188 protein-coding genes, 3 tRNA genes and 2 pseudogenes are annotated in these 184,689 nt (G+C 63.6%); 127 read left to right on the top strand and 66 right to left on the bottom strand.

Annotation, left to right across the window (positions count from 1 at the left end; genetic code table 11):
• Positions 1-173: 173 nt before the first annotated feature.
• Positions 174-1,229 (bottom strand): histidinol-phosphate transaminase, encoded by a 1,056-nt coding sequence (gene hisC, locus ACR80S_RS13920; RefSeq protein WP_435403559.1) that lies wholly within the window; start codon positions 1,227-1,229, stop codon positions 174-176.
• A 124-nt stretch (positions 1,230-1,353) separates the two neighbouring features.
• On the opposite strand from hisC, the gene ACR80S_RS13915 reads away from it, so the two are divergent.
• The 5 genes from ACR80S_RS13915 to mnmH all read left to right on the top strand — a co-directional run bounded on the left by ACR80S_RS13915 (position 1,354) and on the right by mnmH (position 6,530).
• Positions 1,354-2,250 carry an AEC family transporter gene (locus ACR80S_RS13915; protein ID WP_435403558.1) on the top strand — a complete coding sequence of 299 codons (897 nt, stop codon included), beginning with the start codon at positions 1,354-1,356 and terminating at the stop codon, positions 2,248-2,250.
• Positions 2,251-2,359: 109 nt separating this feature from the next.
• On the top strand, positions 2,360-2,809 hold the full coding sequence (locus tag ACR80S_RS13910; RefSeq protein WP_435401933.1) for a copper resistance protein NlpE N-terminal domain-containing protein: 450 nt from the start codon (positions 2,360-2,362) through the stop codon (positions 2,807-2,809).
• Positions 2,810-2,882: 73 nt separating this feature from the next.
• A complete protein-coding gene (gene radA / locus ACR80S_RS13905) occupies positions 2,883-4,265 on the top strand; it encodes a DNA repair protein RadA (protein WP_435401932.1) in 1,383 nt (460 codons plus the stop codon).
• A gap of 64 nt (positions 4,266-4,329) precedes the next feature.
• Complete coding sequence (selD, locus tag ACR80S_RS13900; RefSeq protein WP_435401931.1) at positions 4,330-5,367, top strand: selenide, water dikinase SelD; 1,038 nt, start codon at positions 4,330-4,332, stop codon at positions 5,365-5,367.
• Entirely contained in the window at positions 5,364-6,530 is a 1,167-nt protein-coding gene (gene mnmH, locus ACR80S_RS13895) for a tRNA 2-selenouridine(34) synthase MnmH (protein ID WP_435403557.1), read from the top strand. Before selD ends, mnmH begins: the two co-directional genes overlap by 4 nt.
• On the opposite strand, the gene ACR80S_RS13890 is transcribed toward mnmH, so the two are convergent.
• Positions 6,499-7,194: a type 1 glutamine amidotransferase gene (locus ACR80S_RS13890; RefSeq protein WP_435401929.1), complete on the bottom strand. Its 696-nt coding sequence runs from the start codon at positions 7,192-7,194 to the stop codon at positions 6,499-6,501. The two genes, mnmH and ACR80S_RS13890, sit on opposite strands and share 32 nt — an antisense overlap.
• Positions 7,195-7,245: 51 nt before the next feature.
• Here ACR80S_RS13890 and ACR80S_RS13885 point away from each other — a divergent pair, with 51 nt between their 5' ends.
• Together ACR80S_RS13885 and ACR80S_RS13880 are read left to right on the top strand one after the other, a co-directional pair.
• Entirely contained in the window at positions 7,246-7,539 is a 294-nt protein-coding gene (locus ACR80S_RS13885; RefSeq protein ID WP_435401928.1) for an MGMT family protein, read from the top strand.
• A 25-nt stretch (positions 7,540-7,564) separates the two neighbouring features.
• Entirely contained in the window at positions 7,565-8,158 is a 594-nt protein-coding gene (locus ACR80S_RS13880; protein WP_435403556.1) for a YjaG family protein, read from the top strand.
• Here ACR80S_RS13880 and ACR80S_RS13875 read toward each other — a convergent pair.
• From ACR80S_RS13875 to hisB, 5 genes are all read right to left on the bottom strand, one after another.
• Positions 8,155-8,679 carry a hypothetical protein gene (locus tag ACR80S_RS13875; RefSeq protein WP_435401926.1) on the bottom strand — a complete coding sequence of 175 codons (525 nt, stop codon included), beginning with the start codon at positions 8,677-8,679 and terminating at the stop codon, positions 8,155-8,157. The two genes, ACR80S_RS13880 and ACR80S_RS13875, sit on opposite strands and share 4 nt — an antisense overlap.
• Before the next feature lie 20 nt (positions 8,680-8,699).
• Positions 8,700-9,473: an imidazole glycerol phosphate synthase subunit HisF gene (hisF, locus tag ACR80S_RS13870; RefSeq protein ID WP_435401925.1), complete on the bottom strand. Its 774-nt coding sequence runs from the start codon at positions 9,471-9,473 to the stop codon at positions 8,700-8,702.
• A gap of 14 nt (positions 9,474-9,487) precedes the next feature.
• Positions 9,488-10,249, bottom strand: coding sequence for a 1-(5-phosphoribosyl)-5-[(5-phosphoribosylamino)methylideneamino]imidazole-4-carboxamide isomerase (gene hisA, locus ACR80S_RS13865; protein ID WP_435401924.1), 762 nt, complete (start codon positions 10,247-10,249; stop codon positions 9,488-9,490).
• Between the two features lie 106 nt (positions 10,250-10,355).
• Positions 10,356-10,997, bottom strand: coding sequence for an imidazole glycerol phosphate synthase subunit HisH (gene hisH, locus ACR80S_RS13860; RefSeq protein WP_435403555.1), 642 nt, complete (start codon positions 10,995-10,997; stop codon positions 10,356-10,358).
• 31 nt (positions 10,998-11,028) lie between these two features.
• The gene (gene hisB, locus ACR80S_RS13855) at positions 11,029-11,622 is read right to left on the bottom strand and encodes an imidazoleglycerol-phosphate dehydratase HisB (RefSeq protein ID WP_435401922.1); all 594 of its coding nucleotides are present in this window, start codon (positions 11,620-11,622) and stop codon (positions 11,029-11,031) included.
• A 195-nt stretch (positions 11,623-11,817) separates the two neighbouring features.
• Here hisB and ACR80S_RS13850 point away from each other — a divergent pair, with 195 nt between their 5' ends.
• The 48 genes from ACR80S_RS13850 to ACR80S_RS13615 all read left to right on the top strand — a co-directional run bounded on the left by ACR80S_RS13850 (position 11,818) and on the right by ACR80S_RS13615 (position 54,609).
• Positions 11,818-12,264: an acetyl-CoA sensor PanZ family protein gene (locus ACR80S_RS13850; RefSeq protein ID WP_435401921.1), complete on the top strand. Its 447-nt coding sequence runs from the start codon at positions 11,818-11,820 to the stop codon at positions 12,262-12,264.
• Positions 12,264-14,618, top strand: a complete 2,355-nt coding sequence (locus tag ACR80S_RS13845) for an AsmA family protein (RefSeq protein WP_435403554.1) — start codon at positions 12,264-12,266, stop codon at positions 14,616-14,618. The genes ACR80S_RS13850 and ACR80S_RS13845 overlap by 1 nt, the downstream gene beginning before the upstream one ends.
• Before the next feature lie 53 nt (positions 14,619-14,671).
• Positions 14,672-15,796 (top strand): A/G-specific adenine glycosylase, encoded by a 1,125-nt coding sequence (mutY, locus tag ACR80S_RS13840; RefSeq protein ID WP_435403553.1) that lies wholly within the window; start codon positions 14,672-14,674, stop codon positions 15,794-15,796.
• On the top strand, positions 15,793-16,065 hold the full coding sequence (locus ACR80S_RS13835) for an oxidative damage protection protein (protein WP_290908832.1): 273 nt from the start codon (positions 15,793-15,795) through the stop codon (positions 16,063-16,065). Before mutY ends, ACR80S_RS13835 begins: the two co-directional genes overlap by 4 nt.
• 92 nt (positions 16,066-16,157) lie before the next feature.
• A tRNA-Phe gene (locus ACR80S_RS13830) sits at positions 16,158-16,233 on the top strand.
• 6 nt (positions 16,234-16,239) lie between these two features.
• A tRNA-Gln gene (locus ACR80S_RS13825) sits at positions 16,240-16,314 on the top strand.
• Between the two features lie 95 nt (positions 16,315-16,409).
• A tRNA-Thr gene (locus ACR80S_RS13820) sits at positions 16,410-16,485 on the top strand.
• Between the two features lie 135 nt (positions 16,486-16,620).
• A complete protein-coding gene (locus tag ACR80S_RS13815; protein ID WP_435403552.1) occupies positions 16,621-17,487 on the top strand; it encodes a ParA family protein in 867 nt (288 codons plus the stop codon).
• Positions 17,474-18,877 carry a replicative DNA helicase gene (dnaB, locus tag ACR80S_RS13810; protein ID WP_435403551.1) on the top strand — a complete coding sequence of 468 codons (1,404 nt, stop codon included), beginning with the start codon at positions 17,474-17,476 and terminating at the stop codon, positions 18,875-18,877. Before ACR80S_RS13815 ends, dnaB begins: the two co-directional genes overlap by 14 nt.
• Positions 18,874-19,254: a DUF7673 family protein gene (locus tag ACR80S_RS13805; RefSeq protein WP_435403550.1), complete on the top strand. Its 381-nt coding sequence runs from the start codon at positions 18,874-18,876 to the stop codon at positions 19,252-19,254. Before dnaB ends, ACR80S_RS13805 begins: the two co-directional genes overlap by 4 nt.
• Complete coding sequence (locus tag ACR80S_RS13800) at positions 19,247-19,483, top strand: type II toxin-antitoxin system HicA family toxin (protein WP_435403549.1); 237 nt, start codon at positions 19,247-19,249, stop codon at positions 19,481-19,483. The genes ACR80S_RS13805 and ACR80S_RS13800 overlap by 8 nt, the downstream gene beginning before the upstream one ends.
• Before the next feature lie 75 nt (positions 19,484-19,558).
• Positions 19,559-21,463 carry a ParB family protein gene (locus tag ACR80S_RS13795; RefSeq protein ID WP_435403548.1) on the top strand — a complete coding sequence of 635 codons (1,905 nt, stop codon included), beginning with the start codon at positions 19,559-19,561 and terminating at the stop codon, positions 21,461-21,463.
• A complete protein-coding gene (locus tag ACR80S_RS13790; RefSeq protein ID WP_373190512.1) occupies positions 21,460-22,062 on the top strand; it encodes a DUF2857 domain-containing protein in 603 nt (200 codons plus the stop codon). Before ACR80S_RS13795 ends, ACR80S_RS13790 begins: the two co-directional genes overlap by 4 nt.
• The gene (locus tag ACR80S_RS13785) at positions 22,062-23,420 is read left to right on the top strand and encodes an STY4528 family pathogenicity island replication protein (RefSeq protein ID WP_435403547.1); all 1,359 of its coding nucleotides are present in this window, start codon (positions 22,062-22,064) and stop codon (positions 23,418-23,420) included. Before ACR80S_RS13790 ends, ACR80S_RS13785 begins: the two co-directional genes overlap by 1 nt.
• Positions 23,421-23,502: 82 nt before the next feature.
• Positions 23,503-24,231, top strand: coding sequence for a PFL_4669 family integrating conjugative element protein (locus tag ACR80S_RS13780; RefSeq protein WP_435403546.1), 729 nt, complete (start codon positions 23,503-23,505; stop codon positions 24,229-24,231).
• Positions 24,232-24,589: 358 nt separating this feature from the next.
• Positions 24,590-25,042 carry a DUF3158 family protein gene (locus ACR80S_RS13775; RefSeq protein ID WP_435403545.1) on the top strand — a complete coding sequence of 151 codons (453 nt, stop codon included), beginning with the start codon at positions 24,590-24,592 and terminating at the stop codon, positions 25,040-25,042.
• A 21-nt stretch (positions 25,043-25,063) separates the two neighbouring features.
• Positions 25,064-25,498 (top strand): single-stranded DNA-binding protein, encoded by a 435-nt coding sequence (locus ACR80S_RS13770; RefSeq protein ID WP_435403544.1) that lies wholly within the window; start codon positions 25,064-25,066, stop codon positions 25,496-25,498.
• Between the two features lie 37 nt (positions 25,499-25,535).
• A complete protein-coding gene (locus ACR80S_RS13765; protein ID WP_435403543.1) occupies positions 25,536-26,123 on the top strand; it encodes a hypothetical protein in 588 nt (195 codons plus the stop codon).
• Between the two features lie 20 nt (positions 26,124-26,143).
• Positions 26,144-26,368, top strand: a complete 225-nt coding sequence (locus ACR80S_RS13760) for a hypothetical protein (RefSeq protein ID WP_435403542.1) — start codon at positions 26,144-26,146, stop codon at positions 26,366-26,368.
• Positions 26,369-26,470: 102 nt separating this feature from the next.
• A complete protein-coding gene (locus ACR80S_RS13755; RefSeq protein WP_435403541.1) occupies positions 26,471-28,453 on the top strand; it encodes a DNA topoisomerase III in 1,983 nt (660 codons plus the stop codon).
• Between the two features lie 362 nt (positions 28,454-28,815).
• Positions 28,816-29,115 (top strand): c-type cytochrome, encoded by a 300-nt coding sequence (locus ACR80S_RS13750; RefSeq protein ID WP_435403540.1) that lies wholly within the window; start codon positions 28,816-28,818, stop codon positions 29,113-29,115.
• Between the two features lie 83 nt (positions 29,116-29,198).
• Entirely contained in the window at positions 29,199-31,973 is a 2,775-nt protein-coding gene (gene clrA, locus ACR80S_RS13745; protein ID WP_435403539.1) for a chlorate reductase subunit alpha, read from the top strand.
• 12 nt (positions 31,974-31,985) lie between these two features.
• Positions 31,986-32,966: a chlorate reductase subunit beta gene (gene clrB, locus ACR80S_RS13740; protein ID WP_435403538.1), complete on the top strand. Its 981-nt coding sequence runs from the start codon at positions 31,986-31,988 to the stop codon at positions 32,964-32,966.
• 16 nt (positions 32,967-32,982) lie between these two features.
• Positions 32,983-33,720, top strand: a complete 738-nt coding sequence (locus ACR80S_RS13735; RefSeq protein WP_435403537.1) for a molecular chaperone TorD family protein — start codon at positions 32,983-32,985, stop codon at positions 33,718-33,720.
• Between the two features lie 49 nt (positions 33,721-33,769).
• Positions 33,770-34,552, top strand: coding sequence for an ethylbenzene dehydrogenase-related protein (locus tag ACR80S_RS13730; RefSeq protein ID WP_435403536.1), 783 nt, complete (start codon positions 33,770-33,772; stop codon positions 34,550-34,552).
• 31 nt (positions 34,553-34,583) lie between these two features.
• Positions 34,584-35,726 (top strand): P-loop NTPase, encoded by a 1,143-nt coding sequence (locus ACR80S_RS13725; protein ID WP_435403535.1) that lies wholly within the window; start codon positions 34,584-34,586, stop codon positions 35,724-35,726.
• Between the two features lie 44 nt (positions 35,727-35,770).
• A complete protein-coding gene (locus tag ACR80S_RS13720; protein WP_435403534.1) occupies positions 35,771-37,627 on the top strand; it encodes a WD40/YVTN/BNR-like repeat-containing protein in 1,857 nt (618 codons plus the stop codon).
• 900 nt (positions 37,628-38,527) lie between these two features.
• A complete protein-coding gene (locus ACR80S_RS13715; RefSeq protein ID WP_435403533.1) occupies positions 38,528-38,803 on the top strand; it encodes a hypothetical protein in 276 nt (91 codons plus the stop codon).
• Between the two features lie 104 nt (positions 38,804-38,907).
• Positions 38,908-39,441, top strand: coding sequence for an STY4534 family ICE replication protein (locus ACR80S_RS13710; RefSeq protein ID WP_435403532.1), 534 nt, complete (start codon positions 38,908-38,910; stop codon positions 39,439-39,441).
• A gap of 207 nt (positions 39,442-39,648) precedes the next feature.
• Positions 39,649-40,290, top strand: a complete 642-nt coding sequence (gene pilL2 / locus ACR80S_RS13705; protein ID WP_435403531.1) for a PFGI-1 class ICE element type IV pilus protein PilL2 — start codon at positions 39,649-39,651, stop codon at positions 40,288-40,290.
• Complete coding sequence (locus ACR80S_RS13700; RefSeq protein WP_435403530.1) at positions 40,283-41,044, top strand: hypothetical protein; 762 nt, start codon at positions 40,283-40,285, stop codon at positions 41,042-41,044. Before pilL2 ends, ACR80S_RS13700 begins: the two co-directional genes overlap by 8 nt.
• A gap of 19 nt (positions 41,045-41,063) precedes the next feature.
• A complete protein-coding gene (locus tag ACR80S_RS13695; RefSeq protein ID WP_435403529.1) occupies positions 41,064-41,807 on the top strand; it encodes a TIGR03759 family integrating conjugative element protein in 744 nt (247 codons plus the stop codon).
• A 9-nt stretch (positions 41,808-41,816) separates the two neighbouring features.
• Positions 41,817-42,401 (top strand): transglycosylase SLT domain-containing protein, encoded by a 585-nt coding sequence (locus ACR80S_RS13690; RefSeq protein WP_435403528.1) that lies wholly within the window; start codon positions 41,817-41,819, stop codon positions 42,399-42,401.
• Positions 42,402-42,415: 14 nt separating this feature from the next.
• Positions 42,416-42,586: a hypothetical protein gene (locus ACR80S_RS13685; protein WP_435403527.1), complete on the top strand. Its 171-nt coding sequence runs from the start codon at positions 42,416-42,418 to the stop codon at positions 42,584-42,586.
• Positions 42,587-42,662: 76 nt separating this feature from the next.
• The gene (locus ACR80S_RS13680; protein ID WP_435403526.1) at positions 42,663-43,148 is read left to right on the top strand and encodes an integrating conjugative element protein; all 486 of its coding nucleotides are present in this window, start codon (positions 42,663-42,665) and stop codon (positions 43,146-43,148) included.
• Between the two features lie 9 nt (positions 43,149-43,157).
• Positions 43,158-45,452, top strand: a complete 2,295-nt coding sequence (traD, locus tag ACR80S_RS13675) for a type IV conjugative transfer system coupling protein TraD (RefSeq protein ID WP_435403525.1) — start codon at positions 43,158-43,160, stop codon at positions 45,450-45,452.
• Positions 45,421-45,711 (top strand): hypothetical protein, encoded by a 291-nt coding sequence (locus ACR80S_RS13670; protein WP_435403524.1) that lies wholly within the window; start codon positions 45,421-45,423, stop codon positions 45,709-45,711. Before traD ends, ACR80S_RS13670 begins: the two co-directional genes overlap by 32 nt.
• A 1-nt stretch (position 45,712) precedes the next feature.
• Positions 45,713-46,405, top strand: coding sequence for a TIGR03747 family integrating conjugative element membrane protein (locus ACR80S_RS13665; RefSeq protein WP_435403523.1), 693 nt, complete (start codon positions 45,713-45,715; stop codon positions 46,403-46,405).
• Positions 46,406-46,599: 194 nt separating this feature from the next.
• The gene (locus tag ACR80S_RS13660; protein ID WP_435403522.1) at positions 46,600-46,953 is read left to right on the top strand and encodes an integrative conjugative element protein, RAQPRD family; all 354 of its coding nucleotides are present in this window, start codon (positions 46,600-46,602) and stop codon (positions 46,951-46,953) included.
• Complete coding sequence (locus ACR80S_RS13655; protein WP_023005028.1) at positions 46,953-47,168, top strand: TIGR03758 family integrating conjugative element protein; 216 nt, start codon at positions 46,953-46,955, stop codon at positions 47,166-47,168. Before ACR80S_RS13660 ends, ACR80S_RS13655 begins: the two co-directional genes overlap by 1 nt.
• A 43-nt stretch (positions 47,169-47,211) precedes the next feature.
• Positions 47,212-47,574: a TIGR03745 family integrating conjugative element membrane protein gene (locus tag ACR80S_RS13650; protein ID WP_435403521.1), complete on the top strand. Its 363-nt coding sequence runs from the start codon at positions 47,212-47,214 to the stop codon at positions 47,572-47,574.
• Positions 47,574-47,957 (top strand): TIGR03750 family conjugal transfer protein, encoded by a 384-nt coding sequence (locus ACR80S_RS13645; protein WP_023005030.1) that lies wholly within the window; start codon positions 47,574-47,576, stop codon positions 47,955-47,957. Before ACR80S_RS13650 ends, ACR80S_RS13645 begins: the two co-directional genes overlap by 1 nt.
• Positions 47,954-48,601 carry a PFL_4703 family integrating conjugative element protein gene (locus tag ACR80S_RS13640; RefSeq protein ID WP_435403520.1) on the top strand — a complete coding sequence of 216 codons (648 nt, stop codon included), beginning with the start codon at positions 47,954-47,956 and terminating at the stop codon, positions 48,599-48,601. Before ACR80S_RS13645 ends, ACR80S_RS13640 begins: the two co-directional genes overlap by 4 nt.
• Positions 48,598-49,497: a TIGR03749 family integrating conjugative element protein gene (locus ACR80S_RS13635; protein WP_435403519.1), complete on the top strand. Its 900-nt coding sequence runs from the start codon at positions 48,598-48,600 to the stop codon at positions 49,495-49,497. Before ACR80S_RS13640 ends, ACR80S_RS13635 begins: the two co-directional genes overlap by 4 nt.
• Positions 49,494-50,939: a TIGR03752 family integrating conjugative element protein gene (locus tag ACR80S_RS13630; RefSeq protein WP_435403518.1), complete on the top strand. Its 1,446-nt coding sequence runs from the start codon at positions 49,494-49,496 to the stop codon at positions 50,937-50,939. Before ACR80S_RS13635 ends, ACR80S_RS13630 begins: the two co-directional genes overlap by 4 nt.
• A 61-nt stretch (positions 50,940-51,000) precedes the next feature.
• Entirely contained in the window at positions 51,001-51,417 is a 417-nt protein-coding gene (locus ACR80S_RS13625) for a TIGR03751 family conjugal transfer lipoprotein (RefSeq protein WP_435403517.1), read from the top strand.
• Positions 51,417-54,344, top strand: coding sequence for a conjugative transfer ATPase (locus ACR80S_RS13620; RefSeq protein WP_435403516.1), 2,928 nt, complete (start codon positions 51,417-51,419; stop codon positions 54,342-54,344). The genes ACR80S_RS13625 and ACR80S_RS13620 overlap by 1 nt, the downstream gene beginning before the upstream one ends.
• A gap of 109 nt (positions 54,345-54,453) precedes the next feature.
• Positions 54,454-54,609: an AbiEi antitoxin N-terminal domain-containing protein gene (locus tag ACR80S_RS13615; RefSeq protein WP_435403515.1), complete on the top strand. Its 156-nt coding sequence runs from the start codon at positions 54,454-54,456 to the stop codon at positions 54,607-54,609.
• Positions 54,610-54,747: 138 nt separating this feature from the next.
• On the opposite strand, the gene ACR80S_RS13610 is transcribed toward ACR80S_RS13615, so the two are convergent.
• Both ACR80S_RS13610 and ACR80S_RS13605 read right to left on the bottom strand, forming a co-directional pair.
• Positions 54,748-56,070 (bottom strand): HIRAN domain-containing protein, encoded by a 1,323-nt coding sequence (locus ACR80S_RS13610; RefSeq protein ID WP_435403514.1) that lies wholly within the window; start codon positions 56,068-56,070, stop codon positions 54,748-54,750.
• Between the two features lie 159 nt (positions 56,071-56,229).
• Positions 56,230-56,601 carry a histone-like nucleoid-structuring protein, MvaT/MvaU family gene (locus ACR80S_RS13605; RefSeq protein WP_435403513.1) on the bottom strand — a complete coding sequence of 124 codons (372 nt, stop codon included), beginning with the start codon at positions 56,599-56,601 and terminating at the stop codon, positions 56,230-56,232.
• 239 nt (positions 56,602-56,840) lie between these two features.
• Here ACR80S_RS13605 and ACR80S_RS13600 point away from each other — a divergent pair, with 239 nt between their 5' ends.
• From ACR80S_RS13600 to ACR80S_RS13580, 5 genes are read left to right on the top strand one after another with little or no spacing between them, the layout of a single operon-like run.
• Positions 56,841-57,275 carry a TIGR03757 family integrating conjugative element protein gene (locus ACR80S_RS13600; RefSeq protein ID WP_435403512.1) on the top strand — a complete coding sequence of 145 codons (435 nt, stop codon included), beginning with the start codon at positions 56,841-56,843 and terminating at the stop codon, positions 57,273-57,275.
• Positions 57,272-58,222: a TIGR03756 family integrating conjugative element protein gene (locus ACR80S_RS13595; protein WP_435403511.1), complete on the top strand. Its 951-nt coding sequence runs from the start codon at positions 57,272-57,274 to the stop codon at positions 58,220-58,222. The genes ACR80S_RS13600 and ACR80S_RS13595 overlap by 4 nt, the downstream gene beginning before the upstream one ends.
• Positions 58,223-58,235: 13 nt before the next feature.
• Positions 58,236-59,720 carry an integrating conjugative element protein gene (locus tag ACR80S_RS13590; protein ID WP_435403510.1) on the top strand — a complete coding sequence of 495 codons (1,485 nt, stop codon included), beginning with the start codon at positions 58,236-58,238 and terminating at the stop codon, positions 59,718-59,720.
• Positions 59,720-60,100, top strand: a complete 381-nt coding sequence (locus ACR80S_RS13585) for a hypothetical protein (protein WP_435403509.1) — start codon at positions 59,720-59,722, stop codon at positions 60,098-60,100. The genes ACR80S_RS13590 and ACR80S_RS13585 overlap by 1 nt, the downstream gene beginning before the upstream one ends.
• Complete coding sequence (locus ACR80S_RS13580; RefSeq protein WP_435403508.1) at positions 60,100-61,647, top strand: conjugal transfer protein TraG N-terminal domain-containing protein; 1,548 nt, start codon at positions 60,100-60,102, stop codon at positions 61,645-61,647. Before ACR80S_RS13585 ends, ACR80S_RS13580 begins: the two co-directional genes overlap by 1 nt.
• Positions 61,648-61,675: 28 nt before the next feature.
• Here the strand turns inward: ACR80S_RS13580 and ACR80S_RS13575 are convergent, their stop codons facing one another.
• The 3 genes from ACR80S_RS13575 to ACR80S_RS13565 all read right to left on the bottom strand — a co-directional run bounded on the left by ACR80S_RS13575 (position 61,676) and on the right by ACR80S_RS13565 (position 63,644).
• Positions 61,676-62,101: a hypothetical protein gene (locus tag ACR80S_RS13575; protein ID WP_435403507.1), complete on the bottom strand. Its 426-nt coding sequence runs from the start codon at positions 62,099-62,101 to the stop codon at positions 61,676-61,678.
• Positions 62,102-62,616: 515 nt separating this feature from the next.
• On the bottom strand, positions 62,617-62,889 hold the full coding sequence (locus ACR80S_RS13570; RefSeq protein ID WP_435403563.1) for an AzlD family protein: 273 nt from the start codon (positions 62,887-62,889) through the stop codon (positions 62,617-62,619).
• Between the two features lie 38 nt (positions 62,890-62,927).
• Positions 62,928-63,644: an AzlC family ABC transporter permease gene (locus ACR80S_RS13565; protein WP_435403506.1), complete on the bottom strand. Its 717-nt coding sequence runs from the start codon at positions 63,642-63,644 to the stop codon at positions 62,928-62,930.
• Between the two features lie 174 nt (positions 63,645-63,818).
• Between ACR80S_RS13565 and ACR80S_RS13560 the strand changes: the two genes are divergently transcribed.
• The 6 genes from ACR80S_RS13560 (at position 63,819) to putA (ending at position 72,509) form a co-directional block, all read left to right on the top strand.
• Complete coding sequence (locus ACR80S_RS13560) at positions 63,819-64,955, top strand: C4-dicarboxylate TRAP transporter substrate-binding protein (protein ID WP_435403505.1); 1,137 nt, start codon at positions 63,819-63,821, stop codon at positions 64,953-64,955.
• 57 nt (positions 64,956-65,012) lie between these two features.
• The gene (locus tag ACR80S_RS13555) at positions 65,013-65,642 is read left to right on the top strand and encodes a TetR/AcrR family transcriptional regulator (protein WP_435403504.1); all 630 of its coding nucleotides are present in this window, start codon (positions 65,013-65,015) and stop codon (positions 65,640-65,642) included.
• Entirely contained in the window at positions 65,639-66,139 is a 501-nt protein-coding gene (locus ACR80S_RS13550) for a TRAP transporter small permease (protein ID WP_435403503.1), read from the top strand. Before ACR80S_RS13555 ends, ACR80S_RS13550 begins: the two co-directional genes overlap by 4 nt.
• 11 nt (positions 66,140-66,150) lie before the next feature.
• Positions 66,151-67,458: a TRAP transporter large permease gene (locus ACR80S_RS13545; RefSeq protein ID WP_435403502.1), complete on the top strand. Its 1,308-nt coding sequence runs from the start codon at positions 66,151-66,153 to the stop codon at positions 67,456-67,458.
• A gap of 32 nt (positions 67,459-67,490) precedes the next feature.
• Positions 67,491-68,717 (top strand): metal-dependent hydrolase family protein, encoded by a 1,227-nt coding sequence (locus ACR80S_RS13540; protein WP_435403501.1) that lies wholly within the window; start codon positions 67,491-67,493, stop codon positions 68,715-68,717.
• A 126-nt stretch (positions 68,718-68,843) separates the two neighbouring features.
• Positions 68,844-72,509, top strand: coding sequence for a bifunctional proline dehydrogenase/L-glutamate gamma-semialdehyde dehydrogenase PutA (putA, locus tag ACR80S_RS13535; RefSeq protein ID WP_435403500.1), 3,666 nt, complete (start codon positions 68,844-68,846; stop codon positions 72,507-72,509).
• A gap of 198 nt (positions 72,510-72,707) precedes the next feature.
• Here putA and ACR80S_RS13530 read toward each other — a convergent pair whose 3' ends face one another.
• Positions 72,708-73,658: a DMT family transporter gene (locus ACR80S_RS13530; protein ID WP_435403499.1), complete on the bottom strand. Its 951-nt coding sequence runs from the start codon at positions 73,656-73,658 to the stop codon at positions 72,708-72,710.
• Positions 73,655-74,248: a TetR/AcrR family transcriptional regulator gene (locus ACR80S_RS13525; RefSeq protein WP_435403498.1), complete on the bottom strand. Its 594-nt coding sequence runs from the start codon at positions 74,246-74,248 to the stop codon at positions 73,655-73,657. The genes ACR80S_RS13530 and ACR80S_RS13525 overlap by 4 nt, the downstream gene beginning before the upstream one ends.
• Before the next feature lie 324 nt (positions 74,249-74,572).
• On the opposite strand from ACR80S_RS13525, the gene ACR80S_RS13520 reads away from it, so the two are divergent.
• Positions 74,573-74,803 (top strand): hypothetical protein, encoded by a 231-nt coding sequence (locus tag ACR80S_RS13520; RefSeq protein WP_435403497.1) that lies wholly within the window; start codon positions 74,573-74,575, stop codon positions 74,801-74,803.
• 8 nt (positions 74,804-74,811) lie between these two features.
• Here ACR80S_RS13520 and brxL read toward each other — a convergent pair whose 3' ends face one another.
• The 12 genes from brxL to mads1 form a co-directional block, all read right to left on the bottom strand.
• Positions 74,812-76,872, bottom strand: coding sequence for a protease Lon-related BREX system protein BrxL (brxL, locus tag ACR80S_RS13515; RefSeq protein WP_435403496.1), 2,061 nt, complete (start codon positions 76,870-76,872; stop codon positions 74,812-74,814).
• A gap of 44 nt (positions 76,873-76,916) precedes the next feature.
• Positions 76,917-79,250: a BREX-1 system phosphatase PglZ type B gene (gene pglZ, locus ACR80S_RS13510; protein WP_435403495.1), complete on the bottom strand. Its 2,334-nt coding sequence runs from the start codon at positions 79,248-79,250 to the stop codon at positions 76,917-76,919.
• Positions 79,247-79,855 (bottom strand): HNH endonuclease family protein, encoded by a 609-nt coding sequence (locus ACR80S_RS13505; RefSeq protein WP_435403494.1) that lies wholly within the window; start codon positions 79,853-79,855, stop codon positions 79,247-79,249. The genes pglZ and ACR80S_RS13505 overlap by 4 nt, the downstream gene beginning before the upstream one ends.
• Complete coding sequence (locus ACR80S_RS13500) at positions 79,852-81,147, bottom strand: AAA family ATPase (protein WP_435403493.1); 1,296 nt, start codon at positions 81,145-81,147, stop codon at positions 79,852-79,854. Before ACR80S_RS13500 ends, ACR80S_RS13505 begins: the two co-directional genes overlap by 4 nt.
• Positions 81,148-81,198: 51 nt before the next feature.
• On the bottom strand, positions 81,199-83,856 hold the full coding sequence (locus tag ACR80S_RS13495; protein WP_435403492.1) for a TrlF family AAA-like ATPase: 2,658 nt from the start codon (positions 83,854-83,856) through the stop codon (positions 81,199-81,201).
• Positions 83,857-83,858: 2 nt separating this feature from the next.
• Complete coding sequence (locus ACR80S_RS13490) at positions 83,859-86,408, bottom strand: Eco57I restriction-modification methylase domain-containing protein (protein WP_435403562.1); 2,550 nt, start codon at positions 86,406-86,408, stop codon at positions 83,859-83,861.
• The gene (locus ACR80S_RS13485) at positions 86,360-87,208 is read right to left on the bottom strand and encodes a hypothetical protein (RefSeq protein WP_435403491.1); all 849 of its coding nucleotides are present in this window, start codon (positions 87,206-87,208) and stop codon (positions 86,360-86,362) included. Before ACR80S_RS13485 ends, ACR80S_RS13490 begins: the two co-directional genes overlap by 49 nt.
• A 120-nt stretch (positions 87,209-87,328) precedes the next feature.
• The gene (locus ACR80S_RS13480) at positions 87,329-89,041 is read right to left on the bottom strand and encodes an RNA-binding domain-containing protein (protein WP_435403490.1); all 1,713 of its coding nucleotides are present in this window, start codon (positions 89,039-89,041) and stop codon (positions 87,329-87,331) included.
• A gap of 16 nt (positions 89,042-89,057) precedes the next feature.
• Positions 89,058-92,492: a BREX system P-loop protein BrxC gene (gene brxC, locus ACR80S_RS13475; protein WP_435403489.1), complete on the bottom strand. Its 3,435-nt coding sequence runs from the start codon at positions 92,490-92,492 to the stop codon at positions 89,058-89,060.
• Between the two features lie 49 nt (positions 92,493-92,541).
• The gene (locus tag ACR80S_RS13470) at positions 92,542-93,093 is read right to left on the bottom strand and encodes a BREX protein BrxB domain-containing protein (RefSeq protein WP_435403488.1); all 552 of its coding nucleotides are present in this window, start codon (positions 93,091-93,093) and stop codon (positions 92,542-92,544) included.
• Positions 93,080-93,904, bottom strand: coding sequence for a hypothetical protein (locus tag ACR80S_RS13465; RefSeq protein ID WP_435403487.1), 825 nt, complete (start codon positions 93,902-93,904; stop codon positions 93,080-93,082). Before ACR80S_RS13465 ends, ACR80S_RS13470 begins: the two co-directional genes overlap by 14 nt.
• The gene (gene mads1, locus ACR80S_RS13460) at positions 93,897-94,091 is read right to left on the bottom strand and encodes a methylation-associated defense system helix-turn-helix domain-containing protein MAD1 (RefSeq protein WP_435403486.1); all 195 of its coding nucleotides are present in this window, start codon (positions 94,089-94,091) and stop codon (positions 93,897-93,899) included. Before mads1 ends, ACR80S_RS13465 begins: the two co-directional genes overlap by 8 nt.
• A gap of 201 nt (positions 94,092-94,292) precedes the next feature.
• Here mads1 and tolA point away from each other — a divergent pair, with 201 nt between their 5' ends.
• The 6 genes from tolA (at position 94,293) to ACR80S_RS13430 (ending at position 96,823) form a co-directional block, all read left to right on the top strand.
• Positions 94,293-94,970, top strand: coding sequence for a cell envelope integrity protein TolA (gene tolA / locus ACR80S_RS13455; RefSeq protein ID WP_435403485.1), 678 nt, complete (start codon positions 94,293-94,295; stop codon positions 94,968-94,970).
• A gap of 130 nt (positions 94,971-95,100) precedes the next feature.
• Positions 95,101-95,292: a S24/S26 family peptidase gene (locus ACR80S_RS13450; RefSeq protein ID WP_435403484.1), complete on the top strand. Its 192-nt coding sequence runs from the start codon at positions 95,101-95,103 to the stop codon at positions 95,290-95,292.
• 9 nt (positions 95,293-95,301) lie between these two features.
• Positions 95,302-95,553, top strand: coding sequence for a LexA family protein (locus tag ACR80S_RS13445; RefSeq protein ID WP_435403483.1), 252 nt, complete (start codon positions 95,302-95,304; stop codon positions 95,551-95,553).
• A complete protein-coding gene (locus tag ACR80S_RS13440) occupies positions 95,550-96,146 on the top strand; it encodes a Y-family DNA polymerase (protein WP_435403482.1) in 597 nt (198 codons plus the stop codon). Before ACR80S_RS13445 ends, ACR80S_RS13440 begins: the two co-directional genes overlap by 4 nt.
• A 60-nt stretch (positions 96,147-96,206) precedes the next feature.
• A complete protein-coding gene (locus ACR80S_RS13435) occupies positions 96,207-96,671 on the top strand; it encodes a DinB/UmuC family translesion DNA polymerase (protein ID WP_435403481.1) in 465 nt (154 codons plus the stop codon).
• Positions 96,671-96,823, top strand: coding sequence for a DUF4113 domain-containing protein (locus ACR80S_RS13430; RefSeq protein ID WP_435403480.1), 153 nt, complete (start codon positions 96,671-96,673; stop codon positions 96,821-96,823). The genes ACR80S_RS13435 and ACR80S_RS13430 overlap by 1 nt, the downstream gene beginning before the upstream one ends.
• Before the next feature lie 420 nt (positions 96,824-97,243).
• Here ACR80S_RS13430 and ACR80S_RS13425 read toward each other — a convergent pair whose 3' ends face one another.
• Both ACR80S_RS13425 and ACR80S_RS13420 read right to left on the bottom strand, forming a co-directional pair.
• Positions 97,244-97,792: a hypothetical protein gene (locus tag ACR80S_RS13425; protein WP_435403479.1), complete on the bottom strand. Its 549-nt coding sequence runs from the start codon at positions 97,790-97,792 to the stop codon at positions 97,244-97,246.
• Between the two features lie 25 nt (positions 97,793-97,817).
• Positions 97,818-98,045, bottom strand: a complete 228-nt coding sequence (locus ACR80S_RS13420) for a hypothetical protein (protein ID WP_435403478.1) — start codon at positions 98,043-98,045, stop codon at positions 97,818-97,820.
• Between the two features lie 632 nt (positions 98,046-98,677).
• Here ACR80S_RS13420 and ACR80S_RS13415 point away from each other — a divergent pair.
• From ACR80S_RS13415 to ACR80S_RS13375, 10 genes are all read left to right on the top strand, one after another.
• A complete protein-coding gene (locus ACR80S_RS13415; protein WP_435403477.1) occupies positions 98,678-98,965 on the top strand; it encodes a hypothetical protein in 288 nt (95 codons plus the stop codon).
• Positions 98,966-99,229: 264 nt separating this feature from the next.
• On the top strand, positions 99,230-99,481 hold the full coding sequence (locus ACR80S_RS17200; protein ID WP_463323803.1) for a DUF5983 family protein: 252 nt from the start codon (positions 99,230-99,232) through the stop codon (positions 99,479-99,481).
• 160 nt (positions 99,482-99,641) lie between these two features.
• Positions 99,642-99,908 carry a hypothetical protein gene (locus ACR80S_RS13410; RefSeq protein WP_435403476.1) on the top strand — a complete coding sequence of 89 codons (267 nt, stop codon included), beginning with the start codon at positions 99,642-99,644 and terminating at the stop codon, positions 99,906-99,908.
• A 49-nt stretch (positions 99,909-99,957) separates the two neighbouring features.
• Entirely contained in the window at positions 99,958-100,167 is a 210-nt protein-coding gene (locus ACR80S_RS13405) for a hypothetical protein (RefSeq protein ID WP_435403475.1), read from the top strand.
• Entirely contained in the window at positions 100,164-100,520 is a 357-nt protein-coding gene (tnpB, locus tag ACR80S_RS13400; RefSeq protein WP_435403474.1) for an IS66 family insertion sequence element accessory protein TnpB, read from the top strand. Before ACR80S_RS13405 ends, tnpB begins: the two co-directional genes overlap by 4 nt.
• Before the next feature lie 44 nt (positions 100,521-100,564).
• Positions 100,565-102,160, top strand: coding sequence for an IS66 family transposase (gene tnpC, locus ACR80S_RS13395; protein ID WP_435403473.1), 1,596 nt, complete (start codon positions 100,565-100,567; stop codon positions 102,158-102,160).
• A 24-nt stretch (positions 102,161-102,184) separates the two neighbouring features.
• Positions 102,185-102,496: a hypothetical protein gene (locus tag ACR80S_RS13390; protein ID WP_435403472.1), complete on the top strand. Its 312-nt coding sequence runs from the start codon at positions 102,185-102,187 to the stop codon at positions 102,494-102,496.
• A 40-nt stretch (positions 102,497-102,536) separates the two neighbouring features.
• On the top strand, positions 102,537-102,677 hold the full coding sequence (locus ACR80S_RS13385) for an ADP-ribosylglycohydrolase family protein (protein ID WP_435403471.1): 141 nt from the start codon (positions 102,537-102,539) through the stop codon (positions 102,675-102,677).
• Between the two features lie 90 nt (positions 102,678-102,767).
• Complete coding sequence (locus ACR80S_RS13380) at positions 102,768-103,118, top strand: hypothetical protein (protein WP_435403470.1); 351 nt, start codon at positions 102,768-102,770, stop codon at positions 103,116-103,118.
• Between the two features lie 242 nt (positions 103,119-103,360).
• The gene (locus ACR80S_RS13375; RefSeq protein WP_435403469.1) at positions 103,361-103,681 is read left to right on the top strand and encodes a hypothetical protein; all 321 of its coding nucleotides are present in this window, start codon (positions 103,361-103,363) and stop codon (positions 103,679-103,681) included.
• Between the two features lie 405 nt (positions 103,682-104,086).
• Here ACR80S_RS13375 and ACR80S_RS13370 read toward each other — a convergent pair whose 3' ends face one another.
• Positions 104,087-105,094 carry a tetratricopeptide repeat protein gene (locus tag ACR80S_RS13370; RefSeq protein ID WP_435403468.1) on the bottom strand — a complete coding sequence of 336 codons (1,008 nt, stop codon included), beginning with the start codon at positions 105,092-105,094 and terminating at the stop codon, positions 104,087-104,089.
• Between the two features lie 37 nt (positions 105,095-105,131).
• Here ACR80S_RS13370 and ACR80S_RS13365 point away from each other — a divergent pair.
• The 3 genes and pseudogenes from ACR80S_RS13365 to ACR80S_RS13355 all read left to right on the top strand — a co-directional run.
• Positions 105,132-105,389, top strand: a pseudogene (locus ACR80S_RS13365) (transposase); the annotation flags it as partial.
• Between the two features lie 245 nt (positions 105,390-105,634).
• Positions 105,635-106,993, top strand: coding sequence for an IS110 family RNA-guided transposase (locus ACR80S_RS13360; protein ID WP_435403467.1), 1,359 nt, complete (start codon positions 105,635-105,637; stop codon positions 106,991-106,993).
• Between the two features lie 12 nt (positions 106,994-107,005).
• Positions 107,006-107,890 (top strand): annotated as a pseudogene (locus ACR80S_RS13355) (IS3 family transposase); the annotation flags it as partial.
• Here the strand turns inward: ACR80S_RS13355 and ACR80S_RS13350 are convergent.
• Positions 107,851-108,012, bottom strand: coding sequence for a hypothetical protein (locus ACR80S_RS13350; protein ID WP_435403466.1), 162 nt, complete (start codon positions 108,010-108,012; stop codon positions 107,851-107,853). The pseudogene ACR80S_RS13355 and the gene ACR80S_RS13350 sit on opposite strands and share 40 nt — an antisense overlap.
• 110 nt (positions 108,013-108,122) lie before the next feature.
• Here ACR80S_RS13350 and ACR80S_RS13345 point away from each other — a divergent pair, with 110 nt between their 5' ends.
• Positions 108,123-108,791 carry an SOS response-associated peptidase gene (locus tag ACR80S_RS13345; protein WP_435403465.1) on the top strand — a complete coding sequence of 223 codons (669 nt, stop codon included), beginning with the start codon at positions 108,123-108,125 and terminating at the stop codon, positions 108,789-108,791.
• 322 nt (positions 108,792-109,113) lie between these two features.
• On the opposite strand, the gene ACR80S_RS13340 is transcribed toward ACR80S_RS13345, so the two are convergent.
• Both ACR80S_RS13340 and ACR80S_RS13335 read right to left on the bottom strand, forming a co-directional pair.
• Positions 109,114-110,388 (bottom strand): Y-family DNA polymerase, encoded by a 1,275-nt coding sequence (locus ACR80S_RS13340; RefSeq protein WP_435403464.1) that lies wholly within the window; start codon positions 110,386-110,388, stop codon positions 109,114-109,116.
• Between the two features lie 14 nt (positions 110,389-110,402).
• A complete protein-coding gene (locus ACR80S_RS13335) occupies positions 110,403-110,843 on the bottom strand; it encodes a LexA family protein (protein WP_435403463.1) in 441 nt (146 codons plus the stop codon).
• A 336-nt stretch (positions 110,844-111,179) separates the two neighbouring features.
• Here ACR80S_RS13335 and ACR80S_RS13330 point away from each other — a divergent pair, with 336 nt between their 5' ends.
• The 14 genes from ACR80S_RS13330 to ACR80S_RS13265 all read left to right on the top strand — a co-directional run bounded on the left by ACR80S_RS13330 (position 111,180) and on the right by ACR80S_RS13265 (position 124,748).
• The gene (locus tag ACR80S_RS13330) at positions 111,180-111,983 is read left to right on the top strand and encodes a hypothetical protein (protein WP_435403462.1); all 804 of its coding nucleotides are present in this window, start codon (positions 111,180-111,182) and stop codon (positions 111,981-111,983) included.
• Positions 111,984-112,093: 110 nt separating this feature from the next.
• Complete coding sequence (locus ACR80S_RS13325) at positions 112,094-112,666, top strand: hypothetical protein (RefSeq protein WP_435403461.1); 573 nt, start codon at positions 112,094-112,096, stop codon at positions 112,664-112,666.
• Positions 112,667-112,765: 99 nt separating this feature from the next.
• Positions 112,766-113,254, top strand: a complete 489-nt coding sequence (locus ACR80S_RS13320) for a hypothetical protein (RefSeq protein WP_435403460.1) — start codon at positions 112,766-112,768, stop codon at positions 113,252-113,254.
• Entirely contained in the window at positions 113,244-114,056 is an 813-nt protein-coding gene (locus ACR80S_RS13315; protein ID WP_435403459.1) for an SEC-C domain-containing protein, read from the top strand. The genes ACR80S_RS13320 and ACR80S_RS13315 overlap by 11 nt, the downstream gene beginning before the upstream one ends.
• Positions 114,057-114,599: 543 nt before the next feature.
• Positions 114,600-114,977 carry a DUF4160 domain-containing protein gene (locus tag ACR80S_RS13310; protein ID WP_435403458.1) on the top strand — a complete coding sequence of 126 codons (378 nt, stop codon included), beginning with the start codon at positions 114,600-114,602 and terminating at the stop codon, positions 114,975-114,977.
• Positions 114,978-115,061: 84 nt separating this feature from the next.
• Positions 115,062-116,351, top strand: a complete 1,290-nt coding sequence (locus tag ACR80S_RS13305) for a hypothetical protein (RefSeq protein WP_435403457.1) — start codon at positions 115,062-115,064, stop codon at positions 116,349-116,351.
• Positions 116,352-116,496: 145 nt separating this feature from the next.
• Entirely contained in the window at positions 116,497-116,958 is a 462-nt protein-coding gene (locus ACR80S_RS13300) for a DUF6998 domain-containing protein (RefSeq protein WP_435403456.1), read from the top strand.
• Between the two features lie 316 nt (positions 116,959-117,274).
• On the top strand, positions 117,275-117,640 hold the full coding sequence (locus ACR80S_RS13295) for a hypothetical protein (protein WP_435403455.1): 366 nt from the start codon (positions 117,275-117,277) through the stop codon (positions 117,638-117,640).
• A 77-nt stretch (positions 117,641-117,717) separates the two neighbouring features.
• The gene (radC, locus tag ACR80S_RS13290; protein ID WP_435403454.1) at positions 117,718-118,257 is read left to right on the top strand and encodes a RadC family protein; all 540 of its coding nucleotides are present in this window, start codon (positions 117,718-117,720) and stop codon (positions 118,255-118,257) included.
• Positions 118,258-118,349: 92 nt separating this feature from the next.
• Positions 118,350-118,973, top strand: a complete 624-nt coding sequence (locus ACR80S_RS13285) for a DUF3275 family protein (protein ID WP_435403453.1) — start codon at positions 118,350-118,352, stop codon at positions 118,971-118,973.
• An 82-nt stretch (positions 118,974-119,055) separates the two neighbouring features.
• A complete protein-coding gene (locus ACR80S_RS13280) occupies positions 119,056-119,649 on the top strand; it encodes a hypothetical protein (protein WP_435403452.1) in 594 nt (197 codons plus the stop codon).
• 68 nt (positions 119,650-119,717) lie between these two features.
• Positions 119,718-121,220 carry a DUF6094 domain-containing protein gene (locus ACR80S_RS13275; protein ID WP_435403451.1) on the top strand — a complete coding sequence of 501 codons (1,503 nt, stop codon included), beginning with the start codon at positions 119,718-119,720 and terminating at the stop codon, positions 121,218-121,220.
• A 93-nt stretch (positions 121,221-121,313) separates the two neighbouring features.
• A complete protein-coding gene (locus ACR80S_RS13270) occupies positions 121,314-123,578 on the top strand; it encodes an SNF2-related protein (RefSeq protein WP_435403450.1) in 2,265 nt (754 codons plus the stop codon).
• Positions 123,579-123,791: 213 nt separating this feature from the next.
• On the top strand, positions 123,792-124,748 hold the full coding sequence (locus ACR80S_RS13265) for a GlxA family transcriptional regulator (protein ID WP_435403449.1): 957 nt from the start codon (positions 123,792-123,794) through the stop codon (positions 124,746-124,748).
• A gap of 19 nt (positions 124,749-124,767) precedes the next feature.
• Here the strand turns inward: ACR80S_RS13265 and caiE are convergent, their stop codons facing one another.
• From caiE to ACR80S_RS13250, 3 genes are read right to left on the bottom strand one after another with little or no spacing between them, the layout of a single operon-like run.
• A complete protein-coding gene (caiE, locus tag ACR80S_RS13260; RefSeq protein WP_435403448.1) occupies positions 124,768-125,364 on the bottom strand; it encodes a carnitine operon protein CaiE in 597 nt (198 codons plus the stop codon).
• A gap of 30 nt (positions 125,365-125,394) precedes the next feature.
• Entirely contained in the window at positions 125,395-126,177 is a 783-nt protein-coding gene (locus ACR80S_RS13255) for an SDR family oxidoreductase (protein ID WP_435403447.1), read from the bottom strand.
• A gap of 17 nt (positions 126,178-126,194) precedes the next feature.
• Entirely contained in the window at positions 126,195-126,944 is a 750-nt protein-coding gene (locus ACR80S_RS13250; RefSeq protein WP_435403446.1) for an enoyl-CoA hydratase-related protein, read from the bottom strand.
• A 371-nt stretch (positions 126,945-127,315) separates the two neighbouring features.
• On the opposite strand from ACR80S_RS13250, the gene ACR80S_RS13245 reads away from it, so the two are divergent.
• The 5 genes from ACR80S_RS13245 (at position 127,316) to ACR80S_RS13225 (ending at position 135,608) form a co-directional block, all read left to right on the top strand.
• Positions 127,316-128,482, top strand: coding sequence for an acyl-CoA dehydrogenase family protein (locus ACR80S_RS13245; protein WP_435403445.1), 1,167 nt, complete (start codon positions 127,316-127,318; stop codon positions 128,480-128,482).
• Between the two features lie 59 nt (positions 128,483-128,541).
• Positions 128,542-130,650, top strand: a complete 2,109-nt coding sequence (locus ACR80S_RS13240; RefSeq protein ID WP_435403444.1) for an acetate--CoA ligase family protein — start codon at positions 128,542-128,544, stop codon at positions 130,648-130,650.
• Positions 130,651-130,777: 127 nt separating this feature from the next.
• Positions 130,778-132,457, top strand: coding sequence for a BCCT family transporter (locus ACR80S_RS13235; protein ID WP_435403443.1), 1,680 nt, complete (start codon positions 130,778-130,780; stop codon positions 132,455-132,457).
• Positions 132,458-132,888: 431 nt separating this feature from the next.
• Entirely contained in the window at positions 132,889-134,670 is a 1,782-nt protein-coding gene (gene mobH / locus ACR80S_RS13230) for a MobH family relaxase (protein WP_435403442.1), read from the top strand.
• Complete coding sequence (locus ACR80S_RS13225) at positions 134,667-135,608, top strand: tyrosine-type recombinase/integrase (RefSeq protein ID WP_435403441.1); 942 nt, start codon at positions 134,667-134,669, stop codon at positions 135,606-135,608. Before mobH ends, ACR80S_RS13225 begins: the two co-directional genes overlap by 4 nt.
• A gap of 114 nt (positions 135,609-135,722) precedes the next feature.
• Here the strand turns inward: ACR80S_RS13225 and ACR80S_RS13220 are convergent, their stop codons facing one another.
• Positions 135,723-136,601 carry an MBL fold metallo-hydrolase gene (locus ACR80S_RS13220; RefSeq protein WP_435403440.1) on the bottom strand — a complete coding sequence of 293 codons (879 nt, stop codon included), beginning with the start codon at positions 136,599-136,601 and terminating at the stop codon, positions 135,723-135,725.
• A 110-nt stretch (positions 136,602-136,711) separates the two neighbouring features.
• Here ACR80S_RS13220 and ACR80S_RS13215 point away from each other — a divergent pair, with 110 nt between their 5' ends.
• On the top strand, positions 136,712-137,662 hold the full coding sequence (locus ACR80S_RS13215) for a GlxA family transcriptional regulator (RefSeq protein ID WP_435403439.1): 951 nt from the start codon (positions 136,712-136,714) through the stop codon (positions 137,660-137,662).
• A 555-nt stretch (positions 137,663-138,217) separates the two neighbouring features.
• Positions 138,218-138,883: a fumarylacetoacetate hydrolase family protein gene (locus tag ACR80S_RS13210; protein ID WP_435401918.1), complete on the top strand. Its 666-nt coding sequence runs from the start codon at positions 138,218-138,220 to the stop codon at positions 138,881-138,883.
• 87 nt (positions 138,884-138,970) lie between these two features.
• Here ACR80S_RS13210 and speA read toward each other — a convergent pair whose 3' ends face one another.
• From speA to ACR80S_RS13195, 3 genes are all read right to left on the bottom strand, one after another.
• Positions 138,971-140,893 (bottom strand): biosynthetic arginine decarboxylase, encoded by a 1,923-nt coding sequence (gene speA, locus ACR80S_RS13205; protein WP_435403438.1) that lies wholly within the window; start codon positions 140,891-140,893, stop codon positions 138,971-138,973.
• Positions 140,890-141,849: a homoserine kinase gene (locus tag ACR80S_RS13200; RefSeq protein ID WP_435401916.1), complete on the bottom strand. Its 960-nt coding sequence runs from the start codon at positions 141,847-141,849 to the stop codon at positions 140,890-140,892. Before ACR80S_RS13200 ends, speA begins: the two co-directional genes overlap by 4 nt.
• Positions 141,850-141,924: 75 nt before the next feature.
• A complete protein-coding gene (locus ACR80S_RS13195) occupies positions 141,925-142,212 on the bottom strand; it encodes a DUF2782 domain-containing protein (protein ID WP_290907041.1) in 288 nt (95 codons plus the stop codon).
• Between the two features lie 156 nt (positions 142,213-142,368).
• On the opposite strand from ACR80S_RS13195, the gene polA reads away from it, so the two are divergent.
• Positions 142,369-145,134, top strand: coding sequence for a DNA polymerase I (polA, locus tag ACR80S_RS13190; RefSeq protein ID WP_435403437.1), 2,766 nt, complete (start codon positions 142,369-142,371; stop codon positions 145,132-145,134).
• A 66-nt stretch (positions 145,135-145,200) separates the two neighbouring features.
• Here the strand turns inward: polA and ACR80S_RS13185 are convergent, their stop codons facing one another.
• The 6 genes from ACR80S_RS13185 to dctP all read right to left on the bottom strand — a co-directional run bounded on the left by ACR80S_RS13185 (position 145,201) and on the right by dctP (position 152,402).
• Positions 145,201-146,271 carry an ABC transporter ATP-binding protein gene (locus tag ACR80S_RS13185; RefSeq protein ID WP_435403436.1) on the bottom strand — a complete coding sequence of 357 codons (1,071 nt, stop codon included), beginning with the start codon at positions 146,269-146,271 and terminating at the stop codon, positions 145,201-145,203.
• Positions 146,271-147,878, bottom strand: a complete 1,608-nt coding sequence (locus ACR80S_RS13180; RefSeq protein ID WP_435401913.1) for an ABC transporter permease — start codon at positions 147,876-147,878, stop codon at positions 146,271-146,273. Before ACR80S_RS13180 ends, ACR80S_RS13185 begins: the two co-directional genes overlap by 1 nt.
• A 54-nt stretch (positions 147,879-147,932) precedes the next feature.
• Positions 147,933-148,931 (bottom strand): iron ABC transporter substrate-binding protein, encoded by a 999-nt coding sequence (locus ACR80S_RS13175; RefSeq protein WP_435401912.1) that lies wholly within the window; start codon positions 148,929-148,931, stop codon positions 147,933-147,935.
• Between the two features lie 410 nt (positions 148,932-149,341).
• Entirely contained in the window at positions 149,342-150,676 is a 1,335-nt protein-coding gene (locus ACR80S_RS13170; protein WP_435401911.1) for a TRAP transporter large permease, read from the bottom strand.
• A complete protein-coding gene (locus ACR80S_RS13165; protein ID WP_435401910.1) occupies positions 150,673-151,173 on the bottom strand; it encodes a TRAP transporter small permease subunit in 501 nt (166 codons plus the stop codon). The genes ACR80S_RS13170 and ACR80S_RS13165 overlap by 4 nt, the downstream gene beginning before the upstream one ends.
• A gap of 125 nt (positions 151,174-151,298) precedes the next feature.
• The gene (gene dctP / locus ACR80S_RS13160) at positions 151,299-152,402 is read right to left on the bottom strand and encodes a TRAP transporter substrate-binding protein DctP (protein ID WP_435403435.1); all 1,104 of its coding nucleotides are present in this window, start codon (positions 152,400-152,402) and stop codon (positions 151,299-151,301) included.
• A gap of 458 nt (positions 152,403-152,860) precedes the next feature.
• On the opposite strand from dctP, the gene ACR80S_RS13155 reads away from it, so the two are divergent.
• Entirely contained in the window at positions 152,861-155,026 is a 2,166-nt protein-coding gene (locus ACR80S_RS13155; protein WP_435403434.1) for a tRNA(Met) cytidine acetyltransferase TmcA, read from the top strand.
• A gap of 26 nt (positions 155,027-155,052) precedes the next feature.
• The gene (locus ACR80S_RS13150; protein ID WP_435403433.1) at positions 155,053-156,513 is read left to right on the top strand and encodes an aminoacyl-histidine dipeptidase; all 1,461 of its coding nucleotides are present in this window, start codon (positions 155,053-155,055) and stop codon (positions 156,511-156,513) included.
• Between the two features lie 72 nt (positions 156,514-156,585).
• On the opposite strand, the gene ACR80S_RS13145 is transcribed toward ACR80S_RS13150, so the two are convergent.
• Together ACR80S_RS13145 and ACR80S_RS13140 are read right to left on the bottom strand one after the other, a co-directional pair.
• Positions 156,586-157,059: a Dps family protein gene (locus ACR80S_RS13145; RefSeq protein WP_435401906.1), complete on the bottom strand. Its 474-nt coding sequence runs from the start codon at positions 157,057-157,059 to the stop codon at positions 156,586-156,588.
• A 158-nt stretch (positions 157,060-157,217) separates the two neighbouring features.
• Positions 157,218-158,354: a glycerate kinase gene (locus tag ACR80S_RS13140; RefSeq protein ID WP_435403432.1), complete on the bottom strand. Its 1,137-nt coding sequence runs from the start codon at positions 158,352-158,354 to the stop codon at positions 157,218-157,220.
• Between the two features lie 126 nt (positions 158,355-158,480).
• Here ACR80S_RS13140 and ACR80S_RS13135 point away from each other — a divergent pair, with 126 nt between their 5' ends.
• The 4 genes from ACR80S_RS13135 to ACR80S_RS13120 all read left to right on the top strand — a co-directional run bounded on the left by ACR80S_RS13135 (position 158,481) and on the right by ACR80S_RS13120 (position 161,184).
• Positions 158,481-159,044, top strand: a complete 564-nt coding sequence (locus ACR80S_RS13135; protein ID WP_435401904.1) for a hypothetical protein — start codon at positions 158,481-158,483, stop codon at positions 159,042-159,044.
• Positions 159,041-159,400 carry an outer membrane protein assembly factor BamD gene (locus ACR80S_RS13130; protein WP_435401903.1) on the top strand — a complete coding sequence of 120 codons (360 nt, stop codon included), beginning with the start codon at positions 159,041-159,043 and terminating at the stop codon, positions 159,398-159,400. Before ACR80S_RS13135 ends, ACR80S_RS13130 begins: the two co-directional genes overlap by 4 nt.
• Before the next feature lie 75 nt (positions 159,401-159,475).
• Positions 159,476-160,144 carry a DUF1007 family protein gene (locus ACR80S_RS13125; protein ID WP_435401902.1) on the top strand — a complete coding sequence of 223 codons (669 nt, stop codon included), beginning with the start codon at positions 159,476-159,478 and terminating at the stop codon, positions 160,142-160,144.
• Positions 160,135-161,184, top strand: coding sequence for a nickel/cobalt transporter (locus tag ACR80S_RS13120; RefSeq protein ID WP_435403431.1), 1,050 nt, complete (start codon positions 160,135-160,137; stop codon positions 161,182-161,184). The genes ACR80S_RS13125 and ACR80S_RS13120 overlap by 10 nt, the downstream gene beginning before the upstream one ends.
• An 8-nt stretch (positions 161,185-161,192) precedes the next feature.
• On the opposite strand, the gene ACR80S_RS13115 is transcribed toward ACR80S_RS13120, so the two are convergent.
• Positions 161,193-161,621, bottom strand: a complete 429-nt coding sequence (locus tag ACR80S_RS13115; protein WP_435401900.1) for an HIT domain-containing protein — start codon at positions 161,619-161,621, stop codon at positions 161,193-161,195.
• Positions 161,622-161,739: 118 nt separating this feature from the next.
• On the opposite strand from ACR80S_RS13115, the gene ACR80S_RS13110 reads away from it, so the two are divergent.
• From ACR80S_RS13110 to ACR80S_RS13100, 3 genes are all read left to right on the top strand, one after another.
• Entirely contained in the window at positions 161,740-162,486 is a 747-nt protein-coding gene (locus ACR80S_RS13110) for a sulfite exporter TauE/SafE family protein (RefSeq protein ID WP_435403430.1), read from the top strand.
• 72 nt (positions 162,487-162,558) lie between these two features.
• Complete coding sequence (locus ACR80S_RS13105; RefSeq protein ID WP_435401898.1) at positions 162,559-162,690, top strand: entericidin A/B family lipoprotein; 132 nt, start codon at positions 162,559-162,561, stop codon at positions 162,688-162,690.
• 84 nt (positions 162,691-162,774) lie between these two features.
• The gene (locus tag ACR80S_RS13100) at positions 162,775-163,095 is read left to right on the top strand and encodes an I78 family peptidase inhibitor (RefSeq protein WP_435403429.1); all 321 of its coding nucleotides are present in this window, start codon (positions 162,775-162,777) and stop codon (positions 163,093-163,095) included.
• On the opposite strand, the gene ACR80S_RS13095 is transcribed toward ACR80S_RS13100, so the two are convergent.
• The 4 genes from ACR80S_RS13095 to ACR80S_RS13080 all read right to left on the bottom strand — a co-directional run bounded on the left by ACR80S_RS13095 (position 163,092) and on the right by ACR80S_RS13080 (position 167,252).
• Positions 163,092-163,619 carry an acyl-CoA thioesterase gene (locus ACR80S_RS13095; protein ID WP_435403428.1) on the bottom strand — a complete coding sequence of 176 codons (528 nt, stop codon included), beginning with the start codon at positions 163,617-163,619 and terminating at the stop codon, positions 163,092-163,094. The genes ACR80S_RS13100 and ACR80S_RS13095 overlap by 4 nt on opposite strands.
• 88 nt (positions 163,620-163,707) lie before the next feature.
• On the bottom strand, positions 163,708-165,021 hold the full coding sequence (locus tag ACR80S_RS13090) for a short-chain fatty acid transporter (RefSeq protein ID WP_435403427.1): 1,314 nt from the start codon (positions 165,019-165,021) through the stop codon (positions 163,708-163,710).
• Between the two features lie 132 nt (positions 165,022-165,153).
• Positions 165,154-166,509: an MATE family efflux transporter gene (locus ACR80S_RS13085; RefSeq protein ID WP_435403426.1), complete on the bottom strand. Its 1,356-nt coding sequence runs from the start codon at positions 166,507-166,509 to the stop codon at positions 165,154-165,156.
• A gap of 116 nt (positions 166,510-166,625) precedes the next feature.
• On the bottom strand, positions 166,626-167,252 hold the full coding sequence (locus ACR80S_RS13080) for an outer membrane beta-barrel protein (RefSeq protein ID WP_435403425.1): 627 nt from the start codon (positions 167,250-167,252) through the stop codon (positions 166,626-166,628).
• A gap of 214 nt (positions 167,253-167,466) precedes the next feature.
• Here ACR80S_RS13080 and ACR80S_RS13075 point away from each other — a divergent pair, with 214 nt between their 5' ends.
• The gene (locus ACR80S_RS13075) at positions 167,467-167,781 is read left to right on the top strand and encodes a hypothetical protein (RefSeq protein WP_435401892.1); all 315 of its coding nucleotides are present in this window, start codon (positions 167,467-167,469) and stop codon (positions 167,779-167,781) included.
• 109 nt (positions 167,782-167,890) lie between these two features.
• On the opposite strand, the gene ACR80S_RS13070 is transcribed toward ACR80S_RS13075, so the two are convergent.
• The 3 genes from ACR80S_RS13070 to ACR80S_RS13060 all read right to left on the bottom strand — a co-directional run bounded on the left by ACR80S_RS13070 (position 167,891) and on the right by ACR80S_RS13060 (position 170,596).
• Positions 167,891-168,139 carry a YfhL family 4Fe-4S dicluster ferredoxin gene (locus tag ACR80S_RS13070; RefSeq protein WP_290909703.1) on the bottom strand — a complete coding sequence of 83 codons (249 nt, stop codon included), beginning with the start codon at positions 168,137-168,139 and terminating at the stop codon, positions 167,891-167,893.
• An 88-nt stretch (positions 168,140-168,227) separates the two neighbouring features.
• On the bottom strand, positions 168,228-168,707 hold the full coding sequence (gene coaD / locus ACR80S_RS13065; protein ID WP_435401891.1) for a pantetheine-phosphate adenylyltransferase: 480 nt from the start codon (positions 168,705-168,707) through the stop codon (positions 168,228-168,230).
• Positions 168,704-170,596: a beta-ketoacyl synthase gene (locus ACR80S_RS13060; protein ID WP_435401937.1), complete on the bottom strand. Its 1,893-nt coding sequence runs from the start codon at positions 170,594-170,596 to the stop codon at positions 168,704-168,706. The genes coaD and ACR80S_RS13060 overlap by 4 nt, the downstream gene beginning before the upstream one ends.
• A 390-nt stretch (positions 170,597-170,986) precedes the next feature.
• Between ACR80S_RS13060 and ACR80S_RS13055 the strand changes: the two genes are divergently transcribed.
• Positions 170,987-171,181 (top strand): hypothetical protein, encoded by a 195-nt coding sequence (locus ACR80S_RS13055; protein ID WP_435401890.1) that lies wholly within the window; start codon positions 170,987-170,989, stop codon positions 171,179-171,181.
• A gap of 126 nt (positions 171,182-171,307) precedes the next feature.
• Here ACR80S_RS13055 and ACR80S_RS13050 read toward each other — a convergent pair whose 3' ends face one another.
• On the bottom strand, positions 171,308-172,135 hold the full coding sequence (locus tag ACR80S_RS13050; protein ID WP_435403424.1) for a Tim44 domain-containing protein: 828 nt from the start codon (positions 172,133-172,135) through the stop codon (positions 171,308-171,310).
• 129 nt (positions 172,136-172,264) lie between these two features.
• Between ACR80S_RS13050 and ACR80S_RS13045 the strand changes: the two genes are divergently transcribed.
• Entirely contained in the window at positions 172,265-172,840 is a 576-nt protein-coding gene (locus tag ACR80S_RS13045; RefSeq protein WP_435401888.1) for an isochorismatase family protein, read from the top strand.
• Here ACR80S_RS13045 and yaaA read toward each other — a convergent pair.
• Both yaaA and ACR80S_RS13035 read right to left on the bottom strand, forming a co-directional pair.
• The gene (yaaA, locus tag ACR80S_RS13040; RefSeq protein WP_435401887.1) at positions 172,837-173,616 is read right to left on the bottom strand and encodes a peroxide stress protein YaaA; all 780 of its coding nucleotides are present in this window, start codon (positions 173,614-173,616) and stop codon (positions 172,837-172,839) included. The two genes, ACR80S_RS13045 and yaaA, sit on opposite strands and share 4 nt — an antisense overlap.
• Before the next feature lie 120 nt (positions 173,617-173,736).
• Complete coding sequence (locus ACR80S_RS13035; RefSeq protein WP_435403423.1) at positions 173,737-174,768, bottom strand: NADP(H)-dependent aldo-keto reductase; 1,032 nt, start codon at positions 174,766-174,768, stop codon at positions 173,737-173,739.
• A gap of 227 nt (positions 174,769-174,995) precedes the next feature.
• Between ACR80S_RS13035 and ACR80S_RS13030 the strand changes: the two genes are divergently transcribed.
• Positions 174,996-175,511 (top strand): tetratricopeptide repeat protein, encoded by a 516-nt coding sequence (locus tag ACR80S_RS13030; protein WP_290909717.1) that lies wholly within the window; start codon positions 174,996-174,998, stop codon positions 175,509-175,511.
• Positions 175,512-175,582: 71 nt separating this feature from the next.
• Positions 175,583-176,083, top strand: a complete 501-nt coding sequence (locus ACR80S_RS13025) for a hypothetical protein (RefSeq protein WP_435401885.1) — start codon at positions 175,583-175,585, stop codon at positions 176,081-176,083.
• A 104-nt stretch (positions 176,084-176,187) separates the two neighbouring features.
• Here the strand turns inward: ACR80S_RS13025 and ACR80S_RS13020 are convergent, their stop codons facing one another.
• The 7 genes from ACR80S_RS13020 to ACR80S_RS12990 all read right to left on the bottom strand — a co-directional run bounded on the left by ACR80S_RS13020 (position 176,188) and on the right by ACR80S_RS12990 (position 179,965).
• A complete protein-coding gene (locus ACR80S_RS13020) occupies positions 176,188-176,742 on the bottom strand; it encodes an LOG family protein (RefSeq protein WP_435401884.1) in 555 nt (184 codons plus the stop codon).
• Positions 176,743-176,794: 52 nt separating this feature from the next.
• Entirely contained in the window at positions 176,795-177,340 is a 546-nt protein-coding gene (locus ACR80S_RS13015; RefSeq protein WP_435403422.1) for a DUF501 domain-containing protein, read from the bottom strand.
• Positions 177,312-177,638: a hypothetical protein gene (locus ACR80S_RS13010; protein WP_435401882.1), complete on the bottom strand. Its 327-nt coding sequence runs from the start codon at positions 177,636-177,638 to the stop codon at positions 177,312-177,314. The genes ACR80S_RS13015 and ACR80S_RS13010 overlap by 29 nt, the downstream gene beginning before the upstream one ends.
• Before the next feature lie 82 nt (positions 177,639-177,720).
• On the bottom strand, positions 177,721-178,191 hold the full coding sequence (ybaK, locus tag ACR80S_RS13005; RefSeq protein ID WP_435403421.1) for a Cys-tRNA(Pro) deacylase: 471 nt from the start codon (positions 178,189-178,191) through the stop codon (positions 177,721-177,723).
• The gene (locus ACR80S_RS13000; protein WP_435401880.1) at positions 178,188-178,595 is read right to left on the bottom strand and encodes an acyl-CoA thioesterase; all 408 of its coding nucleotides are present in this window, start codon (positions 178,593-178,595) and stop codon (positions 178,188-178,190) included. Before ACR80S_RS13000 ends, ybaK begins: the two co-directional genes overlap by 4 nt.
• Before the next feature lie 75 nt (positions 178,596-178,670).
• On the bottom strand, positions 178,671-179,483 hold the full coding sequence (locus ACR80S_RS12995; protein WP_435403420.1) for a hypothetical protein: 813 nt from the start codon (positions 179,481-179,483) through the stop codon (positions 178,671-178,673).
• Between the two features lie 47 nt (positions 179,484-179,530).
• A complete protein-coding gene (locus tag ACR80S_RS12990; RefSeq protein WP_435403561.1) occupies positions 179,531-179,965 on the bottom strand; it encodes a hypothetical protein in 435 nt (144 codons plus the stop codon).
• 42 nt (positions 179,966-180,007) lie between these two features.
• On the opposite strand from ACR80S_RS12990, the gene ACR80S_RS12985 reads away from it, so the two are divergent.
• Entirely contained in the window at positions 180,008-181,204 is a 1,197-nt protein-coding gene (locus ACR80S_RS12985; RefSeq protein WP_435403419.1) for a MalY/PatB family protein, read from the top strand.
• 87 nt (positions 181,205-181,291) lie between these two features.
• On the opposite strand, the gene ACR80S_RS12980 is transcribed toward ACR80S_RS12985, so the two are convergent.
• The gene (locus ACR80S_RS12980) at positions 181,292-182,230 is read right to left on the bottom strand and encodes a tetratricopeptide repeat protein (RefSeq protein ID WP_435401877.1); all 939 of its coding nucleotides are present in this window, start codon (positions 182,228-182,230) and stop codon (positions 181,292-181,294) included.
• 77 nt (positions 182,231-182,307) lie between these two features.
• Between ACR80S_RS12980 and ACR80S_RS12975 the strand changes: the two genes are divergently transcribed.
• The 3 genes from ACR80S_RS12975 to ACR80S_RS12965 all read left to right on the top strand — a co-directional run.
• Positions 182,308-183,111 (top strand): DUF3750 domain-containing protein, encoded by an 804-nt coding sequence (locus ACR80S_RS12975; RefSeq protein ID WP_435401876.1) that lies wholly within the window; start codon positions 182,308-182,310, stop codon positions 183,109-183,111.
• 229 nt (positions 183,112-183,340) lie between these two features.
• Positions 183,341-184,456, top strand: a complete 1,116-nt coding sequence (gene gcvT, locus ACR80S_RS12970; RefSeq protein ID WP_435403418.1) for a glycine cleavage system aminomethyltransferase GcvT — start codon at positions 183,341-183,343, stop codon at positions 184,454-184,456.
• A 105-nt stretch (positions 184,457-184,561) separates the two neighbouring features.
• A partial coding sequence (locus tag ACR80S_RS12965; protein WP_435403560.1) for a serine dehydratase beta chain occupies positions 184,562-184,689 on the top strand: 128 nt, incomplete at its 3' end.

The following is a 184,689-nucleotide window of genomic DNA, read 5'->3' as shown; positions in this document are numbered from 1 at the left end:
CCGCTCAGCGCCGATGGTAGTGTGGGGTCTCCCCATGTGAGAGTAGGTCATCGTCAGGCTCCTTTTCAGAAACCCCAGCCTCGTAAGAGGCCGGGGTTTCGTCGTTTCTGGCGTCGGGAAAATCCTGGTAAAAAACGCCAACCCCAAGGCTGGCGTGAGAGTGGAGAGTAAGCTCAGACGCAGAGGGTTTCGAGGGTCTCCACCAGGCTCTCCATCTCGTCCTCGGTGCCGATGGTGATGCGCAGGAAGTCACGCAGTGCCTTGGTGTTGAAGTGGCGCACCAGGATGCCGCGTTCACGCAGGCCGGCGAACAGCTGGGCGGCGTCATGCTCCGGATGGGTGACCAGCACGAAGTTGGCCTGGGAAGGCAGCACTCGAAAGCCAAGCTTCTCCATGCGGGTGCGCGTGCGCTCCCGGGTGGTGATCACCTTTTCGCGGCAGGCCTCGAAGTGGTCGTGATCCTCCAGGGCAGCGATGGCCACGGCACTGGCCAGGCTGTCGATGGGGTAGGAGTTGAAGGAATCCTTGACTCGGGTAAGCCCCTCGATCAGTTCCCGGGAGCCGACCGCGTAGCCCAGCCGCAGGCCGGCCAGGCTGCGCGACTTGGAGAAGGTGCCGGTCACCAGCAGATTGGGGTGGCTTGCCACCAGAGGGATGGCGCTCTCGCCCCCGAAGTCCACGTAGGCCTCGTCGACCAGCACCACGCTATCGGTGACTCGCCCAAGCAACTCGGCGATCGCTGCACGACCGTGGCCGTGGCCGGTGGGGGCGTTGGGGTTGGCGAAAATGGCCCCGCCGCTATCGCCTGAGAAGGCGGCGAGATCCACCTCGTGACTGGCGGTCAGCGGCAGGGCGCGTCGCTCGATGCCATACAGCCGGCAGTAGACGGGATAGAAGCTGTAGGTGGTCGCCGGCATCTCCAGCGGACGCTGCTGGCAGAAAAAGGCCTGGAAGGCCAGGGCCAGCACTTCGTCGGAGCCGTTACCGACGAAGATCTGTTCCACCTCGACGCCGAACTCCCGGGCCAGCGCCTCGCGCAGGGCCCGGGATTCCGGGTCGGGATAGAGCCTCAGGTGGTCGGTGGGATAGTCGCGCAGCACGTCGCCTACGCCCGGGGCCGGCGGATAGGGATTCTCGTTGGTGTTCAGCTTGATCAGGCGCTCGCGGGGCTGCTCGCCGGGGATATAGGGCGTCAGCTCGCGCACCCTGGGACTCCAGAACGTGCTCATGGTCACTCGCTTGTTGGCAAGAGTAGGGGCTCGGCACATGGTGACCTGCCCGGAGCAGCCGCGCAAGCCGGTGCCGTGCTAGTCTGGGAGCATTTCCGCAGATTCGAATTCAACGGGATCCCCCATGACCGCTCAGATCCTCGCCACCCTGTTGCCGGTGTTTCTGATCGCCGGCTGCGGCACCCTATACGGCGGTTTTCGTACGCCGGACATCCGCAGCATCAACACCCTCAACATGGAGCTGTTCGTGCCCATGCTGGTGTTTGCGGTGCTGGCCGATGGGCAGGCACCGCTCGAGGAGTATGTCGGGCTGGCGATCGGCGGGGCGGTGATCGTGGTGGGCTCCGGGGTGCTGCTCTGGCCGCTGGTGAAATGGCTGAAGCTGAACCCGAAGACCTTCCTGCCACCGATGATGTTCAACAACTCCGGCAACATGGGGATTCCGCTTTTGCTGCTGGCCTTCGGCGAGGCGGCGTTGCCCGCGGCGGTGGTGCTGTTCATCGTCGAGATGCTGCTGCACTTCTCGCTGGGGCTCTGGATGCTCAGCCCGGGGACACCGCTATGGCGGATCCTGCGCATGCCCATCGTGCTGGCGAGCATCGCCGGGCTCGCCGTCAACCTGGGCGGGGTGTCGCTCCCCGGCTGGCTGCTCGAGGCGCTCCACATGCTGGGCGGCGTGTGCATACCGCTGCTGCTCTTCGCCCTGGGCGTGCGGATGCTCGACATCGACTTCGGCGACTGGAAGACTGGCATGCTCGGGGCGCTGCTCTGTCCGCTGTCGGGGCTGGTGCTGGCCGTTCCATTGATCTGGTTGCTGGGGCTCTCCGGCCTGCAGGCCGCCGCACTCTGGGTGTTTGCCGCGCTACCACCGGCGGTGCTCAACTACCTGGTGGCCGAACAGTACCGTCAGGAGCCCCACAAGGTGGCCTCGCTGGTGCTGATCGGTAACCTGGGGGCGCTGGTGGTGATGCCGGTGGTGCTGGCCCTGGTATTTGGGCATGTCTACCCGGGGGTGGGCTGAGGGGAACCATGCAAGGTGGCAGACTGTCCGCCAGTGGCGTGAGAGGTTATGCTGTCAGTCAGGCCGCCGTGAATGACGGTGTCATTGCCCATAGCTCAGGAGGACACACATGCAAATCAGGACCTTGCTTGCAGGATCGGCCATGCTCGCACTGCTGGCCGGCTGCGCCGCCGGCCCGGCTGCCGGCCCCGATGCCCCCGGCGTAGCGGTGGATGAGGAGCGCTACCAGGGCACCCTGCCGTGTCGCAACTGCGACGGCATCGATCTCGATGTCGTGCTGCAGGGGGACGAGCAGAGCCAGCCCCAGCAGCGAACCTTTACCCTTCAAGCCTCCTACCGCGCGCACCCTCAGGATCCGCCTGATGAAAACTATTCGGGCAACTGGGAGGTGCTGGATGGCACCGCCACCGAGCCAGATGCCACCGTCTATGAGCTGACGCCGGACGGCGAGGGCCAGATCTACTACTTCCTGCGCCTCGACGAGCGCACACTGGAGTTGATCGATCCCCAGCGGCGACGTTTCCAGAACAGCGAGATGCTGCAGCTGCAACGCCAGTAACCCCAGCGCATAGTTTGCAGAGGGCGGCCGCTGGGCCGCCCTCTGCGTTTGATCCCCCGAGAGGCGAGGAGCCATGGCCAAGGCAAAAAGTGCCTTCGTCTGCACCGAATGCGGTGCCGAATTCAGCAAGTGGCAGGGGCAGTGCACCAGCTGTCAGGAGTGGAACACCCTGAGCGAGGTGCGCCTGGCTGCGGTGCGCCCCGGGGCCGGTAGTGCCACCCTGGGTGCCTCGGGCCGCAGCGGCTATGCGGGTGTCCGGAGCCGGGAGGTGGTGGACCTGGCCAATGTGGACCTCTCCGAGGTGCCGCGGCTCTCCTCCACCTTCGGTGAGTTCGACCGGGTGCTGGGCGGCGGCCTGGTACCGGGCTCGGCGGTGCTGCTGGGTGGCAACCCCGGGGCGGGCAAGTCGACCCTGCTGCTGCAGACCGCCTGCAAGCTGGCCCAGTCACGACGCGTGCTCTATGTCACCGGCGAGGAGTCGCTCTCCCAGGTGGCGATGCGCGCCCACCGCCTGCAGCTGCCGGTCCAGGGGCTGAAGATGCTGGCCGAGACCAGCGTCGAGACCATTCTCGCCGTGGCCGAGCGCGAACGCCCGGAGATCCTCGTCATCGACTCCATCCAGACCATGCATCTGGAGGATATCGCCTCGGCACCCGGCGGGGTGGCCCAGGTGCGCGAGTCCGCCGCGGCGCTGACTCGCTTCGCCAAGCACTCCAATACCGTGCTCCTGCTGGTGGGTCATGTCACCAAGGATGGCACTCTCGCGGGCCCCAAGGTGCTCGAGCACATGATCGACGCCTCGCTGCTGCTGGAAGGGGGCGCCGACTCGCGCTTCCGTACCCTGCGCGGCCAGAAGAACCGCTTCGGGGCGGTCAACGAACTGGGTGTCTTCGCCATGCTCGAGCACGGCCTCAAGGAAGTGAAGAACCCCAGCGCCATCTTCCTCTCCCGTGCCCAGGAGGAGGCCCCGGGTAGCCTGGTGATGGTGGTCTGGGAGGGCACCCGACCGATCCTGGTCGAGGTGCAGGCGCTGCTCGATGATTCCGCCCTGGGCAATCCCCGCCGCGTGGCCGTGGGCCTGGACCCGAACCGCCTGGCCATGCTGCTGGCCGTGCTGCACCGCCACGGCGGGCTCTTTACCGGTGATCAGGACGTCTTCCTCAACGTGGTGGGCGGTGTGAAGGTGCTGGAGACCAGTGCGGATCTCGCCGTCCTGCTGGCGGTGGTCTCGAGCCTGCAGAACCGGCCGCTGCCCCGGGAGCTGGTGGTGTTCGGCGAGGTGGGGCTATCCGGCGAGATCCGCCCGGTACCCAGCGGTCAAGAGCGCATCGTCGAGGCCGCCAAGCACGGCTTCACCCGGGCCATCGTCCCGCGCGGCAATGCGCCGAAGACGTCTCCGCCGGGCATGGAGGTGGTCGCCGTGGACAAGCTCGCCGAGGCACTGGAGGCGCTGTGATCCATGGCCGAAGCGCCGCCGCGCATGCTGTAGAATGTCGTTAACCAACGCCGAGGAGAACACGATGAGCGCCATCCGCCTGACCCAGTACAGCCACGGCGCCGGCTGTGGTTGCAAGATCGCCCCCGACGTGCTGGACGGCATCCTGGCCAAGGCCGGCCCGGGCGCCACCCATTCGCGGCTGATCGTCGGCAACCAGGGGCGTGAGGATGCCGCCGTCTATGACCTGGGCGATGGCCGCGGCATGATCGCCACCACCGATTTCTTCATGCCCATCGTCGATGACCCCTTCGATTTCGGGCGCATCGCCGCCACCAACGCCATCAGCGACGTCTATGCCATGGGCGGCACCCCGGTACTGGCCCTGGGCATTCTCGGCTGGCCGCTGGACAAGCTGCCCGCCGAGGTGGCCGGCGACGTGCTGGCCGGCGCCCAGGCCGTGTGCCGTGAACTGGGCCTGGCACTCGCCGGTGGGCACTCCATCGATGCGCCGGAGCCGATCTTCGGCCTGGCGGTGAACGGCCTGGTAGACCTCGAGCACCTCAAGCTCAACAAGGGGGCGAAGCCAGGTGACCTGTTGTTCCTGACCAAGCCGTTGGGGGTGGGCATGCTCACCACCGCCGAGAAGAAGGAGCTGCTGGAGGCCGGCCACCAGGGCCTGGCCCGCCAGACCATGCTCAAGTCCAACCGCATCGGCGTGGACCTGGCCAGGGTCAAGGGCGTTAATGCCATGACCGACGTCACCGGCTTCGGCCTGGCGGGCCATCTGGTCGAGGTGTGCGCGGCCAGCGGCGTGGCGGCGCGGGTCGACTTCCGCCGCCTGCCGCGACTCGCCGAGGCGGAGGCCTACCGCCGGCGGGGCGCGGTGCCCGGTGGCACCCTGCGCAATCGGCAGGCCCTGGGCGCCAGCCTGCCGGAGATGGACGAGGTGCACTGGCAGTGGCTGTGCGATCCCCAGACCTCCGGCGGCCTGCTGCTCTCGGTGGACCCCGCCTGGGAAGACGACGTGGAGCGCATCGGCCGCGAGCACGGCATCACGCTCACCCCCTTCGGCGAGATGGTCAAGGCCGAGGGTCCCGGGCTGATCGAGGTGCGCGGATGAACCAGTGGCCGTTGGTCGAGCCCGATCTCGCGCTGCTGCGCGAGGGGCGGGTGCTGATCGATGTGCGCGCCCCGGTGGAGTTCGCCCAGGGAGCGCTGCCCGGGGCGTTGAACTTGTCGCTGATGGACGACGAGGAGCGCCACCGGGTCGGCATCGAATACAAGTACGGCGGCCAGCAGGCGGCCATCGCACTCGGCCAGCGGCTGGTCAGCGGCGGTACCAGGGCGGCCCGTGTCGACGCCTGGATGCGGGTCCTGGAGAAGCACCCCGATGCTATCGTCTACTGCTTCCGCGGCGGGCTGCGCTCGCAGGTCGCCCAGCAGTGGATCAGTGAGGCCGGCGTGACCCGCCCGCGCATCCGCGGCGGCTGGAAGGCGATGCGCCAGGCGCTCTGCGCGCGCATCGACTCCGCCGCCGAGCAGCCGCTGCTGGTGGTGGGCGGATTGACCGGCTGCGCCAAGACCTCACTGATCCTGGCGCTGGACAACGGCCTCGACCTGGAGGGCTGTGCCCGCCACAAGGGCTCGGCCTTTGGTCGCCACCCGCTGCCGGCGCCCAGCCAGATCGACTTCGAGCACGCCATGGGTCTGCGCCTGCTGGACCTGCCCGGTCCCCTGGTGGTGGAGGACGAGTCGCGTCATATCGGTGCCGCCAACGTGCCGTTGACCCTTTGGCGGGCCATGGAGCAGACGCCGCGGCTGCGGGTGGAGATGCCCTTGGACTGGCGACTCGCCCGGATCCACAAGGACTACATCGACGACCTCTGGGAGGTCTACCGTAAGCAGTGCGGCGAATGGCTGGGCTGGGCGCTGATGCAAAAGCAGCTGGCCGGCTCACTCGCCCGGCTGCGCAAGCGCCTGGGCCGCGCGCGGCTCGCCCGGCTGCAGCGTCTTCAGTTGCTGGCCTTCCGCGAGCACGCCCGGGGCAACCGCCAGGCCCATGAGGCGTGGCTGGCGCCACTGCTCACCGAGTACTACGACCCCATGTACCGCTACCAGCTGGAGAAGCACCCCGAGCAGCGCTTCCTGCACGTGGGCGACTGGGAGAGCTGCCTGGCCGCCGCGAAGGAGTGGACTGCCGAGGCCGCCCGCGTGGGGGACCTGCCGGCAGGCCGTCAGACGAACCGGGGAGTCAGCCCGGGGTGCGGCGCAGCCACTGGCTGAGCAGGCGATCGAGCAGCGGTGCCAGGCGCACGAAACGCTGCGGGTCGGCGAGGATCGCATCATGGGACTGGGCGTGTGGGCTGTGTTCGCTGCCGTCGGGCGGTGGCGCGTTAGCGAGCATCGCGGCCACGCTCTCTCTTGTGGCCTCCAGGTGGCAGAGCAGGCCCACCACCCGGCCGGCGTCCCAGCTGAAGCCCTGCAGCGGGCTCGCCTCGCTGCCGCCCAGCGCCACGCCGTCCTCGGGGAGCGCGAACACCTCGCGGTGCCACATGAAGGCGGAGAACTGCTCGGGCAGGTCCAGCGGGCTCTCCGGTGCCAGGGTCACCCGGTGCCAGCCGATCTCCGCCTGGGTGCCGTGGGCCGTCACGGCGCCCAGCGCCTCGGCGATCAGCCGGGCGCCGTAGCCGATGCCGAGCAGCGGTTTGTGGCTGTCCAGGGCGCGCTCGACCAGCTTGCGCTCACGCTTGAGCCAGAGCTGGGTGGAGCCGTTCATTGGGCCGAGAGGGCCGTCGAGCACCACCAGGGCATCGCAGTCGGCGAGCCGCGGCGGCGTCTCGCCCGCGTCCAGGTGGAATACCGTATGGCTGTGCCCCATGCTGGAGAACCAGTCGGCCAGACGCGCCGGCCCCTGGTGGGGGCTGTGCTGGAGCAGGTGAAGGTGCATGAATACCTCGCCATCGATGGGTAACGACCCGAGAGGGGGGCGCAAGGGTACATGAAGCCGGCGCTGCGTGAACAGATACTGACGGTCCTGGCGGCCATCCCGTCCGGCCGCGTGACCACCTACGGGCGCATCGCCTCCATGACCGAAGGCGCCACGCCCCGGCTGGTGGCCCGCGCCCTGCGTGAGCTACCCGAGGGCCACGGCCTGCCGTGGTTTCGCGTCATCACCGCATCGCGCAAGCTGGCCGACCACCCCGGTGCCGCGGAGCAGCGCGAGCGACTCGCTGCGGAAGGGATCGTGCTGGATGCCCGCGGCCGGGCCCCGGCCGAACGTCTCTGGCCGTGAGACACTGATTTTTCGAGGAGAGTCCATGAGCGGTTTCTACCAGCGCCTGCAACAGCTCGAGCCGCGCTCCCAGCAGGCCTTCATGGCGGCGCTCTGCGAGCGCCTGTTGCCCAACTATGGGTTCTACTGGCAGGCGCTCAACGCCGAGACCGCAGGCCAGGGTAACCCGCAGTCGCTGAGGGCCATCCTCGACCTGGTATGGGAGCGCCTGGCGGTGAAGGGCGCGAAGATCGACTTCGCCCTGCAGGCAGAAAAGCTTGCCGAGCTGGCGCCGCCTGCCTATGACGACAGCTTCGGTGCTCGCCGCGCCTCGGAGGCGCTCTCGGCGCTCTCGGCCCTGCTCGATACCCTGCAGGGCGAGGCGCCTGAGGCGGTGCTTGAGGTCAGCAAGGCCTCTCGTGGGGGCGTGCGGGCCTTCATCGAGCTGACCGAAGGCGAGGAGGACGGCGAGCGCCTGGCGGCTCTGGTTCACGAGCACCCCCTGATGGCGGACGAGAACGACTTTCAGGACGCGGTGCTCGAGGCCGTCGAGGGGCCGCTGGATCGGGATGCCCTCAAGGCGCTGCGTCGCCTGGGGCGCAACGACGGCGTCAGCAACCTGGGGCTATCACTCGACTAGAAGCGGACCCCGGCGGTGACCATCAGTCCGGCGGCGCCGAACACGATCAGGTCGGCCTCCAGACGCTTCCAGCTCGCTCCCAGCGTGGGCAGGATGGCCGGGGCGATCTCGTAGCGGTTGAAGGGGATCTTGTCGCGGTACTCGCCGCGGTAGCCGTGGAGGGCGCCGGCGGTGAGCTTGGCGCGGATGCGGGTGTCGCCGGACTCCCACATGGTCAGCTCGCGCCCCACGTAGAGGTAGAGAGAGTCCTGGTCGAAGGAGTTCTTGAAGCGCGCAAGCCCAGTGAACCACAGATCGGGGTTGTGCAGCTCGATGGCGATCAGCTGCTGGTTGTTGGTGTGGTTCGGGTCCGGGCTGAAGTGGTCGGTGTAGAGGCTGGTCTGCACCAGCACATGGTCGAGTTCCATAACGGGTGGCCAGTCGAGGTGCTCTCGCCAACCGCTAACTTCCTCCGCCCAAACGGAGGAGGTCAGAAGCGGTAGGCTCAACAGCAGGGCGATCAGCCGATCACGCAGCAACATCCTGTTTCCTTCGTTGGCTCTCAGAGCCGCATCTCGATCCCGCGCTCGGCCATGTAGCGCTTGGCCTCGGGGATGGTGTACTCGCCGAAGTGGAAGATGCTGGCGGCCAGCACCGCATCCGCACCGCCCTCAAGCACGCCATCTACCAGGTGGTCGAGGTTGCCCACCCCGCCGGAGGCGATCACCGGCACGCTCACCGCATCCGCGATGGCGCGGGTCACGCCCAGGTCGAAGCCGATCTTGGTGCCGTCGCGATCCATGCTGGTGAGCAGCAGTTCGCCGGCGCCGTACTCCACCATCCTCCTGGCCCATTCCACGGCATCCAGCCCGGTGGGGCGTCGCCCGCCGTGGGTGAAGATCTCCCAGCGCGGCGCCTCGCCCTCGGCGGAGACCTTCTTGGCATCGATGGCCACCACGATGCACTGGCTGCCGAAGCGCTCGGAGGCCTCGCGCACGAACTCGGGGTTGGTCACCGCAGCGGTGTTGATGGAGACCTTGTCGGCGCCGGCGTTGAGCATGGTGCGGATGTCATCGCAGGTGCGGATGCCGCCGCCCACGGTGAGCGGGATGAACACCTCGCCGGCGATGCGCTCGACCATCTCCACCGTGGTGTCGCGATCCTCGTGGCTCGCCGTGATGTCGAGGAAGGTGATCTCGTCGGCGCCCTGCTGGTTGTAGCGCTGGGCGATCTCCACCGGGTCGCCGGCGTCGCGGATACCGATGAAGTTGACGCCCTTGACCACGCGGCCGGCGTCCACGTCCAGGCAGGGGATGATGCGCTTGGCCAGTCCCATGTTCAGCTCCCGGCTCACTTGAGCCCTGTGGTCTTGGGTAAATCGGTGAGTTCATCGCACAGCCGCTGGCCCTCGGCCACGTCCAGGCTGCCTTCGTAGATGGCGCGGCCGGTGATGGCGCCGAGTATGCCCGGCTCTTCGGCGGCCACCAGGGCGCGCAGGTCGTCCAGATCAGTCACTCCGCCGGAGGCGATCACCGGCAGGCCGCCCTCGCGGGCAAGCGCGGCGGTGGCCTCGACGTTGACACCGTTCATCATGCCGTCGCGGGCGATATCGGTGTAGACGATGCTCGAGACGCCGTCGTCGGCGAAGCGCTTTGCCAGGTCCACGGCCTTGACCTCGGAGACCTCGGCCCAGCCGTCGGTGGCCACGAAGCCGTCTCGAGCGTCCAGGCCGACGATCACGTGACCCGGGAAGGCCCGGCACATCTCGCCGACGAAGGCTGGCTCCTTGACCGCCTTGGTGCCGATGATCACATACGACACCCCGGCCGCCAGATAGTGCTCGATGGTCTCGGCACTGCGGATGCCGCCGCCGATCTGGATAGGCAGGTCGGGCCAGCGGCGGGCGATGGCGGTCACGGCCTCGCCGTTGACCGGCTTGCCCTCGAAGGCACCGTTGAGGTCCACCAGGTGGAGGCGGCGGGCGCCGGCCTTCACCCAGCGTTCGGCCATGGCCACCGGGTCGTCGCCGTAGGTGGTGGCATCGTCCATGCGGCCCTGCTTCAGGCGCACGCACTGGCCGTCCTTCAGATCGATGGCGGGAATCACCAGCATGTCCAGCTCCTCTTGAGTGCCGCTCAGGGCCCCGGTTAAAATCGTTGGGCGGTGTTCCGCCCGGTTTCTGCGCCGGCGCAGGACGCCCAGATGACCCGGGCGCAGATCATGGCGCCCAGATGACAAAGTTTTCGAGCAGCCGCAGGCCGGCCCGGGAGCTCTTCTCCGGGTGGAACTGCACGGCGAAGGTGGCGTCGCGACCGATGGCCACGTGGGCCTGGATGCGGCCGTAGTCGGTAGTGCCAAACACCGTGGCGTCGTCGGCGGCCTCCACATAGTAGCTGTGCACGAAGTAGAAGTGTTCGTCCTGGTCGATACCCTCCCACAGCGGATGCTCACGCTGCTGGTGCACCAGGTTCCAGCCCATGTGGGGCACCTTGAGACGCTGGTCGCGGTCGTCCCGCATGTCGCCGGGGAAGCGCTTCACATTGCCGCCGATAAAGCCCAGGCAGTTGATGCCGCTGTTCTCCTCGCTGTGGTCGAGCAGCATCTGCTGGCCCACGCAGATGCCCAGCAGCGGCTTCTCCTGGCTGGCCAGCAGCTCTTCCACCAGGCCGCGCAGCTCGGTCTTCTCCAACTCGCCCATGCAGTCGCGGATGGCGCCCTGGCCGGGCAGCACCAGGCGTGTGGCGCCGTGGATGCGGCGGGGATCGCGAGTGACCACCACGTTCTCATGGGTGACGTGTTCCAGTGCCTTGGCGACGGAATGCAGGTTGCCCATCCCGTAGTCGATGACGGCAATGGTCATGGGGCGCTCCTCGTGTGGTCGTGCGGCGGCCTTACAGGCAGCCCTTGGTAGACGGCATCTGGCCGGCCATGCGGGGATCGAGCTCCACGGCCATGCGCAGCGCGCGGCCGAAGGCCTTGAAGATGGTTTCCGCCTGGTGGTGGGCATTGAAGCCCTTCAGGTTGTCGATGTGCAGGGTGACCATGCCGTGGTTGACGAAGCCCTGGAAGAACTCCCATAAAAGCTGGGTGTCCAGGCGGCCGATGGTGGCCCGGGTGAACGCCACGTCCATGAACAGACCGGGGCGGCCGGAGAAATCCACCACCACCCGGGAGAGTGCCTCGTCCAGGGGGACATAGGCGTGACCATAGCGGCGAATGCCGCGCTTGTCGCCGATGGCCCCGGCGAAGGCCTGGCCCAGGGTGATGCCCAGGTCTTCCACGGTATGGTGGTCGTCGATATGCAGGTCGCCAGCGGCCTTGATCTCCAGGTCGATCAACCCGTGGCGTGCCACCTGATCGAGCATGTGGTCGAGGAAGGGCACGCCGGTCTCGCAGGCCAGCTTGCCGGTGCCGTCGAGGTTGACGGTGACGGTGATCTGGGTTTCCTGGGTGTCACGGCTGACCGTGGCGATACGCTCGGACATCGATGCATCTCCAGCGCCTAGGCGCATGTCGAAGGCGGCCACTGGCGGGCAGCGACCTGAAAGAACGAGTGGACGACGGGCCTCGCCCGCAGTCGGAAGTCTGCCATTATAGTGAATCGTTGACCCCATCCGCTACAATGCACCCATCTGCGCGGCGGCGATCCCTCGCCGCCCCGGCCCAGGGAGACCCATCTAATGCCGGTGACACTCCATACCGTCGACCGCGCCGCCTGGGAAGCGGATGCCCAGGCGCAGCTCGACCTCGCGCGCATCTATGCCGATGCTCCCTCCGAGCGCCTGCCCGCCTCCGTGGACGACTTTATCGACAGCCATCTGGCCGATGGCCAGCGCTTTCTCTGTGCCCGCTTCAATGACCGTCTGATCGGCGCGGTGGCGCTGCGAGACGATGGTTCGGCCTGGTGGCTGTCGCACTTCTGCATACGCAAGCCGACCCGCCGGCGCGGCGTCGGCACCCGGCTGCTGACTCTGGTGGGACAGGCGGCTCAGGCGAAGAACAGGGCCCTGCGCGCCGAGCTCTCCCAACTGCAGCTGGCCGACCAGGTGCTGCTGACGCGACTGGGCTACCGGCTGGAGCAGCGCAGCGGCTTCTATGAACTGCTGATGCTTGAAGGAAGGCAGTGATGCGGCGCCTATTCAGTATTCTTCTCGCCGCGGTCGGAATCCTCGCCGTGCTGGCCGTGGCCGCCGTGGTCTATGTCACCACCTTCTTCGACCCGGAGGATCTCAAGCCGCGGCTGATCGAGGTGGTTCGCGACCAGAGCGGTCTGGAGCTCGCCCTGGAGGGGCCGCTGACCTGGTCCTTCTATCCGCGTCTCGGGGTGGGAGTGGAGAAAGCCGACGCCTGGCTGCCGGAGCAATCGGTGAGAGAGGATGAGTCCTTCCTGGCCTTCCGGCGGGCCGAGGTGAGCCTGGCCTTCGCGCCCCTGCTGCGCGGCGAGATCGCCATCGACGGCATGACCCTGGAGGGCATGCGTCTCAACCTGGAGCGAGACGAGACGGGGCGCGGCAACTGGGAAACGCTGATGGAGCGTCTCGCCGAGCGCAGCGAGGCCGCCGAGGAGGTGCTGGCACCGGCCAATGCCACCGCCGGCCCGGTACCGGGCGGCCAGGGAGGCCTGGCCGTGGCACTCAACATCGCCAGCGTGGAAGTGCGCGATGGCGAGGTGAGCTATCGCGACCTGAACAGCGGGCATGAGCTGCGGCTGGAGGCGCTCGGTATCACCGGCAGCAACGTCAACCCGCGCAGCGCCTTCCCGATTCGCACCACTTTTCGCCTGATCGGCCATGATGACCTAGGTCTTGAGGATCGCGAGGAGCCCCCGAGGCTGACCAGCGATGTCTCTCTGGAGGGGCGTGCCACCCTGGGACTGGCGGAGCGTCGTTACCAGTTGGAGAACCTCTCGCTGAGCACCACCAGCCGGTTTGCGGAGGTGGAGGGCGAGCAGAAGCTGACCCTGAAGGGCGGCCAGTTGAGCCTTGATGCCGTCGAGCGTCGCCTGCGCCTGGAGGAGGGGCTCCTTGAGGCCACCCTCAACCATCCTGCCCTGGGGGCATTGCCGCTGCCGTTCTCCCTGGCGTTCTCCACGGAGATGGACCTCGTCGAGGAGACTGCCCGTCTGCGCGATCTGGAACTGAGCAGCGAGCATGGCCTGAGCCTGAGTGGCAACCTCAACGTCGCCGGCCTGTTGGAGGCGCCGGCCTATGATGGCCAGCTGCGCCTGGCACCCACCTCCCTGCGCCCCTGGCTCGAGCGCTTCGACAGTCTGCCGGCCATGGCCGACGCCGACGCCCTGACCGATGTGGCGCTGACCAGTCCGCTGCGGGGCGACCTGTCGCAGTTGGAGCTCTCCGGCCTGACCCTGGTGCTGGATGACAGCACCTTCACCGGGCGGCTCGCGGCGGGCCTCGACGGGCAGATGCTCGACTTCGAGCTGCAGGGCGACCGCTTGAACCTCGACGCTTATCTCCCGCCGGCTGACTCCCAGAGCGAAATACCCTCCCTGGCCGGATTGCCCGGGATTGCCCGGGCCCATGCCGCCGAACCCGGCACCCTGGTGCCGGCGGAGTGGCTCGCCGAGCTGGCGCTGGACGGTCAGCTGCGCCTCGGCTGGTTGGCGATGGCGGGGCTCGAGTTCCGCGACGTCGACCTGGCCCTGCAGGGCGCCGATGGGCGCCAGCGCCTGACTCGCTTCACCTCCGGCTTCTACGAGGGCGACCTGGCCGCCGAAGGTGTGCTGGACCTGGTCCGCGATCCGATCCACTGGCAGCTGATGCCCCGCATCGAGCGCGTGCGCACCGAAGAGGTTCTCGAAGCCCTGGGCGACGAGGAGGCCCCGCTGCGCGGACGCCTCTCCGCCGACGGCGAGCTGACCTCCCGGGGCAACACCTGGCCGGAGCTCAAGCGCCAGCTGAATGGCCGCATCGCTGCACGCATCGACGATGGCGCCATCCTCGACGTCAACGTCTCACGGGAGCTGTGCACCGCCGTGGCTAGCCTGGAGGGACGCGAGACTAGCCGCGACTGGCACCCGGACACTCGCTTCGATCGCGCCGAGGCCACCTTCGTGATTCGCGACGGCACCCTCGAAAGCGACGACCTGCAGGTGGCCATTCCGGGCATCGACCTGGGGGGCGAGGGCTGGCTCGACCTCACTAGCGAACGCTTCGAGCTGCGTGCCGCGGCGCGGGTGGTCGACACCGCCGACGCCGCCTGCCGGGTGAACCCGCGACTGGAGCGGGTGCCCTTCCCGGTGCGCTGCGAAGGTAGCCTCTCGGGCGACAGCGCCGAGTGGTGCCGCTTCGACCGGGAGGCCTTCCAATCCGTCATCGGCGAGGCGCTGCGCGACGAACTGGGCCGTCGGGCCGGCGAGGAGGTGGAGCGCCGCCTGGAGGGAGCCCTGGAGGGACTCGACGAGCGGCTCGGCGAAGGCGGTGGTCGGGAACTTCGCGACGCCCTGCGTGGTCTATTTGATTGAGCAAAGTCAGTCTCTGCGCCGGCATTCGTGTCGGCGCTTTTTTTGGAGCCGCGATGAGTGAGATGCCCTCACCCGTCCTGTCCGCCGCAGCGTTTCAGCGGCGCCTGCTGGCCTGGTTCGATGTCCATGGCCGCCACGACCTGCCTTGGCAGCGGCAGCGCACTCCCTACCGGGTGTGGGTCTCGGAGATCATGCTGCAGCAGACCCAGGTGGCTACGGTGATCCCCTACTTCGAGCGCTTCATGGCGCGCTTCCCGACGGTGCGTGAGTTGGCCCAGGCTCAGCTGGACGAGGTGCTGCACCTGTGGACGGGCCTTGGCTACTACGCCCGGGGTCGCAACCTGCACCGGGCCGCTGGCGTGATCGTCGACGAGCGTGGCGGCGACGTCCCCATGGACCCGGAGGCGCTGGCCGCGCTGCCCGGGATCGGCCGCTCCACCGCGGGGGCGATCATCGCCCAGAGCAGCGGGGAGCGGGCGGTGATCCTCGACGGCAACGTCAAACGCAGCCTGTCTCGCCTGCACGCCGTGGAGGGCTGGCCCGGCCGCCCGGCGGTGGAGCGCCGCCTTTGGGCGCTGGCCGAGCACTACACGCCCGATGCGCGATTGGTCGACTACACCCAGGCGATCATGGACCTGGGGGCGACCCTGTGTCGTCGAGGGAATCCCGAGTGCGGACGCTGCCCCTTCGCCGACGTCTGCGTGGCCCATGCCCGCGGCGAGGAGCGCCGCTTCCCCGAGTCGAAGCCGAAGAAGGCGCTGCCTACCCGCGCCACCCGCATGCTGCTGCTGCGTGACTCCCGCGGGCGGGTGCTGCTGGAGCAGCGCCCGGCCAACGGCCTGTGGGGCGGGCTCTGGAGCCTGCCCCAGTTCGATGAGCATGCCGAGCTGCAGGCCTGGCTCGATAGCCATGCGCCGGGCAGCGCCATAGAGCAGCCCAGCCCTCCCTTTATCCATGTATTCAGCCATTTCCAGCTTGAGATCACCCCCCAGCCAGCGCTGATCGACGTCCTTGATTCGGTGGGCGAGACTCGCCGCTGGTACGATCCCGAGAATCCCGATGCCATCGGCCTGGCGGCGCCAGTCAAGAAGCTGCTGACCGGCCTTTCCCCCTTCGCCCTGGATGCCCCGCCGGGCCCTCGAACCGCTTTCAGTCCCCAAGAGGAGAACCATTCATGAGCCAGACTGTTGTCTGTCGCAAGTACCAGCAGGAGCTCGAGGCCCTGCCGTTTCCGCCCCTGCCCGGCAAGAAGGGCCAGGAGATCCAGGCCAGCGTGTCGAAGCAGGCCTGGGAGGAGTGGCAGGCGCTGCAGACCCGGCTGATCAACGAGAAGCACCTCAACATGCTCGAGCCCTCAGCCCGCGAGTACCTGATGGAGCAGATGGAACGCTTTCTGGACAACCGCGAGACCGACCAGGCCGAGGGCTATGTGCCGCGGGAATCGTGACGCCAATCCCCTTATCATCTCCGGCCATCGTTTTGAAACCCAAGGGGTTGACGCCGAATGTCCGCTGGGGTTTAATACGCACCGTTGGCAGCGGCCAGATAGCTCAGTTGGTAGAGCAGGGGATTGAAAATCCCCGTGTCGGGGGTTCGATTCCCTCTCTGGCCACCACACTGCTGGGGTATAGCCAAGTGGTAAGGCACCGGTTTTTGGTATCGGCATTCCCAGGTTCGAATCCTGGTACCCCAGCCATCGCCAACCTTGATTCTGAAAGACCGTGAACATGGGTTCACGGTCTTTCTCGCTCAGAGGATGCACTCCTCTGTGCTGGTGCAGAGCGTCGCATTGCCGGCATAGCTCAGTTGGTAGAGCAACTGACTTGTAATCAGTAGGTCCCGGGTTCGACTCCTGGTGCCGGCACCATCTCAAGCAGTGCGAAATCAGCGGCTTACGAACGAGTAGCGGAATCCCCGTGCGGGTGTGGTTCTAGCCAGCTTCGTGAAATAGAGACAGATCATCAGCCTCACACTTGTTTCCATCTGGAACCGAGGTGAGGTTATGCGCGTTTTATCCGTTATTTCGACCAAGGGCGGGGTCGGTAAGACCACCGTCACTGCCAATCTGGGTGGCCTGTTGGCCGATGCGGGCCTCAGGGTCCTGTTCATCGACCTGGACAGCCAGCCGACCCTCTCCAGCTACTACCCCCTTCGCACCGAAGCCCCCGGCGGCACCTATGAGCTGATCGCGCTCAGCGACACGGCTCCCGACCGCGTCATATCGCAGACGGCCCATCCCAACCTGGATGTGGTGATTTCCAATGATCATGCCGGCCAGCTCCCTCAGCTGCTGCTCAACGCCCCGGACGGCCGTTTCCGGCTTGCCCAGCTGCTCTCCAACCTGTCGGGCTATGATCTCGTCCTGATCGACACCCAGGGGGCGCGCTCCATCACCCTGGAGATGGCGGTCCTGGCCTCCGACCATGCCCTCTCTCCCATCACCCCCGAGCTGCTCTCCGCCCGTGAGTTCGTGCGCGGCACCGTTGGCCTGCTGCGCGATCTCGAGGCGCTCAGTCAGTTCACCCACCTCTCCGTTCCCCCCGTTTCCGTACTCGTGAATCGCCTGGATGAAACCGCCGATGCGCGGGGCATCCACCAGACGCTGGCGGAGATGTTCGCCGCCGGCGAGCAGGGCGTCACCGTCATGCAGAGCACCATCCGCGCCGGTGTCGCCTTCCGACAGGCGGCCAGCGCCGGGCTGCCGGCTCACCAGTTCGAGCCGCGCAAGCCCGCCGGCCGCAAGTCGCCTGCCGCTGCCGACCAGGTCAAGGCGATGGCCTGTGAGCTCAACCCAGACTGGCAGCCGCTGATCGACGCCATGGTCAGCACCACCGCCATGCAGGGAGGCTGCCACGATGAGTGCCATTGAGAATCTGGTCGAGCTCCGGGTGGCCGAGGAGCGCCCGGAAGCCGGTTATCTGCCTCCCCACAGCCTAGAAGCAGAGCAGTCGGTGCTGGGTGGGCTGCTGCTGGATAACGCCATGTGGGAAGAGGTGGCCGACCGCCTGGCCCCTGCCATGTTCTATCAGCAGGCCCACCGCCTGGTGTTTCAGGCGATCCAGGGGCTGGCCGAGCGAGACCAGCCGATGGATGTGGTGACCGTCTCCGAAGCGCTGGAGGAAGCCCACCAGCTGGAGCAGGTGGGAGGGCTCGCCTTCCTGGCAGAGCTGGCTCGCAACACCCCCAGCGCGGCCAATGTGGCGGCCTATGCCGAGATCGTGAAGGACCGCCATGCGCTGCGGCAGCTGATCCACACCTGCTTCACGCTGAACCAGCAGGCCCTGAACGCTCAGGGCCGCACGGCCGCCGAGCTGATCGAGGAGGCCGAGCAGAAGCTCTTTGCCCTGACAGAGGAACGCCATGAGCGGCTGAGCTCCATGAAGGAGATGCTGGGGGAGGCGATCAACGTCATCGATCAGGCCTTCAATGCCCAGGGCGGGGTGACGGGAATCCCGAGCGGCCTGAGCGAGCTGGATGCCATGACCGCGGGCTGGCAGCCCGGAGATCTCATCATCCTGGCCGGCCGCCCCTCCATGGGCAAGACCGCCATGGGGCTTGGCTTCGCCGAGCATGCCCTGATGGCAGAGGAGGCTACCGGTCCGGTCTTTATCTTCTCCCTGGAGATGCCCGAGTCGCAGCTGATGCTGCGGCTGATCGCCAGCCTGGGCAATGTCTCCCTGCAGAAGCTGCGCACCGGAAAGATGGAAGACGAGGATTGGCCCAAGGTAACCGCCGCGGTCAGTCGACTCACCCAGCTGGACGGGAAGCTCTTGATCGATGATGCCTCGTGCATCACCGCCTCCAGTCTGAAGGCCCGCGCTCGCCGCATGACCCGCCGCTTCGGGCGCCCCTCCATGATCCTGGTGGACTATCTGCAGCTGCTTCAGGAGCCGGGCAGCGAGAACCGCACCCTCGAGGTGGGCAAGGTCAGCCGCATCCTCAAGGAAACCGCCAAGGAGCTGCGCACTCCGGTGATTGCGCTGTCGCAGCTCAACCGCTCCCTGGAGACCCGCCCCAACAAGCGCCCCTGCATGGCCGATCTGCGCGACAGCGGCGCGCTGGAACAGGATGCCGACCTCATCGCCTTCATCTACCGCGACGAGGTGTATCACCCCGACAACGAAGAGAGCCACGGCCTGGCCGAGCTGATCCTGGGCAAGCAGCGCAATGGGCCCACCGGCACCGTGCACCTGGCGTTCCAGGGAGAGTCAGCGCGCTTCAAGCCGTTGGCCTGGCAGCATCAGGAGGTGACCCCATGAGCCAGTATCGCGTGCGCACACCCGAGCCCCGTTCCCGGCTTTCACAGGCGTTGGCTCAGGTCATGAACGAGACTCGCCAGCGTCAGCTTGAGTCTGAGCAGCAGGGGCTCTCATCTCTCGAGCATCTGATCCGCGTGGCTCAGGGCCACAGCGGCCAGTCCCACCACCTGCGTCGTCTACTCCTCGCGCTCTACAACGGCGACAGCTGGCCCTTCGAGATGCAGCGGCTGCGCGGGCTGGATGCGGACCTTCAGGCAGATGCCCTCACGGTGATCCAGATGGCCACCTACAGCGGCCACGAGATCCACACCTTCATCGAAGGCGGTGATGCCTTGCTGAAACGCTTCTGGGAGATCGAGGAGGCCAACGATGAGTAAGTCGCTGTCGGCAGCACGAGGGTGCAAGGGGATGCAGCGCCTGGTGCGCTATGCCGCCACCCGGGGGTGGGAGGTGCAGCGTACCAGCGGCGGGCATCTGAGGTTCAGCAAGCCGGGCTGTGCGCCTGTCTTCACCTCCTTTACCACCAAGGACCGCCGTGCCGAGCTGAATGCACGCTCCCAGCTTCGCCGGGCGGAGTGGCAGCAGAGGGGCCGCCATGAAGAGTGATTCCACTGTCATCAGCACACAGACGCCGCATGGCGGTGCCGCCTCCGCCCGCTTCGTCACCGAGGAATACCGCCGATGAAACGCCCGACCGACCAGCAGCTTCGTGAGCGCCTGATGCAGCCCGGCCCCAAGCGTCAGGGGCAGCCCGTGGATGCCGTGACACCGCCCGACCAGGAGATGGCCGTCTGGGTCACTCTGGACATGCTCAAGCCCTACGAGCACAACCCCCGGCAGGTCCAGAACCCCAAGTACGAGGAGATCAAGGCGTCGATCCGTGCCGCGGGCCTCAAGCACAAGCCCCCGGTCACCCAGCGGCCGGGCGAGAGGCACTACACCATCTGCGACGGTGGCAATACCCGCCTGCAGATCCTGCGCGAGCTCTATGAAGAGACCGGTGAGTCGCGCTTCCATGCCTTCTATGCCCTGTACCGACCCTGGCAGTCGGAAGTGAAGATGCTGACGGGGCACCTCAGCGAGAACGACAACCGCGGCCAGCTGCTCTGGATCGAGCGTGCCAAGGGCGTGGTGGACGCCAAGGCGATGTATGAGGAGGAGAACGGCAACACCCTCTCGCAGCGCGAGCTGATCAAGCGTCTGGCCGAGGACGGCTACCAGGTTGCTCAGAGCCATATCAGCAAGATGCTCTACACCGTCGAGCACCTGCTGCCTACCCTGCCCAACACCCTCTACAGCGGCCTTGGGCGGCCACAGGTCGAGAAGCTGATCAGCTACCGTGAAGCCTGCCGGCTGCTCTGGGAGCGCTGCACCGAGGAGGTCACGCCCGAGCGCTTTGCCGAGGCCTGGCACCAGACCATGGCCTGGTTCGATGACGAGGGCCAGACCGAGATGAACTGGAGCATCGTGGTGGACCGGCTGTGCGGCATGCTGGCGGACCACACCGGCGTGCACTTCAACGTCTGCGAGCTGACCCTCGATAACATCGTCACCTACCGCAAGCGACGCTGGGACCTGGAAGAGCATCAGGCCTTCGAAGCTCTGGACGTGGAGCTGCAGCAGATGCGTGACCCTGACGCCCAGCCGCCCTCGCTCTATCCACCGCTGCCCGAGCCCGCCACGGGCGGTGCGCCGGTGGTGAAGGTGCCCGCTTCGGATCCTGGCCGTGAATCTCAATCTCAGCCTCAATCCGACCCCCAGGCCGAGCAGCTGCCATCGCCTCGGACCCTCAGCAGAGACGCGCCTACCGACGATGAGAGAGCAGAGAGCGCCGAGCTGCTTCGGCTGCGTGAGCAGGTTGCCGCGCTGGAGCGCGAAAAACGGCAGCTGAGCGAGTCACCGTCTCCCTCGGTGCCGTTATTCGGCGAGCCGGCATCGGAGACCGGCCTAGGGCCCATGGCGGCACCCGCAGAGGAGGAGGGTGACTGGCCAGAGGGCGCAGCGCGGACGGAGGACGAGCGGGCTGCCCGCCTTGAAGGGCTGACCCAGTCTTGCTGGGAAGAGAGCCCGGGGAAGCGTGGCTATCGTCACCATCTGGCCAGCGAGCTCGGCGTGCCCAGCTTCGACTTCGAGCAGCTGGCCCCCCTGGCGGCGCCGGTGCTCTCCGGCGAAATCACACCGCCCATTGCCGACATCTGGTTTATCGAAGGCGTCGAGGATGAGCCTCGCTCTCTGCGTATTCGTATCCGCGAACTGGTGCAGGTCATTGCCCGCTGGGGCGGCTTCGGCGGCAGCGACGTGGTGATCGCCGATGACGACGGCATCGGTTTCGACCTCAACCCGCTGCCCGAGGCGGCCGACCGCCGTGCACGCTTCGCCTGGCAGGCGCTGGCCAGCCTGCGTGGCGAACTCAATCCCGAGTACCCCGCCGACGCCACCCTATGGGGAGCGCTGCTGGGCACCCATCGGGAAGAGGGCGCTGAGAGCGCCTGGGACGATGCGGTACTGCTTCGTTTCTTCCGTCTGGTGCGGCTGATTCGCCGCCTTCGTGAACACCTGCAGGGACAACAGGAGGCCCAGTCATGAGCTCTTCATCCGCCAACCTGAATCAGGCACTGCTCAGCCAGGTCATGGGGTTTCTTCGTGAGGGCAATATGCGCCGTGCGCTGGCTCTTGGCTTCAGTGAGGATGAGCTGCGCACCCTGCGGCGGCTGAGAGCGAGCGATATCGACTCACTGGCCTGTGCAGGGCCGGTGGTAGCGCGTTTCTCGGTGGATCACGCCGCACTGCGCGGGGTGCTGGCACGCATCGATCGTGACCAGGATCGCGAGACCCTGATCGATCGCTGCCTGAGGCTGGGGGCCAGCGTCAGCATGATGGGAGCGTTCTTCGGCCTGACCGGCAATGACTGCTCGACCCGTCGCCAGCTGCTGGGCATTGCACCGCGCCAGGGGCGGCTGGCGATGCCGTCGGAGCAGGCAGAGCACGATGCCTGGGAGCGCTGGCAGCATATCGCCTTGGACCCCAAGGCAACCGACGACCTGCAGGGCATGGTTACCCTTGCCGAGGAAACCGACATTCCGCTGGCGGTGGTGTGGCACCTGATCAAGCAGTGGGGGGATCCCGGCCAGCCGCGCTCGGCGCCTCCGGCCGAAGAGTGGATGTCTCCAGAAGGAGAGCGGTGATGGTGCAGCTGCAGGACGACACTCGGAAGGGACTGGATCGCCTGATCGGCCAGGCGGCTTCCGAGATGACCCAGCGCCGGGGTGAGTCCCCGGCGTCCTCCGTTGTGAACGGTGAGGTTGGGCAGTCTGGAGAAGCAGCATCCTCAGGCCTTGATGGCCTGCTGTTTTTCGGGAATCCCCATGAGACCGTGCCGCGGTCGCTGCTGCTGGATACGCGCCTCGGGCACGTCGACAAGCTTGGCTGGCAGATGATGCGCATGCTGGTCAATCCAGACCGAACCACTGCGGTGCCGACCTACGACGAACTGCAGCCCTTGCTGAGGGGGGCGCCAGGCCAGAAGGCATCGCGGGCCACGGTCGCCCGGGTTATCGCTGTGCTTCGTCTGACTCGCTGGGTCAGCCTCGGCCACCGGGCGCGTAACGCGCAGAACGGCCGCATCATTGGCAACGTCTATATCCTGCACGACGAGCCGCTTTCGCCCGCAGAAGCTTCGGTGCTGGATGCCGACTACGTGGAGTGTGTGTGTCGCTGCCTTGATCACCAGAACAAGGTGGTCAAGGCCGTTGCTGCCATGGTGCTCGAGGAGCTCCAGGAGGCCGGGGCCCTGCATGAGCTGCCGACGCGTCTCGATACCATGGCCTCTCGGTCCAGGCAGGCCCAGCGCCGGTCGCCTGCCAGGCATGACGCTGCCCAGTTCTCCCCCGCGACTGAGCAGAAGAACCAGGGCAGGCTGCCGAGTTCTCAGCGAGAACCCGGCCGAGTTAGCCGAGAGAACTCCCCTGGTTTCCAGAGAGAACCAGGTCTGGAATCAAAGGCTTACCGGGCTGTCGAGGCAGTTCTCGATGAAAACCCTGCCAGTTCTTCCCGTACAGTACGTACGTCACACTGTGTAAAACCTACAGGTACCCCAGCCGTGAACCTGCACTGGCCGGCATGTCTCGCGATGGCTGAGAGCGAGCGTCAGGCCACTCAGCTCCTCATGGCGGACCTGGCCGGCGACACCCAGCAGGCGATTCTCGATGAGGCGGCAGGGCGCATGAGCGGTGGCTCGGTGCGAAACCCCAAGGGCTTCCTGCGAGGGCTGATCAAGCGAGCCATCGGCGGCGAGTTCGTGGCGACCGGCTACGCCCAGACTCAGGCGGAGCGCCGGGCGGGGAGGATGCATCAGGGTGCCCCCAACGCGGTAAAACGGCCGGAGGCTCGAAGGGGGCCATCGGCTTCTCCACAGGCATCGGTGCCGTCCGGGACCAAGCCTAGTACCACCTCGCCCGAGGTAGCCCAAGCAGCCCGAGAGCAGTGCCTACGCTCGCTGGGGTTGTGGCCATCGGCCGGGAAAAAACCACTCAGCGGCCATTAACGATTCCCCTGTCTTCCCCACATCAACTGATTGACAGTGCCTGCCATACCGCGGACACACATCAGTATGAGGGCAACGCGACATGGCCGTTGATCGCCTGGGAGCACTGCGCAGCAAGATCGAGCTGACGCTACATACCCATCACGCAGCACGGATCTGGAAGGGGCGAGGCGTCGAGACAGGACGCCCACAGATTATCGGCATGCGGCAGTTTCTGCTGATCTGCGGTGCGATCAAGCAGAACGCCGCCAAGGATGACCCCTACGCGGATCACTGGCTGCTGCAGCTGGATGCCAAGCTCGCCGAAACGCGAGCTCAGCTGGACCAGCGCCTCCAGGAGCTAGATAGCCTGATGGCTCAGCTGCCGCCAGAGCTGGATGTGGAAGAGAACCTCAACCAGCAGCCCCTCAAGATTCCCGTCTATACCGGCGGCCAGCATGGATGGCTCGCCCTGCGCCTGCTGATCGACTTCGACCGCTTCGTCCGGCGCGTGATGCTTGCCCACCACATTGCCCTGATTGGCCGTCGGCAGATGGAGGAGTACGTCCGGGTTGGCGGACACCTCCTGCGTAGCCTGTGCGCGAGCACCCAGAAGTACCCGGGCTTCAGCGGTGCCACCCGGGATGACTTCGCCGCCAACAATGCCAAGGCCCGAGACGCCATCGAGAAGTTCGGTGCGCTGCCCGACGACGTGCTCTCCGGCAAGCGGCGCAGCGAGTTTTCACCGCCGATTGCCAAGCCGGCTGAGGCCGGGAGGGCCAGCAGCGAAGGCGAGCCGAAAAGTGCCCCATCGCCTTCCGCGGAAGAGTAGCGGTGTGGCTTCCCGGGGTGATGACCAGTGGCATCACTTGGGCCGATGGTGCCGAGAGAGGCCTCTGGGGTGATTCCACTGGAATCACTTGGGCAGTGGTGCCGAGGAGGCCTCCGGGGTGATTCCACTGTAATCACCTGAGCGGCGGTGTCGGAGAGGGCTCTGAGGGTGATGCCAGTGGCATCACTTGGGTGGCGGTACCGAGGAGGTCTTCGGGGTGATGCCAGTGGCATCACTTGGGTGGCGGTGCTGGAGGGGGCCTCTGGGGTGATTCCACTGGAATCACTTGGGCGGTGGTGCCGGGGGGGGGCTTCGGGGTGATTCCACTGGAATCACAGCAAGAGCGTGAGGAAGCAGTGTGGATACCGCACCGAACAGCTATGGCAATGACGCATTCAACAGCTACGCAAAGGGTTTTTTAAAACCCTTTAAGGGTAAGGGGGAGCTGATTCGGCTCCGTGACGAGCTGGAAGAGTCGGCAAGAGCGGCGCGGCAAGAGGCGATCGATATAGCCTCGCAGGCGAATGGTGGATTGCTGAAGTCGACTGATCTTTGGCTGACCCCATGGGGGAAGTCAGGCATCCCTGCCAGAACCCTGCAGTGGCGCGATAACAGGCAGAGAAGCATGGGGCTTTGGCTGCTGGAAGCGTTCCTGTCTCGTGATGACATATCTGAGGCGATGCGGCAGTCCGTCATTGACCTGGAGGTGCAACGCTGCGTGTTCAATGCCAAGGCGGCCACGATTAACTGGTCGATCAAGCGAATCGGCAAGGCGCTGGCCGATATCGAGCATGCCGTCTCATTTCAGTGATAACGACCAAGGAGGATACCCATGGGCACACGCTTCTACGGTGAGGGGAATATCGGCAGCGATCCGGAGGTTCGGACATTCCCCGTGCGTGAGAACCAGCCGCCCCGCACGCTGCTCAGGCTAAACGTGCGATTCGATAACCTGGTCCCCAAGGACGGGGAGATCGTGGATCGTGGTGGCTTCTGGGCCGATGTGGAGTGGTGGCACCGTGATGCCGAGCGCTGGTCCCGACTGTACCAGCGGGGCATGCGGATTGTGGTAGTGGGCAAGATGGTTCAGGACACCTGGGAGCAGAACGGCGAGACGCGCACGGCGTTCAAGGTGCAGGCAGACCGGGTGGCTATCTTGCCTCACCGGGTGGCTCAGGTAATCATGGATGCCCCTCATAGCCATCAGCAGCCGGCTGAGCAAGACAACAGCGGCGCAGAGGCCAGCCAGGAAGGCTACGGGGACTAGCCGCTGAGTGATCATGGATGAACCAAGGAGAAGAGCGATGAAGGGAGCCAGGGGAGTTCTGTGTTGGGTGAGCCTGGGGGCTGCTGTGACGTTGGCAGCGGGCTGTTCGACACAGGACCATCTCTACTCTCAAGGGCGCTGCCTGACCTGCATCAATAACCCGGTAACCGGGGAGCCGATCAACTACGATCCCGAACAGCAGCCTGCTATTAAAGCAGGGGCTGTCGTGGCCAGTCAGGATCAGAGGGCATCTACAGGGCATCGTTACGGGCGGTTCGGAATTAACTCTCCCCTGGACGTGGATACGGCCTATGCTCGGGTGCGTTCCGAGTTTGGATTCCGCTCCGAGGCGGACTTTAACCCGAACAGTAACTCTGACCAGTGGGCGATGATGGACAGTGCCTGGCACTTCGATGCCACGCCCGGCGCCTTCTATCAGATGAGTGACTATGCCAGGCAGACCGTCAACGGTGCCGAGCACTCCCTGGTGCTGAAGGCGCAGATCCAGCGCGACGGCAGCGGCTCGCACATCAATGTCGAGTACCTGCCGACGACCAGTGCCGGGTACGATGGAGATGCCATGGGTGAGGCGCTTGAGGAGCGTTTCCGCATGGCGCTCCGTTAGCGCAGACAGGAGGGCATTCGGTGACATCGCCAGCACTGAGAAAAGAGCGGATCGGCATCGCCCATGCGGCGCAGCTGCTGGGCGTTCGTGTGACCGAGCTCAAGGATGCCCTTCGGCACGGCCGCGCCCTTCGCGGCCATGCGCCACCCCAGCCCATTGTCAGAGGTGCCGGCTCGTCCGGCACCCAGATGCTGTTCCTTCTGGGCGACGTGATGGACGTCGCCGAGCTGATGGCCAGCTCTTAAAGGCGGCGGTGCAAAGCCGTTTCGCTGTCGTTCCCATTCTTTCTTCGCTCCCTCCCACTGCCTTGCCATGCTGCCCTCCACGCTTATGAGGGAGGTGTGTCAATGCGTCTATTCCTGTGCGAGAAGCCTTCGCAGGCCCGAGATATTGCCCGGGTGATTGGCGCCGGCCAGCGCAGCGAGGGCTTCCTGAAGGGCGAGGGGTGTGTCGTGACCTGGGGTTTCGGGCACCTGCTCGAGCAGGCCCCGCCGGAGCAGTACGACCCGGCGCTCAAGCGCTGGTCCCTGGAGGCGCTGCCGATTCTGCCTTCGACCTGGAAGATGGAGATCAAGAAGAGCGGCCGCAAGCAGTTCGGGGTGGTGAAGAAGCTGCTGGGCCAGGCATCCGAGGTGGTGGTGGCTACCGACGCCGACCGGGAAGGGGAAACCATCGCCCGCGAAATCTTGGATTACTGCGGCTATCGGGGGAGGGTCACCCGCCTGTGGCTCTCGGCCCTGGACGATGCCTCGATCCGCAAGGCGCTGGCCGGCATCCAGCCCGGCGAGGCGACCTACCCGCTTTACCTGGCTGGGCTTGGGCGTAGCCGGGCCGACTGGCTGGTCGGGATGAACCTGACCCGGGCCTACACGGTGCTGGCCCAGCGACAGGGCCATCAGGGGGTGCTCTCGGTGGGGCGTGTGCAGACCCCTGCGCTGCGACTGGTTGTGGATCGCGACCGGGCGATTGCCAACTTCGTCCCCCAGCCCTTCTGGGAAGTCGTGGCGTATCTGCAGGTGTCGGGCGGCACCTTTCAGGCGAAGTGGCGGCCGGGTGATGCCTCGATCCAGGATGCCGCTGGGCGCTGTATCAGCGAGGAAGCCGCCCGATCATTGGCTCAGCGAGTCACCGGGCAGCAGGGGCGTGTCAGCCACCTCGAGACGAGCCGCAAGAAGGAGGCGGCGCCTCTGGTGATGGATCTGTCATCGCTGCAGCAGGAGGCCTCGCGCCGCTTTGGCTACGGTGCCCAGCAGGTACTGGACATCGCCCAGGCGCTCTATGAAGCCCACAAGGCGACCAGCTACCCGCGAACCGACTGCCGGTATCTGCCGGAGTCCCAGCGCGAGGATGCCGAGCGCATCGTGACGATGCTGCTGCACTCGGATGAGGCGCTGTCGCCGCTTCGCCAGCGTATGGACACGAGCCGCAAAAGCCGAGTATGGAACGACAGCAAGATCACCGCACACCACGGCATCATCCCGACGGCGGCCTGCGATCTGTCCAAGCTGAGCGATGCCGAGCGCAACGTCTACGACCTGATTCGTCGCCACTATCTGGCCCAGTTTCTGCCGGCTCATGAGTATGATCGTACCGAGCTACGAGTGGACCTGGAGGGCGAAGCGTTCGTGGCCTCAGGGCGGCAGGTGCGTGTGGAGGGGTGGCACGTGCTCTTTCCCCGGGCGGCGGCCGGAGAGGGCGACGAGGAGGAACGGGAAGCGCCTCCGCTGCCGTCGCTGAGCGAGGGGGAGTCCTACCAAGCTCGGGAGCTTGAGGTGCTGGCCAAGCAGACGACACCGCCCAAGCCCTTCACCGAGGGCACCCTGATTGCCGCCATGAAGCACGCTGCCCGGTTCGTGACAGACGAGCGCCTGAAGGCTCGCCTCAAGGAGACGGCCGGGATCGGTACCGAAGCAACGCGGGCCGGCATCATCGAGACACTGCTGAAACGGGACTTTATCAAGAGGCAGAAGCGCGCACTGATCTCGACGCCTACCGGCCAGCAGCTGATCGATGCGCTTCCTTCTGTCATCACCAATCCTGGCATGACGGCGCTCTGGGAGCAGGCGCTAGATGACGTCGCGGCAGGGCATCTGGCGCTGCAGGACTTTATGGCACGTCAGGCCGGCATGGTGGAGAAGCTGGTGCATCATGCGCGGGATTCCAGGGTGACGATGCCTCAGCAAGAGGGCAAGGCGTGCCCGGAGTGTCAGGCGCCTATGCGCAAGCGCCAGGGCCAGTACGGTGCCTTCTGGGGTTGCTCGCGCTATCCGGATTGTCGAGGCATTCTGCGTAATAAGGCTTGCCGGAAAGTTGGCGGCTTCATGAGTTGAATGATTGCTATCGCGCTATTTTATGGATTCCATTAAGAAAAAAGTCTTATTAGCTTTACGCTAATTCACCCTGCCCTCCAATTCTAGCCTGGCAAGAATCATAGGTTATATATATATACGAAAAAGGTCGTGCCTCCCCCGGTGATCAATGAAACAGCTGCCTTCGTCTGTTGTTTGGGCCAGGCGGTTGACGTGGGTCAATGTACTGTCTTCTTGCCCCGATGCGGTATACCCAACCTTCGTAGTGTCTGCTTAACTTCGGCTTAACTGGTTAGGCAGCTTATTAGTTTTGGTTTTATTACAGCATTGCTATTCGACACCTTGATAGGGGGCAGATGATGAATCACTGGACCAACGCGTTTATGACAGCGCTGCTGGTGGGCGGCATGGCGGTGGCGGGGATGGCCAGTGCCGAAGGCGACCCAGAAGCCGGGGCCGGGAAGGTCGCTGTCTGTGCGGCCTGCCACGGCATGGACGGCAAGGCTACCGCCGATATCTATCCGAGTCTTTCCGGCCAGTCCGCCACCTATCTCGAGATGTCCCTTAAGGCCTACCGGGCCGGGGAGCGGGGTGGCGGCATGTCTGCCGTGATGACTCCCCAGGCCACCAATCTGAGCGATCAGGACATTGCCGACATTGCGGCCTACTACAGCCAGCAGTAGTCGTTGAACCTTGGCGATATACAGAGAGCGGTGCGATCGGTCGGCTAAGGCCGTTGGCAGAGGCCGTGGATGAGGAGAGTGTTATGGGGATGTGGAAGCTCAAGCGGCGCGATTTCCTGAAGGGGCTGGGGCTTACGGGGACCGCCGGCGCCATGCTCAGCGGCAACGTCTGGGCGCTCAATCGCCTGGAGCCCGTCGGCGATACCCTAGCCAGCGAGTACCCCTACCGCAGCTGGGAGGATCTTTATCGCAATGAATGGAGCTGGGACAGCGTGGGTCACGCCGCCCACTGCATCAACTGCATGGGCAACTGCGCCTGGAACGTCTATGTGAAGGACGGCATCGTCATTCGCGAGGAGCAGATCGCCAAGTACCCCCAGGTCAACCCCAACGTGCCCGACGCCAACCCGCGTGGCTGCCAGAAGGGGGCGATCCACTCCACGGCCATGTATGAGGCCGACCGCCTGCGCTTCCCGCTGAAGCGGGCCGGCGAGCGCGGCGAGGGCAAGTGGCAGCGCATCTCCTGGGACCAGGCCACCGAAGAGATCGCCGACAAGATCATCGATATCTTCGAGAAGTACGGCCCCGGCAAGCTCAAGACCCACCAGGGGTCGGGCAACCAGACCATGGTGCGCCAGGCCGGCCCGCAGCGCTTCGCCTCCCTGGTGGGCGGCATCCAGCTGGACGGCTTCACCGTGGTGGGGGACCTGCTCACCGGTGCCCACCTCACCTACGGCACGCCCCTGGAGAGCTTCACCTCGGACGCCTGGTTCGACGCCGACTACATCATGCTGGCGATGATCAACCCCAACGCCACCCGCATCCCCGATGCCCACTACATCTGGGAGGCCAAGTACAACGGGGCGCGGATCACCAGCTCGTCGCCGGACTTCAACCCCAGCGCCATCCATACCGACCTCTGGATGCCGATCAACCAGGGCACCGACCCTTTCCTTGCGATGTCGATGGTCAACGTCATCATCGAGGAGAAGCTCTACAAGCCGGCGTTCATGAAGGAGCAGTCCGACCTGCCGATCCTGGTGCGCCTGGACAACGGCCGCATGCTGCGCGAGGCGGACCTGGTGGAGGGCGGCAGCGACGAGGTCTTTTACCACTGGGACCTGAACGGCGGCGGGGCGGTGAAGGCCAGGGGCTCCATGGGCAGCGATGACAAGACCCTGGCGCTGAACGGCATCGATCCGGCCCTGGAGGGCGAGTTCGAGGTCGAGGGCATCGCCGTCACCACGGTGTTCGAGCAGGTCAAGCGGGAGGCGGCCAAGTTCACCCCCGAGGCCACCTTCGAGACCACCAATATCCATCCCGATGTGGTGCGCCAGGAGGCGCGCCATCTGGCCAAGGCGCGCAAGGCGATCGTGATGCTGGGCTACATCACCTCCAGCTACTCCAACTGCCTCTACACCTGCTGGGGCTATGCGCTGGCGCTGGCGCTGACCGGCCACGGCGGCCGCACCGGCGGCCTGGATACTTCCTGGATCTCCTGGAACCACCCCCGCTGGACCGAGCTTGCCACCTTCGAGGGCAAGAAGTCGGCCCGCTACGAGCCGGGCGGCCTGGGCGAGTTCCTGCGCGGTGGCATGATGGCAGGCGCCCGGGAGCACTTCGACAACGCCAAGCTCAAGGAGCGCGTCGGCTTCGACCTGGACGAGATGGAGGAGATGATCCAGGAGTCCATTGACGAGGGGTGGATGCCCTACTACGGCGAGATCAAGGGGATGATCTCGATCGCCGACAATACCTTCCGCCGCAACAAGTTTGCCGACCGCTACCGCGACGAGCACCTGCGCCAGGCCAGCGAGCTCTACGTCAACATCAACGCGCGCATGGACTCCACCGCCGAGTGGGCCGATTACGTGCTGCCGGCGGCCAGCCACTACGAGGCCTGGGACCTGCGTACCCAGGGCTATCACCGCTTCTGCAACATCTTCACCCAGTCGGTTCCGCCGGTGGGCGAGTCCAGGCCCGACTGGGACATCATGGTGCTGCTGACCAAGAAGATTCAGGAGCGCGCCATCGCCCGGGGCATCGGGCCCATCCAGGATGGCGAGGTGACCCGGGACCTGCACACCATCCACGACGATTTCACCCGCAACGGCCAGTTCAACACCGACCTGGACGTGGCGCGCTACATCGTGGAGAACTCTCCCGAGTTCGGCGACATCACCCTGGAGGAGGCGGCGGAGCGCGGCTTCATCGTCATGAACGAGCATGCCGGCATCAACCAGCCGCTGCCCAAGGATGAGCCCTACAACCCCTTCGTGGCCCAGACCGAGGGCAAGCAGCCCTACGAGACCCTGACCGGGCGCCTCACCTTCTACTGCGACCACCCGCGCTTCATGAAGCTGGACTCCACCGTGCCTACGGCACGGCTCTATGCGGGGCCGGCGGCGTCCAAGTATCCGCTGCACTTCTACTCGCCCCATACCCGCTGGGGGATCCACTCCAACTGGCGCAGCAACAAGCACATGCTGCGACTTCAGCGGGGTGAGCCCAACATCTACATCAACCCCCAGCTGGCCGAGGAGCGGGGCATCAAGGATGGCGACCGAGTGCGGCTGTTCAACTCCACCGGCGAGTTCTTCGCCCAGGCGAAGTTCTACCCCAGCATTCCGGTGCACTCGATCATGATGGAGCACGGCTGGGAGCCGCATCAGTACATCCACCGCAAGCCCATGAACAACTCCATGGCCACCTTCCTTCAGCCGCTGGAGCTGGTAGGGGGCTGGGGGCATCTGGGCTTCCGATACGCCTTGTGGAACGCCAACCAGCTGCTGCACGAGTCGAGCTTCGACATCGAGCTTGCCAAGGCCGAAGACATCGCCGACCCGCGGGCTGTTTAATAGGAGATTGCCATGGCTGTCAAACGCCAACTCAGCATGGTGCTGGACCTGAACAAGTGTATCGGCTGCCACACCTGCACCACGGCCTGCAAGTTGATGTGGACCAACCGCAACGGTCGCGAATTCATGTACTGGAACAACGTGGAGAGCCAGCCGGGGCGTGGCTATCCGCGCGACTACCAGCAGATGGGCGGCGGCTTCGATGCCGACGGCGCCCTGCGCCTGGGTCGCCAGCCCAGCCAGGAGGACTACGGCATTCCCTGGGAGTACAACTATCAGGAAGCGCTGATGACCGGGACCGACCCCTGGCTGCGCCCCCATGTAAAGCCCACCTGGGGGGCCAACTGGGACGAGGACCAGGGGGAGGGCGACTACCCCAACAGCTACTACTTCTATCTGCCGCGTCTCTGCAACCACTGCAGTAACCCCGCCTGCCTGGCCGCCTGCTCGCGCAACGCCATCTACAAGCGTCAGGAAGACGGCATCGTGCTGGTGGACCAGGAGCGTTGCCGGGGCTACCGCTACTGCGTCAACGCCTGCCCCTACAAGAAGGTCTACTTCAACGAGCAGATCTCCAAGTCCGAGAAGTGCATCTTCTGCTATCCGCGCATCGAGAAGGGGCTGCCCACGGCCTGTGCACAGCAGTGCGTCGGCCGGATCCGCTGGATCGGCTACCTGGACGATGAAGAGGGGCCCATTCACCTGCTGGTGAACAAGTACAAGGTGGCGCTGCCGCTGCATGCGGAGTGGGGCACCCAGCCCAACGTCTTCTACGTGCCCCCCATGTCGCCCTCCAAGTTCGCCTCCGATGGCCGGGCCCTGGACGAGCAGCGGATTCCGCTGGAGTACCTGGAGAGCCTGTTCGGTCCGCGCACCGGCGAGGTGCTCGAGACCCTGGAGCGGGAGCGCCAGGCCAAGGCCGAAGGCCGCGACAGCGAGCTGATGGATACCCTGATCGGCTTCAACCACGCCGAGATGTTCAAGCTCAGCTGAGACCGGGAGAGACGCTATGACCGTGACCGCAGCCCCTGCGACGAACGAGAGGGACAGCCTGGCGGCGAGGGAGACGATCTACCGCCTGGCCGCGGCACTGTTCGGCTATCCGCTGGCCGAGACCCAGCAGGCGCTGGAGGAGGGTCGCGTTGCGGCGGCCCTGGCCCCCGCCTGGCGGACCCTGACCGGCGAGCCCTGGCCGGCGCTGCCGCCGAGCGAAGATCTCACCGCGCTGCAGGTGGGCTATACCGCGACCTTCCTCCAGGGGAAGCGCGGCAGCCCGCGGGTGCCGCTGGTGGCCAGCGCCCACGAGGCGCTGCTCGAGGGTCAGACGCCGGGCAACTACCTGCTCAACGTGAAGGCCTTCTATCGCCACTTCGGGCTGCAGGCCGCCCAGGGCGACGAGGGCCATGCGGAGGAGCCCGACCACCTGGTGGCCATGCTCGAGTTCTGCACCCTGCTCTGTCACCTGGAGCGTGAGGCCCTGAGCGGCGGGCGTGATCCGGGGCCCTATCGGCGCGCCCAGCGGGACTTCATCGCCCGCTACCTGGGGCCGCTGCTGGGGGCCATCAGGGAGCGCTTCGCCGGCGCCCGGGGCCAGGGTCTCGACCCGACCCTGGCGCGGCTGATCGAGGTGCTGCCCGAGTGGACGGCCGATCAGCAGGCGGCACTCTCCGCCCAGGTGGGGCCTTCGCCGCAGGCCGGCGAAGCCGGTGCCGATTCCAATGCCGATTCGCGCTCGCTGTGGGATTGACCACGCGGCGCCCCTGGGGGCTCGCTGCCCCCTTGTGAGGAGACTTGTCATGACACTGCGACCCATGCTGCGCAGCTCCCTGGCCCTGGGGCTGGCCTTCGCCGCCACCTCCGCCTGGGCCGAGCACCCCGAAGCCAACCCTAACGTGGCCGAGGTGAAGCCTGGCGACACCGTCGAGCTGGTGCGCCTCCCCGAGCAGATCTTCCTGCGCAGCCAGAATGACCCGGATGACATCATCTGGAACCGCGTGCCGCTCTACCGCACCCATCTGCTGCCGGCGCCGCCGGTGCATGAGTCGGTGAAGCTGCGCTTCGATGACGGCGCCACCCGCGGCAAGCATCTCTACTTCCAGGTGGCACGCACCAGCGAGCGCTTCTATGTGCGCCTGCGTTGGAAGGACGAGAGCGAGGATCGGGCCAACACGGTGGATGTCTTCAGCGACGGCGCCGCCATCCAGTTTGCCCTGAACGGCCAGGATACCTCCTACATGATGGGCACCGGCCCGGAGAAGCCCGTCAATATCTGGTACTGGCGGGCCGATCTGGCCGAGGTGGAGAACCTCGCTGCCGGGGGCTTCGGCAGCACCACCCTGCTGCCCGAGCAGGACGTTTCCGGCGCCGGCGCCTATATGGAGCGGGAGATTGCCCAGGACAGCGAGTGGCAGGTGGTGATGTCCCGCCCCCTGGAGGTCGAGGGCGACTACCAGATCCGCTTCGACGGGGAGCCGGTGCCGGTCTCCTTCGCCGTCTGGCAGGGCAGCGACCACGAGCGCGACGGCAACAAGCGCATCACCTATACCTGGATTCTGCTGGATACCGGCAGCGACGACTGACGCCGCCCGGATGGCAGAGGAGTGAACAGCAATGTCGGTTTCCCATTTCCCCCCCCGCGACTCTGGCCCTCGGCGTGATGCCGGGGCGGCACCCGACCCCCTGGCGCTTGCGCCCGAGGACTGCGGCCGCGGCCACGCCTGCCAGTTCTGCCCGGAGGAGCCGAGCTGCCGCCTGGAGAAGGGGCACCACGAGAAGCGCCTGCTGGAGACACGCCTGGGGCAGATCGGCCAGATCATCATGGTGATGGCCAACAAGGGGGGCGTGGGCAAGAGCACGGTGTCCGCCAACGTGGCCGCCGGGCTCGCCGCCCGCGGCTATCGTGTGGGGGTGGCCGATGCGGATATTCACGGGCCCAACCAGAGCCGCTTCTTCGGCTTCGTCGGCGAGCGCGTGCGCCTCGCCAAGCACGGCCTGACGCCGCGGGAGTTCTCGGCACCGGGGCTCGACCACCCCGTGAAGGTCGGCTCCCTGGCCTTCATGATGGAGAGCGACGATGCGCCCATCGTCTGGCGCGACGCCTACAAGCACGACTTCATGCACCACCTGGTGGGCTCCTTCGACTGGGGCACCCAGGACTTCCTGGTGGTCGATATGCCGCCGGGGACCGGCAACGAGCTGATCACCCTGGCCGACCTGCTCGAGGGGCACGACGTAGCCGCGCTGCTGGCGACCACCCCCCAGGAGGTGGCGCTGATGGACAGCCTCAAGGCGGTGCGCTTCTGCCAGGAGCGGGGGCTGCCCCTGCTCGGGGTGGTGGAGAACATGGCCGGTGTCACCTGCCCCCACTGCGGCGGCGATTTCCACCTCTTCCCGCGAGCCCACCTGGCCGAGGCGCTGGAGAGGGCGGGGGTCGCCTCGCTGGCCCAGATCCCGCTGTCACCCGCCCTGGCGAGCGGCTCCGATGCCGGGCGCCCCATCGTGATCGACGCCCCCGACAGCCCCGAGGCCCGCGCCTTCCAGCCGGCGGTGGACGCCTGCATCGCCCGGGCCAGCGAGAGCTTCGCGGCCGCTGCCGCCGGCTCCCTGCAGGCCATGCATCAGGAGGCCCAGGCCTCGCCGGAGCTCGAGGAGGCGCTGGCCGCCGTACCCGCCGAGCAGCGCGAAGCCCTGCGCGCGGAGCTAGCCGAGCTGCTCGGCAGTGCGTCGCTGCCCCCCTCGGAGCCGGAGCGCTAACCGCCCACCGCTGCTATCTCTCTTTTTTGCAAGGACCTCACGCCATGACCCAGGCCGCCAATGCCGACCGCCGCCGCTTCTTTCGCCAGTTGCTCGACACCGCCAGCGCCCAGGCGCCCCAGCGTGCCCCCTGGCGCCGGGTGCCGGAGGTGGGGGCCGGCGACGGCGATGTGCTTTGGTCGGGCTGGGCCGGCGATGGCGAGGTGTTCGTGGTGGGCGACGAGGGCATGATCCTGCGCTACACCGGTGCCGCCGATGATTCGGGCCGGCAGTGGGAGCGCATGGCGGTGCCCGGCAACCTGCCGCTGCACAGCCTCTGGGGCCCTCGCGCCGATGCACTGATCGCCGTGGGCTGGATGGGCTGCGTGTTGCATTTCGACGGCCGCGAGTGGCACCAGCGCCGCGGTGGTGTGGTGGACGAGAATGGCCGCTTTGCCGCCTGTGCCGAAAACACGCCGCTGTTTGCCATCGACGGCAACGCCGACGGCCAGGCCTGGGCGGTGGGCGACGACGGCATGATCCTGCACTTCGACGGCAGCGACTGGGCTCAGGAGACCTCTCCGACCCGCATCAACCTGCGCGCGGTGGCCTGCGCCCCCAACGGCACCGTCTACGCCGCCGGCGGCGAGGGCACGGTGCTCAAGCGCGACCTGGATGGCCGCTGGGTCTCCCTGAAGTGCCCCCTGGGCTCCGGCTTCCAGGCGATGCTGCTGCTCGGCGATGATGAGCTGCTGCTGGCCGGCGGGCGCTACTTCGTCGACCAGGGGGGCTTTCGTGGCGAGCTGGTGCGCTACCGGGAGGGCCAGTTTCAGGCGCTGACCTTCAGTACGCCGATGCCGCGGCTGCGCGCGGTGAAGGCGTACAAGGACGGAGTGCTGATTGTCGGCGACCAGGGGCATCTCTACTACCTGAAGGAGCTGCGCCTTGAGCGCCTGGAGAGCAACAGCATTCACGACCTGATGGATGTCGTGGCGCTGCCCACCGGTGAAGCCCTGGCCGTGGGCGACTTCGGCACCATCATGACTGCCGCTGCTGACTTCACCGCCGCCCTGGCCCCGCCCCCCGATGCGCCCGCACCCAGCCCGTGGGCGGCCATGGCGTCGCCCACTGACCGTCAGCTCTGGGGCGTCCACGAGGCGGCCGACGGCACCTGCTATGCCTGCGGCGAGGCGGGCACCGTGCTGGTGCTGGAGGAGGGGCGTTGGCAGGCGCTGCCGGCGCCCAGCGAGCTGGCCGTGCACTGCGTCTGGGACAGCGGCCAGGGGCTCTTCGCTGCCGGCCAGCAGGGGCGCATCTACCGCTACGACGGCAGCCGCTGGCAGCTCCACTTCGACCTGCATCTGGACCTGACCATCCTGGCAATGTGGGGCAGCGCGCCCGACTCAATCTTTGCGGTGGGCGATGAGGGGCTCATCCTGCACTTCGACGGCCTCGGCTGGAAACGCATGCCCAGCGGCACCCAGTCGGCGCTCTACGGCCTGTGGGGCTGGGACAGCTGCCACCTCCTGGCGGTGGGGGATTTCGGCCTGGTGCTGCGCTACAATGGTCAGGAGTGGGCGGAGTTCAACGTCGGCACGGAGAACTTCCTCTACGGCGTCTGGGGGCCGGCCCTGGATGACATCTACACGGTCGGACTCTCCGGTACCCTGGCCCACTTCGACGGCAGCCGTTGGCAGCTGCAGCCCACTCGGCTTCGCGACGACCTGCTGAGCGTCTCCGGCACCGCTCCCGGCCGCGCCTATGCCGTGGGAACCCGCGGCTGCCTGCTGCGCCTGGAGGGCGACCAGTGGATCACCGAGTCCGGCGTTACCGACCGCGGGCTACGGGCGGTATGCGCCACCCGGGATGGTCGTGTCTATGCGGTGGGCGATCGCGGCATTATTTTAAGGCAGCGAGGGTAGCGCTGTGAGACGGTCTTCGATATCAAGACCCGGCACTAGGTTCTAATCAGACCGACCAGAACAACCTGCGCTTTGTCACCATCACCTTGACCGGGGTGGGGGCAGCCTCAATAATATCGTTACACCCCGTTGGTTGCTGACGGTCATCACGCAACGCCCTTTGAGCGCCAACGCTCATTCCCCCGAAGTATTCGCACCTCGCGAGACGAATACGCCCCAGCCCGCCTTTGCGGCTCACACTGCATCATCAACAGTCGGGGTTCGAGGTTCCTTAGTCCTAGGCCAGCTTGGTTGGTTGGCCACCTGTCTCATACGACGACCGGCCTGCCAGCTACCTTGATCCAGGGTCGCAGGCAGGCCGGTTGACGTTTCCACGTCGGAAATGCCTGCCCTTCTGCGGAGCCCACCGCATCACCAACGGGAGCCCTTTGTACAGGGATCTGTGCTTGATCGACCGAATGCGTCCGCGAAAAGATTCGGGTGCCACCGTGAGCGAAGCATGGCAACGAGGGACATGCCTTGGCTCCAGTTGCATGGCGGACATCCTGGTGCTTGTCGGTACGGCGACGACCCTGTTGATGCCCTCTATGGTCTTCAATCCCAAGACGTGGTGTGCCGCGTCTTGCGAGTGGGGATATTGAGGAAGTGCTGCGGATGTGACGGGCAGCCTCCCAGTGGGCAAGTGCCGCCGCTGGCGGCCCGGTGGTCTCGACCGGCTCCAACCGAGACACCCCGGCACCCGGGCGTTTCAAGGGTGCGCCGCTTGGCGGTACGCCACCTCCCAAGGCCTCGCGCATCCCGAGACGAGGCCGCCCATCAGGGCTGGATGCCACTGTTACCACCCATTCGGGGAGATGCCTCCCCAGGGGGGCGGACCCCTGGAACCTGGAGGAATGCCCCATGGCTACTATTGTCGACGACCGTGTCATGGTCTGTGTCGACTGCCTGATGATCATCGCCAATGACGATGCCACCGGGCTGGATCACTTCCTGGATGAGGAGAGCGCTGCCGCTCGCGAGCGGGAAGTGCGTGACGCCATCGCCGCCACGCAGCGCGACGGGAACACCCTCGTCGTCGGCGATAGCGAGCAAGACGACGCGTTCTCGATGTCGTCCTGCGACTGCTGCCACACCAACCTGGCGGGCGCTCGGCACCATTGCGTGCTGATAGGCTGAGCCAGCGTCTGAATCCACCTCTTGCCCACCCGGGAAGCCACTCGACTTCCCGCAGGGGGCGAGTGTCTCCCGGGCGCAGACTGAACTCACCGAGGAGACACACCATGACGGTCACCACTCATCAGGGTGCCACCACTGGCTTCTTCGATCTTCATATCACCGGCCTTGGCTACCTCAACCGAATCCGGGAGGTAAAGCCGAAGCGCGGAGACGCATTCTGGGCATGCGATATCGCGGCCCTGAATGGCCCCGCAGACGATGTGGGCTACACCCGCTTCGACTGCCGGATCAGCGGCCGTGAGGCCGAAATGCTCGTTAAGCGCTGTCGTCAGGCGGTCTACCAGGGCCGCAAGGTGCTGGTGGGCTTCAAGCTGGGCGACCTCTGGACGGACACCTTCGTCTACTCCAAGGGAGACAAGGCCGGCCAGACCGGCGTCAGTCTCAAGGCGCGCCTGCTGTTCATCAGCTGGATCAAGGTGAATGGCGAGATGGTTTACCAGGCGCCCCGCCGTAACGAGGAGGGTGCCGGTAACGACAGATCCGCTGCCTCAGCGGAGCAGCCTGAGTCCGGCAATGGCTACGCCGCTGCCCTCTCGGGAGAAGCGGCCGGCTCCTTCGATTCGCCGGCCATGCACTGATCCACAGCGTTTCGATCAACCCCACCCTGGCAGGGAATGACCCCGCCACGTCATGCCCCGGCAGTGACGATCGCCAACCCGTGAAGAACGTCCCACCCGGGGCGTTTTTCCTTTCCCCGCCTGATTACACTTTCCAATCGACCCGCCCCCGCAAACCCGAGAACCTCCTGCCTCAACGCCATTGAATGGACTCCCTTGAGGCAATGCATGCTCAACCTTTCCACCCTCTCGACCGCTGCTCTGATCGCCACCACGCTGCTTACGGGCTGTGCGCATCAGCCGCCACAGACTCCCGAACCCTCGAACGCCGATCCTCTGGTGCTCTCGCTGCCCTACTTCGACGTAGACGGCGAGCGGCATCGGGCCGTGGTCACCGGCTCCAATCCGCCGACGACCGAGGCCGTGACCCCGGACATCTACAGCGACGAGCTGCCCTCCGTCGAGGTGATTCGCACCGGGCGTTACCAGCTGGTGGCCACTCAGGCCTCGCTGGGTCAGCGCTACCTCCTGGAGCAGACCATCGACGTGCGCATTCCGGCATCCATGACCACCACCGTGGAGGATGCGCTGCATCACACCCTGCGCCATACCGGCTATTCGCTCTGCCCCGCGCCTGGTCCCGCCCAGCGCACCCTCTATCGCAAGCCGCTGCCGGCGGCCCATTACCGGTTGGGCCCCATGCCGCTGCGCGAAGCCCTCCAGGTGCTGGGGGGTGACGCCTGGGAGCTGGAGGTCGACCCCGTCGCCAGAGAGGTCTGCTACAAGGTGCGGGATATCCGCTATGTGCCGGACGGCGACGACAGTCGCGACGAGAGCGCTGGAGCAGTGGCGGAGGTGAGCGATGAGTGAGCCCACCGAGCTAACGCCCGACCACAAGCCGACGGAGTCGCAGCGTCGCCGCAAGCGCGGGGCAGGGAAGGGCAGCAGGAAGGCCCTCTACGGCCTGCTGGCGGTCAGCCTGGCCGGCGCCGTGGTGTCAGGGGCGCTGCTGTTGAGGCCGGTGCCCGAGGAGGTGCCGATGGAATCCCTGGTGCAGTCTCAGGTGCAGCAGGCGGTGGTGCCGCTCGAGGAGAGTCTGGCACGAGTGGAGTCGCAGCAGGCGGCGCTGGAGCAGCGCCTGACGGAGTTGGATCAGCGTCTCGAGCGAGCCGAGCAGCGAGGGCAGGAGCATGCTGCCGGCATCACGGCCGCACAGGCTCAGCTGGAGCAGCTGGATCCGCTCGAGCTCCGCTTGTCCGAGCTGGCCGAGACGCTGAACCGCCTGGATAGCGAGCTCAACCTTCGCGTCACCGCCCAGAACGAGCAGATCCAGACGCTGGAGGAGCGCCTCGAGCAGAGCCGGCAGGCGGCGTCTCGCCCGGCACCTGCCCGCCCGGCGCCGCGGCCAGCGGCCCCGCCTTCGCCCCCGTTCCAGGTCACCGGCGTCGAGTCCCGGGGCGGGCGCCCCTACGTTGGCGTTTCGCCCAACGGCCTGTCGAGCCTGCGCGATATCCGGCTTCTTGGCGTCGGGGATCGCCAGGATGGCTGGGAGCTGACCAGTATCCGCAGCACCCACGCCGTCTTCAGCCGCAACGGCCGCTCGGTCGACGTCCAGATTCCCTGAGCCCACCGGAGATCCTGCGATGACCACCATGACACCTGCTGTGCTTCCCGCGATGGCCGTTGCCGTGGCGCTGCTGGCAAGCCAGGCCGATGCCCAGCCAACCCCGGAGCGCCGCTCCGACGCCTCCGCCGTGATTCAGGAGGCTCAGCGGCTGCTCGAGAGCGAGCGCACCACCACGCGCACGCAGCAAGCCGAGGCCTGGAAACTGACCGAGCTCGACTGGGAGCGCTACGAGACGCTGATGGAGGGGCCACGGGGGACCTGGTCGCCCGACATCGATCCCATCACCGCCCTGGGCGTGGAGGCGCGCAGCGCCGAGGAGCGCCGCCGCTATGCGGAGCTGCTGGTGACAGTGGAGCGCGAGCGCACCGAGCGGGAGCTGGCGTTCCAGCGGGCCTATGACGAGGCCTGGCAGCGCCTCTATCCCGACGAGATGCCGGTGGACGAGTTCACCCTGCGGCCGCGCAACGCCTTTCACTTCACCGACGAGGGGGCGCTGCAGGCGCGGCTGACGGTGTATGTGGCGGTCGAGGCGTGCGAGCGCTGCGACAGCACCGTCAGCGAGCTGATGGCCCAGGGTGCCCAGATGGACATCTTCGTGCTCGACAGCGACGGCGACGACGCGGTGATACGCGACTGGGCGCGCCGCGTGGGCGTGCCGGCGGACCGCGTGCGGGCGCGGGACATCACCCTCAACCACGGCCAGCCGGACCCCGAGCACGGCATCACCATGGGGTCGCTGCCCCAGGTCTATCCGAGGTGAGGAGGGGGCATGAGGCTGACAGCATGCCGACGCTGGGCAATGGGCTGCGCGCTTGCCTGTGGCCTGGCATGGGTGTCGTCTCTGGCCAAGGCGGCCGCGGTGCCGCCAGCCTATTTCGATGCGGCAAGCCTGCATCAGGTCCCACCCGAGGTGCTCTATGCGGTGGCCACTGCCGAATCGGTGGTCAGCCTGAAGGCGGGTCGCCGGCCCTGGCCCTGGACCCTGAACGTGGCAGGGGAGGGCTTCCACTTCGCGACTCGCCGCGCGGCCTGCGACGCCCTGGTGCTGGCCCTCGAGGAGACCCGCGTCGTGGACGTGGGTATCGCCCAGCTCAACGTGCGCTGGCAGCCGCAGCTGTTCGGCGCCGGCAAGCGCTTTCCCCATCCCTGCGATGCCCTGGACCCCTACGCCAACCTGGAGGAGGCGGCCCGCCTGCTACGTGGCCACTTCGAGGCCACCGGCGACTGGGTGCAGGCGGCCGGGCGCTACCACCGTCCCGCCGGCGGGGAGCCGGCGGCCCGCTATCGTCGACTCGTCGCCGCCGAACTCGAGCGGCTGAAAACGTCTCGCCAGCGGCAGCTGGCAGCCAACTAAGGGAGATGCCATCGATGACCTGCTCTGCCCCCTATCGCTGCCCCTACTGCGGGGCACCGGCCTGGCGCGAGCCTCGCGAGATCGAGCCGCCTATCGATTACTGCCACGAAGAGGCCCATGGCTCCCGGGAGGAGTACATGGAGGAGTGCGGTGAGGATGCGCTGGGGGAGGTGCCTGATGCGTGACCGTCGCTGCCGGACGTTACCCGCACTGGTGGGTGGGCTCATTGGGCTGCTTGCCGTGAGTGCTCAGGCGGAGACCATGCCCCAAATGTCCCTGGCAGAGCGGCCTCCCCTGGAGGTGCTCGCCGACCACGGCGGTGAGCCGGCCCGCCCCTACTTCGTCGCCATCGGCATGGCCGACGTGCCGGAGGAGGAGGGCTATGCGCCGGACCCACGTGCGCCGGTGCCGTTCAGCGAGGCGGATATGCTGCCGGTCAGCAGTGAGCGGCTATCGCCCGGCGAGGTGCGCTTTCGCCCGCTGGAGCTGCCGAGCCGCATGACGCCCTTCTTCCTGGTCGGTGACGATGCGCTGTCGCTGCGCTGGCTGGAGGCCCGGGGGGAGACCCTGCGCGAGCTCAAGGCGGTGGGGCTGATCGTCGAGGTGGCCACACCCGAGGGCCTTGAGCGCCTGCGCGAGGTGGCGCCGGGGCTCGAACTACGCCCCACGCAGGGGGACGACCTGGCCCAGCGGCTGGGCCTGGCCCACTACCCGGTGCTGGTGACGTCTCAGGGGCTGGAGCAGTAGGAGCACGCAATGAACCAGACACACCCCCTGGAGGCGCTACTGCGCCCGGCGGTAGAGCTCAACACCGCCCTGGTCTGCCTGGCCTGTGCGGCGCTCTGCATCATGGCGCCCTGGTCGCTGGCCCTGTCGCCCAGCGTGGGCTACGGCATGGCGGCGGGCTTCGCAGCCTTCGGGCTGTGGCGGGCTCGGCAGGCCTGGGTGGTGCTGCGCTACCGTCGCAACATGAAGCGCCTGCCGCGCTTCGCGCTGCGCAGCCGACAGATTCCGGTCAGCCAGCGGCTGCTGTGGATGGGCAAGGGCTTCAAGTGGGAGGCGCGCCACACCCAGCGGCTGCATGAGAGCCAGCAGCCTCATGTTCAGCGCTATCTGCGCCCGGGGCCGACCTACCGCCTGGCCCGGGAGCTGGAGAACCGGCTGGAACGCTACGGCGCCGGCCGGCCGTTGGTGAAGCTGCTCGCCGCGGATGTGCCCTGGAATCCGGTGCGCCCGCTGCCGCCGGTGGGCGGCATGGCGGCACTCCACGCCGTGGAGTGGAAAGAGCGCGACGTCTATCTGCCCCTGGGGGAGCGGGTGGGTCACACCCTGGTTGAGGGCACCACCCGGGTCGGCAAGACCCGGCTCGCCGAGATCCTGATCACACAGGACATCCATCGCGGCGACGTGGTGATCGCCTTCGACCCCAAGGGCGACGCCGACCTGATGATCCGCATGTATGCCGAGGCGCAGCGGGCGGGCCGCGGCGACTCCTTCTACGTCTTCCACCTGGGCTGGCCGGATATCTCGTCACGCTACAACGCCGTGGGCCGCTTCGGACGCATCTCCGAGGTGGCCACCCGGCTCGCCGGTCAGCTCTCCGGGGAGGGCAACAGCGCCGCCTTCCGCGAGTTCGCCTGGCGCTTCGTCAACATCGTGGCCCGGGCCCGTCATGCCCTGGGGCAACGTCCCACCTACGAGCAGATCCTCTCGGACGTGGTGAACATCGACGGCCTGATGATCGAGTACGCCCAGCAGACCCTGACCCGCCACGACCAGCACGCCTGGGAGCGCATCACCACCATCGAAGGCAAGCTCAACGACAAGAACATCCCCCGCCAATTTCAGGGCCGCGACAAGCGGGTGGTGGCCATTGAGCAGTACCTGCAGCAGGTCAAGGTGGTGGACGCCGTGCTCGAGGGGCTGCGCAGCGCAGTGCGCTACGACAAGACCTACTTCGACAAGATCGTGGCGAGCCTGCTGCCGCTGCTGGAGAAGCTGACCACCGGGCGCATCGCCGAGCTGCTCTCGCCGGACTATGACGACATCGAAGACCCGCGGCCGATCATCGACTGGCAGCAGATCATCCGTAAGCGCGGCATCGTCTACGTGGGCCTGGATGCCATGTCTGATTTCGAGGTGGCCCAGGCGGTGGGCAACTCCATGTTCGCCGACCTGGTCTCGGTGGCCGGCCATATCTACAAGCACGGCATCGATGACGGCCTGCCGGCGGTGAATGGGAAGCGCATGGGCAAGGTACCGATCAACCTGCACTGCGACGAGTTCAACGAGCTGATGGGCGACGAGTTCATCCCGCTCATCAACAAGGGGGGCGGCGCCGGCATCCAGGTCACCGCCTACACCCAGACCCTCTCCGACATCGAGGCGCGCATCGGCAACGCCGCCAAGGCCGGCCAGGTGGTGGGCAACTTCAACAACCTGGTGATGCTGCGGGTGCGCGAGGAGAAGACCGCCGAGCTGCTGACCCGGCAGCTGCGCCAGGTCAACGTGGCCACCCGCATGCTGGTCAGCATGGCCTCCGACTCCAGCGACATCGCCAACGATATCGACTTCACCAGCTCCGGTGGCGACCGCATCAGCACCGTGCAGGTGCCGATGATCGAGCCGGCGGACGTGGTGTCGCTGCCCAAGGGGCAGGCCTTCGCCCTGCTCGAGGGTGGCCAGCTCTGGAAGGTGCGCATGCCGCTGCCGCTGCCCGACAGGCACGAAGATATCCCCGGCAGCATCGCCGAGCTCGCCGAGCGCATGAAGCGCGACTACACCACCGGCGAGCAGTGGTGGACCGCGGTGATGCCGGCGCCGGTGAACCTGGAACTGGGGGACCTGGGGGCCGAGCTCCCGATGCGGGCCAGCGGTGACCAGGAGCCGCCGGCTGCGCGTGCAGAAGCTCGAGCTGAGGCGCGGGACAAGGACCAGGCCAGAGCGCGCCGGGAGGGGGAGGAGGCCGAGGATCAGCTGCTCGACGAGTGGCCGCTGGCTCAAGAGAGGGAGAACCGTGATGAACATCGAGACAACGCCCATGATGCCTGATACCGCGGCAACCGCCATCGTCTCCAGTATCGCCCTGGAGAGCGGCTCCCTGAGCGAGCTGCCGCCTGCCCTGTTCGGCCTGCTCGACTACGTGGTCATCGGGATCGATCGCGTCGAGCTGACCCAGCGCGCCTACCGCAAGGGGCTCTCGCCGGTGTGGGAGCAGGGCGAGCACCCCCATGAAGGGCGGCTGATCCTGCACTACCACGACCGCCGCTGGTCGCTGCTCTGCTCGCTGACCCCGGTGAGGGTGCACTGAGATGGCCACGGCAGAGCGCGCCCAGGAAACCCGAAGCGGCTGGCTCTCTACGCTGTTTGGCCTGCCGTTTCAGATCATGGCGGTGCTGGTGGTCTCGCTGCTGATGTCGGTGCTGATCGAGTGGGCGGGGATCTACTGGCAGTGGTGGAGCCAGCCCGGGGCCCAGCACGCCCTGGAGACCCTGGAAGCGGAGGTGGCCCGGCTGGATACCACCTTCACCCGCTCGCTGCTGGTCTCGGACCCGGTCGCCCTGGCGAGGGGCGCGGTCAGCAGCGCCTACGACTGGCTGTTCGTGAGGAGCGGGATAGCGGCCTGGCTCGAGACCAGCGCCCACCACGGGGGCTGGCTCGGTACCCTGCACGTCTACGTGCAGGCGGCGCTCTACGTCACGCTGATGACCCTGACCCGGGTGGTCATCCTGCTGCTGACCTCGCCGCTCTTCGCCCTGGCGGCCCTGGTCGGCTTCGTCGACGGCCTGGTGCGCCGTGACCTGCGCCGCTTCGGGGCGGGGCGCGAGTCCGCCTTTATCTACCACCATGCCAAGCGGGCCATCACGCCTGTCTTCGTGGTGGGCTGGCTGCTCTACCTGAGCGTGCCCTTCGCCATCCACCCCAACGCCTTCCTGCTGCCCTGCGCGGCGCTCTTTGGCCTGCTGGTCAGCATCGCCACGGGCAGCTTCAAGAAGTACCTCTGAGGCCTCACGTCGCGGGCCTTCCGCGGCCTCGCGGTTATCGGCCGGAGCCTGGGCGGGCTCCGGTGCTTGCGTGTCTAGGGTATTGAGCGAGCACAGATAAACGTCGTGTGCGGCGCTTATGGTTTCCTGCTGCGCTGCACCCTGGCGGGCGACAGGATGACGGCAATGCCAGCCAACGGATGGACTGTCTTGCCATGACGCTTCGCCGCCTGCCACGAGCCCTGTCGCCCCTGCTCCTGACGCTGCTGACCGCTCAGTTCGGTACCGCCCATGCCGCCGAGCGCGACGGCGTGCGCGATGAGATCGCCCGCCAGGACCTGGCCCTGATCCAGGACCAGCTGGCCCAGATCCAGCGCATCGTGGATCGGCTCGAGAGCCGCGTCGGCGAGTTCGACCCCCACACCACCCGCGTCTTTCTGGACGTGCCGCGTCTGCGCCTTGACCTCGAGGCGGTGGCCGAGGGGATCGACGACGTGCTCGCACCCCCACGCTTGCCACCCCGGCAGCCGGCGCCGCTCGCCGGCGATTACTTGCGGGAGCGGTACTGATGGAGGCCTTTGCCGCCGGTGCCGGCTTCGAGGCGCCTCCCCTGGGCGTCCTGATTGCCGGGGTGGGCTGCACCGTGGTGCTGCTCTGGGCGTGCTGGAGCGCCATCTCCTCCTACCGAGGCTATGCCAAGGGGCGCGTCAGCGGCGACGACTTCGGCTTTGCCGCCCTGCGCGCCGTCTTCCTGGTCGTGGTGATGTTCTGGATTTTCCTCTGAGGCCTCAGGCCTCGCACTTTCGTCATTCAAAAAGGAGCTCGATATGACTGCCGTGCGTTCACTCTTCTCTCGTGCCTGTACCCGAGGCTTTGCTGCGCTTGCCGCGGCGGGGCTCGTGCCGGCCCAGGCCATGGCGCAGGGGCTGCCCACCATGGAGGCGCCGTCGCGAGGGGAGGGGGAGGGCCTGCTCACCACTCTGCAGAACTACCTGTTCGACTTCGGCGCCCTGGGCGGCCTGATCCTGGCCACGGTGGCCTTCCTGATCGTGGCCATCGCCGCCATCGCCACCTTCAACGAGGCCCGGGTACGCGGTGAGTGGTCGAAGTTCGGCGTGGTGGTCGTGGTCGGGGTGGTGCTGATCATCGCCATCATCTGGCTGGCCACCAAGGCGTCGGAGATCCTCTGATGGCCAACCGTCTCGACTTTCTGCCGACCCGCCTCAACGCCGCACCGGTGGTGTTCCGGGGCATGACCGGGCATGAGGTTGGGATGATGGCCCTGGGCGGCCTGGCCGCGGGCCTGCTGCCGGGCGCGATCGGCGCCTGGCTGCTGGGGGCCATCGCCATGGTGCCCACCGTGGCCTTCGCCTGTGCCGGCATGGCGCTCTACTTCGGTGGCGCCGTCATGCGGCGGCTGCGTCGCGGCCGTCCCGCCGCCTGGCTCTATCGAAGCCTGCAGTTCCGCCTGGCCCGGCAGGGCATCCGCCTGTGGGGCGGCGAGACCCTGATCACCCGCTCCGGCCCCTACTCGCGGCGGCGGATGCGCTACCAGCCGGGAGGACGGCCATGAGTCGCTTTCGTCATGCCCTGAGCGCCCGGGATGCCCATATCACCACCCTGCGCCTGGTCATAGCGGTGCTGGCCCTGCTGAGCGCCGGCCTGTGGTGGGGCTGGAAGTCGGCCCCGGAGAACCTGACCATCCACAATCCGCCCGACCTGCGCTCCGGCAGCACCCGCGCCTGGTGGGAGGTCGACCCGTCGAGCGTCTATGCCTTCGGGTTCTACGTCTGGCAGCAGATCAACCGCTGGCCCGCGGACGGCCAGAGCGACTATCGGCGCAACCTGCAGGCCTACTCGCCCTTTCTCACCCCCTCCTGTCAGCGCCACCTGGACAACGACTACGAGACACGCAACCGCCGTCAGGAGCTCTCCGGGCGCGTGCGCGGCATCTACGAGATCCCCGGGCGCGGCTATCGCGCCAGTGCCGTCGAGGTGCTGAGCCGCGATGCCTGGGTGGTGACCCTGGATATGGCCATCGACGAGCAGTATGCCGGCACGCCGGTGCGCGACCTGTTCATTCGCTATCCGCTGCGCATCGTGCGCGCCGACGTGGACCCCCAGCGCAACCCCTGGGGCCTGCAGGTAGATTGCTTCGAGGGCACCCCGCAGCGCCTGGCGGTGCCCGGCCGCGAGGAGGAAGGAGATCTGCTATGAAGCGCCTGATTCTGGCCTGCCTGGCGAGTGCGATGCTGGCCGGCGACGCCCTGGCGGTGGAGATCATGCACTGGGAGCGCCGCCCCCTGGCGATCCCGCTGCCGGTGGAGGAAGAGCGCATCGTCACCCTGGACCGCAACGTGCGGGTGGGGCTGCCGCCGGCCCTGGCTAACCCCGAGGTGCTGCGCGTCCAGAGCGCCGGGGGCGTGCTTTACCTGAAGGCCTTTGAGGCCTTCGAGACCCAGCGCGTGCGGGTGCAGGACGTGGAGAGCGGGGATGTGCTGCTGCTGGACCTCTCGGCCCTGGAGGGAGCCAGCAGCGAGGAGATCCTGGTGGTGGACAGCCGCGAGGCGTCGCCGGCCAGGGCAAGCGTGTCTCGCACCTCGTCGGGCGCGTCCTCGGGCAGCCGCGGGGCGCAGGCGTCAGAGGCGTCCCAGCCTTCGGCTCAGGCGTCACGCGGTGAGGCGCAGCGGGCCACCGCCACGCCGGTGCCCGTGCTGCTGACCCGACATGCCGCCCAGTCCCTCTATGCGCCGCAGCGGACCATCGAGCCCCTGCGCGGCGTCTCTCGCGTGCCCATGCGGCTGCCCGAGTCGCTTGGCACCCTGCTGCCGTCGCTGCCGGTGACCGCCATGCCCCTGGGCGCCTGGCGGCTCGATGGTTGGACGGTCACCGCGGTGAAGCTCGAGAACAACGATCGGCGGCGCGCCTTCGAGCTCGACCCTCGCTGGCTGCAGGGAGACTTCTACTCCGCGACCTTCATGCACCCCTACCTGGCTCCGCGGGGCTCCGTGGAGGACACCACCACGGTCTTTCTGGTCACCCGGCGCGGCGGCCTGGACAGGGCACTGATCCCGCTGGAGGAGACGGATAAGGCCGAGGAGGGCACCTCATGACCCTGCGCAGCAACACCCTGCTGAAGGTGCTGGTCCCGGCGCTGCTGGTGATCGTGCTGCTGATCGTGGTGCGCGGCCTGAGCGGCGGCGGCGATGCCGGCACGGACGCCGAGACCGGGGAGGCTGACCCGACGCTGACCCTGAGCGATGACGAGCTGCAGGCGCTCGGCATCGAGGGGGATACCCCGCGGGACACCGTGGCCACATTGGTCGGCCACGTGCAGGCCATGCGTCGCGACCTGGAGCAGGCCCAGGCGGAAACCCAGGCGCTGCGCGACCAGAACGAGCGGCTGATGACCCGCAACCAGGACGTGGACGGCGCTATCGACGAGGCGCTGCGCCGTGAGCGCGAACGGCTGCGTCAGGAGATCGACCAGTCTCAGCCGGACAGCTCCATGCTGGGCACCCTGCAGCGTCAGCTGGACCAGCTGCGCCGCCAGGTGGACGGGCAGCGCGACGACGACCTGCCCATCGGTTTGGGCCTGGAGGGCGGCGGCGGCCCGAATGGGACGGCCTACTCGGGCCCCGGTTCTGCGCAGGGGCTGACCTGGGTCGAGCCCCTGGACGCCCAGGAGGACGAGCGTGGGCGCGGCGAGACCACCTTCCCGACTCGCTTCGGTGAGGCCGCCGGTGAGCTGGGCGAAGCGGCCCAGCGCGCTTCCAGTGCGGTGGAGAGCCGGGTGACCGGACGCCCCGATGAAGCCAGCGTAGAGCCCGTCTACACCCTGCCGGAGAACTCCACCCTGATGGGCTCGGTGGCCATGACGGCGCTGCTGGGCCGGGTGCCCATCGATGGCACCGTCAACGACCCCTACCCGTTCAAGGTGGTGATCGGCCGCGAGAATCTCACCGCCAACGGCATCACCCTGCCCGAGGTGGAGAGCGCCATCGTCAGCGGCACCGCCACCGGCGACTGGACGCTCTCCTGCGTGCGCGGCCAGGTCAACTCGATGACCTTCGTCTTCGAGGACGGCACCGTGCGTACCCTGCCGGCCCCGGAGGACGTCAATTCCGGCGACGGCTCCGGCCGCACCACCATCGGCTGGCTCTCCGACCCGCGGGGCCTGCCTTGCATCCCCGGGGAGCGCAAGACCAACGCCCAGCAGTTCCTGCTGACCAGCTTCATCCTCGGCGCCGCCGAGCAGAGCGCCAATGCCGTCGCCATGGGCGAGGTCACCACCAGCGTGGACAGCGGCGGTGTGGTCAGCGGCCTCACCGGCAGCTCCGGCCGCTATGCGGCCAGCCAGGCACTGGCCGGCGGCGTCTCCGACGTGCGCCAGTGGGTGCAGGAGCGCTTCGGCCAGACCTTCGATGCCGTGTACGTGCCGCCCGGCCAGCCGGTGGCCATCCATATCGAGCGTGAGCTGCCCATCGACTACGAGACACAAGGAAGGAGGGTGCGATATGACCGCATGGGCGCGGATGTCCTTGATCTGCCGTAGTGCGGAAAATAGCGCTGCGAGAAGTGCTACAAAAAGCGCCGCCAGGCCGCTGGCAGCGCTGATGATCACCCTGCTGGTGGCGGGCTGCGCCACCTCCCAGGAGGAGCTGATGCCGGTGGGCGATACCACCATGATGGAAATCTGGCAGCACCAGGCCGGCCACAGCACCGGCGAGCGCCGCCTGCTGGACGTGCGCAGCGAGCTGCGTCGGCCCCTGGAGAGCCCAGAGCTGGTCAGCGAGCAGTTGCGCTACAGCCGTGACGCCAGCAACGAGATCTATAGCCAGTTTCGTCGCCTGCCCAACCCGGACCTGGTGATGTACGTCTTCCCTCATCTTGCCGGGTCCGAGCAGGTGCCGGTCCCCGGCTACTCCACGGTGTTTCCCCTCTACCAGCGCACCCAGTACGCCATGCCCGGCGAGAGCGCTCGCCCGACCGCAACGCTTGAGAGCCAGGGTAACGAGGGGAGGGCGCGCTGATGTCCAAGTTCGACGACCTGATGAACCGGCTGTTTGGCAGCGCCCCGGCCAGCGACAGCGATTCGGGTCAGACGCAGGAAACCGTGCTCTCAGACCGGGATGAGAGCCAGCAGGACGAGACGCCAGCGGCCGAGCCGGAGGCGCTGGCCGCGCTCAACAGCGACGTTCACGGCCGGCCGCTGGCCCTGCCGCGAGGCAAGGCGCCTTCCGCGGCCGAGCTGCGCGCGCACTTCCGCCGGGCGCCCTCGTTCAGCAACTACCTGCCCTGGGTGGAGTACCTGCCCGAGTCGGGCTGCTTTCTGCTGGAAGACGGCGTCTCGGTGGGGGTGGTGGCCGAGGTCTTCCCCATCGCCACCGAGGGCCGCGCCCCGGAGTCCCTGGAGGCGATTCGCGACCAGATCGAGGCCGCCTTTCAGGACAGCCTGCCGGAGTATGAGCAGCACCCTTGGGTGGTGCAGCTCTTCGTCAAGGACGAGGTCGACGCCCGCCCTGACCTGGAGCGCATGCGCGACTATGTGCGCCCCCGGGCCCGGGAGACTGAGTTCACCCAAGACTGGCTGGCGAGCATGGGCGCCCACCTCAAGGCCATCTCCAAGCCGGGCGGGCTGTTCCAGGATGACGGGGTGACCCAGACCCGCTGGCGGGGCCAGACCCGTCGCACGCGCCTGGTGCTCTACCGCTGGCTTGGCAAGAAGCGCCAGGCGGGGGAGCGTCAGCGGGGGCTCTCCCCCGAGCAGGCCGCCAATCAGGTCTACGACCGGCTGGCCGCCGCGCTGCACGGTGCGGGTCTGCGTCTTAAGCGCTACGACGGGCGCGCCTTTCACCGCTGGCTGCTGCCGCGCTTCAACCCGCGGCCGCGGCTGGCCCCCGACGACCCGGCGCGCTTCTACGCCCTGTGCGACTACCCCGAGGACGCCCGTGAGGTGGCCTGGAACTACGACCTGGCCGAGGGAATGCTCTTCAACTCGCCCCGGGGCGATGTGGAGACGGGGCTCTGGTGGTTCGATGGGCGGCCCCAGTGCTGCGTGGTGGTGGAGGAGATGCGCCGGGCGCCGGTGGTGGGCCACCTCACCGGCGAGGTGCGCCGCTCCGACGGGCAGGCCAGCAACGCCCTGATGGACAAGCTGCCCGAGGGCACCGAGGCGGTGCTGACCATCGTGGCGACGCCTCAGGAGCCCTTGGAGGACCATATCAACCGCCTGCACAGCAAGGCGGTAGGCGACAGCGTGCTGGCCCGCCAGGTGCGCGAAGACTGCGACACCGCCCGCCGCTACCTGGGCCAGAACCACAAGCTCTACCAGAGCACCCTGGCTTTCTTCCTGATGGGCGAGGACGAGCAGGACCTTCAGCAGCGCAGCATGGCGCTGGCGACTCAGCTGCTGCAGGTCAATCTCTCGCCGGTGGACCCGGAGGACGAAGTCGCAGGCCTGAACACCTACCTGCGCTGGCTGCCGATGAACTTCGACCCGGAGTGGGACCGCAAGAACCGCTGGTACACCCAGTTCAATTACGTCCACCACCTGGCCAACCTGGCGCCGGTGTTCGGGCGCGGCCGCGGGACCGGCCATCCAGGCATGACCTTCTTCAACCGCGGCGGCGAGACCTTCAGCTTCGACCCGCTGAGCCTCGAGGACCGCTCGGCCAACGCCCACATGCTGGTGTTCGGCCCCACCGGTGCCGGCAAGTCGGCCACCCTGAACGGTGTACTGAGCCAGGTCATGGCCATGCATCGCCCGCGGCTCTTCATCATCGAGGTGGGCAACAGCTTCGGGCTGCTGGGCCAGTATTTCGAGCGCAAGGGGATGAGCGTCAACCAGGTCAAGCTCTCGCCGGGCTGCGGGGCCAGGCTGCCGCCGTTCGCGGCGGCCACGCGGCTGCTGGAGAACGAGGTGGAGGAGGGGCGCCTGGCCCGAGACGCCGAGGATGCCAACCCCTTCGAGGAGGCGCCCCTGGAGGAGGACGAGGAGCAGCCCGACGAGGAGCGCGACCTGTTGGGCGAGATGGAGATCACCGCCCGGCTGATGATCACCGGCGGGGATCCCAAGGAGGAGCGGGAGTTTCGCCGCGCCGACCGGCGCATGGTGCGCGACGCCATCTACCGGGCGGCGGAGCGCTGCCGGGCAGAGGGCCGCGACTGCATGACCCAGGACGTCCGCGAGGCGCTCTATGCGATCTCACGCGACGCGGAGATCCCCGAGGAGCGGCAGCGCCGCGCCTACGACATGGGCGAGGCCATGGGGCTGTTCTGCGACGGCTTCGACGGCGAGGTGTTCAACCGCCCCGGCACCGCCTGGCCCGAGTGCGACGTGACCATCATCGACCTGGCCCACTTCGCCCGGGAGGGGTACGAGGCCCAGCTCGCCCTGGCGGTGATCAGCGTGACCAACATGATCACCAACCTGGCCGAGCGCGACCAGTACAGCGGGCGGCCCATCGTCCAGGTCATCGACGAGTGCCACCTGCTCACCGTCAACCCGCTGCTCAGCCCCTACCTGGTCAAGGTGGGCAAGATGGGCCGCAAGCTCTCCCATTGGATCTGGATGGCCACCCAGAACCTCGAGGACTTCCCGGACGCGGCCCGCAAGCTGCTCAACATGATCGAGTTCTGGCTGTGTCTCTACATGCCCCCGGACGAGATCGAGCAGGTCAGCCGCTTCAAGGAGCTCACTGCCACCCAGCGAAAGCTGATGGCCTCGGCCACCAAGGTCTCGAAGAAGTACACCGAGGGGGTGGTGCTGTCAGGCCGCCTGGAAGCGCTGTTCCGGGTGGTGCCGCCCAGCCTCTACCTGGCCTTGGCCGGCACCGAGGGCGAGGAGAAGGCCGAGCGGATGCGGGTGATGCGCGAGCAGGGCTGCTCGGAGCTCGATGCGGTGCTGCATATCACCCAGCTGCTGGACGAGGCCCGGGGTATCGGGTCCGCGACATAGGGGGCGGTTTAGAAATGTTGCTGTAATTGGCCTAATCTTCCACTTGATGTGTTGAAGTTAAACCGCACAGGTTTAAAAAAGACATTCATGCTGGCTGATTGGGCAATCTATGGCGACGAAAGTAAACCAGCTGTGGCAGCAGATCCCCCATGGCGCCGTGGTTACCACGGCGTGGCTGGAGGCCCACGGCATCAGTTCCAACCATGCCGCCAAACTCACGGAGGCAGGCTGGCTGAAGCGCCTCGGGCGAACCTCCGACTTGTGAGGGTGGGGTTTTGAATTGCAGAGTCTTAAAATCAATATCAACTTTTTCCTTAATGTTTTTTGATCTGTATGCCAAAGAAATCATGAGGTGGAGGTGGGTTTGTTTGCTGTTTTTTCTGCGCGGGCGATTTGGTGATAGTCAGTTTTTGTCCTCTAAGTAGCCGTAGTCAATGCTGCGGTCGTGAGCATCGTAATCATGATCTAGTGATTTATTTTCGCCATGCATGTGCTCTTCGGGGCCTGTTTCGTATTGATCCTCGTAGTCCTCATTGTCATAGTCATCCATGTTTCTGTAATAGGTCGTCCGGCGGGCAGCTCGTAAGCTTTTGATTCTTTCCATCTCTATTTGGCCGGTTCCGACAGCAATTGAAGTGGATTTTCTAGATTTTTCGAAAGCTATTTTGAGCTCTGATTCTAATATTTTAAGCTTTCCGCTGCTGTAGGTAAGTGGTTGCTTGTGATCGCTGCTGAAGCTATTGCCCATTCCTAGTTCTTTTGCTAATGATTTATAATAATTTGTTTTTTCAATGTCGAGCGGTCTCTTTCTTCGATACATCAATGATCTTTCTTTGCTTATTTCCTGTATTTTGGTTAACGATGACTGCCTGGTTTTTTCTTGCGCTTGTCTAGCCTCGATACTGTCAATGGATATAATTTCTTTGTTAGCTTTATTCACCGCCTGTTGGTAATGGGCAAGAAGGGTGTTGAGAATGGCATCACACTCCTTTATTTCAAGGCTTTCTTCGTTTCGAACGGCGGAGGGGATTGCTAAAATCTTCTTTGCTAAGAAAAGTCGATGATCCGATGGTAAGCCTTTGTATATGGCTTCTGCTGGAAATTCCTTTATTTTTTTGCAAAGGCGTATAACTTCTTCTTCGGCTATATCATCGATGTGAATATTATTATGAGAGCCATCCAACTCCCATTTTTCTAGGCAGTATCTTTTGTAAACATAAAATTCTATGTCTGGGCCAGTGTTAAGTGCTCCCTTGTTGGAGAGTAGCTTTCCTTTTGAATACTGCAGTTCATGGCTGTTTAAAACAAAAGCGAGTTTTTTTGGAATGAAACCTATCTGGCCATTTTTGGATATCACCTCAATCGCATTCTTGTCGTAAGGGTTTTCAGGGTCCTTGCGAAGAATTAGAGAACTTCCGATGGGTAGGTGGCCTAGAATTTTTGCTCTATATTCACCATTGGCATTCTTATATTCAGTTCCAGAGATGCAAGTTATTAACCTTTGGTTGTGAGAGGTTTTTGATGCGTGGATTGAGTCCTCTACTAGCCCGCCATCGCTTGATTTTGGGTGGACGAAAGCTGTGGAGGCAAGAGAATTAAAAACCTTTTCATCGGAAGCGTCTTTCTTTTTCTCAAATTTTTCTTGAATGTAAAAATAAATGACAGAGGCCGCTCCAATGGCGATGACTAAGAAAAAAAGCTTTGTGTAAAATAAAAACATTTCCATGTTGGTTCTCTTTCATAATTCCTTGTGTGTGGGGGGTGGTTTTTTCTAGGCAGTAAGTCGAATGAACGATCCATTGTCCCTTTGCAGCTTGGATTCATATAGTGCCCGCAGAAATCTGGCCCATCCAGTAGAAACAGGAGGGCCAGCGGCGGAAGGATATTAGTCCTCAGTCCTCACCAGCCAACCCTCAACCGTCTCGGCACCATACTCCTCTTTCCACGCCTTCAGCGTTTTCTGGTTGCCGCCTCGGGTCTCGACGACTTCGCCGGTGTTGGGGTTCTTGTAGGTCTTGAGCTTGCGCTTGGCGCGGCCGGTGCTTGTGGTGCTGGCGGCCTTGGCGGTGGCGGGGTTCGGGTCCAGCAGCTTGATGACATCGGCGGCTGACTTGTCGAACTCGCGCATCAGGGCCTCGAGCTTGTCCTTGAACTCCAGCTCGGCCTTGAGGCGGTCGTCGTTCTTCAGCTTGTCGAGCTCTTCCTGGAGCTGCTTGAGCTGCTGTTCCTTCTGCATGTAGGTGTTGAGAATGGACATGCGTCTCCTCGGATTGGGTGAGTGTTGAAGGGAAGTATGGTGGCAGCAGTTATTTGAATCAATGCCTCTCTTGAACTAATCCGGGAGGCGACGAGTGCTGGCATGATTATGGGTGGCGCTGAGATGTTCATAGCTGCTGCTACAGAAAACACCCCGCGACCGAGTTAACATTTTCTGATGCGGCCCACAGTGGCGTCCGCAATGCTGTGCCAGTTCCTTGTTCTACTGGAGTGGCAAGCATGGAGAGACGCCAATCATGCCGCTGGCTGGCTGCTTTCGGGTTATCCGCCTGCCTGGCAGGCTCCGCACTCGCTGGACCAGCTGTCGAGGTCTTTACCACCGCCGGGGAGCCGGCCGTCAATGTGCCCTTGGGCGTGGCGGTTATCGAGCTCGATGCGCCTGGGCGGCTGGATGCAGAGCTGTCGCAAGATCTGCCCGCAGACCTTGAAGTCGCTGAGGGCCTTATGCGTGAGCGCATGTCGGTGCCTGAGTGGCAGGAGACTGCCGACCGCTATGCCGATAGCTATCTTGGGCTGGTCAGGGCCTGGCAGCTGGGCATCGAAAAAGTCCCTGCCGTGGTGGTTGATGGCCGCCATGTGATCTACGGCCAGCCGGATGTAGCCGCGGCGCTGAGAGAAGCCGAGCGGCTACTGGGGCAGGAGGGCCAGCGATGAGCCCCTTCAAGACCGTGGGGGCCGTGCTGGGCGGTGTGCTGCTGAGTCTGGGCGTGGTGGAGAGGCCTGCCCATGCGCTGACGACGCCGCAGATTGTCGCCTCGTCCCTTTCCACCCAGTGCCTGGACTACCAGGTCATCGGCATCTGCGTCTGGCTCAACTGCTCCTGGTCGGGCTGCTCCATCCGCACCTCTGTACAGGTGCGCCACTATATCCCCGAGCTGGTGGTCTCCAGCTACGAGAACACCGGCGACAACCCCTGGTGGGAGGTGGCGGCGCTGTCGCCGACTCTAGGCGAAGCGCTGGCTGGTGGACAGAGCACGTCCGATGTCAGCCGGGCCCAGCATGAGCACCTGCGCTTCAAGAACGTGGACGCCATCGGTCACCCGGCCGGCGGGGCCTTCAGCAGCTTCGCCAATGCCTTCGGCATGACCTGCGCTGGTGCAGCGACGCCTTTCCAGCCCTACCACCTCTCGACCCTGGACGCCCTGGCGTGGCGCAGCGGCATTCCCGAGTCGCTCTACCCCGAGGCACTCACGCCCGGCATGCGTGAGCTGGGCCAGCCCGGCGACCTGTGGGGCAACATCTACCCGCGCAGCGGCTTCCTGACCCAGGTGCACGACTACAAGACCGCGGCGACCACTGCCCAGCGTTCCGCCGATATCGTCACCCGCACCGGGCAGCCCCACGTCTACACGCCGCTGGTGGCCACCAGCCGCGACGGCTACTGGCCCCCCGGGCCAGTCAAGGAGGGCGATGCCTCGACCCACCGCTGGCAGCGTCTGACACCCAACATGAGCAACGCCTGCCATGTGTGGCCGGACCGCGGCGTCACCGACACCTACTCCGACCGCCTGGACGCCGGCGGTGACTACGCCTGGTCGCTGTGGCGCCCCTATCGCTGCTGTCAGCGCCGCGGCCAGACCCTGCTCTACGCCGTCCCCTGAAGGAGAGAAGCCGATGAAAGGATCTCGCGAGCGACGTTTTACCCTCACGCCGCTGGCCGGCGCCCTGGTGGTGGGGCTGCTGTCTACCCATGCTGTTCAGGCTCAGGCGCAATCCGCCGATGCGCTCTACTACCAGATCGGCGGCGCCTCGCCCTTCAGCGCCTCCGCCGGCCGGGGCTATAACCCCAACAGCCGGGGTATCGGCATCAGCTGGAACATGAATGCCACCTGCGGCAACTTCGATATCGGTGCCACGGTCTCCAACCAGCTCAACGGCGTCACCAACGGCTTCCAGAACCTGATGGGGACGGTGGTTCAGAACGCCCAGAGTGCCGTGGCCTCGCTGCCTGCCATGGTCATCCAGCGGGCCAACCCGGGCCTCTATGACCTGCTGAGCAACGGTGTGCTGCAGGGGCGGGTCGACTTCGACCGGGCGTCGATGTCCTGCCGCCAGATGTCCGAGCGCATGGCCGACATGGTCACCGGGCAGGGGTGGCAGCAGATGGCCGCGGCGGAGAGCTGGCAGAGTGCGGCCCAGTCCAACGCCGACGTGGTCGCGGCGCAGGAGCAGGTCGACCAGTCGGGCGGCAATCAGGGCGTGACCTGGGTGGGAGGCCAGCGCCGTGGCGGCCAGGATCAGGCGCCGATTCGCGTGGTGCAGGACACCGCCCGTGCCGGCTACAACCTGCTGCACGGCCGTGATGACACCACCAGCACGGCCCCCATCGCGGGTGGCGGTGGCGGCTGGGGATCGGTGGCCACCAACGAGGGCACCTGGATCGGCGGCGGTGGGCTGGGCGGTTCTTCTGATGGGAACGGTGGCGGCTCGGGGTCAGGCAGCGGGGCAGGAAGCTGCCTGGGTGGTATGTGCACGGTCTGGCAGAGCCCCGAGGAGGCCGCCGAGTGGACCCAGACCGTGATCGGCGAGCAGTCGATTCGTACCTGCGACGGCTGCGAGCGCAGCGAGACCCAGGCCGGCAGTGGCCTGGTGCGCGAGCTGGAGCGTGAGCAGCAGGAGGTCTTCGGGCTGCTGCAGGGGCTGGTCGACGGCAGCGAGCCGCTGACCCCGGAGAACCTGCGCCAGGTCTCCGCCGGCGACGGCCTGACTGTCTCCCGAGGGGTGATCGAGTCGCTGCGCAGCGACCCCGAGGCCTCGCTGCTGGTCCACCGCCTGAGTGGCGAGATGGCCCTGGCCAGAACCCTGACCAAGGCGCTGTGGGCGCGCCGGCTGCTGCTGGCCGGCAGCAGTGACCCGGGCATCGCCGACAACGAGCAGGGCATGTCGGCGCTGGATCGTAAGCTCGTCGCCCTGGATCGGGATATCGAATCGCTGCGCTCCGAGATGGAGATTCGCCAGGCGTTGGGCAACAGCGCTGCCGGCATCGCCTTGGAGCGGGCCGCCCGGCGCAGTCAGGGAGCCTCTCAGGGCGAGACTTTCCGGCCGGATGCGGCCCTGGACGGCCGCGGCCGCCCAGCCGGCGAGGAGGGCGGCGACTGATGGCCCGATGCGCTTTCTCCTGGATGAATCCGGCTCGCTGGCCGTCGCTACTGGTCGCCATGGCGGTGCTGGTCGCCATATTCCTGCTGAGCGGTGCCATTCTTGCCGTCAGCGTGCGCCTGCTGGGTGGGCTCGAGGCCCACCACGACGCCTGGCGAGCTGCCTGGCCTTGGCTGCTGGCCTGGCGGTTGAGCCTCTATGCCGCGCTGGTCCTGGTCTGGTGGCGCAAGGTTCGCCCCCGGGCGGTGGCAAGGCTGCGCCGAGATCATGACGACGGGCGGCAGGCGCTCGCCAAGCTCCGCCGGCTCGAGCTGATGGCTCTGGGCATCCTGGTCCTGCTGGAAGCCACCAATCTGGTCAACCAGCTGGGAGGTGCCTGATGGGAGGCCTGCTCACCGCTCCGCTGGTGGTGTTCGACTACTTCTCGAACGCCATGACGCTGCTGGGCTGGATCATCAACAACGCCATCTGGAACGTTATGGTGGGCACCGGCATCGCCGCGGTGCCGTTCATCACCCTGGTGCTCTCCGAGTGGTTCAAGGCCCGGCAAGAGGGCGACGAGGCGGGGACCAAGGGCATCCTCACGGTCAACCGTATCGAGACCCGGCTCTACGCCATGATCCTGGCCTACGCCTTCACCTGCCTGCCGCTGCTGCAGGTCCAACTGGCCACCGCCGATATCGACGAGACCCGCTCGCTGGAGTGCGGCACCCGCCAGTTCGCCGCCGGCGGCTGGTCCGAGGGGGCGTTTGGAGCCACCGAGAACTCCATCGGTGGCCAGCAGGCCAGGATGCCGCTGTGGTGGGCGGGGGTGCATGCGGTATCCCACGGGGTCACCGCGGCGGCGATCCACGCCATTCCCTGCTCGACGGACTTCGAGTCCATCCGTATGGAACTGGACCTGCACACTATCGAAGATCCGGGGCTGCAACAGGAAGTAGGGGAGTTTCAGCGCCAGTGCTTCGGCCCGGCGCGAAACCGGCTGCTGCAGGAGGGCGGGACCGTTGAGGCGAGACGTGCCATGGACGTGGACTGGATCGGTTCCAACTACTTCCAGACCACGCCCGGCTACTACGACAGCTTCTACGCCGGGCGACCTATCGCGGGTTTCCCCTACGATGCCGACCGGGACGTCTCCCGGCCCAATACCGGGCCCGGGATGCCGGGCTACCCCTCCTGCCGGGAGTGGTGGTCGGCCGAGAGCGTTGGCCTGCGGGCCCGGCTGCATGAGGAGGTCAGCCCCGGGTTCTGGGACGACTTCCGCAGCGTCTTCACCAGCAGCGACGCCGAGGACTACGTGATCCGGCGCCTGGTCAGCCCCCGCTCGGGTGCGGCCAGCGGCAACCTGGATCAGGCCGTGGTCGGCTTTCGTGGGCTGGATGGCGGCAGCAGCTTCTGGGATGCCACTGTCACAGCCGGCTCCGCCATTGGCGGCACCCTGTCGATCCTGCCCTTCCAGGCCGGCATGGACATGCTCAAGCAGGCGCTGCCCATGGTGCAGGGCCTCCTGGTGATGGCCATCATCATCTGCCTGCCCTTCGTGATGGTCATCTCCAGCTACAGCTTCAAGGTCGCCGGCATGGCCACCTTCGGGCTCTTCGCCATGTGGTTCCTGACCTTCTGGTGGGAGCTCGCCCGCTGGATCAACGCCAACCTGGTGGATCTGCTCTACCGCAGCGACGCCGCCAAGCTGAGCTGGCTCTCCGCCGCTAACAACCTCTATGACCGTATGGTGCTGCAGTTCGTGGAGGGGATGATGTTCCTGGTGCTGCCGGGGCTTTGGGTAGGGGTTCTCGGGTGGGCCGGGATGAATATTGGGCATGCAGTAGGCAAGTCTATCGAGGGAAGCAGCACCAAGTCTCAACGCTCAGGAGAATCGGGGGGGAGCCAAGCGCAGTCTTCAGCCTCGGGAGGAAAAATCAGGTGATCAGCAAGGCAGAAGCGGTGGCAATGACTCAATCGTCAAGGATGCTGTGCTGTTTCAGGCCACCATCGTAATAGCCGGGCCCCTCAGGGCCAGCGGCTTGGAAGCCATCCCAGGCATCATCATCGTAAATCGGTCTTTCGCTACTCTCGCCGGATTCGTGTAAATCCGATTGCAGCACCCCCTGAGCCACACCGCCTGCCAGCACGGCCGCTCCTCCGGCCACCTTGCCGGCTCCCCGGGCGATACGCCGCCACCCCTCCTGGGTGGTGGCCGTTTGGGCGGTGGACTTGGCCATGCCAGCGGCGGAGTCGCGCAGCACGCGCAGCGACTCTGTCGTGCTCGCCTGAGTGTGCCAGCCGTCGGACCAGCCTTCCTGCTGCCCACCGTCGAGAGCCTTCCGAGCTGCCTGGCGGCCAGCGCTGGCGGCTTGGGTGAGAAGTGATTTTAGCGCCATGGGCGACCCTCCCTGGGTACATCAGCCTTATAGCATAGACGCTTGCTGGGCGAGCCTCCACCGAGTAGAGCTCACAAAGGTGCGAGGGCAAAGGGTGAAAAGCCCAAAGGGCGTAAGGGAAGGGGGCTCAAGGGGAAGGGGCTTGCCCCTAAAGGTCGGGGAGAGTGCGGACGACAAAGGGAAAGGGCAAAGGGTTGCTGCCGGCGCTGGTCGTTTCTCAACCGGTCTTGGCGCCGCCTGCTTGAAGCGGCGCTGCAGAAAGAAATCGCAGCTTCTGCAGAAAGGCTCCCACCTAAATCACTGATTCTGCTGTTTTTCCAGTATGCGCTTCTCACAAATCGTCACGCCTGTGCAGAATGAAGCGCTGTCTGCATCTACCGACAAGGAGGTCGCCGTGGGATTTCGCTTCCAGCGCCGTATTACCCTCGCGCCGGGTATCCGTCTAAACAGAAAAAGCTGAGCTTCGGTTTCTGACTGGTGCCTCGTGGGTCTTTTGTTATCTGTAACTTAGCTAATCAAGAAAACCACCAACGCCAAGAGGCAGCGCAGAACATACCTACTGCGATTGAGGCTAGTGGGCTTCTCAGACCAATAGCAACAGCACCGGCTGCGGCTGCAGCTAGCCGCGCACCACCATCACCATGCACGATCATAGGTGTTATCACCGCGATAAGTACTGAGCTAGACATGGCATCAACGAAGCGTCGCACCAAAGGGCTCAGTGGGACATTTGACATGATCATCAGTCCCACAACCCTGGAACCATAGGCGATTATCGCCATGAGCATGATGGCCAGTATCGATTGCCATACCAGTGGCAAATTCATTAGGTGTTTTCCCCAAACCAGCGCCCCGGCAACAGCACGGACACCATTCCACCAGTCAAGGCGCCGACCATCACATGTAGATACGGCGGCAGCCACCAATACGCCATCAATGCACTGACTGACGCAGCAAGCCAAGGCAGGGCCATCACCGCATGAGGCCTGCCACCTACCACGATCATCAACAGAAAGCAGAGCATGATCACGTCAAGGCCGAAGCGTTCCGGCTCGTTGATCCCGCCACCGAAGGCCAGTCCTATGGCAGTGCCCACCACCCAGGCACTCCACAGTGCGATCCCACCCCCCAGAAGTATGCCGAGATTACGCTCCCCGCGATGGTACTCCCCCAGTGCCATTGCCCAATTTGAGTCGGTCAGAAGGATCACCATAGCGAATTGATGTCGTCGCGGCAGGGGCTTGAGCCAGGGATAGAGCGCCGCACTCATGAGCATATGCCGGGTGTGGATGGCCAGGGTTATCGCTGCTAGTGTTAGTAATGGTAAAGGCGAGCGCCACAGCTCCAAGGCTGCAAACTGTGATGGTGCGGCAAATACGAATAAGCTCATCGACATTGCTTCCCAATCAGCCAACCCTCGATGCACGGCCGCGACACCGAACGCCAAGCCAAACGCCACCGTGAAAGCCGCCAACGGCAGCATCAAGCGAATCCCGCGCCAAGTCCCAGCGAGATCAAGTTCGACTTTATTTTCCTTTTTCATCATAGGATTACGTGGCCCCAGGAGCGAGAAATTCAAAAAACAAACAGGACGGCTTGTTTTTTTCTGTCTTAGAGTCTAGATTGAATGGAGCGCGTTTGCCATCCGGCGTCGTGCCGTCCAGATGACACAACACAATAGCAACAAGCTGCCGATCATATCGGTCTGGAGTAAAAAATGACCTTTGCCCGTAATGCTCTTACATTAGCTGTCGCTGCTCTGGCGCTCCCTGCTTACGTCGCTTCAGCGCAAGCCTCAACCTCTTTCGTTGCCAATTCGTTCTACGACCAACAGCATCCTTTCTCCCGCTATGGCTATATCGAATGGGCCGAGACGGTGAAGGCGCTTTCTAACGGCGAACTCCAGCCTGAGGTCTACACGGGTACGGTGCTGTTGGCACCGCGCGCCAATCTGCAAGGTATACAGGACAACATTGTTCAAGTCGCGCACCATGCTGCTATCTACACACCTTCCGAAATGCCAGTAGCAAATGCCGTCCAGGAACTGGGTTTCAACTACTCCGATCCGTTGATTAGCGCCCTTGCGGTCACGGACTTCAGTCTTAACAACCCCACCCAGCTCGCTGAGTGGGAAGAGCTGAATATCGTCTATCTCGGCGCCTACAACACGCCCCCCTATGTCTTGATGTGTCGCGAACCAGTTCGCACCCTTGACGAACTGCGTGGAAAGCGCATCCGCACTGCCGGCTCCACCGTTTCCGCATGGGTTGAAGAAGCGGGTGGTACTCCGGTCAACGTACCTTCAAGCGAGATGTACACCGGTCTCGACAGAGGCTCACTGGATTGTGCATCCAATGCGGTCAATGACCTGATCGATCGCTCACTGTGGGAGGTGGCTGAGCACACAACTCTCCTTCCCACTGGGATGTATTGGTCCGGTCCACAGTGGGGCTTCAACTCGGATTTCTGGTCCAGTCTCAGTGACGAGCATCGAGATGTATTCAAAGAAGCTAGTGCAAAAGCCATGACACGCATGATTGTCCAGTATCTTGGCTCTGCAGATGCTGCAATGGAAGAGGCTCTATCACACGGAATCAATATTTACGAGCCAGGTGACGACCTGATGGCTTCTGTGGAAGCTTTCCGAGATGAAGCCATTTTGAATGTATACGATAGGGCTCGCGATGAATATGGAGTCGAGGACCCGGAGGCCCTGATTGATGATTTCCTGGCCACATATGAAAAGTGGGAGGAATTGGTTAGCAGTGTCGATCGCGAAGACGAAGAAGCCCTGGCCGAATTGGCGATGGTGGAGATTTTTAACAAGCTTCCTGCAGACTACGGCATTTATTAACTCCGTCGAGACCAAGGCCGTCTCGATGAGGCGGCCACGGCCAGAAAGGAGGTCGCTATGAAGAAGCGACAGAGCCAGGAAGAACGATCACGCAAGACACAAGCTCGGATTACCCAGGCCACTATTGAATGTATTCTCGAAAAGGGGATTCGTGCCACGTCAACTGTTGACGTGGCACGCCAAGCTGGCGTCTCTCGTGGCGCTTTGGTCCATCACTACCCATCCAAAAATTCGTTGATGAAAGCCGCCCTAGAGGATCTGCTCAATCGTGAGGTTGACAGCGTTCGGGATATGGCAATGAAGGTCAAAAATGGCGAGCTTGACTTTGATAGTCTACTGATAGCTCTGCACGAGCACTTCAAGGGTGACATGTTCATGGTAACCCTTGAGTTCCTCACTAATGCACGCACGGACCCCGCAATTATGGAGGTTCTAGTAACTATAGCGGAAAGGTTCAATTATTCACTAGAGCAAATCTGGGAGCAGATGGTCACCAGTGCCGACCATAGCTCATATCAGAAGCGTGTGGCCTTGAATGCCACCTTGTGCATGATGCGAGGCATGGGAGCTCAGAGTATTTGGCGTGATGACCCAGAGCTCTATCGAGACATGCTGCTTTTCTGGAAGAAGACACTGCAAGAGTTGGGGTTTTCTGCTTCAGATGCTAAAAAGAGGGAGTTGGTATGATCACCAGAACCTTCGAGACCCTAAGTGAATGGATAGCTAGAATTGCTCTAGTGCTGGCAGCTATGTTTCTGTTGCTTATGGCGCTACATGTCTCACTTGATGTGGGTTTGCGGTATTTTGTTGGAAAGTCTTTCCCCGGAACACTTGAGGTCGTCTCATTTTATTATATGGTTGCCATCGTCTTCCTACCGCTTGCCTATGTTGAGTTCAAGCAAGAGCATATCAGCGTTGACGTAGTTGTCGGGAGGTTCTCTCCCTCAGTACAGCTGGTTTTTTACCTCTTCGCCGGCACGATCGGACTGATCTATTTCGGAATGCTTTGTTACCAAACTTATCTTGATGCAGTGCGTGCCACGGTACGAATGGAAACAGCGATGGCTAACTTCAGGTTCTATTTGTGGCCTAGTCGCTGGGCATTACCTGTTGGCTTTGGTGCCATGTGGCTGGCAACCCTTGCAAATATGATCAAGGCGCTGCGACTACGCCAAGCACCTTAGGAGCTTACCCAATGAGCAATCTTGAAATAGGCGTAGCAGGCATTGCTATTGCATTGACCTTGATCGCCTTGCGTGTGCCGATTGGCGTCACGCTTGGCCTAGTGTCGATTATCGGCATCAGTGAAATGACCAGCATGCGCGTGGCCTGGGGTATGATCTCAGCAACCCCGTTTGACTTCGCCGGCACATGGGAACTGACCGCCGCCCCTATGTTCTTGTTTATGGGCTACCTGTGCACCACCACCAATATGACGCAAGGCCTGTTCCATGCCATGCGACTTTATCTAGCTAGGCTGCCCGGCGGATTAGCAGTTTCCAGTGTAATGGCCTCCGCCTTTTTTGCCGCTGCGTCCGGCTCTAGTGTCGCCACCTCGGCTGCCATGTCTCGCATCGCCGTGCCTGAAATGCTCAAGCACAACTACGATAAGGGCTTGGCCACAGGTACCGTGGCTGCTTCCGGAACCCTTGGTTCTTTAATTCCCCCCAGTGTTCTACTGGTGCTCTATGGCGTCTACGCCCAAGTCTCAGTGGGACAGCTTTTCATGGCTGGTTTTATTCCGGGTGTGCTTTCGGCGCTGCTCTACATCGCTATGATTATGGTGCGGACCAAGCTTAACCCTAACCTAGCCGGAAATGCCGATGTGCGTTCCAGCTGGGACGAGAAGTGGGACGCCTTCAAAAATATCTGGCCGTTGCCGTTGCTGATCGGCTTGGTGCTAGGGGGGATATTCTTCGGCGTATTTTCGCCCACCGAGGCCGGAGCTGTAGGCACAACTATTGCTGCCATTATCGCCTTTGCCCGACGCACGCTAACCTTTTCCGCGTTGCGCGAAGCGTTGATTCGCACCGCGGTGAGTACCGCAAGCATCTTCATCATCCTTATCGGCTCGCTATTTTTCACCCGTTTTCTGGCCATGAGTGGGGTGCCGGCAGCCTTCTCAGAAATTATCCTTGGTGTTAGTACCGAGACTTGGTGGATCATACTCGCGGTAGCACTGATCTATCTTGTGCTGGGTATGTTCATCGATTCCATTGGCCTGCTGCTGCTCACACTGCCGCTGATCCTTCCTTTGGTGCACGGTGCAGACCTTAATTTAATATGGTTTGGCATCATCGTTGTCAAGCTGCTCGAGGTTGGCTTGGTAACGCCGCCTATAGGGCTTAACGTCTATGTCATCAAGGGCGCGCTGGGCAAAAGCGTAACTTTGTCCGAAGTTTTCAGAGGCGTGAGCTGGTTCATCGTCATGGACGTTGTCGCCCTGATTCTGATCATTACGATCCCAGCACTTTCACTCTACCTTCCGCAAAAAATGTTCTAAATTCACTACTGAAGCACTCAAGAGGAATACCAATGACAACTACACGTTTTATCAACGCCAATGTCATCGACACTCGTAATGGCAAAGTTCTAGCCGATCAGCAGGTCCGCGTACAGGATGGTCGCATCGTCGCGGTCAGTGACTCGCCGCTAGATGGGCAAGACGACCAGGTAATAGATATTAAGGGCCACTACCTTATGCCCGGATTGGTCGACTCCCATGTGCATGTTACCGCCATTACTCCCAATTTCGCCCTGCTTGAGACACTCTCACCTTTCTACGTCGGCGCCAAGTCCAGCGAGCTGCTCGAAGCCATGCTGATGCGTGGTTTTACCACCGTGCGTGACGCAGGAGGTGCAGATCACGGTTTAGCCACCGCCGTGGACGAAGGGAGTCTGATCGGGCCGCGTATCTTGTACGCGGGTAACGCTCTCTCCCAGACCGGCGGCCACGCGGACATGCGCGGCCCTGGGCAGAACACCTTCGAAGGATGCTTCTGTTGTTCCGGTTTGGGACGGGTCTGTGATGGTGTCAGCGAAGTGCGCCGTGCTGCCCGAGACGAGATCCGCAAGGGTGCCACTCAGATCAAGATTATGGCTTCGGGCGGTGTCTCGTCGCCGACTGATCGCATCGATAGTACCCAGTTTTCCATCGAAGAAATTGACGCTATAGTTGAAGAAGCTACTGCTGCTAACATCTACACCATGGCACATGCCTATACGGCGCGCGCGATCAATCGGTTAATACCACGAGGCGTAAAGACCATCGAACACGGCAACTTGATGGATGAGGAAAGCTGCCGGTTGTTCCTCGAGCATGATGCCTATTTGGTGCCGACGCTCTCCACTTACGACGCCCTGGCCAAGGAAGGAGTCGAGGCTGGTATGGCCGAGCATCTTCAGCGCAAGGTTTTTGAGGTCCTCGACGCTGGCGGAAAGGCTCTCGAAATGGCCCAGCGACACGGTGTTAAGATGCTTTACGGCTCTGACCTGCTTGGCCGCATGCAGCGTCATCAACTCAATGAATTTCATCTTCGCAAAGATGTAGTGCCTACCGATGAGTTGATCCGTGCTGCTACCAGCAATGCTGCCGACGCCTTTAGTCAGTCTGGCGATTTTGGCGAAGTCATTCCCGGCGCAAGGGGAGATATTATCGTGCTTAAAGATAATCCATTGGATGATATTAATGTTCTTACACAGCCCGATGAGCAACTAATGCTTATCATGAAAAATGGGGATCTTTACAAAAACACTCTGTAGATAATGTGTGTTTATATGCCTAAGGGGCCGTTACCTGGCCCCTTTATCCTTACTTTTAAAAAATGACGGTTGCATCCTAGACTGGGCATCGAGGATGCGTTTAGAGCCGCAAATAGGATATCGATCATGAGCGAAGCCAACCTTCACCTGTACGGTAACGGGAGCGGAGTCCGCTCACGCATTCGCGCTTACTACGACGCCGACGAGGCCGATGTACTCCAGGGCCTTCTCGAACGTATCAAGCTGTCGGAGGATGACCGCCGCAGGGTCGCCGAGGTCGGCGCCAAGTATGTGGAACGTGTGCGCAAGGAAAAGAAGCCATCGATGATGGAGGCGTTTCTGGCCGAGTACGGGCTCTCGACCGCCGAGGGGGTCGGCCTGATGTGCCTGGCCGAGGCGCTACTGCGCGTGCCCGATGCGGAGACCATCGACGATCTCATCCACGACAAGATCGAGCCCTCCGACTGGGGCGCGCACCTGGGCAAGTCCTCGTCGTCGATGGTCAACGCCTCGACCTGGGCGCTGATGCTGACCGGCAAGGTACTGGACGACGATCCCAAGGGCCCGGCGCGGGCGCTGCGCGGCCTGGTCCGCCGGATGGGCGAGCCGGTGGTGCGCAAGGCGGTCGGTCAGTCGATGCGGATCCTGGGACGCCAGTTCGTGCTCGGCCAGACCATCGAGGAGGGCATGAAGAATGCCCGCGAGCTCGAGAAGCAGGGCTACACCTACTCCTATGACATGCTGGGCGAGGCGGCACGCACCGATGAAGATGCGGTGCGCTATCACCAGGCCTACGCCAAGGCGATTACCGCCATCGCCAAGCAGGCCAAGGGCGACGTGCGCGGCAGCCCCGGCATTTCGGTGAAGCTCTCGGCGCTGCATCCACGCTACGAGACCACCCATCGCGATACCGTGATGGAGGTACTGGTTCCGCGTGCCAAGGAACTGGTGCAGCAGGCCGCCAAGGCCAATATCGGCTTCAACATCGATGCCGAGGAGCAGGACCGGCTGGACCTGTCGCTGGACGTCATCGAGGCGCTGATGTCCGACCCCAGCCTCGAGGGATGGGACGGCTTCGGCGTGGTGGTGCAGGCCTACGGGCGTCGTGCCGGACCGGTGATCGAGGCGCTCTACGATATGGCCGAGCGGCACGGCCGCAAGATCATGGTGCGGCTGGTCAAGGGCGCCTACTGGGACACCGAGATCAAGCTGGCCCAGGAAATGGGCGTCAAGACCTTCCCGGTCTTCACCCGCAAGGTCAACACCGATGTCAGCTACATGGCCTGCGCGCAGCTGCTGCTCGACCGGCGTGACCGCATCTACCCCCAGTTTGCCACCCACAACGCCCATACCTGCGCGGCCATCGTCGCCATGGCCGGCGATGACAAGGACAGCTACGAGTTCCAGCGCCTGCATGGCATGGGCGAGTCGCTGCACCAGATCGTCAAGCAGTCGGAAGGGACGCACTGCCGCATCTATGCCCCGGTCGGCGCACACCGTGACCTGCTGGCCTACCTGGTCCGCCGCCTGCTGGAAAACGGGGCGAACTCCTCCTTCGTGAACCAGGTGGTCGACAGCTCCATTCCCCCCAGCGAGGTCTCCAAGGACCCGGTGGCCGGGATGCAGCAGCTCGGCGATGCCATCGCCAGTCCCTTGATCCGCCAGCCCGGTGAGCTGTTCGCCCCCGAGCGCAAGAACTCCCGCGGCTATCGGATCAACGAACCCGCCTCGATCCTGCCATTACTTGAGGCGCGCGAGACGTTCGCTGACACCACCTGGACCGCCGGGCCCATGCTCGCCGGAAATCCAGCCCCCCAGGGACCGTCGCGAGATGCCCTCTCCCCCGCCGATAGCTCGCGGGTGGTCGGCCAGGTGCATGAGGCGACACCCGAGGAAGTGGCGTCCGCCCTCGACGCCGCCGAGGGCGGTTTCCGTGACTGGTCGGCGCGTCCGGCCTCGGAGCGGGCCCAGGTGCTGCGCCGCACCGCCGACCTCTACGAGGAGCACATCGCCGAGCTGACCGTGATCACCACCCGTGAAGCGGGCAAGATGATGTTCGATGGCATCGCCGAGGTGCGTGAGGCGGTGGACTTCTTGCGCTACTACGCCAATGAGGGCGAACGGCTGGAGGCGGAGGAGCCCGGCAGTGCCCGCGGCATCTTCGTCTGCATCAGCCCCTGGAACTTCCCGCTGGCCATCTTCACCGGCCAGCTCGCGGCGGCGCTGGCAGCCGGCAATGTCGTGCTCGCCAAGCCCGCCGAGCAGACGCCGCTGATCGCCGCCCGTGCCGTCGAGCTGATGCGCGAGGCCGGTCTGCCCGAGGCGGCGCTGCAGCTGCTGCCCGGTGACGGCCCGACGGTGGGCGGCCCCCTGACCAGCGATCCGCGGATCGCCGGCGTCTGCTTCACCGGCTCGACGCCGGTGGCGCAGATCATCCACAAGACCCTGGCGCAGAATGCCGGGCCGGATGCGGTGCTGATCGCCGAGACCGGCGGGCTGAACGCCATGATCGTGGACTCCACGGCGCTGACCGAGCAGGCGGTGCGCGACATCCTGATCTCCTCCTTCCAGTCGGCCGGCCAGCGCTGCTCGGCACTGCGCATGCTCTACGTTCAGGAAGAGGCGCGGGACCGGCTGCTCCACATGCTCGACGGCGCCATGGACGCGCTGACCATCGGCGACCCCTGGAATACCGACACCGACGTCTCCCCGGTGATCGACGCCGAGGCCCAGGCCGACATCAGTGCCTATGTGGCGGACAAGAAAAAGGCCGGCAAGGTAATCAAGACGCTGCCTGCACCGGACGTCGGCACCTTCGTCACCCCGGCGGTGGTCGAGGTCGGGGGCATCGAGGATCTCGAGCGCGAGATCTTCGGTCCGATCCTGCACGTGGCCACCTTCAACGCACGTGACATCGACAAGGTGGTCGATGACATCAACAGCAGGGGGTATGGCCTGACCTTCGGCCTGCATACCCGCATCGACGACCGGGTGCAGCAGATCGTCGAGCGCATCCATGTCGGCAATATCTACGTCAACCGCAACCAGATCGGTGCCATCGTCGGCTCCCAGCCCTTCGGCGGCGAAGGCCTCTCGGGCACCGGGCCCAAGGCCGGCGGCCCCCTCTACGTCAATCGCTTCCGCCGCACGGCTGCCACGGAGCAATATGATGCACCTAAGGGCAATGCCGTGACAGCCGGAGACCTCCAGTCAGCCCTCGACGGGCTGGATGCGCGCAACTGGGCGGCACGCCCCGACCGGGTCGAGGTGCTGCGCAAGGCACTCTCCGGAAAGGGGAGCGTAGTGCGTCGGGCGCTCAACGAGACCGCGGCGGTGGACATGACCCCGCAGACGCTGCCGGGGCCGACGGGAGAAAGCAACCGTCTGTCCATGTATCCCAAGGGCCCAGCGCTGTGCCTGGGGCCGACCCTCGAAATCGCTTTGGCCCAGGCGGCCCAGGCACTCGGGGCAGGCTCTCCGGCGGTGCTCGTCGCCCCGGGCGCGGCCCAGGCCGTTCAGCCGCTGATCGATGCCGGGGCACCGGTGACGGCACTGGAGGGCAGCGTGGCCCCGGAGATACTGACCGCCATCCAGGGGATCGAAACCGTGGCCGCGGCCGGCGCCAGCGACTGGACCCGTGATCTGCGCATCGCGCTGGCCGAGCGTGACGGCGCCATCGTGCCGCTCGAGACCCAGGCCATCGCCCCGGAACGCTATGTGGTGGAACGCCATCTGTGCATCGACACCACGGCGGCGGGGGGTAATGCCAGCCTGCTGGCAACGGCCGAGTAGGTTCGCTGGCACTCCCATCGAGCCCGACAGGCTCACCTGAGCCTGTCGGGCCTTTGTTTGCCGTACCAGCACTCATTGTGGCATGACGCTTTCCGCGAATACTCGCGTCGAGTGCGCTGGGGATGCCCCTATGATGAAATACCTCAGGCATCACTGCACCTCAAAGAAACACGCGTTTTTTGCATTACGGTCATCGTGTTATAGGGGAGCATCAGAGTTGGACATCGAGCTGGTTTCTTTTAGCTTGCTAGCTTTGACTGGGGCGCTGATGCACACTAAGCAAGCCAGTATTAGCACGATGCCAGCCCAGCCAATCGGTGGGAGACGTTCTCCTACGATAACTACGGCTAGACCAGCTGCGACAACTGGTTCGAAGAGTGTGATCGTCGTGGCAGTGCTGGCAGGGATACGAGATAGGCCGTGCCCGAAACACAGATACCCAAGAAGCATTGGCACCAGGGCCATGTAGAGTCCTACCGATGCGTTCCCCCATGAGGCCAGAAGCGGTGCTCCCGTGATCAATAACACTGGCATCAGCATCAGGCCCCCGATACCAAAGGTGGCCCCCATGGCTGCTCTAGAGGCTATGCCTCGCTGCATCAGGCGGCGTGCCGCCCACGAGTACAGAGCATAGCTAAGGCCGGCCAGTAAGCCTAATAGCACGCCAGGAATAACGTCTGAATCAGCCCCGGTTGCTACATGACCGCTTCTCTCTGCAAGGCAAAGTAACAACATGCCGGCTAGCCCGAATCCGGCACCGGTCATCCAACGCTTAGTGAGCCGTAGACCATCCAGTCGATATTCGATAAGTGCCGAGAGGAGTGGTGCTGAACCGATAGACACTACCGTACCAATGGTCACGCCGGCCAGTCGCATGGAGGCGTAGAACGCTAGCGGATAGATCGCCACTGCAATAGCCCCTAGTAGCAGGCATCTCCATTGATCTCGCAGCAGCCTGGCATGGCGATGGATCCGTCCTGCAGATAGTATGGCCTGCATCAGGCCACCCCCCCCCATTGCCACGGCACCGATTGCCACGGCGCTGACATCAGGGGCGAAGGTCGCAGCGGTGCCGGTGGTCCCCCAGAGGGTGGCGGCAATGAGGACAGTTGTTATGCCCAGCAGACGTTCATTAACAGTTCGATTCATAACGCGTCCAGCATGGCAGCAGCCATACCTCTAGCATGAATAAGGCAGTTGCTGCGCTCTTCCAGGCCGGCGCGAGCCATGGCGCCCTCAAGTAAGAAGGCAAGATGATGTGCCAATTGAGATGCTCGCTTCGTATCATCGCTCAGTATTTCGCTGAGGTGGTTGGACAGCAAAGCTTCAACTTGCTCCTTGTGCCTTCTGACTACCGCTCTGCCAGCATCACCGGCAGGTAGCTCTGCAGCAGCATTCAGCAGCCCACAGCCGCGAAAGCCTCGCTCATAGGCATGTTCAGCATGGTCTTCATACGCTAGGAAAACCGCCATCACCTTGTCACGAGAAGTTATGGCTTGCCTCAAACGTGTTTCGTATAACGCTAACCACTCCAAATGACGGGTTTCTAGGTATGAGCTCACCAGATCGCCCTTTGAGGCGAAATTGTTGTAGAGGCTTTTCTTGGCGACACCTGCTCGTTTCACGATAGCGTCAACCCCCGTTGCTGTAATGCCGTCGCAGTAGAACAGCGTACAAGCTGCCTCAAGCAGGCGGTCATGGGCGCTCTTAGGAGCTTGGGTATGTGTTTTTGTGGCCATGTTGACAGCATCATGATATTTGAAGGGTAGGTAGACCAGTCTACCTACCCTTCGTTTCAGGTCAAGGTGTTCCTCAGGCTTTGTGCTTGGTAGGAGGTGGTAATTTTCGGCTTTCCGTCGTTGGGTGTGTAATTCGCCCCTGAGTTAGATGTGTAGAGCCTCTCTCCAGCGTGAGGGTGGCAGCATACCGAGGTCGTCCTGTGAGGTTGACCTGCAGTTTTGTCTCGCCATGTGTATCAGCGGGACCTGAAGCGTGAGCTCTACGGGACCACGTCCACGGCATCGCTTTTCGCGTACTGGGCGCAATGTTAGCGCCTGCCCGCCGTGCAGGAGGCGAGGGTCTCCGGCTATCGCCAGATCACTGACCCGGCCACCGGCGGCGAGCGTGACCAGTACTTGTTCAGCGTCAAGGTCGCCCGCAACCAGTGGGGCAGCATCCACTTCGACAGGCTGGACCAGGTGGCCCCGGTGGTCGCCATGGAGGCGTTCGCCGTGGGCCGCGACATGACCAAGACCGGCATTTTCCGCGACATCGAGCCGTTCAAGCTGGTGTAGGTGCTGCGCTACTCGCCCAGCGACTTCAGCAACGCATCCCGGGCATCCAGGTAGAACTGGGTGTCCACCTTGGTGGCCATCTCGTCCGAGAGGTCGAACAGCAGCTTGCGGCAGGTGACGGGCATCAGGATGGCTGTGGCGCCTTTCTCCACGGCAATTTCCACCAACGTGACCGGATTGTGGATCGGCTCGATAGAGCCGCCGAGGTTGATCTCGCCCACCACGATCAGGCCGCCACGCAGGCTGCGCTTGAGTAGGGATGAGCTCATGGCGATCAGCGCGGCGACCCCCAGCTTGGTGCCGGACTTGGCGGCATCGAAGGCGCGCAGCTGAACGGTGAACTCATGCTGACGCGGATCCTTGTCGCCGACCAGCTGGCCGGCGCGGGTGTAGAGGTTCTGCTCGGCGTAGCCGATGCTTTCCCGGAAGGCGGGAGGCACCGGCTTGTTGAGGATCTTCACCCCCGAGCCGGGGCCTTCGTTGACCTCAATGCGGAACAGGCCCGGATGCTCCTCCTGGCCGTTGCTGGCTTGGCCGCCGGGGCTGATGCTCCAAACCTGGCCGGGCTCCAGCGGATCGTTTCCGATGCTGTTGTCGCTCTGCAGCTCCGGAGTGGCGACGAACTTCTCCACGCCATCTTCACCCATGGTGTAGCTGAAGTGAGTGTTGCGGAACTCGGCAGCGCCGATGCGCTTCTGCTGTTCCTTGACCCGCCGGCGCGCCTCCATGGCGATATGGATCGCCCACTCCAGGTCGTCGTCGCTGGGTGACAGGTCATCGCCGGGATAGAGCAGTTTCAGCAGGCCGCTGGCTGTCTTGTTGACGGCGTTGGTGTCGCGGCCGGAGAGTGCTCCGCCGAAAAAGACGCGCCCCTGCCACTGGGAGACGCGACTCTGGCTGCGCAGTTGGCTCCAGCACTCCGACAGGAAATCGCTGACCAGGCCGAAGTGGTCGGTAAGCAGTTCCTTGCTGACCTTGGGCACGTCCCAGCCGGGCAGGAAGGCATGGATGCGGTCCATGAAGGCCGTATCGTGGCGCATCTCCTCCGGCAGCGGCCCAAACAGGTGGCCGATGCGCTGCTGGTGTTCCACGTCCACATCGAAGTTGCCCACCAGTACGATGGAACCATCGGCGCGGATGCTCTCCTTGCCGCGGGAGAACTCGCCGCTCTCCATGTAGCCCTTCATGATGTTGACGCCGTCCTTGTTGTCGAACGAGATACCGGACACCTCGTCGAAGCAGACCACGTCGTACTGGCACACCAGGCCGCGCTGGCCGTTGGCGTTGTTGACGAACATCTTGGCCACGGTGGCCTTGCCGCCGGAGATTAGGTGGGCATAGGGCGAGACCTGCTGGAAGAGGTGGCTCTTGCCGGTGCCGCGGGGACCAAGCTCGACGACGTTATAGTTGCGCTCCACGAAGGGCACCATGCGCAGCAGCATGGCGTCCTTCTGGCGCTCGGTGAGGCCTGCAGGCTCGATGCCGGTGGAGCGCAGCAGGAAGGCCTTCCACTCTTCGGTGGTGAAGTGACGGCGGGCAGCGGCTAGCTCATCGAGCACGTCCCGCTTGGAGAGCTGGATCTCGCGCAGGGCGCGGATGCCGAAGGGGCGCCCGCCTTGCTCCTGGGCGATGCTGGCGTCGTACTCCAGGGTCAGCTCAGCATAGAAGCCGCCGGTCAGCATCCGCTCATGCTCGCTGACCAGGTCATCTGGGATCCGCACGTCGGTCAGGCGCAGGCTGGGCAGGCTGGCCATGTAGGTGTCGTTCTTGGTATCCAGGCGGGCCTGGATCAGGTCGATGATCTTGATCTCGCCCTTCTCGCGAGCGCGAGCCTTGAACAGCTCCTCCTCGCCGGCCTTGATGGTGCGCGACTTGAGCTGCCGCTGGACCACTTCCAGCCCTTCCTCGATCTCTTCTGGATCGGTGCTGGCACAATAGCGGCCGAGCAGGAACTCCACCACGTAGGTAGGCACCGGGAACTGGCGGGCGAAGGTGCGCACCAGATCCTTGCGCACCAGATAGCCGTCCAGCAGCTCGGCCGCCTTGCGATCCAGATCATCGAGTTCCATGACGTCTCCGTATGTCTGTTATCAAGGGCGTCTGTTATCAAGGGCTATGCACCGCCACCGATGGTGGTGGAGCGCTGAGCCAAGACCTTGCCGTTGTCATCCAGCACCACGGCGTAGGCGGTTTCCCCTTCCAGGTCATCATCGTCGACGACGACCGAGCCCTTGCCCCCTGCCTTGAATGGCTTCGGTGAGAGCACCAGGCTGCTGGCCGCGTCGCCGGCATGCCGACGAACATCCAGCGTCAGCCTATCGCTGTCGCCCTCCACCACCAGGGTGCAGCGCAGCCCTTTCCAAACCAGATCATCGATCAGTACCGAGGGCTTGGGGCCGGCGCTGCCGGTCACCACCAGTTCCGGCGTCACGCACTCCTGAAGGCTGAGACCACCATGGGTGTAGGTCTCGCCCGCCTTGAAGCAGTGGATGCTCTCCGCCAGGGCGAAGTGTACCTGCTCGTTCCAGTACCAGGGAAAGCGAGCCGCGTCTGTATGGGCGCCCGGCTTGAGCGCCGCACAGCGCCCCCACTTGGTCTCAACCAGGCTGACTGGGAGCTCGGTCTTGCTCAGCTCTCCCGGCAGCAGCAGCCAGCCGTGATCGGTCACCACGCGAACCTGTGACCAACCCTGAGCCAGCAGCGCCTGGATGCGCTCTGCCACCTCGGCCAGCATGTCATCGATGTGCTGGGCCAGCTTCCAGCCGCGCTCATGGCCGGCATGATCGATATCGCCGAACTCGCACCAGGCTGGCTTGGTAGTGTCGAGAATCTCCTTGTGCAGCTGCTCTACCTGGCGGCGTTCCAGCACCAGCCAGCCGTTATCGCGCAGCAGCTTCTGGAACAGATGGCGGGTGATGGGGGTGAACTGGTAACCGTCCGGTTCTTCCTTTATGGCGTGGCTGCCAAGGATGGGCGCTACGGCGTATTTGCCGGTGCCGGTGACGCTGGGCAACGCCGCCCAGGTGCTGTGTTCGGCGACGTCCAGGCCGCGGCTGGCCAGACGCTGGGAGAGCCGCTTGCCGCAATCCATGCGCAGGCCATCCACGAACAGCACGCACTCGCCTGGCTGAGCATGGGGAGATACAGCGCCGCGTTGCAGGCCATCTACGCCTGGCTGCCACACCTTCTGAAGATGGCGGGCGGTTTCATCAGCCCAGCGCCGATACATCGCGCGTATTGCCGCGAAAATGGCTTCCTGCTCGCGCTGGCCGGTCACATGATCCAGCGCCCTGAGCAGGGCATCATCGGCCTTCCAGCCCTCGTCCAGGTAAGCCTGGCGCATATCCTCTGCCTGGCCACCCGCCAGGCTGCGCCGCGTCACCCTGGCCAGCTCGCCGAGAGGGGCCAAGGCCATGGCCAGCGGGCTCTCGCCCAGCTCAGCCCACACCCAGCCGCGGCGATGGCCATGCTCGCGTTCCAGGTCCTCCAGCCGCTCCCTTGCCTCATGGGCGGGAAGCTGACCGAGCGCGCACAGGTCGTGATAGAGGCGCTCCTCCTCCTGGCGGTTGAGCTGCGGCCATACGGCCATCTCGACAGGCTCGGGAAACAGTCCAAGATCCGGTGGCGTGAGTTGAGCCAGCTGTTCGATGAGATCCGGATAGCGGTGCGGGGCCTCGGCGAAACGCGCCCATACCGTTTTCCAGCTGCCCTGGCGCTGAGTGAAGCGCTCCAGAGCATCCAGCACGCTCTGTTTATCCGGGTGTATGCCATAGCGGGAGTCGCATACCTGGCAGAAGGCCTGCCATTCGTGATGGGGACGGCTGGTCTTCATGACCTCGGGTTGGTTAAGCCAGTCCAGCAGGTCACGTACCGGGTCGCCCCCGGTGAGCAGCGTATTGAAGGCCTCGGCATCCAGGTGGCGTCCCTGCAAGTCTGCGAGTGACTCCCGGAGCAACCGCGGCAAGGCGGACAGCAGCGCCTGGCGTGTGGCAGCGTCACCGGCCACGTCCAGGCCCAGACCGCCCTGCTGGGAGGAGATGAACGCCCGCGGCGTCCAGTCCTTGGCGTTGACCTGGGACCAGAGTGTGCCCCGGTACTGCAGCTCGGCCAGGGGCTTCAAAGCTTCCGGGCACTCGCTGACGGCGCGTAGGTCCTGGCGCCCCACTCCTGGCAGGTAGAGGATAGGCGGGGTCGCATCGTCCAGCTCGATGCCGTCTACCGTTCCGGCGATGGCGCCTCGCAGCCAGATCGCCGGGCCGCGGTGCTGCTCGGGGGCATAGTCGCCCAGCACCAGAAGCTCAGGCAGCTCGGCCTGGATCTGGGCAATCACCGGCTCCCACAGCCGCTCGCGGTCCGGCCACAGGATGCAGGCCGGCGCAGCCTGCACATCGGGGTTGTAGGCGGCGGCGCTGCGGATGGCTCGCTTGAGCTGTTCGAGCAAGGTCATTCCAAATATCCTTCTCGCAAGGCTTCCTGGTACACGAATGGAGAGCGTTTTCGTAAAAACGCGGCAGTGTACTCGCCTTCCAGAAAATCCTGAAAGTGCCTGGCACGGAGTTCGCGGTTGCCCGCATCGTCGAGCCCGAGTCGCTTGATGGTGTAGGCCACTTGCTCTTGCTGCCTACCCTCGAGCTCGGGCGATGGGTAAATACTGCCGCTGACCAGCTCCAGTCGAAACCAGCCATCATGGATAGTGAAAGGGTCCATGACCTTGCTGTAGTCCCTCTTCCGGCTGTTCATGATCGAGCAGGCCAGGCGGTAGTTGTCCCATTCGTAGGCCAGGTCAGGCCGCGGTGACTTGGCGATGAAGTGATCCACTGTGGCGCCGCCGGTCACGCGCTCGATATAGACACAGAGATAGGCGCAAATGCCGTCGTAGCGTCTATGCAGTTCACCCAGGCACTCTCGCCAATAGGTCGGCAGCTCCTTGCCCGTGCCAGCAGGCAAGGACTGAGGGCGGAGCCAGCCTCGCTCTTGTAGCCAGGCACGGCCATGCTGACGCACCCGCGCATCGAATTCGGCAGGTTCCGGCTTCGGCACTACACGAATCATTCCAACCACCCCTTCTTCTCTGCGACGAATCGCCAGCGCATCCAGAAGGGATCGGTATCGCCGAGCACCTCGCGTAATCGTGCATCCAGTGCCAACGCCTCATTCTTGCTCAGGTCCTCGCGCTTGAGTGCCTCGGAGGCGTCGTTCAACGCTTGCTCGGCCTCCTCCGAGCGAGCACTGGGCAGGTCGAAGGCCTCGCTGGTCAGCCAGCGGCTGGCGTCGCCAAGACGAACAAACTCACGGCGTGTCAACTTTACTTGGGGTGGTAAGTTATCGTGCTCATGATGGATATCCAGGTCGAGCCAGGCATCCTGCCGGTGATCGAACCAGGGCTCGACGGAGGCCATGATTAGCGGTGAGTGTGTCGCGGTGATCAACTGTGTCTCGGCCTCCTGGGCCAAGTTATCCATCAGCTTGAGCAGCGCCGGCACGATCTTGCGCTGCCAGCTCGGGTGAAGGTGGGACTCCACCTCATCGATCAGGAAGATGATCTGATGGGTCTCGGGCTGCTGGAGCAGCTTGGATGCCTGTCGATGCTCCTGCCAGGCCCAAACCAGGAAGTAGGCCAGCGCCATGATACGACGCATGCCGGAAGAGGCATGAATGACCGGCACATCCTGCTGGTAAGGCATGCGTACCGTGGGAATATCGCGCACGTCGTCCAGGCTGATGCGAGTTAGTTCACCAGGCGTCAGCAGTTCTTCGGGGGAGGGTGAAAGTACCTCTAGCACCTTCTTCAGCTGCTGGAACGCCTGCCCATTCTCCTTCTGCCATCCGGCCCAGTCGCGGATCAGGCCGTTGCACAGCCACTTGTCGTCATCGGTTCGTAAGCCGTCCCAGACCTCGGCCGGGCTGAACACATAGGCCGGCTGCCGTTCCTGGATATCTAGGTTCTTATGCGCCACCCAGTAGTTGCGTGCGGGATCCCAGACGGCAAAGCTGCCGTCGGACATGGCGTAGAGGACCAGGCCCGGGTTGGAGGGGCGCCCCGGCCGCCCCGTCCAGTCTTGCTCCTTGGGCTTGAAGGTGCTGGTGTAGCGCTCGGCCTTGGCCTTGCCAGTGAACTCGAAGGAGATCTTCCCTTCTCCTTCTGTGGGCCTGGCCATATTGCCCGATGTCAGCTTGGTGTTGATCTGAGCCGGCCACTTGCGTGTCAGGGCCCACCAGGCGATATCCAGCAGGAAACTCTTGCCCAGACCGTTGTCGCCGGTCAGCAGGTTGAGTCGCGAGCCGAAGTCCAGCGTCATTTTCTGCGCCGGGCCTACGCCTTCGATTTTCAGTGATTTGAGCATCTAAGGTTCCCTAAAATCTTATGCCGTGACACGTAGGGCGGTTAACTGTAGTTAAAAACCATACTTTAATCGTCGTTGGTCAAAAGCGTCTCTTCCACCTTCGAGGATATCTGCCGACAGTCTCTGTATCTCCGGAAGGTCAATGGCCCCTTGGTGCTGCTCAGGAATCGTTGCCTGACCATCATCTGCCGCAAAGACGCCAATCCACTCTGCATCACCGAAAACCGGGATATTGGCATTGTGCGTGGCAAAGAGGAATTGGCGATCGAGCTTTGCCTTGCGTAGTTCCGCGACGATACGTTCGGCAATAAAGGCGTTATCGAGGTTGTCTTCAGGCTGGTCAAGAATGAGCGGGTCCTGGTTGTCGAGCAACAGCAAGTGCAGGATTGCCGTACATTGCTGGCCAGTAGAGAGACGCTCTAGCGGCTTATACTGCTCTTGAGCATCGTCATGGGCTACATTTAGCTCGATAGTAACGTGATCCGGAAGAGAAAGCTCTTCCAGCTCCAGAAGCTTACTTTCTGGAAGCCTGGCTAGGGCATCAGCGGCCGTAGGCACTACCCCCCAATCCTGCTCAAGCAAAGAGTCCCGCCCCTTTCGAATGATATTGGCTAAGCGAACAGGGGAGGCATCACACTCCAGTACCCATGCCAAGCGCTTCTCACCGATGCCTTCAAGATTGCAATTCTTCAAGAAGTCCAAAAGAGGCTTCCGGTCTCCTTCAACCTTCATGTCAAGGCGTAGCTTCCCCTTGAGCTTTCTTTGCAGCCGTTTCAGAGCTTGTTTGAGGGTGGAAGCGCGTTCGCTAAGCGTATCACCGAGTTCAGCCAACAGGCGCTGTCGCTCGCTCCATAGTGCATCCAGATGTGCCTGGCGCTGTTGCAGCTTGGTTTGCTTGGGTTGAATTCGCTCAATCGCCTGCAGAATACTTTTGTAGTCGTTGCCAATCTCCCGGCCAGACTTACCTTGGCTTTCAGGAATTTGCTTGAAGTGCTTTTCCAAATCAGCCTCTTGCTGCTGGACCTTTTCCAGCAGCTGAGTCTCCAGTGCTTGGTGCTCACCTTGAGCGAGACGGGCTGAATTGATGGCTTCTTCGAGCAGCCGCTCGACGCTTGCGCGCAGCTTATCCAAGGTTGCGCGTTGCTGACGCAGGATGCAGGCATCTGGTAGATTAGCTAGTGCGTTATCGCTAAGGAATGTGCTGTCGGGCAACCCTTCTCGTGCGTATTCAATAGCGTCGCAAATTCGGCTGATATCCTCTTTTGCCTTTGTGCTAAGCTGCTGTTCTTTTTCCAACAAAGGAACTATTTTTAGCTTTTCTTCAAGGCCGAGTGACTTATAATGTTCCGCTTTTGCCTCCAGCTTGGGAAGCTGCTCGACGTCAGCCTCGATTTCTGCCTGTTGCTGGTTTGCTTTAATAATGGACTGACGGATTTCTGCCAGCTCTTTCCGGATGCCAGTGAGCCTTGCTTCATGATCACTATCCGATGACTGAAGGAATCTGGCAAGAAGTCGCCGCTGATCATTTGCTTCTTGTGTTATCTCATAAATCTCGTTCTGGCCAAAACACTCAAAGCGAGGAAGAAGTTCGCTGGGTGTAAACGGTACAATTGTACCGCTTTCATCCTTGACGACTGAGTTGTCACCGTGACGGCGTGATACGGTAAATCGCCTGCCGTGCATGGTCGATGAGCGTACTGTTAAAAATACCTGAGCTTTTTCCTTGCCCAGGTTTTCCTCAATTGTGGCTTTGTGCTGCTTTTGAGCACTCCTGCCTAAAGGCTGGATAGAAAGTGCAAAGCGAATGCACTCGATTAACGTTGATTTCCCCGATCCTCTTCCACCGATAACGGCATTGAGATGGTCAGCTAATACTATGTCCAGGCCGTCCAAATAGCCGCCCACGACCTTGATCCTTTCTATTGACGAAGCGTAATGCTGTGGTGCATCTGAGTTGAGTCGAATGCGGGAGTCCGGATCGAGAAACGCCTGCTTGAACGATGCAAAGCAAGGTTTTGTCATCTTGACTAGACAAGATGCGCTCGGGTGCCTTAGCGTTTCCGGTGCTTCGATGTCACGTGCATTGATCACGGCTAAAGGCTTTTCTCTTTTGTAGTTTTCGTCCTTGTTCCTGACGACCTTATAAAAGAATCCGCTTTCGGTCTTCTTGAGGCTTTCAGCTGGGCCTGGAATCTGTGCTGCAGTGAGCTCAGATAGTCGCCAAACATTATGCAAGCGCTGCTTGAGAACACCATCATCATTGGTAGCGTGTGCAGCGAAAGCAAAGCCGCCTAAGCCTTTGACTTTTTGCAAGATCTCCTGAGCAGCCTTGTGGACAGGGGCCTCTGGATTTTGAGTATTGATACCAAGCCCCACAGTCATCTGACCATGGAGATCACGGAGGTCCATGTCTTCCGGGAACAGACATACAAAATGAGCCTGCTCGCTGGAGGCGATCTCGAAGCCAGGAAATACCACTATGCCGTGGGGTTCAGCCGCACGGCGAATGGCTTCGACATCCTCAACGCTGCCGTGGTCCGCAATACCAAGGATCTTGATCCCTTCTTCCAGACAGGTATCGATCAGTTGCTGGTTGTACGCCTCTTCAGACAAGCCATGGGATTGCCTGCGGTATGTTTCCGCATAGCGATAGGGATTGACCTGTAGCGCGCACTTCCAGAACTTGGCACCGGTGTAAGTCGCCGTCATGGTCATTTTCCCTCTGCTTGTTTGCTCGCAGCCTTCTTCGCCGCCAGCGTGAGGTGGTAGTCGTTGATCCGGTCGCCCTTGGCCCCGCCCAGCTGGGGGCCGAGGTTATACCAGGGGGCGGATTCCACGTCCTTGCCGCGGTCCTTCTTCCAGTGGATGTTGGGCTTGTGGACGAGCACGCCAGCGCCTCTCCTCTTGACGTCGGGGACGGACAGGAAGGGGCGGATATTGAGGCGCACGCCGTCGTTGAGATCCGGGTGCCAGCCGATGGGCTGCTCCTCCAGGGGCTTCCAGCGCACGAAGATATCGTAGGGCTCTTCGCCTTCGAGGATCAGCTCCAGGCTCTTTTGTAGCGCCTCGGCGGCGGCCAGGCGGCCTTCGGCGCCGTCGACCCCTTCGCCAATCTGCTTCTTCTGCTGCGTGATCCAGTCGCCCAGGTAGGTGTAGGTGAGGGTTTCCAGGGCCTTGTAGTCGAGCTTGTGGTAGTTCACCAGCGCCGAGAAGCCGTCCTTGAGGCCGTCCCAGATGTGCCAGATGAAGGGGCGGTTCTGGAACAGCTTGCAGTGCTGAGCGAAGAATTTGTCGCGCAGCCAGCTCTCCAGGTCCTTGCCGGCGTGGTCGACGCTCTCCAGCAGTTTGCCGCGGGTGGTGGCGGACCACTGGTCGCCGTAGGCGTCGGCCAGCAGCGCCTCCAGCCGATCCACGGCGCGCCGCTCGCCGCGTACGGCGGGCAGACAGACGATGCCGTCGCGGTCGGCATGGTCGAGTAATTCTTCACAGCAGTTGACCCACTCACGTTGTTCCTCGGCCAGCTCCATCTCCGGGTCCTTCTCTGCCGGCCAGCGGTAGCCCAGCAGCCGGGCCACGGCGACCTGCAGTACGGTGTCGTCGGTGCGCAACGTGCCATGGGCGGTGCATTTGGCCTCTTCGTCCCAGACCACCGAGCCGCAGGGGTGGCCGTGGTAGATCCACTGTACTGGATCGTTTGAGAATGGTTTATTTATGTCTGGGAACGGAATGTGGGACTCTTCCCAGGTGTTGGGGTCATAAGGTACTGCGAGCATGGTTTTCACTGACGCAGCAAATCCTGATTCAATCTTTAAAAGCTCTTCGGCAAATACTCCAGAGCGAACGTATCTCCATATCCTTTGAATGTCGCTGCTGTTCTTTGGGATGACAACGCAACAGTTTTCTCCATAGATTTGCCCGGTGTAAAGGGTGGCTCTCTTCTCTCCTACAAGGCTGATTACAATTCCTTTATGGCCCCAGTTTGGCTTTCCGCTTCGCCATTGCTGTGCTTTGTGGTTTAAGTGCCTTACAGATTTGGCAAGTTCAGCCATTCTCCCCCTTTCCTTCTCCCAAAGGACGATATCTTCACGGCCAGAGAATGCTGCGGTGGTTGCTGGGGCTAGTTGATAATACTCCCAGTCTGATGAGGGCAGCTCTCTTTCCCAGTGCTTCTTGTAAAAGGCGATTCCATCGCCTACACCTTGCCCATGTAGAGCATCCGCATAGTCACGCAAATAACCAGCTGATGCTGATGCTCCCACTCTGATTCTAAGTGCAGGGTCAGCGGTTATATCGGCGATATCGATTTTTTCTGCTGAATTCTCTAGCAAATTAAAAATGATACTCTGCGTTCCATCTGTTTTCTCAATATCGATAAAGTTGATTTTTCTTTGAGTGGAGTTATTTATAAAATAAAGTGCTACGCTAACCACTTCTCCAGTGATTGCCTCAAATGCTCCTGATCCCAGCCTGGCCACTAAAGGAACGCCATGCTCGTCAAGTAGGCGCTGCCTAAGGTTTGTATAGCCTTTTTTTGTAAGCATGCTTTGCATGGAAACTGTTGCCATGATGCCACCATGGTCAAGTGATTTTATCCACCGGGATATCATCATGGTGGCTAAGTCTTGCTTTGAATCTGTGTAAAAATCATCAGCAAGTTTGGTTAGTTGTTCGGGCTGAGAGCCCCTTTTCAAATATGGGACATTGGTGGCTATGAGGTGGTACTTTCCAGAAAGTAGTTTTGCGGATTTTGCAGTCCCTTTGGCGACGATAGATAATTCATTTTTATTGTCATCGCTATAGTTTTCCAGTGTGCTTTCGATGATATTTGAGACCTCTCTCCAAGAGGTCTCAAAAAGAGTTCCACTCCCGAGAGTTTTTCCAGGGTCTATTAAGCTGCCAAGCTGAGGGGCTAGTTTAAATTGATCATATAGCTTTTCTAAAGCGTTGCTTAAGTTATTGTTGTTTTGGGAAAGATCTAGCCACGTACTTTTTCTCACGGATATAGGCAGGCCGGAACAAGCCAGATGAAGCTCCGGCAGACTGCGGTAGCCGCCGGCATCCGGATAGCGCCAGGCGGTAAGGGCCAGGGCGAAGGCGGCGAGTTCCACGCAGCGCTGGTCGATCTCCAGCCCGTGCAAGTTGTCGCGCAGCACGGCATCCACGGCATCACGAGCGTTCAAACCCTCCAGCTCCATGCGCATGGGCACCAGCATCAGCAGGGCGGCGACAAGGAAGTGGCCGCTACCGCAGCAGGGGTCCAGGGTCTTGAGCTCGGCGAGGCTCTGTGGCCAGGCGTCGAAGGTGCCGGCGGCGGGCGTCCAGTGGCCGGCCTCTTCGTCTCTGACGAAGCGCAGATACTCCAGCGGCACGCCGGGCAGGCTGGCCTTGTCGCGCAGCGCCTGCTCGCTTGCGGCGCTGGCCAGGTCGGCTTCCGACAGTCGGCGGGCAGCTCGTCGGCGCCGATCTTCACCTCGGAGCGGTTGATGCGCTCCTTGTTGTCGGTCTGCCAGAACTGATAGACCCAGCCCAGGCTGTCGCTGGCGTGGAAGACCTCCACCGGCAGGCCGGCCAGCAGCGCCTCCAGCTCGCGCTGGTATTCGGCGGCCAGGGTGAGCTCGAATACCGGGCTGTCGACGCGAAACACCTGGGGCAGCATGGTGCTGGCCAGCCGGGCGGCCAGTGCCCAGCCGCTGGCATGGCCTTCCTCTTCAGCCAGCTCCTCGCACTCTTCCAGGGTAACGGCCACGCCGTCGTACATCAGCAGCTCGTTCTCGGCCAGGAAGCGGGCGAACAGCATGCGGTGCCAGTGCTCGTAGGCGATTTCGCCGATCAGCCGGGTGACCGCCTGGGCGCCCTCCTTGAGGGGGTCGCCCAGGCTGCGGGCATGGGCGCGAAGCCGGCGGCGCAGGGCGCGCTGGTTGTCACTCAGGTAGCTGGGCGGGGTCTCCTCGCCGACGCCGAGCTGCTCCAGGGCAGCCTCGGCGGCCTGTTCGGCGACAGGTCGCGCCTTGCGCACGGTGCGGTCGAGTTGGTTGCGGAGTGTCTTGTCTAGTGGCTGCATGCTGCTGTCCATGTAGTTTCCTTCCACGGTATCCCTGCGAATGCGTGTTCTATTGCATGTGAGCATTGTTGTGCGCATTGGGCGGCGTTTAATGCTCAATCTAATGCGCAGCGCATTGCGCTACGTATTGCGGTATTCGTAACGGGCGTGTTTGCCCTTACCGGGGGGCTGGATCTGTGGGTTCTCTTCCCGTAGCTCGCGCATCAGGCGATAGGCGTGGTTGCGGTCGAACCGGGTGATCTGGCGGATCTCCTTGTTGCTGAGACCCACCTCACCGCGCTTGGCGCGTTCGATCAGGATGCTGAGTACCCGGGTCTTGGCGGCATCCCAGTCGATGCGGCGGCGTGTCTCCGCGTTGCCATCGGCACGAAGCCGTGCATAGAGTTCGGGGTGAATGCTCCAATAGGCCCCGCGACCGCTCCCCCCATGCTCCACGTAGCCCTGTCGCTCCATATCGGCGAGCAGCTCTCGGGTTTCAGGCTCGGTGCGCTGACAGAGCCCCGCTGCCGTGGCGGTATCCACCTCGGGGTGCTGCAGGAAATATTGCAGCAGCAGCAGCTGATCGACCCCGAGGCTGAGGCCGCGCTCGCTCTCTTCGGCCACAAACTGCCGAAACGCGGCATTGATCTCCCGCTTGTGGAAGATCACTGCCACGGAGTCGCCGATCTCGCGGATCACCGGGGGCTCCTTGCCTTCCATCAGCATGGCCTCAAACATGCGGCTAACGCCGAGGTTACTGCGATTGACCAGGCGCAGCTTGACCAGTGCATCGACCAGCAGGGGGTTACGGGCGGCGGGCTGGTGGTGGAGGATGTTGTGCTCACTGATACCGGCGATGAAGCCACCGTTGTTGCTGATCTCCAGGCGCTGGGGGTAGAGCTTGACCATCACGGGGCCGGCAAGGCGCAGGTCTCCGTGACAGAAGGCATTCATCAGCGCCTCACGCACCGCGACCTCGGGCCAGGTACGGTATTCGAAGTGGAACATGCCCTGCTGCACGGTGGTGATGGGGTTGAAGGGCACCAGCAGTTCCTCGATGCGCTGCACCGAGAGGGGCAGGGCACTGACGCGGTCCTCGCGAATGCCGTAGTCGGTATCGGAGCGCATCTGCAGGAAGGTCCACAGGTGCCCGGGCACATGCTCGCGCAGCGCCTCTTCGGTACCTGCCAGCAGGATGGCGGCACGAGTGACCTGCCCCTTGCGAATCAGTCCCAGGCTATCGAGTAGCTCGCGGCCGGAGCGGCGCAGGAGTTCGTCGGGGGCTCTTTCACGCTGAGCGAGGTTGCGCAGTGCTTCCAAGGCAACGGGAGAGAAGAGCGTATCGTCGACGGGGCCCAGCGTCTCGGCGGTGTAGTCGGTGTCTCCGGTCTCCACGCCGATCTTGCGGCGCTGGGTGCCGGTGAGCGGCTTACACTCCTTACCGATGCGTATGGTGCCGCCACCTTTGGTGTCGGTATGGGGCGGTATGCCCTCATGCACTTGCATGATCAGCACACGGCCGGTGCCTTCCGGCACGTGGAGCTCCTCGAACACCGGGGTGATATGCGGGTCGGTCTGGTCGTAGACGGCTTTCTTCAGGATATTGACGTCGATTTCCTGGGGTACGCCCAGCACGGCCTGCTCGCGCCCCGAGATACGGTCGGCCACGCCGAACACCACGCTGCCTCCTCCGCCGTTGGCCATGCAGATGGCCATCTCGACTACCTTCCTCACAGCTTTGTCGCGGCTTTGGGTATCCCACTGCTTGAAGTCCAGGTCCTGGTCTTCCAGGTCGTCTGCGATGCAGTGCTCCAGCTCCTCCAGCAGCGCTTCGATATCACGGCGTGATCTCATGGTCCGTTTGCCGCTCCTACTGGGTAATTACCGGCCCGTCCTGCAGGGCCTCGCGCAGCTCACGGCGAACATCCTCCAGCCAGGCGTCGATGTCGGCCTCGCTCTTGAGGGTGCGGCGCGGCAGGCTCACGAACTGCACCTCGGGCTCCATCTCCTCGGCGGCCTTGACCAGTACCTCGTCGAAGCGGCTGGGCAGCGCGGCAATGCGGTCGGCCAGGGCGTCGGGGCGCACATGGTTCAGGGTCTCAAGCACCTGGTCGGTGCCGCCGAGGGTGATCTCGGGGGCGTCGTGGGCCGTCAGGCGCTTGGCGGCCAGCAGGTCGTGGCGCTGGTCCGGCGAGAGCTGCTGCCAGTTGTCGTCGGCCTCCAGGCGTTGCATGCCGGCGGCGTGCTCTGCCTCATAGCGCTGCTGCAGCTCGTTGAAGGTGTCGCGGAACTGCTGGGTGAGGTTGGCCAGCAGCGGCTGTACCGGGTCGGGGTCATCCAGCAGCGAGCGGTGCTCGCGGATCTGGCTGACCTGGGCCAGCAGCGGCTCGGCGTCGGGCAGGCTCTTGGCGTGGCCGGCCAGCTGCTTGAGGGTGGCCCAGGCGGGGCGTCGCTGCTTGATCTTGTCGGCAATGGCCTGCCACTCGTCGATGGCAGCCAGCAGCTCGGCCTGGTTGCTGACGATGGCCTTGAGCTGGTCGTTGCCGCTGCTGGTGCGCACGGCTTCCAGGGCATCCAGGCGCGGGGCCTCCGGAGCCGGCGGCTCGCCACCCGCTTGCTCCGCCAGGGTTCGGAGCTTGTCGGCGAACTCAGGCGCCTTGGCCGACTCTTCGCCGGACTTGGCCTGCACGCCGAGCTTCTGCATCACCTTGCGAATCTTGATGCGCTCCCCCGCGGAGATGGTCGTGGCCTCCACGCGGAACTCTGTCTTGCCGATGGCGCGACGGTCGAGCTCCTGGGGGGCAGTACCATCGGCTGTACGGATCTGGCCGGCGACCAGCAGTACCTGCAGGGCACCATCGATGGCGTCCTGGGGCCAGCCATAGTCGCCGTGCTCGAAGTGGTCGCGGATCTCGCTGCCCTTCTTGCCGTTGCCGAGGTAGCTCAGGACCGCCTTGCAGACGGCGTGACTCTGCGGATCGCCGTCGTAGCCCACGGCCTTGAGAGCATCGGGAGCGCCCTGCTTGGCCTTGGCGTAGACCTTGTCCCAGCCGGCGTGATCGGCCAGGTGGAACTTGGGGTGCAGACGCGCCAGGGCGTTCTCGGCGCCTTCCTGGATGGTGTCGCGAAGGGTAGCCCCGACGATCTCGTTACCGCCGCCCTGGAACACCTGGGCGCCATTGAAGGCCTCGTCCAGCAGCTCGCGAATGCGCCGCTGGGCGGCATCGCGGGTGGTCTGCATGGCGGCTCGTGCCTCTTCCCCTTCGGGGGTGCCGGGGGTGCCGCGGGTCTCCAGAGTGGCGCTGGCGGCCTTGAACTCGATCAGCTGGTTGCGCAGCTCATCGGCGGAGCGCTTGGGAATGAACACGAACAGGGTGGGGGATTCCGACCCTGCCTGACGGGCATCGGCACGTACCTGGCTGATGTCATCGGACCAGCCGTTGCGCACCCAGACGTAAAGCCTCTCGGCGGCATCCTTGGGCAGTCTCATGTCAAAGACCGGCGAGAGCGGGCGCGGCACCCTGGACTCGCCGTGGTTCACCGTAAGGTTGCCGACCTGCTTGGCGAAATGCTGACGGATCAGGTCGTCGCGCTCGGTCTCGATCTGGTGCGTGGCGTTGCCCAGGGTGCTCTTGTGGGAGAGGAAGGCGTCGTTCCAGGCGGCGCTCTCCTCGGTCTGGATGCGGTACTCCTCGCCCACCTTGATGATGAACTCGCAGGCGTCGAGAAGGCCCGGCAGGCGGCTGCGCAGCGAGCTGCTGCCGGCCTTGAGGTCATCGACCAGCAGGTCGGCGATATTGGCCAGGGTAGGGTGCAAGCCGAGCTCGGTATTGGTGCTGGCGACCTTGTTGATCAGGAAGACCACGGCACAGGCGCGGGCCATCAGCTGCTCGTCTTCGCTGCCGTTACGCCACTGCTGGGTGGCGTCGTGGAGCTTGCGCGGCAGCATGCGGAACTGCAGCAGCTTGTCGGTGGCGTCGAAGTAGAGGTAGTCGCCGGGGATGATGTTGCCCAGAGGCGCGTCCAGGTTGGTCTGGATCGCCTTGTGGATCATGCTGAGCTGGTTGCGCAGCTGGCTGTCGGTGCCGGTCTGGTCGAGCACCCGCAGGGCGGCATCCCAGAAGCGACGGCGCACCGGCAGGATGGGGTAGTCCTGGGCGAAGTGGCGGGTGTCCTCTTGGCGGTGGGCGATGGAGGTCTCGGCCAGGTGGCGTGAGATCTCACCCAGGTTGCTCTCCATCACCTCGCTGACGGGGGCCTTGGCTTCGGGCTTCTTGGCCAGCACCACCTGGCGGATGACGGCGTCGACGTCGGCATCGGAGAGCTCGATGCGGGTGGTGAAGCGGCCCTGCAGGCGTGCCAGGTTGCGGGTGCCGGTGATGGCGGTCTGGCCGGTACCGATGAACATCAGCCGGCTGCCGATCTCCTTGCAGCAGGCTTCCACCGCTTCCTGAACATCGATGGAGCGCTGGCCGTCGGTGCCGATGTATTGCTGCACCTCATCCAGCACCACTAGGGTGAGCGGCATCTTGCCGTCGCGACTTAGCGCCTGGCGGATGGCCTTGAGCATCTCGTCGCTGCTGATGTCGTTGACGTGGGGGTAGAGGTGGCTGAGGGTCTCAGTGAAGGACTCCACGCCGCCGAAAACTTTCGGCTTGGCCCGGGCCAGTGCTTCATGCAATGACTCGGCGACGTAGAAGTTGTCGAGCTCCTCCTGCCAGTCGTCGCCGCGGCTCACGACGTCCTCGCGTACCTGCTCAAGGATGCCCTCGTCGCGCAGCCACATCACGAAGCGGGCGACTGGATAGTGCTGGGGCAGGCCGGCAGCCCGGAAGATCACCGAGAGTAGCGCCAGGCGCACGCTCTTGTCGCGGGAGCTGGCCCCCAGGGTGCCGGAGGCGGCAAACAGGCCGCCGTGGCGCTTGCCCTGGGTGGAGAGCTCCTTGAAAAGGTCCAGGATCTCCTGAGGCAGATGGACAAGGCCACGGGCGGTGGCACCGTCGTCGAGGGTGACGTCTTCCCACAGGTTGCGCAGCATCTTGGCCATGTGGGATTTGCCTGAACCGAAGAAGCCGCTGATCCATACGCCGGGCTGCTGGGAGGCACCGCCGCTCAGGTTGCGCAGGTATGTGTCAAGGATGTCCTGCATGCCTCTGGCATACTGGCCGTCGCAGACGAAGGTCTCCAGCTCATAGCGCAGCACCTTCTGGGCTCGGTCGCTTCTGTCGTCGTTGACATAGGCGACGCCCTCGTTGACCAGGCGCTGCTGGGATGGGTCCTTGGCGTAGATATCGCGGTTGCGCATGCGTCCTTTCCCCTGCGGTAGCGAATTTCGAATTGGTGCGGGCGGTGGCTCAGCGGGCCCCGTCGGCGGTAATCGGTGTGGCCAGGTAGTTCCAGCCGTCGTAGCCGTCCAGCAGCCGGTAGTTGTTGTTCTCGAAGCTGCCCGGGAACAGCACGGCGAGTCGGCCGTTAACGTGAGGGGCCAGCCGCTCGACGACTTCCTTGACCTTCAGCAGGCCAAACAGACTGCCGACGCCATACAAGGTGACGACGTGATTTTTGCCGGCACCCTGGGTAGATAGCTCGGCGGTGAAGCGTGCTTCCAGCCAATCCAGATAGCGATGTATCACCGTAGCCAGCTTGGCCGGAGACCTGAAGTACCCTTTGGCATATTTCTGCTCGGCCATCCACAGGGCGAAGGTGTCGGTCAGGTCGAAGGCCATCCACTCATGGCCGTTCTGGCGCGTGACAAGCTCGAACTCGCCGAGGTTGGCGCGCAGGCGAAGCTCCTCGGTTTCCGGGTAGACGCAGAAAACGACACGTTGGGCCGCCGCGGCGTCGTCGCGCCAGGGCAGGGCGATGAAGCGGCCGTATGAGTCGATCAGGCGCTTAACCTTGCTCATGGAAGATCTCCTGCTGGGCGGCAGTGGCGGGTTCATTGCTCTTCAGTGCCTGGCTGACCACCTGGGTGAGGGCCGGGAAGTCGATATCGATCACGTTGTCGACCCGGCGCATCACCATCCAGCCCTTGGCCGAGGCTTGGGCTGCCAGTTCCAGCAGACGGTCATGGCTGGCGTCCAGCAGCTTGCACCAGGGGCTCTGCAGCAGCAGCTCGCCCCGGCCGCCCTGCAGCCAGGCAAGGTAGAGTGCATAGGCCACGGTGCCTGTCGCAGGTTCTAGATGAACCCGCACTCTCTTGATTGGGCCAAGCAAGTAGCCGACTTGCACCAGGCTGCTATTGACCCGCTGGGCGATGGATTCTCGGGTGACCGAGCTGAAGCGCCCCGGCCAGCGCTGCTCGATGGCCTCCTCGACTGATTCGCGCGTGATCGACGTGCCCAGCGGCTTGGCGAGAATGGCGGGGGCGAGATCCTGGAGCAGGGAGTCTCGGGCAGACGCTGCCAGCAGAGCGAGCTGGGGTCGTGCGGCCTCATCCCGCGACCAGAAGTAGCGCATGCCGGCGTAGATGGGGTTGGCAGGGTCGAGACCATAGAGATCGGCCAGGTGGCTGGCCGTGAGCTTCCGACTACGACCAGAGCGCTTGGCCAGACAGTTGGCATCGCGGATAGCGGCCAGGTACTCATCCTTGCTAGCCGCATCGGGGACGTGGTCGAACAGGGTGTTCAACTCGCTGAGCATCAGGGTGCGGGCCGTATGGGTGCTGCCCTGCTGGATCATGAAGCCCAGCCGTTTAAGGGTGGCCTGATCACGCATCGGTCTTGCTTCCCTCGCTGGCACCGCCGTTGCGGACCCAGTCGTCCACCTCGTTGCGCTTGAACTTCCATAGCCGCCCGATGCGGTGGGCGGGCATTGCTCGCTCGGAGATCCAGCGATAGACGGTGTCTCGCTTCACGCCAAGGTACTCGCCGATCTCATCGACGGAGAGCCAACGGTCTTCCATGTTTCCACCACTGCAGCTGGTTTTGACAGACTTTAGCAGAGTTTGAGATGGGTTTGTGCTGACTGGCACGAGACGGTTGCCCTTCAGCAGGGGGCCTTTGATAACCCCTTACGCCACGGCTTAGCGCATTTGTTTGAGCTGATGACACCTTGGTCGCATCATTGCTTGGTAACTGGGGCCGTACTACAGCCGGGAGCAACTATGAAAAATGTCAGCATGGTGGTCGCATGTGTCCTGGCTAGCGCCGTTGGGGCAGGAGCGTCGACATATGGTGTGTTGTCGTTCTTGCCTTGGAACGAAGATTCGGAGATAAGCCAATCACATGCCACGGAGGTTGAGCGCTTACGACATGTCGAGCAGGAGCTGGAGCAGGCGCATCACGACCTCGAAACCCTGCGGCAGGAGGTAGCGGAGTCGAGGGCACGAAACGACATCAGTGAAACCGTACGCCAGCGTCAAGCCGAGGAGCATGCCCAGCGTCAGCGCGAGGTGGCCACTCTTCAAGCCGCTGAGGCGGCTCGCCAGCGGCTTGGACATGCTATCGCCGGCAATAGCGCCGTCGTTGGCAATGCGCAACAGGGACAGGAGGTGGCCTACGCCTTCATCAACCGTGTGCGCCGCGAGGTAGAGGAGGCCTGGGTGATGCCTGCCGATGCGCCTAACCATCAAGTCGCAGAGGTTGCGGTGCGTCTGGGTCCCTCCGGTGAGCTTTTTGGGGCTTCGATCACCCGCAGCAGCGGTGACCAAGCTACTGATCGTTCAGCGCTCCTGGCTGTGGAAGCGGCAGCGCCTTTTTCCGAACTTCAGGAGTTGCCAGTTGGTCTGCAACGTGATTATCGCCAATTCAATTTGCGTTTTTCACCGGGCGATGTTCGATGATATTGCAAAGTTCTGCGCGATAAAGAATCGAGTTATGAGCCGGAGATGGGGTTGGTAAGTTTGTTGGTGATGACGGCGGAATAGCCGATAATAATCCGGACTGAGCCCCACGCTTTTCAACGTGATGTTGATGACCCAGCCCATCACCGGCCAGGTGCTCGGACGTGCCGCGCCCATCGCCGGGGTTGTTACCCGGCCGCTGTTCGGCAGCCGCGTCCGTGCAGGCGTCCCCAGCCCCGCCGATGATCACCTCGGCGCCGACATCAACCTGCACGCCTACGTCGTGAAGCACCCGACAGCGACCTTCTTTGTCCGCGCCTAGGACGATTCCATGCGCGGGGACGGTATTCACGACGGCGATCTGCTGGTGGTCGATCGCAGCCTGGAGCCCGCCCTCGGCCTCGTGCTGATCGTGGCCCTGAACGGCGAGCTGACGGTGAAGCGACTTGAGCACATCGGTCATCGGTCCTACCTGACCGCCAGCAATCCGAGATACCGACCGATCCCGCTGACAGGACAGGAAGCCCAGGTATGGGGCGTGGTGACCCATGTGGTCCATGCCCTGGGAGGCGGGCTGGCATGATCGCCCTGGTCGACTGCAACAACTTCTACGTCAGCTGCGAGCGGGTCTTCGATCCGCGGCTGGAGGGGCGACCAGTGGGGGTGCTCTCCAACAATGACGGCTGCGTGGTGGCCCGCTCCAACGAGCTCAAGGCACTGGGCGTGGAGATGGGCGCGGCCCTGCACCTGTTGCCACCGCACATCCGCCGTCAGGCGGTGCTGCTCTCCAGCAACTATGCCCTCTACGGCGACATGAGCCGCCGCGTCACCGCGACGCTGAGCGAGTTCTCGCCCCACGTCGAGGTCTACTCCATCGACGAGAGCTTCGTCGGCTTCCAGGGCTTCGACCAGGCGACACTCGAGGCACGTGGCCATGCCCTGCGCCAGACCGTGCGCCAGTGGACCGGCATCCCTGTCTGCGTGGGCTTTGCGCCGACCCGGGTGCTGGCCAAGCTGGCCAACCGGGCGGCCAAGAAGATCCCTTCCTACGAGGGTGTCTGCAAGCTCGAGGCGGATGGCTCTGACACTCGGTCGCTGCTGCAGCAGTTGCCGGTCACCGAGCTGTGGGGCGTGGCGAGGCGCACCAGCGAGCGCCTGGCGCTGATGGACATCTAGACCGCCTGGGAACTGCGCGAGGCCGATCCCAAACGGATCCGCCGCGCCTTCTCGGTGGTGATGGAACGCATCGTCTGGGAGCTGCGAGGCCGTCCCGCTATCCAGCTCGACGACATGGCCGCACCGAAGAAACAGATCATGGTGTCGCGCTCCTTCGGTCGCATGACCAGTGATCCCGCCGACCTGCGCGAAGCCGTCCGACAGCACGCCGCCAGGGCAGCGGAGAAGCTGCGCCGACAGGGCGGCGTCACCAGCGCGGTGATGGTGTTCGTGCGCACCAACCCTTTTCAGCTCGAGCACCCGCAATACCGCAACAGCGTGGTGGTGCCGCTGATACGCCCCACCGAGGACACTCGCGACATCGCCCAGGCAGCGGCGCATGGCCCGCAGGCCATCTTCCTCGAGGGCTACCGATACCAGAAGGGCGGCGTGATGCTGCTCGACCTCAGCGCCGACGAAAGCCGTCAGCTCTCGCTCGACGAGACGCCGCAGAGCGAGGCCGACCGTCAGCGCAGCCAGCGGTGATGGCCACCCTCGACAAGCTGAACCGTGAGTTGGGTCGAGATACCGTCAGGCTAGGTTTACCTAGACAAGGCAATGCCTGGGCGTTAAGGTGTGAACGAAGGACGCTGAGGTATACAACACGGCGGGGGGAGCTGGTCAGGGTTAAGTCGTGAATCCGCCTAATTCATGAGGCGGGTTTTAGAGAGGTGGCCGACTGTTCCCGTTACCCTCGTTTGCGACACTGCCGGGAGCTCGATACCTGGCAATCGTTGGACGCTCGCCGCACGCTGAGCCGTATGTGAAGTATCCCCTTCGGCTCGACCTTCACCGCTAGGTGAGCACAAATCATGATCTCCAATCCCTCTAACCACGCGAACTAGCGCTGTAGTGACATCCAATAGAGATTTTTCCAGGTAGGAGGTTTTCGAAGGAAGGCCGACGGGCTCCATGCGATGTTGATGTCTATCTTTTCTCAAGATAATACTGAAGCCCCTGGTGCTGCCAACACCAGGGGTTCGTCTTTTTGAGAGTCACCTTCCCGCCAAGGGTATAGGTGATTCCATGTTGATCCGCTTTATGCTTTTCGCGAGCCATCAGAGCGCGGGCTGCCCGAAGTCATCCCATGCTTCTCTAAAACCTGTTGCACTAAAAGGTATAATCCTGTCTTGAAACTGAACAGGAACGTAATTTCGATCTTTGAACTGCCTGACAGTATAATCTCTGCCTGCATCTGTAAGGATTATAAAGACGTTTGCTAAATCTCCTCCATCATCTCTTCCACAGTCACTTAATACTTTCACATTCTGTTCTTTAATTCTTATTACTGTTTCAAAAGAGTTGCCCTCACGACAGGATTCTCTTGTTTTAAAAGCAATTGTTGGACCAGAGCTGGCTGACAAAATTCTTGCCTTATAAATTATACTTTCCTGGCCATCATTACCATTAGATTCTTTTGTTACTAACCTAACCATTGAAGCCCCATTTCTTGTCTCTGAAAAGCTAATTATATCAGCGCGAGAGAACTGCGTGAGATTAAGTTCTCTAGCAAAGCTAGCATCATTAAGTAAGTCTAACGATTCATAGGCGAAAGACTTTCCACAAAAACCTAACACAGCTATCATTCCAATCATCAGCCCCTTCATATTGCTCTCCTTGTTACTTATCATCTTATGTGGTGAATATAATATTTCCCTCTAGATCCCTTGCCACCCCGTCTTCGTACGTCCCAATCATGATTTCAGCCTGTGTCAAACGAAGAGGGAAATCCTCCCGCATTGCTGGCTTACAATAAAGCTCGCCATCATCTATCCTAATTACATTCCCTGCGTTTGTAGGTTTGAAAAATCTTCCTTCCACTTTGCCTATCAGGTTTGAATTTTCATCATAAGCATCCATGACGCATACCCCTATTGAATTAATTGTTGTTATTTTGTGGCTTCCTACCCGTAGAGGCAAATTTATTTTCCCTTCTCTATCCCCTGAATCCGTGAGACTGGCCCTTGAAGTGCTTCTACCTGTGATCTCTCGGTAGTTGCCAAGCTCAAGGCTTCTATCTCAGTGAGGCGGTAACCAGAGGTGGTGGTGATGCAGACGCGCTTTTGAATTGAGTCTCTACCCGCGACCACGCGGCTTCGCCGCCAGACCAACCCCGGGCAGCTCGGCTGACGCCATGCTACCTCGGTGGCTGACTTCACCGCTCGCGCCTTCCTGGCCTCGCCACGCCAACCCCCGCCTGGCTCGGCCCGTCAGGCACGTCGCTGGCTTGGCGCATGTTTTGGGCTTGGCCCCATGGCCCGCTTGCGGCCTCGGTCGTGGCGGCTCGCCCAAACCCCGGCCAGCCGGCCACGCCTCGGCCACGGCGCTGTGTCGGCGAGCGGGTCGCGCTTCGCGCCACCCTGCCCATGGACACGCGCTCCCTGACCTTGCCCCTCAACACGCCCCCGGCTTCGCCGGAGGCTACCTGACTGCCATCAGCCGCCCGTGCTGATGTACCCTGGCGCTTTCGTTTTCGCTACGCCGAGCCACGCATGCACCAGGCCACCTACCGTCACTACCCTAGCTTCACCCGCCGCTATGTGCGCTCTGTGATGAAGATGATGGGCTTGCCCAAGAAGCCCAAGGTCGAGGCCGATGTCTTTGCCAGCCTGCTGCAGGATCAGGAGCTCGCGCTCTCCATCAATGGCGAGGTGCTGATGCTCGAGTGGCACCACGCCCGCGAGGGCAGGGTGGTGGTGCCGGAGCCGACGTTGTCGGAGTGGCTGCAGTCGGTGAAGCTCAGCCAGGTGCAGGGTGACGCTTGGTCATGGCCCCTATAGTGCAGCGCGCTGTTATTCTCCACAGATCGTCTGTATTGTATCGCTTAAAGCTTGTAAGCCGGAGGTGGGAAAGATAAAAATAGTTATCAATAACACAGGGATAAGGTGTTAAGATAACAAATGCAGACCTTCGGCCGCCAGTGCCTGATGTTGATGCAGTCTTTCCCCATGAGATGTAAAAAAATTCTAGGGTGAGTCGGAGCTCACCTATATTCAGCCAACCTCAAGGAGCGACATTTGGAAATCCAAACTCAGCAAGTTGCCGTGATATGTACCTCTCACGTCTCTGTGATGGACACCCAAGTAATCATTAAACTCTTGAAGGAAGGGAGTCTCACTGGCATGGACTTGGGTGGAGGCTGGTTGCTCAGCACTGCACCGCTTGGGGAGGTCGCTGAGCTTGCTGTGCCCACGCTAAAACCACTAGTCGAGTGCTTTGCTGAAAAGGGTTTCGACTGGGTGATTTTTGACCGAAACGCAGACGAAGTCGACGGACTTCCTGTCTACGCGTGGTAGATAAACTATCACATTGAAGTCGCTATTTAAGTTCCTAGTTCAGTCCATTTGTGATGACTCGGCCGACCTTGCCCTGGTCACTTAGAGGTGTAAACAGACTTATCTGCCCGGCCGCTACGAGAGCTTCCTGGGCGCTCACGGCAATCCCAACGGCGTCGACATGCGCGGCATCGGCGAGCCGTGGCTGATGGTGGCGATCCACAATCCGCTGGACACCCAGCCGAGCGTCAACCCAACCATGCTGCGCGGTGCCTTCTCGCCGCAGCAGATCAGCGACTTCATCAACCGCGAGGCGATCGAGCACGCCGGCGGTCGCGCCGCCCCGCTGGCGGACGAGGAAGGCATGATCCTGCGCGAGGTGGTGCGTTACGTACTCTCACTGGGCATGTACCTCTCCGTAAGCGCTCCAGCAACCCCATCTTCTTGAGCAGAGCAGCGTCGGTCAGACTGGTGATCTCTGATGGATAGGAGGCACCATGAACGAGCTGACCTCGACGCAGGCCTACTGGCTGGGCCATCTGTTCCATGCGTCGTCTCGACAACTGACACTGAGCGAGTACGCCGAGGAGCAGGGGCTGGAACTGGCGGCGCTCCTGGCGTGGGAGCAGCGCCTGGTCGTGCAGGATATGCCGGTGCCGCCGCGTCATCGGCCGCTGCGCTTCATCGCTGTGGAGGTGGCCCGATGATCCGGCCGGACACCGGACTGCGGGTCTATCTGTGTCGCGAGCCGGTCGACATGCGCAAGCAGATCGATGGGTTGGCCCTGCTGGTCCAAGAGGCCATGGAGCTCAACCCCTTCGAGGAGGCGGTGTTCGTGTTCGGCAACCGCCAGCGCGACAAGGTGAAGCTGCTGTTCTGGGAGCGTAACGGCTTCGTGGTCTGGTACAAGCGCCTGGAGCGCGAGCGCTTCAAGTGGCCCGACCGGCTGGAGGGCGATACGGTCACACTCTCGGGCCAGGAGCTGAACTGGTTGCTCGATGGTTACGATCTCAGCGCCATGCAGCCGCACAAGGCCCTGGATTTTCAATCGGTTGGGTAGCCATATCACTCCCCTTGCGAGGTGGAGTTCGGTAAAATGTCGGCATGACCTCCACCGTTTCCCACACCGCCGATACCGTCAACCAGCTGCAACGCAAGCTGGTCGCCGCCGAGGCAGAGAATGATCGCCTGTTGGCCTTGATGGCCAAGAAGGAGGCGCAGTGGGAAGCCGCCAAGGCGGCGCTGTTCGAGCAGTTCCGGCTGGCCATCGAGCGTCAGTTCGGCCCCTCCACCGAGAAGTACCGCATCGAGCAGGGCGACCTCCTCATCAATGAGGCCGAAGTGGCCGTAGATGAGAAGGACGCCGCTGCCCCCGATGAGCCGGCCACGGAAGAATCCTCTGCCGAGGCTCGCCAGCCGGCTAAACGCCGCAGCCGCGGTGGTCGCGTCGCCTTGCCGCCAGAGCTGCCACGTGTCGAGGTGGTGCACGAACTCCCCGAGGACGCCCGCCGCTGCGCTGAGGACGGCACCGAACTCAAGGTCATCGGCGAGGCCATCAGCGAGGAACTGCATGTGGTGCCGGCGCGGGTCGAGGTGATCCGTCATGTGCGGCGTAAGTATGCCTGCCCGGCCTGCGAAGAGGGCGTGCAAATCGCGCCGGCGCCGGCCAAGCTGCTGCCCAAGAGTAACGCCAGCGCCACGCTGCTCGCCTACGTGGCCACCGCCAAGTACCAGGATGCCTTGCCGCTCTATCGGCAGAGCCAGATCTTTGCCCGTCATGGCGCCGAGATCCCGCGTAATACCCTGGCGCGCTGGATGGTTCAGGTTGGCGAGCGGTTGATGCCACTGGTCGAGGCCCTACGGCAGCACCTGCTGCAGGCACCGCTGATCCACATGGACGAGACCACACTGCAGGTCAATGCCGAGGCGGGCCGAGCAGCGAGTGCCACCTCCTACATGTGGCTGCAGCGCGGCGGCCCACCCGGGCAGCAGGTGGTGCTGTTCGACTATGACGCCAGCCGAGCCGGCCGGGTGCCCGTGCGCCTGCTGGGTGACTACGCCGGTCGCCTGGTCACCGACGGCTACGAAGGCTATGCCGAGGTGGTGCGAAAGAACGGCATCACCCATGCCGGCTGCTGGGCGCACGCGCGACGCAAGTTCGTCGAGGCCCAGAAGGTGCAGCCCAAGGGCAAGACCGGTAAGGCCGACTGGGCGCTCAACCAGATCCGCAAGCTCTACGCCGTGGAGAAGCAGGCCAAGGGCTTGGAGCCCGAGGCGCACCAAGCGCTGCGGGACCAGAAGAGCCGCCCGCTGATCACGCAGCTACGCACCTGGCTCGACAAGTCGCTGACACAGGTACTGCCGAAAAGCGCACTCGGCAAGGCGTTGCACTACCTGGATGGCCAGTGGACACGCCTGACGCGCTTCCTCGATGACGGGCTGATTCCGCTGGACAACAACCCGGCCGAGAACGCCATCCGCCCCTTCGTGGTGGGCCGCAAGAACTGGCTATTCAGTCACACACCGAGTGGTGCGCAGGCCAGCGCGGCGATCTACAGCCTGATCGAGACGGCCAAGGTCAACGGCCTCTCACCCTACGAATACCTGCAGTTCGTGTTCGAGATACTGCCGACGGTGGGCGAGGAAGATGACCTCGGCACGCTGCTGCCCTGGCGATGGAAAGAGACTCTACCGGTCTGACTCAGCCCAAAACAGATGGGGTTGGTGGATCGCTTACACCTCTCCGCCTACCCGGAGGCGCAGTCGAGCGGCGTGCCGACCTGGATGAAGAACAAGCACCCCGAGGGGAAGAAGGGCGTCCCGTTCGCTCAGGTTGGTGTCGACCGTGAGGATCGCGAGCTCTCCCTGGCGATGACAGCGCCGCGCTCGGTATCGCCCTACTGGCGGCAGCTGCGCGACGAGCGCTTCTACCGCGGCAAGTGGGCCGACCATCGCCGCGGCAGCCGTTACGTGCTGGTAAGCGGTTATGAGGTGGGGGCCGGCAAGACGGTAGGGGTGGATACAGTCGAGCCCTGAGCGCCGCCGAGTCACTGTCGCCCTGGGAGGGTAACTGGGAGTGGACGACGATACCACCATGGCGCTATGCCTGGCGGACGGTTTGTTCGACATCGGTGGCTTCGAGGCTGCCGACCAGATGGCCCGCTACTGGCGCTGGGCCAATGATGGTAAGTATTCCTTGGTTTTATTTACACAATGAGCCAAGCAGGAATCTCTGCCAAAGGCGGGCAATACACTACGCCACCATGGGATGTATATTGCCCCATAACCCCGTCAAGGAACCCTCGCCATGCGTCTTGCAGCTCTCATTGTATGTCTCCTGCCCCTGACCACGTTCGCAGAACCTGCCCCCACGTTTACCGCTGAGGATTTCCAGCAGGCGTTCCGCGAATGGAACGAGGCCAATCCTGGCCTACTTAAGGCGGCTGACGTCCATCGGAACGCAATCGACGATATGTGCCGTGATGCCAAGCTGGGCGAGGCATACTACAGCCTTGATGGGGAGGGCAAAGCCGACATACTCGAACTCGGGGAACTGGTCGGCTTTTTTATGAGAGCCGATCCGAACACCACACGGGAAGATGCTTGCACCCGCGCGCTTCGGCACCAACTGACCAACCAGCTCATGGGCAAGGACTAGGGTCGTCTCGCCGATGCAGGATTATCACTCCGTCAAGATCTGACCCTTTGGGCTGCCCCACAGGGTCAGATCTTGACGGGATAACCTTGGAAAACCATGCCCGGTTCACATCATCTCATCAGGGCCACGTCTCAGAACAGCCAACGTTACCGTTCTGCTGCAGACAGTGGACGCGGAGATAGGGCGCCAGAGCGCCGCATAGGGGCGTTACTCTGTACAATCAACCACAAGGAGAAGAAGCCATGGCCAAGCTACTGGAGAACGAGGAGGTGTTCGTGGGAAAAGCCCGCGTCGAGATGCAAGAGGCAATGGGGACGGGCGAACCGCTGTCCTTCGTGGCCTTCGTAGTCACCCTGCCTGAAAGCGATGAGTTCCTGCACAAGCACCAGAAGGCCAAGGGGGTGACGCTATATGAGTGGGCGAAGAGTCTTCCCGAGCTGGCCCATCCCTTTGCTCGCTTGAAGAAGGCCGTAGCGATAGCTGCTGAAAAGGAGGGCGCGGAGGTGGGCATTCTTTTTGAAACGCAGAGGCAATACGTGCTCTTCACTGACCTCCCGAAATGAACCGGCATCCTGGGGTGCGTTATGGCGGACCACTATAGCTGGCCGATGGGAATGAAAACCCTCATTTTCTGTACGTAGATAGATTTACGCGATTTCTTTACGAAAAACCACCGAAAAACGCTGCCCTGGAGAGCAGAGCAGCGCATGTAGAGAAAACGACCGTTTCGAGTAGAAAGAGCACGTGGGCGCCAACCTCAGTGATGTTGACACGAGCAAATGATCCGCGAGGCCATGGCGGAGATTTAGCGCGAGGAGGGACAGATCACCATTGGTGATAGCGCCAGGGACGACGAGTTCTCCTCGCGTCCCGGCTCCTGCTGAGGCACCCGCCTGGCAGGGCAGCGGCACCACTGCGTGATTTTGGGAAGCGGCCGGGAGCGGTAATCTCCCGGCCGAGGGGGCGGCTTACTTGCCGGCCATCTTCTTGGCGGCATCGTACTCGGCGTCGAGGCCGGACTGAGTGTCCAGCGACGGATCAATCTGCTTCAGGCCGACATGCATCATCGACAGCAGCTGCAGGCCGGAGAAATCGCCGTCGAGGGTCTCAAGCGAGTAGCGCTTGTCCGGGTCGTTGATGGAGAGACCGCTCTCGCCCAGCTTGGCGATCTCGAAGACCACCTTGGCCAGCTCCTGCTGTTCCATGTTCGCGAAGGTCTCGAAGGCGCCGGTCATGTACATCACCGCATCCATGCGCAGGCCACCGTCAGCCTTGGACTTCATGGTGTCCTGAGCCAGGCGGCTGATCGCCTTCTTGGCCTCGGTGGCGATGGGTGAGTTCGGTTCCAGCTCGATGATGCGCTGGTAGATGCCGATGGCCTGCTCGTGGTTCTGCGGGCCGAGCTCCTCCAGGTTCAGCGCCAGGCCGTACATGGTGGCGACATCCTTGGGGTTGGCTGCCAGAGCGCGCTCGAAGTAGCGATTGGCTGCCTCATGTTTGCCGCGCTTGGCCAGCAGGCCGGCCAGGTTGCGGTTGATCCACAGGTCATCGGGCAGCTTGTCGGCGGCGCTGCGCAGGGTGGTTTCGGCCTTGTCCAGCTCGCCGAGCTTCACGTAGGAGAAACCCAGCGCCGCGTGGGCATGGGCGTAGTCGGGCTCGGCCTCGGTGCAGGCCTTGAGCGGGGCCACCGACTCTTCGGCACGTCCCATCTCCGATAGACAGACGCCGTAGTTGTAGAGGATCTCGGGGTCGTCGGTCATCTCGGCCATGACCTCGAGCGCCGGAAGGGCGTCCTCGAGGAAGCGATGCTCAAGCAGGCCCAGAATGTACTGCTTGGGCTCGACGCCTTCCTGCGGCACCGCCACGCCCAACACATGACCATCCTGGACGACAATCGCCGCAGTGTAGCCCTTGGCGGCGTACTGCAGCGTGATGGTCTGGAGGACGGCATGAAGTGGTCCAATTGGAGCGGACACCCCGATAAGCCTCATAATGGAGGCCATGGAGGTGTTCATGACCAAGAAGACTCGACGTCAGTATTCCGATGAATTCAAGGCGGATGCGGTGAGCCTGGTGACCGAACAGGGGTATTCCGTATCTGAGGCCGCCCGACGCCTGGGGGTTGACCGTAGCCTGTTGGACCGTTGGCGCCGCAAGCACCGTCAGCAGGTCTCTGGCTCTCCGGGGCGGCAGGAGGACGATCGCGACGCCGAGATCAAGAAGCTCCGCGAAGAAGTTCGTAAGCTTCAGATTGAAAAGGATATTTTAAAAAACTGTTTAGGGTGGGCACCCTCTTGTCGGGTCAGAAACTCGGCGGCTGCCTATACTCAGCCTGGGTGCCAGAGGCGCAGCCGTCGGCTTTTTGGTGGTTCGTCCCCGTTAAAAAACGTGGTTCGGGCGGCGTGCTGGACTTGACAGTGGTGACGCCCGCCTCGGGTGATCCCGGTTAGGAAGGTAGACCCGTTCAGCGCCGCCTCCTCTGGCTCCCTCCGCTGGGTCCTTGAGGAGTCCGTGCCATGGCTCGTCAACCTTCTTCCCGCCGGCGTCGCAGCACGTTGCAGGTCGTGCACCCTGACGCGGCGGCGATCGATATCGGTGCACGCTTTCATGTGGTGGCCATTCCGCCGGACCGGGATCCGGAACCGGTCAGGCGCTTCGACAGCTTCACCCATGACCTCCAACGGCTGGCCGACTGGTTGGTGCAACAAGGCATTACCACCGTCGCCATGGAGTCCACCGGCATCTACTGGATTCCCGTGTTCGAGCTCCTGGAGGAGCGTGGCCTGGAGGTCATTCTGGCCAACGCCCGTGACGTCAAGAACGTGCCGGGGCGCAAGACCGACGTCAACGACGCCCAGTGGCTTCAGCGCCTGCATGCCTATGGCCTGCTGCGCGGGAGTTTCCGGCCGACACAGGAACTGGCCAGCCTGCGCGCGCTGGTCCGTCATCGAGAACGCCTGCTGGCGTATGCCGCCTCGCACATTCAGCACATGCAGAAGGCGCTGATGGAGATGAACCTGCAGCTCCATCATGTGGTGACCGATATCACCGGCAAGACCGGCATGCGTATCCTGCGCGCCATCGTCGCCGGCCAGCGTGATCCCGCGGTGCTGGCGAGCTATCGGGATTGCCGCTGCAAGTCGAGCGAGGAGACGATCCGTCAGGCGTTGGTCGGCCATTATCGCGAGGAGCACGTGCTGGCCCTGCGCCAGTCGCTTGCCCTCTACGACACCTATCATGCGCATATCGCCGATTGTGATCACCATATCGAGTCGGCGCTGAAGGTGCTGGCGGCCAATGCGGCGTTGCCGCTTACCCCGCTGCCACCGGCACGGCATGCCGAAGCGAACCGCAACGCGCCAACCTTCGATTTACGCGAGAGGCTCTTCAAGGTACTGGGCACCGACCTGACCCAGATCCATGGGCTGGGCCCCTATCTGGTGCTCAAGCTGATCGCCGAGTGCGGCATCGACATGGCCCGTTGGCCCACGGCCAAGCACTTCACCTCCTGGTTGGCCCTGTCGCCGGGCAACAAGATCTCCGGCGGCAAGCTGCTGTCATCGCGAACGCGGCGGACCAAGAACCGAGCGGCGGCCCTGTTACGACTGGCGGCCAATATCATCGGACGGACGCAGACGGCACTGGGAGCGTTCTATCGTCGATTGGCGAGCCGCATCGGCAAGGCCAAGGCGGTGACGGCCACCGCACGTAAGCTGGCCCTGCTGTTCTATAACACCTTGCGCTACGGCTGGATGTATCAGGATCCTGGCGTGGACTACTACGAAGCGCGCTATCGACAACGACTGGTGAGCAATCTGCACCGGCGTGCGAAGTCGCTGGGCTACGAACTGGCCCCGGTGCAGGCCCTCGGATAACGAGTTTCTTAGGAAGGCGGCGGCCTTCTTCGCCAAAGAGTCGAGCTGAGATACCAGTTCATCGAGTCGGAGAAGGCCACCTATCCCGTGGCCGTGTTGTGCCGGGTCATGCAGGTCAGCCGGAGTGGTTTCTATGCCTGGCGACAACGTTGCCCTGATGACCAGCGTCAGGCCCTGCAGCACGAAGTCAGAGAGATTCATCGCCAGAAGCGTGGCAGCTATGGCAGCCGTCGCATGGCCAGAGAACTGCGACGCCGCGGCTACGCCGTCGGCCGTTACCAGGCCCGTAGCCTGATGCGGGAGGCGGGTGTAGAGGCACGGCAGCGACGCCGGTGGCGTCATACAACCGATAGTGTGCACAGCCTGCCGGTGGCGCCTAACCTGCTGAACCGCCGGTTCCTGGTGGCGGAACCGAACCGGGCCTGGGTGGCCGATATCACCGCGATCTGGACGCTGGAGGGCTGGCTCTATCTCGCGGCGGTACTCGACCTCCACGACCGGCAGTTAGTGGGCTGGGCGATGGCCGAACACATGCGCACGTCGCTGGTGCTGGATGCCCTGGAGATGGCCATAGGTCGCCGCCAGCCTGAGAGCGGGTTGCTCCATCACAGCGATCGCGGAAGTCAGTACGCATCCCGTGATTACCGCGCCACGCTGGATCGGCACGGGTTCCAGGCCTCGATGAGCCGGAAGGGGAATTGCTGGGATAATGCCGTCATGGAGCGCTTCTTCGGTTCACTGAAAAGCGAGTGGCTGGCTGGCCAGCGCTACGGGAGCCGCCAGGCAGCACGGCGGGACGTGATCGAATACATCGAGATGGAGTACAACAGCTGCCGGCTCCACTCGACCCTGGGCTATCAGACGCCGAGGGAGATTGAATTGGCAGCTGCAGCTTGAAAATGTGTCCGCTCTGACTTGACCAGAACAGCATCCTCGAAGCCCGGGTCATCTCGCGGCGGCAGACCATCGAGCTTGATGTCGTCGAGGCTGCGTTTGAAGATCTCGGGGGCTTGGGGCATTGCGTCACCTGCAGAGCGAAGAAAGTGTGTTGCGCACAATGGTACCAAGGAATGTTGGCAACGTTGGAAGAGAAAGATCTCGGAGACTCGACACCCAGGGAGATACCGTCATGTGCGGCCGATTTGCCCTCTACAGCCCTTACCCGAGCCTGGCCGCGTCGCTGCGCCTGCCACTGGAGGCATCTGAGGCAGACCTGGTGCCGCGTTACAACGTGGCGCCGGGTACCTGGATCACCGCTGTGCGCCGGTTGGACGATGAGGGGCCACTGGTGCTGGATGCGGTGTGGTGGGGCTATCACCCCCACTGGGCCGGCGAGGACGCTCCTGAGCCCATCAACGCTCGGGTTGAGAAGGTCGCGACCTCAAGGTACTTCCGCGGTGCCTTTGCCCACCACCGCTGCCTGGTGCCTGCCAATGGCTGGTTCGAGTGGACGCCAGCCGATGGCAAGAAGCAGCCCCACTTCCTGACGCGAGAAGATGGTCAGCCGATCTGGTTGGCAGGGATCTGGTCGGAGCGGCCTGACGGCAAGCCAGGGTGCGCCATCCTAACTGAACCGGCGCGAGGTGTGGCCAAGCAGATTCATGACCGCATGCCATTGGCCCTGGACGCCGACAGCCTTGCCCCGTGGCTGGATCCGCAACTGACCGACCGGGAGACCATGCGGCAGGTCATCCATCACATCGATCCCCAACAGATCACCCAGTGGCCGGTGAGCATTCGCGTCAACGCGCCCGCTCACGATGACGAGAGCCTGATAGCGCCGCTACCCACACTGTGAGGGCGGCTGTGGTGCCAGGTGCGGGGGTGGCTGACAAAACGCTCTATATGAGCGTGACAGGCGCGACAGCGAATCCTGAAGCGCCCGCTCGAGAGCCATAAGAATTCGAACCGGTTCCAAGTCCTGGGTTTGTGGGTCAGCCGCTGTCTCTGGCCGCAGCCGCATATCAGCGCACAGCCGCCGTCATCCAACCAGGTCAGTATGATGGTCTCCATGCTATGTCCCACCCTGCTGGTGTCCATTAAAGAGACTGTGGGCCAGGCGACGGCGATGTGGTGTGAGCGATGTCGGAAAAACATGATGGTGTTTGGCTGACAGGATGTCAGCGCAGTCGCGGCAGCTCGTCCCAGCGTGTGGTCCAGCGCGGCGTGCGGTTGGCGCAGCGTAGCTGCCAAGCGGCCTTGGGCGAGGCGCGCCCAAACGTGACGGTACCTCGCCCCATCCTGTGGTTGAGTGCATCCAGCGTCGCCATCAGGCGGTCGCTGCGCTCGCGCTGGGCCTGGCTTTCGGGAGTGTCTAACAGTGAGAGCTGGGCCCGGTTGGCGTCCACCAGATCGACCAGCATCACGCCTGCCTTCATGAAGCGGTAGCGGGGCCGGTAGATGGCCGCGAATGCCTGACTGGCCGCCTGCAGGATGCCGCGGCTGTCGTCGGTGGGGCAGGGCAGCTCCACCACGGAGCTGGGCGAGTACTGGGGCAGGTCAGGGCGGTGGCGATTGGTCTTCAGGAAGACGTAGACGGCTCGGGCCAGACTGTCCTGCCCGCGGAGCTTCTCAGCGCTGCGCTGGGCAAACTGCCGGATGGCCTGGTGAACCTCCTCTCGGTTGTCGGTCATCCTCCCGAAGGAGCGTGACGTCATGATGCGCTTACGGGCCTCACCAGGATCATTCATCTCGATGCAGGGAATGCCCTTCAGTTCCAGGCAGGTGCGCTCTAGGGTGACCGAGAAGCGCTGGCGAATCTGCTTGGGGTCGGCCTGGGCGAGATCCCAGGCGCTGTGTACGCCCATCAACGCCAGGCGCTCCACCAGTCGGCGGCCAACGCCCCACACATCGCCCAGCTCGACCTGACGCAGCAGCGGCTCGTATGTCTCGCTGTCGGTTTTCAACACGCAGACGCCGCCGTAGACCGGCAGTTTCTTGGCCGCTCGGTTGGCCAGCTTGGCCAGGGTACGGGTCGGCGCAATCCCCACGCAGACCGGGATATGCGTGAAGCGTCGAACCTTGGTGAACAGTTCCTGGGCGTGCCGATGCATCTGCTCAGGGGCAAAGCCGTCGAAGCGCACGAACATCTCATCGATGGAGTAGGGCTCCACGCCGGCAGAGAACTCTTCCAGCACCTGCTGCACCCGGGAGGACATATCCCCATAGAGCTCATAGTTCGACGACAACAGCGTGATGCGCCGCTGACGGAGCAGTGGCTGCAACTCGAAGGCTGGTGTGCCCATAGCCACGCCCAGCGCCTTGAGCTCGTTGGAGCGAGCAATCACGCAGCCATCGTTGTTGGAGAGCACGCCCACGGGCACGCCCTCCAGCCGCGGCTGGAAGGCCCGCTCGCAGCTGACGTAAAAGTTGTTGCAGTCGATCAGTCCGATCATGGGCCTGGCCCCGGCTAGAAGGTGTACTCGTGAACCACCGCGCGTACCACGCCCCAGGCCTGGCATTCCAGGTCTGCGGCGGGGATGGGGCGGTAGGCGGGGTTGGCCGATGTGAAGTAGGGGCGGTTGCCGATCAGCTCGTAGCGTTTCACCACCAGCTCCCCCTCCACCGTGGCGACCAGGATGTGCCCGGGACGCGGTTCGATGGCGCTATCGACCACCAGCAGGTCACCCTCCGCGATGCCCAGCGCCTCCATGCTGTCGCCGGTGACGGTCATGAAGAAGGTCGAGGAGGGGCGCTTCACCAGCCGCTCGTTGAGGTCCAGGGTGCGCCCTTCGTAGTCCTGGGCAGGGCTCGGAAAGCCCGACAGCCCGGCCCGAGTCAGGGGCAGAGGGAAGGGCAGGGCCTGCGCCGGCGGCGCCGGATCTGCGGGGATGAGCTTGGCGTGTGTCATGGTGGCCTCCTCTCGATGCCTGATATTTATACAGTATCAGGCAGGCGACCCAACCTGCCAAGCCCTTGCACCACGAAGGTCGCGAGCAAGCGCAGCATGATGCTGCTAACCTGACTGAGGATTAGACATAGCAAGGGAGTGCAAAATGGAAGCTCATACTCGTCAATGTAGGCCCCCTCTACTGGCTCCGGTGGTATGTCAGCTCACGACCCAAAGCCGACATGCCGGCAAAGGCTACGGCCACCTCGATCCGTGTTATGCACCATGCACGATGATTGGTTAGGCGGATTCGTTTCACGTTAATCTGTGATGTATGAAAAAACAAAAGGTACCATGGTGATCGAATTTGACGCGATAGATGTGTGGGGTGATCAGCTCGACGATGTTCTACGACCAATCGTCTCAATCGCTGCCCTTGAAAAAATACGCGCTCAGAAGTTCGAGTACGTGGAAGATGCGAGGCAAATGCTCTTCGAGCTTTCGGAGCGTGATGAAATCGTAGAGGCTATATTGGTATGGCTTCTATCTGGTACTTTAGCTGCCTATCATGGCTCGCGTCTTACTGATGAAGACGTTGCAGAAATTCAACGAAACGGCTTGCGACCTCTGAGCTCCCACCGTCGGCGTGAGCGTTTAACTAGAGCGCTGTCGCCACATCCGCGATGGGCTGATGCAGAAGCTCGTTTGGATAGTGTGCTTGAGGCTCACGGCAAAGGAGAGCGTGCGGGCCGTCGCGAGGGCCAAGTACATCTCACACTATCGCGATCAGGATTACTCAATAGCTTCAACCACTATCTCACCCATGGAGCAGAATTTGACCAGCATGTCGCCGAGAATCTTCTTGGTCAAGAGGGGGTGGATTTATTAGGATTCGATGGAAAACCAAGGATTATAAAAGTCGCGGTTCCAGGCGCTGAAGCTCTGGCTTCTGCTCATCCGTTCTTTAGTATTGACGACCTTCGCAAACGAGGGGAAGTCCCTAACTTGGTCTCGGATTTCATTGATGCCTGGAGCTACCGTTTGTCTCATCCAGATTTTCAATCACAAACATTGCATGTCGACTCAGGTATGATGTTTCATGAAGTTGTTCCACACAAGTGGATAGTAGAAGTTGAGACCATCTCTGTTACAGCGGAGTGAGAACGAGACATGAAATCGCCTAAAAAACCGCTGTTCTTGGACATTTTTTTCGCCGCTTCGCGACTCCAAAATCTCCGCAAAGCTTTGCGTTAGCTACGAAGAAATAGATCATGTCTCCCGAACAGTTACACGTCTATACCGAAGAGGTAATGCTCCACACCTTAGTGGCGCAAAGGGAATTCGGGCGCCTGATGGAACTCTTGGTGGATCCAGAGGAGAGGCAGCGCAGAGAGGTATGGATCGTATTGCAGGCCTTTCTCGCCCATGTCGGCATGGTCTCGAAATTCTTTTTCCCGGCAACGAGGGACCCCCTTTCAGTCCAACGGGGCAAAACTCTTAGAGAGCACCTAAACGTCGCTGAAGGGGCCGCGCTTGTCGGTCGTACTGCCAGGAATGCCTTTGAACACCTAGACGAGCGGATGGATAATTGGCTGCGGACAGACAAGGCAGGCATTTTGGAGAGTGTCTTTCCGGATGAAGCAGCCTTGCGATACTTTTCCGCTGAACGCTGGGCCATTCGCAGGGTGCTCATTTTAGAGCCGCTCCAGTTCGTATCTGAAGAGCGAGGCGGCCGGACTTTCACGCTACTGGCCCCGCTGGTGCGTGAGTTGGAGCAACTTAGACGATGTTGTGCGACCCGTATAGCGAGCGACGATCCACACCACTATGTGGGTCCAAGATGAGATAACCATGAGTTGTAGCCCGCCGGGCGAAATCCATGAGGCTTTCATCCGGCTGCTTAGCTCAGTCATTAGCTTTTCAAAATGAACTAGGAGAGAAAAATGGGAATTCTGGAAATACAAGAAAAATTCGAAATTGAAGATTCAGACCTGAGCTTTGATCAATTGGTGAGAGAGGCACCAGACGAAGTTGCTGCGACAATTAATGAAAAGTCTGTGATTATCTTGCCGTCTCACGGAACTGAGAGCGCGTTTTATACTGGAACTCTCGACACGCTAGACTTCCTAAACGAGGAGGGGCTGGATGCCGACATTTATGTCAACGATGAAGAATATAAAGAGCTAGGGCTTCATGGCGCAGATATTTGGCTTGGAACATATTTCGTTAAAAATTTTGTAGTCCCAGTATTTTGCAGCGTGATAGGCGCTTACCTATATGAAAAATTGAAAGCGAAAAAAGACGATAAAGTTTCAGTTAAGTTTGTAGTAGAGAAAAAGAATGGAGAGAGTTGCGCTGTAAGTTACGACGGAAAGGTTGATGATATTGGTAAAGCAATTGATGCTGTCAAGAGAATCAGTGATGAAAGTTAGTCTTGTAACACTAGATGATACTCGACAACCTGCAGTCTCTGAACTATTGGATAAATTGTCAGAGATGAAGAAAAGAGCAGTTGCCAATGGTGATGAAGAACTTGCTAACAATTGTTGGAGAAAGGAGGAATCTCTAAAGCTAAATATTCTTTATATTGAGGCTTTCTATAAGCTTAAAAATCACGAGTACAGAGAAGCATGGTGGATTCTTGAGAAGTGTGAAATATATGCAAACTTCATTTCCGAAAACTCAAGCGAAAGTTTTTTGATCACCTCAAGGGTGGGGTTTGTAAAAGAGAAAGTTGCAAGCTGGCAATCGATATACCCTTACTGTGTTTTTGCCAGCCCCGGCTTTACCGTAGGTTATTATACCTGCAGTATTTGCAACCACAAGGTAAGACCGCGGTCCAGATGTGGTCACAAAAAAGGAAGGATCTACAATGGTGAACTATGCCTCCATGTGGCACATGATATGGAATTCTTCGAAGTATCAATAGTCACGAAGCCAGTTCAAAAATACTCGGTTCTCCATGATGATGAAACCTTAGATTTTTCCATAATAAATCACCTATTAGAGCTGCTTGACAACCCATTTGAAAACTGGGGTATGAGTTGGACGAGACAAGCATTTTCTATTGAGAGATTTGAGAGAGTGCTGCCTGAGGATAAATGCCCTTGTAAGAGTGGAAAGTCTTTTAAAGAGTGTTGCCTAAGTAAGAATGAGGTTGAGATACCTCATGTTGATTTTATTCTTTCGAAAGAACTCCCTGAAGGCAAGGATGATGTACGGTTTCCATACTAATCTACTAACAATCGGCTGCACAAGGACGCCAAAATCTACGCTGTGCTCCTATTTTTCCGCCTGTGAGTTGCAGCGTTACGTGTACATGGAAGTATCTAAATGCAGGAAGTAAGATCAAATCTGTACCCCTGTCGTCACTGCGACGAGACGGGTGTCTGTAAGTCGGGGCCGAATGGTTCGAGTTGCTTGGCCTGTGCGAAATACCACGAATTAAAAGGAAAGGAATTCGTTGGACTAGCTTGTGGTACCTGTGGGGGGCTGGGGCAGTCGGAACCGATGACTGAGCGATTGAATAAGCGAACCAAGCCGTTGCTAGCAATGGGGATCGTTTTTCTGGTTCTACTTTTTGTGTTCGTTCTGGCTCTGAGTAAGAACCCGCATTTTTCCGAGTTTCTCGCTTTCGCAGGCACCTTGATTGGCGGCGTCACTGCCTTCTACTTCAACAGCCGGAACAACACGTAACAATGTGGTCAACGGGACGCCAACTACGCTGCGCTCCGTTGTCGGCTATTACCACTGGCGTTACACGTATATGGATGCTGCATGAGTCTTGATGAAGAATTTGACGAGCTGCAAAGGCTCTTTGCTCAGAAAGATTTATTAACTGAGCCAAGGCGACCGGCAGGTAACGGCTTCATGGAAGTTCTCTTGGCGAAGAGGAAGAACATGAAGATCAAAATTTACCAAGAAAGAGGGCACTCCCTTCCGCATATCCATATTGATTACGGAAGACAGCATCATGCCGCTAGCTATGCCATAGAATCAGGCGAGCGAATTGAGGGTAACTTGTCTAAGAAATATGATAGTGACGTCTCTAGTTGGTTAGAAAGAAATCGTGAGAAGCTTCTAAAAATCTGGAATGCTTTGCAAGCTGGTACGCCGCATGAGCCACTAATGGCAGAGTTATCTGGTGACGTGTAACAAGTCAATCAACTTCGCGCCTTCGGCGCCGGAAGCAACAAAGCTGCGCCGGTTATTGAAGCATTATAAGCTAAAGGAAGCATTGTGAGTAAGCCAAAGAAGATCATTGACAATCCAACAAGTGCAGAGCTGTTAAAGCAGTTCGCGGCGTTCGAGAGCTTGGAAGCTTTATACAAGGCTTTTCCATTTGCTCGTGAGATCTTCCCTAAAATGGAAGGTGCCTTCGATGAATTCAAGAGGATTAAAATACAAGCAGAAATATTAGAGGCACCTGATCAGTTCAATGAACGTTTTGCGAATCTAGGTTGGATCGCATATGAATCAATGAACATGGAAGTGATGCAGAGAGCAATAAATATTCATGACGCTGAGGGAAAGGATGCAGCGGAAAAATTCCTAGCGGATTCGCATGACGAAGAAACATTAAAATGGGGAATATTGCGATTCAATGGAAATCGTGATTTTAGAAAAAGAATAAGACTCGCGGAATTGGCCAGAGAGGATTACTTAGCTGGTAGATATCATGCGTGTGTACCGTTATTGTTGAGCTTGCTTGATGGTCTCGTAAACGATGTGTCGAAGCATGTAGGCTTTTTTGCTGAGAACGTCGATTTGACAGCGTGGGATTGCATTGCAGCTCATGAGTCAGGCCTTCAAACACTAGCTTCGATTCTCACCAAAGGCAGAACTAAAACGAATGAAGATGCTATATCCATTCCATACAGAAACGGGATTCTTCATGGTCGCGAGTTGGCTTTTGATAATAAAATAGTGGCAGCAAAGTGCTGGGCTGCTCTCTTTGCGGCGAGAGACTGGGCTGGAGCACTTGATGATGGAAAAAAGGAGCCAAAACCGAAAGAAGAGGTAAGCTGGAAACAGATATTTGAGCAAATCTCTGAAACAAACCGTATGAAAAAATCCATTGGAGAATGGAGGCCAAGAACATCTGAGGATATTCCATATCTGCCGTTTGAAGGGGATATTTCCAATCTTCCTGAAAATACACCTGAATATGCAGTGGCTGCCTTTTTAGATCATTGGTGCAATAAGCGATTTGGCCTTATCGCTGATGCCCTTTTATACTTTACCGATACTCCTAAGGGAAAAAAAGCTGGTATGGCACGGCAAGATTTTGGTAAGTATGTGCCGGTTTCGTTCAAAGTATTGGGTATAGACGACCAAGCTGCTGCCGTTACTCATGTAATAGCAGAGCTGCGTTTTGAAGTTGATGGTCAAGAAAAAATTAAAGAAGTTTCCGTGCGCGTGATATACCAAGACTTGGAAAATAATCCTTCTGTCCGGTCTATGCCTGGTGGGCACTGGAGGATATTTCAAAATTCTTTCACTGACATCATATATGCGCCCTGCTTATAATAAGGCGCTGCTGTCGGAAAAAAATTCCGCTGCGCTCCAATTTTGCCGCAGAGCGCGACGTTATACGTTATACGTCAGGAAAATCTCAATGTCCGCTTCTGGCCGTGAGCTGCCATCGCGAGCCATTTTAGGGAGAAGAGTCTGAGTGAATAAAGCACGGTTACCTCAGCTTGTTGCCGAGCTATATCGGGTCGTTAATGAGCTGGAGGCGATGTTTCCGGGTAGGCACTTCACCCCGGATGGCCACTTGGTTGGCAGCCTTGGTGAGTGCCTTGCGGCGCATCACTATGGATTGGAGCTACTGCCAGCGTCGTCACCCGGAGTCGATGCTGTGTGTGATGGTCGATACGTGGAAATCAAGGCTACGCAGGGTGGCCGAGTCGCATTAAGAAGCTGCCCTGAGCACCTACTGGTGCTGAAGCTGGATCGGCACGGCGGCTTCACGGAGGCCTACAACGGCCCTGGGGAGCTGGTTTGGCAAGAGCTCGCCGATAAGCCGTTGCCTCGCAATGGTCAGTATCAGGTGTCCTTGGCCCGGCTCTTGAAGCTGAGGGGGAGCATGGCGCCTGACACACGGCTTCCAATGGTCGTGCCGATCGGTGAGTAGTCTGTGCTTCGTGTGTGATGGGCTCGCTTGACTCCCCATGCTCGTGTCGTAAGCTCACTCATGCAAGCGCCGCCCATGGCGGCCCGGTGGTCTCGACCGGCGCCAACCGAGGCACCCAGGCACCCAGGCGTTTAGAGGGTGCACCGCTTGGCGGTACGCCACCTCCCAAGGCCTCGCGCATCCCGAGACGAGGCCGCCCATCCGGGTTGGATGCCGCATCTCTTCTTCGGCACTCTAGTGCCATCACCCACCAGGGGATCCACATCCCCGGTGGGGAAGGTGTGTCCCCTGTGTGCACTACCGCAGGAGATCCACCATGAAATCCTACGATATGTCGTCTCTGGCGCGTGACCACGGCTTTGCGGGCAAGGTCCGCATTAGCGAGCGGGTCATGAACGACTGTATGTACGTCGCAGAGCACGTGGTCTCGGAACATGGGGTCACCCCCATCGAACGATTCCAGCTGCTGCTGCAGAACGTGGCCCGTCAGCTGTCCGGGTACCCGGCTGGGACCCAGGCGGTGCGGCTGACGCATCATCGCATCCCGCCCAGCGGGAATCCTCACCAGCCTCTGGCCCTCGAGATCGAGGCGTTGGTCGTGCAAGGCGACCGTCAGCACGGTGACTACCTGCTGTTGGCACGCCACGACGAGCTGAACCACGCGCTGCTCACCGCGGCGTAACCCTCCCTCACTACCCACCCCGACCGGGACATCGCTCCCGGAGGGGGCGGTCTCGGTCATGTCCGGAGGTTCTGGTCATGACACATACTTCAGCAGCTGCCCTCCCGGCAGAGTCTCGCTACTCCCCATCCAACGCGCCGCAGCTGTTCGTGCGCGACAGCGACGGCAACTACCTGGCGGCCCCCGATGACCGCGTCATCGATGCGGCGCGGCAGGTGGTGGAGCGCTCCGTCTCCAAGGGCATGAAACTCAACACGCCCAACCGGGTGCGTGAGTTTCTGTGGCTCAAGCTGGCCGGCTACGACCACGAGGTATTCGGTGCCATCTTCCTGGACACCCAGCACCGCGTGATCGAGTTCAGCGAGCTGTTCCACGGCACCCTCGACTCCGCCTCGGTCTATCCGCGGGAGGTGGTGAAGGCGGCGCTGCACCACAACGCTGGTGCGGTGATCTTCACCCACAACCACCCCAGTGGGGAGCCCGACCCGAGCGATGCGGACCGACGCATCACCCAGCGCCTCAAGGAGGCGCTGGGTCTGATCGAGGTACGCGTGCTCGACCACATCGTGGTGGGCGGCTCGGACTCGGTCTCCTTCGCGGAGCGGGGCTATCTCTGATCCCTCGGGCGCTTGCCCGTGACCTCTTGGATGGGGCCGGCATTGCCGGCCCCGTCCGCACTTTTTGCATCCTGTCGAACAGGAGTCTGGTGATGATCAAGATTCCCGGGCGGCTCACCGTCCGCACCATTCATGGGCGCAACGGCCCCTTCAATGTCGGCCGACTGGCGGCCTCGATCGGCGAATTCGTCATCAAGGACCCTCAGCTGGACCAGTTCAGCGAAGGGGTGTTTGAGGGCGAGTTTCTGCTGCTCGAGATTCGCCCGGCGAGCTACTTCGCCGGAGGCCGGCTGGTGGTGGAGGTCCGCGCCAAGGTCGGCGAGATGCTGCTGACCGAGGACGGCATGCTGGTGACCCAGCATGGGCCGCGCTTCGACTCCGCGGAGATGGATCCGCTGGAGGAGGAGGCCGCTCCTGTGCCACCCGTGCCGCCAGCCCCTCCTGTGCCTGGGTCGGGCGAGCCGATGGCGCCGCCCGCGCCGCCGCCTCAGGTTGATGCTGGCGAGGTGCCAGGGCCGCAAACCCCGGATACCCACGCCGTTGACCAGGAGGCCAATCCCGACGCCGAGCTCTTCGGCCTGCTCTGGCCGCTGGGGCAGAGCGTCAAGCTCGATCCCACCGTGGACCGGGCGCTGTTCCGCCGTCAGGTGAGTCGGCTGAAGGAGTTGGGCTACCGATTCCAGGCGCCGACGCAAACCTGGCAAGCCGCTGCCTGAGGCAGCCACTCCCCACCGGGGCATCTCGACGCCCTGGGCTCGGGATGTCCCCATCGCTCTTTGCTAACCGATGGAGGCCATCATGCCCGAGCTCTACACCCTCGATGAGTGCCTGGACTTGTACGCCGATGCGTTCTGCATTGGCCGGCAGCGTGAGTGCCTGTTTCTCTCCCTGTGGGGGCGTGATACGGCGCTGCAGGAGCTGCTGGCCAGGCTGACGCTGCCGGCGGCAGACAATGGCCTGGATACCCTGCATCTCTGCCAGGGCGACACTCGCCACCCCATGGTCTTTGGCGACATGGACCGCTACTCCCGGCGCTCTGCCCGGCTGCGCCAGACGCGCTTCGGCACCCTGGTGCACGTGTGGCTCTTCGACCAGCGCTGCATCACGCCGGATCGCGCCAACCTGCACAGCATCGTCGTGCTGGACGACGAGGAGGGCTCCTGCCCGGTGGATGACCAGCTATGGCCTCACGTGCGGGAGCTCTGCCCGCTGCCTTTGCTGGATCACTGGCAGGCGCCGGTGATGACGCTGCTGCATGCCCAGCAGGCGGTACTGCCGGCCTCGTTTTCGCAGGGGCCGATTCAGGCCTGCGAGATCTCTCTCGATGAGAACGACCTGGCCCTGCGCCTCAGCGGCATGATCCGCGCCGGCGTGCTCACCCCCGAGCCCTGAGCGCTCGCTCCACCGAGGTGCGGCCGTTCTGGCCGCGCCTACTACACCCAACCGACAGGAGGTGTCGCATGGCACTGATGTTTCAGCGCATCGCGCGCAACTTCGCCAGGAATGGCTACTTCCCCACGGACGAGGCGTCGCTCGAGCGGGTGCTTCAGGCGCTCAGCCCGGCGAACGCCGGCCGGATGCGAGTGCTCGACCCCTGTGCGGGGGAGGGTGCCGCCATCGCCGAGCTTGCCCACCACCTGGGGCGCAAACGCGTTCAGGCCTGCGGCGTGGAATATCACGCCGAGCGGGCCGCCTCGATGCATGGCCTGGTGGATAGGGGCCTGCAAGGCGACCTGATGGACACGGTGATCTCACCGCGCAGCATGGGCTGCCTGTGGCTCAACCCACCCTATGGCGACCTGCTGGCCGACCACGCCGGCTATGAGCGCTATCAAGGCAAGGGGCGCAGACGCCTCGAGAAGCTGTTCTACCAGCGCACCGTCGGCACCCTGCAGGTTGGGGGCGTGATGGTGCTGATCGTTCCCGACTACGCCCTGGACAAGGAGCTGACCGGCTGGCTGGTCAACCATTTCACCGAGCTGCGGGTCTTCCGCGCCGCCGTGGATGATTTCCAGCAGGTCGTGATCCTGGGCCGCCGGGTGCGACGCCGCGAGGCGGAGCGCAGCCCGGAGGCCAAGGCGATGCGCGCCCAGTTGCTGCGCGTGGGGAGCAAGGAGGTCACGCCCGAGGTGATCCCGGAGGTATGGCCCTTCGAGCCCTACATGGTGCCGGCGGCTCAGGGCGAGCTGCGCCACTTCTATCGCGTGTCGCTCGATGCCGAGCAGCTGGCCGATGAGGTCGCGCGGTTGCAGGGGCTCTGGCCCGAGGTAGGCAGCGTGTTCGGGAAGACCGGCCTAGCGCCGCGTCCCCCGGTACGCCGACTCTCCTCCTGGCATCTGGCCCTATCGCTGGCGGCCGGGGCGATCTCCGGTGTGGTGACTGCGCCCAATGGCCGCTGCCTGGTGGTCAAGGGCAACACCCACAAGGATAAGGTCGCCAAGACCGAGTTCACCGAGCGGGAGGACGGCTCCATCACCGAGACCCGCGTGCTCACCGACCGCTTCGTGCCGGTGATCCGCGCCTGGGAGATGACGCCGGACTCGCCTCGCTGTGGGCAGCTGCTGACCATCACCTCGACGCCGGCGGCCAATGACGGCGAGCCGGAGGAGGGTGGCCAGGCGACAGATGCCGAGGCAGGCGATGCGTCTGCACCGCTCAACCGAGTCGCCGAGCGTGCCGCGAGGCCAGATCCACGCCGCTTCGAGGTGGGGCGCGTGGTGATGACCCGGGCCGTCAACGAGCGAGTGGAGCGTGGCGAGGTCTCGCCCATGGCGCTGCTCCGACGACACGTCACCGGCGACTGGGGGGACGTGCCCGAGGAGGACCGTCAGAGCAACGAGCAGGCCCTGATTCACGGTGACAGGCTGCTCTCGTCCTACCGGATCGGTGAGTCGCTCACGGTCTGGATCATCACCGAGGCGGATCGCAGCGCCACCACGCTGCTGCTGCCAGACGACTACTGACCGGCGCCCTGGGCGCCATTCCCCACGGCGGGCCTTTCCAACCCGCCAGGGGAGGGGAGTGTCCGCCGTTTTCTTATGCACAAGGAGACGGACATGAACGACATCACTCAGCTGCCGGCGCCGGCCGGCATGGCGCAGTCTGGCGAGGTCTTCGGGCCTCAGGTGGACCTCAACGCCTTCGTGGAGGAGTTTGGCGATGGCCTACTGGCCTCGCTCAAACGCTCCCATCCCCCGGTCTATGATGGCGAGGCCAACTCTCGCCGCCAGGCCGTGATGGCGGCCCTCAAGCGGGCGCCTTTCCCCGAGCAGGCCGAGGTGGTTCAGGCCATCTCGGCGCTGCTGCTCGACCGGCACGAGCCGGCGGGCATCATCAACGCGGAGATGGGCACCGGCAAGACCATGATGGCCATCGCCACCGCGGCAGTCTGTCACGGCGAAGGCTATCGGCGCTTCCTGGTGATCGCGCCGCCCCACCTGGTCTACAAGTGGCGGCGGGAGATCCTGGAGACCGTCGATCAGGCCAGGGTCTGGGTGCTGAACGGCCCGGATACCCTGGTCAAGCTGCTCAAGCTCCGTGAGGCCCTGGGCCAGCCGTCCGATGGGCGGCCGGAGTTCTTTATCCTGGGGCGTGTGCGTATGCGCATGGGCTTCCACTGGCGTCCCGCCGCGGCGCGCAAGCGCGTGCCGGGCGGCGAGCTGGCGGCCTGCCCCCAGTGCGGTAGCTCGGTGGTCGACTGCGACAACGAGGTTGTAACGCTGTCGCAGTTTCTCCGTGAGGAGCGTCGCCACAAGTGTCGGCACTGTCACAGCCCTCTCTGGACGCTGATGCGGCCTCAGCGGGCGACGGGCAGCCTGCAGCGCGGCCTGGTACTCAAGGCGCTGCGTAAGCTGCCCACCATCGGCAAGGTCTCGTCGGAGCGCCTGGTGCAACAGTTTGGCGAGGAGTTCCTGGCCACGCTGCTGGGTGACAACATCCACGAGTTCATCAACCTCATGGATGAGAACGGGGAGCTGGTGTTCTCCGACCGGCAAGCGGCTTGCCTGGAGCGGGCCATGGCCACGATGGAGTTCGGCTTCGGTGAAGGAGGCTATCAGCCGACCGAGTTCATCAAGCGGCAGCTGCCGGATCACACCTTCGATCTGCTGATCGTGGACGAGGGCCATGAGTACAAGAACGCCGGGTCGGCCCAGGGCCAGGCCATGGGCGTGCTGGCAGCCAAGGCGCGCAAGTCGCTGCTGCTGACCGGTACCCTGATGGGCGGCTACGCTTACGACCTGTTCCACCTGCTGTTCCGCATCCTTACGCCGAAGATGCTCGAAGACGGCTATCGCCCCAATGGGCGCGGATCGATGGGGCCTGCGGCCATGTCGTTCCTGCGCGACCACGGGGTGCTGAAGGACATCTACACCGAGCGCGACGGCGATTCGCACAAGACAGCGCGAGGCAAGAAGCTGTCGGTGCGCACCGTCAAGGCCCCGGGCTTCGGCCCCAAGGGGATCATGCGCTACGTGCTGCCCTTCACCGTCTTCCTCAAGCTCAAGGACATCGGTGGCAATGTGCTGCCGCCTTACGATGAAGACTTCATCGAGGTGCCGATGGACGACGAGCAGGCCTTTGCCTATCGGCGGCTCGAGGGTCAACTGACCGCCGAACTCAGACAGGCGCTGGCACGCAAGGACACCACCCTGCTGGGCGTGGTGCTCAATGCGCTGCTGGCCTGGCCGGACTGCTGCTTCCGACCGGAGACGGTCAAGCACCCGCGCTCGGGCAGCCTGCTGGCGTTCGTGAAGAGCCTCTATGGCGAGCAGCAGCCGATGCCCAAGGAGCGCGAGCTGGTGGAGATCTGCCGGCGAGAGAAGGCGGAGGGTCGCAAGGTGCTGGTCTACACGACCTACACCGGCAAGCGCGATACCAGCAGCCGACTCAAGGCGATGCTCACCCAGGCCGGCTTCAAGGTCGCGGTGCTGCGCTCCAACGTGGAGACCCAGCGGCGCGAGGACTGGATTGCCGATCAGGTCGACCGCGGCGTCGACGTGCTGATCACCAATCCGGACCTGGTGAAGACCGGGCTTGACCTGCTGGACTTCCCCACCATCGTCTTCATGCAGACGGGCTGGAACGTCTACACCCTGCAGCAGGCCGCCCGCCGCTCCTGGCGGATCGGCCAGCGGCAGCCGGTGAAGGTGCTCTACCTCGGCTATGCCGGATCGTCACAGATCGCCTGCCTGTCGCTGATGGCCACGAAGATCGCCGTGGCCCAGAGTACGTCGGGAGACGTGCCCGAATCGGGCCTGGATGCCCTCAATACGGATGGAGACTCCGTGGAGATGGCCCTGGCCAGGCAGCTGGTCAGCTGACAGATACCCAACCTATGCCCCCTCTTCGGAGGGGCATGGGTTTAGCTATCCTTGAGAAGAATTTCAATGTTATGCTCGTAACTCGCACACGCCTTCGTCGCCGAGAAAGGCACTTGCAATAATACTAGATAAAGATTTTTAGACAATATAGTGAAGCATTTCTGATGGTGTGGCGCTGTGGTGCATTGAAATAACGGATGATTTAGGTGAAGCATGATCTTAAAGCCGGATAAGGATGGTGTCTTTACAGTATCCTTCTTGCTTTTGCCAGAGTATGCCATGGTGGCATTGTTATCAGCTATTGAGCCGATGAGAATTGCTAACCGTTTTGCTGGTCGCGAAGTCTTTCGCTGGCAGCTGTTGAGCGAGGGAAATGAAACGGTTAAGGCTAGCAACCAGCTAGCCATGGAAGATACGACGCCGATTTTCCGTGTTGAGACGCCTACCAACCTCTTCGTCTGTTCTAGTTTCAATCCAAAAAAGTACATCCACTCTTCGACAGTCTCCTGGCTTAAGTCCTTGCCTGAGAGTACTATACTGGGAGCTATGGATACTGGCTGTTACCTCCTGTCCGCTGCCGGGTTAATCCGGCGGCGGCGGTTGACATTGCACTGGGAAGCGGTGCCAGCTTTTCAGGAAGACCATCCGGAGCAAGAAATTACCAACGAGCTCTATGAAATTGATCGCAACCTGATTACCTGCGCCGGAGGCACAGCGCCGATCGACATGATGCTGCATGTCATTCAGCAAGAGCTTGGTCACGATCTGGCAATCACTGTCTGTGAGCAGTTTATAAAGAGTGGTATACGACAAAAGACTGACAAGCAGCGCATACATCTGGCAGCCCGGTTAAATGTCTACAACCCTAGGCTGTTGCGGGTTTTGGCTCTGATGGAAGAAAACATAGAATCTCCCCTCAGCTCCACAGAGCTTGCTAATGAGGCTCATATTTCAGTCAGGCAGTTGCAACGATTATTTGATCACCATTTACAAAGTAGTCCAGCCACTTACTACCTGCGGCTGAGGTTGCAGCGAGCACGGAATTTACTAAAGGAGTCTCATCTCAGCCTTGCGGAGGTTGCTATCGCCTGTGGGTTTAGCTCCAGTGCTCACTTCACCCGCACCTATACCAAAAGATACCAAGTGAGCCCGAGCAAGGACCGTGGATGAGACGGTAATAGTGACCTTGCTAGCTACTCGCCGACACGCCTACCTCGGTTACACCCTTCAATCGTGGGCGGTGTGGCTCCATTTCGGCTAGGGGTTCGACTTCTTTAATTGACGCAGCGGAGCGGCGCGCTAAGGCTTGATACTCCTGAGTATTGAGGGACTTCCAGCGCAGGTCCCGGTCATTGACTTCGCGCAGCACCATCGCCGGCGAGCCTACCAGAAGTTGCCGGGGCTGCCCTTCGAAGCCGACCTTCACGAAGCTGTTGGCGGCGACGATGCTGTCCTCGCCAATCACTGCGCTATCCATTACCACCGCATTCATCCCAACCAGTGCATTCTTGCCGATCACACAACCGTGTAGGATAGCGCCGTGGCCGATATGGCCATCCTCCTCCACTACCGTATCCATATCGCAGTAGCCGTGCATCACGCAGCAATCCTGAAGGTTGGCCCCCTTTCTCAGGATCAGGCGGCCGAAGTCGCCGCGCAGTGATGCCAGAGGCGCGATGTAGACGCCGGGGCCGATGATCACGTCGCCGATCAGCACTGCCGTAGGGTGCACGTAGGCGCTGGGGTGTACCACTGGGCGTAATCCTTCAAACTCATAACAGGGCATGGCGATCTTTCCAGAGGTTGCGGATCAGTGTCAGCATTGGGGGGAGGCGCCGGTCAGGTGCTCCCCCCCATCTTGGGCCAGGCAGATGCCGGTGATGAAGCCGGCGGCCGGGGAGGCCAGGAAGGCAACCGTTTGACCCACTTCTTCAGGCTCCCCCATGCGCTTGATCAGTAGCTTATCGACACCCGCTTGCAGACTGGCCGGGTCGTACTGGTCGAGGCCACCGGTCTTGATCGTACCCGGCGCGATGGCGTTCACACGGATGCTTTGATCGGCCCACTCCCACGCCAAGGTCTTGGTCAAGTTGACGACGCCGGCCCGCGCCGCTGCGGCATGTGCCATGCCAGGCAGGCCGCTCTCCTGGCACAGCACGATGTTGATGATTGAGCCCGGCCTCCGGCTTGCGATGCAGTGCTTGGCGAAGGCCTGGCTCATCTGAAAGGTACCCTGCAGGTTCAGGTCGACAACTGAGCGAAAGCCGTTGGGGGAGATATCCAGCGCAGGTGCGGCAAACTGGCCACCGGCGTTATTGACAAGGATGTCCACGTCGAGGGCCTCGGCGTTGAAGGTCTGGAAAAGCGCCTCTATGCTCTGGTGATCGCGAATATTCACCGCGCGCGCCAGCGCGTCGATACCCTCGCCCGCCAGCGACTCGGAGGCAGCCGACAGGCGCTCGATATCGCGGGCCGCGATCACCACCCGGGCCCCCAGGGCCCCCAGAACCCGGGCGATCGCTAGGCCGATGCCGCTGCCCCCGCCCGTGACCAGTGCGGTCTTACCTGCGAATAGGTTCTCTGCAAAGATGTTGTTCATCGTTACTGCTCCCATGATCAATACCCTTTCCATACCGGCGGCCGGCCTTCGGCAAAGGCATTGGCGCCTTCCTGGGCGTCCATAGATTTCAGCATCCGTGAGTAGTGGGGTAGCGCCCCACTGCGCTGGAGTCGGAAGGCGTCTTCGACATCTAGCGCCTCGCCCCCGCCCACGAGTTCCTTAATCGCCCTCTGTGCCAGGGGAGCACCGGCGCAGATGCGTTCGGCCAGTTCCCATGCCTCCTCCAGTAGTCGATCTGCTGCCACCACCCGGTTGACTAGCCCCCATTGCTCTGCCTCCGGGGCGACGAGGGACCTTCCAGTCAGCATCAGTTCCATGGCGATGGCATGGGGAACTCGCCGGGGCAGCCGAAACACGCCGCCTGAGTCCGGGGTGATGCCGATCTGGACTTCCGGAAGGAAGAATTTTGCATGCTCTGCGGCCACAATTAAGTCGCAGGCTAGTGCTAGCTCGAATCCTCCTCCAACTGCCATGCCGTTTACCGCGGCTATCACTGGCTTTGTCCGTGAAAAGTATTCGGTCAGACCAGCGAAGCCTCCGGGCCCGTGGTCGGCATCGATAGCCTCACCGTCTGCTGCTGCCTTGAGGTCCCAGCCGGCTGAGAAGAAGCGCTGCCCTGAGCCGGTGAGAATCGCTACCCTTAGCTCAGCGTCCTCCTCAAAGGACAGGAATGCCTCATAAAGCTCTTGGCTGGTCGAGCATTCGATGGCGTTTGCATTGGGGCGATTCAGAGTGATCAGTAGCACTGGTCCGTGCCTTTCACTATGCACAGCAGAAGTCATATCAAAGCCCTTGTTTTAGTTTTCTCAGCGTGATTTTTCCGATTTCGGATGCTCCCGGAACACTAAGTTAGCGTAGCGATTGTAGCTTGATTTTAAGCGACGTATTTTAGTGTCGATGCGACAACGCCTGCTCCCCCTGCCTGAGCATTTTTATGCTGAGCTAAAGTTGTCGCTTGGGGAGGCCGAAATGGCGTTTTTAGTCAAACAGCCATCCGGCGTTCTATCGTAGCGTTATTTAAGCGCGAGAACATGCCTTACGAGAAATTGGAAGGCGTCTAAACCGCCAACCTTCGTTCAAATATCTCAACGAACAATATTGGCTGGGAGATTTACTAATGGATTTCAATCTTTCTAAAGAACATCTGGCGCTGCAGAGCAAGGCCAAAGACTTTGTCGAGCAGGTGCTGTTCCCCCATGAGCTCGAGTGTGAAGAAAACGATGGCATCAGCCACGAGACCCATCAAGAGATTATCCGCCAGGTACTAGCTTGGGAGTTCAACGCTCCTAACCACAGCAAGGAGGATGGTGGTCAAGGCTTTACTATTTTTGAGCAGACGCTGCTCAACGAGCAGTTGGGCAAGGCTACTGGTGCTATCTGGGATGCGCTCTGGTATCCCTCCTACCCGATGCGCTTCGCTACCCCGGCGCAAAAGGAGGAGTACCTGATCCCTACCTGCCAAGGCAAGCGTCGAGATGCCTATGCTATTACTGAGGCCGACGCTGGCTCCGATCCTACCCAGTGCTTGACTCGTGCTGACAAGGTTGAGGGTGGATGGAAGATTAACGGCGAGAAGTGGTTTGTGACCATTGGCGACATTGCCGACTATATCTTGGTGCACGCTCATGTAGATGGTGATGTGGAAAAGCCTACTGTTTTCTTCGTTGATAAACACCTGCCTGGCGTAGAGCTCAAGCGTACTCCGCTCTACACCCACCACTTCGCTTTCAAGCACCCAGAGTACATTTTCAACGACGTAATCGTAGGTGACGACAAGATTCTCGGCGAGATTGGCCAGGGCTACGAGATGACCAAGGACTGGTTCGTGGAGGCTCGCCTGGGCATCGCCGCGCGCTGCGTCGGCGGTGCCATCCGCGCCGCCGAGGAGGCCAACCGGTTCGCAGCCGAGCGCGTCCAGTTTGGCCGCTCGATCCGCGACTTCCAGGCAATCGAGTTCATGCTGGCGGACATGGCGGTAGAGATCATGGCCGCTAAGTCGATGCTCTACCGCCTGAGCTGGGAGATCGACCAGACCAACGACCGCAAGCGCAACCACGCCCGCGCCTCGGCCCTGAAGCTGCACTGCTCCGAGATGGTCGGCCGGGTCTGCGACAAGGCGGTCCAGATCCTCGGCGGCCGCGGCTACATGCGCGAGCAAGCTGTCGAACGGCTGTGGCGCGACACCCGTGTCGACCGTATCTGGGAGGGCACCTCCGAGATCCAGCGGGTGGTGATCGGTGGCCAGATCAAGAAGCGCGGCCTGGACATCTACACCGGCTGGTAAGCCATAAGGGGGGCGGTGCGCCGCTCCTGCTACTCCACCTGGGGCTCTCGAGGCTCGCTATGACCCAACAAGACAACCTGCGGCGCCTGCTGTCGCCGCGCAGTATCGTATTGATCGGCGGCTCCAACCTAGAGCTACCAATTCAGAACACCCGGGATATCGGCTTTGACGGCGAAATCTGGGTGGTCAACCCAAAGTACGACCAGATTGCTGGGGTGCCCTGCTATCCCAGCGTCTCCGATCTGCCTGGCCCCCCCGATGCCGCCTTCGTATCGGTCAATGCCGGGCTTACCGTGCAGGCTGTGGCCGAGCTCGCGGCCAAGGGCTGCGGGGGCGTGGTCTGCTACGCTGCCGGCTTCGCTGAGGTAGGAGACAATGGGGCCCAATTACAGGCAGCGTTAGTTGAGGTGGCGGGCGATATGGCCTTAGTGGGGCCGAACTGTTACGGCTTGCTCAACTTCACCAATGGCGTAGCCCTGTGGCCTGACCGGCTATTTGGGGAGCAGCCGGATAAGGGCGTGGCCATCATAAGCCAGAGCGGCAATGTCGCGCTGACTTTGACCATGCACGACCGCTCGCTCCCGCTAACTCACGTGATCAGTGTCGGGAATCAGGCGGTACTCGGAGTAGGCGACTATATCGAGCCGTTGCTTGAGGATGAACGGGTCTCCGCTATCGGCTTCTATATCGAGGGCCTGAAGGATATAGCTAGTTTCAGCCGGGCGGCGATGAAGGCCCTGCTCAAGGGGGTTCCACTAGTCGTGCTCAAGGCGGGCACCTCGGAGATCGGAACACAACTGACCTTGAGTCACACGAGCTCTTTGGCCGGTGCCGATGACCTGTATCAGGCAATGTTTGACCGCCTCGGCATCCTGCGCGTGCATTCCCTCGGAGAGTTGCTGGAAACCCTGAAGATCGCCGCGCTATGCGAGCTACCCAAGGGTGATCGCATCGGTGTGCTGACCTGCTCAGGGGGCGACAGCGCCATGCTGGCGGACGGTCTGGATCAATACAAGCTACAATTGCCGCGGCTGAATGATAGGCAGCAACATCAATTGTCTGAAGTCTTGCCAGACTTCGCAAGTCTCTCCAACCCCTTGGACTACAATACCTCGGTTTGGGGCGACCTCGAGGCCTGTGTCCAAGTATTTGATATCATGATGGGCGGTGATTTCGACGCCACAGTTTTGGTTTTAGATTTTCCAAGGCAGGGCAGCGGTGATGACCATGCCTGGCAGGTCGCGGTGAATGCCCTCATCGCTGCTCACGCAAAACATCATAAAACCGTCATGGTTATCAGCAACCTCAGCGAGTTGCTACCGGAAAATGCTCGCTTACGTCTGGTTAAGGCCGGTATCGCTCCACTCCAGGGACTCAAGGATGGCATCGCCGCCCTGGCCAGCCTGGTCCGCTACAGCGAACGTCGCCGCCAAGTGGCTTCCATGGACGACCCGCAACAGCTGCTGTTACGTCAAGGCTCCATGGCAATTGGTGAGGGCTGCATGCTGGATGAATGGGCCTCGAAGAAATTGTTGGGCCGGTACGGCCTACCTCTGCCTGGCGGGGGGTGCGTTGATCGCTCAGAGGTAGTAAACACGGCAGACCGGCTTGGCTATCCGGTTGTGATGAAAGGGGTTAGTGCCCAACTAATCCATAAGACAGAGGCCGGTGCAGTAGCGCTCAACCTCAAAGACCCTGGCAGTGTCGCTGCCGCCGCCGAAGCAATGGCCGTTCGGCTGGCTGAGCAGGGAATAGATGATATCCGTTTTCTTATTGAGCCGATGGTTACTGATGCCGTAGGAGAATTGATCATCGGCCTAAAGCGCGATGAGCAATTCGGCCTGGCGCTCATTCTTGGAACCGGCGGTATTTTGGTCAACATGATGAACGATAGTTCAACGCTGTTGTTGCCCACTACCCGAGAGGCTGTGAAAGAGACATTATGTTCCCTCAGGGGGGCGCCCCTCCTACAGGGGTATCGTGGAAGGCCTGAGGGCGATTTTGAAGCTGTGCTTGATGCAGTGATGGCGGTTTCTGACTTCGCGCTGGACCATTGGGATAGTGTCACTGAGCTAGATGTTAATCCCTTAATGGTACGGCCGAAGGGAAAAGGAGTAATAGCTGCTGACGCGTTAATAAGGCTGTCCGGGCCCTTATGGATTAGTTAGAGATTTAGGGTTTTGCAGATGCGCACCTTGTGAGGAGTATTCTAGTTGGAGCCGCTTTAGGCTGGCGGCTTAATGTCAGATAAAAACAAATAACGGCGAGCCCGCCGGTTCGTTAATAGGAGTTATCATGAATGCATTGAATGAGCGGAAAGATAAAAGCAAGAAACTGGAGATAGAGCCGGCCATCTTATGGCCTGCGGTGTCTGTGATTCTAGCCGCAAGCATCCCCTTGGCACTATATCCAGAAGCAGGGGAGGTGTTGGTAAATAATTTGTTGAGCTGGTTTACAGGGACATTTGGTTGGCTTTATCTTTTGACGGGTATTGGAAGCTTCTTGTTTATGACGTGGCTGGCGTTTGGGCCGGTTGGTCGTGTGAAGTTGGGTGGCCCAGATGATAAGCCGGAATTCTCTAAACTTCCCTGGATAGCTATGCTGTTCTGTGCGGGTATAGGGATATCAATTGTAAACTGGGCTTTCGTAGAGCCATTGTACTTTCTTTCCAGCCCGCCGCTGGGTATCGAGCCTAACTCGGATGCCGCCGTGGAGTGGGCTGCAATGTATCCAATGTTTCACTGGGGTGTCGTACCTTGGGCATTGTACCTGATGCCAGCCTTGCCTATAGGGTATGTGCTTTATGTACGTAAGAGCAAGGTTTTACGTCTTAGTGAGGCTTGTCGGGGTGTTCTTGGTGGGCTGGTGGACGGCCCAGTCGGAAAAGTCATCGATGTAATAGTTGTTTTTTCGATCGTTGGCGGTGTAGGAACCTCCCTAGGGCTGTCGGTTCCTCTTGTATCAGCGCTTTTTCAAGAGATGTTTGGCGTCGGTGACTCTTTTTTGTTGCAAATGATCATTCTTGCTGGCTGGACTGTGATGATTGCCTGGAGTGTATACAATGGCCTCAATAAAGGTATTCAAACACTTTCCAATATTAATGGTATTTTGGCCTTGGGGATGCTGGTTTTTGTGCTTTTTTCAGGGTCAACTGTTTTTGTATTAAACCTTTGGTCAAACAGTTTTGGGTTGTTTTTGGATAATTTTTTCCGGATAAACTTTTGGACGGATCCTATATCTAAGAGTGGTTTTCCAGAAAGTTGGACCATCTTTTATTGGGCCTGGTGGATAGCCTATGCTCCGATGATGGGTCTTTTCGTGGCTCGTATTTCCAGGGGTCGAACTATTAAGGAGTTGATTGTTAATGGAGTGGTTTGGGGGTGTGTTGGATGCTGGTCTTTTTTTGCTATTTGGGGAGGTTATGCGATCGATCTTAACATAAACAATGTTGTAGATCTCCAAGGGGTTCTCCATAATCAAGGCATCCCTGCAACCGTAGTTGCGGTGCTAAAAACGCTTCCGCTGGCATGGGTGGTGGTGCCGTTGTTTACCCTTTTATGCTTTGTTTTTCTAGCAACTACCGTAGATTCTTCAGCATATATGTTAGCCTCAATTTGCACCCGGGAGATCTCTGGCTATCAAGAGCCAGCTCGATGGAATAGAATTATGTGGACTTTAATTCTCGCGCTGGTTGGTGTGGGCTTATTGTCAGTGGGCGGTCTAAGTGCAGTGCAGACGTCCACAATATTGGTAGCCCTGCCTATGATTCCAGTTCTGGTAATAATGGCGGCATCTTTGCTGCGCTGGGTGTATCGAGATTTTGGCGCAGAACTATCTTTTTATTCTTTATCCCGGTGTGAGATGCGCGGTCAGGTGGTTCTTGTACGTGAATATGATGATAAAATTCACGAAGAGAAGACAATTAATACTTCATTTCCGGAAGGGCATAAGCCTGATTCGGGCTCTCCTGTTTAAATTTAACTAATATTTTATTTCAGCAGGGTAGGCGCTGCTTAGCCCTGCTGTACTCCCGGGTTAACCTCGGCTAGTTTCCTCTTGCAATAATCGTTATATTAGTTTGACTATCATGGGCCACTTCCCTCTCTGCGGAGAGGCTTATTCTGAATAATTTATACAGCTAGCCAGCTCTTGCCTTATTATACTTTAGTTGTAAGACTTGGCCATCAAGAGAATAAGAAATATCTCATAGAGTGAATTTCTATTTTCTTCGTGCAATTCCATTTCTGGTAGTTAAAGCTATCCCCGCTTGGTTCGCATCCCATAGCTATTGCACCGGAGCAAGGAATGCTCTGGGGTAAAACGCCTCTCATCGCATTTAACGTTTCTGCTGGTGCCCGTCAGGGCCCAGCGTTGTGATGCACGGACTGCATCCAGAGGAGCGAGCATTGCGGATTCTCAACATTCTACGCGGCCGCCGCAGCGCGACCTACAGCGACAACGTCCAGGATGGCGCCGGCTGGGAAAGCCCGCGTACCGGCGCTGAGCTTCTAGCCACGCCCTATCGACAGCAGCTGATCAGAGCGATTCAGGAAAGCACATCGCTGACTGCACCGGTGTTTGAGGCCTACGTCAAAGAGCCTCTGCAACGATATGCAGAGCGTGTCCAGCTGCTGCCAGCCTCGGAATCACACCACCATAGCTACCCGGGTGGAATGCTGGATCACGGCCTCGAGACCTGTGTGTTTGGCCTCAGGCTCCGACGACAGCACCTACTCCCCCCGAAGGAGTCGCCCGAAAAGCAGTCCTCTACCGGAGAGCTGTGGAGCGTGGCGGTCATCTATGCCTGCCTGCTGCACGATATCGCCAAGGTCATCGTCGACGTCGAAATACACCTGAAATCCGGCCGCAGGTGGTGCCTGTGGGAGGGCATCATTCCCGACCAGTATCGCGTTCGCTATATCAAGGGGCGAGACTACTTCCTTCACGCTGCGGCCAACCCCCTCTTGTGCAAGGAGGTGATTGGCAATGCCGGGCTCGAGTGGTTGAAAAGCCAGCCGGAGCTGTTTGGCCTGGTGATGTACGCGATCAGTTGCCACTCGGAGCGCTCCGGGGTGATCGGGGAAATCGTCAGCCAGGCCGACAGGGCCAGCGTGGCCAAGTCGCTGGGTGGCAAGGTTTCCAATATCGATAAGGCACCCCGGGAATCCCTGCAGAGCAAGCTCAAAGGAGCTATTCGCCACATCGTGACAGAAAAGATCCGCCTGAATGAAAAAGGCGCTCAGGGGTTTGTCACCTCCGAGACGCTGTGGCTGGTGACGCCGCTGGTACCCCGAGAGATCAAGAGCTACCTCCTTTCCCATGGTATCGAGGGCGTGCCATCCAACGAGTCGCGCCTCTATGACGAAATGCAGTCCCATGGCCTGATCATTGAGAACCCCGAGGGTCGATCGGTTTGGAAGTGCAGGGTCGAGATGGGGGAGTGGCGAACCGATCTTTCCATGCTCAAGGTTCATAAGTCGCTCGTTTGGAGCGGTGATGAGGAGCCTGAGATTTTCTCGGGGAGTGTCGAGGCCCTTAACGTTGGTGAGAGTGGTGAAGGTAGTCAGCCAGCTAGGCATCAGCGTAAAGATCAGGAGCAAGGTGACAAGCCTGCGACCCCAGAAACTTCAAGCGAGCTGACTGAACTGAGTCCAACCGAGGAAATCCAGGATGATCTGGAAGCCTCCATTCTTGATATCGCCACAGGCGGCGATGAAAAAGCAGTGCCAGGTTTGGAGAAGCAGCCAAGTCGTAATCCTGATGAGGGTGCCGAGAAACTTACGGGCCAGGCATCGCCTGGACAGTCGTCATCCGGGGAAGACTTTCTCGCCTGGCTGCGAGGCGGGTTGAAAACTCACAAGGTATTGATGAACGACTCCAAGGCCCTGGTGCATGCCGTGGATGGCATGCTGCTGGTGGTCAGTCCCAAGGTATTCAAGCACTACTGTCAGGAGGTGAGCGGAGAAGAGAAAATCTGGAAAGAGGTTCAGGATTCATTCCAGAAGCTGAAGCTGCACAAGAAAAACAAGGATGGTGGAAGTTTTCACAAGGTAAAGGTGGTCGGTCCTAACAAGAAGGCGAGCACCCTTTCTGGGTATCTTGTGGGTAAGGATGACCTGATGGAGGAGGGTAAGGAGGTTTTTGATAACCCCTTTATTGACCTGATTGATGGGAAATCTGAAGAATGAAAAAATTTACCTTTGATGACTTGTTGCAATCCTATTTTTCTGAGCGCTGGCTGACTGAGAGGAGCTGTATTTCCTACAGCGTGCCGGTGAAGCTATTCCGGCGGTTCGTGGGCCAGGATAAGCTGCCTGCGGAGGTGACCCGTGACGATGTCAGGGAGTGGAGAGAGTTCTGCTTTTCTGAGGAGGGAAGGAACCTCGCGCACTCCAGTTGGAACAACTACTGCCGGCACAATCGAATCCTCTTTAAGCATGCGATTGATCATGCGTTGATCGATACCTCATTCAACCCCTTTGCCAAGATGGAGGTCAGCTCTCCCAAGAAGCGCAAGAAGACCTTGAGCAAACGGCAGGTCGAGATGGCGCGTGAAGCCATCAGCCTGAATAAAAAGATGGAGCGTTACCGAAAAAGACCCTCGATGCTTCATCCTGTCTGGTTCTGGGAGATCGTGTTCGAGACGTTCTATCATACGGGCATTCGTCTGACTCAGCTGTTGCTGATGAAGCCAGAGGATATCAACCTAAAGAGTCGTGTGCTTACTGCCACCTGGCAGGGAGCCAAGAACAACCGCGAACACTTTGTTCCCATCTCCAATGCCCTCTACCCGCACCTGGAGAATCTGATGAACTCGGCCAAGATGGTGGGGATTCAGCGTGGCGAGCAGATCTTCAATGTGAACCGATTCAGCGTTCGGCACCGCATGGAGCGAATGGACTCCTGGCAGGTGGAGAGCTTCTATCAGAAGCTTTCTCAGATTTGCGGCTACCAGATGAGTCCGCACCGATTCCGCCATACGTTGGGCACGGAGCTGATGAAGGAGCCGGACCGTAACCTGCACATCGTCAAGGCGCTCCTCGGCCACAGTAACATCAGCACGACGCTCGAGTACGTCGAGGTCGATATCGGCAGCCTGCGCAGTGCCATCGAGGGGCGTGTCTAGAGCACTTGACGTCAAGGCCTGTCTTGTACTTTAGCCCAGCCCCTGGTGCTTCCAGGGGCTGGGTGGAAACCTACCGATATGTTGGAAGAGAGCTTCTCTTGTTCCGATGGCTGGCTAGAACGACACAACTTCGCCGTCGGCAGGGATAAGCACGCGATCTGCAATGTCATTATCTTCCACGTACTCACCCAGTTCCTCCCGGGTCAGGGTCATGTGATTCACCGCGTCCATATGCACCGCGATGATGGTGGCATGAGGAACCGCTTGATAGGCGCGCAGGGTGTCTTCCTTGCCCATGATGATTGGGTCGTTCTCGAAGCCGGTGAACTCGGCTGCACCAGCATTCAGCACGATTACCTCGGGCAGGTAGCGCTCTAGCGCCTGGTCGACCTCGTCACGCCAGACCGTATCACCCACCACATAGGTGGTCTGGCTGTCTGGTGCCTCGAAGACCACGCCCATTATTTCGCCGAGTGCCTCCGCAAGCTCGGGGACGGCATAGATGGCGTCGGAGCCGTGCTTGCCGCCAGTGCGGTGTAGATCGACCCCGCCGAACTCGGCAGTGCCATCCAGGACCCGCACGTCCTCGAAGCCTTGTGAACGAATCAGTTCGGCATCGGACTCGTGTTGGGCGAACAGCGGGATATCCTTGGGCAGCAGGGCCTGGGCTGCATTATCCCAGTGATCCAGGTGGGTGTGGGTGACGATGACCGCGTCTACGCCATCGATCACCTCCTGCACTGACATCGGCAACTCCACCAGGGGGTTGCGTAGCTCACTGCGATAGGTGCCATCGAAGCCGGGATAGGCACCCTTTTCGGCCAGCATGGGATCGATCAGGAAGGTGGTCTCACCATAAGTGATCTTCACCGTGGCATTGCGGATATGTTGCACCTGCAGGGTTGTGTCTTCTGCTACCGGTGCGGCGTAGGACGCGCCGCTGGCGAGGGCGGCGGCCAGAAGCAGGGGGCTGACAAGCGTCTTGAATGACATCGAGGTTCTCCGCGTATGGTGTTGGATGGAGCACACTGTAGGAGAATCGGCTTGGCCAGATAATCGGCCCAGGAGACAATAATCGAAAGAATTGGGCCAAGAGAGGTATTATGTCGCTGCCCCGCGTGGGGCTGATTCTCTATCCGCACTTCAGCCCCTTCCATTTCTCGGTACCCTACATGGTGTTCAGCACGTCATCTCCCGAGGGCTCCTTGTTCGATCTCCGCATCGTGGCGCCGGCAGGCCAGCCCCTTGAAGCCGAGCGGGCCATGACAGTGCTTCCCGATGGTGGTCTGGAGCTGCTGGAGCAGGTCGATATCGCCGTAGTCCCCGGCTGGCATGACCTGGCAGAGCCGCCTGTGCCGGAATTGCTCGAGGCACTGGTCCGCTGCCATGACAGGGGCATCCATGTGGTGGGGCTCTGCTACGGAGCCTATGCCCTGGCCTATGCGGGGCTGCTGGATGGTCGGCGGGCGTCGACCCACTGGCTGGCCGAAGAGGATTTCAGCCACCGCTTCCCCGCCGTCGAGCTGGACACCAATGCTCTCTATGTGGAGGACGATCGCCTGGTGACCTCCGCCGGTACCGCCGCCGGGCTGGATTGCTGCCTGTTCCTGGTGCGCGAGTACCATGGGGCTCGGGTCGCCAATCAACTGGCCCGACTGCTGGTGGTGCCGCCCCACCGGGAGGGCGGCCAGGCGCAATTTATCGAGCAGCCGGTGGCCTCCTCCACCCAAGACGCCCAGATCAACCAACTGCTCGATTACCTGCGCACCCACCTGACTGAATCGCACAGCCTGGATGCCCTGGCCGCTCACACCACCATGAGTCGCCGCACCTTCACCCGCCACTTTCACCGCGCCACTGGCATGACGGTGGGGGAATGGTTGATCAACGAGCGCCTGAGGCGAAGCTGTGAGCTGCTGGAAACTACGACCTTGCCGATCGATCAGGTGGCAGAGTGCAGCGGCTTTAACACGGCGACCTCGCTCAGACAGCACTTCCAGCAACGTTTCCGCGTGAGTCCCAGGGAGTGGCGAAGGGCTTTTGGCATCAGGTAGAGACATCAGGGGTGGCCGCGCAACCCGTCAACTCACCTGCATTATACGATCGTCTGAATTAGACCACCCTGATGCAGGTTGACAGCTGGGTCCTCGTCCTCTTCAATAGCTACTCGATGATGCCGTGTGATGCTGGTGATAATTCCTGATCTCCCAGGCTGTCCCTATACGCATTTCACGAAGCCTTGCGCTAGGCGTAATGCGCTGATTTTTATCGGTTTTTTGGTGGTGTGACTTGTAATCAGTAGGTCCCGGGTTCGACTCCTGGTGCCGGCACCATCAACGCCTTCGAAACCAGTGTGATGCCAGCGAACTGCAACCGTCCCTTGAGGCGGTTTTTTTGTGCGTGCCGCCGGGGGGAGGCAGTCGATCCGGAGGGTAGGATCGTTCGCTGAGCCAGGTAGCTGATGGTGTCCACTGGGGCTGCTGCCCGGGTCACCGGCGGCTTGAGGCAGCCTGCCCCCCTGCGGAAGGTGGTATGCGGCGCATGGTGCGGTAGACTGTGAGGCTGGTCGCCGAGATGCGGCACGCATAATGAGAAGGAGAAGACCCGCCATGCGCTTTGTTCCACGCTTTACCGATGGCCAGGAATTTCCCCACCCGCTCGGCAAGATCGTCTGCGTCGGCCGCAACTATGCCGACCATGCCAGAGAGCTCGACAATCCGGTGCCCAGCGAACCGCTGCTGTTCATCAAGCCGGCGACCTCTGCAGTCCCGCTGGAAGAGACCATCGATGCGCCCTTCTCCCGGGGCGAGGTGCACTACGAGACCGAGCTGGCGTTGCTGGTCGGCGAGGAACTCTCCCACGTCACCGCGGACGAGGCCGAGCGTGCCATCGTCGGCATCGGCCTGGGGTTGGACCTGACCCTGCGCGACCTCCAGACCCGCCTCAAGGAGAAGGGGCATCCCTGGGAAACCGCCAAGGCGTTCGATGGGGCCTGTCCGCTCTCTGCCTTTCTGCCGCTCTCCCAGGTGCCCAACTGGAGCGCCCTGGCCTTTACCCTCGAGATCGATGGTGAGTTGCGCCAGCGCGGCGAGGGCGCCGACATGCTGTTCCCGGTCGCTACCCTGGTGGCAGAGATGAGTCGCCACTTCACCCTGCAGCCGGGTGACGTGGTCCTCACCGGCACCCCGGCTGGGGTCGGCCCGCTGTCGCGCGGCGCCGAGTTGCACTTCACCCTGACCGGCGGCCTGGAGTTTACTACTCACGTGGTCGAGTGAGTCCGATGCGTTCCCGGTAGCCCGCTAGACGACGACGCCCCGCAGCCATGCTGCGGGGCATCGTCGCGTTCAGGGGGCGGTGGACGGCTACTCCAGGTAGGTGTACCCGGCCAGCCCCTCGGAGAGGTCGTTGAGGAAACGCTGCTGCTCGGCCTCGTCCAGGCCACTGGCGGCGAGCTGCTCGGCCAGGTTGTTGCGCAGCACCTCGGCATCGAAGTTGACGTAGCTGAGCACGTCGGCAACGCGATCACCCTGCTGGATATGACTGAAGGTCCAGCCGCCATCCTCGGCCAGGGTGGCGTCCACCGAGTCGGTGTCGCCGAACAGGTTGTGCAGGTCGCCGAGAATCTCCTGGTAGGCGCCCACCAGGAAGAAGCCCAACAACTGCTCGTCGCCCTCCTGCCACTCGGGCAGGGGCAGGGTGGTCTCCACTCCCTGGCCATCCACATAGCCGTCGATGCGTCCATCGCTGTCGCAGGTAATGTCCTGAATAACCCCGCGGCGCACCGGCTCCTGGTCGAGGCCGGTCAGCGGCAGCACCGGGAAGATCTGCTGGATGCCCCAGACGTCGGGCACCGACTGGAACAGCGAGAAGTTGACGAAGAGCTTGTCGGCGAGTTTTTCGGCAAGCTCATCGGCGATCTCGCGATGAGCGCGATTGCGGGTGTCGAGACGGGCGCGCAGCCTCGCGCAGGCGGCGAAATAGACCCCCTCACCCTCGGCCCGGGCGTTGATGTCGGTCATGCCGATCACGAAGCGCTCATGGAGCTCGCCCATGGCCTGCACCAGGTCATGCCACGCCTCGACCAGGCCCCGCGGCTCCACCTGTTCGTGGAGCAGGTCGTGGACACGCCACAGCTCCTTGACCTGGGGGTCGTCATCGATGCGGCGCTCCGGAGCGGTTTCGCTGATCCGCTCCTCGCCGATCACGTTGGCGATCAGCACCGCGTGGTGGGCGGTCAACGCCCGGCCCGACTCGCTGATCAAGTGTGGCTCGGGCAGGTCGTGCTCCTGGCAGGCCAGGCGGAAGGCGTAGACCACGTTGCGGGCATACTCGAGCATCGAGTAGTTGGCCGAGCAGAAACTGCGCGAGCGGGTGCCCTCGTAGTCGACCCCCAGGCCACCGCCCACGTCCACGGTGTCCACCGGGGCGCCCAGCTCCACCAGGCTCTGGTAAAAGCGCGCACACTCGCGCAGGCCGCGCTGGATGTCGCGGATATTGGCGATCTGCGAGCCGAGGTGAAAGTGCACCAGCTGCAGGCTTTCCAGGGCGTCGGCCTCGCGGAGCTGATCCACCACGGCCAGGATCTGGCTGGCGGTGAGGCCGAACTTGGACTTCTCACCGCCGGTGTTCTGCCAACGGCCACGGCCTACGGTGGCCAGGCGCGCGCGCAGGCCGATGCGCGGCTTGACGCCGAGCTCGGCGGCCTCCTCGAGGATCAGCGGCAGCTCCGAGAGCTTCTCCACCACCAGGTAGACCCGGTGGCCAAGCTTCTCGCCCATCAGCGCCAGGCGCACGTACTCGCGGTCCTTGTAGCCGTTGCAAACGATCAACGAGGGGCCGTCGCCGGAGAGCGCCAGCACGGCGAGCAGCTCCGGCTTGCTGCCGGCCTCGAGGCCCACCCGGTCGCGGCCGCGCTCTGGCGTGGCGAGGATCTCCTCCACCACCCGGCGCTGTTGGTTGACCTTGATCGGGTACACGGCGGTATAGCCGCCGCTGAACTCCTCCTCGACCATTGCAGTGTCAAAGGCGGCGCAGAGCTGCTCGACGCGGTCGTGGAGGATGTCGATGAAGCGCACCAGCACCGGCAGGCGAAGGCCGGCGGTCTTGAGCTGTGCGACCAGGCCAGACAGCGGCAGGGCAGGGCCCTCGATCTCGCTGCCCAGCGGGCGTACCAGGGCGTGACCGGAGTCGTCCACGTCATAGTAGCCGCTGCCCCACTGGTCGATATTCCAGACGCGCCGCGCGCGCTTTGCCGGGCTGCCGGCACTGGCCATTGAGAGACTCATGCATTCACCTCGGGGAGGGGCAGGGCACCCTGCTCAAGGCGAGCCTGGAGGATGGTGCGAAACCGTTCGGGGTCGTGGGGAGTGAGATCGTGGGCCGGCGGATCCACATAGACCACCAGCAGCCGCGACAGCCAATAGCGCAGCGCGGTCATGCGCAGCATCATCGGCCACGCCTCGCGCTCGGTCGCGGTGAGCGGGCGTCGTGCCTGGTAGGCGGTGAGCAGGGCGTCGTGGCGCTCGGCATCCAGACGGCCGTCTGCATCAGTGGCCCAATCGTTGATGACGATGGCCAGGTCGAAAAGCAGGTCGCCGGTGCAGCCATTGTAGAAGTCGATGATGCCGCGCAGCCGGTCACCCTCGTAGAGGGTGTTGTCTCGAAACAGGTCGCCGTGCAGGGTGCCCTGTGGCAGTTCCGGGCCGTTGCCGAAGGCGTCCTGGTAGATCTCCACTTCGTCCTTCATCAGGGTCTGGTCCTGTGGCGAGAGGTAGACCAGCACCTTGTGGTGCATGGGCAGCAGCCAGTGGAGATCCCGCGGGTTGGGGCGGTGGCCGGGGAAGTGCTGCGACACCTTGTGCATGTGGCCCAGGGCATCCCCCAGGGCCGCACACTGGGTCAGATTGGGCGCCTTGGGATGCCTGCCGGGGAGGCGCGGGAAGAGCAGCGCGGGCTTGCCGGCCAGGCGATGCAGTGCCACGCCCTCGCGGTCGTGCAGGGGTCCCGGCACCGGCAGACGGTGCTCGTCCAGGTAGTCGAGCAGGTCGACGAAGAACGGCAGCTCGCCGAACTCGCCCTGCTCGAACAGGGTCAGCACCAGCTGGCGCCGGTCGGTGGTGACGAAGAAGGTGCTGTTCTCGGTGCCCGCGGGCACGCCTTCCAGGGAGACCAGCGAGCCGGCATCGAAGCGTGCCAGGAAGTCCGCGACCTGGGTCTCGGATAGCGGTGTGAATACGGCCATGTCTCTCTCACACGGGAATGCCAAGCCGCCTATTGTAGCGACTTGGCAGAGTGATGCACGCACCGCGGTCCCTCGTCAGAAAGTTCTCAGGATCCACTGCGGCACGGCGAGTCGGTCGCCGTCCTGGCGTTCGAAGTTGCCATCGCCGTCATGGTCTACCAGGTAGTAGGAGGGGCCGCGGGAAGGCCGGATCTCGATGGCGTAGAGCTCGCCGTTGATGCGGTACTCGCGGATGGTGCGATCCTCCTCCTGGCGGATAGTGATGTCCGGCTCGAGGTCCGCGGAGGACTGGGCCAGGGCGGGTCCGGTGGCAACCAGCGCGAGCCCCAGCAGCAGGGCGATAAGGGTGCGTGTCACGATCATGGTGGCCTCCTGGCCGCAGCGCGGCAGATAAAGTGGCGATGCCTTCAGTGTATGACGTTGCTGGCCCGCGGCCCACCGCCCGCGGCAAAACGGTCGGGCAATGCGTATCATGGGTGACCAGGATCACTTCCCGCTCAGTCTCAATGGATGCCTTGCATGGCCGCTACCCCCATCGTACTCGTCGACGGTTCTTCCTATCTCTACCGCGCCTTCCACGCCCTGCCGCCGCTGACCACCTCCAATGGCCAGCCCACCGGCGCCATCAAGGGCGTGCTCAACATGCTCAAGCGGCTGATCAAGGACTATCCGGACAGCCCCATGGCGGTGGTCTTTGATGCGCCGGGCAAGACCTTCCGCGACGAGCTGTTCGAGGCCTACAAGGCCCACCGCCCGCCGATGCCCGATGACCTGCGCTCCCAAGTGGCGCCGCTGCACGCCTGTGTGCGGGCGCTGGGGTTACCGCTGCTGTGCATCGAGGGGGTGGAGGCCGACGATGTCATCGGCACCCTGGCCCACCGAGCCACCGATGCCGGCCGCGATGCGGTGATCTCCACGGGGGACAAGGACATGGCTCAGCTGGTGAACCAGCACATCACCCTCGTCAACACCATGAAGGACGAGATCCTGGACGTCGCCGGGGTGAAGGAGAAGTTCGGCCTGCCGCCAGAGCTGATCATCGACCTCCTGGCGCTGATGGGCGACAAGGTCGACAACATTCCCGGGGTCCCCGGCGTGGGCGAGAAGACTGCCTTGGGCCTGCTGCAGGGCGTTGGCGGCGGCCTCGAGACCATCTACGCCGACCTGGAGCGGGTCAAGACCCTGGATTTCCGCGGCGCGAAGACCCTGCCGAAGAAGCTCGAGGAACACCGCGACCAGGCCTTCCTCTCCTACCAGCTGGCCACCATCAAGACCGACTGCGAGCTGCCGGTTGGCCTCGACGACCTGGACATCGCCCACCCGGACCGCGAGAGGCTCCTCGCGCTCTACCGCGAGTACGAGTTCAAGGCCTGGCTCTCCGAGCTGCTGGAGGGCAGTGACGCTGGCGTCGATGACGTGGGCGGTGGCACGCCGACGCCGACCGACGCCGAAGAGACCCGTCCCAGCGCCCCCCGGCAGGATCACGTGCTCCTCGAGCAGGCCGAGCTGGAGGCCTGGCTGACCCGGCTCGAGGCGGTCGAGGCCTTCTGTTTCGATCTGGAGACCACCAGCCTGGCCTACATGGAGGCGCAGATCGTCGGCGTGGGGCTGGCGCTGGAGGCGGGGGAGGCGGCCTATATCCCGCTGGCCCATGACTACCTGGACGCCCCCGCCCAGCTCGACCGTGACGCTGTGCTGGCCAGGCTCAAGCCGCTGCTGGAGGATGTCGGCAAGATCAAGATCGGCCAGAACCTCAAGTACGATATCTCGGTGCTGGCGAACTATGGCATCACCGTGGCGGGGCCCCTGGAGGACACCATGCTGGAGTCCTATGTGCTCGACTCAACGGCGACCCGCCACGACATGGACTCCCTGGCGCTCAAGTACCTGGGCGAGAAGACCGTCTCCTTCGAGGAGATCGCCGGCAAGGGGGCCAAGCAGCTCACCTTCAACCAGATCAGTCTGGAGCAGGCCGCCCCCTACGCCTGCGAGGATGTCGACATCACCCTGCGCCTGCATGGCGAGCTGCGTCCGCGCCTGGCGGCCACGGGTCGCCTCGCCGAGGTGCTGGAGGCGATCGAGCTGCCGCTGGTGCCAGTGCTGTCGCGCATGGAGCGCACCGGGGTGGCACTGGACCCGGAGCGGCTCCACGTCCAGGGCCGCGAGCTCGAGGTGCGCATCCGCGAGCTGGAGGCCCGCGCCCATGAGCTGGCCGGGCGCGAATTCAACCTGGGCTCGCCCAAGCAGCTCGGCCAGATCCTCTTCGAAGAACAGAAGATCCCGGTGCTCAAGAAGACCCCCAAGGGGGCGCCCTCCACCGCCGAGGCCGTGCTCGAGGAACTGGCGCTGGACTACCCGCTGCCCAAGGTGATCATGGAGCATCGAGGCCTGGCCAAGCTCAAGTCCACCTACACCGACAAACTGCCGCGGCTGGTCAACAGGGCCACCGGGCGGCTGCACACCAGCTATCACCAGGCGGTCACCGCCACCGGGCGGCTCTCCTCGTCGGACCCCAACCTGCAGAACATTCCGATCCGCACCGAGGAGGGGCGCAGGATCCGCCAGGCCTTTATCGCCCGGCCGGGCTATCGCATCGTCGCCGCCGACTACTCCCAGATCGAGCTGCGCATCATGGCGCATCTCTCCGAGGACAAGGGGCTGCTCGCGGCCTTCGCCGAGGGCCGCGACATCCACGCCGCCACCGCGGCGGAGGTGTTCGGGGTGCCGCTGGAGAAGGTCTCGGGTGACCAGCGGCGCAGCGCCAAGGCGATCAACTTTGGACTGATCTACGGCATGAGCGCCTGGGGCCTCGGTCGCCAGCTGCATATCGAGCGCAACCAGGCCCAGACCTGGATCGAGCGCTACTTCGACCGCTACCCCGGGGTCGCCCGCTACATGGAGCGCATCCGTTCACAGGCGGCGGAAGACGGCTATGTCGAGACGGTGTTCGGCCGGCGCCTCTACCTGCCGGAGATCCGCTCCCAGAACCATGCCCGTCGCCAGGGGGCCGAGCGCACGGCGATCAACGCCCCCATGCAGGGCACCGCGGCGGACATCATCAAGTGGGCGATGATCGATGTGGACGCCTGGCTGCAGGGCGAGGCCTGTGAGATCGATGCCTGGATGGTGATGCAGGTCCACGACGAACTGGTCTTCGAGGTGGTCGAGGGGCAGGTGGAGGACTTCATCGAGCAGGTGAAGGCGCGCATGCAGGCCGCCGCCGAGCTCAGCGTGCCGCTGATCGTCGATGCTGAGAGTGGGGCCAATTGGGACGAGGCCCACTAGGCTCCCCAGTGGATGAAGGGGAAAGAGAAATGCCACCGCGGCAGCGGTGACGTTCTCGTTTCTGCGCTAGTCCCGCAGCACCGTGGCGGTGCGCTGGGGCTCGAGGCTGACCTGCTCGCCCACCCGCCACAGGGTATGGCTGGGGGTGATGGCGCAGAACTGCTGGCCGTGCTGCTCGAGCAGGTAGAAGCAGTCGTGGCCGCGGAACTCACGCTCGACGATGGTGGCGCCCTGGCCCTCGGGGGCGGCGGAGAGCGCCAGGTATTCCGGGCGCAGCGATAGGCGCACCGGGCCGCGGCGGTGGCTGTCGATGGCCACCGGGCCGAGGGCGGTGCAGGCGATCTCGCCGTCGGCTTCGCCCTCCAGCAGGTTGGTGTGGCCCAGGAACTCCGCCACGAAGGAGGTAGCCGGCGCCTGGTAGATCCGCTCCGGGCGGTCCATCTGGATCAGCTGGCCGTAGTGCATCACCCCCACCTGGTCGGCGAAGGAGAGCGCCTCGGCCTGGTCGTGGGTGACCAGGATCACCGAGGTGCCGGCGGCCTTGAAGATCCGGCGCACCTCCTTGCGGGTCGATTCTCGCAGGGCGGCGTCGAGGTTGGAGAAGGGCTCGTCGAGCAGCACCAGCTCGGGCTCGGCGGCCAGGGTCCTGGCCAGGGCCACGCGCTGCTGCTGGCCACCGGAGAGCTGGTCGGGCATGCGCGCAGAAAGGTCGGCCAGCCCCACCAGGTCGAGCCACTCGCGGGCGCGGGCCGTCCGCTTGGCCTTGGGCACGTGGCGCATGGCGAAGGCGACGTTCTCGCCCAGGCTCATGTGAGGGAAGAGGGCGTAGTCCTGGAAGACGATGCCGATGCGCCGCTGCTGGGGCGGCAGGCGAGTCACGTCCTCGCCGCGCAGCAGGATCTCGCCGCAGTCCGGGCGTTCGAAGCCGGCAATCATGCGCAGGGTGGTGGTCTTGCCGCAGCCGCTGGGGCCGAGCAGGGCGAGGATCTCGCCGTTGTCCAGGGAGAAGCTCACATCCTCCACGGCCAGCGGGTCCTGGCGGCGGTAGCGCTTGTGCAGCCCACCCACCGACAGCAGAGGCTCCGGCAGCCGGGTCGGCGCCCCTTGGGGGGCGGCCTTGAGGTTGAGGTTGGACATCATTTGCCCTCCTTGGTGAGCAGCAGACCCACGGACAGGCTGGAGAACACCACGATGGCGGCGGCGAAGGGTGCCGCCTCGGCCAGCATGCCTTCCGAGGTTCGTGTGAAGACGGTCACGGCCAGGGTGGTGTAGCCGGTGGGCGCCAGCAGAAAGGTGATCGGCAGCTCCTTCATGCACAGCACGAAGACCAGCACCACGCCGGCCAGGATGCCGCGGCGCAGGCGCGGGAAGATCACGTTGATGAAGGTGCTGATGGGGCCGTGGCCCAACGAGTGGGCGGCCTCCTCCATGCTCGGGCGGGTCTGCAACAGAGCGCTGCGGATCGGACCCAGCGCCAGCGCCAGCGAGGCCATGGCCCAGGTGATGATCAGCATCGCCAGGGTCTGGTAGAGGAAGGGCGCAGTGCGCAGCGAGAAGAACACCATGGCCAACGCCAGGGCCAGCGGCGGCAAGGCGTAGCCGATATAGGCGGAGCGCTCGATCAGGGTGGCGAAGGGCGAGCGGTAGCGCACCGTCAGGAAGGCGATAGGCAGGGCGAAGGCCGCAGCCAGCAGCGCCGCTGGAAGGGCCGCGCCGGCGGAGCGCAGCAGGGTGCCGGGCACCCGGGCGAAGAAGGAGACATCCGGCGGCGCCAGCAGTAGCCAGTAGGCCAGGATCATCACTGGCAGGCCGATGGAGGCGGTGAACAGCGCCACCAGGTAGGGCCAGGCGAGGAAGCGGGCACGTCCCAGCGGCATGAGTGTCATCGGTCGCGCCACCCCGGTGCCGATGCGCGCCAGCTTGCGCTTCACCACCAGGCTGTCGAGCATCACGAAGCAGGTGGCGAGTGCCAGCAGCATCAGCGCCAGCCAGGCGGCGTAAACGCGGTCGAAGGCACCGGAGTACTGGGTGTAGATGGCGTAGCTGAAGGCCTCATAGCGCATCAGCGCCACGGCGCCGAAGTCGCCCAGCACATACAGCGTGATCACCAGCCAGCCTGCCATCAGCGCCGGCATCAGGTGGGGAAGGGTCACCTGGCGGAATATCTCGCCCTGGGTGTAACCCAGGCTGCGCGCGCTCTCCTCCAGGTTGCCGTCGAGGCCGGCCAGGGCGGCGCGCAGGTTCAGGAACAGGTAGGGGAAGGTGTAGAGCGACAGCGCCAGGGTGGCGCCCCAGTAGCCCTGCAGACGCGGCAGCTGCAGGCCGGTCAGCTGGGCGAGCACTCCATAGTTGCCGCCCAGACCGATCAGCGCATAGGCCATCACATAGCCCGGCACCGCCAGGGGAATTACCCCGAGCAGGGTCAGGGCCTTCTTGAATCGGATGTCGGTTCGGGTGACCAGCCAGGCCAGCGGGAAGGCCATCAGGGTAGTCAGCGTCACCACCCCGGCGGCCAGGGCCAGGGTGTTGAGCAGCAGCTGCAGGTTGCGGAGACGGAACACTAGTTCGACGAGGGTGGCGCTGTCGGCCTCGAAGGCGCGCAGCCCCAGGTAGACCAGGGGCACCAGCATCACGCCTGCTGCGACCAGCGAGGGGAGCAGGATATGCAGCGGCACGCCGCGGGCCCGCAGTCGCGGCAGGCTCGGAGTGTGGTGCGGCGTGGCGGGATGGCGCATCGGCTTCATGGTGCCTCGTCGGTGAAGACCTGCCGCCAACGGACGGCAGGTCGCAGGCCGGGGTTACAGCAGCCCGGCGTCGCGTAGCAGGTTCAGGGTGCCCTCGAGATCGTCCAGGTCGTCCAGGTCGATCTGCGGGGAGACCTCGAGCAGGCGATCGAAGTCCTCGAGCACGGGATTCTGGATCACGTCGCGGGTGACCGGGTACTCGTAGACATTGGTGGTGAAGTACTGCTGGGCGGCCGGCGACAGCAGGAAGCGCACGAACTCCACGGCGGCGTCCTGGCTGTCGCTGCTCGCAAGCACCCCGATGCCGGCCACATTCACCAGGTTGCCGATGTCGCCATCGGCGAAGAAGCCCTGCTCCACCGGGAAGTCGGCGTCGGAGGCCAGGAAGCGAGGCAGGTAGTAGTTGTTGACCAGGCCGAAGTCGATCTCGCCGTCGGCCACGCCCTGCACCTGTGTGCTGTTGTTGCTGAAGATGACGGCGCCGTTGTCCTTCATGCCCTCGAGCCACGCCAGGGTGCGCTCGTCGCCGTGCTCGATGCGCATGGCGGTCACGAAGGACTGGAAGGAGCCGTTGGTGGGTGCCCAGCCGACGCGACCCTCGTAGCGGTCGTCGATGAGGTCGAAGATGCTCTCGGGGTGCTCGGCTTCGCTGACGCGCTCCGGCGAGTAGGCGAAGACCCGGGCGCGACCGCTGGCGGCCACCCAGTTGCCGCTCTCGCTGGTATAGATGGTGGGTAGCCCCTCGTAGATGTCGGCAGGCAACTCAGCCAGCAGGCCGGCCTTGCTCAGTTCGCCCATGGCGCCGGCATCCTGGCCCCAGAAGAGGTCGGCAGGAGAGCGGCTGCCCTCTTCCTGCACCAGCACCGCCAGTTGGGCGGTGTCGCCGTAGCGCACGGCAACCTCCAGGCCGGTGTTCTTCTCGAACTGCTCGATGATCGGCTGAACCATGGATTCGCCCCGGCCGGAGTAGAGTGTCAGGTCGGCGGCGGAGGCGAGGGGGGAGGCCAACAGGGCTGCCACGACGGTGGCGGAGGCGAACAGTGACTTCTGCATGTCTGGATGATCCTTGGGTTGGCGGTCGGGACGTGTCCGCTCTGCGGCGGTTCGGTTTCCACTGCCAGTCTCGGTCTATCAAGACGATAGCAAAATTATTGTCTGCTGCAAATGATAATGATACGCAAAAGGGTTTTCNCCTTGGGTTGGCGGTCGGGACGTGTCCGCTCTGCGGCGGTTCGGTTTCCACTGCCAGTCTCGGTCTATCAAGACGATAGCAAAATTATTGTCTGCTGCAAATGATAATGATACGCAAAAGGGTTTTCATGACGCATGTCAATTTCTGCCCTGCCAGCGCCCTCGGTGAGGCTAGTCATTGAGCTCAGGCATTGAAAACCAGGTATTGAACACCGGAGCGCCCGCCATGCAGGGCATGGCGGGCGCTCCGGTCGGTCGGCTGGGTGCGGGGGTCAGTAGCCCAGCAGCGCCGAGGGCAGGCCGGTGATGATGACCGGGAAGAAGGCCATCAGCAGGCAGGCCAGCACGATGATGGCCACGAAGGGGATCACCGCCTTGTAGAGATCGACGATCTCCACCCCGGGTGGCGCCACGCCCTTCAGGTAGAACAGCGCATAGCCGAAGGGCGGGGTCAGGAAGGAGGTCTGCAGCACCACTGCCACCATCACCACGAACCACAGCACGTCGATGCCCATCTGCTGCACGATCGGCAGCATGATCGGGAAGCTGAGCAGCACGATGCCGGTCCAGTCCAGGAACATGCCCAGGATGAACACCAGGAACAGCATCAGGATCAGCGCGCCGGTGGTGCCACCGGGCATCGCCAGCACCAGCTCGCTGATCACCGTCATGCCGCCGCCGCGGGAGAAGACCCCGGTGAAGGCGGTGGCGCCCACCAGCACCAGCATCACCATGGTGGTGGTCTTGCCGGCGTCGATCAGGGTGCGGTAGCAGGTGGAGAGCTTGCGATCCCCGAAGATCATGAACAGCAGGAAGGCGATGAAGACCCCGATGGCCGAGGCCTCGGTGGCGGTGGCCACGCCGGTGAACAGCGCACCCAGCACGCCGAGGATCAGCGACATGGGCGGCAGCACATACTTGGCCAGCATGATCAGCAGTTGGCCGGTGCTGGTCTCGGCACGCTCCTCGGCCGGCACTTTCGGCCCGTAGGAGGGCTTGATGTAACAGATGATCAGCACATAGAGGGCATACATGACGCCCAGCATCACACCCGGGACCAGGGCGCCGGCGAACAAGGCCCCCACCGACACCGGCGAGTAGCTGGCCATCAGGATCAGCATGATGCTCGGCGGAATCAGGATACCCAGGCAGCCGCTGGCCATGATGACCCCGGAGCTGAGCTCCTTGTTATAGCCGTACTTGAGCATCGGCACCAGGGCGATCATGCCCATCACCGCGATGGAGGCACCGACGATGCCGGTGGTGGCGGCCAGCAGGACCGAGACGATAACCACGGTCAGCGCCAGGCCGCCGCGCAGGTTCGCCAGCAGCAGTCGCATGGTGTCGAACATCTTCTCGGTGACGCCGGAGTCGTTGAGGAAGCGCGCCATCAGCACGAACAGCGGGATGGCCACCAGCACATAGTTGTCCATGGCGTTGCCATAGATGTTGTTGATGATGGTGCCGAGCACGCGCTCGCCGGGGCCCAGGTAGGCGCCGATGACGGCCACGCCGCCGAGCACGAAGGCCAGCGGATGCCCCATGAACAGGCCGACCAGCAGGCCGCCGAACATGAAGAGGGTGAGCAGTTCGGGACTCATGTTCATGCGGTTTCCTCCCGCAACTGCTGGATGGCGCGGATGACGATGGCGATGGCCTGGAGCAGGATCAGCACGGCGGCGAAGACGATCACACCCTTGATCGGATAGACCGGGATCGAGACCATGCCGTAGGTGGTCTCGCCGCGGCTGAAGGAGCGCATGAAGAAGCTCCAGCCCAGGGTCAGCAGCATCCAGATGAAGGGCACAAAGAAGATCAGGTAGCCGAGGATGTCGATGACGGCCTGCTTCCTGCGCGAGAGCAGGCGCTTGAGCACGTCCACCTCGACGTGGGCGTGATGGCGCAGGCCATAGGCGGCCATCAGCATGAAGTGGGCACCGAACAACATCTTGGTGACATCGAAGGCCCAGTCGCTGGGTCGTCCCGCGAAGTAGCGAAGGGCGATATCATAGAGGACGATCAGTGTGATGACGGCAATCAGAGGGGCAATCAGCCGACCGAACCCCTCGTTGAGGGCATCGATCGCCTTGGCAATGGCATTCATGGTCGGTGGTCTCGAGAGTCTTGGAGGTTAGCTACAGGACGGGAGACGCCACCGGTGCCGTTCCAGCGCCGGTGGCGATCACTCTCACGGAACCTCCCGGAATCACCGGGAGGTCTCACTGGCGCTTAGAGACAGGCTTCGAGTTCTTCCAGCGACGGGAGGTTATCCATGGTCCGGCTCATGTTGTAGGGCGCGGAGATATCACGCCAGTTGGCGTAGTGCTCCAGGTAGCTGATCATGGAGTGATAGACCTTGGCGTGCATCGGGTCCTCGCAGGCGCCGCGCAGGATCACATCGTTGGTGATGTCCTGGATGCGGGCCAGGTCGTCGTCGGAGAGCTGGTGGATTTCCACGCCGGCTTCCTTGAAGTTCACCGTACCCTCGGTGGACTCGCGCTCGGACCAGGCCAGCGACCAGGCCATGGTGGCGTCGGCGGCGATCTTCAGCTTCGCCTGGGTCTCCTCGGTGAGGGCATCCCAGGCATCCTTGTTGATCATCACGCCGAACACGCTGGCGGACTGGTGCCAGCCCGGCACCGTCCAGTGCTCGGCTACCTCGGCGAAGCCGACGTTGTAGTCGACGCCCGGGGTGGAGAATTCACCGGCGTCGATCACGCCACGCTCGATCGCCTGGTAGACCTCACCACCGGCCAGGGTGACCTGGGATCCGCCCAGTTCTTCCAGAACGCGACCCTGGTCACGGCCGGAGAGACGCAGGCGCTTGCCGTCGAGATCGGCCAGGCTCTCGATAGGCGTGCGGCCCATGAAGCCGGATTCATTGTTGGTGATGCCGTAGGGCAGGTAGACCATGTTGTAATCACCATAGACCTCCTGGTAGAGGTCCCAGCCGCCCCATTGCTGGATCCAGTTCAGGTAGTCCACGCCGTTGAACAGGCTGGTGGTGGTGGCCAGGGGCGAGAAGGCCGGGCTGCGGCCGGCCCAGTAGCCGGGCCAGTCCCCCGAGGCCTCGATGCTGCCGGTCTCGGTGGCGTCGAACACCTCGGTGCCGGGCATCAGGGTGCCGCCGGCGCGGAACTCGATCTCCAACTCGTCACCGGCGAGCATGTTGACCATTTCGGCCCAGTGGCGGTCGATCTGGATCAGGTCGATGTTTTCCGGCCAGGTGGTGGTCATGGTCCAGCGTTCCTGGGCCTGGGCGGTGGTGGTGAGGGCGGCCAGCGCCACACCGGCGGCGAGGCCGGTGAGGGCAAATTTGGTCATCTTCTTCATGAAGTGCTCCCTGTACGGGTTATTGGTGTTGGCCGAGAAGACGTCTCGGGTGCCGAAGCCACCCCCTGTTGTGTCACGTTGGCGGGGCGGACAGCGCCTGCGGCTGGTGGTTGACCGGACGGGCAGGCTCGGCAGCCCTGCCAAGCTAGCACGGCGACACTGTCATAATCGATAGCCTGCTGAAAGCGGGCAACAGGGCATCTCTGCGGTGGCTGATGGCGTCAATTGTTCAAAATTTATCTTTTAATATCATCAGTATATATATTTTTCACGGCGGCGTCGGCGAGTTTGGCAGCGTTGAATGCGAAGGGTGCTACGACCATGGTCGCAGATGGTGTCGTCAGGGTGAGAACCATGCCAGAGGCGAGGGGCCGAGCAACTGCCGGAGCAGCAGACATTGGAGCCGATAGTGGAGCCGGTACTTGGAGCCAATAGTGGAACCTAGGGCGGAGCAGATCATGGCGCGGGCGGCCGAACTGGGGCGTCGGCGCTGGCGCGGGCTGGTGTGGCTCACCGGCGAGGCCGGCGCTTGTCGGGAAGCCGCCCTGGCGCTGTGGCAGGCCGGCGACTGGCAGTCGCCGCTGTGGGTGGCCCCCGAGGTTCCGGCGGGGCTGGCCGATGCCGACTGCCTGGCCCCCGGTCTCGCCCGCACCCGTCTGGGGGGCGAACAGGACCTGCTGGTGGTGGATGCGGTGTCCGAGGGGGCAGGCTTTGACCCCGACGCCTTCGGCGCCCTGGCGGGCACCCTGCGCGCGGGCGGCCTGCTGGTGCTGATGACGCCGCCCGGCTGGGGCGAGCGCCCCGACGCCGACTACGTGCGCCTGGCGGAGCACCCCTTTCGTCCCGAGCAGCTGAGCGCCCGCTATCTGGCGAGGCTGGCCGGCCTGCTGGATGCGAGCCCCGAGGTGATTCGTTGGCCGGCACTGGACGCGCCTTTCCTGCCACCCCTGCCCGAGGAAGACCCGCGAGTGCCTCCCCCCGCTGTGGACCCCGCAAGCACGGCCCCCGACTGCCTGACCACCGACCAGGCCGAGGCGGTGGCGCGTCTGGTGCGCCAGCGTCGGCGTCGCCCGCTGGTGATCACCGCCGACCGCGGCCGTGGCAAGAGTGCGGCCCTGGGCATCGCCTGTGCGCGGCTGCTGGCGGCCGGCGAGGCGGAGATCCTGGTCACTGCGCCGCGGCCGGCGGCGGTGGAGAGCCTGTTCGAGCGCCTCGAAGCGCTCTGCCCGGCAGGGCAGCGCCAGGGGCACGCCTTCCTGCTGGCCGAGCGACGGGTTCGCTTCGTCCCCCCCGACGAGCTGACCCGCCTGGCCCGGGAGGGCGCGGCCGGCGGCGCCGGCGCGCGGCTGCTGGTGGATGAAGCGGCGGCCATCCCCGCCGCCCTGCTCGGCGAGTGGCTCACGGCCTTCCCGCGCATCGCCTTCGCCACCACGGTGCACGGCTACGAGGGCTCCGGTCGGGGCTTCGCGGTGCGCTTCCTCGATCGGCTCGCCCATGAGGCCCCGGCGTGGCAGGGCCTGCATATGGGCGAGCCGATCCGCTGGGCGGCGGATGACCCCCTGGAGGGGCTTGTCAATCGTCTGTTGCTGCTCGACGCCGAGCCGGCGCCGCCGGCCCCGTCATCGATGGCGCCGGCCTGGCAGCGAGTGGTAATCGCCGAGCTGGTCGATAACGAGGCCAGGCTGCGCGCCCTCTTCGGCCTGCTGGTGCAGGCCCACTACCGCACCACCCCCGCCGACCTTCGCCGCCTGCTGGACGGCCACGGCGTCGGCATCGGTGCCCTGGTATCCGACAAGGCGCCGGTGGGCGTGGTGCTTACCGGCGACGAGGGCGGCTTCGCTCTCGAACTGGCCGGGCGGGTGGCTCGCGGCGAGCGCCGCCCCCGTGGCCACCTAATGGCCCAGTCGCTGGCCGCCCACGCCGGCAGCCGCGAGGCGCTCACGGCGAGGCTACGTCGCGTGGTGCGCATCGCTGTGGCGGCCTCCCAGCGCCGCGCCGGGCTGGGTCGGCGGATGATCGAGGCCGAGGTCGAACAGGCAAGCCGTGATGGTATCGACCTGCTGGGGTCGAGCTTCGGCGCCGAGCCGGGGCTGATCGCCTTCTGGCGCTCGCTGGGCTTTGTCACCCTGCGCCTGGGGCTAACCCGGGAGACCGCCACCGGCGAGCATGCCCTGATGTTGGCGCGTCCGCTGACCGAGCGCGGCGAAGCGCTGGTGGAAGAGCTATCAATACGTTTCCAGCGCTCCCTGCCGGGGCTGCTGGCCTTCGAGCTGCGCGAGCTGGAACCTGAGATCGCCGCCGCCCTGCTGGCGGAGGGGGAAGGCCCGGCGCTGGACGCCGCCGATCGCCGCGACGCGGAAGACGTGGCCCTCGCACAGCGCGAGCCGGCCCTGGCCCGACCGGCGCTGCAGGCGCTGGTGCGCCATGCCCTGGCACGGGGCCTGCCGGCCGGTGACGAATCACTCGGCCTGCTGGTGGCCTGGGGCTTTCAGGGGCGAAGCGCCGAGTGGCTGGCCGCCCGGCTCGGCGTCTCTGGTCGGCGCCAGGTCACTGACTGGCTTCGTCAAGCCGCGGCAGCGCTGCTGGCCTCCACTTCCCCAACCGGGGCCAGCTGGGTAAGGTAGGTCGGTAATAACGGAGCAGATACCGCATGAACGCACATCTCGAAGCCCTTGAGCCGCAGCCGCTGTGGCGCCATTTTCGCACCCTCTGCGACACCCCGCGCCCCTCTGGCCACGAGGCGGCGCTGGTGGCCATCCTGGAGCAGTGGGCCGATGGGCAGGGGTTCGCCCACGACCGCGACGCCTTCGGCAACCTGCGCCTGCGCAAGCCCGCCACGCCGGGCCATGAGGCGGCGCCGGGGGTGATCCTCCAGGGCCACCTGGACATGGTGGCCCAGGCTAATTCCGGCCACCCCCACGACTTCACCCGCGATCCGATCCAGACCCGGGTGGGCGAGGATGGATGGCTGCGCGCCACCGATACCACCCTGGGCGCCGACAACGGCCTGGGCGTGGCCGCGGCCCTGGCGATCCTCGAGGACGATTCCCTGGTGCATGGCCCGCTGGAGGCGCTCTTCACCCTGGAGGAGGAGACCTCCATGGGCGGCGCCCTGAACCTGGCCGAGGGTTGGCTTGCGGGCCGGCTGCTGCTCAACCTGGACTCCGAGGATCGCGGCGAGGTCTACATCGGCTGCGCCGGCGGCGCCGACGTGGTGGTGGAGGCGCAGCTGCCGACCGCTCCCCTCGGCGAGGACGAGGTCGCGATGCGCCTCTCCCTCACCGGCCTCAGGGGCGGCCACTCCGGCATGGATATCCACAAGGGGCTGGGCAACGCCAACCGGCTGCTGGTGCGGGTGCTGCGTGCTCTGGAGGGCTACGAGGTGCGCCTTGTGGACTACCAGGGCGGCACGCTGCGCAACGCCCTGCCGCGGGAGGCCTTCGCCACCCTGGCCCTGCCCGACGACCGGCGCGAGGCCGCGATGGCGCGGGTGGCGGCGCTTGCGGTCGAGCTGCGCGGCGAGCTGGCCGGGGTCGATGATGGTCTGGCGCTGGCGCTCTCGCCGGTGGCGATGCCGGAGAGCCAGGCGCTGACCGCCCAGGCCAGCCACCTGCTGGTGGCGGCGCTGCATGCGGCGCCCTGCGGGGTGGAGCGCATGAGCAGCGAGGTGCCCGGGGTGGTGGAGACCTCCAACAACCTTGGCGTGGTCGGCCTTAAGGCGGGGCGCTTTCACCTCTGCGCCCTGGTGCGTTCGCTGCGCGACAGCGCCACCGCCGACCTGGCCGATCGCTTCGCGGCGCTGTTCGACCTGATCGGCGCCCGGGTGCGGGTGGAGAATGCCTACCCGGGCTGGACGCCCCAGCCGGACAGCGACCTGCTGGCGCGCTTCTGCCGGCTGCATCGGGAGAGGATGGGCGGCGACCCGGCGGTCAAGGTGATCCATGCGGGGCTGGAGTGCGGCATTCTCGGCGGCAAGTACCCGCACCTGGAGATGATCTCCTTCGGGCCGCTGATCCGTGGCGCCCACTCCCCCGACGAGCGGGTCGAGATCGCCTCGGTGGCGGAGTTCTGGACCCTGCTGCGGGCGCTGGTCGAGGACCTGGCCCGTTGACGTCCATGCGGTAAACGATGACACCGCCCGCAGGCGGTGTCGTCGTAGCATCAACCTGCAGGCTATCGGTGCTCAGCCCAGGTAGGCATTAAGCATCCAGATGGTCTTCTCCTGTTCGCGGATATAGTCGCCGGCCTGGGCGGCGGTGCCCTCGTCGTCGGCATCGGAGGCCAGCGAGAGGATCTCGCGCTGCAGCTCGATCAGGGTCTGGAAGCCCTGCAGGGTGCCGAGCACGCAGGCCTGGCCGTCGGTGACGTCCTTCGCCTCGGTGATTCGCGACATGGTCACGTAGTCACTGTAGGCGTGTACCGGCTGATGGCCCAGGGTCAGGATGCGCTCGGCGACCTCGTCCACCTTGGTCAGCAGGTCGGTGTAGAACTCCTCGAACTTGGCATGCAGCTCGAAGAACTGAGGGCCCTTCACGTTCCAGTGGTAGCCGCGCACGTTCATGTAGAAAATCTGATAGTTGGCCAGCAGCTCGTTGAGCTTCTCGGCCAGCTGGCTGGCGCTCCCCTCGTGCAGGCCGATGGTATTGGTGTCGCTCATGGGGATGGCTCCTGGGTCGCAATGGGAAAGTGGCAAATGTGGCAATAGGGACGAGTGTACTCCTTCGCCGAGGCGGCAGAGGCGTCAAGAGTGATCATGGCCGCCATAGCCAATGACCATGAGATGCCGGCGGCCGAGGCGGGTTTCAAGTGGGCGGATCAGGTCCGCGCCGCGGCAAACAGGCGCACCACGCTCTCGGCGCGGTCGGCGAGCAGCTCGGCGCAGCGCGCCAGGGCCTCGTCCAGGGCCATGGGGCCATCGGCCAGGGCGAAGGCAGCGGTGACGCCCTCGCCGCTGGCCGCCTGCCAGCCCGGCGCCAGGCGCCCGGCCAGCACCACCACCGGCACCTTCTTCTCCCGCGCCGCGCGGGCCACGCCCACCGGGGTCTTGCCGGCCAGGCTCTGGCCGTCCAGCTGGCCCTCCCCGGTGATCACCAGGTCGGCTTCTGTCAGCAGCGCCGCGAAGCCGGCCTGGGCCATCACCAGTTCGATGCCGGGGCGCAGCCCCGCCCCCAGGAAGGCGCGGGCGGCGAAGCCCATGCCGCCGGCGGCGCCGGCGCCTGGCAGGTCGCGGTGCTCCTCGCCCAGTGCCGTGGCGGCCACATCGGCGAACCGCGCCAGGGCGGCGTCCAGTCGGGCGATATCCTCGGGGGTGGCCCCCTTCTGGGGGCCGAACACCGCGCTGGCGCCGCGCTCCCCCAGCAGCGGGTTGTCGACGTCTACCGCGGCCTCGACGTGAAGATCGGCCAGGCGCGGATCGAGTCCAGAGAGATCGAGCTCGGCCAGCTCGGCCAGGGCCGCGCCGCCGGGGGGCAGCTCACGACCGTCGGCGTCCCGCAGCCGGGCGCCCAGCGCCACCAACATACCGGCGCCACCGTCGTTGGTGGCGCTGCCGCCCAGGGTCAGCAGCAGGTGCTCGGCGCCAGCGTCCAGCGCCGCGCGGATCAGCTCGCCCACGCCATGGGTGGTGCTGTGCAGGGCGGTGCGCTCGGCCGGGACCAGCGCCTGGATGCCGCTGGCCTCGGCCAGCTCCACGAAGGCGGTGCGGCGCTCGGCCAGCCAGCCCCAGGCGGCGCTGGCGGGACGCCCCAGGGCGTCCTGCACGGTAGCGGTGCGCCGCTCGGCGCCGGTGGCGGCCAGCAGGGCGTCCAGGCTGCCCTCGCCGCCGTCGGCCAGCGGACACTCTACCAGCGCGATCTCCTCCCCCAGGCGGCGGATGCCGCAGGCAATGGCATGGGCCGCTGCCGCGGCGGGCAGGGCATCCTTGAAACTATCCGGGCAAATGAGGATCTTCATATGTGACTCGCAGCGGGGGAATCCCCGCCCAGCTTAGCGCCATGGAAGAGCCAGCTAAAGCGCCGGCGTTCCTTCTGCGAGGCCCGATGCGTACACTGCCTTCAGTCCATCCATGGGAGAACGACCATGCGCCTCCGGCGATTGCCTCGCGTACTGGTGATAGCACTGGTGACAGTGCTGATGCTTGCCGGATGCCAGACTACCCCCTCCACGCTGCCGGCGGCGGAGCCCCGCCCCGCGGCCGAGTGCCGTTGGCCGGTCGGTGACTGGGCGCCGCGCGCCCTGCTGGCCGGGGCAGTGGCGGCACTGGAGGCCGAGGGCTTCCTGATTCGCCACACCGACCTGGCCCTGGGGCTGGTGAGCGCCGAGCGGACTCGCATCCTGCCCGGCTACGGTGACCGTTACGACCGCTGGGACAGCCGAGGCATGTTCGGCGGTATCGGCATCGGCGGCGGTCGCGGCGGGGTGAGCAGCGGCGTGATGATTGGCTTCGGCGGCGTGGGCAGCCTGACCCGGGATGCGACCGAGCTGGAGCGGGTATCGCTGCTGGCCGGCGATGGCGAGGTGAGGGTGAGTCGCGATATCCAGTTGATCGACTGGCGCGGCGAACTGGCCGAGGCGCGCAGCGCCAGCACCGCGGACTTCTGCCAGCGGCTGCGCAGCGCCATCCAAGCGGGAGGTGTGCGATGAGCCGCCTGCTGCCCGCAATGCTGCTCTCCTTCCTGCTGGTGGGCTGCGCCACCTCGCCTTCCCGGGAGCCGTCCCGCGAGCTGGACTTCTCCTTCGCCCCCGAGGCGACGCTGCGGGCCTCTGCCCAGGTGCTGATGGCCAACGGCTATGTGGTGCGCCACGCCGATGCCGACCTGGGTCGCCTGGAGGCGGTCTTCTCGCGCTGGCCCGGCTACCGGGTGCTGGTGGAGGTCTCGGGAGAGGGTGAGCAGAGCCGGGTGAGCCTGGCCGCGACCCGGGGCGGTCGCCCGCTGCCGCCGCAGACCCTGGATCGCCTGCTGGTGGAAATGCAGGACCAGCTCGGCATGTGGCGCTGATTTCCCCTGCTTCGACTCGACCGGCTTCGACGCAAAACCCTGCAAGGCAACAGGCTGGAAAACCAGAGAGACACCATGTTCGACCAACTGCGACGACCCCTCGGCCTCACCGCAGCGGCGGTGCTTTTTTTCGCCATGAGCGGCCTGGCCCAGGCCCATCCCCACGGCTGGATCGACCTGCGCATGCGCCTGGTGGTGGACGACGAGGGCCACCTCACCGGCCTTCACCAGTCCTGGCGAATGGATCCCTTCTATAGTCTGGTGGTGCTGGAGGAGCTGGGCCAGGCCGGCGGTGATGGCGGCCTCGAGGCCGCCCTGGACCAGCTCGGCAGCGAGATCCGCGACAATCTGGTGCCCTACGGCTACTACACCGAGCTGACCCTGGCGGGCGAGAAGCAAGGCTTCGACGCGGTCAGCGACTACACCGTGCTGGAACGCGGTGGGCGAGTCGAGTTCATCTTCCTGCTGCCCCTGGCCGAACCGCAGCCGCTGGCCGGCCAGACCCTGAGCTACCAGGTGTTCGATCCCACCTACTACATCGAGATGGTCCACGAGGAGGAGAATCGGGTGCCGGCGGACGATGCCCTGCTGGTGGGCGGGGAACTGGCATGTGAGACCCGAATTCATCAGCCCAACCCCGACCCCGAGTTGGTCCTGCAGGCCGCGATGCTGGACGTGGACGACGAGGCCGAGCCGGGGCTCGGGCGCCACTTCGCGGAGACCGGGGAGGTGACATGCCAGTAACGTTGCGGCGATTGATACGACTGGCAGTCGCTCTGCTGTTCGCGCTTGTGGCTTGGCAGCTGCTGCAGCCGGCCCTGCAGGGGCTCAGCCTGCAAGTGGTGGCCTGGCAGCGCGACTTCCATCGCGCCCTGACCCTGGCCATCAGCGACTTCTCCGGCGCGCCGTCGTCGGCGGCCTGGGCGACCCTCCTCGGCATCAGCTTCGGCTACGGGGTCTTCCACGCTGCGGGGCCGGGCCACGGCAAGGCGGTGCTCTCCACCTATCTGATCTCCCAGGGCGGCGCACGTCGCCGTGCGCTAGGGCTCTCCTTTGCCGCCTCGCTGCTGCAGGGGGGCGTCGCCATCGCCCTGGTGGTGGTGCTGGTGCACGGCCTGGGCTGGCTGACGCGCCAGGCCATGGGCAGCGTGGTGTGGGTGGAACAGGCCAGCTTCGTGATGGTGGCGCTGCTGGGGGCCTGGCTCTGCCTGCGGGCGATCCGCCAGCTGCGCCGCCAGCCGGCGGAGGTCGCCGGCCACCACCACGCCGGCCATGGGCATGCCCACTCTCAGGACCATCCCCACACCCATGATCACGACTGCTGCGGCGGCCACCACCATGTGGATCCGCAGCGGGCCAGCGACTGGCACACCGCCCTGGCCACGGTGGTGGCCATCGGCATCCGGCCGTGCAGCGGGGCGGTGCTGCTGCTGGGGGCGGCGACCCTGCTCGGCCACTTCGCGGTGGGGATGGCGGCGGTGATGGTGATGTCGCTCGGCACGGCGCTGACGGTCTCCGCGCTGGCCCTGGCCAGCGTCTATGCCCGAGGCTGGGCGGAGCGGCGCCTGGCCAGCCAGCAGCAGGCCCAGCGCGCCGGTCGTCTCCTTGGCTGGGCCTCCCTGGCGGGCGGCCTGGCCATTGTGGTGCTCGGTGTCTCGCTCACCCTGACCGGTGCCAGCCAGCCCAGCGGGGCGCCGCTGCTGGGCGAGCCGCCCTCGCGCAGCGCCCCGACCGAGCGCGGCCCGTCCGATCCGGCGCCGAGCCGCCACCCCTTCGGCGGTTGAGCGGAGTGTCAATCGGCCTTGAGATCCAGCCCCTCCACCAGCGCCAGCACGCGGTCACGCATGGCGGCGAGCTCGTCCAGGTCGTAGCGGCGCGGCTCGCCCTTGCCCCACACCGGCCCCGGCCAGGCCTCGTCGTCCTGGCGGCGCAGCACCAGGTGCACGTGCAGCTGCGGCACCACGTTGCCGAGGCTGGCCACGTTGAGCTTGTCGGCGCCCAGGAACGCCTTGAAGGCCTGGCCGATCCGGCTGGCCTCACGCCACAGCTGCTGCTGGTCGGCCTCGTCCAGCTCGAACACCTCGCTGACCCCGCGCCGGCGGGGGATCAGTATCAGCCAGGGGTAGCGGGTGTCATCCATCAGGCGCAGCTGGCACAGCGGCAGCTCGGTGACGGGGTAGCTGTCATCTGTCAGGCGCTCATCGAGTGCGACGTCTTCCATCTCCTTTCCTCTTGCCGGGGTGGTGATCCGGCATCATGCCATATCTCCCCCGGCTCGAGTTCTCCCGCGGCCTCGGCCAGGCTGAGCGCCCCTTGACCAGGCGTCATGAGGGGGCGCCATGACCCTGCTGGAGGCCCTCGCCCTGCTGTTGATCGGGGCTGTGGCCGGCTTCATCAACGTGCTCTCGGCGGGCGGCTCGATGCTCACCCTGCCGCTGCTGATGTTCCTGGGCCTGCCGCCCCAGGCGGCCAACGGCACCAACCGCGTCTCCATCGCCCTACAGAGCCTCTCGGCGGTGACCAGCTTCCTGCGCGCCGGGGCCCGTCATGTGGGACTCTCGCTGCGGCTCTCGCTGCCCGCGGTGGTCGGCTCCCTGGCCGGCGCCTGGCTGGCCCTGCAGGCTGGCGATGCCCTCTTCGAGGCGATCCTCATCGCGGTGATGGCGGGTTCCGCGGTGCTGATGTTGCTGCCCCAGCCGCGGTTGGATACCCGCCCGCTGACGCCCGAGCGGCTCACCCCGGCGGTCTACCTGGCGATGTTCGCCATCGGGCTCTACGGCGGCTTCATCCAGGTCGGGGTGGGGATCCTGTTCATTCTGGTGCTCTACCGCATGCTGAAGATCGACCTGGCCCAGGTTAACGTCTTCAAGGTGTTGATCATCCTGATCTACACCCTGCCGGCGTTGGCGGTGTTCCTGGTCAACGACCAGGTGCGCTGGAGCTACGGCCTGGTGCTGGCCGCCGGCAGCATGAGTGGGGCCTGGGTGGGGGTGAAGGTCAACATGAGTCCACGCGGGGCCTTCGTGGTGAAGTGGCTGACCGTCTCGATGATTACTGCCATCATCCTGCGTCTGCTACTGGGATAACCCGGCAGATCGTCGCCGGCAGTGCTAGATTGCATACGGGTACCCAAGATCCATAGGCAAGGAGCCAAACCAATGAAACGCACCATGGCCATCGTGATGCTGTCGCTGTTCTCCCTCTCGCTGCTCTCCGGCTGCAACACCATGCGTGGGGCCGGCGAGGACATCGAGAGAGGCGGCGAGGCGATCCAGCGCTCCGCCGACTGATATACCGCTGTACCGAACAGCTCTGCCACAGGCCGGAGCGGGGCGACCCGCTTCGGCCTTTTCATCAAGGAAGAGGAGAAGGCCATGCCTTTCAAGCTGCTCCCCACCGTCGTTGCCGGCCTGATGCTGGCCGGCTGTGCCGGGATGACCTCCCCGCCGGCCCATGAATCGGCGCCGCCGCCGCCCCGGGTGGAGACCCGCGGCGAATGCGGTGCGGTTCAGGTGCAGGACCGCGTGGGGCGCGAGTACAGCGCGGCCCTGGGCGAGGCGATCCACGCCGAGAGCGGTGCGGCGGCCATGCGGGTGGTCCGTCCCGGCGAAGCGGTGACCCTCGACTACCGCCCGGATCGGCTCAACGTCCGCCTGGACGAGGGCGATGTCATTACCGAGATCGGCTGCGGCTAATCTTCGGCGACCGCATCCGGGTCGTCGATGCCGTGCTCGGCCTGGGTGCGGCGCTCCTCCTCCTCGGCCTGCTTGCGCAGCTTCTTGCGCAGCGCCGCCTTCTCGAAACGCAGCCTCTGCAGCCGGGTCGCCAGCGCCAGCGGGGGCACGGGGGCGGGCTCACCCTCGTCGTCCACCGCCACCATGGTCAGGTAGCAGCTGTTGGTGTGGCGAATCAGTTTCTCGCGGATATCCTCCGCCACCACCTTGATGCCGATCTCCATGGAGGATCGCCCCACGTGGTTGACGCTGGCCAGGAAGGTCACCAGCTCGCCCACGTGAATGGGCTGCTTGAACAGCACCTGGTCCACCGAGAGGGTCACCACATAGTGGCCCGAGTAGCGGCTGGCACAGGCGAAGGCCACCTCGTCGAGCTTCTTGAGGATGGCGCCGCCGTGCACCTTGCCGCTGAAGTTGGCCATGTCGGGGGTCATCAGCACGGTCATGGAGAGCTCGTGCTGGCCGGGCAGGTCATGTTCGTCCATCGGTTCTTTCCTGTTGGCGGTTCCTGACAGCATAACGCCTTGTTCCCATCGGGAGACAAGGCGTTAACGTTCCGGCCTGGTGAAGGCGTCAGAACCAGGTCAGGCCGACGGCGATGACCGCCCCGGTGATGAACAGCTGGATCAGGCAGAAGCCCATGATATCTTTAGCCTTGAGGCCGGCGATGGCCAGCACCGGCAGGGCCCAGAAGGGCTGCAGCAGGTTGGTCCAGGCGTCACCCCAGGCGACGGCCATGGCCACCCGCGAGATATCCACGCCCAGCGCCTCGGCGGCGGGCAGCATGACCGGCGCCTGCACGGCCCACTGGCCGCCGCCGGAGGGCACGAAGAGGTTGACGATGCCGGCGCTGATGAAGGACCAGAACGGCAGCGAGGTCTCGGTCGCGAATGACACCAGCGCCTCGGACATGGTGGCCGCCAGGCCCGACTGCACCATGATCGCCATGATCCCGGCGTAGAAGGGGAACTGGATGACGATGCCGGCGCCGCCCTTGATCGCCTCGTTGAGGCTGATCAGCAGGCTGCGGGGGGTGCGGTGCAGCACGATGGCCAGGAACAGGAACAGGAAGTTGACGATGTTCAGGTTCAGCCCGCCTCCGCGCAGGACGAAGTGGTCGAGCAGGTAGATCAGGCCGGGGATACCCACCAGCCAGGCCAGGATCACGCTGTTTTCCAGGCGCTCGGCGGGGCGGCGGATGCGCGACTGGCTCTCCGGGGCGTCCTCTTCCAGCAGCTTGGGATCGACGTAGACGCTCTCCTTCTCGTCGGGGAGCATCAGGCGGTTGACCAGCGGGATGGTGATGAACAGGCAAGCCACGATGGCGATGTTGAAGAAGGCGAAGATGGTCGAGCCGGTGCCGATCACGCCGATCTGGTCGGCGCTGAAGTGGCCGTCGGTGGCGATGGTCAACGGAATGGAGCCGGCCAGGCCGCCGTGCCACACCACGAAGCCGGAGTAGGCGCTGGCCACCAGCAGCCGGTAGTCCACCTTGACCAGGCGGGCCAGTTCCTTGGCGAACAGCGCGCCCACCACCAGGCCGAAACCCCAGTTGATCCAGCTGGCGGCCAGCGATACATAGGTCACCAGCAGGATGGCACCGCCCGGGCCCTTGGCCAGCGCCGCCAGGCGCTGCAGCAGTTTCTTCACGGGCGGCGAGCTGGCCAGCATGAAGCCGGTGACCAGCACCAGCAGCATCTGCATCGAGAAGGTCAGTAGGCTCCAGAAGCCATCGCCCCACATGCGCATCACCGCCAGCGGCGTCTGGCGCTCCACGGCGATGGCGGCCACCGCGGCGATCAGGGTCAGCAGCAGCACGAAGATATAGGGGTCGGGCAGGTAGCGTTCGACCAGCTTGACGGCCGGCCTGGAGAGGGCCTTGAGCATGGGAGTTCCCTTTGTTTTGAAACCGTTGTGAGTTCGGTCTGTTGTCGAGATTGGCGTGTCTCACAGAAAGTAGCGCAGCTTCAGGGGCTTGCGCCACCCTGCCCGCCAACGCAGGCGAACACGAGGAGCCGCTCAGCCGCGCCAGTGGGTGCGGCGGTAGTGCCGGTAGTAGGCGCCGAGCACCGCCGAGCGCACCACTGCAAACAGGATGAAGGCGAACCACAGGCCGTGGTTGGTGAGCGATTCCGGCAGCAGCGCCTGGGTGAGCCACCAGGCGGGCAGGTAGGCGGCGAGCCCGGCGAAGATGCTGTTGCGCATCTCGCGGATCGCCGTGGCACCGATGAAGACGCCATCCAGCAGATAGCTCCACACCGCGATCAGCGGCATCAGTACCATCCATGGCAGGTAGATGGCGGCGGTCTCGCGCACCTCCGGCAGGCCGGTGAGCAGGGCGATCAGCCACTGGCCGCCGAGGGCGAAGGCCAGGGCCGCGGCCCCGGCGGTGGCCAGCGAGAGCCAAGCGGCACTCTTCACCGCCTGGCCGAACTCGTCCCAGCGACGGCGCCCCACGGCGCGCCCGGCGATGGCCTCGGCGGCATGGGCGAAGCCGTCCAGGGCGTAGCTGGTGAGCATGATGAACTGCAGCAGCACGGCGTTGGCGGCCAGCACGGTATCGCCCTGGGCCGCCCCCCGGGAGGTGAAGAAGGCCATGGCGAACAGCAGCCCCAGGGTGCGTACGAAGAGATTGGCGTTGACCGCAAACAGCTCGCCGTAGGCGGCCAGCGCCAGGAGCCGGCTGCGCAGGAAGTGCCCATCGAGCCGCTTCAGCTGGCGCGAGACCAGCCACAGGCCGAAGGCCAGGGCGGAGTAATCGGCGATCACCGTGGCCCAGGCCACCCCGTCGCTGGTCATGCCCAGCCCGACCACAAACACCAGGTCGAGGACGATATTGACGGCGTTGGTCAGCACCAGGATGGCCAGGGTGACCCGGGAATTCTGCTGGCCCAGGAACCAGCCGAGAATGGCGTAGTTGGCCAGCACCGCCGGCGCCGAGAGGATACGGATCTCGGCATACTCGGCGGCAAGCGCCGTGGCCACCTCGCTGCCGCCAAGTAGCCACAGGCCCAGCGCGATGAGCGGGCGCGAGAAGAGGATCAGTAGGGTGCCGATCACAGCCGCCAGCAGCAGCGACTGGCCCAGCAGGTTGCGCACATCGCTGTCGTTCTCGCGACCCACCGCCTGAGAGGTGAGCCCGGTGGTCCCCATGCGCAGGAAACCGAAGCCCCAGTAGAGAAAGCTGAACAGGGTGGCGCCCAGGGTCACCCCAGCCAGGTAGCGGGAGTCCGGCAGGTGGCCCATCACCGCGGTATCCACCAACCCCAGCAGCGGAACGGTGACGTTGGAGAGGATGATCGGCCAGGCCAGGATCCAGATGCGCCGGGGAGTGGCGTCGGGGTGTGAGGCCCTGGCGGGAGAGGAGCGGTTCACGGCAAACCTGCTGAGGGGGAAAGCGGGTCATCCTCGCCTCGCCGCTCCCATAACGCAACCGCCCCGCACGAGGGCGGGGCGGCTGAAGGGCGGTGGCTGTTCTTGAAATTCAGGCCTTAGAAACGGTAGCCGATACTGGCGGAGATCAGATCGATCTCGTAATCCTCTCCGCTGGAGCTCAGATCGTAGCGCTCGAACTCGGCACGCACCATTACCTGGTTCACTACGTACTCCACGCCTATGCCGTAGAAAGGGTCAATATCATCATCACTTTGCCGAATGTCGACGACTGTTGTGCCATTCATAGTGGCGTTGCCTGAGATGTCACCATCCCAAGCGATCAGCCCCAACTTGCCGAAGACGCTGAAGCCGGCATCGATGGGCAGACGACCTACCAGGGCAAATCCAAAGCCATCGGCACTGGCCTTCACGCTTCCAGAAGCCACATTGAGACCATCTGTAGCGAAAGCGTTTGCTTCAAAATCTCCAAAATTGACATAGTTCGCTTCTACTGCAAAGTTGGGATTGAACTGATAGCCGGCAAAAAGCTTGAACGCAGTGTCCTTTCGGTCGACATTAAAACCGTCATTACCCAGACTTAGAAAGTCATCATTCTTGAACTTGGCCTGGCCGATGGCGGTGCCCAGGTAGAAGCCCTCGTCGGGCAAGCCCGGGTAGCTCTGGGCGAAGGCGGGGGTGGCGACCAGGGTGGCCAGGGCGGCGGTGGCGATCAGACGCTTCATCATGCTCTCCATTGCATGGTGTGGCAGGTGGGGCCTGCGAGGTTGGGCAAGCGGGCAAAGCCGTCTACCCTGATGTAAGATCCTGTGAAAGGATGTAACCTCAGCCATTCTAGAAGCTAATGATGATGAGCGCCATGCTTGGTATGGCTGGCAGCGTTCACCTAAAAGTATGACAGACGCCGCCGAGACGGCAGGGAGCAGGGGAGTGACAGCGATGGGCAAGCGAACCGTATTCTTCTTCGTACTGGCGCTGGTGGCGATGCTGGGAAGCTCGCCGGCGGTGGCCCAGCAGCAGCGCATGGAGGCCCAGCCCAGCGGCGGTGCCATGGTGGTCGATGCGCTGGTTGCCCGGCCGCTGCTGGCGGTGGCCACGGTGGCAGGCACCGCGGTGTTTCTGGTTTCGCTGCCCTTCACCGCCCTGGGGGGCGGGGTGGACAGCGCCGCCGAGACGTTGATCAAGACCCCCGCGGAGGCGGCCTTCCGGCGCTGCCTGGGGTGTACGGTGAGCCGGCGCGCCGACGAGATGTAGGGCGCTTCCTGCCCTTCTTGCAGTCGTCAAATGCAGAACGCCCCTGCTTAATAGCGGGGCGTTCTGCGTTTCAGGCGTGAGCCAGGCGATGGATGCGGGCGCCCGAGGTTCAGGCCGCGGTGATGATGTGGTACTTCGCCATCAGTTCGTCGCGGCTCTCCTCGCGCTCCGGGTCGAGAGGGATGCAGTCCACCGGGCAGACCTGCTGGCACTGCGGCTCGTCATAGTGGCCGACGCACTCGGTGCAGAGGTTGGGGTCGATGACGTAGATCTCCTCCCCCGGCGAGATGGCGCCGTTGGGGCATTCGGGCTCGCAGACGTCGCAGTTGATGCACTCGTCGGTGATCATCAGGGCCATGGGACTACCTCACGAAAGCTCTGGTCGGGCGCATGGAATGAGGTCCGCCAGCGTGGAGGCGCGGCGGAGGAAAGCCCGATACTGATGGTCAAGTATTATAAAGGTTCTTCAGCGCCTCAGCGACCCTGGGGTGCACGTGCTGGGATACGTCGCCGCCGAGCTTGGCGATCTCGCGAATCAGGGTGGAGGAGATGTAGGAGTTCTCCACCGCCGGGGTGAGAAAGACGGTCTCGAGCTCCGGCATCTGAGCGCGGTTCATGTTGGCCAGCTGCAGCTCGTACTCGAAATCCGAGACCGCCCGCAAGCCGCGCAGCAGGATCCGCGCCTGCTGTTGCTGCATGAATTCGGTCATCAGCCCCGAGAAGCCAACCACTTCGATGTTGTCCAGGCCGGCGACCACCTCGCGAGCCAGGGCGATCCGCAAATCGATGTCGAAGGCAGGCCCCTTGCCGGGGCTGGCCGAGATTGCGACCACCACCTTGTCGAAGAGGCGCGAGGCGCGCTCGATCAGGTCGAAGTGGCCGTTGGTGAGGGGGTCGAAGGTACCGGGATAGACGGCAGTGTTCATCGGTTCTCAGCGTCCGGGAGTCGTCCGTAGGGATTGTTCACCGCCAGGGAAACGGGGCGCGCATAGCCGGGAATCTGCAGCTGTGTGTCGCTCATGGTGAGTTCGGGGCCTTCCAGCACCCCTACGCCGAAGCGGTAGCTGGCGGTGAACTGCCCCAGATCGGCGCGGCGGCGGTAGTCGGCGGCGGCCTCGCGGGTTGCCTCGCGACGATCCTGCCAAGCGGCCACGGCGGTCTCGCCATGGCGCACGGTCAACAGGCGCTCGGTCACCGCCGGGGAGAGCAGGACGCCGGTGGCGTTGTTTCCGCCGAAGCCCTTGGCGTTGATAAAGGCGGCATCTGCCTCGAGGCCCATGGGCTCCCTGGAGAGGTGCAGGCGCTCGGCGTGCACGTCGTCGGCCACGGCGTCGAGGGTGGCGATGCCGGGCAACAGGCCATGGGCGAAGCTGCCCAGGGCGCTGGTCAGCTGATCGCCTGCGGCGCTGCCCTGGGAGTGGCCCACATAGGCCTTGACCGCCACCACCGGCCAGTCATGGATGCCGTAGGCCCGGGCCACCAGGTCGAAGACATGGGACTCGGTCACCCGGTTCTTGGGGGTGCTGGTGCCGTGGGCGTGGAGGAAGGTGCGCCGGCGCAGCGCCTCCTCGCCGAGTATCTCGCGCACCAGGGAGGCCGCCTTGGCCAGGGTGATGTAATTGCCGATGCCAGGGGCGGAGATGGAACGCTTCCAGCCGTCGGCGTTGACGAAGACGCCGGGTACGCTGCCGAGAATCTCGGCACCCACTTCCATGGCCAAGCTGTCGTCCATCAACATCACGAACTGGCTGGACTCGGCGATGGTGAAGCCGCAGTTGCGGGCAAAGGGCCGGCAGGCGCGCTGGTAGTCGGCGTCGGTGAGCAGGCTGAGGGCGTCCAGGGCCTTGAGGCTGTCATCATCGGCCAATGCCCCCATGGCGCGAAAGCCCTCGATGATCTCGGGGGTCACCGGGGCATCGGCGGTGCCTACCATCACCACCCGGCGGCGGCCGGCCTGGATGTCGTCCACGCCCAGGCGCAGGTTGTAGAGGAAGCTGGCGCAGGCGCCCAGCGCCGCACCGGTGCCGCCCACGCTGCCCAGCACATAGGCGTTGAGGAAGTCGGCGGGCATCTGACTATAACCCAGCGGCATCTGCTTGGAGGTGGCGCGGTTGCCGGAGACGAAACTCTTGAGCAGGCCGCCCCAGCCATCGTCATCGAGCTGGCCGATGGAGTTGCCGGCGTAGACGGCGACCTCGTCGGGGTCGAGGCGGTCGCGCAGGCTGTCCCACGACAGGCCGCTGTCGCCCAGGCAATCGCTGGCGGCGAAGATCGCCATGGAGAGCCCCCGAGGGTGGTGCACGCTGTGATAGAGCTTGCTGGGCTCGAAGCCGCTGGGCAGCTGGCCGGCGGTACGCACCTGGGCCGGGCGAGTCTCGGGCAGCATGACGTCCATGCTGCCGGCAGGCACCGTGACCTCCCTGGTGTGGCGGTCGAGCTCGCGTACCTGCCAGGTGGGCGGCAGGTCCTCAGGCAGCTGGCGCCGACGGATGCGGAAAATCAGGGGCGCATCCAGCTCGAGGCTGGCCCGGCGATTGGCGGGCAGGCCCGCCTCGTTGAAGCGGGGATCCTCGATGCGGCGGATCAGGGTATGGTCGAGCACCTGCTGGCGGGTCTGGGCGACGATCTCGGCGGCCTCGAGGGGCCGGCCGTCGGCGTCACGCCAGCCATCCGTTTCATCCGCGCTGGCCAGGCGCATCATGGCCGCCAGACCCAGCAGGGTCCGGGCCTGGTCGTCGTCGGGCAGGGCGTCGAGCACGGTGCGACGAAACGCCTGGTGGCCCGAGGTTCTGCCGGCGGGGTTCACGCCGCCCATGCCGACGATCACCGGTAAATGTGGCAAGCCGGATTCCTCGTTGTGCTGTTGATGTCTACGAGTCGTTACAGGTATCAGGCCACGAATCATAGCACCCGCTCAGTGGCGGCGTCATGGGGCCGCCACGGGCAAACGTCGAAGCGAAGATGAAACATTCGTTTGAAATGGGACAGGGTGTCTGTCGATTTAACGCGACTGTTTGAGTCATGCCAGTGGTCATGGGCGCAACGCCTCTGTGTGCGCTCATTTTTTCGCTTCGCTTCCGGCCTGTTGCCATCGGTTACCTGGCGTTGCATCACGTAGTGGAGGCAGTGACTCGGCTTGGCTAGGGTAGACTGATGGTCGCCCCGGCGGCTTTTTTTCAGGAAACGACTCAGGAGGAGACACCCCATGACACACGAGATGCTCAAGAAGCTTGGTCTGGCGCTGCTGGTGGGAATGCTGGCGGCGGGCCTGGTGGGCTGCCAGGACGAGCCCGGTCCCGCCGAGGAGGCCGGCCAGGAGATCGATGACGCCATGGAGGATGCCGGCGAGGGCGTCGAGGAGATGGGCGAGTCCATCCAGGATGCCGCCGACGGCAACTGACGGCTGGGGTCCTGATACAGGCAAATGGGGTCCTGACGCAGAAAGGTCGGGCGATATCGCCCGACCTTTCTGCGTTTATGCTCTGCCGAGTTTGTTCGTTACTGATGTTCACGTTACGAATTTTCGCTACCGGGCCTGCTCGTTCTGTTCGATGCCCTGCACGTACCAGGGCGCGCCGTCGCGCAGGTCGCGCACCAGGTGCCAGGTCTCGTTGAACTCGTTGTGCTCGCCGTTCTCGTCGAGGATGCCGTGGAAGACCACGCTGGCCTCGGCCCGCTGGCCGACTTCCTCGACCATGCCCAACTCGGCGAACAGGCGCACCACCTCGGTGCGATTGTTGGCCGGGTGCTTGTCACGCTCGGCGCGCAGCAGGTTGTAGAGTTCCGGGGTCGCGTACTCCTGAATGCCCGAGAAGTCGTTGTTGTCCCAGGCCCGCTGCAGGGTCATGAAGTGCTCCTTGGCGCCGCCCAGGAAGCGTTCGCGGTCGAACCATGCAGGCTCGTCGGCGAAGGCGGCGCTGCCGGTCAGCGGAGCGCTGGCCTGGAAGGCCTGGGCCTGGGCCGCCTGGGACTGGACGGTACCCTCGCGCTCGGGGGCGCCGGCCACGGCCGGGCGGCGGCGGGCGAAGAGCCGGAACAGCAGGAAGGCGATGCCGGCCATCACCAGGATGTCCGTCAGGCGCAACTCGTCGAAGGCGCCCCCGAAGAACAGCGCGGCGAGCAAGCCGCCTGCCAGCAGGCCGCCCAGCATGCCGGGCATGCGCGAGCCGGCCGCGGCACCCTGCTGGCCCTGGCGGGCGGGGGCGGCCTGGTTGGGCGAGGCGGCGGGGCGATCCGCCGAGCGGGAGAAGCTGCCGACGTTGCCACCGCCGCCCAGGCGGCGGGCCTCGGCGTAGTCCAGGGCCGGGCCGAGGGTAAAGAGCCCGACGACCAGCATGACAAGCAGGTGTCGCATCAGGGGGTGCCTCCGATAGTGGTCTAGGTGGGGGTGAGAAGGTCGAGTCAAGATATTCTACCGGCTATGCTGGGGGGCACCATAAAAACCGATAACACGTACAAGTAACACGCATAAGGAGACCACGCCATGCGTCTGATACGAGAGGAGAGCCTGCTGTTGATCGTCGACCTGCAGGCGGGATTGCTGCCGCTGATCGAGCACGGCGACCAGGCGGTGACCGAGGCGGCCTGGCTGGGTGGCCTGGCCGAGTCCATCGAGGTGCCCGTCTGGGTCACCGAACAGTATCCCGAGGGGCTCGGCGGCAGCGAGCCGCGGCTGCTGGAGGCACTGACGGGTCATCGCCTGTGGCAGAAGCTGACCTTCGACGCCTGCGGCAATCCAGCGTTCATGGCGGCGCTGGCGGAAAGCGGCAAGCGCCAGGTGGTGCTGTGCGGCACCGAGGCGCATATCTGTGTGATGCAGACGGGTCTGGGCCTGCTGGCGGCGGGCTACGAGGTGTACTGGCTGACCGAGGCCTGCGCCAGCCGCCGTGCCGCGGAGGCGCGCCTGGCCCGGGAGCGCATGATGCAGGCCGGGGCGGTACCGGTCAGCGCCGACATGGTGGCCTACGAATGGCTGCACCGTTGCGACGACGAGCGCTTCAAGCACGCCCACCGCCGTTTCCTCAAGGGGCGCTCGGCGCGCCCGCTGGTGTTTGCCTAGGCGGCGCCTTCCGGCCGGGTAAAGACCAGGGTGTCGCTCTTGCTCATGGCCGGGTTGTAAGCGTAGCCGGCCTCGGCGAAGTCCTTGAGACCCTCCGGGTCGTCCAGCCGCTCGCGGATCATCCATGCGGCCATCAGGCCGCGGGCCTTCTTGGCATAGAAGCTGATGATCTTGACCTTGCCGTTCTTTTCGTCCTTGAACACCGGGGTGATCACCCGCGCTTGAAGTCGCTTCGGGTCGATCGCCTTGAAGTACTCGTTGGAGGCGAGGTTGACCAGCACCGGGCTGCCGCTTTGTGTCACTGCGTGATCGAGCTCCTCGGTGAGGGTGCCTTTCCATAAGGCGTAAAGATCGCGGCCGGCCGGGTTCTCCAGTTTGGTGCCCATCTCCAGGCGGTAGGGCTGGATCAGGTCCAGCGGGCGCAGCAGACCGTAGAGCCCGGAGAGGATGCGCAGGTGATCCTGGGCGAAGGCGTTGTCGTCCTCACCGAAGGTGTCTGCCTCGAGGCCCAGGTAGACGTCGCCCTGGAAGGCCTGGGCGGCGGGCTTGGCGTTATCCGGGGTGAAGGGAGTCTCCCAATCGCCGTAGCGCGCGGCATTGAGGGCGGCCAGCTTGTCGCTGATGCCCATCAGCTCACTCAGTCGCTGCGGGGAGAGGTCGCGCAGGATCTCGATCAGCTCGCGGCTGCGATCGAGGAAATCCGGCTGGGTGTACATGGCGGTGGTGGCCGGTGTCTCGAAGTCCAGCGTCTTGGCGGGCGAGATCACGCTCAGCATGGGGGCGCTCCTGATCCTGAGGAAGTGGCCCGAGTATACCAAGGGCGCTGTCGCCGAGGGGCTATCGCGGCGATAGCCCGGCGGGTCGCCCGGTAGGGTCGAGCCCAGGCAGAGGGCGATTCAGGGGGCCGGGTTGGGCTGGCGCTGGTGCACCGCCTCGATGGCCTCGAGCACGTCCTGGTCGAGCTTGAGGAACTCGCTCTCCAGGTTGCTCTCGAGCTGTTCCATGCTGGTGGCGCCGATAATGTTGCTGGTCAGGAAGGGGCGTGAATTGACGAAGGCCAGCGCCATCCGGGCCGGGTCCAGATCGGCATCGCGGGCGATCTTCACGTACTCGGCGGCGGCGGCCTCGGCCTGGGGATTGGTGTAGCGCTGGAAGCGCTCGAAAAGCGTCAGCCGCGCGCCCTCGGGTCGGGCGCCCTCCAGATACTTGCCGGAGAGCACTCCGAAGGCCAGCGGTGAATAGGCCAGCAGCCCCACCTGCTCGCGATGGGCGATCTCGGCCAGGCCCACCTCGAAGCTGCGGTTGAGCAGGTTGTAGGGGTTCTGCACCGAGGCGACCCGCGGCAGGCCCAGTGTCTCGGCCAGCTGCAGGGCGCGCATCACGCCCCAGGGGGTGTCGTTGGAGAGCCCGATGGCGCGCACCTTGCCGACATCCACCAGCTCCTTGAGGGCGGCGAGGGTCTCCGCCAGCGGAGTGGCGTCCTCCTCCTCGTCGTGCTGGTAGCCCAGCCTGCCGAAGAAGTTGGTCTTCCGGTCCGGCCAGTGCAGCTGGTAGAGGTCAACGTAGTCGGTCTGCAGGCGGGCGAGGCTTTCGTCGATGGCCTGGTGGAGGTGCTCTCGGGTCAGCCGCGGGCCGCCGCGGATATGTTCCAGACCCGGCCCCGACGCCTTGGTGGCGATGATCACGTCGTCCCGGCTGCCGCGCTGCTTCAGCCAGCTGCCGATGTAGCGTTCGGTACGGCCTTGGGTCTCTGCCTTCGTCGGGACCGGGTACATCTCGGCGGTGTCGATGAAATTGATGCCGAAGGCCACGGCGCGGTCGAGCTGCTCATGGGCCTCGGCCTCGCTGTTCTGCTCGCCGAAGGTCATGGTGCCCAGGCACAGGCGGCTGACCTCGATGCCGGTGGTGCCCAGCGGTCGCGTCTGCATTCTCTACTCCCTTGGCGGATCTGCGAATGTGCAAGTCGGCATGGTAGCGGCAGCCCGGCAAGGGCGGCAAATGGCCAGGGTTGAGTCCCGGGCGGGGCGGGCGTATGCTGGCCGCCGCTTCCGCCCCCCGGAGCCTGGGGGGCGGTCAGGTTTGTTTACAGAGCAGACGTCGCGCACAGGGTGGTGCGAGCGTTCTTGTTTGCGTCAACAGGACCCGGTTACTGGCCATGATACAGGCATCTTCACTGATCACCCGGCTCGAATACCGCCTGGCGGAGCAGCTGTTCCATACGCGCTGGCTCCCCCGCTCGCCGCGGACCCAGCGGTTGACCATGCACCTCTATCAGCGCTGCGCCGATGCCGGGCATCCGGCGGCGCTCTCCGTCTATGGTCATATGCTCTTCCATCGAGGCCTGACGCCCCAGGACAAGGCCCGCGGGGCCCGCTATGTGATGGAGGCGGCCAAGGCCGGCGACATTCGCGCCCAGTACCAGGCCGCCCAGATCTACGAGCACGGCTGCGTCCTCTATCCGCGCCGCGACGACCGCGCCGTGACCTGGTACGCCCGCGCCGGTGAGGATGGCCATCCCCTGGCCGCTGCCCGCCTGGCCCGCGCCTACCGCGAGGGCCAGCTGGGCCTGCCGGTGGATGGCGAGCGTGCCAGCCACTGGCAGCAGTTGGCCGACCAGGCCATGGACCTGGGTGACGCGCTGGACAGCGGCGAAGCCGAGACGCGACACTAGGCCGATGCCGGGCGTTCTCCCGCCCTGGCCCTCTCCCTTCCCAAGCTTCGGCCTCGAGGATCCGTGCTCCCGTGACGCTACCGACACTGCTCGATATCGAGGCGTCCGGGTTTGGGCGCGGCAGCTACCCCATCGAGGTCGGCCTGGCCCGCCCCGATGGCAGCAGCTGTGCCTTCCTGATTCTTCCCCTGCCGGAGTGGACGCACTGGGACCCCAAGGCCGAACTTCTGCATGGCATCAGCCGTGCGCGGCTGCATCGCGAGGGGCATCCGGTGCGCCAGGTGGCGCGCTGGCTCAACGACGAGCTCGGCGAGCTTGGCATCGCCTACAGCGACAGCTGGGGCTACGACAACACCTGGCTGTCGCTGCTCTTTCACCACGCTGGCATGCTGCCGGCCTTCCGCCTGGAGGCGCTGCGCAAGCTGCTCAGCGAGGGGCAGCTGGCGCTCTGGCATGCCACCCGCGAGGCGCTGGTGGCCGAGATGGGGATTCGCCGGCATCGTGCCAGCGAGGACGCTCGCCTGCTGCAGCTCACCTACCAGCGCACCCGCGAGCTGGCCGACGACGCCTGAATCGGCTCAGCCGCGCCTCGGGAATACCCATCAACTCGCCATGTTTGCCGGAATTGCGCCGGAATTGCGCCGGGATCGTGCCGGCGTGATTCCCGTGTGGGGCGTCAGGCCGGCTCGGCAAGCCGCGCCTCGAGGATATCGAGCAGCTCGCCCGGTTCGGGGGCATCGAACAGCTCGGCCCGGGTCCGGGCGTTGAGAAAACCGTGCGCAACGGTGCTGTCGAGGAAGGCCAGCAGGGGGCTATAGAAGCCGGCGCTGTCGAGCACGCCGATGGGCTTGTCGTGGAGCCCCAGGTAGTGCCAGGTCCAGGCCTCGAAGAACTCCTCCAGGGTGCCGATGCCGCCGGGCAGCACCAGGAAGGCGTCGGCGTGGGTAGCCATGCTGGCCTTGCGCTCGTGCATGTTGCGCACCCGGATCAGCTCAGTGAGGCCGCGGTGGGCCTGCTCACGCTCCACCAGGTGGTCCGGCATCACGCCGATCACTTTCCCGCCCTCGGCCAGGGCGGCATCCGCCAGGGCGCCCATCAGGCCGATGCGGGCGCCGCCGTAGACCAGGCTGTGGCCGCGCCGGGCCAGCTCACGCCCCAGGTCGCGGGCGGTCTCGAGAAACTGGGGGTCGTGGCCGTCCCGTGACCCCAGGTAGACGCAGAATCTTGACATGCTCTTCTCCTTGACGGTGGCGCTTTCGCCTCCTGGCTGGGGCATTGCAGGATCAGGGGAAATGGGGTCGGGACCCGCCGGGCAGACAATCGGCCACCCCGTACTCGGCGTCCATCCACTGGCCGATGACGTTGTCGCCGCAGAGGTGATGGGCGTACTGGGTGTGCAGGCAACGCACCTGGTCCCAGTTGGCGATACCGCCGATGCCGCGCTCGGTGAGCAGGCCCTCGTAGCCCAGCCGGATTATCTCGGCCTTTTGTGCCTCGCCCATGCAACCCCAGCGGGCCGCCACGTAGTCGCGGTGGCTGTCGTGGTAGGCGGCGAGGAACTCGGGCTCCTCCTGCAGGCGTGCCTCCAGCTGCTTGATCACGCCGGCGGCCTCGATGCGCGAGATCTCGACCTTGAGCCGCTCGGAGCAGAGCCAGTAGAGGGTCGGAAAGGGCTTGCCATCGACGATCGGCGCCATGCGCAGGACCAGCGGCGTGCCTTCGCTGTCGGTGGCCGCCAGGGCCTCGATGCCGCGCGGGGCGCGCCCCAGCTGCGCGGTGATGATCGCCAGCTGGCGCTCGTCAGGGGTCTGATCGGTGCGGATCACCATCGTCGGGGTCCCGTAGAAACTTGTTGGACTGGCCGACGGCCAGGAAGAAGGCGCGGTTGAGCTGGTCGGGGGTGGGCGCATAGCGCCACTCCCGCTCGCAGTAGTCCGCGGCCCGAGCCATCAGCGCGTCGTAGAGTCGATTGAACGGCGCATCATAATCGTAGGGGTCGGCGCCAAACAAGCGGATGTGGGGATAGTCGGCGAAGCGCTCGACGAAGTAGCGGATCAGGTCTGCCTCCACGGCGCGGTGCCGGGCGACGTTCTCGGGGTCCAGCCAGAGGTCGTAGCGGATGGCCATGACCACCTCCTGTCGGGGATCGGGTGTCGGCCGAGCCGGCCATGTGATTGGGACAGCGCGGGGCGCCGTTTGGCTCGCCGGGTCAGCGCCTGGTGAGAGGAGCCAGCCGCGCACCGGTGAGGCGTGCCAGGTCGGCGGGCGCCAGGCGGATCTCCAGCCCGCGTCGCCCGCCGCTGACGTGAATCGCCGGGAGCCCTTCGGCGCTCGCGTCCAGGAAGGTGGGCAGGCGGCGCTTCTGCCCGAGGGGACTGATTCCGCCGACCATATAGCCGGTGGCGCGTTGGGCCTCCTCGGCCTCGGCCATGGTCGCCCTGCGCGCACCGGCGGCGCGGGCCAGGGCCTTGAGGTCGAGCTGGTGCGACACCGGCACGATGGCCACCGCCAGCCGGCCGTCATCCAGCCGGGCGAGCAGGGTCTTGAACACCTCATCGGGCGAGAGGCCCAGCGCCCGGGCCGCCTCCTCCCCGAAGGCAGGTGTCCGGGGGTCGTGCTCGTAGTCGGCCAGGGTGAAGGCGATGCCGGCCTTCTCGAGCTGCGTGACGGCGGGGGTCATGCGGCGACCGGCTCCTCCTGGACATGGGCCTCCAGGGCCTCGCGCAGGTCGCCCTCGATGGGCATGGCCTTCTTGCTCTGGTGATCAAACTGGACCATGACGGTGCGGCCGATATTGGTCATCAGACCATCCTGCCAGGCCTCCTGGGTCACCGTGAAGGAGCTGTTGCCGAGCCGCGATAAGTAGGTGCGGATCTCGATATCGCTGCCGTACTGCAGCTCGGCGAGGTACTCCACCTCCATGCGGGCCATGATCAGTCTCCATTTGCGGGGGTCCAGGTCCGGGGTGAAGAGCCGGAAGAGGTCGTTGCGAGCCAGCTCGAACCAGGCGGGCAGCCGGGTATTGTTGATATGGCCCAGGGCGTCGGTGTCGTAAAAGGCGGGCTCGACGTTACGGGTGAACATGTCAGGGGCTCCTTATTATCGTCGTTAGGTTGTGATCATCCGGGCAGGACAGCTTTGCCCCAAGCAAGCGCTCGGTCAACCCTGAGGGAGGCGCCTGGCGTGCTGCCACGCGTGCAACCGGGTCCAGCCCAGCAGCCAGAGAGTGGCCGCGGTGAAGCCGGCCAGGGTGCCCAGGCCAAGCCCCAGCACGGGGTAGGTCAGCGATACGCACAGGGTGTAGCTGAGCAGAGAGCCGAGCCCCGCTGGGTAGTGTTTGATCACCGTGGCCACCGGGCCCGGCCCCTGGGTCAGGTGCAGGATCACCAGGAAGGGGTACATGGTGACCGGGAAGGCGGCCATCACGCCGGCCCAGGCCGCTGGCAGGAAGTGGGCCATGCCGGTGATCGCGAAGATGATCGCGGCGGCGAGCAGGGCGCGCACGCCCATCGCCGCCCAGGAGAAGTGCCCCGAGGGCCGCGCGGCGCTGTCCGGCACCCGCCGGTAGAGCCAGGTGAAAAGCATGATGGCCGCCAGGGTCGTGAGGGTGCCGGTGAGGCGGTCGAACTCCACCCGGGTGAGCAGCAGGCTCACCGCCAGGAAGGCGGCCAGCCCCGCGGCGGTGCCGGTGAGCACCCCGGGCAGGCCCGGGCGGCGACCGGCCAGCAGGTAGCCGCCCCCCAGCGCCAGGGTGGCGGTGAAGCCGGCCAGGGTGTGCACCGCGCTCTCGGCGGCGAAGCGCGTGGAGAGCTCAAGGCCGATGAAGAACAGCGCGATGGCGGTGCCCAGCGGGTAGCCGGCCAGCAGCCCGGCGACCCTGGGGCTGACGCGCACGGCGATGGCGCCGAGGCCCAGCACCATGCCGATCGACACCACCAGCTTGGCGAGCTGCCAGCTCAGGGGGACGTCCATGGGGTGTTCCTTGCGTTCTATGGATGGCTGTAGCGTGTGAGGGCGGGCTAGATCAGCCGCAGGCCCTGGCGGTCTCGCCAGGCGGCCTTGAGGGGCGCGGCCAGCGGCCCGCGCAGGTGGTCGGGCAGAGCGGCCTCGGCGCTCTCGTGGTCGGCGAAGTCACGGTTGCGCAGCCAGCAGTAGGCCCAGGCGCAGGCCTCGTCGTCGCTGTTGGGCAGCGGCCGGGCGGGCATCTGCACCAGCAGGAAGGCGGCGGTGCGCGCCGCCCACAGCGGGATCTCGTCACCGGCCCCAGGCTCGGCCCAGGCCGCCAGGGTGGCGCCGCTCGGGGTGGTGTCCGGCTGGCCCAGCTTGGCGACCCGGGCGGTCTCGGCCAGGATAAGTGCCAGACGGTCGGCGTCGCCCTGGCCCAGCCCCCGCCACTGGTCGATCAGCGCGGGAAGCCCGCGGCGCACCTTGGCATAGAAGCCGTCCTGGGGCATCGTCTTGGTCATTACGTGTCCTGATCATCGAGGAGTGAGCGCATGGCGTTCGATTTTGCCACGCCCGTGGAGCGGCGGCACCTGTCAGACGGGCGTCCGTCCGATTGGCCATCCGACTGGCCGTCCCAGAAGTGGCACCGCTACGGCGACCAGGTGCTGCCGCTGTGGGTGGCCGATATGGACTTCGTCTCGCCTCCGGCGGTGCTGAAAGCGCTGCGCGCCCGGGTCGAGCATGGCGTGTTCGGCTATGGCCTGGTGCCGGATTCGCTGCGCGAGACCCTGTGTGCCTGGAGCGATCGCCACTACGGCTGGCGCATCGAGCCCGACTGGCAGCGGTGGCTGCCCGGGGTGGTGCCGGCGCTGCACCTGGCCAGCCTGGCCCTGACCGAGCCGGGCGATGGGGTGCTCACCGTGACGCCGATCTATCCGCCCTTCCTGCGGGTGGCCGAGCGTACTGGACGCACGCCCCAGCAGGCGGCGATGGCCGAGCCCGTGGCTCCCGGAGAGCCCTGGCGGCTCGACCTCGAGGCGCTGGAAGCGGCGATCACTTCGCGTACCCGGCTGCTGCTGTGGTGCCATCCCCACAACCCCACCGGGCGGGTCTGGGCCCACGACGAGCTCGCCGGCCTGGCTGAGCTGGTGGTGCGCCATGATCTCGTCGTGGTCTCCGACGAGCTGCACTGCGACCTGCTGCTGGACGAGGGCGCTCGGCACCTACCCCTGGCGGCGGCCTTCCCCGAGCTGGCCGCGCGCACCCTGACCCTCTGGGCCCCCTCCAAGACCTTCAACCTAGCCGGGCTGACCACCGCCTGCGCGGTGATCCCCGACCCGGCGCTGCGCGGCCGTTTCGCCGCCGTGGCCAAGGGGCTGACGCCGGACGGCAACGTGCTGGGGCTGGTGGCCGCCGAGGCCGCCTACGCCGAGGGGGACCCCTGGCGCCAGGCGCTGCTCGAAGTGTTGCGCGGCCATCGACGCTCGCTTGTCGAGCGGGTGGCGCGCTGGCCGGGGGTGACCCTGAGCGCGCCCGAGTCCACCTTCCTGGCCTGGCTCGACCTGCGCCAGTCGCTGGCGCTGGCCGGCGAGGCCTCGCCCCAGCAGGCGCTGCTACAGCGCGCCGGGGTGGCGCTCTCCGACGGTGCCGACTTCGGCACGCCGGGGTTCGCCCGGCTCAACTTCGGCACCACCGCGACCCAGCTCGAGGCGGCGCTGGCACGCCTGGATGGCGTGCTGTCCGGCTGAAAACGAAGCGGCCGCCCTCTGGCGGCCGCTATCGGTGCTATCACTATCGCCATCGCTATCGCTATCGCTATCGTGCTGTCGCTGCGCTCAGTAGAGCAGGGCGAAGAGCCTGCGACGGTAGGTGACCGTGAGCGGATGGTCGGCGCCCAGGGCGTCGAAGACCCGCAGCAGGGTCATGCGGGCGGCATCGTCGCCATAGGCGCGATCGGCCTTCATCAGCGTCAGCAGTGCATCGAGGCCGGCCTCGTAGTCGCCGTCGGCCACCTGGCGCAGGGCGCGCAGGTACTGCGCCTCGCTGTCGTCACGCTCGCCCAGGGAGGCAAGCTGCTCGGGGCTGGGCGCTTCCTCGCCGAACTCGATGCTGGCGCGCACGCCGCGGGCCGGGGCGGCGTCGCGCTCCTCCGGCGGGAGGTTGTCGAGCAGGGCGCGGGCGTCAGCGGCGTTGCCCTCGGCCACCAGGGCGCGGGCCAGATCCACCTGAAAGGGGTAGTGCTGGGGATTCTGCTGCACCAGCTCCTCAAAGAGGGCGCGGGCGGTAGCGGCATCGCCGGCGGCCAGGGCCTCGGCGGCCTGCTCCTCGGGGCTGGCCGGCGCATCCTCCGGGGCCGGGAAGTAGCGGCCCAGCCACTCACGCACCTGCTTCTCGGGCAGGGCGCCCTGGAAATGGTCGACCAGCCCGCCCTGGCTGATGAGCTTGACGTCGGGCACCGAGCTCACGCCGAGCTGGGCGGCGATTTCCTGGTTCTCGTCGATATTGAGCTTGGCCAGGATGAAAACGCCCTGATAATCGCGGGCCAGTTTCTCCAGCACAGGCATCAGGTTCTTGCAGGGCTCGGACGAGGGGGCCCAGCACTCGAGTACTACCGGCACCTGCATGGAGAACTCCAGCAGCTGCTGAATATTGCTGGCGTCGACGTCGACGATCACCTCGGGTGCCTCGCCGGCGGGGCCGGGGGCAGGGTCGCTGGCGCCGGAGGGCGTGTCGGCGGCGAGGGGCTCGCCGGTGCGCGGGTCGACGATGGGCATGGTTGGGGTTCCCGGGTCTGAGTGGATTTCCAAGGGAGATGCGGGTGACGATGGGGGTATTCAAGGGGAGGGGCGTGATGAGGATCCTGTTGCGGCTGCTGGCCGGCCTGCTACTGCTGCTCTCGCTGCTGATGGCCGGGCCGCTGTGGCTGCTGGCCACCGAGGAGGTGGCGGCAGGTGGACACTGGGCCTCGGCGGGGCGCGAGCCGGCGGGGCTGGCGCCGACGCCGGCCGAGGCGCCGGAGGCGCTGGTGCAGCTCTACGCCGCCCGCGCCTGGGGCTGGCGGGGCGCCTTCGGCGTGCACACCTGGATCGCCACCCGGGAGGCCGGCGCCGAACGGTGGCGCCTGCACCACGTGATGAGCTGGCGACGCCCGGCGCTGGTCGGAGAGACCACCGCCACCCCTGACCGCGCCTGGTATGGCAGCGCCCCGGCGCTGCTGGCGGACTACCGCGGCGCGACCGCCGAGGGGCTGATCCCGGCCATCGAGGCGGCGGTGGCGGCCTATCCCGCCCCGGCGGCCTATCGGGCCTGGCCCGGCCCCAACAGCAACACCTTCACCGCCTGGGTGGTGCGCGAGGTGCCGGGGCTCGAGGCGGTGCTGCCGGTGACCGCGGTGGGCAAGGACTATCTGCTCGACGGCCCCCTGGCTTCGGCGCCAGGGGGCCGCGGCCTGACCGCCTCCCTGGGCGGCGTGCTCGGGCTCACTCTGGGCCTCGACGAGGGGGTGGAGCTGAACCTGCTGGGGCTGGGCCTGGGGCTCGATCTGCGCCGCCCGGCCCTAAAGTTGCCCGGCGTGGAGCGACTGGGCATGGCGCCGCTTGTCAAGGGGACGGCCGCGGGAAAGGCCAAGGGAGTGGCCTCGGGCGAGCCCCGGTGATGATCTCGCGTTTCTCATCGGAAACCTGGTGACCTGACCTAGCGGTTACACCCTCGGAGGTCATGTGGAATGTGGGTGCCTTGTGGAGGGCGCATTTCTCTTCTTGCAGCCATTGTTTCCAATAGGAAACATGGTCTACTCTTTGTCCATTCGAACCCGAATCGGTCCGGCGGTACAGCAATGGGCGCCTGACCTATCACCCTGATCAGCAAGCCAAGAGGCGGCCGAGATGAGCCAACTGAAACGTACCCCGCTGTATGACCTCCATGTGGAACTGGGCGCCCGACTGGTGCCCTTCGCCGGCTACGAGATGCCGGTGCAGTATCCCCTGGGCGTGAAGAAGGAGCACGAGCAGACCCGCAGCGCCTGCGGCCTGTTCGATGTCTCCCACATGGGTCAGCTGCTGCTGCGCGGCCCCGCGCCGGCCGAGGCGCTGGAGACCCTGGTGCCGGCGGATATCGTCGGCCTGCCCGAGGGCATACAGCGCTATGCGCTGTTCACCAGCGAGGAGGGCGGCATCCTCGATGACCTGATGGTGGTCAACGCCGGCGACCACCTCTACCTGGTGGTCAACGCGGCCTGCCAGGCGCAGGACATCGCCCACCTGCGTGAACACCTGCCCAAGGGCCACGAGATCGAGGTGCTCGACCGCGGCCTGCTCGCGCTGCAGGGCCCGCAGGCCTCCGAGGTGATGGCGCGCCTCTGCCCGGAGGCCTGCGAGATGGTCTTCATGCAGCACGGTCACTTCGAGATCGATGGCATCCCGTTGTGGGTCAGCCGCAGCGGCTATACCGGTGAGGATGGCTTCGAGATATCGGTGGCCGCCGAGCAGGGCGAGGCCCTGGCCCGCCGCCTGCTGGTGGAACCGGAGGTCGAGGCGATCGGACTGGGCGCCCGCGACTCCCTTCGCCTGGAGGCGGGCCTCTGTCTCTATGGCCATGATATCGATACCACCACCACGCCCGTCGAAGGCGGCCTGATCTGGGCCATCGGCAAGCCGCGTCGCCACGGGGGCGAGCGCCCGGGCGGCTTCCCCGGCGCCGACCGGATCCTTCACCAGGTGGAGACGAAGGATCACGCCCGCAAGCGGGTTGGCCTGCTGGGCGAGGGCCGCGCGCCGGTGCGCGAGGGCGCCGAGCTTTACGACGCCGAGGGCCAGCTGATCGGCATCGTTACCTCCGGAGGCTTTGGCCCCAGCGTGGGCAAGCCGGTGGCCATGGGCTATGTGCCGGTGGCTCAGGCCGAACTCGGCACCACGGTCTTCGCCGAGGTACGCGGCAAGCGCCTGCCCATGGTGGTCAGCAAGACCCCCTTCGTCGCCCCGGGCTACTACCGCGGCAAGTGAGGGGGCCTATGCTGTCAGGGCGGGGCGATCCAGAACAACGCGATCAACAGCACGGTCAACAACTCGCTTAACAACAGGGCGGCAGGCAGCCCAGGGTGGTGCAACATGTCTATCAGCGTCTTCGATCTGTTCAAGATCGGCGTCGGGCCGTCTAGCTCGCACACCGTGGGTCCCATGCGGGCCGCCTTCGACTTCACCGCTGAGCTCAAGGAGCGCGAGCTGCTCGACCGCGT

It is taken from the genome of Halomonas salsilacus (assembly GCF_051216275.1).
Taxonomy (GTDB): Bacteria; Pseudomonadota; Gammaproteobacteria; order Pseudomonadales; family Halomonadaceae; genus Halomonas.
This window is presented reverse-complemented; position numbering and strand designations above follow the sequence as displayed.

Bases quoted from the DNA above. Each gene is read 5' to 3' on its own strand.
- hisC (WP_435403559.1), bottom strand. From the start codon at position 1,229: ATGAGCACGTTCTGGAGTCCCAGGGTGCGCGAGCTGACGCCCTATATC.
- ACR80S_RS13915 (WP_435403558.1), top strand. From the start codon at position 1,354: ATGACCGCTCAGATCCTCGCCACCCTGTTGCCGGTGTTTCTGATCGCC.
- ACR80S_RS13910 (WP_435401933.1), top strand. From the start codon at position 2,360: ATGCAAATCAGGACCTTGCTTGCAGGATCGGCCATGCTCGCACTGCTG.
- radA (WP_435401932.1), top strand. From the start codon at position 2,883: ATGGCCAAGGCAAAAAGTGCCTTCGTCTGCACCGAATGCGGTGCCGAA.
- selD (WP_435401931.1), top strand. From the start codon at position 4,330: ATGAGCGCCATCCGCCTGACCCAGTACAGCCACGGCGCCGGCTGTGGT.
- mnmH (WP_435403557.1), top strand. From the start codon at position 5,364: ATGAACCAGTGGCCGTTGGTCGAGCCCGATCTCGCGCTGCTGCGCGAG.
- ACR80S_RS13890 (WP_435401929.1), bottom strand. From the start codon at position 7,194: ATGCACCTTCACCTGCTCCAGCACAGCCCCCACCAGGGGCCGGCGCGT.
- ACR80S_RS13885 (WP_435401928.1), top strand. From the start codon at position 7,246: ATGAAGCCGGCGCTGCGTGAACAGATACTGACGGTCCTGGCGGCCATC.
- ACR80S_RS13880 (WP_435403556.1), top strand. From the start codon at position 7,565: ATGAGCGGTTTCTACCAGCGCCTGCAACAGCTCGAGCCGCGCTCCCAG.
- ACR80S_RS13875 (WP_435401926.1), bottom strand. From the start codon at position 8,679: ATGTTGCTGCGTGATCGGCTGATCGCCCTGCTGTTGAGCCTACCGCTT.
- hisF (WP_435401925.1), bottom strand. From the start codon at position 9,473: ATGGGACTGGCCAAGCGCATCATCCCCTGCCTGGACGTGGACGCCGGC.
- hisA (WP_435401924.1), bottom strand. From the start codon at position 10,249: ATGCTGGTGATTCCCGCCATCGATCTGAAGGACGGCCAGTGCGTGCGC.
- hisH (WP_435403555.1), bottom strand. From the start codon at position 10,997: ATGACCATTGCCGTCATCGACTACGGGATGGGCAACCTGCATTCCGTC.
- hisB (WP_435401922.1), bottom strand. From the start codon at position 11,622: ATGTCCGAGCGTATCGCCACGGTCAGCCGTGACACCCAGGAAACCCAG.
- ACR80S_RS13850 (WP_435401921.1), top strand. From the start codon at position 11,818: ATGCCGGTGACACTCCATACCGTCGACCGCGCCGCCTGGGAAGCGGAT.
- ACR80S_RS13845 (WP_435403554.1), top strand. From the start codon at position 12,264: ATGCGGCGCCTATTCAGTATTCTTCTCGCCGCGGTCGGAATCCTCGCC.
- mutY (WP_435403553.1), top strand. From the start codon at position 14,672: ATGAGTGAGATGCCCTCACCCGTCCTGTCCGCCGCAGCGTTTCAGCGG.
- ACR80S_RS13835 (WP_290908832.1), top strand. From the start codon at position 15,793: ATGAGCCAGACTGTTGTCTGTCGCAAGTACCAGCAGGAGCTCGAGGCC.
- ACR80S_RS13815 (WP_435403552.1), top strand. From the start codon at position 16,621: ATGCGCGTTTTATCCGTTATTTCGACCAAGGGCGGGGTCGGTAAGACC.
- dnaB (WP_435403551.1), top strand. From the start codon at position 17,474: ATGAGTGCCATTGAGAATCTGGTCGAGCTCCGGGTGGCCGAGGAGCGC.
- ACR80S_RS13805 (WP_435403550.1), top strand. From the start codon at position 18,874: ATGAGCCAGTATCGCGTGCGCACACCCGAGCCCCGTTCCCGGCTTTCA.
- ACR80S_RS13800 (WP_435403549.1), top strand. From the start codon at position 19,247: ATGAGTAAGTCGCTGTCGGCAGCACGAGGGTGCAAGGGGATGCAGCGC.
- ACR80S_RS13795 (WP_435403548.1), top strand. From the start codon at position 19,559: ATGAAACGCCCGACCGACCAGCAGCTTCGTGAGCGCCTGATGCAGCCC.
- ACR80S_RS13790 (WP_373190512.1), top strand. From the start codon at position 21,460: ATGAGCTCTTCATCCGCCAACCTGAATCAGGCACTGCTCAGCCAGGTC.
- ACR80S_RS13785 (WP_435403547.1), top strand. From the start codon at position 22,062: ATGGTGCAGCTGCAGGACGACACTCGGAAGGGACTGGATCGCCTGATC.
- ACR80S_RS13780 (WP_435403546.1), top strand. From the start codon at position 23,503: ATGGCCGTTGATCGCCTGGGAGCACTGCGCAGCAAGATCGAGCTGACG.
- ACR80S_RS13770 (WP_435403544.1), top strand. From the start codon at position 25,064: ATGGGCACACGCTTCTACGGTGAGGGGAATATCGGCAGCGATCCGGAG.
- ACR80S_RS13765 (WP_435403543.1), top strand. From the start codon at position 25,536: ATGAAGGGAGCCAGGGGAGTTCTGTGTTGGGTGAGCCTGGGGGCTGCT.
- ACR80S_RS13755 (WP_435403541.1), top strand. From the start codon at position 26,471: ATGCGTCTATTCCTGTGCGAGAAGCCTTCGCAGGCCCGAGATATTGCC.
- ACR80S_RS13750 (WP_435403540.1), top strand. From the start codon at position 28,816: ATGACAGCGCTGCTGGTGGGCGGCATGGCGGTGGCGGGGATGGCCAGT.
- clrA (WP_435403539.1), top strand. From the start codon at position 29,199: ATGGGGATGTGGAAGCTCAAGCGGCGCGATTTCCTGAAGGGGCTGGGG.
- clrB (WP_435403538.1), top strand. From the start codon at position 31,986: ATGGCTGTCAAACGCCAACTCAGCATGGTGCTGGACCTGAACAAGTGT.
- ACR80S_RS13735 (WP_435403537.1), top strand. From the start codon at position 32,983: ATGACCGTGACCGCAGCCCCTGCGACGAACGAGAGGGACAGCCTGGCG.
- ACR80S_RS13730 (WP_435403536.1), top strand. From the start codon at position 33,770: ATGACACTGCGACCCATGCTGCGCAGCTCCCTGGCCCTGGGGCTGGCC.
- ACR80S_RS13725 (WP_435403535.1), top strand. From the start codon at position 34,584: ATGTCGGTTTCCCATTTCCCCCCCCGCGACTCTGGCCCTCGGCGTGAT.
- ACR80S_RS13720 (WP_435403534.1), top strand. From the start codon at position 35,771: ATGACCCAGGCCGCCAATGCCGACCGCCGCCGCTTCTTTCGCCAGTTG.
- ACR80S_RS13715 (WP_435403533.1), top strand. From the start codon at position 38,528: ATGGCTACTATTGTCGACGACCGTGTCATGGTCTGTGTCGACTGCCTG.
- ACR80S_RS13710 (WP_435403532.1), top strand. From the start codon at position 38,908: ATGACGGTCACCACTCATCAGGGTGCCACCACTGGCTTCTTCGATCTT.
- pilL2 (WP_435403531.1), top strand. From the start codon at position 39,649: ATGCTCAACCTTTCCACCCTCTCGACCGCTGCTCTGATCGCCACCACG.
- ACR80S_RS13700 (WP_435403530.1), top strand. From the start codon at position 40,283: ATGAGTGAGCCCACCGAGCTAACGCCCGACCACAAGCCGACGGAGTCG.
- ACR80S_RS13695 (WP_435403529.1), top strand. From the start codon at position 41,064: ATGACCACCATGACACCTGCTGTGCTTCCCGCGATGGCCGTTGCCGTG.
- ACR80S_RS13690 (WP_435403528.1), top strand. From the start codon at position 41,817: ATGAGGCTGACAGCATGCCGACGCTGGGCAATGGGCTGCGCGCTTGCC.
- ACR80S_RS13685 (WP_435403527.1), top strand. From the start codon at position 42,416: ATGACCTGCTCTGCCCCCTATCGCTGCCCCTACTGCGGGGCACCGGCC.
- ACR80S_RS13680 (WP_435403526.1), top strand. From the start codon at position 42,663: ATGCCCCAAATGTCCCTGGCAGAGCGGCCTCCCCTGGAGGTGCTCGCC.
- traD (WP_435403525.1), top strand. From the start codon at position 43,158: ATGAACCAGACACACCCCCTGGAGGCGCTACTGCGCCCGGCGGTAGAG.
- ACR80S_RS13670 (WP_435403524.1), top strand. From the start codon at position 45,421: ATGAACATCGAGACAACGCCCATGATGCCTGATACCGCGGCAACCGCC.
- ACR80S_RS13665 (WP_435403523.1), top strand. From the start codon at position 45,713: ATGGCCACGGCAGAGCGCGCCCAGGAAACCCGAAGCGGCTGGCTCTCT.
- ACR80S_RS13660 (WP_435403522.1), top strand. From the start codon at position 46,600: ATGACGCTTCGCCGCCTGCCACGAGCCCTGTCGCCCCTGCTCCTGACG.
- ACR80S_RS13655 (WP_023005028.1), top strand. From the start codon at position 46,953: ATGGAGGCCTTTGCCGCCGGTGCCGGCTTCGAGGCGCCTCCCCTGGGC.
- ACR80S_RS13650 (WP_435403521.1), top strand. From the start codon at position 47,212: ATGACTGCCGTGCGTTCACTCTTCTCTCGTGCCTGTACCCGAGGCTTT.
- ACR80S_RS13645 (WP_023005030.1), top strand. From the start codon at position 47,574: ATGGCCAACCGTCTCGACTTTCTGCCGACCCGCCTCAACGCCGCACCG.
- ACR80S_RS13640 (WP_435403520.1), top strand. From the start codon at position 47,954: ATGAGTCGCTTTCGTCATGCCCTGAGCGCCCGGGATGCCCATATCACC.
- ACR80S_RS13635 (WP_435403519.1), top strand. From the start codon at position 48,598: ATGAAGCGCCTGATTCTGGCCTGCCTGGCGAGTGCGATGCTGGCCGGC.
- ACR80S_RS13630 (WP_435403518.1), top strand. From the start codon at position 49,494: ATGACCCTGCGCAGCAACACCCTGCTGAAGGTGCTGGTCCCGGCGCTG.
- ACR80S_RS13625 (WP_435403517.1), top strand. From the start codon at position 51,001: ATGATCACCCTGCTGGTGGCGGGCTGCGCCACCTCCCAGGAGGAGCTG.
- ACR80S_RS13620 (WP_435403516.1), top strand. From the start codon at position 51,417: ATGTCCAAGTTCGACGACCTGATGAACCGGCTGTTTGGCAGCGCCCCG.
- ACR80S_RS13615 (WP_435403515.1), top strand. From the start codon at position 54,454: ATGGCGACGAAAGTAAACCAGCTGTGGCAGCAGATCCCCCATGGCGCC.
- ACR80S_RS13610 (WP_435403514.1), bottom strand. From the start codon at position 56,070: ATGGAAATGTTTTTATTTTACACAAAGCTTTTTTTCTTAGTCATCGCC.
- ACR80S_RS13605 (WP_435403513.1), bottom strand. From the start codon at position 56,601: ATGTCCATTCTCAACACCTACATGCAGAAGGAACAGCAGCTCAAGCAG.
- ACR80S_RS13600 (WP_435403512.1), top strand. From the start codon at position 56,841: ATGGAGAGACGCCAATCATGCCGCTGGCTGGCTGCTTTCGGGTTATCC.
- ACR80S_RS13595 (WP_435403511.1), top strand. From the start codon at position 57,272: ATGAGCCCCTTCAAGACCGTGGGGGCCGTGCTGGGCGGTGTGCTGCTG.
- ACR80S_RS13590 (WP_435403510.1), top strand. From the start codon at position 58,236: ATGAAAGGATCTCGCGAGCGACGTTTTACCCTCACGCCGCTGGCCGGC.
- ACR80S_RS13585 (WP_435403509.1), top strand. From the start codon at position 59,720: ATGGCCCGATGCGCTTTCTCCTGGATGAATCCGGCTCGCTGGCCGTCG.
- ACR80S_RS13580 (WP_435403508.1), top strand. From the start codon at position 60,100: ATGGGAGGCCTGCTCACCGCTCCGCTGGTGGTGTTCGACTACTTCTCG.
- ACR80S_RS13575 (WP_435403507.1), bottom strand. From the start codon at position 62,101: ATGGCGCTAAAATCACTTCTCACCCAAGCCGCCAGCGCTGGCCGCCAG.
- ACR80S_RS13570 (WP_435403563.1), bottom strand. From the start codon at position 62,889: ATGCTCATGGCGATAATCGCCTATGGTTCCAGGGTTGTGGGACTGATG.
- ACR80S_RS13565 (WP_435403506.1), bottom strand. From the start codon at position 63,644: ATGAAAAAGGAAAATAAAGTCGAACTTGATCTCGCTGGGACTTGGCGC.
- ACR80S_RS13560 (WP_435403505.1), top strand. From the start codon at position 63,819: ATGACCTTTGCCCGTAATGCTCTTACATTAGCTGTCGCTGCTCTGGCG.
- ACR80S_RS13555 (WP_435403504.1), top strand. From the start codon at position 65,013: ATGAAGAAGCGACAGAGCCAGGAAGAACGATCACGCAAGACACAAGCT.
- ACR80S_RS13550 (WP_435403503.1), top strand. From the start codon at position 65,639: ATGATCACCAGAACCTTCGAGACCCTAAGTGAATGGATAGCTAGAATT.
- ACR80S_RS13545 (WP_435403502.1), top strand. From the start codon at position 66,151: ATGAGCAATCTTGAAATAGGCGTAGCAGGCATTGCTATTGCATTGACC.
- ACR80S_RS13540 (WP_435403501.1), top strand. From the start codon at position 67,491: ATGACAACTACACGTTTTATCAACGCCAATGTCATCGACACTCGTAAT.
- putA (WP_435403500.1), top strand. From the start codon at position 68,844: ATGAGCGAAGCCAACCTTCACCTGTACGGTAACGGGAGCGGAGTCCGC.
- ACR80S_RS13530 (WP_435403499.1), bottom strand. From the start codon at position 73,658: ATGAATCGAACTGTTAATGAACGTCTGCTGGGCATAACAACTGTCCTC.
- ACR80S_RS13525 (WP_435403498.1), bottom strand. From the start codon at position 74,248: ATGGCCACAAAAACACATACCCAAGCTCCTAAGAGCGCCCATGACCGC.
- brxL (WP_435403496.1), bottom strand. From the start codon at position 76,872: ATGGAACTCGATGATCTGGATCGCAAGGCGGCCGAGCTGCTGGACGGC.
- pglZ (WP_435403495.1), bottom strand. From the start codon at position 79,250: ATGACCTTGCTCGAACAGCTCAAGCGAGCCATCCGCAGCGCCGCCGCC.
- ACR80S_RS13505 (WP_435403494.1), bottom strand. From the start codon at position 79,855: ATGATTCGTGTAGTGCCGAAGCCGGAACCTGCCGAATTCGATGCGCGG.
- ACR80S_RS13500 (WP_435403493.1), bottom strand. From the start codon at position 81,147: ATGCTCAAATCACTGAAAATCGAAGGCGTAGGCCCGGCGCAGAAAATG.
- ACR80S_RS13495 (WP_435403492.1), bottom strand. From the start codon at position 83,856: ATGACGGCGACTTACACCGGTGCCAAGTTCTGGAAGTGCGCGCTACAG.
- ACR80S_RS13485 (WP_435403491.1), bottom strand. From the start codon at position 87,208: ATGCAGCCACTAGACAAGACACTCCGCAACCAACTCGACCGCACCGTG.
- ACR80S_RS13480 (WP_435403490.1), bottom strand. From the start codon at position 89,041: ATGAGATCACGCCGTGATATCGAAGCGCTGCTGGAGGAGCTGGAGCAC.
- brxC (WP_435403489.1), bottom strand. From the start codon at position 92,492: ATGCGCAACCGCGATATCTACGCCAAGGACCCATCCCAGCAGCGCCTG.
- ACR80S_RS13470 (WP_435403488.1), bottom strand. From the start codon at position 93,093: ATGAGCAAGGTTAAGCGCCTGATCGACTCATACGGCCGCTTCATCGCC.
- ACR80S_RS13465 (WP_435403487.1), bottom strand. From the start codon at position 93,904: ATGCGTGATCAGGCCACCCTTAAACGGCTGGGCTTCATGATCCAGCAG.
- mads1 (WP_435403486.1), bottom strand. From the start codon at position 94,091: ATGGAAGACCGTTGGCTCTCCGTCGATGAGATCGGCGAGTACCTTGGC.
- tolA (WP_435403485.1), top strand. From the start codon at position 94,293: ATGAAAAATGTCAGCATGGTGGTCGCATGTGTCCTGGCTAGCGCCGTT.
- ACR80S_RS13450 (WP_435403484.1), top strand. From the start codon at position 95,101: ATGACCCAGCCCATCACCGGCCAGGTGCTCGGACGTGCCGCGCCCATC.
- ACR80S_RS13445 (WP_435403483.1), top strand. From the start codon at position 95,302: ATGCGCGGGGACGGTATTCACGACGGCGATCTGCTGGTGGTCGATCGC.
- ACR80S_RS13440 (WP_435403482.1), top strand. From the start codon at position 95,550: ATGATCGCCCTGGTCGACTGCAACAACTTCTACGTCAGCTGCGAGCGG.
- ACR80S_RS13435 (WP_435403481.1), top strand. From the start codon at position 96,207: ATGGAACGCATCGTCTGGGAGCTGCGAGGCCGTCCCGCTATCCAGCTC.
- ACR80S_RS13430 (WP_435403480.1), top strand. From the start codon at position 96,671: ATGGCCACCCTCGACAAGCTGAACCGTGAGTTGGGTCGAGATACCGTC.
- ACR80S_RS13425 (WP_435403479.1), bottom strand. From the start codon at position 97,792: ATGAAGGGGCTGATGATTGGAATGATAGCTGTGTTAGGTTTTTGTGGA.
- ACR80S_RS13420 (WP_435403478.1), bottom strand. From the start codon at position 98,045: ATGGATGCTTATGATGAAAATTCAAACCTGATAGGCAAAGTGGAAGGA.
- ACR80S_RS13415 (WP_435403477.1), top strand. From the start codon at position 98,678: ATGCACCAGGCCACCTACCGTCACTACCCTAGCTTCACCCGCCGCTAT.
- ACR80S_RS13410 (WP_435403476.1), top strand. From the start codon at position 99,642: ATGCGCGGCATCGGCGAGCCGTGGCTGATGGTGGCGATCCACAATCCG.
- ACR80S_RS13405 (WP_435403475.1), top strand. From the start codon at position 99,958: ATGAACGAGCTGACCTCGACGCAGGCCTACTGGCTGGGCCATCTGTTC.
- tnpB (WP_435403474.1), top strand. From the start codon at position 100,164: ATGATCCGGCCGGACACCGGACTGCGGGTCTATCTGTGTCGCGAGCCG.
- tnpC (WP_435403473.1), top strand. From the start codon at position 100,565: ATGACCTCCACCGTTTCCCACACCGCCGATACCGTCAACCAGCTGCAA.
- ACR80S_RS13380 (WP_435403470.1), top strand. From the start codon at position 102,768: ATGCGTCTTGCAGCTCTCATTGTATGTCTCCTGCCCCTGACCACGTTC.
- ACR80S_RS13375 (WP_435403469.1), top strand. From the start codon at position 103,361: ATGGCCAAGCTACTGGAGAACGAGGAGGTGTTCGTGGGAAAAGCCCGC.
- ACR80S_RS13360 (WP_435403467.1), top strand. From the start codon at position 105,635: ATGGCTCGTCAACCTTCTTCCCGCCGGCGTCGCAGCACGTTGCAGGTC.
- ACR80S_RS13350 (WP_435403466.1), bottom strand. From the start codon at position 108,012: ATGCCCCAAGCCCCCGAGATCTTCAAACGCAGCCTCGACGACATCAAG.
- ACR80S_RS13345 (WP_435403465.1), top strand. From the start codon at position 108,123: ATGTGCGGCCGATTTGCCCTCTACAGCCCTTACCCGAGCCTGGCCGCG.
- ACR80S_RS13340 (WP_435403464.1), bottom strand. From the start codon at position 110,388: ATGATCGGACTGATCGACTGCAACAACTTTTACGTCAGCTGCGAGCGG.
- ACR80S_RS13335 (WP_435403463.1), bottom strand. From the start codon at position 110,843: ATGACACACGCCAAGCTCATCCCCGCAGATCCGGCGCCGCCGGCGCAG.
- ACR80S_RS13325 (WP_435403461.1), top strand. From the start codon at position 112,094: ATGTCTCCCGAACAGTTACACGTCTATACCGAAGAGGTAATGCTCCAC.
- ACR80S_RS13320 (WP_435403460.1), top strand. From the start codon at position 112,766: ATGGGAATTCTGGAAATACAAGAAAAATTCGAAATTGAAGATTCAGAC.
- ACR80S_RS13315 (WP_435403459.1), top strand. From the start codon at position 113,244: ATGAAAGTTAGTCTTGTAACACTAGATGATACTCGACAACCTGCAGTC.
- ACR80S_RS13310 (WP_435403458.1), top strand. From the start codon at position 114,600: ATGAGTCTTGATGAAGAATTTGACGAGCTGCAAAGGCTCTTTGCTCAG.
- ACR80S_RS13295 (WP_435403455.1), top strand. From the start codon at position 117,275: ATGAAATCCTACGATATGTCGTCTCTGGCGCGTGACCACGGCTTTGCG.
- radC (WP_435403454.1), top strand. From the start codon at position 117,718: ATGACACATACTTCAGCAGCTGCCCTCCCGGCAGAGTCTCGCTACTCC.
- ACR80S_RS13285 (WP_435403453.1), top strand. From the start codon at position 118,350: ATGATCAAGATTCCCGGGCGGCTCACCGTCCGCACCATTCATGGGCGC.
- ACR80S_RS13280 (WP_435403452.1), top strand. From the start codon at position 119,056: ATGCCCGAGCTCTACACCCTCGATGAGTGCCTGGACTTGTACGCCGAT.
- ACR80S_RS13275 (WP_435403451.1), top strand. From the start codon at position 119,718: ATGGCACTGATGTTTCAGCGCATCGCGCGCAACTTCGCCAGGAATGGC.
- ACR80S_RS13270 (WP_435403450.1), top strand. From the start codon at position 121,314: ATGAACGACATCACTCAGCTGCCGGCGCCGGCCGGCATGGCGCAGTCT.
- ACR80S_RS13265 (WP_435403449.1), top strand. From the start codon at position 123,792: ATGATCTTAAAGCCGGATAAGGATGGTGTCTTTACAGTATCCTTCTTG.
- caiE (WP_435403448.1), bottom strand. From the start codon at position 125,364: ATGCCCTGTTATGAGTTTGAAGGATTACGCCCAGTGGTACACCCCAGC.
- ACR80S_RS13255 (WP_435403447.1), bottom strand. From the start codon at position 126,177: ATGAACAACATCTTTGCAGAGAACCTATTCGCAGGTAAGACCGCACTG.
- ACR80S_RS13245 (WP_435403445.1), top strand. From the start codon at position 127,316: ATGGATTTCAATCTTTCTAAAGAACATCTGGCGCTGCAGAGCAAGGCC.
- ACR80S_RS13240 (WP_435403444.1), top strand. From the start codon at position 128,542: ATGACCCAACAAGACAACCTGCGGCGCCTGCTGTCGCCGCGCAGTATC.
- ACR80S_RS13235 (WP_435403443.1), top strand. From the start codon at position 130,778: ATGAATGCATTGAATGAGCGGAAAGATAAAAGCAAGAAACTGGAGATA.
- ACR80S_RS13225 (WP_435403441.1), top strand. From the start codon at position 134,667: ATGAAAAAATTTACCTTTGATGACTTGTTGCAATCCTATTTTTCTGAG.
- ACR80S_RS13220 (WP_435403440.1), bottom strand. From the start codon at position 136,601: ATGTCATTCAAGACGCTTGTCAGCCCCCTGCTTCTGGCCGCCGCCCTC.
- ACR80S_RS13215 (WP_435403439.1), top strand. From the start codon at position 136,712: ATGTCGCTGCCCCGCGTGGGGCTGATTCTCTATCCGCACTTCAGCCCC.
- ACR80S_RS13210 (WP_435401918.1), top strand. From the start codon at position 138,218: ATGCGCTTTGTTCCACGCTTTACCGATGGCCAGGAATTTCCCCACCCG.
- speA (WP_435403438.1), bottom strand. From the start codon at position 140,893: ATGAGTCTCTCAATGGCCAGTGCCGGCAGCCCGGCAAAGCGCGCGCGG.
- ACR80S_RS13200 (WP_435401916.1), bottom strand. From the start codon at position 141,849: ATGGCCGTATTCACACCGCTATCCGAGACCCAGGTCGCGGACTTCCTG.
- ACR80S_RS13195 (WP_290907041.1), bottom strand. From the start codon at position 142,212: ATGATCGTGACACGCACCCTTATCGCCCTGCTGCTGGGGCTCGCGCTG.
- polA (WP_435403437.1), top strand. From the start codon at position 142,369: ATGGCCGCTACCCCCATCGTACTCGTCGACGGTTCTTCCTATCTCTAC.
- ACR80S_RS13185 (WP_435403436.1), bottom strand. From the start codon at position 146,271: ATGTCCAACCTCAACCTCAAGGCCGCCCCCCAAGGGGCGCCGACCCGG.
- ACR80S_RS13180 (WP_435401913.1), bottom strand. From the start codon at position 147,878: ATGAAGCCGATGCGCCATCCCGCCACGCCGCACCACACTCCGAGCCTG.
- ACR80S_RS13175 (WP_435401912.1), bottom strand. From the start codon at position 148,931: ATGCAGAAGTCACTGTTCGCCTCCGCCACCGTCGTGGCAGCCCTGTTG.
- ACR80S_RS13170 (WP_435401911.1), bottom strand. From the start codon at position 150,676: ATGAACATGAGTCCCGAACTGCTCACCCTCTTCATGTTCGGCGGCCTG.
- ACR80S_RS13165 (WP_435401910.1), bottom strand. From the start codon at position 151,173: ATGAATGCCATTGCCAAGGCGATCGATGCCCTCAACGAGGGGTTCGGT.
- dctP (WP_435403435.1), bottom strand. From the start codon at position 152,402: ATGAAGAAGATGACCAAATTTGCCCTCACCGGCCTCGCCGCCGGTGTG.
- ACR80S_RS13155 (WP_435403434.1), top strand. From the start codon at position 152,861: ATGGCGCGGGCGGCCGAACTGGGGCGTCGGCGCTGGCGCGGGCTGGTG.
- ACR80S_RS13150 (WP_435403433.1), top strand. From the start codon at position 155,053: ATGAACGCACATCTCGAAGCCCTTGAGCCGCAGCCGCTGTGGCGCCAT.
- ACR80S_RS13145 (WP_435401906.1), bottom strand. From the start codon at position 157,059: ATGAGCGACACCAATACCATCGGCCTGCACGAGGGGAGCGCCAGCCAG.
- ACR80S_RS13140 (WP_435403432.1), bottom strand. From the start codon at position 158,354: ATGAAGATCCTCATTTGCCCGGATAGTTTCAAGGATGCCCTGCCCGCC.
- ACR80S_RS13135 (WP_435401904.1), top strand. From the start codon at position 158,481: ATGCGCCTCCGGCGATTGCCTCGCGTACTGGTGATAGCACTGGTGACA.
- ACR80S_RS13130 (WP_435401903.1), top strand. From the start codon at position 159,041: ATGAGCCGCCTGCTGCCCGCAATGCTGCTCTCCTTCCTGCTGGTGGGC.
- ACR80S_RS13125 (WP_435401902.1), top strand. From the start codon at position 159,476: ATGTTCGACCAACTGCGACGACCCCTCGGCCTCACCGCAGCGGCGGTG.
- ACR80S_RS13120 (WP_435403431.1), top strand. From the start codon at position 160,135: ATGCCAGTAACGTTGCGGCGATTGATACGACTGGCAGTCGCTCTGCTG.
- ACR80S_RS13115 (WP_435401900.1), bottom strand. From the start codon at position 161,621: ATGGAAGACGTCGCACTCGATGAGCGCCTGACAGATGACAGCTACCCC.
- ACR80S_RS13110 (WP_435403430.1), top strand. From the start codon at position 161,740: ATGACCCTGCTGGAGGCCCTCGCCCTGCTGTTGATCGGGGCTGTGGCC.
- ACR80S_RS13105 (WP_435401898.1), top strand. From the start codon at position 162,559: ATGAAACGCACCATGGCCATCGTGATGCTGTCGCTGTTCTCCCTCTCG.
- ACR80S_RS13100 (WP_435403429.1), top strand. From the start codon at position 162,775: ATGCCTTTCAAGCTGCTCCCCACCGTCGTTGCCGGCCTGATGCTGGCC.
- ACR80S_RS13095 (WP_435403428.1), bottom strand. From the start codon at position 163,619: ATGGACGAACATGACCTGCCCGGCCAGCACGAGCTCTCCATGACCGTG.
- ACR80S_RS13090 (WP_435403427.1), bottom strand. From the start codon at position 165,021: ATGCTCAAGGCCCTCTCCAGGCCGGCCGTCAAGCTGGTCGAACGCTAC.
- ACR80S_RS13080 (WP_435403425.1), bottom strand. From the start codon at position 167,252: ATGAAGCGTCTGATCGCCACCGCCGCCCTGGCCACCCTGGTCGCCACC.
- ACR80S_RS13075 (WP_435401892.1), top strand. From the start codon at position 167,467: ATGGGCAAGCGAACCGTATTCTTCTTCGTACTGGCGCTGGTGGCGATG.
- ACR80S_RS13070 (WP_290909703.1), bottom strand. From the start codon at position 168,139: ATGGCCCTGATGATCACCGACGAGTGCATCAACTGCGACGTCTGCGAG.
- coaD (WP_435401891.1), bottom strand. From the start codon at position 168,707: ATGAACACTGCCGTCTATCCCGGTACCTTCGACCCCCTCACCAACGGC.
- ACR80S_RS13060 (WP_435401937.1), bottom strand. From the start codon at position 170,596: ATGGGCGGCGTGAACCCCGCCGGCAGAACCTCGGGCCACCAGGCGTTT.
- ACR80S_RS13055 (WP_435401890.1), top strand. From the start codon at position 170,987: ATGACACACGAGATGCTCAAGAAGCTTGGTCTGGCGCTGCTGGTGGGA.
- ACR80S_RS13050 (WP_435403424.1), bottom strand. From the start codon at position 172,135: ATGCGACACCTGCTTGTCATGCTGGTCGTCGGGCTCTTTACCCTCGGC.
- ACR80S_RS13045 (WP_435401888.1), top strand. From the start codon at position 172,265: ATGCGTCTGATACGAGAGGAGAGCCTGCTGTTGATCGTCGACCTGCAG.
- yaaA (WP_435401887.1), bottom strand. From the start codon at position 173,616: ATGCTGAGCGTGATCTCGCCCGCCAAGACGCTGGACTTCGAGACACCG.
- ACR80S_RS13035 (WP_435403423.1), bottom strand. From the start codon at position 174,768: ATGCAGACGCGACCGCTGGGCACCACCGGCATCGAGGTCAGCCGCCTG.
- ACR80S_RS13030 (WP_290909717.1), top strand. From the start codon at position 174,996: ATGATACAGGCATCTTCACTGATCACCCGGCTCGAATACCGCCTGGCG.
- ACR80S_RS13020 (WP_435401884.1), bottom strand. From the start codon at position 176,742: ATGTCAAGATTCTGCGTCTACCTGGGGTCACGGGACGGCCACGACCCC.
- ACR80S_RS13015 (WP_435403422.1), bottom strand. From the start codon at position 177,340: ATGGTGATCCGCACCGATCAGACCCCTGACGAGCGCCAGCTGGCGATC.
- ACR80S_RS13010 (WP_435401882.1), bottom strand. From the start codon at position 177,638: ATGGCCATCCGCTACGACCTCTGGCTGGACCCCGAGAACGTCGCCCGG.
- ybaK (WP_435403421.1), bottom strand. From the start codon at position 178,191: ATGACCCCCGCCGTCACGCAGCTCGAGAAGGCCGGCATCGCCTTCACC.
- ACR80S_RS13000 (WP_435401880.1), bottom strand. From the start codon at position 178,595: ATGTTCACCCGTAACGTCGAGCCCGCCTTTTACGACACCGACGCCCTG.
- ACR80S_RS12995 (WP_435403420.1), bottom strand. From the start codon at position 179,483: ATGGACGTCCCCCTGAGCTGGCAGCTCGCCAAGCTGGTGGTGTCGATC.
- ACR80S_RS12990 (WP_435403561.1), bottom strand. From the start codon at position 179,965: ATGCCCCAGGACGGCTTCTATGCCAAGGTGCGCCGCGGGCTTCCCGCG.
- ACR80S_RS12985 (WP_435403419.1), top strand. From the start codon at position 180,008: ATGGCGTTCGATTTTGCCACGCCCGTGGAGCGGCGGCACCTGTCAGAC.
- ACR80S_RS12980 (WP_435401877.1), bottom strand. From the start codon at position 182,230: ATGCCCATCGTCGACCCGCGCACCGGCGAGCCCCTCGCCGCCGACACG.
- ACR80S_RS12975 (WP_435401876.1), top strand. From the start codon at position 182,308: ATGAGGATCCTGTTGCGGCTGCTGGCCGGCCTGCTACTGCTGCTCTCG.
- gcvT (WP_435403418.1), top strand. From the start codon at position 183,341: ATGAGCCAACTGAAACGTACCCCGCTGTATGACCTCCATGTGGAACTG.